Source organism: Halorubrum wangae (genome assembly GCF_051194135.1).
In the GTDB taxonomy this organism is placed as follows: domain Archaea; phylum Halobacteriota; class Halobacteria; order Halobacteriales; family Haloferacaceae; genus Halorubrum.
On sequence record NZ_JBLZNH010000001.1, the window covers coordinates 554,420 to 777,955 of the forward strand.

The 223,536-nt window shown below is 65.7% G+C and carries 228 protein-coding genes, 6 tRNA genes and 6 pseudogenes (2 of these 240 only partly in view); 140 read left to right on the forward strand and 100 right to left on the reverse strand.

Annotation, left to right across the window (positions count from 1 at the left end):
* A protein-coding gene (locus ACNS84_RS02805; protein ID WP_435073322.1) for a metal ABC transporter substrate-binding protein crosses the window boundary here: on the reverse strand, positions 1-90 show its 5' portion. Its footprint begins 978 nt before the window's first position; the window shows 90 of its 1,068 coding nt (coding positions 1-90); its start codon is at positions 88-90; its stop codon lies off the left edge, out of view.
* Between the two features lie 150 nt (positions 91-240).
* On the opposite strand from ACNS84_RS02805, the gene ACNS84_RS02810 reads away from it, so the two are divergent.
* From ACNS84_RS02810 to ACNS84_RS02855, 10 genes and pseudogenes are all read left to right on the forward strand, one after another.
* Positions 241-687: an SHOCT domain-containing protein gene (locus ACNS84_RS02810; RefSeq protein WP_435073323.1), complete on the forward strand. Its 447-nt coding sequence runs from the start codon at positions 241-243 to the stop codon at positions 685-687.
* Positions 688-764: 77 nt separating this feature from the next.
* Entirely contained in the window at positions 765-1,010 is a 246-nt protein-coding gene (locus ACNS84_RS02815) for a YhbY family RNA-binding protein (protein WP_435073324.1), read from the forward strand.
* Complete coding sequence (locus tag ACNS84_RS02820) at positions 1,010-1,927, forward strand: mechanosensitive ion channel family protein (protein ID WP_435073325.1); 918 nt, start codon at positions 1,010-1,012, stop codon at positions 1,925-1,927. The genes ACNS84_RS02815 and ACNS84_RS02820 overlap by 1 nt, the downstream gene beginning before the upstream one ends.
* Positions 1,928-1,995: 68 nt before the next feature.
* The gene (gene trkA, locus ACNS84_RS02825; RefSeq protein WP_435073326.1) at positions 1,996-3,333 is read left to right on the forward strand and encodes a Trk system potassium transporter TrkA; all 1,338 of its coding nucleotides are present in this window, start codon (positions 1,996-1,998) and stop codon (positions 3,331-3,333) included.
* Positions 3,334-3,340: 7 nt separating this feature from the next.
* Complete coding sequence (locus ACNS84_RS02830) at positions 3,341-4,843, forward strand: TrkH family potassium uptake protein (protein ID WP_435073327.1); 1,503 nt, start codon at positions 3,341-3,343, stop codon at positions 4,841-4,843.
* A gap of 105 nt (positions 4,844-4,948) precedes the next feature.
* Positions 4,949-6,484: a TrkH family potassium uptake protein gene (locus tag ACNS84_RS02835; protein ID WP_435073328.1), complete on the forward strand. Its 1,536-nt coding sequence runs from the start codon at positions 4,949-4,951 to the stop codon at positions 6,482-6,484.
* A gap of 119 nt (positions 6,485-6,603) precedes the next feature.
* Positions 6,604-7,044, forward strand: a complete 441-nt coding sequence (locus tag ACNS84_RS02840) for a universal stress protein (protein ID WP_435073329.1) — start codon at positions 6,604-6,606, stop codon at positions 7,042-7,044.
* Complete coding sequence (locus ACNS84_RS02845) at positions 7,041-9,404, forward strand: amino acid permease (protein ID WP_435073330.1); 2,364 nt, start codon at positions 7,041-7,043, stop codon at positions 9,402-9,404. Before ACNS84_RS02840 ends, ACNS84_RS02845 begins: the two co-directional genes overlap by 4 nt.
* Positions 9,405-9,653: 249 nt before the next feature.
* Positions 9,654-10,559: pseudogene (locus tag ACNS84_RS02850) on the forward strand (universal stress protein); the annotation flags it as partial.
* Positions 10,560-10,671: 112 nt separating this feature from the next.
* On the forward strand, positions 10,672-12,372 hold the full coding sequence (locus ACNS84_RS02855) for an acyl-CoA mutase large subunit family protein (RefSeq protein WP_435073331.1): 1,701 nt from the start codon (positions 10,672-10,674) through the stop codon (positions 12,370-12,372).
* A 92-nt stretch (positions 12,373-12,464) separates the two neighbouring features.
* On the opposite strand, the gene ACNS84_RS02860 is transcribed toward ACNS84_RS02855, so the two are convergent.
* Complete coding sequence (locus ACNS84_RS02860; RefSeq protein ID WP_435073332.1) at positions 12,465-12,701, reverse strand: DUF7999 family protein; 237 nt, start codon at positions 12,699-12,701, stop codon at positions 12,465-12,467.
* A 111-nt stretch (positions 12,702-12,812) separates the two neighbouring features.
* On the opposite strand from ACNS84_RS02860, the gene ACNS84_RS02865 reads away from it, so the two are divergent.
* The 13 genes from ACNS84_RS02865 (at position 12,813) to ACNS84_RS02925 (ending at position 26,238) form a co-directional block, all read left to right on the forward strand.
* Positions 12,813-13,577 carry a phosphopantothenate/pantothenate synthetase gene (locus ACNS84_RS02865; protein WP_435073333.1) on the forward strand — a complete coding sequence of 255 codons (765 nt, stop codon included), beginning with the start codon at positions 12,813-12,815 and terminating at the stop codon, positions 13,575-13,577.
* 104 nt (positions 13,578-13,681) lie between these two features.
* Entirely contained in the window at positions 13,682-14,131 is a 450-nt protein-coding gene (locus ACNS84_RS02870) for an Lrp/AsnC family transcriptional regulator (protein ID WP_435073334.1), read from the forward strand.
* Between the two features lie 158 nt (positions 14,132-14,289).
* Positions 14,290-15,444, forward strand: a complete 1,155-nt coding sequence (locus ACNS84_RS02875) for a DUF63 family protein (protein ID WP_435073335.1) — start codon at positions 14,290-14,292, stop codon at positions 15,442-15,444.
* 282 nt (positions 15,445-15,726) lie between these two features.
* Complete coding sequence (gene coaBC / locus ACNS84_RS02880; RefSeq protein WP_435073336.1) at positions 15,727-16,902, forward strand: bifunctional phosphopantothenoylcysteine decarboxylase/phosphopantothenate--cysteine ligase CoaBC; 1,176 nt, start codon at positions 15,727-15,729, stop codon at positions 16,900-16,902.
* A gap of 174 nt (positions 16,903-17,076) precedes the next feature.
* On the forward strand, positions 17,077-18,306 hold the full coding sequence (locus ACNS84_RS02885) for a monovalent cation/H+ antiporter subunit E (RefSeq protein ID WP_435073337.1): 1,230 nt from the start codon (positions 17,077-17,079) through the stop codon (positions 18,304-18,306).
* Complete coding sequence (locus tag ACNS84_RS02890; protein ID WP_435073338.1) at positions 18,303-18,608, forward strand: cation:proton antiporter; 306 nt, start codon at positions 18,303-18,305, stop codon at positions 18,606-18,608. Before ACNS84_RS02885 ends, ACNS84_RS02890 begins: the two co-directional genes overlap by 4 nt.
* The gene (gene mnhG / locus ACNS84_RS02895; RefSeq protein WP_435073779.1) at positions 18,608-18,943 is read left to right on the forward strand and encodes a monovalent cation/H(+) antiporter subunit G; all 336 of its coding nucleotides are present in this window, start codon (positions 18,608-18,610) and stop codon (positions 18,941-18,943) included. The genes ACNS84_RS02890 and mnhG overlap by 1 nt, the downstream gene beginning before the upstream one ends.
* Complete coding sequence (locus ACNS84_RS02900) at positions 18,940-19,557, forward strand: DUF4040 domain-containing protein (RefSeq protein WP_435073339.1); 618 nt, start codon at positions 18,940-18,942, stop codon at positions 19,555-19,557. The genes mnhG and ACNS84_RS02900 overlap by 4 nt, the downstream gene beginning before the upstream one ends.
* Positions 19,554-20,237 carry an MnhB domain-containing protein gene (locus ACNS84_RS02905; protein WP_435073340.1) on the forward strand — a complete coding sequence of 228 codons (684 nt, stop codon included), beginning with the start codon at positions 19,554-19,556 and terminating at the stop codon, positions 20,235-20,237. The genes ACNS84_RS02900 and ACNS84_RS02905 overlap by 4 nt, the downstream gene beginning before the upstream one ends.
* Entirely contained in the window at positions 20,234-20,728 is a 495-nt protein-coding gene (locus ACNS84_RS02910) for a cation:proton antiporter subunit C (protein ID WP_435073341.1), read from the forward strand. Before ACNS84_RS02905 ends, ACNS84_RS02910 begins: the two co-directional genes overlap by 4 nt.
* Positions 20,721-22,334 carry a proton-conducting transporter transmembrane domain-containing protein gene (locus tag ACNS84_RS02915; protein ID WP_435073342.1) on the forward strand — a complete coding sequence of 538 codons (1,614 nt, stop codon included), beginning with the start codon at positions 20,721-20,723 and terminating at the stop codon, positions 22,332-22,334. The genes ACNS84_RS02910 and ACNS84_RS02915 overlap by 8 nt, the downstream gene beginning before the upstream one ends.
* Complete coding sequence (locus ACNS84_RS02920; RefSeq protein WP_435073343.1) at positions 22,331-24,451, forward strand: cation:proton antiporter; 2,121 nt, start codon at positions 22,331-22,333, stop codon at positions 24,449-24,451. Before ACNS84_RS02915 ends, ACNS84_RS02920 begins: the two co-directional genes overlap by 4 nt.
* Positions 24,448-26,238 (forward strand): Na(+)/H(+) antiporter subunit D, encoded by a 1,791-nt coding sequence (locus ACNS84_RS02925; protein ID WP_435073344.1) that lies wholly within the window; start codon positions 24,448-24,450, stop codon positions 26,236-26,238. The genes ACNS84_RS02920 and ACNS84_RS02925 overlap by 4 nt, the downstream gene beginning before the upstream one ends.
* Before the next feature lie 110 nt (positions 26,239-26,348).
* Here ACNS84_RS02925 and ACNS84_RS02930 read toward each other — a convergent pair whose 3' ends face one another.
* Together ACNS84_RS02930 and ACNS84_RS02935 are read right to left on the reverse strand one after the other, a co-directional pair.
* Positions 26,349-26,702, reverse strand: a complete 354-nt coding sequence (locus ACNS84_RS02930) for a helix-turn-helix transcriptional regulator (RefSeq protein ID WP_435073345.1) — start codon at positions 26,700-26,702, stop codon at positions 26,349-26,351.
* A 157-nt stretch (positions 26,703-26,859) separates the two neighbouring features.
* The gene (locus ACNS84_RS02935) at positions 26,860-27,636 is read right to left on the reverse strand and encodes an NRDE family protein (protein ID WP_435073346.1); all 777 of its coding nucleotides are present in this window, start codon (positions 27,634-27,636) and stop codon (positions 26,860-26,862) included.
* Between the two features lie 106 nt (positions 27,637-27,742).
* Between ACNS84_RS02935 and ACNS84_RS02940 the strand changes: the two genes are divergently transcribed.
* The 4 genes from ACNS84_RS02940 (at position 27,743) to ACNS84_RS02955 (ending at position 30,577) form a co-directional block, all read left to right on the forward strand.
* The gene (locus tag ACNS84_RS02940) at positions 27,743-28,813 is read left to right on the forward strand and encodes a glucose 1-dehydrogenase (protein ID WP_435073347.1); all 1,071 of its coding nucleotides are present in this window, start codon (positions 27,743-27,745) and stop codon (positions 28,811-28,813) included.
* Positions 28,800-29,435, forward strand: coding sequence for a transcriptional regulator GfcR (gene gfcR / locus ACNS84_RS02945; protein ID WP_435073348.1), 636 nt, complete (start codon positions 28,800-28,802; stop codon positions 29,433-29,435). The genes ACNS84_RS02940 and gfcR overlap by 14 nt, the downstream gene beginning before the upstream one ends.
* A 79-nt stretch (positions 29,436-29,514) precedes the next feature.
* The gene (locus tag ACNS84_RS02950) at positions 29,515-29,859 is read left to right on the forward strand and encodes a glutaredoxin family protein (protein WP_435073349.1); all 345 of its coding nucleotides are present in this window, start codon (positions 29,515-29,517) and stop codon (positions 29,857-29,859) included.
* 148 nt (positions 29,860-30,007) lie between these two features.
* A complete protein-coding gene (locus tag ACNS84_RS02955; RefSeq protein WP_435073350.1) occupies positions 30,008-30,577 on the forward strand; it encodes a DUF7110 family protein in 570 nt (189 codons plus the stop codon).
* 25 nt (positions 30,578-30,602) lie between these two features.
* Here the strand turns inward: ACNS84_RS02955 and ACNS84_RS02960 are convergent, their stop codons facing one another.
* Positions 30,603-31,844, reverse strand: a complete 1,242-nt coding sequence (locus ACNS84_RS02960) for a trans-sulfuration enzyme family protein (RefSeq protein ID WP_435073351.1) — start codon at positions 31,842-31,844, stop codon at positions 30,603-30,605.
* 181 nt (positions 31,845-32,025) lie between these two features.
* Here ACNS84_RS02960 and ACNS84_RS02965 point away from each other — a divergent pair, with 181 nt between their 5' ends.
* Complete coding sequence (locus tag ACNS84_RS02965; RefSeq protein ID WP_435073352.1) at positions 32,026-32,742, forward strand: diphthine--ammonia ligase; 717 nt, start codon at positions 32,026-32,028, stop codon at positions 32,740-32,742.
* A 39-nt stretch (positions 32,743-32,781) separates the two neighbouring features.
* Here the strand turns inward: ACNS84_RS02965 and ACNS84_RS02970 are convergent, their stop codons facing one another.
* Positions 32,782-34,035, reverse strand: coding sequence for a Glu/Leu/Phe/Val family dehydrogenase (locus ACNS84_RS02970; RefSeq protein WP_435073353.1), 1,254 nt, complete (start codon positions 34,033-34,035; stop codon positions 32,782-32,784).
* Between the two features lie 120 nt (positions 34,036-34,155).
* The gene (locus tag ACNS84_RS02975; RefSeq protein WP_435073354.1) at positions 34,156-35,046 is read right to left on the reverse strand and encodes an HpcH/HpaI aldolase/citrate lyase family protein; all 891 of its coding nucleotides are present in this window, start codon (positions 35,044-35,046) and stop codon (positions 34,156-34,158) included.
* Between the two features lie 45 nt (positions 35,047-35,091).
* On the opposite strand from ACNS84_RS02975, the gene ACNS84_RS02980 reads away from it, so the two are divergent.
* On the forward strand, positions 35,092-35,637 hold the full coding sequence (locus ACNS84_RS02980) for a MaoC family dehydratase (protein ID WP_435073780.1): 546 nt from the start codon (positions 35,092-35,094) through the stop codon (positions 35,635-35,637).
* Positions 35,638-35,642: 5 nt separating this feature from the next.
* Here ACNS84_RS02980 and cyaB read toward each other — a convergent pair whose 3' ends face one another.
* Complete coding sequence (cyaB, locus tag ACNS84_RS02985) at positions 35,643-36,257, reverse strand: class IV adenylate cyclase (protein WP_435073355.1); 615 nt, start codon at positions 36,255-36,257, stop codon at positions 35,643-35,645.
* A gap of 114 nt (positions 36,258-36,371) precedes the next feature.
* Between cyaB and ACNS84_RS02990 the strand changes: the two genes are divergently transcribed.
* Positions 36,372-37,295 carry an FKBP-type peptidyl-prolyl cis-trans isomerase gene (locus tag ACNS84_RS02990; protein ID WP_435073356.1) on the forward strand — a complete coding sequence of 308 codons (924 nt, stop codon included), beginning with the start codon at positions 36,372-36,374 and terminating at the stop codon, positions 37,293-37,295.
* A 119-nt stretch (positions 37,296-37,414) separates the two neighbouring features.
* Complete coding sequence (locus ACNS84_RS02995; protein ID WP_435073357.1) at positions 37,415-37,675, forward strand: DUF8049 family protein; 261 nt, start codon at positions 37,415-37,417, stop codon at positions 37,673-37,675.
* 26 nt (positions 37,676-37,701) lie between these two features.
* On the opposite strand, the gene ACNS84_RS03000 is transcribed toward ACNS84_RS02995, so the two are convergent.
* From ACNS84_RS03000 to ACNS84_RS03015, 4 genes are all read right to left on the reverse strand, one after another.
* Complete coding sequence (locus ACNS84_RS03000; protein WP_435073358.1) at positions 37,702-38,322, reverse strand: RAD55 family ATPase; 621 nt, start codon at positions 38,320-38,322, stop codon at positions 37,702-37,704.
* Between the two features lie 74 nt (positions 38,323-38,396).
* The gene (locus ACNS84_RS03005) at positions 38,397-39,065 is read right to left on the reverse strand and encodes a MinD/ParA family ATP-binding protein (RefSeq protein ID WP_435073359.1); all 669 of its coding nucleotides are present in this window, start codon (positions 39,063-39,065) and stop codon (positions 38,397-38,399) included.
* Between the two features lie 75 nt (positions 39,066-39,140).
* Positions 39,141-39,515: a YlbF/YmcA family competence regulator gene (locus ACNS84_RS03010; protein ID WP_435073360.1), complete on the reverse strand. Its 375-nt coding sequence runs from the start codon at positions 39,513-39,515 to the stop codon at positions 39,141-39,143.
* Positions 39,516-39,613: 98 nt separating this feature from the next.
* The gene (locus ACNS84_RS03015; protein ID WP_435073361.1) at positions 39,614-40,267 is read right to left on the reverse strand and encodes an alpha/beta hydrolase; all 654 of its coding nucleotides are present in this window, start codon (positions 40,265-40,267) and stop codon (positions 39,614-39,616) included.
* 211 nt (positions 40,268-40,478) lie between these two features.
* On the opposite strand from ACNS84_RS03015, the gene dph2 reads away from it, so the two are divergent.
* A complete protein-coding gene (gene dph2 / locus ACNS84_RS03020) occupies positions 40,479-41,522 on the forward strand; it encodes a diphthamide biosynthesis enzyme Dph2 (protein ID WP_435073362.1) in 1,044 nt (347 codons plus the stop codon).
* 51 nt (positions 41,523-41,573) lie between these two features.
* Here the strand turns inward: dph2 and ACNS84_RS03025 are convergent, their stop codons facing one another.
* Complete coding sequence (locus ACNS84_RS03025; RefSeq protein ID WP_435073363.1) at positions 41,574-42,026, reverse strand: TIGR00725 family protein; 453 nt, start codon at positions 42,024-42,026, stop codon at positions 41,574-41,576.
* A gap of 94 nt (positions 42,027-42,120) precedes the next feature.
* Here ACNS84_RS03025 and ACNS84_RS03030 point away from each other — a divergent pair, with 94 nt between their 5' ends.
* From ACNS84_RS03030 to ACNS84_RS03040, 3 genes are all read left to right on the forward strand, one after another.
* Positions 42,121-42,777: an HAD family hydrolase gene (locus ACNS84_RS03030; protein ID WP_435073364.1), complete on the forward strand. Its 657-nt coding sequence runs from the start codon at positions 42,121-42,123 to the stop codon at positions 42,775-42,777.
* Positions 42,778-42,867: 90 nt separating this feature from the next.
* Positions 42,868-45,231 carry an ATP-dependent DNA helicase gene (locus tag ACNS84_RS03035; protein ID WP_435073365.1) on the forward strand — a complete coding sequence of 788 codons (2,364 nt, stop codon included), beginning with the start codon at positions 42,868-42,870 and terminating at the stop codon, positions 45,229-45,231.
* A gap of 111 nt (positions 45,232-45,342) precedes the next feature.
* Positions 45,343-45,495, forward strand: coding sequence for a hypothetical protein (locus tag ACNS84_RS03040; protein WP_435073366.1), 153 nt, complete (start codon positions 45,343-45,345; stop codon positions 45,493-45,495).
* 60 nt (positions 45,496-45,555) lie between these two features.
* Here ACNS84_RS03040 and ACNS84_RS03045 read toward each other — a convergent pair.
* The 5 genes and pseudogenes from ACNS84_RS03045 to ACNS84_RS03065 form a co-directional block, all read right to left on the reverse strand.
* Positions 45,556-45,747 (reverse strand): annotated as a pseudogene (locus ACNS84_RS03045) (aminopeptidase P family N-terminal domain-containing protein); the annotation flags it as partial.
* A 107-nt stretch (positions 45,748-45,854) separates the two neighbouring features.
* The gene (locus ACNS84_RS03050; protein WP_435073367.1) at positions 45,855-46,466 is read right to left on the reverse strand and encodes a translation initiation factor IF-2 subunit beta; all 612 of its coding nucleotides are present in this window, start codon (positions 46,464-46,466) and stop codon (positions 45,855-45,857) included.
* Between the two features lie 82 nt (positions 46,467-46,548).
* A complete protein-coding gene (locus tag ACNS84_RS03055; protein WP_435073368.1) occupies positions 46,549-46,743 on the reverse strand; it encodes a hypothetical protein in 195 nt (64 codons plus the stop codon).
* Positions 46,744-47,025: 282 nt separating this feature from the next.
* Positions 47,026-47,100: transfer RNA gene (locus ACNS84_RS03060), tRNA-Met, on the reverse strand.
* Positions 47,101-47,293: 193 nt separating this feature from the next.
* The gene (locus ACNS84_RS03065; protein ID WP_435073369.1) at positions 47,294-47,503 is read right to left on the reverse strand and encodes a hypothetical protein; all 210 of its coding nucleotides are present in this window, start codon (positions 47,501-47,503) and stop codon (positions 47,294-47,296) included.
* A gap of 109 nt (positions 47,504-47,612) precedes the next feature.
* Between ACNS84_RS03065 and ACNS84_RS03070 the strand changes: the two genes are divergently transcribed.
* Positions 47,613-49,229, forward strand: a complete 1,617-nt coding sequence (locus ACNS84_RS03070) for a long-chain-fatty-acid--CoA ligase (RefSeq protein ID WP_435073370.1) — start codon at positions 47,613-47,615, stop codon at positions 49,227-49,229.
* 44 nt (positions 49,230-49,273) lie between these two features.
* Here ACNS84_RS03070 and ftsY read toward each other — a convergent pair whose 3' ends face one another.
* The 7 genes from ftsY to ACNS84_RS03105 all read right to left on the reverse strand — a co-directional run bounded on the left by ftsY (position 49,274) and on the right by ACNS84_RS03105 (position 53,565).
* Complete coding sequence (gene ftsY, locus ACNS84_RS03075) at positions 49,274-50,407, reverse strand: signal recognition particle-docking protein FtsY (RefSeq protein WP_435073371.1); 1,134 nt, start codon at positions 50,405-50,407, stop codon at positions 49,274-49,276.
* 9 nt (positions 50,408-50,416) lie between these two features.
* Positions 50,417-50,866: a prefoldin subunit alpha gene (gene pfdA / locus ACNS84_RS03080; RefSeq protein ID WP_435073781.1), complete on the reverse strand. Its 450-nt coding sequence runs from the start codon at positions 50,864-50,866 to the stop codon at positions 50,417-50,419.
* A complete protein-coding gene (rpl18a, locus tag ACNS84_RS03085; protein ID WP_435073372.1) occupies positions 50,866-51,042 on the reverse strand; it encodes a 50S ribosomal protein L18Ae in 177 nt (58 codons plus the stop codon). The genes pfdA and rpl18a overlap by 1 nt, the downstream gene beginning before the upstream one ends.
* 202 nt (positions 51,043-51,244) lie before the next feature.
* Complete coding sequence (locus ACNS84_RS03090; protein ID WP_435073373.1) at positions 51,245-51,910, reverse strand: translation initiation factor IF-6; 666 nt, start codon at positions 51,908-51,910, stop codon at positions 51,245-51,247.
* A 1-nt stretch (position 51,911) separates the two neighbouring features.
* Positions 51,912-52,190 carry a 50S ribosomal protein L31e gene (locus ACNS84_RS03095; RefSeq protein WP_435073374.1) on the reverse strand — a complete coding sequence of 93 codons (279 nt, stop codon included), beginning with the start codon at positions 52,188-52,190 and terminating at the stop codon, positions 51,912-51,914.
* A complete protein-coding gene (locus tag ACNS84_RS03100; RefSeq protein WP_004050128.1) occupies positions 52,191-52,343 on the reverse strand; it encodes a 50S ribosomal protein L39e in 153 nt (50 codons plus the stop codon).
* A 103-nt stretch (positions 52,344-52,446) separates the two neighbouring features.
* Positions 52,447-53,565, reverse strand: coding sequence for a M20 family metallopeptidase (locus ACNS84_RS03105; RefSeq protein WP_435073375.1), 1,119 nt, complete (start codon positions 53,563-53,565; stop codon positions 52,447-52,449).
* A gap of 97 nt (positions 53,566-53,662) precedes the next feature.
* On the opposite strand from ACNS84_RS03105, the gene msrA reads away from it, so the two are divergent.
* Entirely contained in the window at positions 53,663-54,199 is a 537-nt protein-coding gene (gene msrA / locus ACNS84_RS03110; RefSeq protein ID WP_435073376.1) for a peptide-methionine (S)-S-oxide reductase MsrA, read from the forward strand.
* A 199-nt stretch (positions 54,200-54,398) separates the two neighbouring features.
* On the opposite strand, the gene ACNS84_RS03115 is transcribed toward msrA, so the two are convergent.
* Positions 54,399-56,222, reverse strand: coding sequence for a DUF7282 domain-containing protein (locus ACNS84_RS03115; protein ID WP_435073377.1), 1,824 nt, complete (start codon positions 56,220-56,222; stop codon positions 54,399-54,401).
* 389 nt (positions 56,223-56,611) lie between these two features.
* On the opposite strand from ACNS84_RS03115, the gene ribH reads away from it, so the two are divergent.
* The 7 genes from ribH to ACNS84_RS03150 all read left to right on the forward strand — a co-directional run bounded on the left by ribH (position 56,612) and on the right by ACNS84_RS03150 (position 61,706).
* Positions 56,612-57,016 (forward strand): 6,7-dimethyl-8-ribityllumazine synthase, encoded by a 405-nt coding sequence (gene ribH / locus ACNS84_RS03120; RefSeq protein ID WP_435073378.1) that lies wholly within the window; start codon positions 56,612-56,614, stop codon positions 57,014-57,016.
* Positions 57,017-57,047: 31 nt separating this feature from the next.
* Complete coding sequence (locus tag ACNS84_RS03125; protein WP_435073379.1) at positions 57,048-58,202, forward strand: pyridoxal phosphate-dependent aminotransferase; 1,155 nt, start codon at positions 57,048-57,050, stop codon at positions 58,200-58,202.
* A 145-nt stretch (positions 58,203-58,347) separates the two neighbouring features.
* Entirely contained in the window at positions 58,348-58,860 is a 513-nt protein-coding gene (locus ACNS84_RS03130; protein ID WP_435073380.1) for a universal stress protein, read from the forward strand.
* 149 nt (positions 58,861-59,009) lie between these two features.
* Entirely contained in the window at positions 59,010-59,483 is a 474-nt protein-coding gene (locus ACNS84_RS03135; RefSeq protein ID WP_435073381.1) for a universal stress protein, read from the forward strand.
* A gap of 82 nt (positions 59,484-59,565) precedes the next feature.
* Positions 59,566-59,898 (forward strand): Asp-tRNA(Asn)/Glu-tRNA(Gln) amidotransferase subunit GatC, encoded by a 333-nt coding sequence (gatC, locus tag ACNS84_RS03140; protein WP_435073382.1) that lies wholly within the window; start codon positions 59,566-59,568, stop codon positions 59,896-59,898.
* Positions 59,899-61,203: an Asp-tRNA(Asn)/Glu-tRNA(Gln) amidotransferase subunit GatA gene (gatA, locus tag ACNS84_RS03145; protein WP_435073383.1), complete on the forward strand. Its 1,305-nt coding sequence runs from the start codon at positions 59,899-59,901 to the stop codon at positions 61,201-61,203. It begins immediately after the preceding gene.
* Positions 61,200-61,706 carry a DUF5797 family protein gene (locus tag ACNS84_RS03150; protein ID WP_435073384.1) on the forward strand — a complete coding sequence of 169 codons (507 nt, stop codon included), beginning with the start codon at positions 61,200-61,202 and terminating at the stop codon, positions 61,704-61,706. Before gatA ends, ACNS84_RS03150 begins: the two co-directional genes overlap by 4 nt.
* Positions 61,707-61,892: 186 nt before the next feature.
* On the opposite strand, the gene ACNS84_RS03155 is transcribed toward ACNS84_RS03150, so the two are convergent.
* Both ACNS84_RS03155 and ACNS84_RS03160 read right to left on the reverse strand, forming a co-directional pair.
* Complete coding sequence (locus ACNS84_RS03155) at positions 61,893-62,222, reverse strand: DUF7111 family protein (protein ID WP_435073385.1); 330 nt, start codon at positions 62,220-62,222, stop codon at positions 61,893-61,895.
* Between the two features lie 68 nt (positions 62,223-62,290).
* On the reverse strand, positions 62,291-62,833 hold the full coding sequence (locus tag ACNS84_RS03160) for a carboxymuconolactone decarboxylase family protein (protein ID WP_435073386.1): 543 nt from the start codon (positions 62,831-62,833) through the stop codon (positions 62,291-62,293).
* Between the two features lie 106 nt (positions 62,834-62,939).
* On the opposite strand from ACNS84_RS03160, the gene ACNS84_RS03165 reads away from it, so the two are divergent.
* On the forward strand, positions 62,940-63,869 hold the full coding sequence (locus ACNS84_RS03165; RefSeq protein ID WP_435073387.1) for a 1,4-dihydroxy-2-naphthoate polyprenyltransferase: 930 nt from the start codon (positions 62,940-62,942) through the stop codon (positions 63,867-63,869).
* A gap of 2 nt (positions 63,870-63,871) precedes the next feature.
* Positions 63,872-64,972: an enolase C-terminal domain-like protein gene (locus ACNS84_RS03170; RefSeq protein WP_435073388.1), complete on the forward strand. Its 1,101-nt coding sequence runs from the start codon at positions 63,872-63,874 to the stop codon at positions 64,970-64,972.
* Between the two features lie 41 nt (positions 64,973-65,013).
* Here ACNS84_RS03170 and ACNS84_RS03175 read toward each other — a convergent pair whose 3' ends face one another.
* Positions 65,014-65,427, reverse strand: a complete 414-nt coding sequence (locus ACNS84_RS03175; protein ID WP_435073389.1) for a halocyanin domain-containing protein — start codon at positions 65,425-65,427, stop codon at positions 65,014-65,016.
* An 85-nt stretch (positions 65,428-65,512) separates the two neighbouring features.
* Here ACNS84_RS03175 and ACNS84_RS03180 point away from each other — a divergent pair, with 85 nt between their 5' ends.
* Positions 65,513-65,968, forward strand: coding sequence for a DUF5799 family protein (locus tag ACNS84_RS03180; protein ID WP_435073390.1), 456 nt, complete (start codon positions 65,513-65,515; stop codon positions 65,966-65,968).
* Between the two features lie 33 nt (positions 65,969-66,001).
* Here ACNS84_RS03180 and ACNS84_RS03185 read toward each other — a convergent pair whose 3' ends face one another.
* Together ACNS84_RS03185 and ACNS84_RS03190 are read right to left on the reverse strand one after the other, a co-directional pair.
* The gene (locus tag ACNS84_RS03185; RefSeq protein ID WP_435073391.1) at positions 66,002-66,151 is read right to left on the reverse strand and encodes a DUF7557 family protein; all 150 of its coding nucleotides are present in this window, start codon (positions 66,149-66,151) and stop codon (positions 66,002-66,004) included.
* 62 nt (positions 66,152-66,213) lie between these two features.
* Complete coding sequence (locus ACNS84_RS03190; protein WP_435073392.1) at positions 66,214-68,298, reverse strand: hypothetical protein; 2,085 nt, start codon at positions 68,296-68,298, stop codon at positions 66,214-66,216.
* Positions 68,299-68,474: 176 nt separating this feature from the next.
* On the opposite strand from ACNS84_RS03190, the gene ACNS84_RS03195 reads away from it, so the two are divergent.
* Positions 68,475-69,512 (forward strand): phosphotransferase family protein, encoded by a 1,038-nt coding sequence (locus tag ACNS84_RS03195; RefSeq protein WP_435073393.1) that lies wholly within the window; start codon positions 68,475-68,477, stop codon positions 69,510-69,512.
* 28 nt (positions 69,513-69,540) lie between these two features.
* Here ACNS84_RS03195 and ACNS84_RS03200 read toward each other — a convergent pair whose 3' ends face one another.
* A complete protein-coding gene (locus tag ACNS84_RS03200) occupies positions 69,541-70,338 on the reverse strand; it encodes an aldo/keto reductase (protein WP_435073394.1) in 798 nt (265 codons plus the stop codon).
* A 150-nt stretch (positions 70,339-70,488) separates the two neighbouring features.
* Here ACNS84_RS03200 and ACNS84_RS03205 point away from each other — a divergent pair, with 150 nt between their 5' ends.
* A complete protein-coding gene (locus ACNS84_RS03205) occupies positions 70,489-71,274 on the forward strand; it encodes a helix-turn-helix domain-containing protein (RefSeq protein WP_435073395.1) in 786 nt (261 codons plus the stop codon).
* Between the two features lie 103 nt (positions 71,275-71,377).
* Here the strand turns inward: ACNS84_RS03205 and ACNS84_RS03210 are convergent, their stop codons facing one another.
* A complete protein-coding gene (locus tag ACNS84_RS03210; protein ID WP_435073396.1) occupies positions 71,378-71,713 on the reverse strand; it encodes a hypothetical protein in 336 nt (111 codons plus the stop codon).
* On the opposite strand from ACNS84_RS03210, the gene ACNS84_RS03215 reads away from it, so the two are divergent.
* The 7 genes and pseudogenes from ACNS84_RS03215 to ACNS84_RS03245 all read left to right on the forward strand — a co-directional run bounded on the left by ACNS84_RS03215 (position 71,712) and on the right by ACNS84_RS03245 (position 75,539).
* Positions 71,712-71,990 carry a DUF2249 domain-containing protein gene (locus ACNS84_RS03215; RefSeq protein WP_435073397.1) on the forward strand — a complete coding sequence of 93 codons (279 nt, stop codon included), beginning with the start codon at positions 71,712-71,714 and terminating at the stop codon, positions 71,988-71,990. The genes ACNS84_RS03210 and ACNS84_RS03215 overlap by 2 nt on opposite strands.
* An 83-nt stretch (positions 71,991-72,073) precedes the next feature.
* A pseudogene (locus ACNS84_RS03220) lies at positions 72,074-72,474 on the forward strand (DUF7998 family protein); the annotation flags it as partial.
* A 76-nt stretch (positions 72,475-72,550) separates the two neighbouring features.
* Positions 72,551-72,772: a DUF2249 domain-containing protein gene (locus ACNS84_RS03225; RefSeq protein WP_435073398.1), complete on the forward strand. Its 222-nt coding sequence runs from the start codon at positions 72,551-72,553 to the stop codon at positions 72,770-72,772.
* 125 nt (positions 72,773-72,897) lie between these two features.
* A complete protein-coding gene (locus ACNS84_RS03230; RefSeq protein WP_435073399.1) occupies positions 72,898-73,395 on the forward strand; it encodes a halocyanin domain-containing protein in 498 nt (165 codons plus the stop codon).
* 73 nt (positions 73,396-73,468) lie between these two features.
* On the forward strand, positions 73,469-74,137 hold the full coding sequence (locus ACNS84_RS03235) for a helix-turn-helix domain-containing protein (protein WP_435073400.1): 669 nt from the start codon (positions 73,469-73,471) through the stop codon (positions 74,135-74,137).
* A gap of 54 nt (positions 74,138-74,191) precedes the next feature.
* Positions 74,192-74,503: a CGCGG family putative rSAM-modified RiPP protein gene (locus tag ACNS84_RS03240; RefSeq protein ID WP_435073401.1), complete on the forward strand. Its 312-nt coding sequence runs from the start codon at positions 74,192-74,194 to the stop codon at positions 74,501-74,503.
* Between the two features lie 109 nt (positions 74,504-74,612).
* The gene (locus ACNS84_RS03245; protein WP_435073402.1) at positions 74,613-75,539 is read left to right on the forward strand and encodes a transcriptional regulator TbsP domain-containing protein; all 927 of its coding nucleotides are present in this window, start codon (positions 74,613-74,615) and stop codon (positions 75,537-75,539) included.
* A 39-nt stretch (positions 75,540-75,578) separates the two neighbouring features.
* Here the strand turns inward: ACNS84_RS03245 and ACNS84_RS03250 are convergent, their stop codons facing one another.
* Positions 75,579-77,099 (reverse strand): aldehyde dehydrogenase family protein, encoded by a 1,521-nt coding sequence (locus ACNS84_RS03250; protein WP_435073403.1) that lies wholly within the window; start codon positions 77,097-77,099, stop codon positions 75,579-75,581.
* An 89-nt stretch (positions 77,100-77,188) separates the two neighbouring features.
* On the opposite strand from ACNS84_RS03250, the gene ACNS84_RS03255 reads away from it, so the two are divergent.
* Positions 77,189-77,926: a helix-turn-helix domain-containing protein gene (locus tag ACNS84_RS03255; RefSeq protein ID WP_435073404.1), complete on the forward strand. Its 738-nt coding sequence runs from the start codon at positions 77,189-77,191 to the stop codon at positions 77,924-77,926.
* Positions 77,927-77,960: 34 nt separating this feature from the next.
* On the opposite strand, the gene ACNS84_RS03260 is transcribed toward ACNS84_RS03255, so the two are convergent.
* Entirely contained in the window at positions 77,961-78,827 is an 867-nt protein-coding gene (locus tag ACNS84_RS03260) for a proline dehydrogenase family protein (protein ID WP_435073405.1), read from the reverse strand.
* Between the two features lie 176 nt (positions 78,828-79,003).
* Here ACNS84_RS03260 and ACNS84_RS03265 point away from each other — a divergent pair, with 176 nt between their 5' ends.
* From ACNS84_RS03265 to ACNS84_RS03290, 6 genes are read left to right on the forward strand one after another with little or no spacing between them, the layout of a single operon-like run.
* On the forward strand, positions 79,004-80,338 hold the full coding sequence (locus ACNS84_RS03265) for an ABC transporter substrate-binding protein (RefSeq protein ID WP_435073406.1): 1,335 nt from the start codon (positions 79,004-79,006) through the stop codon (positions 80,336-80,338).
* Between the two features lie 9 nt (positions 80,339-80,347).
* Complete coding sequence (locus ACNS84_RS03270) at positions 80,348-81,295, forward strand: branched-chain amino acid ABC transporter permease (RefSeq protein WP_435073407.1); 948 nt, start codon at positions 80,348-80,350, stop codon at positions 81,293-81,295.
* A complete protein-coding gene (locus ACNS84_RS03275) occupies positions 81,292-82,506 on the forward strand; it encodes a branched-chain amino acid ABC transporter permease (protein ID WP_435073408.1) in 1,215 nt (404 codons plus the stop codon). Before ACNS84_RS03270 ends, ACNS84_RS03275 begins: the two co-directional genes overlap by 4 nt.
* A complete protein-coding gene (locus tag ACNS84_RS03280) occupies positions 82,499-83,287 on the forward strand; it encodes an ABC transporter ATP-binding protein (RefSeq protein ID WP_435073409.1) in 789 nt (262 codons plus the stop codon). The genes ACNS84_RS03275 and ACNS84_RS03280 overlap by 8 nt, the downstream gene beginning before the upstream one ends.
* The gene (locus ACNS84_RS03285; RefSeq protein WP_435073410.1) at positions 83,284-84,036 is read left to right on the forward strand and encodes an ABC transporter ATP-binding protein; all 753 of its coding nucleotides are present in this window, start codon (positions 83,284-83,286) and stop codon (positions 84,034-84,036) included. Before ACNS84_RS03280 ends, ACNS84_RS03285 begins: the two co-directional genes overlap by 4 nt.
* Before the next feature lie 55 nt (positions 84,037-84,091).
* Positions 84,092-85,027 carry a DMT family transporter gene (locus ACNS84_RS03290; protein WP_435073411.1) on the forward strand — a complete coding sequence of 312 codons (936 nt, stop codon included), beginning with the start codon at positions 84,092-84,094 and terminating at the stop codon, positions 85,025-85,027.
* 49 nt (positions 85,028-85,076) lie between these two features.
* Here the strand turns inward: ACNS84_RS03290 and ACNS84_RS03295 are convergent, their stop codons facing one another.
* A complete protein-coding gene (locus ACNS84_RS03295) occupies positions 85,077-85,874 on the reverse strand; it encodes an RIO1 family regulatory kinase/ATPase domain-containing protein (RefSeq protein ID WP_435073412.1) in 798 nt (265 codons plus the stop codon).
* 153 nt (positions 85,875-86,027) lie between these two features.
* Between ACNS84_RS03295 and ACNS84_RS03300 the strand changes: the two genes are divergently transcribed.
* Positions 86,028-87,173 carry an acyl-CoA dehydrogenase family protein gene (locus tag ACNS84_RS03300; protein ID WP_435073413.1) on the forward strand — a complete coding sequence of 382 codons (1,146 nt, stop codon included), beginning with the start codon at positions 86,028-86,030 and terminating at the stop codon, positions 87,171-87,173.
* Between the two features lie 48 nt (positions 87,174-87,221).
* On the opposite strand, the gene ACNS84_RS03305 is transcribed toward ACNS84_RS03300, so the two are convergent.
* A complete protein-coding gene (locus tag ACNS84_RS03305; RefSeq protein WP_435073414.1) occupies positions 87,222-88,331 on the reverse strand; it encodes an OBG GTPase family GTP-binding protein in 1,110 nt (369 codons plus the stop codon).
* Between the two features lie 155 nt (positions 88,332-88,486).
* On the opposite strand from ACNS84_RS03305, the gene ACNS84_RS03310 reads away from it, so the two are divergent.
* Positions 88,487-88,687, forward strand: coding sequence for a VNG_1110C family protein (locus ACNS84_RS03310; RefSeq protein ID WP_435073415.1), 201 nt, complete (start codon positions 88,487-88,489; stop codon positions 88,685-88,687).
* Between the two features lie 161 nt (positions 88,688-88,848).
* Here ACNS84_RS03310 and ACNS84_RS03315 read toward each other — a convergent pair whose 3' ends face one another.
* A complete protein-coding gene (locus tag ACNS84_RS03315) occupies positions 88,849-89,304 on the reverse strand; it encodes a hypothetical protein (RefSeq protein WP_435073416.1) in 456 nt (151 codons plus the stop codon).
* A 217-nt stretch (positions 89,305-89,521) separates the two neighbouring features.
* On the opposite strand from ACNS84_RS03315, the gene coxB reads away from it, so the two are divergent.
* Entirely contained in the window at positions 89,522-90,313 is a 792-nt protein-coding gene (gene coxB / locus ACNS84_RS03320; protein WP_435073417.1) for a cytochrome c oxidase subunit II, read from the forward strand.
* Complete coding sequence (locus ACNS84_RS03325; RefSeq protein WP_435073418.1) at positions 90,310-92,808, forward strand: cbb3-type cytochrome c oxidase subunit I; 2,499 nt, start codon at positions 90,310-90,312, stop codon at positions 92,806-92,808. The genes coxB and ACNS84_RS03325 overlap by 4 nt, the downstream gene beginning before the upstream one ends.
* A 98-nt stretch (positions 92,809-92,906) precedes the next feature.
* Here the strand turns inward: ACNS84_RS03325 and ACNS84_RS03330 are convergent, their stop codons facing one another.
* Entirely contained in the window at positions 92,907-93,371 is a 465-nt protein-coding gene (locus ACNS84_RS03330; protein ID WP_435073419.1) for a DUF7575 domain-containing protein, read from the reverse strand.
* A 79-nt stretch (positions 93,372-93,450) separates the two neighbouring features.
* Here ACNS84_RS03330 and ACNS84_RS03335 point away from each other — a divergent pair, with 79 nt between their 5' ends.
* Both ACNS84_RS03335 and ACNS84_RS03340 read left to right on the forward strand, forming a co-directional pair.
* Positions 93,451-93,597, forward strand: a complete 147-nt coding sequence (locus ACNS84_RS03335; protein WP_435073420.1) for a hypothetical protein — start codon at positions 93,451-93,453, stop codon at positions 93,595-93,597.
* A gap of 77 nt (positions 93,598-93,674) precedes the next feature.
* Complete coding sequence (locus ACNS84_RS03340) at positions 93,675-94,667, forward strand: NAD-dependent epimerase/dehydratase family protein (RefSeq protein ID WP_435073421.1); 993 nt, start codon at positions 93,675-93,677, stop codon at positions 94,665-94,667.
* Positions 94,668-94,686: 19 nt separating this feature from the next.
* On the opposite strand, the gene ACNS84_RS03345 is transcribed toward ACNS84_RS03340, so the two are convergent.
* Together ACNS84_RS03345 and ACNS84_RS03350 are read right to left on the reverse strand one after the other, a co-directional pair.
* Entirely contained in the window at positions 94,687-95,436 is a 750-nt protein-coding gene (locus tag ACNS84_RS03345) for a GNAT family N-acetyltransferase (RefSeq protein ID WP_435073422.1), read from the reverse strand.
* A gap of 151 nt (positions 95,437-95,587) precedes the next feature.
* Positions 95,588-95,863 (reverse strand): cytochrome C oxidase subunit IV family protein, encoded by a 276-nt coding sequence (locus ACNS84_RS03350; protein ID WP_435073423.1) that lies wholly within the window; start codon positions 95,861-95,863, stop codon positions 95,588-95,590.
* A 176-nt stretch (positions 95,864-96,039) separates the two neighbouring features.
* Here ACNS84_RS03350 and ACNS84_RS03355 point away from each other — a divergent pair, with 176 nt between their 5' ends.
* Positions 96,040-96,558 carry a hypothetical protein gene (locus ACNS84_RS03355; RefSeq protein WP_435073424.1) on the forward strand — a complete coding sequence of 173 codons (519 nt, stop codon included), beginning with the start codon at positions 96,040-96,042 and terminating at the stop codon, positions 96,556-96,558.
* 84 nt (positions 96,559-96,642) lie between these two features.
* Here ACNS84_RS03355 and ACNS84_RS03360 read toward each other — a convergent pair whose 3' ends face one another.
* The gene (locus ACNS84_RS03360) at positions 96,643-97,176 is read right to left on the reverse strand and encodes a halocyanin domain-containing protein (RefSeq protein ID WP_435073782.1); all 534 of its coding nucleotides are present in this window, start codon (positions 97,174-97,176) and stop codon (positions 96,643-96,645) included.
* A 148-nt stretch (positions 97,177-97,324) separates the two neighbouring features.
* Here ACNS84_RS03360 and ACNS84_RS03365 point away from each other — a divergent pair, with 148 nt between their 5' ends.
* The 4 genes from ACNS84_RS03365 (at position 97,325) to ACNS84_RS03380 (ending at position 100,622) form a co-directional block, all read left to right on the forward strand.
* The gene (locus ACNS84_RS03365; protein ID WP_435073425.1) at positions 97,325-97,915 is read left to right on the forward strand and encodes a hypothetical protein; all 591 of its coding nucleotides are present in this window, start codon (positions 97,325-97,327) and stop codon (positions 97,913-97,915) included.
* A gap of 51 nt (positions 97,916-97,966) precedes the next feature.
* Complete coding sequence (locus ACNS84_RS03370; RefSeq protein ID WP_435073426.1) at positions 97,967-99,154, forward strand: redox-regulated ATPase YchF; 1,188 nt, start codon at positions 97,967-97,969, stop codon at positions 99,152-99,154.
* A gap of 85 nt (positions 99,155-99,239) precedes the next feature.
* The gene (locus tag ACNS84_RS03375) at positions 99,240-100,070 is read left to right on the forward strand and encodes an amidohydrolase family protein (RefSeq protein WP_435073427.1); all 831 of its coding nucleotides are present in this window, start codon (positions 99,240-99,242) and stop codon (positions 100,068-100,070) included.
* 39 nt (positions 100,071-100,109) lie between these two features.
* Entirely contained in the window at positions 100,110-100,622 is a 513-nt protein-coding gene (locus tag ACNS84_RS03380; RefSeq protein WP_435073428.1) for a DUF371 domain-containing protein, read from the forward strand.
* A gap of 855 nt (positions 100,623-101,477) precedes the next feature.
* Here the strand turns inward: ACNS84_RS03380 and ACNS84_RS03385 are convergent.
* Positions 101,478-102,077 (reverse strand): NUDIX hydrolase, encoded by a 600-nt coding sequence (locus tag ACNS84_RS03385; protein ID WP_435073429.1) that lies wholly within the window; start codon positions 102,075-102,077, stop codon positions 101,478-101,480.
* Between the two features lie 155 nt (positions 102,078-102,232).
* On the opposite strand from ACNS84_RS03385, the gene proS reads away from it, so the two are divergent.
* From proS to ACNS84_RS03400, 3 genes are all read left to right on the forward strand, one after another.
* Positions 102,233-103,708: a proline--tRNA ligase gene (gene proS / locus ACNS84_RS03390; protein ID WP_435073430.1), complete on the forward strand. Its 1,476-nt coding sequence runs from the start codon at positions 102,233-102,235 to the stop codon at positions 103,706-103,708.
* A gap of 136 nt (positions 103,709-103,844) precedes the next feature.
* Positions 103,845-104,930, forward strand: a complete 1,086-nt coding sequence (locus tag ACNS84_RS03395) for a DUF7096 domain-containing protein (RefSeq protein WP_435073431.1) — start codon at positions 103,845-103,847, stop codon at positions 104,928-104,930.
* Between the two features lie 152 nt (positions 104,931-105,082).
* Entirely contained in the window at positions 105,083-106,285 is a 1,203-nt protein-coding gene (locus ACNS84_RS03400; protein WP_435073432.1) for a DUF7345 domain-containing protein, read from the forward strand.
* A gap of 59 nt (positions 106,286-106,344) precedes the next feature.
* Here the strand turns inward: ACNS84_RS03400 and ACNS84_RS03405 are convergent, their stop codons facing one another.
* The gene (locus ACNS84_RS03405; protein ID WP_435073433.1) at positions 106,345-106,476 is read right to left on the reverse strand and encodes a rubrerythrin-like domain-containing protein; all 132 of its coding nucleotides are present in this window, start codon (positions 106,474-106,476) and stop codon (positions 106,345-106,347) included.
* 129 nt (positions 106,477-106,605) lie between these two features.
* Between ACNS84_RS03405 and ACNS84_RS03410 the strand changes: the two genes are divergently transcribed.
* A complete protein-coding gene (locus ACNS84_RS03410) occupies positions 106,606-106,773 on the forward strand; it encodes a hypothetical protein (protein WP_435073434.1) in 168 nt (55 codons plus the stop codon).
* 99 nt (positions 106,774-106,872) lie between these two features.
* Here ACNS84_RS03410 and ACNS84_RS03415 read toward each other — a convergent pair.
* The 8 genes from ACNS84_RS03415 to ACNS84_RS03450 form a co-directional block, all read right to left on the reverse strand.
* Positions 106,873-106,945, reverse strand: a tRNA-Thr gene (locus tag ACNS84_RS03415).
* 625 nt (positions 106,946-107,570) lie between these two features.
* Complete coding sequence (locus ACNS84_RS03420) at positions 107,571-107,957, reverse strand: peptide ABC transporter ATP-binding protein (RefSeq protein WP_435073435.1); 387 nt, start codon at positions 107,955-107,957, stop codon at positions 107,571-107,573.
* Complete coding sequence (locus tag ACNS84_RS03425) at positions 107,944-108,165, reverse strand: hypothetical protein (RefSeq protein WP_435073436.1); 222 nt, start codon at positions 108,163-108,165, stop codon at positions 107,944-107,946. Before ACNS84_RS03425 ends, ACNS84_RS03420 begins: the two co-directional genes overlap by 14 nt.
* Before the next feature lie 138 nt (positions 108,166-108,303).
* Positions 108,304-109,314: a class I SAM-dependent methyltransferase gene (locus ACNS84_RS03430; protein ID WP_435073437.1), complete on the reverse strand. Its 1,011-nt coding sequence runs from the start codon at positions 109,312-109,314 to the stop codon at positions 108,304-108,306.
* Positions 109,315-109,402: 88 nt separating this feature from the next.
* The gene (locus tag ACNS84_RS03435) at positions 109,403-110,905 is read right to left on the reverse strand and encodes an MATE family efflux transporter (protein WP_435073438.1); all 1,503 of its coding nucleotides are present in this window, start codon (positions 110,903-110,905) and stop codon (positions 109,403-109,405) included.
* 127 nt (positions 110,906-111,032) lie between these two features.
* Positions 111,033-111,464 (reverse strand): EamA family transporter, encoded by a 432-nt coding sequence (locus ACNS84_RS03440; protein WP_435073439.1) that lies wholly within the window; start codon positions 111,462-111,464, stop codon positions 111,033-111,035.
* Between the two features lie 30 nt (positions 111,465-111,494).
* On the reverse strand, positions 111,495-113,243 hold the full coding sequence (locus ACNS84_RS03445; RefSeq protein ID WP_435073440.1) for a sensor histidine kinase: 1,749 nt from the start codon (positions 113,241-113,243) through the stop codon (positions 111,495-111,497).
* A gap of 84 nt (positions 113,244-113,327) precedes the next feature.
* On the reverse strand, positions 113,328-114,440 hold the full coding sequence (locus tag ACNS84_RS03450; RefSeq protein WP_435073441.1) for a UbiA family prenyltransferase: 1,113 nt from the start codon (positions 114,438-114,440) through the stop codon (positions 113,328-113,330).
* A gap of 275 nt (positions 114,441-114,715) precedes the next feature.
* On the opposite strand from ACNS84_RS03450, the gene ACNS84_RS03455 reads away from it, so the two are divergent.
* Complete coding sequence (locus tag ACNS84_RS03455) at positions 114,716-115,483, forward strand: VOC family protein (protein ID WP_435073442.1); 768 nt, start codon at positions 114,716-114,718, stop codon at positions 115,481-115,483.
* A 15-nt stretch (positions 115,484-115,498) separates the two neighbouring features.
* On the opposite strand, the gene ACNS84_RS03460 is transcribed toward ACNS84_RS03455, so the two are convergent.
* The 10 genes from ACNS84_RS03460 to mce all read right to left on the reverse strand — a co-directional run bounded on the left by ACNS84_RS03460 (position 115,499) and on the right by mce (position 123,578).
* A complete protein-coding gene (locus ACNS84_RS03460) occupies positions 115,499-118,237 on the reverse strand; it encodes a sensor histidine kinase (RefSeq protein WP_435073443.1) in 2,739 nt (912 codons plus the stop codon).
* 96 nt (positions 118,238-118,333) lie between these two features.
* Positions 118,334-118,720 carry a Zn-ribbon domain-containing OB-fold protein gene (locus ACNS84_RS03465; protein WP_435073444.1) on the reverse strand — a complete coding sequence of 129 codons (387 nt, stop codon included), beginning with the start codon at positions 118,718-118,720 and terminating at the stop codon, positions 118,334-118,336.
* Positions 118,717-119,883 carry a thiolase domain-containing protein gene (locus tag ACNS84_RS03470; RefSeq protein WP_435073445.1) on the reverse strand — a complete coding sequence of 389 codons (1,167 nt, stop codon included), beginning with the start codon at positions 119,881-119,883 and terminating at the stop codon, positions 118,717-118,719. The genes ACNS84_RS03465 and ACNS84_RS03470 overlap by 4 nt, the downstream gene beginning before the upstream one ends.
* Before the next feature lie 75 nt (positions 119,884-119,958).
* Positions 119,959-120,711, reverse strand: coding sequence for a proteasome assembly chaperone family protein (locus ACNS84_RS03475; protein WP_435073446.1), 753 nt, complete (start codon positions 120,709-120,711; stop codon positions 119,959-119,961).
* Positions 120,712-120,791: 80 nt separating this feature from the next.
* Entirely contained in the window at positions 120,792-120,974 is a 183-nt protein-coding gene (locus ACNS84_RS03480; protein WP_435073447.1) for an RNA-protein complex protein Nop10, read from the reverse strand.
* Positions 120,975-121,010: 36 nt separating this feature from the next.
* Positions 121,011-121,811 carry a translation initiation factor IF-2 subunit alpha gene (locus tag ACNS84_RS03485; protein WP_435073448.1) on the reverse strand — a complete coding sequence of 267 codons (801 nt, stop codon included), beginning with the start codon at positions 121,809-121,811 and terminating at the stop codon, positions 121,011-121,013.
* 18 nt (positions 121,812-121,829) lie between these two features.
* Entirely contained in the window at positions 121,830-122,003 is a 174-nt protein-coding gene (locus ACNS84_RS03490; protein ID WP_435073449.1) for a 30S ribosomal protein S27e, read from the reverse strand.
* 2 nt (positions 122,004-122,005) lie between these two features.
* Positions 122,006-122,287 carry a 50S ribosomal protein L44e gene (locus tag ACNS84_RS03495; RefSeq protein ID WP_418284969.1) on the reverse strand — a complete coding sequence of 94 codons (282 nt, stop codon included), beginning with the start codon at positions 122,285-122,287 and terminating at the stop codon, positions 122,006-122,008.
* Positions 122,288-122,392: 105 nt separating this feature from the next.
* A complete protein-coding gene (locus tag ACNS84_RS03500; protein ID WP_435073450.1) occupies positions 122,393-123,103 on the reverse strand; it encodes a cyclase family protein in 711 nt (236 codons plus the stop codon).
* An 88-nt stretch (positions 123,104-123,191) separates the two neighbouring features.
* Positions 123,192-123,578, reverse strand: a complete 387-nt coding sequence (gene mce, locus ACNS84_RS03505) for a methylmalonyl-CoA epimerase (protein ID WP_435073451.1) — start codon at positions 123,576-123,578, stop codon at positions 123,192-123,194.
* A 119-nt stretch (positions 123,579-123,697) separates the two neighbouring features.
* On the opposite strand from mce, the gene ACNS84_RS03510 reads away from it, so the two are divergent.
* Positions 123,698-124,501 (forward strand): formate/nitrite transporter family protein, encoded by an 804-nt coding sequence (locus ACNS84_RS03510; RefSeq protein ID WP_435073452.1) that lies wholly within the window; start codon positions 123,698-123,700, stop codon positions 124,499-124,501.
* Between the two features lie 28 nt (positions 124,502-124,529).
* On the opposite strand, the gene ACNS84_RS03515 is transcribed toward ACNS84_RS03510, so the two are convergent.
* Positions 124,530-126,206, reverse strand: coding sequence for an acyl-CoA mutase large subunit family protein (locus ACNS84_RS03515; protein WP_435073453.1), 1,677 nt, complete (start codon positions 126,204-126,206; stop codon positions 124,530-124,532).
* A 110-nt stretch (positions 126,207-126,316) separates the two neighbouring features.
* Between ACNS84_RS03515 and ACNS84_RS03520 the strand changes: the two genes are divergently transcribed.
* Positions 126,317-126,982 (forward strand): O-methyltransferase, encoded by a 666-nt coding sequence (locus tag ACNS84_RS03520; RefSeq protein WP_435073454.1) that lies wholly within the window; start codon positions 126,317-126,319, stop codon positions 126,980-126,982.
* 55 nt (positions 126,983-127,037) lie between these two features.
* The gene (locus ACNS84_RS03525; protein ID WP_435073455.1) at positions 127,038-127,709 is read left to right on the forward strand and encodes a metallophosphoesterase family protein; all 672 of its coding nucleotides are present in this window, start codon (positions 127,038-127,040) and stop codon (positions 127,707-127,709) included.
* A gap of 91 nt (positions 127,710-127,800) precedes the next feature.
* Here the strand turns inward: ACNS84_RS03525 and ACNS84_RS03530 are convergent, their stop codons facing one another.
* The gene (locus ACNS84_RS03530; protein ID WP_435073456.1) at positions 127,801-128,118 is read right to left on the reverse strand and encodes a hypothetical protein; all 318 of its coding nucleotides are present in this window, start codon (positions 128,116-128,118) and stop codon (positions 127,801-127,803) included.
* A 147-nt stretch (positions 128,119-128,265) separates the two neighbouring features.
* Between ACNS84_RS03530 and ACNS84_RS03535 the strand changes: the two genes are divergently transcribed.
* From ACNS84_RS03535 to ACNS84_RS03545, 3 genes are all read left to right on the forward strand, one after another.
* A complete protein-coding gene (locus ACNS84_RS03535) occupies positions 128,266-129,339 on the forward strand; it encodes an NAD(P)/FAD-dependent oxidoreductase (RefSeq protein WP_435073457.1) in 1,074 nt (357 codons plus the stop codon).
* Between the two features lie 95 nt (positions 129,340-129,434).
* Positions 129,435-130,205: an SDR family NAD(P)-dependent oxidoreductase gene (locus ACNS84_RS03540; protein ID WP_435073458.1), complete on the forward strand. Its 771-nt coding sequence runs from the start codon at positions 129,435-129,437 to the stop codon at positions 130,203-130,205.
* A 389-nt stretch (positions 130,206-130,594) separates the two neighbouring features.
* Positions 130,595-131,158, forward strand: coding sequence for an AN1-type zinc finger domain-containing protein (locus tag ACNS84_RS03545; RefSeq protein ID WP_435073459.1), 564 nt, complete (start codon positions 130,595-130,597; stop codon positions 131,156-131,158).
* A gap of 328 nt (positions 131,159-131,486) precedes the next feature.
* On the opposite strand, the gene ACNS84_RS03550 is transcribed toward ACNS84_RS03545, so the two are convergent.
* Positions 131,487-131,557 (reverse strand) — tRNA-Gly (locus ACNS84_RS03550).
* Positions 131,558-131,791: 234 nt separating this feature from the next.
* On the opposite strand from ACNS84_RS03550, the gene ACNS84_RS03555 reads away from it, so the two are divergent.
* Positions 131,792-132,316, forward strand: coding sequence for a DoxX family protein (locus ACNS84_RS03555; protein WP_435073460.1), 525 nt, complete (start codon positions 131,792-131,794; stop codon positions 132,314-132,316).
* A 13-nt stretch (positions 132,317-132,329) separates the two neighbouring features.
* Positions 132,330-132,614 carry a hypothetical protein gene (locus ACNS84_RS03560; RefSeq protein WP_435073461.1) on the forward strand — a complete coding sequence of 95 codons (285 nt, stop codon included), beginning with the start codon at positions 132,330-132,332 and terminating at the stop codon, positions 132,612-132,614.
* Positions 132,615-132,858: 244 nt separating this feature from the next.
* On the opposite strand, the gene ACNS84_RS03565 is transcribed toward ACNS84_RS03560, so the two are convergent.
* The 3 genes from ACNS84_RS03565 to ACNS84_RS03575 all read right to left on the reverse strand — a co-directional run bounded on the left by ACNS84_RS03565 (position 132,859) and on the right by ACNS84_RS03575 (position 137,418).
* The gene (locus tag ACNS84_RS03565) at positions 132,859-133,491 is read right to left on the reverse strand and encodes a class I SAM-dependent methyltransferase (RefSeq protein WP_435073462.1); all 633 of its coding nucleotides are present in this window, start codon (positions 133,489-133,491) and stop codon (positions 132,859-132,861) included.
* 85 nt (positions 133,492-133,576) lie between these two features.
* Positions 133,577-135,706, reverse strand: coding sequence for a type II secretion system F family protein (locus ACNS84_RS03570; RefSeq protein WP_435073463.1), 2,130 nt, complete (start codon positions 135,704-135,706; stop codon positions 133,577-133,579).
* The gene (locus ACNS84_RS03575) at positions 135,703-137,418 is read right to left on the reverse strand and encodes a type II/IV secretion system ATPase subunit (RefSeq protein WP_435073464.1); all 1,716 of its coding nucleotides are present in this window, start codon (positions 137,416-137,418) and stop codon (positions 135,703-135,705) included. Before ACNS84_RS03575 ends, ACNS84_RS03570 begins: the two co-directional genes overlap by 4 nt.
* 262 nt (positions 137,419-137,680) lie before the next feature.
* On the opposite strand from ACNS84_RS03575, the gene ACNS84_RS03580 reads away from it, so the two are divergent.
* Complete coding sequence (locus tag ACNS84_RS03580; RefSeq protein WP_435073465.1) at positions 137,681-138,139, forward strand: DUF5793 family protein; 459 nt, start codon at positions 137,681-137,683, stop codon at positions 138,137-138,139.
* Positions 138,140-138,165: 26 nt separating this feature from the next.
* On the opposite strand, the gene ACNS84_RS03585 is transcribed toward ACNS84_RS03580, so the two are convergent.
* Together ACNS84_RS03585 and ACNS84_RS03590 are read right to left on the reverse strand one after the other, a co-directional pair.
* Positions 138,166-139,023: an SAM hydrolase/SAM-dependent halogenase family protein gene (locus ACNS84_RS03585; protein WP_435073466.1), complete on the reverse strand. Its 858-nt coding sequence runs from the start codon at positions 139,021-139,023 to the stop codon at positions 138,166-138,168.
* Positions 139,024-139,125: 102 nt separating this feature from the next.
* On the reverse strand, positions 139,126-139,656 hold the full coding sequence (locus ACNS84_RS03590) for a nicotinamide-nucleotide adenylyltransferase (protein WP_435073467.1): 531 nt from the start codon (positions 139,654-139,656) through the stop codon (positions 139,126-139,128).
* A gap of 170 nt (positions 139,657-139,826) precedes the next feature.
* Here ACNS84_RS03590 and lonB point away from each other — a divergent pair, with 170 nt between their 5' ends.
* The 6 genes from lonB (at position 139,827) to ACNS84_RS03620 (ending at position 145,806) form a co-directional block, all read left to right on the forward strand.
* The gene (lonB, locus tag ACNS84_RS03595; protein WP_435073468.1) at positions 139,827-142,115 is read left to right on the forward strand and encodes an ATP-dependent protease LonB; all 2,289 of its coding nucleotides are present in this window, start codon (positions 139,827-139,829) and stop codon (positions 142,113-142,115) included.
* Between the two features lie 29 nt (positions 142,116-142,144).
* Entirely contained in the window at positions 142,145-142,957 is an 813-nt protein-coding gene (locus ACNS84_RS03600) for a CPBP family intramembrane glutamic endopeptidase (protein ID WP_435073469.1), read from the forward strand.
* A 69-nt stretch (positions 142,958-143,026) separates the two neighbouring features.
* Positions 143,027-143,809 (forward strand): CBS domain-containing protein, encoded by a 783-nt coding sequence (locus ACNS84_RS03605; protein WP_435073470.1) that lies wholly within the window; start codon positions 143,027-143,029, stop codon positions 143,807-143,809.
* A 119-nt stretch (positions 143,810-143,928) separates the two neighbouring features.
* Positions 143,929-144,210, forward strand: coding sequence for a hypothetical protein (locus ACNS84_RS03610; protein ID WP_435073471.1), 282 nt, complete (start codon positions 143,929-143,931; stop codon positions 144,208-144,210).
* Between the two features lie 73 nt (positions 144,211-144,283).
* Positions 144,284-145,171 (forward strand): NOP5/NOP56 family protein, encoded by an 888-nt coding sequence (locus ACNS84_RS03615; protein ID WP_435073472.1) that lies wholly within the window; start codon positions 144,284-144,286, stop codon positions 145,169-145,171.
* Positions 145,168-145,806, forward strand: coding sequence for a fibrillarin-like rRNA/tRNA 2'-O-methyltransferase (locus ACNS84_RS03620; protein WP_435073473.1), 639 nt, complete (start codon positions 145,168-145,170; stop codon positions 145,804-145,806). Before ACNS84_RS03615 ends, ACNS84_RS03620 begins: the two co-directional genes overlap by 4 nt.
* A 25-nt stretch (positions 145,807-145,831) precedes the next feature.
* Here ACNS84_RS03620 and ACNS84_RS03625 read toward each other — a convergent pair whose 3' ends face one another.
* Positions 145,832-146,140: a transcription initiation factor IIB family protein gene (locus tag ACNS84_RS03625; RefSeq protein ID WP_435073474.1), complete on the reverse strand. Its 309-nt coding sequence runs from the start codon at positions 146,138-146,140 to the stop codon at positions 145,832-145,834.
* A gap of 113 nt (positions 146,141-146,253) precedes the next feature.
* On the opposite strand from ACNS84_RS03625, the gene ACNS84_RS03630 reads away from it, so the two are divergent.
* From ACNS84_RS03630 to ACNS84_RS03640, 3 genes are all read left to right on the forward strand, one after another.
* Positions 146,254-146,955, forward strand: coding sequence for an endonuclease III domain-containing protein (locus ACNS84_RS03630; protein ID WP_435073475.1), 702 nt, complete (start codon positions 146,254-146,256; stop codon positions 146,953-146,955).
* 62 nt (positions 146,956-147,017) lie between these two features.
* The gene (locus ACNS84_RS03635) at positions 147,018-147,590 is read left to right on the forward strand and encodes a phosphatase PAP2 family protein (RefSeq protein ID WP_435073476.1); all 573 of its coding nucleotides are present in this window, start codon (positions 147,018-147,020) and stop codon (positions 147,588-147,590) included.
* Between the two features lie 89 nt (positions 147,591-147,679).
* Positions 147,680-147,764: transfer RNA gene (locus ACNS84_RS03640), tRNA-Leu, on the forward strand.
* 45 nt (positions 147,765-147,809) lie between these two features.
* Here the strand turns inward: ACNS84_RS03640 and ACNS84_RS03645 are convergent.
* Both ACNS84_RS03645 and ACNS84_RS03650 read right to left on the reverse strand, forming a co-directional pair.
* A complete protein-coding gene (locus ACNS84_RS03645; RefSeq protein ID WP_435073477.1) occupies positions 147,810-149,048 on the reverse strand; it encodes an MFS transporter in 1,239 nt (412 codons plus the stop codon).
* Positions 149,049-149,333: 285 nt separating this feature from the next.
* Entirely contained in the window at positions 149,334-151,511 is a 2,178-nt protein-coding gene (locus tag ACNS84_RS03650) for a PAS domain S-box protein (RefSeq protein ID WP_435073478.1), read from the reverse strand.
* A gap of 472 nt (positions 151,512-151,983) precedes the next feature.
* On the opposite strand from ACNS84_RS03650, the gene ACNS84_RS03655 reads away from it, so the two are divergent.
* Together ACNS84_RS03655 and ACNS84_RS03660 are read left to right on the forward strand one after the other, a co-directional pair.
* Entirely contained in the window at positions 151,984-152,400 is a 417-nt protein-coding gene (locus ACNS84_RS03655) for a DUF302 domain-containing protein (RefSeq protein ID WP_435073479.1), read from the forward strand.
* A gap of 635 nt (positions 152,401-153,035) precedes the next feature.
* On the forward strand, positions 153,036-153,251 hold the full coding sequence (locus tag ACNS84_RS03660; protein ID WP_435073480.1) for a hypothetical protein: 216 nt from the start codon (positions 153,036-153,038) through the stop codon (positions 153,249-153,251).
* Between the two features lie 383 nt (positions 153,252-153,634).
* On the opposite strand, the gene ACNS84_RS03665 is transcribed toward ACNS84_RS03660, so the two are convergent.
* Positions 153,635-153,709, reverse strand: a tRNA-Arg gene (locus tag ACNS84_RS03665).
* Positions 153,710-153,920: 211 nt separating this feature from the next.
* Here ACNS84_RS03665 and ACNS84_RS03670 point away from each other — a divergent pair.
* Together ACNS84_RS03670 and ACNS84_RS03675 are read left to right on the forward strand one after the other, a co-directional pair.
* Entirely contained in the window at positions 153,921-154,523 is a 603-nt protein-coding gene (locus ACNS84_RS03670; protein WP_435073481.1) for an RAD55 family ATPase, read from the forward strand.
* Between the two features lie 42 nt (positions 154,524-154,565).
* On the forward strand, positions 154,566-154,988 hold the full coding sequence (locus ACNS84_RS03675) for a CoA-binding protein (protein WP_435073482.1): 423 nt from the start codon (positions 154,566-154,568) through the stop codon (positions 154,986-154,988).
* A gap of 30 nt (positions 154,989-155,018) precedes the next feature.
* Here the strand turns inward: ACNS84_RS03675 and ACNS84_RS03680 are convergent, their stop codons facing one another.
* Positions 155,019-155,999, reverse strand: coding sequence for a PLP-dependent cysteine synthase family protein (locus tag ACNS84_RS03680; RefSeq protein WP_435073483.1), 981 nt, complete (start codon positions 155,997-155,999; stop codon positions 155,019-155,021).
* A gap of 101 nt (positions 156,000-156,100) precedes the next feature.
* On the opposite strand from ACNS84_RS03680, the gene thrS reads away from it, so the two are divergent.
* The 3 genes from thrS (at position 156,101) to ACNS84_RS03695 (ending at position 160,188) form a co-directional block, all read left to right on the forward strand.
* Positions 156,101-158,077: a threonine--tRNA ligase gene (gene thrS, locus ACNS84_RS03685; RefSeq protein ID WP_435073484.1), complete on the forward strand. Its 1,977-nt coding sequence runs from the start codon at positions 156,101-156,103 to the stop codon at positions 158,075-158,077.
* Between the two features lie 133 nt (positions 158,078-158,210).
* On the forward strand, positions 158,211-159,377 hold the full coding sequence (locus ACNS84_RS03690; protein WP_435073485.1) for a pyridoxal-phosphate-dependent aminotransferase family protein: 1,167 nt from the start codon (positions 158,211-158,213) through the stop codon (positions 159,375-159,377).
* Between the two features lie 79 nt (positions 159,378-159,456).
* Positions 159,457-160,188 (forward strand): class I SAM-dependent methyltransferase, encoded by a 732-nt coding sequence (locus tag ACNS84_RS03695; protein ID WP_435073486.1) that lies wholly within the window; start codon positions 159,457-159,459, stop codon positions 160,186-160,188.
* Between the two features lie 45 nt (positions 160,189-160,233).
* On the opposite strand, the pseudogene ACNS84_RS03700 reads toward ACNS84_RS03695, so the two are convergent.
* Both ACNS84_RS03700 and ACNS84_RS03705 read right to left on the reverse strand, forming a co-directional pair.
* Positions 160,234-161,441 (reverse strand): annotated as a pseudogene (locus ACNS84_RS03700) (MFS transporter).
* A gap of 254 nt (positions 161,442-161,695) precedes the next feature.
* A complete protein-coding gene (locus tag ACNS84_RS03705) occupies positions 161,696-162,433 on the reverse strand; it encodes an SDR family oxidoreductase (RefSeq protein ID WP_435073487.1) in 738 nt (245 codons plus the stop codon).
* Positions 162,434-163,047: 614 nt separating this feature from the next.
* On the opposite strand from ACNS84_RS03705, the gene ACNS84_RS03710 reads away from it, so the two are divergent.
* The 8 genes from ACNS84_RS03710 to ACNS84_RS03745 all read left to right on the forward strand — a co-directional run bounded on the left by ACNS84_RS03710 (position 163,048) and on the right by ACNS84_RS03745 (position 172,067).
* Positions 163,048-164,037 (forward strand): NAD(P)/FAD-dependent oxidoreductase, encoded by a 990-nt coding sequence (locus ACNS84_RS03710; protein WP_435073488.1) that lies wholly within the window; start codon positions 163,048-163,050, stop codon positions 164,035-164,037.
* 199 nt (positions 164,038-164,236) lie between these two features.
* Positions 164,237-164,935: a P-loop NTPase family protein gene (locus ACNS84_RS03715; RefSeq protein ID WP_435073489.1), complete on the forward strand. Its 699-nt coding sequence runs from the start codon at positions 164,237-164,239 to the stop codon at positions 164,933-164,935.
* Positions 164,935-165,192, forward strand: a complete 258-nt coding sequence (locus ACNS84_RS03720) for a DUF8156 family protein (protein WP_435073490.1) — start codon at positions 164,935-164,937, stop codon at positions 165,190-165,192. The genes ACNS84_RS03715 and ACNS84_RS03720 overlap by 1 nt, the downstream gene beginning before the upstream one ends.
* 3 nt (positions 165,193-165,195) lie before the next feature.
* Positions 165,196-167,403 carry a type B DNA-directed DNA polymerase gene (locus tag ACNS84_RS03725; protein WP_435073491.1) on the forward strand — a complete coding sequence of 736 codons (2,208 nt, stop codon included), beginning with the start codon at positions 165,196-165,198 and terminating at the stop codon, positions 167,401-167,403.
* A 1,065-nt stretch (positions 167,404-168,468) separates the two neighbouring features.
* Complete coding sequence (dctP, locus tag ACNS84_RS03730) at positions 168,469-169,752, forward strand: TRAP transporter substrate-binding protein DctP (protein ID WP_435073492.1); 1,284 nt, start codon at positions 168,469-168,471, stop codon at positions 169,750-169,752.
* 7 nt (positions 169,753-169,759) lie between these two features.
* Positions 169,760-170,335 carry a TRAP transporter small permease gene (locus ACNS84_RS03735; protein WP_435073493.1) on the forward strand — a complete coding sequence of 192 codons (576 nt, stop codon included), beginning with the start codon at positions 169,760-169,762 and terminating at the stop codon, positions 170,333-170,335.
* On the forward strand, positions 170,332-171,642 hold the full coding sequence (locus ACNS84_RS03740; RefSeq protein ID WP_435073494.1) for a TRAP transporter large permease: 1,311 nt from the start codon (positions 170,332-170,334) through the stop codon (positions 171,640-171,642). The genes ACNS84_RS03735 and ACNS84_RS03740 overlap by 4 nt, the downstream gene beginning before the upstream one ends.
* 68 nt (positions 171,643-171,710) lie before the next feature.
* On the forward strand, positions 171,711-172,067 hold the full coding sequence (locus ACNS84_RS03745) for a DsrE family protein (protein ID WP_435073495.1): 357 nt from the start codon (positions 171,711-171,713) through the stop codon (positions 172,065-172,067).
* 155 nt (positions 172,068-172,222) lie between these two features.
* On the opposite strand, the gene ACNS84_RS03750 is transcribed toward ACNS84_RS03745, so the two are convergent.
* Positions 172,223-172,594 (reverse strand): hypothetical protein, encoded by a 372-nt coding sequence (locus ACNS84_RS03750; protein WP_435073496.1) that lies wholly within the window; start codon positions 172,592-172,594, stop codon positions 172,223-172,225.
* 73 nt (positions 172,595-172,667) lie between these two features.
* Positions 172,668-172,741, reverse strand: a tRNA-Lys gene (locus tag ACNS84_RS03755).
* A 222-nt stretch (positions 172,742-172,963) separates the two neighbouring features.
* Between ACNS84_RS03755 and ACNS84_RS03760 the strand changes: the two genes are divergently transcribed.
* Complete coding sequence (locus ACNS84_RS03760; RefSeq protein ID WP_435073497.1) at positions 172,964-174,430, forward strand: DHH family phosphoesterase; 1,467 nt, start codon at positions 172,964-172,966, stop codon at positions 174,428-174,430.
* Positions 174,431-174,495: 65 nt separating this feature from the next.
* Positions 174,496-174,747 carry a DUF8145 family protein gene (locus ACNS84_RS03765; protein ID WP_435073498.1) on the forward strand — a complete coding sequence of 84 codons (252 nt, stop codon included), beginning with the start codon at positions 174,496-174,498 and terminating at the stop codon, positions 174,745-174,747.
* Here ACNS84_RS03765 and ACNS84_RS03770 read toward each other — a convergent pair.
* Together ACNS84_RS03770 and ACNS84_RS03775 are read right to left on the reverse strand one after the other, a co-directional pair.
* The gene (locus ACNS84_RS03770) at positions 174,744-175,718 is read right to left on the reverse strand and encodes a nucleotidyltransferase family protein (protein WP_435073499.1); all 975 of its coding nucleotides are present in this window, start codon (positions 175,716-175,718) and stop codon (positions 174,744-174,746) included. The two genes, ACNS84_RS03765 and ACNS84_RS03770, sit on opposite strands and share 4 nt — an antisense overlap.
* A gap of 127 nt (positions 175,719-175,845) precedes the next feature.
* Positions 175,846-176,139: pseudogene (locus ACNS84_RS03775) on the reverse strand (DUF5779 family protein); the annotation flags it as partial.
* A gap of 113 nt (positions 176,140-176,252) precedes the next feature.
* Between ACNS84_RS03775 and ACNS84_RS03780 the strand changes: the two are divergent.
* The 4 genes from ACNS84_RS03780 (at position 176,253) to ACNS84_RS03795 (ending at position 180,578) form a co-directional block, all read left to right on the forward strand.
* Complete coding sequence (locus tag ACNS84_RS03780) at positions 176,253-176,921, forward strand: thioredoxin domain-containing protein (RefSeq protein ID WP_435073500.1); 669 nt, start codon at positions 176,253-176,255, stop codon at positions 176,919-176,921.
* 108 nt (positions 176,922-177,029) lie between these two features.
* Entirely contained in the window at positions 177,030-178,277 is a 1,248-nt protein-coding gene (locus tag ACNS84_RS03785) for an MFS transporter (protein ID WP_435073501.1), read from the forward strand.
* Between the two features lie 53 nt (positions 178,278-178,330).
* Positions 178,331-179,104, forward strand: a complete 774-nt coding sequence (locus ACNS84_RS03790) for an NAD(P)-binding domain-containing protein (protein ID WP_435073502.1) — start codon at positions 178,331-178,333, stop codon at positions 179,102-179,104.
* A gap of 25 nt (positions 179,105-179,129) precedes the next feature.
* Positions 179,130-180,578, forward strand: coding sequence for a small ribosomal subunit Rsm22 family protein (locus ACNS84_RS03795; protein WP_435073503.1), 1,449 nt, complete (start codon positions 179,130-179,132; stop codon positions 180,576-180,578).
* A 21-nt stretch (positions 180,579-180,599) separates the two neighbouring features.
* On the opposite strand, the gene ACNS84_RS03800 is transcribed toward ACNS84_RS03795, so the two are convergent.
* Positions 180,600-180,749: a hypothetical protein gene (locus ACNS84_RS03800; RefSeq protein WP_435073504.1), complete on the reverse strand. Its 150-nt coding sequence runs from the start codon at positions 180,747-180,749 to the stop codon at positions 180,600-180,602.
* Positions 180,750-180,758: 9 nt separating this feature from the next.
* Between ACNS84_RS03800 and ACNS84_RS03805 the strand changes: the two genes are divergently transcribed.
* Positions 180,759-181,613, forward strand: coding sequence for a ZIP family metal transporter (locus ACNS84_RS03805; RefSeq protein WP_435073505.1), 855 nt, complete (start codon positions 180,759-180,761; stop codon positions 181,611-181,613).
* Between the two features lie 71 nt (positions 181,614-181,684).
* Here the strand turns inward: ACNS84_RS03805 and ACNS84_RS03810 are convergent, their stop codons facing one another.
* On the reverse strand, positions 181,685-182,425 hold the full coding sequence (locus tag ACNS84_RS03810) for an SOS response-associated peptidase (protein WP_435073506.1): 741 nt from the start codon (positions 182,423-182,425) through the stop codon (positions 181,685-181,687).
* Positions 182,426-182,547: 122 nt separating this feature from the next.
* Here ACNS84_RS03810 and ACNS84_RS03815 point away from each other — a divergent pair, with 122 nt between their 5' ends.
* On the forward strand, positions 182,548-183,312 hold the full coding sequence (locus tag ACNS84_RS03815; protein WP_435073507.1) for a ribonuclease H-like domain-containing protein: 765 nt from the start codon (positions 182,548-182,550) through the stop codon (positions 183,310-183,312).
* Positions 183,313-183,409: 97 nt separating this feature from the next.
* Entirely contained in the window at positions 183,410-183,874 is a 465-nt protein-coding gene (locus tag ACNS84_RS03820; RefSeq protein ID WP_435073508.1) for a hypothetical protein, read from the forward strand.
* A 217-nt stretch (positions 183,875-184,091) separates the two neighbouring features.
* Here ACNS84_RS03820 and ACNS84_RS03825 read toward each other — a convergent pair whose 3' ends face one another.
* From ACNS84_RS03825 to ACNS84_RS03835, 3 genes are all read right to left on the reverse strand, one after another.
* On the reverse strand, positions 184,092-184,640 hold the full coding sequence (locus ACNS84_RS03825) for a thiamine pyrophosphate-dependent enzyme (RefSeq protein ID WP_435073509.1): 549 nt from the start codon (positions 184,638-184,640) through the stop codon (positions 184,092-184,094).
* Complete coding sequence (locus ACNS84_RS03830) at positions 184,640-185,149, reverse strand: thiamine pyrophosphate-binding protein (protein ID WP_435073510.1); 510 nt, start codon at positions 185,147-185,149, stop codon at positions 184,640-184,642. Before ACNS84_RS03830 ends, ACNS84_RS03825 begins: the two co-directional genes overlap by 1 nt.
* A gap of 165 nt (positions 185,150-185,314) precedes the next feature.
* The gene (locus ACNS84_RS03835) at positions 185,315-186,610 is read right to left on the reverse strand and encodes a polymer-forming cytoskeletal protein (RefSeq protein WP_435073511.1); all 1,296 of its coding nucleotides are present in this window, start codon (positions 186,608-186,610) and stop codon (positions 185,315-185,317) included.
* A gap of 197 nt (positions 186,611-186,807) precedes the next feature.
* Here ACNS84_RS03835 and ACNS84_RS03840 point away from each other — a divergent pair, with 197 nt between their 5' ends.
* The 3 genes from ACNS84_RS03840 (at position 186,808) to ACNS84_RS03850 (ending at position 188,530) form a co-directional block, all read left to right on the forward strand.
* Positions 186,808-186,990 carry a DUF5786 family protein gene (locus ACNS84_RS03840; protein WP_435073512.1) on the forward strand — a complete coding sequence of 61 codons (183 nt, stop codon included), beginning with the start codon at positions 186,808-186,810 and terminating at the stop codon, positions 186,988-186,990.
* Between the two features lie 80 nt (positions 186,991-187,070).
* Complete coding sequence (locus ACNS84_RS03845; protein WP_435073513.1) at positions 187,071-187,268, forward strand: DUF5800 family protein; 198 nt, start codon at positions 187,071-187,073, stop codon at positions 187,266-187,268.
* Between the two features lie 74 nt (positions 187,269-187,342).
* The gene (locus ACNS84_RS03850) at positions 187,343-188,530 is read left to right on the forward strand and encodes an LEA/WHy family protein (protein ID WP_435073514.1); all 1,188 of its coding nucleotides are present in this window, start codon (positions 187,343-187,345) and stop codon (positions 188,528-188,530) included.
* A gap of 204 nt (positions 188,531-188,734) precedes the next feature.
* Here ACNS84_RS03850 and ACNS84_RS03855 read toward each other — a convergent pair whose 3' ends face one another.
* Positions 188,735-189,517, reverse strand: coding sequence for a CPBP family glutamic-type intramembrane protease (locus ACNS84_RS03855; RefSeq protein ID WP_435073515.1), 783 nt, complete (start codon positions 189,515-189,517; stop codon positions 188,735-188,737).
* A gap of 346 nt (positions 189,518-189,863) precedes the next feature.
* Between ACNS84_RS03855 and ACNS84_RS03860 the strand changes: the two genes are divergently transcribed.
* The 5 genes from ACNS84_RS03860 to ACNS84_RS03880 all read left to right on the forward strand — a co-directional run bounded on the left by ACNS84_RS03860 (position 189,864) and on the right by ACNS84_RS03880 (position 200,626).
* Positions 189,864-190,541 carry a ribonuclease H-like domain-containing protein gene (locus ACNS84_RS03860; RefSeq protein WP_435073516.1) on the forward strand — a complete coding sequence of 226 codons (678 nt, stop codon included), beginning with the start codon at positions 189,864-189,866 and terminating at the stop codon, positions 190,539-190,541.
* 634 nt (positions 190,542-191,175) lie between these two features.
* The gene (locus ACNS84_RS03865) at positions 191,176-193,764 is read left to right on the forward strand and encodes a PD-(D/E)XK nuclease family protein (protein WP_435073517.1); all 2,589 of its coding nucleotides are present in this window, start codon (positions 191,176-191,178) and stop codon (positions 193,762-193,764) included.
* Positions 193,761-196,622: a UvrD-helicase domain-containing protein gene (locus ACNS84_RS03870; RefSeq protein ID WP_435073518.1), complete on the forward strand. Its 2,862-nt coding sequence runs from the start codon at positions 193,761-193,763 to the stop codon at positions 196,620-196,622. Before ACNS84_RS03865 ends, ACNS84_RS03870 begins: the two co-directional genes overlap by 4 nt.
* A gap of 721 nt (positions 196,623-197,343) precedes the next feature.
* Positions 197,344-199,293 carry a heavy metal translocating P-type ATPase gene (locus ACNS84_RS03875; protein ID WP_435073519.1) on the forward strand — a complete coding sequence of 650 codons (1,950 nt, stop codon included), beginning with the start codon at positions 197,344-197,346 and terminating at the stop codon, positions 199,291-199,293.
* Positions 199,294-199,516: 223 nt separating this feature from the next.
* Positions 199,517-200,626, forward strand: coding sequence for a succinylglutamate desuccinylase/aspartoacylase family protein (locus tag ACNS84_RS03880; RefSeq protein ID WP_435073520.1), 1,110 nt, complete (start codon positions 199,517-199,519; stop codon positions 200,624-200,626).
* A gap of 99 nt (positions 200,627-200,725) precedes the next feature.
* Here ACNS84_RS03880 and ACNS84_RS03885 read toward each other — a convergent pair whose 3' ends face one another.
* From ACNS84_RS03885 to ACNS84_RS03900, 4 genes and pseudogenes are all read right to left on the reverse strand, one after another.
* Positions 200,726-201,013, reverse strand: a complete 288-nt coding sequence (locus tag ACNS84_RS03885; RefSeq protein WP_435073783.1) for a Zn-ribbon domain-containing OB-fold protein — start codon at positions 201,011-201,013, stop codon at positions 200,726-200,728.
* Positions 201,014-201,031: 18 nt separating this feature from the next.
* A pseudogene (locus tag ACNS84_RS03890) lies at positions 201,032-201,145 on the reverse strand (zinc ribbon domain-containing protein); the annotation flags it as partial.
* Entirely contained in the window at positions 201,145-202,107 is a 963-nt protein-coding gene (locus tag ACNS84_RS03895) for a hypothetical protein (RefSeq protein ID WP_435073521.1), read from the reverse strand. The gene ACNS84_RS03895 and the pseudogene ACNS84_RS03890, both read right to left, overlap by 1 nt.
* Entirely contained in the window at positions 202,104-203,273 is a 1,170-nt protein-coding gene (locus tag ACNS84_RS03900; protein WP_435073522.1) for a thiolase domain-containing protein, read from the reverse strand. The genes ACNS84_RS03895 and ACNS84_RS03900 overlap by 4 nt, the downstream gene beginning before the upstream one ends.
* A gap of 153 nt (positions 203,274-203,426) precedes the next feature.
* Here ACNS84_RS03900 and ACNS84_RS03905 point away from each other — a divergent pair, with 153 nt between their 5' ends.
* Entirely contained in the window at positions 203,427-204,308 is an 882-nt protein-coding gene (locus tag ACNS84_RS03905; protein WP_435073523.1) for a 3-hydroxyacyl-CoA dehydrogenase family protein, read from the forward strand.
* Positions 204,308-205,108, forward strand: coding sequence for an enoyl-CoA hydratase/isomerase family protein (locus ACNS84_RS03910; RefSeq protein ID WP_435073524.1), 801 nt, complete (start codon positions 204,308-204,310; stop codon positions 205,106-205,108). Before ACNS84_RS03905 ends, ACNS84_RS03910 begins: the two co-directional genes overlap by 1 nt.
* Before the next feature lie 28 nt (positions 205,109-205,136).
* On the opposite strand, the gene ACNS84_RS03915 is transcribed toward ACNS84_RS03910, so the two are convergent.
* The 3 genes from ACNS84_RS03915 to ddh all read right to left on the reverse strand — a co-directional run bounded on the left by ACNS84_RS03915 (position 205,137) and on the right by ddh (position 207,804).
* Positions 205,137-205,547 carry an acyl-CoA thioesterase gene (locus ACNS84_RS03915; RefSeq protein ID WP_435073525.1) on the reverse strand — a complete coding sequence of 137 codons (411 nt, stop codon included), beginning with the start codon at positions 205,545-205,547 and terminating at the stop codon, positions 205,137-205,139.
* A 58-nt stretch (positions 205,548-205,605) separates the two neighbouring features.
* Positions 205,606-206,775: an acyl-CoA dehydrogenase family protein gene (locus tag ACNS84_RS03920; protein WP_435073526.1), complete on the reverse strand. Its 1,170-nt coding sequence runs from the start codon at positions 206,773-206,775 to the stop codon at positions 205,606-205,608.
* Between the two features lie 99 nt (positions 206,776-206,874).
* Positions 206,875-207,804 (reverse strand): D-2-hydroxyacid dehydrogenase, encoded by a 930-nt coding sequence (gene ddh / locus ACNS84_RS03925; protein ID WP_435073527.1) that lies wholly within the window; start codon positions 207,802-207,804, stop codon positions 206,875-206,877.
* Between the two features lie 203 nt (positions 207,805-208,007).
* Here ddh and ACNS84_RS03930 point away from each other — a divergent pair, with 203 nt between their 5' ends.
* Together ACNS84_RS03930 and ACNS84_RS03935 are read left to right on the forward strand one after the other, a co-directional pair.
* On the forward strand, positions 208,008-209,255 hold the full coding sequence (locus ACNS84_RS03930; RefSeq protein ID WP_435073528.1) for an MFS transporter: 1,248 nt from the start codon (positions 208,008-208,010) through the stop codon (positions 209,253-209,255).
* Positions 209,256-209,656: 401 nt separating this feature from the next.
* Positions 209,657-210,448 carry an HpcH/HpaI aldolase family protein gene (locus ACNS84_RS03935; RefSeq protein ID WP_435073529.1) on the forward strand — a complete coding sequence of 264 codons (792 nt, stop codon included), beginning with the start codon at positions 209,657-209,659 and terminating at the stop codon, positions 210,446-210,448.
* Between the two features lie 82 nt (positions 210,449-210,530).
* On the opposite strand, the gene ACNS84_RS03940 is transcribed toward ACNS84_RS03935, so the two are convergent.
* Positions 210,531-212,174, reverse strand: a complete 1,644-nt coding sequence (locus tag ACNS84_RS03940; RefSeq protein ID WP_435073530.1) for a thiamine pyrophosphate-binding protein — start codon at positions 212,172-212,174, stop codon at positions 210,531-210,533.
* A gap of 169 nt (positions 212,175-212,343) precedes the next feature.
* Here ACNS84_RS03940 and ACNS84_RS03945 point away from each other — a divergent pair, with 169 nt between their 5' ends.
* Positions 212,344-212,718, forward strand: a complete 375-nt coding sequence (locus ACNS84_RS03945; protein ID WP_435073531.1) for a VOC family protein — start codon at positions 212,344-212,346, stop codon at positions 212,716-212,718.
* 288 nt (positions 212,719-213,006) lie between these two features.
* Complete coding sequence (locus ACNS84_RS03950) at positions 213,007-213,993, forward strand: zinc-dependent alcohol dehydrogenase (protein WP_435073532.1); 987 nt, start codon at positions 213,007-213,009, stop codon at positions 213,991-213,993.
* Between the two features lie 45 nt (positions 213,994-214,038).
* Here the strand turns inward: ACNS84_RS03950 and ACNS84_RS03955 are convergent, their stop codons facing one another.
* Positions 214,039-214,803 (reverse strand): CoA-transferase subunit beta, encoded by a 765-nt coding sequence (locus ACNS84_RS03955; protein WP_435073533.1) that lies wholly within the window; start codon positions 214,801-214,803, stop codon positions 214,039-214,041.
* 97 nt (positions 214,804-214,900) lie between these two features.
* The gene (locus ACNS84_RS03960) at positions 214,901-215,815 is read right to left on the reverse strand and encodes a CoA transferase subunit A (protein ID WP_435073534.1); all 915 of its coding nucleotides are present in this window, start codon (positions 215,813-215,815) and stop codon (positions 214,901-214,903) included.
* 157 nt (positions 215,816-215,972) lie between these two features.
* Here ACNS84_RS03960 and ACNS84_RS03965 point away from each other — a divergent pair, with 157 nt between their 5' ends.
* Positions 215,973-217,109 (forward strand): acyl-CoA dehydrogenase family protein, encoded by a 1,137-nt coding sequence (locus ACNS84_RS03965; RefSeq protein ID WP_435073535.1) that lies wholly within the window; start codon positions 215,973-215,975, stop codon positions 217,107-217,109.
* Positions 217,110-217,112: 3 nt separating this feature from the next.
* Here ACNS84_RS03965 and ACNS84_RS03970 read toward each other — a convergent pair whose 3' ends face one another.
* Both ACNS84_RS03970 and ACNS84_RS03975 read right to left on the reverse strand, forming a co-directional pair.
* Complete coding sequence (locus tag ACNS84_RS03970; protein WP_435073536.1) at positions 217,113-217,895, reverse strand: enoyl-CoA hydratase/isomerase family protein; 783 nt, start codon at positions 217,893-217,895, stop codon at positions 217,113-217,115.
* 6 nt (positions 217,896-217,901) lie between these two features.
* Complete coding sequence (locus ACNS84_RS03975; RefSeq protein WP_435073537.1) at positions 217,902-219,068, reverse strand: enolase C-terminal domain-like protein; 1,167 nt, start codon at positions 219,066-219,068, stop codon at positions 217,902-217,904.
* 102 nt (positions 219,069-219,170) lie between these two features.
* On the opposite strand from ACNS84_RS03975, the gene ACNS84_RS03980 reads away from it, so the two are divergent.
* From ACNS84_RS03980 to ACNS84_RS03995, 4 genes are all read left to right on the forward strand, one after another.
* Complete coding sequence (locus tag ACNS84_RS03980) at positions 219,171-220,145, forward strand: LLM class flavin-dependent oxidoreductase (protein ID WP_435073538.1); 975 nt, start codon at positions 219,171-219,173, stop codon at positions 220,143-220,145.
* A 119-nt stretch (positions 220,146-220,264) separates the two neighbouring features.
* A complete protein-coding gene (locus tag ACNS84_RS03985; protein WP_435073539.1) occupies positions 220,265-221,461 on the forward strand; it encodes a 3-hydroxyacyl-CoA dehydrogenase in 1,197 nt (398 codons plus the stop codon).
* 138 nt (positions 221,462-221,599) lie between these two features.
* The gene (locus ACNS84_RS03990; RefSeq protein WP_435073540.1) at positions 221,600-222,775 is read left to right on the forward strand and encodes a thiolase domain-containing protein; all 1,176 of its coding nucleotides are present in this window, start codon (positions 221,600-221,602) and stop codon (positions 222,773-222,775) included.
* Complete coding sequence (locus ACNS84_RS03995; protein WP_435073541.1) at positions 222,772-223,182, forward strand: Zn-ribbon domain-containing OB-fold protein; 411 nt, start codon at positions 222,772-222,774, stop codon at positions 223,180-223,182. Before ACNS84_RS03990 ends, ACNS84_RS03995 begins: the two co-directional genes overlap by 4 nt.
* A 56-nt stretch (positions 223,183-223,238) precedes the next feature.
* On the opposite strand, the gene ACNS84_RS04000 is transcribed toward ACNS84_RS03995, so the two are convergent.
* Positions 223,239-223,536: the final stretch of an ornithine cyclodeaminase family protein gene (locus ACNS84_RS04000; protein ID WP_435073542.1), read on the reverse strand. Its footprint extends 707 nt past the window's final position; only the last 298 of its 1,005 coding nucleotides appear in the window; its start codon lies beyond the right edge, outside the window — the gene reads right to left on this strand; its stop codon occupies positions 223,239-223,241.

A 223,536-nucleotide genomic window follows, 5' to 3' on the forward strand; every position in this document is an offset into this window, starting at 1 on the left:
GCCGGCGAGGCCCCCCGCGAGAACCCCAGCGCCGAGTCCGGCGAACCGACGCCGAGAGACGCTTTTCAGATCGTTCTCTGTGGAATGCATTGCTGACACATTGTCCGGGGGAAATAATACACTTGTGGTCGAAGAAAAAGATTAGGTTTGTCTAATCCATCGGACGGTGGGAGATGCATCACCTGTCGAAGCCGTAAACCCCCGATACGGTTTAGTTCTGGGGCAGAGAGATATACCGCGATGGCGGACTCCACCGTGCGCGAGCGGTTCGAGCGCAACGCGAGCGGTATCGCCGCGACGGCCGTGACGGGAACGTGGCTCGCGGCGCTCCTCCTCGACGTCGACTGGTGGCTCCCGCTCATGCTGTTCGGCTATATCGTCGTCGTACCCGTAGTCGCGATGCTGTTCGACGCGGACGAAGACGAAGAGGAGGAAAAGGACTGGGACGAGACGGAGACGCGAACCGGAGACGCGTCCGACGCCCAGGCCGCGGACGCAGAACCGGAACCTGAGCGCACGCAGGACGCGCTCGACCGACTGCGGACCCGGTACGCGGAGGGCGAACTCACCGACGAGCAGTTCGAGCGGAAGCTCGATCGGTTGCTGGCGACGGAGACGCCGGAAGACGCCGCCGAGTACGTTCGGCGGGACCGACCCCCGGAGCGAGACGTCGAGCGCGAGCGGTAAGACAGGGCGTCGGCTGGGTAAGCCTCCCGACGTCCGCGAATCTTAAGCTTCAACTGGCGCGGCCGAGTTGATAACATATGACCGATCAACAGCTTCGCAAGGAAGCGCACGACCTCGACGTCACCGTCTGGGTCGGGAAGAAAGGGGTCGACGCCGTCGTCGACGAGACGGCCGATCAGCTCGACGACGCCAAGCTCGTGAAGGTGAAGTTCCTCCGTGCGGCCCGGGGCGGGACCTCGACCGACGAACTCGCCGCGGAGTTGGCCAACGCCGTCAACGCCGACCTCGTCGAGACCCGCGGGAACACGGCGGTGCTTCACTAATGGGTACTGCGGCCGCACCGACAGAGGTCGTCGCCGTGACGGGGACGCTGGAACCGTACCTCGGCCCGCTGACCGGTCTGGTCATCGACGCCGGCATCTTCGTCACCGTCGTGTTCGCGACGTACCTCCTTTATAAGGCGGCCGTCACGCCGCTCCTCCGACGGATCTTCGACAGGCAGGGGTTCGACGAGCACGCGCGACGCCCGCTCCAGAAGATCGTCGCGTTCCTCGTGCTGTTCGCGGGGGTCACCGTCGCCTTCGGTGCGGCTGGGTATCAGGGGTTCCTCCGGTCGCTGGCAACGATCGCCGCCGCGGCGACGCTCGCGGTCGGCTTCGCGCTCCAAGACGTGATCAAGAATTTCGTCGCGGGCGTGTTCATCTACACGGACCGGCCGTTCCGCATCGGCGACTGGATCGAGTGGCAGGGTAACTCGGGCGTCGTGGAGGACATCTCCTTTCGCGTCACCCGCGTCCGGACGTTCGACAACGAACTGCTCACCGTCCCGAACTACGCGCTGACGAGCGACGTCGTGAAGAACCCGGTCGCGAAGAAGACGCTGCGCCTGAAGTTCGTCTTCGGGATCGACTACGAGGACGACGTCGAGCGGGCGACCGATATCATCGTCGAGGAGGCCGAAAAGAGCGACGCGATCCTCGAGGATCCGGCCCCCTCCGTTCGACTGACCGAACTCGCCGACTCGTACGTGGGGCTCCAGTCGCGGATCTGGATCGAAGACCCGTCACGATCCGACTTCGTGAAGGCCCGCGCCGACTACGTTCAGGCGGTCAAAGAGCGTTTCGACGAGGAAGACATCACGATTCCGTTCCCGCAGCGGACCGTCTCGGGGCGGAACGCGTGGTCGGATCCCTCGTCGTTCGGAGGGACCGGAGAGGCGGGACTCGGCGGCGACTCGTAGAGCGGCCCCCCGAGACCGCGTCGCTATCGATAGTAACGAACTTGAGGGTCGGGTAACTGGCTTTGTCCATGCACGTGGTCGTCATCGGGGCCGGCGAGGTCGGAACCAGTATCGCGTCGAGCCTCGCGCCCGACCACGAGGTCGTCGTCATCGACGTCGACGCCGACCGCGCGGAACAGCTCAAGTACGAACTCGACGTGCTCACGATCGCCGGCGACGGGACTGCGTCGGCGATCCAGTCGGCGGCCGACGTCGGCCGCGCGGACATGATCATCGCCTGCACCGACGACGATCAGACGAACCTCGTCGCGTGCGGCACCGCGAAGACGCTCGGCGACGGGTTCACAATCGCCCGCGTAAAGAGCACCGAGTACCTTCGGACGTGGGAGGGAAGCAACGGCGCTTTCGGCGTCGACTTCATGGTGTGTACGGACCTGCTGACCGCGGAGAACATCGTTCGCGTCATCGGACTTCCGGCGGCGATCGACGTCGACCCGTTCGCGAGCGGACTGGTCCAGATGGCCGAGTTCGAGATTGCCGAGGAGAGCCCGGTGGCCGGCCAGACCGTCTCCGAGGCGGACCGCTTCGAGTCGCTCACCTTCGTGGGACTGTTCCGCAACGGAGAGATGACCATTCCCCGCGGAGACACGGATATTAGGGTCGGCGACCGCGCGGTGGTGATCGGCAGCCCCGAGAGCGTCCAATCGTTCGCGACCGACGTCGCGCCCCAGGCGACGCCCACCGAGGCCGACGAAATCGTCGTCGTCGGGGGCAGCGAGATCGGCTACCAGACCGCGCGGCTGCTGGGAGAACGCGATTTTAAGCCGCGGCTGATCGAGCGGGACCCCGAGCGCGCGCGCTGGCTGGCGGAGAACCTCATCAACACCGTCGTCATGGAGCACGACGCGACCGACACCGAGTTTCTCAAGCGAGAACACGTCGACGACGCGGACATCGTCGTCACCGCGCTTCACTCCGACGAGAAGAACCTCCTCGTCTCCGTGCTCGCCAAACGACTCGGCGTCGATCGCGTGATCGCCGTCGTCGACAGCCCGGACTACGTCACCGTGTTCGAGGAGATCGGTATCGACATCGCGATCAACCCGCGGACCGTGACCGCCGAGGAGATCACGCGGTTCACCTACGAGAGCGTCGCCGAGAACATCGCGGTGTTGGAGAACGACCAGGCGGAGGTCTTGGAGCTCGAACTCACCGAGGGCTGCGGACTCGTCGGACGGCCGATATCGGACATCGTCGCGGACACCGACGCGAGGTTCGTCATCGGCGCGATCACCCGGAATCACAAACTCGTCACGCCCCGAGGAGAGACCGTGCTCCAACCCGGTGACCACGTTATCCTGCTCGTGGAGACCGACTCCGTGGGCGAGATCACCGCAATGGCGTGACCCGCCCGTGAACGTGACACTCCGCGTCGGGTGGCGGGCGAGCGTGGGGCTCACCGGTGACGTTCTCGCGGCACTCCCCGTCCCGCTGGCGTTCCCGCTGTTAATCGCCCTCTACTACGGTGAGTCGCCGGTCCCGTTTCTCGCGGCTATCGCGGTCTCGATCGCGCTCGGTGCGACGTTCCGATCGATGAAGGGCCCGGACGAGAACCTTGGCCCACGAGAGGCGTTCCTCGCGGTGGCGATGATCTGGTTTCTCGTCGCCGCTGTCGGCGCGATCCCGTTCGTCGTCGCGGGCGTCGGGACGGTCGCGAACCCGTTGAACGCGATGTTCGAGTCGATGAGCGGGCTGACGACTACCGGCGCGACCGTCCTGATCGATTTCTCGATCCACTCGCGGTCCGTCATGATGTGGCGACAGGTGATCCAGTGGCTCGGTGGACTCGGTATCCTCATCTTGGCCACCGCGGTGCTCTCCGAGGTCGGTGTCGGTGGGGCACAGCTCATGGAGTCGGAGTCACAGACACAGGACGTTAACAAGCTCACGCCGAAGATCTCCCGGACCGCACAGCTCATCTGGGGGATCTACTTCGGGCTCACCGGACTCGCGGTCCTCGTGTACTACCTGCTCGGGCTCGCCGTCGACCCACAGATGGACCTGTACAACGCGGTCGCGCACGCGTTCACGTCGGTCGCGACGGCCGGGTTCTCCCCGGAGCCGCTGAGCGTCGGCGCGTTCCACCCGCTCATCCAGTGGGCGGTCGTCCCGTTCATGGTTATCGGATCGACGAGTTTCGTCCTCATCTACTTCGCCATCAACGGCGACCCGATGCGGCTCCTCCGAAACGAGGAGTTCCACTTCTACCTCGGCGCGATGGGGACGCTCGCGACGATCGTCGGCCTCGCCCTGTTCCTCGATCCCGGCACCACCTTCGACGCCGAGGAGACGGTCCGGCACGCGGTGTTCAACGTCGCGTCGATCGTGACGACGACCGGGTACGCCAGCACCGACTACGTGCTGTGGGCGCCCGCCGCGAAACACATGCTGTTCGCGGGGATGTTCATCGGCGGGATGGTCGGATCGACGACCTGCTCGATCAAGTCGCTGCGGTGGCTGGTCGCGCTGAAGTCGTTCCGCCGCAACCTCTACACCGCCGTCCACCCGGAAGCGATTCGTCCCGTCCGCATCTCGGGGAAGTCGATCGATGAGGGAGCCATCCGCGACATCTACGCGTACCTCCTGTTGAGCATCGTGATATTCTTCCTGCTCACGGTCGTCATCGTCGTCGACGCCGAGCGAGCGGGCCTCAGAGTGACGGAGTTCGAGGCGCTCGGCGCCGCGGCGACGACGTTCCTCAACATCGGTCCCGCCTTCGGCGCCGCTGGCCCGTACGGGACGTTCGCGTCGTTCCCGATGAGCACCCGAGCCGTGATGATCGTCCTGATGTGGATCGGTCGGATCGAGATTATCCCGGTTCTCGTGCTGTTCACGAAGGCGTTTTGGACGTCGTGAGCGGGTGGTGACGAGCACGATGACGCGTCCGTCCCACCGCGCCGTCGTCTCCCCTTCGACAGGTTAATACAGCGAAGCGGCCACCCCCATACCGTTCGAGCAACTATGTCCTGGAGCGTCAAGTGGAGGGCGAGCGTCGGGCTTGTCGGCCTCGGAATTAAGTACCTCGCCATCACGATGCTGGTGCCGCTGATCGTGGCGGTCGCGTACGGCGAGGACATCTGGGTATTCCTCGTCTCGATGGCGCTCGTGGCCGCGACCGGCCTCCTCGTCGAGCGGGTGGACCCGGACCCTGACCTCGGTCCCCGCGAGGCACTGCTTTTCGTCTCGCTTGCGTGGCTCGCCGCGGCGGTCATCGGAACGATTCCGTATCTGCTCGCCGGATACGGCACGGCGTCGACCGTCGCGACGCCGACGAACGCGCTCTTCGAGTCGATGAGCGGATTCACCACCACGGGTGCGACCGTTCTCGGTGAGATCAGCACTGACCGCCACTCTCACGCCCTGCTGATGTGGCGTCAACTCACGCAGTGGCTCGGCGGTATGGGGATCATCGTCCTGATGATCGCCATTCTCCCCGAGGTCGCCGTCAACGGCGCTCAGCTGATGGCGTCGGAGGCGCCCGGCCCGGAGCTCCAGAAACTCACGCCCAAGATCGCCGAGACGGCTCGGGCGCTCTGGCTGATCTACTTCGCGTTCACCGTCCTGCTCGTGGTGCTCCTGTACGCGCTCCACCTCCTCGGGATGGCCCCGAACATGGACCTGTACAACGCGGTTGCTCACGGGTTCTCCACCCTGCCGACCGGCGGGTTCTCACCGGAGGCCGAAAGCATCGGCGCGTTCTCGGCGATCGTCCAGTGGGTGATCATCCCGTTCATGGTCGTCGCCGGGGTCAACTTCGCGCTGTTCTGGCACGTGCTACGCGGCGAGGCGGAGGTCATGTTGGAGAACGCTGAATTCCGCGTCTACGCCGGTTCAATCGCCGCCATGACCGCGCTGCTCGCCGTGATCCTCTACAGCGGCGCCGCCCCGTCGCTCGAAATCGGCGGGACGACGCAGGGAGTCGCCGAGAACTCGCTCCGACAGGCGGCCTTCCAGATCGGGTCGCTGCTGAATTCGACGGGGTTCGCGACGGCCGACTTCGCGCAGTGGGACGCTCACGCACAGGTGGTGCTCCTGTTCACGATGTTCATCGGCGGCTCCGCCGGGTCGACCGGCGGCGGCGTGAAGATTGTCCGGTGGCTCATCGTCGGAAAGGCGATCCGGCGAGAGCTCTTCACCTCGGCACACCCGGACGTGGTGCAGCCGGTCCGCCTCGGCGGAAACGTCGTCGACGAGGACGCTATCCGCGGCATCATGGCATTCACCATGCTGTACGTCGTGCTGTTCGCGCTCTCGGCGGTGTTCCTCTCGCTCGATGCCGCCCGGGTCGGTGTGGGCCTGTCGGCGTTGGAGTCGATCAGCGCATCGCTTGCAACGATCGGGAACATCGGTCCGGGGTTCGGCCGGGTCGGTCCGTTCGGAAGCTACGAGTTCTTCCCGAACACGTCGAAGCTGCTCATGATATTCCTGATGTGGATCGGTCGACTGGAGATCGTTCCGGTGCTCGCCGTGTTCATCTCAGGAATCGACAGACGGTGAGTGGCGTGACACGAAGACCCAAAAAACGACGCTGAGCGGAGAAGAGTCCCTACGAGTGGTTCTCATGCCCCCGTGACGCAGAGCGTATCTTCTTAACTGACGAGCCTATGAATGTGCGTATGACGAGCACTGACCAATCGACCGAACGGGACCTGCTCGCCCACGTCCTCCTGCCCGTCGCCAACGAGGCGGACGCGCTCGCGACGGCACGAGCGCTCGAACCCTACGACCCGAAGCGCGTCACCGCGCTTCACGTGGTCGAGAAAGGCGAAGGCGTCCCGGACAAGACGCCGGTGGAACAGTCCGAAGAACTGGCCGCCGAATCCTACGCTGCGGTCCGAACAGTGTTCCCGGACGCCGACACTCACACCGCGTACGACCGACACGTCGTTGACGCGATCTTCGACGCCGTCGACGAGGTCGGCGCGAGCGCCATCGCCTACCGCAGCCGGGACGGCAACCGACTGTTGCAGTTCCTGTCCGGCGACCTCTCGATCAAGCTCGTGACGAAATCGCACGTCCCCGTGATCGCGCTTCCGGGCGAGGGATCGGCCGAATGAGCGACGAAGAGCTTGCCAAAGACCTCGGTCCGCTCGCCGCCCTGACGATCGGGATCGGGACGATGATCGGGGCCGGGATCTTCGTTCTCCCCGGTACCGCGGTCGCGCGGGCCGGGCCGCTCGCGGCGTTCACGTTCGTTCTCGGCGGCGTCATCGCCCTCTTCACGGCGCTGTCCGCCTCTGAACTCGGGACGGCGATGCCCAAATCCGGCGGCGCGTACTTCTACGTCAACCGCGCGCTCGGACCCATGTTCGGTTCCGTGGCCGGCTGGGCGAACTGGCTCGGACTCGCGTTCGCCTCCGCGTTCTACATGTACGGCTTCGGCGAGTACGTCAACGCACTCGTCGGGCTCGGCCCCGTCGGACTCGGCCCGCTAACGCTCGAGGCTGCACAGGTGATCGGCCTCGGCGGCGCGCTGCTGTTCATCGCGGTCAACTACTTCGGCGCGAAGGAGACGGGCGGACTCCAGATCGTCATCGTGATGTCGCTTCTGGGAATCCTCGCCGTCTTCACCGTTGTCGGTCTGCTAAACGCCGACATGGACTCGCTGCGTCCCCTCGCGCCGCCGGGGACGACGAGTCAGGTGCTGCCGGTGACGGGGATTATCTTCGTCTCGTATCTCGGCTTCGTCCAGATCACCTCGGTCGCCGAGGAGATCAAGAATCCCGGCCGGAACCTCCCGCTCGCAGTCCTCGGATCGGTCGTCATCGTCACGATCGTGTACGCGCTGTTCCTACTGGTGCTGCTCGCGGCGGTGCCGAACGAACTCGTCGCGAACAACGAGACCGCGGTCGTCGACGCCGCCCGCCTCCTGTTCGGGAACTACCAGGTGCTGGGTTACTCGCTCGGCGCGGTCGGCGCCGCAATGCTGCTGATCGGCGGGCTGCTCGCCACCGCCTCGTCGGCCAACGCGTCGATCCTCTCCTCGTCGCGGATCAACTTCGCGATGGGTCGCGAGAAGATTGTCACCCCGAAGCTCAACCAGATCCACGAGCGGTTCGGGACTCCGTATAAATCGATCGCGCTCACCGGCGCGCTCATCTTGGTGTTCCTCATCGCCGGCGACGTGGAGTCGCTGTCGACGATGGGCTCCGTGCTCCATCTCGTCGTGTACGGGCTGCTCAACATCGCGCTCATCGTGATGCGCGAGTCGGAGGTCGAGGGGTACGACCCCGACTTCGAGGTCCCATTCTACCCGATCGTGCCGATACTCGGGACGCTGTCGTCGTTCGCGCTGATCGTCTACATCGAGCCGACGATCATCCTGATTTCGCTCGGCCTCATCGTCTTCGCGCTGCTCTGGTACCTGCTGTACGCCCGCGGGAAGGTGGAGTCGCGGGGCGTGCTGGGCGCGTGGATACTCGACCGGTCTGACGAGCTACCTCAGGCCGCCGTGTCGGCGGCGACGTCCGTCCAGCCGGGCGGCGACGACTTCCGGGTGATGGTGCCGCTCGCGAACCCCGCGACCGAGGAGCACCTGATCACGCTCGCGTCGGCCATCGCCAAGCAGCGGAACGGGACGGTCGTCGCGGTCAACATCGCGAACGTCCCCGACCAGACGTCGCTGGAGGCCGCTCGCGACCGCGGCGCGCACCAAGCGGCCCACGACCTGCTGGACACGGCCCGCGACGACGCAGAGACGTTCGACGTTGACGTGGAGACTCACGTCGTGCTCTCTCACCGTGTGTTCGAAGAGGTGTTCGACGCGGCGCGCACGTACGGCGCCGACCTCACCGTGATGGGGTGGGGCGAAGACTCTCACGGGGCGCCTGGACGAGCGGAGACGGCGGTGGACGAGCTCGCGCACTCCCTGCCCTCCGACTTCCTCGTGTTCCGAGACCGCGGGTTCGACGCCTCGCGCATCCTGGTGCCGACCGCCGGCGGACCGGCTTCGGACCTGTCGGGGGCGGTCGCCAAGATGCTTCAGACCGAGTTCGGCGGGGAGGTCACCCTGTTGCACGTCGCCGACGACGAGGACGCCGGACGGCGCTTCCTCACCGAGTGGGCGGCGGAGCACGACCTCGCGGACGCGGAGATGCGGATCGAGAGCGGCGATGTCGAGGCGTCTATCGAGCGCGCCGCGCGGGACGCGACGATGCTGATCATCGGCGCGACCCAGAAAGGACTGCTCTCGCGGCTGGTCCGCGGCTCGCTCGTGTTGCAGGTGCTCGAGGACGTGGAATGCTCCGTGCTGCTCGCCGAGAAACGCGACACGCGCGGCATCTGGGACCGCCTGTTCGGAAGCGGCGACCGGACGAGAGCGGGGGGCGACGCCGCCACCGATGCCGCCGAAACGGACGAATCGAGCGCCGCCTCCGCCGAGATGCGAGGCGCTGCGAACGCGGAGACGGACGACTAACGACAGAGCGAACGACCCGCACGCATGCACAAGACCTTCGCCACCCGCCGAGGGCTCGTGCCCGAGACGCCGACCGGCACCGACGCGGTGATGGGGAGTCTCGGCTTCGTTCTCTCCGGCGTGGTCCCGGCTTGGAGGTTCCACTCCCCGCTGGACGGGGCGGACGAGGCGGACGAGTCGGAGGAGACGGACGGGGCGGAAGAGACGGAAGAGACGGAGGCGACGGACGCGCCCTCCGACGCCGGCCGGAACCGGGGGCCGGGACTCTCCGATCGGTCGGTCGACGCCGCGGACGCCGCCTCGCCGAAGGGCCGAGGAGACGAGGGGCCGACGGTCATGGTCGCGGTGTCGAACCCCCACACCGAGAGCGCACTCGTCACGCTGGCCGGCGCGCTCGCCAAACACGGGGGTGGTCGCGTGCTCGCGACGCACATCGTCACCGTCCCGGACCAGACGGCACTTGAGAGTGCGGCCGAGGACCGCGCCGGCCTCGACCGGTCGTCGGAGGAACTGCTCGCCGCCGCGGCCGCAGATGCCCGGGCGTTCGACGTGCCGATCCGGACCAAGACGATCCTCTCGCATCGCGGTATCGAGGAGGTGTTCGACGCTGCGCGGAGGAACGACGCCGACGTCGTCGTGATGGGCTACGGCGGCGCCCGGTTCGCGGGCGGTCGCGTCGAGGGGTCTCTCGACGAACTCACCCGCGACCTCCCGTGTGACTTCCTCGTCTTGGACGGTCAGCGACTGGACCCCTCGAACGTGCTCGTACCGACCGCCGGCGGCCCCTCCTCGGATCTCTCCGGAGAGGTCGCCCGTGCGCTCCGGGACGTCCTCGACGCGGACGTCTCGCTGTTATCCGTCGTCGACGCGGGGAACGAGGCCTCCGGCCGCGAGTTCCTCGCGGACTGGGCAGCGGGTCACGGTCTCGACGACGCGGAGCGACGAGTCGAGACCGGCGACGTCGAGGAGGTGATCGGTCGCGTCGGCGAGGAGTACGACCTCGTGATTATCGGCGCAACCGAACGAGGGCTGCTCTCGCGTATCGCCCGCGGCTCGCTGGCGTTCGAGAGCATCGAAGCCCTCGAGACGCCGGTGTTGCTCGCGGAGCGGCCGTCCACGCGGTCCTTGTGGGAGCGCCTGTTCGGCGGTCGTTGACTGAGTTGTCCCTCGGCCACCTGTTCGGCGGGTACCGATGTGCTCTGCGAGCCCCCGTTTTCGTTTATAAACATAATGAATATTTATACGGTACGGGCGGGTAGCTGACCGTATGTACGACGACGAGGAGCTCTCCGAGATCCGCGAGGCCCACGCCGAGTGGGCGGCGGAGACGCTCGATCCGGCCCTCGACCGACGTGGCGAGCGCCGTGACCGGTTCGCCACGGTGTCGAACCACGAGGTCGATCGCTTGTACACTCCCGCCGACGTGGCCGACCTCGATTACGGCGACGATCTGGGGTTCCCCGGCGAGGAGCCGTACACCCGCGGCGTCTATCCCACGATGTACCGGGGTCGAACGTGGACGATGCGGCAGTTCGCCGGCTTCGGCACCGCTGAGGAGACGAACGAGCGGTTTCACTACCTGATCGACGAGGGACAGACCGGGCTCTCGACCGCCTTCGATATGCCGTCGCTGATGGGGCTCGACTCGGACGACCCGATGTCGCTCGGCGAGGTCGGTAAGGAGGGCGTCGCCGTCGACACGCTCCGTGACATGGAGGTGCTGTTCGACGGCATCGACGTTGGAGATGTGTCCACCTCGTTCACGATCAACCCGAGCGCGCCGGTGATCTACGCGATGTACGTTGCCATCGCGGACCAGCAGGGCGTCCCGCGCGAGGCGCTCCGAGGGACCCTCCAGAACGATATGCTGAAGGAGTTCATCGCACAGAAGGAGTGGGTGATACCCCCGGAGCCTTCCATCGATCTCGTGACCGACACCATCGAGTTCGCAGTCGCGGAGACTCCCAACTTCAAGCCCATCTCGGTGTCGGGGTACCACATTCGCGAGGCGGGGTCGACCGCGGTCCAAGAGCTCGCGTTCACCCTCGCGGACGGCTTCGCGTACGTCGAGTCGTGTCTGGACCGCGGGCTCGATATCGACGAGTTCGCGCCGCAGCTCTCCTTTTTCTTCAACTCGCACAACTCCGTCTTCGAGGAGGTGGCGAAGTTCCGCGCCGCCCGACGGATCTACGCGCGGATCATGAGCGAGTGGTACGACGCCGAGGCCGACGCCTCGAAGCAGTTGAAGTTCCACACGCAGACCGCTGGCCAGTCGCTCACGGCCCAGCAACCCCTGAACAACGTCGTCAGAGTGACGCTGCAGGCGCTGGCGGGCGTCCTCGGCGGCACCCAGAGCCTCCACACCAACTCGTTCGACGAGGCGCTGGCGCTGCCCTCCGAGCAGGCCGTGCGGGTCGCGCTCCGCACCCAGCAGATCATCGCCGAGGAGTCGGGCGCCGCCGACATCGTCGACCCGCTGGGCGGCTCCTTCGCGGTGGAGGCGCTCACGGACGAGGTCGAGGCCGAGGCGACCGCGTACATCGAGGAGATACGGGAGATGGGCGACGGCTCGGTCCGCGACGGCGTGCTCCGCGGGATCGAGCAGGGGTACTTCCACCGCGAGATCCAGCAGGCTTCCTACGAGTATCAGGAACGGGTCGACTCGGGCGAGGAGACTGTCGTCGGCGTCAACGCCTACGAGATCGACGACGACACGCGCCCGGACCTGCTCCGCGTGGACGAGACGACCCGGGAGCGACAGCTCGACCGGCTGGAGTCGGTGAAGGCCGATCGCGACGACGACGCGGTCGAGGCGGCCATCGACGATCTCCGCGAGGCGATCGACGCCGACGAGAACGTGATGCCCGCCATCGTCGTGGCGGTGAAGGCGTACGCGACGATGGGCGAGATCATGGACGTGTTCGAGACGGAGTACGGGACGTACCGCGAGCGGATCGGCGTGGCCTGAGGGACGTCACGCCGCGAGGAGGACCGATACGGACGCATCGACCACGCGCGAGGCCGAGTCGCTCCGGCGTGGCGCCGAACCGATCGACGGCGTCACGCTGGATCGACCGGCCGTGCGGACTCCGCGCACCACGCGTTGCCCCGGCGGCCCGTCCGCCGGAGGTCGAGTTCGACGACCGACCCGGCGTCGAGCGACGACAGCGCGGCTTCCACGTCGGGGTCGTCGTACTCGACGACGTACAGCGTCCCGTTACGCGGGTATTCGCGGAGCGTGATCGCTCCGTGGTCGTTGCACGCCTCGACGATCGTATACTTGCCAGTGCGGTCCATCCCGCGCGGAGCTACGACGCAGTTCGTGTTAACTGTTTGGTGAGTTTGCGTTGAAACGACGTGCGCCGCCCGGAACGGTCCACTTTAATCGACGCGTCGCCTCGTTCGGGTATGACGGAGACGGAGGTCCCACCGGACCATCCGCGGTACGCCTCGCTCGTGACGCGTCACCGCATCGAGGCGGGCGTCGAGAAGGGTATCACCTCGAAACAGGGGCTCATCGCGCAGGGACGCGCCGAATCCTTCGACTACCTGCTCGGCGAGCGGACGCTCCCGAGCGCGGACCGCGCGGCGCGCGCCGCCGCGGCGACGCTGCTCGCGGCCGACCGCCCGGTGATATCGGTGAACGGGAACGTCGCGGCCCTCGCGCCGGAGGAGACGGTGGAACTCGCCGACGCGGTCGACGCCGACCTCGAAGTGAATCTGTTCAACCACACCGACGAGCGCGTCCGGCGCATCGCCGACCACCTCCGCGAGCACGGTGCGGACCGAGTGAAGGGGCTGGCCGGCGACGGCGAGATACCGGGGTTGTCGCACGCCCGCGGAACCGTCGACGCCGACGGGATCGAGGCGGCCGACGTCGTCGTCGTCCCGCTGGAGGACGGCGACCGCGCCGCGGCGCTCGACGCCATGGGGAAGACTGAGATCGTGGTCGACCTCAATCCCGGCAGCCGATCACCGCGGACCGCCGCCGTCCCGATCATCGACAATCTGATCCGCGCGGTGCCGAACGTGACGGCCCACGCACGGGACCTCGGCGACGCCGCTCCCGAGACCCTGCGAGAGATCGCGGACGAGTTCGACCCCAACGAGGCGCTGTCGGCGGCCGAAGCGGCGATCCGGGAGGGATCGTTCGCAGCGACGGACGAGTCGTAATCCGGAGTGACCGGATACTCTTTCGATCGAAAATTGTCGATAATACGACGGATAGGGCCCCACTACGCCGGTACTACAAAGTCGGTGCCCGACGTAGCGGAGGTATGGAACTCGACGAGACGGATCGCGCAATCCTCAGGATTCTCCAGGAGGACGCTCGAACACCGTTCTCGGAGGTCGCACGTCGGATCGATATGTCGAGCGCGACCGTCCACGACCGTGTGGGGCGGATGGAAGATGCCGGGGTCATCGAGGGGTACCACGCCGAGGTCGATCCGAAGGCGGTCGGGTACGGCGTCAGCGCGTTTGTCGGACTACGCGTGGAACAGGGACGCGAGGATGACGCGCTCGACCGCCTCCGCGATATCGAGGGCGTCAGCGAGATTCACCTGACGACCGGCGAGTGGGACGTGATGCTGCGCGTCGTCGCCGCCGACACCGACCGCCTTCGGCGAATGATGTTCGATGAGATCGCAGAAATGGACGGCTTCTCCCGCTCGCAGACGATGATCATCCTCGGGAGCGACTACGAGGCCGTGGGCCCGCCGATCTGAGCGGGCGCCCGCCCGGCGAGGCGTCCCGGGGTGCTGGTGTGTCGGGTGTACCGGGTGTATCGGTACCGCGTGTGCCGATATTGCTCGGCGGAGACGTAGCCGCTCCACGGTGAACCGGGACCGGAACGCTAAACTCGGGCACCCGCCGAACGGGAACTATGAGTACTCGGGTCGCCGGTCGGGTGAGGCAGTCACCGGAGCGGGCGTGGGCGGCGGTCGTCGGTGGCATCTCCCTTTTGCTCGCGGTCGGATCGGTCGTTTTCCCGCGGGCCGTGTACGACCGATTCATCTGGCAGTACTTCTGGGGGCCGGTCGTCGCCGACGGTCAGGGAGCCCAGTGCGCCGTTCGAGACGTCGGCGCCACGGAACTGCTCGGCAGTTCGACGGCGTGTCAAGCCGCCGTCGACGCGGGGGAGGTCGTCGCCTTCCCGGGGTACACGACGCTTTCCACCGTCAGCTACGCGGTCGTTCTACTCGGGATGCTGGTCGGCGTCGTCTTTCTGCTCCGTCGGTTAGACATCGGTAACGAACTGCGCTTTTTCTACGCGCTGTTCCCGTTCATGCTGCTCGGCGGCGCGCTTCGCACCGTCGAGGACTCGGGCGTCGCCGCCGTTCGCGCCGGCACTGAGCCGCTGATTCCCTTCCCGGCGAGCGCGGTGCTTATCAGTCCGTTCATCTACTTCACCGCGTTCGGCGTCACCCTCGCGTGCGTCCTTACGGCGTACGCGCTGGCCGACCGCGGGGTCGTCGACGACTACGCCCGACCGCTGTTCGCGATGGGGACGCTCGCGCTCGCGGCCTCGCTCGCCTACCTCTCGTACCTCGCCGCCACGACCGACTACGTCGAGTTCTACCCGCAGGTGCTCGTGCTCACGCTGGTTATCGCGACCGTGTCGACCGCAATCACGTGGAAGGTCGCGACCGCATACGAGCCGACGATCCGGCAGGGGACGGGCGCCGCGGGGATCGTCATCATCTGGGGGCACGCGGTAGACGGCGTCGCCAACGTGATCGGGCTCAACTGGATGCCGGCGCTGACGGGGACCGCGAACCTCGTCCCAAAACACGTCGTCAACGCGCTGATCGTCGACTGGACGGGGCGGCTCCTCCCGGACTCGATCCTCGCCGTCACCGGCGACGCGTGGCCGTTCCTCCTCGTAAAACTCGTCGCCGCATCGTTCGTCGTCTGGGTGTTCAACGGCGAGATGTTCGAGGAGTCGCCGCGCTACACGCTGATGCTGCTCATCACCGTGCTTGCCGTGGGCCTCGGACCGGGGACGCGGGACATGCTGCGCGCGACGTTCGGTATTTAGATAGACGAGCGGCTTTCAGCCGTTTGTTTATAAACACTTGTCGCTGGCAGCGGCGAGGATACCTCCAAAGCCCCAGCCGCGAGGCGCTTCGCGCCTCTGGCAGCCGCCGGCTGTCAGAGGGACCTACGGTCCCTCGCTACTCACCCCCTGCGGGCACTCGGAGGCACGCGCCACCGCATCGATCTCTTATAAATGACTCTCGCGAGAGTACACCGAGAACGCTATCTCGACCCGTTCCGCAACGGCACCTTATAAGCCGCCGGGGGCGGAACGGTCTCGGTAATGCTACAGGGGGTCAACGTCGCGCTCGGCGTCTCGGGGAGCATCGCGGCGGTGAAGGTCGTCGAACTCGCCCACGAACTGCGCCGACAGGGCGCCAGCGTGCGCGCCGTCATGTCCCCGGCGGCGACGAACATAATCCACCCGTGGGCGGTGGACTTCGCGACCGACGAGCCCGTCGTCACCGAGATCACTGGGAGCGTGGAACACGTTGAACTCTGCGGCCGCGAAGGGTGGGCCGACGTGCTCCTGCTCGCGCCGGCGACCGCGAACACAGCCGGAAAGATCGCCGCCGCTGTCGACGACACCCCAGTGACGACCTGCGCGACGACCGCGCTCGGGGCGGACGTCCCGGTCGTGATGGCGCCCGCCATGCACGAGCCGATGTACGACCACCCCGGCGTACTTGACGCGCTCGACCGGCTGGAGACGTGGGGCGTGACGTTCGCGGACCCGCGGATCGAGGAGGGGAAGGCGAAGATCGCCGCCGAGGCGGAGATCGTCACGGAGGTCGCCCGCGCGACGACCGCGCAGTCGCTCTCGGGGACGCACATCGTCGTCACCGCCGGCGCGACGAAAGAGCGCATCGACCCGATCCGGATCTTGACGAACAGGGCGTCCGGGAAGACTGGACGAGCGGTCGCCCGCGCCCTCTACGTCCGCGGCGCGAAGGTGACGCTCGTTCAGGACGGGCCGGACGTCTCGTACGCCGACGTCGTCGCCGTGGAGACCGCTGACGAGATGATGGACGCGTGTCGACGAACCGCGGCCACGGCCGACGCGTTGGTCTCTGCGGCGGCCATCTCCGACTTCACCGCCGATGCGGTCGACGAAAAGATCCGGTCGGGGGCGCCGCTCTCGGTGGACCTCCGACCCACACCGAAGCTCATCGACTCGGTGCGAGAGGCGTACCCCGACCTGCCGATCGTCGGGTTCAAAGCCGAGACGTCGGGCGACGACGCAGCGATGATCGCGGAGGCCGAGCGAATACGCGACCGCGTCGGTCTCGCGTTCGTCGTCGCCAACGACGCGAGCGTGATGGGCGACGACGAGACGCGGGTGCTCCTCGTCGGCGACGAAGGGACCGACCCGACGGAGGCGGCCGGGTCGAAGGACCACGTCGCCGGGCGAATCGCCGATCGGCTCGTCGTCGCGCTCGGCCGCGACGCGGCGACGTAGGGATCGATGGCTCTCACCCACTGGGCGTCGATCGGGAGCGGTGGCGACCACGTCGTTCTCCCGGCTGATATCGGCGTGGATACAAACTGTTTTGAGGCGGTAGAGAAAGGATCCCGGTAGTGATACCCATATGCACAGAGGCGGTCAACTCCGGACCCGTCGGAGGTGTGGTGGGTGACTGACAGCGACGACGGCGAGGAGTCCGCAGCGGAGACCGAAGACACCGCCGACGCGGCCTCACGGCCGGGTGTCATCGTTCCCGTTGAGCCCTCGCCGACTCTCCGCTCGACGGTCTCACATGCCGTCGAATCCGCAGTCGAGGGCGAGTTCGGCGCGATCCACCTCGTGGAGATCGCGTCGTGGCGCGACGGTGACCCGGACTCGGACGACCGCACCGCGAAGGCCAAACGCGTTCTCGAACGAACGGTGGCGTGGGCCGAGTCCGACCTCGAGGACGCAGACGCCGAAGACGTCGAGGGTGTGACGGTGATGTCGGCGCTTATCGGCTCCGACGAGTACCTGTTCGGTCCCGACGACTACGTCGACGTGCTCGCCGAGTACGCCGAAACGCACGGGGCCGAGACGGTGCTCCTCGATCCCGAGTACACCCCAGTCGGGAACACGACGCTCCTCCAACCGCTGGAGTTCGCGCTCTCGAACACGGACCTGGCCGTCCGGACGGCCCCGGTGGGGCGGCCAACCCGGCGCGAGCGGCTCCGGAACGAGGCGACGGGCGTGCGGTTCGCGGCGATGTTTGGACTCTCACTTGGGTTTTATCTGCTCCTCGGCGACCCGCTCTATTGGTTCGATCTGGTGACGGGCGTCACGACCGCGGCGATCGTCTCCATAACTCTCTCACGGGTCAGCTTCGACACCGAGCCGTCGGCGCTTCGGACGCCACAGCGGCTGATTCGCGGTCTCATCTACATCCCCGTCCTGCTGTACGAGATTCTCGTGTCGAACCTGGTCGTCGCCCGCGTGATTCTTGACCCGCGGATCTCCATCGACCCGACGATGAACCGCGTCCGCGTGATCGTCGGCGGGGGACTCCCGCTGATGACGCTCGCGAACTCGATCACGCTGACCCCCGGCACGCTCACGGTCCGCGCCCGCGACAGCGACCTCTACGTGCACTCGCTGATCCCGTGGGCCCGCGACGGGCTGTTCGACGGCTCGCTAGAGCGCTGGACGCGGTTCGTCTACTACGGACGGTCTGCGGCGCGGCTGCCGACCCCCCGCGAGCGCGACGACTACGCCATCTTGCAGGGGCCGGACGCGACCGAGGAGCTTCCCATCGCCGCCGCGGACGGCGGCGAGAGAGACGGCGACGCGACCGCTGTCGGCGAGGACGAGGCGCCCGCCGACGATGAGGTGGCCGACGGTGCGGAGGTGACCGACGCGTGACGCTCGTCGACGCGACCGTCGCCGCGGGCTATACGGTCGGCGACTTCCTGCTGTTCGCCGCCGCCGGATTCACCCTGCTCGCGATCGGGATGCTGTACCGGGCAGTGGCGGGGCCGACGATGCAAGATCGAGTGCTGGCGGTGAACGTCCTCGGAACGAACACCGTCGTCATCCTCGCGCTGCTGGCGGCGGCGCTTTCCGAACCGACGTTCCTCGACATCGCGCTCGTGTACGCGCTGTTGAACTTCCTGATGGCGATTGCCATCTCGAAGTTCACGGTGGAACGGGGTGGTGTGCTGTGATCGAGACGCTCGGGACGCTCGGAGCGATTCGCTTCGGGCTGATCGTCGTGTTCACCCTGCTCGGGCTGTTCTTCTCGTTCGTCTCCATGGTGGGCGTGCTTCGACTCCCGGACGTCTACTCGCGGGCGCACACCGCCTCGCAGGCCGACACGCTCGGTGCGGGCTTCGGACTCGCCGCCGTGGCGCTGGCCATCGGCTTCGAGGGGACGAGCTTCAAGACCGTGCTCCTGTTGTTCTTCATCTTCGTGACCAACCCGACCGCCGCGCACGCAATCGCGCGGGCGGCCTTCGAGACGGGCATCGTCCCGTGGACCGAGGGGGACGACCGCCGATGACGGGAGCGAGTCCCCTCACGGCGGTCGCCGGACACGCGGCACCGGCCCTCTCGCAGACGGCTCCCGTCGTCGCGCAGATAACCGCTATCGAGGCGAGTCTGCTCGCGTTCGTCGTCCTGACGGCGCTCGCGACTGCGATGGCGCGAGACGTACTCGCGGCCGTCATCGTCTTCGGGGCGTACAGCCTCGGAATGGCAACGCTGTACACGTTCTACCGCGCGCCAGACGTCGCGCTGACGGAGGCGGCGATCTCCGCCGGCGTGACGACCGTACTGCTCCTCTTGACACTCGCGAAGACGACCCGGATCGACCACGACGCCGTCTTCGAGTCGGTGAATATCCCGGCCGTCGGCGCGGTCGGGCTGCTGTTCGCCGGACTGCTGCTCACGATGGGCGACGTGCCGGCGATCGGCTCGCCCGACGCGCCGGTGTGGTCGAACCCGGAGGTAAGCCAGTGGTACCTCGCCGAGACGTACGCCCAGACCGGTGTCGACAACACCGTGATGGGCGTCTTGGCGGCGTTCCGCGGGTTCGACACCTTCGGCGAGGCGGTCGTCGTCTTCGCGGGCGGGATCGCGGCGCTCATCGTCCTCCATCGAGAGGTGTTCGCATGAGCGACGTTCGTCCCGATGACGACGGGGTGCGCGGCGACTCGGTCGGCGGTGACGACGCCGATCAGGGCGCCGAGGACGATCCGGAGGTGCCGCCTCACCGGGCCGCTTCCCGATCGGGACGGCTCGATTCCAACCGGCGCCAAGGCACGCCGTACACGGAGAGTCAGGTTATCATGCCGACGGTGAAGATCGTGGCCCCGTTCGCGTTCACCTACGGTCTGTTCGTCACCTTCCACGGCAGTGGCTCTCCCGGCGGTGGGTTCCAAGGAGGCGCGATAGTGGCCGCCGTCGTGTTCATGATCGCGTTCGCGTTCGGGATCGAGGCGACGCGCGCTTGGCTCGCCAACAGCGTCGTCGTCGCGCTCGCGGTCGGCGGCGCGCTGGCGTTCGCGGGCATCGGGTTGATTCCCGTCGCGCGAGGCGGCGCGTTCCTCCAGTACGACCTGCTGCCGGTCCCGGTGAAGTACGGGTTAGAGAGCGTCGAGATATTCGGCATCGCAGCCATCGTGAGCGGCGTGCTCATGGGGCTGTTCTTCCTGCTCGCGAACGGATTCAATTCGAACGGGAACGGCTTCGGCGACGACGCTCCGGCCGAGGAGGACGCCGACGACGAGCGCGTCGAGGAGGCCGATGCCCCGGACACGGACCGTCCCGCCGCCACGGACGGAGGTGAGCGATGACGGGCGTTGCCTTCGCCGTCGCAACCGCGGGAGCGATCGACATCCTCGCGACGCGGCACGCCTACGTCGCGTTCGCGCTGCTGCTCTGCGTCGGACTCTACATGATGATAGCCAACCCTCACCTCGTGAAGAAGATTATCGGACTCAACCTGTTCCAGACGGCGATATTCCTGCTGTTCATCGCCTCGGCGTACGTCGAGGGCGGCGCGATTCCGATCGTCCCCTCCGGCGAGGTGGAGGCGGGGACGTTCGTCAGCCCGCTCCCGCACGTGATCGTGCTCACCGCCATCGTCGTCGGCGTGAGCCTCACGGCCGTGGGGCTCGCGCTTTGTATCCGGATCTACGACGAATACGGAACGCTCCGGACCGACACCCTCCGCGAGTTGATGCGGGACGAGGGGGCGCTCCCGAGCGGCCCCGCGAACGAGACCGACGCCGGCGAGCCGAAAGCCGGCGATGCCGCGACCGACGAGGTGACGAGCGATGATTGACGTGCTTCTCCCGTTGGCGATCGCCGTGCCGATCGTGGCGGCGACCCTCCCGATCGGGCTCGGACTGTGGTACGACGACGTCGGCTGGCCGATCGCGGCGGTCGGGACGACGGCCGTCGTTGGACTGGCGGCCGCGATCGCCGCCGAGGTCGCGATCGGCGGACCGTTCGACCACGCGCTCGGCACCTACCAACCCCCGATCGGGATCGAGCTGGTGGCCGACGAGCTGTCGGCCGCGGTGCTCGCGTTGATTGCGGTCGTCTCGCTGGCGACGCTCGCGTTCTCGCGGGTGGCCGGCCCGCGCGGGAACGCGTTCTACAGCGCGTACCTCCTGCTGGTCGGCGGGCTCTCCGGGATGGCGCTCACGGGCGACCTGTTCAACATGTTCGTCTTCCTCGAGATCGTCGGGATCACGACGTACGCGCTGATCGCGGCCGACCGCTCCGGCGCGAGCGCGTACGCCTCGCTGAAGTACCTCGTGGTCGGGACGGTGGGCGCCTCACTGTACCTCGTAGGCGTCGGCTACGCGTTCCTCGCGACGGGGACGCTGAACATGGCGGACATGCAAGAACAGATCGTCGCGCAGGCCGGCTACGGCGACCCGCTGGTGCAGGCGAGCTACGCGCTGATCGTCGCCGGCCTCGCGCTGAAGATCGCGCTGTTCCCGGTCCACACCTGGCAGCCGGACGCCTACCAGCGCGCGCCGGACGCCGTCACGGCGGTCGTGGCGGCGCTCGTGTCGACGACGAGCGCGTACGCGCTGATCCGGGTGACGTACTCCGTCTTCACCGTCGACTTCCTCGCTGCGAACGAGGTGATCACGACGGGGATCCTGGTCGTCTCCGGAACGTCGATTCTCGCCGGATCGGTGCTCGCCGCGATGCAGTCCGATCTCAAGCGGATGTTCGCGTACTCCTCGGTCGCGCAGTTCGGAATGATCGGCGCTGCGATCGGACTCGCGAACGAGACCGCGCTGCTCGGCGGCATCGTTCACCTCGTCGGACACGGCCTGCTGAAGTTCGGGCTGTTCCTCGGGGTCGGTACCCTCGCGCTCGGCTACGGCGTCCGTCGGATCGAGGACGCCGCGAGCGCCGCCCGCGAGGCGCCGTACACGGCGGGAGCGATCGCCCTGCTCGGTCTGGGGCTGGTCGGGATCCCGCCATCGGTCGGCTTCCTCGGCAAGTGGTACATTGGCCTCGGTGCGGTCGAGTCGAGCATGGCCGGCGCCGGCCCGGCCGGAATCGCTATCGCCGTCGTGATCTTCGTCAGCACCCTGTTCACGCTATCGTACGTCGCGCGGCTGATAGAGCGGTTCTACTTCGCAGGCGTCGGGCTCCCGGGCGGCCACGGCGATGACGCGGCGGCCGGTCACGACACCGACCCGACCGGCGTGGCCGCTGACGGCGGCCGCGACGACGCGGCCGACGGGCCGTCGCGCGTCACCCCCCGTGAGGGCGCGCCGCGACTCTCGCTGGTCCCCGACCGCGTGCCGCCGGCGTCGCTCGTGGTGTTGATCCTCACGGCGCTCGTCACGGTCGCGCTCGGCTTCGCCGGGATCGCGCTGTCCGACTGGTTCGGTCCGTTCCTCACGGAGGTGTTCGCATGACTGACGCTATCGTCACTGACCTACGTCCCCTACTGGCCGTCCTCGTCTCGTTCGTCGCGGCGTTCTTCATCGTCGCGTCGCACCGCTCGCCGAACGTCCGCGAAGGCTGGACGATCGCCGCGGCCGTCGCGAAGTTCGCGATCGTCGCCTCGATGCTCCCGGCCGTCCTCGACGGTGCCGTCTTCGAGTGGTCGCTCGGGGCGTTCCTCCCCGGAATCGAGTTCGCGCTGCGCGCAGACGCGCTCGGCATGCTGTTCGCGTTCCTCGCCAGCGGGCTGTGGATCGTCACCTCGTTTTACAGCATCGGCTATATGCGCGGGAACGACGAGACGAACCAGACGCGGTACTTTGCCGCGTTCGCGGTATCCCTGTCGGCGACGATGGGGATCGCGTTCGCGGGGAACCTCGTGACGATATTCGTCTTCTACGAGATCCTCTCGATCGCGACGTACCCGCTCGTGGCACACGACGAGACGTCGGAAGCACGCTCGGCCGGCCGAAAGTACCTCGCGTACACGATGTTCGGCGGCGGTGTGCTGGTGCTCGCCGGCACCGCGCTCGTCTACCTGATCGCCGGTACCGTTGACTTCACCGCCGGGGGCATTCAGGAACTCGCGAACGCGGACCCCGCGCTCGCGATGCTCGCCTTCTTCCTCCTCGCCATTGGGTTCGGCGTCAAGGCCGGAATCATGCCGCTCCACCAGTGGCTCCCCGAAGCGATGGTCGCGCCGACGCCCGTCTCCGGACTGCTCCACGCGGTCGCGGTCGTCAAGTCCGGCGCGTTCGGCGTCTCGCGGGTCGTCCTCGACGTGTACGGCCCCGAACTCGTCTTCGACCTCTCGCTCCCGTTCGGCTTCTCGGCCGGGCTCGTGTTGTCGACCATCGGCGCGATCACGCTGACGGCGGCCTCGATCATCGCGCTGCGGAAGGACCACCTGAAACAGCGGCTCGCCTACTCGACAATAAGCCAGCTGAGCTACATCATCCTCGGGCTCGGCCTCTTCGGCTGGTACGGGCTCGTCGGCGCGCTGCTCCACATCCCGGCGCACGCGTTCATGAAGCTCACCCTGTTCTTCTGCGCGGGGAACCTCCACGTCTCGACGCACACCGACTACATCTCGGAGATGGCGGGGATCGGAAAGCGGATGCCGCTGACGATGGGGGCGTTCACGGTCGCCTCGCTCGGGATGGCCGGTATCCCGCTTCTGGCCGGGTTCGTCAGTAAGTACTACATGTTGATCGGCGGGATCCGGATGGGCGCCCAGCTAACGCCGGTCGCCTACTACCTCGTCGGCGCGCTCCTGCTCTCGGGCGTCCTCAACATCGCGTACTTCTGGCCGGTGATCTACACCGCCTTCTTCGAGGCAGAGGACGCCCATGACGCGAAGCCGCTCGTCGACTTCCCGATGGGTGGCGAGTCGCGGTCGACGCTGCCAGCGACCGACGGAGGCCGGCCGGAAGACGATGCCGACGTCGACGGCAACGACGGCAACGATAGCAACGACGGCGATGAGTCTGACGTCGACGACGTCGTCGAGAGTGCCGAAGGCGACGCGCCAGCCGACGACGCTGGGACGGGGACCGCCGCCGCAGACGTCCCCGACGACTCGGACATCCCCGACGCGGAGTTCGACGACCTGCCGACCGACGAGGAGGGCGTCGTTCGTCCGGACTTCAACACGAGCGAGCGGGACTTCTCCAAGCCCGCCGAGCGCGTCGACACCGGGGACTACGCGGTCGACACGCGCCCTTCCGACGCCAACGTTCCCTTCGGTGTGGGCCGGAGCGAGGACGCCTCTACCGAGGCCACGGCGAGCGATGACACCGAGGACGCGAGCGCTCGCGCCGCCGACGACGACGACCGCGATCACGAAGCGGACCACGAGGCCCACGGAGACCACGACCACGCCGGTGGCCCGCCCGCGGGCGGTTGGCGCCACATCGACGGACTCGACGCCCTCCGTGGGCGCGAGTCGACGTGGTTCACGCTGGGTCCGATCCTCATCGCGATGAGCCTCGCGGTGCTGCTCGGCGTGATCCCCTACGAGATGGGCTTCCTGGAGCTGATCGAACTCATCGTCGACACGCGGCTCCCTGAGGAGGTGATGCGGCCATGAACGCGATTCTCACGTCGCTTCCGCCGTACGTTGTGCTCGCGGCCGCGGCGTTCCTCGTGCTCGCTCTCCCGCGGCGCGCCGGGCACGCTGCGGCAGCGCTGGCGACCGCGTTCACGTTCGCACAGGCGGTGCTGCTCGGCGACGGCGCGACGGGCGCTCACGTCGCGACGCAGCTGTTCGGCTTCGACGTGGTGCTGTTCAACGTCGACCAGTTCTCGCTGTTGATGGGGGTCGTCGTCGGTTTCCTCGCGACGGCGGCGGTGCTGTACGCGTACGGCACCGAGGCGCCGACGTGGGTGACCGCGTTCGCGCTGGTGTACGTCTCCTCGACGCTCGGGACCATCTACGCCGGCGACTGGCTCACCCTGATCTTCTTCTGGGAGCTGATGGCCGTCACCAGCACCCTGCTGGTGTGGCAGTACGGCGGCGCGGCGGTGCGGGCGGGCTACCGCTACGCGCTGTTCCACGGGATCGGGGGGACGTTCTTCCTCGGCGCCGTCGTCGTCCACGGCGCATCGATGCTCGGCAGCGTCCCGGCCGCCGAGATATTCCTGTTCTCGTCGACGACGGGGATCCACGCCAGCGCAACGCTGCTGGCGGCGATCGGGGTCGGCGTCAACTGCGGGTTCATCTTCCTGCACACGTGGCTACCGGACACCTACCCGCGCCCGCACGTGGCGGCGTCGGTGTTCCTCTCGGTGTTCACCACCAAGACGGCTGCGTACGTGATGTACCGGGCGTTCCCCGAGGGCGGCATGTGGCTGGCGTACCTCGGTGGGTTCATGGCCGTCTACGGCGCGTTCTTCGCGCTGCTGCAGTACGACCCGCGGCGGCTCCTCTCGTACCACATTCAGGCACAGCTCGGCTACATGCTGGCCGGCTTCGGACTCGCGACGTACGTCGGCGAGTTCGCCGTCACCGGCGGCTTCGCGCACCTGTTCAACAACGTCCTTTATAAGAGCCTCCTGTTCATGGCCGTCGGTGTCGTCGTCTACCGGACTGGGGTGGAGGACATCAGAGAGATGGGCGGGCTCTGGCGAGAGATGCCCGTCACCTTCCTCGTCTACGTCGTCGGCGCCGCCTCGATTACCGCCGTTCCGGGGTTCAACGGGTTCATCTCGAAGGGGATGGTGATCGACTCCGCACACGAGCTTCACAACTTCGAACTGCTGTTCGGCGAGGGCCTGCTGTGGTGGCTGCTGATCCTCGGTGGCGTGGGAACGTTCATGTCGTTCATCAAACTCGGCTACTACATGTTCTTCCACGGCTCCGCGACGCTGTCGCCGAAGGACGCCACCGCGTTCCAGACCGCCGGCATGGTGCTCGCCGGCGGGGCGTGCATCTTCTTCGGGGTGTTCTACACCCAGCTGATCGAGCTGATGCCGTTCACGGAGATCATTCTCAGCGAAGACGTCTACTTCCATCCGTACAGCGAGAGCCACCTGACCGAGAGCGCGGCGCTCCTCGTGACCGGGTTCGTCGGCTTCTTCGCATTGAAACGGCCGCTCGGGTGGCTCGCCCACCACATGCGCGACGTCGACGCCGTGACCTACCCGGCCGCGTTCTACCTCGGTCGGTGGTCGGTCTGGGGGGTCACGGAGCTGTGGGCCGCCGTCGACCGTGCCGTGATGGGGCTCGTCGCGGGTATCAAACGGACCGCGATGCGTCCGCGGACGGCCGTCTCCGCGCTCGGTTTCGACGTCGAGATCCGGACTGGGATCGGCCGGAGTGTCCTCATCTTGACGCTCGCCGCGGGCGTCGCGTTGTTGGCGTTCATGCTCGGCTAAGCGGACTCTGAGAATCGGACTGAGAATGCGTCGGCGGGGTGGCGGGTCGTCGGCGTCGGCGTGGCGGTTCTCGCGGCCGACCCGGCTCTACGCGGCGGCGGGCGTTCAGTTCAGTACTCTTCGTACGCGAGGTTCATCATCCACTGCGAGAAGGCGTCGGCCTGCGAGTCGACCTCCTCCTCGCCGATGAACGGCGACAGCATGTCGCCGGCCATCAACAGCGCGAACTCCAGGTCGCGGGGCGCGGGTTCCAAGTAGTACGTGTTGTGTCCGTTGTAGACGGTGTCTGACCGCTGGATGAGACCCGAATCCTCCAGCGCCTCCGCGATGCGGCTCCCCTTGCGTGAGGAGACGTCGAGTTCCTTCCAGAAGTCGCTCTGGTGGATGCCACCGGTCTCGCGGATGAGTTCGAGGCCCGCCTGCTCGTCCTCCGACAGCTCGGCCTCGAGTTCGGACACGCTCATGCTTGAACACCCGCCCGCGACTCGCTTAAAACTGGCTTTCCGTCCCGTCGCGGCGCCTCCGTCCGCGACGGTCTCGCGCGCCGCCTCTTCTCGCGCCGTCGCCGCGTGCGGTCGCGCTCCTCTCGACCCTCCGCGAGTCGTCGCCCGCCCACACCGTTCACTCGCCTGTGAACGACGGGGGGAGCGACGCCGGTTCCACGGGCGTCTCGCAGGGTGGCCCGTCGGCGTACGCGAATTCGGGGACCGCCGTCGGGTCGGTGCTCGTCAGAATCCGGGTGAACGACCGCGTCCCGAAGTCGTCGCCGTGGAGACAGGCACCGTACTGGTGGTCCGCAAGGATGGCGCTCGCGCGGTCGAGCCACTCGGCGCCCGACTCGCCCGGCTCCGGAACCAACTCGGCTGCGATCCGGCGGGCGCTGTCGACGCGCTCCTCCGCGAACGCCCGCCGTCGTTCCGGGATCGCGAACCGCTCGACGCCGTTCACCACCCCGCCGACGTTGCCGACGACGTGGACGCCCGGATCGAGCCGCGTCACCGCGAGACCGCCGTCGTACGAGAGGAGGAACGCGGCATCGTCGTCCGCGAGCACAAGGTTGAACCCGTCGTACGAGCGGGTTTCGAGGTCGCGCTCGACGCTCCGAACTGCGGCCTCGGCGGAGTCCGATTCGAGACAGTCTCGCACGAGAAGCCCTCGGGAGCGGTCTCCCTCGCGGTCAGCGTCGAGCCAGCGGTTGGTGATCGCAACCGCGAGACCCGAGTCAGAGAGGCCGATCCACGTCCCGCCGGCCTCCGCGTCGCGCGGGGCGACGTACCGACCGTCGTCGCCGCGGACCGTCGGCGGTTCGGCTGGTCTGTCCAGCGCCTCGTCGCGGTTGGCGGCGAGTGCGACCGGGGCGTCACCGAACGCGCGCCACGCGAGAGTGAGGGTACACACACTCGCTTGTGCGCCCGACGAGGAGGAAAAACCCGCGATCGCGACGTCCCCATTCTTTACTCAGAATAAAAGAAATCTTTTGGTGGCTGACCACGTCGGGTCGCGTATGAACGCGATAGCCGTGAACGAGGGGGCCGACGAACCGGTCGTGACGGAGAAGCCACGCCCGGAGCCGGCACCCGGTGAAGCGCTGGTCCGGACGCTCCGGGTCGGCGTCGACGGGACGGACCACGAGGTCATCGCCGGCGGGCACGGCGGCGCGCCCGCGGGTGAGGACCACCTCGTCCTGGGCCACGAGGCGGTCGGCGTGATCGAAGACCCGAACGACACGCCGTTCGAGGTCGGCGACGTGGTCGTGCCGACGGTCCGGCGCCCGCCGAACGGCGCGAACGAATACTTCGCGCGAGGCGAACCCGACATGGCTCCGGACGGTCGGTATCACGAACGCGGCATCGTCGGCGCGCATGGGTTTATGGCCGAGTACTTCACCAGCCCGGCGGAGTTCCTCGTGAAGATTCCCCCCGCGCTCGCCGAGTGGGGATTCCTCGTCGAGCCGCTGTCGATCGCAGAGAAGGCGATCGAACACGCGTACGCCAGTCGGTCGGCGTTCCACTGGGACCCGGAATCCGCGCTGGTGCTCGGCAACGGGTCGCTCGGACTGCTCACGGTCGCGAGGCTCGACGCCGACTTCGAGCGGGTGTACTGTCTCGGTCGCCGAGAGCGTCCGGACCCGACGATCGATATCATCGAGTCGCTCGGCGCGACGTACGTCAACTCCAACGAGACGCCGGTCCCCGCGGTGCCGGAGGCGTACGAATCGATGGACTTCATCTTCGAGGCGACCGGCTACGCCCCGCACGCCTTCGAGACAATCGAGGCGCTCGCCCCCAACGGGGTCGGCGCGCTGCTCGGCGTGCCGGGCGACTGGGAGTTCGAGATCGACGGCGGGAGGCTCCACCGCGAGTTAGTCCTCCACAACAAGGCGCTCGTCGGGAGCGTCAACTCCGGGTACGAACACTTCGAGGCCGCGGTCGACTCGCTGTCGGCCTTCTCCGAGGAGTTCATCGACGGATTGGTCACCGGCGTGTACGGGCTCGACGAGTTCGAGGCCGCGTTCGCGGATGACGACACGACTATTAAAACGGCGGTAGAATTCAGTTCATATGAAGAACGTTGACGACCTGATAGACAGTGCGGCCGAGCTGGCGGAACGGGGGCTCTCGAAGGGCGAAATCGCCGACGAGCTGAACGTCTCACGGGAGACCGCGAGTTGGCTCGTCGAGCGAGGGGGCGGCAACGGCGCCCCGACCGAGGCCCCACCGTCCGGCTCGACGGCCGACATCCACGTCGACTGGTCGGCACTGGGCCGCGATTCGACGCGGCTCCGATACGCCGCGAGCGCGATGGCCGACCTGCTCGCGAAGGAAGGGGAGGAGGTCGATCTCACCGTCGGCGTCGAGAAGGCCGGCGCGCCGCTCGCGACCGCGGTCGCGAACCAACTCGACACCGACCTCGGCACGTACGCCCCCGCGAAACACCAGTGGGAGGAAGGCGATATCGACGAGCACGGCGGCGGCTTCTCGCGGAACTTCGCGGCGATCCGCGACCGCGACTGTTACGTTGTAGACGACATCATCACGTCGGGGACGACGATGCGGGAGTCGATCAACGCGATCCGCGAGCAGGGAGGCGAACCCGTCGCCTGCGTCGTTCTCGTCGACAAGCGAGGCTACGACGAGATCGACGGCGTCCCCGTCTACTCCCTCGTCGACGTCGTCCGCGTCGACCGCGACGAGTAACTCGGCGCGCTCCGGGACGTCGCCGAAGCGCACGGGTCCGTGCGGAACCCATTTGCCTCGGCGGCGCGTACCGTTGCGCATGACGTTTCAGCCAGAGTCCGAGGCGGAGCCCGACGAGATTGAGCGCCGCGTCACGGAGACGCTCGCTGACAACGACGTGGTCCTGTTCATGAAGGGGAACCGACTGATGCCGCAGTGCGGCTACTCCCAGCGCGCGGTCGAACTCATCAGCAAGCACGTCGAGGAGTTCGAGACCGTGGACGTGCTGCCCGCGCTGCCTCACTACCGGGAGGCGCTGGAGGCCGAGAGCGGGTGGGAGACCATCCCGCAGGCGTTCGTTGACGGCGAGTTCATCGGTGGCAGCGACGTCCTCGGAGAGCTGGACGAGCGTGGCGAACTGGCCGCCGAACTCGGCGCCGAATAGACCGACCAGCCGCCCTATCGATCGCTTTGCGGTCCGATCTCAGTCAGTCGAAGGGCAGGCCATATAAACCTACGGTGCCTAATTGCGATAGGAGCAGCCGTAGTCGCTGCCGCTGTGCCGACTCTCGACTCATCTCACCCAACCAACAATGACAGGCCGCGTGTTCAGACTTCATTCGACGCTCGAACTGCCACTCGAAGACGTGGAGACGTACTTCGAAGAAGACCCCGACCTCCCGCCGGAGATCAACGACATCGACATCACGCGTCGAAACAACACCCTCATCATCAAGGCCCTGTCCGACGACGAGAGTATCAGCAAGTACACGCCGACCGCCCAGCTGAAGGCGTCCGTCACGGAGACGCGCGTCTGGGAGGAGGAGCCGCCGCGTGCCGGCGGTCCGCAGTGGATGGACGACGAGGAGGAAGAGATCCCCTCCGAACTCGTCGAGTTCGCCTGCTTCAAGGGTGACCGTGAGACCGTCCTCCAGAACACCGCGCTCCAGTACCCCATGTTCCTCGTGCTCCGCGAACTGGCGCTCCTCTCCGAGAAGGGGACGCTGACCGCCATCACCGAGGAGGACGGCGAACTCGAAGCGACGCGGATCGTCGAGGGTGAGCCGCGTCCCGCGAGCATCGAGGTCGTCGAGAGCCCGCAGGGCGCCGGCGACGGCGACGGCGGGGTCAACTGGCGCGACAACGAGTTCATTTCGGACTGAGACCGCCGCCGAACCTCGCTCGGTGTCAGTGGTCGGTCGACGGCGGCGTCGCGCGACGACCCATCGCGTCGAATCCTCGTTGTAAGTCCGCGATCAGGTCGTCTATCCCTTCGATACCGACCGACACGCGGATGAGCGTGTCCGATATCCCAAGCGCCTCTCGCTCCGCCGGCGAGAGCGGTTCGTGAGTCATCGCGGCGGGTAATTCGATCAGACTCTCGACACCACCGACAGAGACGGCGAGGGTGAACTCCGTTAACGCCTCGACGAACCGCTTCGCGTCGTCGATGGTTCCGTCGAGTTCGAACGAGAGAATCCCGCCGAAGCCGGACATCTGTTCACGGGCGAGTTCGTGGTCCGGATGGTTCGGCAAGCCGGGGTAGTACACGTCGGTCACCTCCGGCCGCTCGTCGAGGAACTCGGCGACGGCCGTCGCGTTCGCCTCGTGTTTCTCCATGCGAACGGCGAGCGTCTTCATGCCGCGTAACACGAGGTAGCTGTCGAACGGTCCGCTGACGGCGCCCACGCCGACTTGCTGGAGGAATCGAATCTCCTCGGCCAGCGCGTCGTCGTCGGTGACGACGGCGCCGGCGATGGCGTCAGAATGCCCATTGAGGTACTTCGTCGTGCTGTGCGCGACGACGTCGGCACCCAGTTCGAGCGGCCGCTGAAAGTACGGGCTCGCAAACGTGTTGTCCACGCCGAACAGCACGTCTCGGTCCGCGACCAGGTCGGCGATACCGGCGATGTCACACAGTGCGAGTTTGGGGTTCGTCGGCGACTCCATCCAGACGACGGCGGTCTCTTCGCGGAGCGCGGCAGCCACGTTCTCCGTGTCCGTCGCGTCGACGTACGTGACGTCGACGTTGAGACGCGACCGAAAGATGTCGTTGAGCATCCGACGAGTACCGGCGTAGAGGTCCTCGAAGGCGACGATGTGATCGCCGGGAGTCACGCCGGCGAGCAGCGTCGTGAAAATCGCCGCGGTACCCGAGGCGAACGCGGCGCCGTGAGCGCCTCCTTCGAGCGCGGCGAGTCGGGTCTCCAGCGCGTGCCGGGTCGGATTCGACAGCCGACCGTAGACGAACTCGCCGGCGGCCGGGTCCACGTCCTCCAATCGCATCTCGGTATCGAGGCCCGGAAGGGCGAACGTCGACGTCAGGTGAACGGGCGAGACGACGTCGCCCGCCTCGCTGCCGTTGCCGAACGGCTCCTCGCCCTCCGAGACGGTGAGCGTGTCAAACGTCGGATCCGGTTGATCTTCCATACGCGAACTCCGACGCACCCTCGCTAATATCTTGTCATTTTTCATTAATAATGCCGGTTAGTCGGATAACTCTCGGGGATATGGACGCTCGACCGACGAATCGCCGCGACCGGCACTCGTCAGTCGACGGTCGTCAACCCGGACCGTCGACGATTTAAGCGGGCCGGGCGTTCTCTGGTCAATGACCGACGACTGGGTGAGCCTCTTCTCGGGCGGGAAAGACTCGTCGTGGGCGCTGTACCGCGCGCTGGAGGAGGGACTCGACGTCTCGCGTCTCCTGACCGTCCACCCCGCTGGCGACTCGTACATGTACCACACACCGGCGACGGAGCTCGCCGAACTCGCGGCCGAGAGCGTCGGGATCGACCTCGTCGAGATCTCGCCGGACGACTTCGGAGCGGACGACGTCGACGACGCGGGTGCACAGGGCGACGCCGAACTTGAGCCAATGGAGGCCGCCCTCCGAGAGATCGCCGCGGACGAGGACGTGGACCTCGCGGGTGTCACCGCCGGCGCGGTCGAGAGCGAGTACCAGACGAGCCGCATTCGAGCGATGTGCGACCGGCTGGGGATCGACCTGTTCGCACCGCTGTGGGGCGAGGACCCGGTCGCACTTGCGGAGTCGATGTTCGACGCCGGGTTCGAGATCCGCATCGTGCAGGTCGCGGCGTACGGGCTCGACGAGTCGTGGCTCGGGCGGCGCTACGACGCCGACGCGCTGTCGGAACTCCTCGACCTGCGCGAGAAGTACGGCGTGCACCCGCTGGGCGAGGGCGGCGAGTTCGAGACGTACGTCGTCGACGGTCCGCACATGAGCCGTCGGATCGAGTTCGAGTACGACGCGGTGTGGGAGGGCGACCGCGGTCACGTCGAGATCCGCGACGCCCGGCTGGAGTGAGCAGAAAAAGCCACCGCCCGAAACGCGTCCGAACGCGCGTTACGGCCAGCTTCCCGCCTGCCCGTACGCGTCGACGATCCTACCGATAGCGACCACGTAGGCGGCGGTACGGAGGTCGCGAACGTCCCGCCCCTCATAGGCGTCAATGATTCCGTCGAACGCCTCGGTGATTATGCGTTCAAGCTCCTCGTTGACCCGCGACTCGGTCCAGTAGAACCGCTGTCGGTTCTGGACCCACTCGAAGTACGAGACGGTGACGCCGCCGGCGTTCGCGAAGATGTCGGGGACGACGTGAACTCCGTTCTCGACGAGCACGTCGTCGGCACGCGGGGTGAGCGGTCCGTTCGCGGCCTCGACGATCACGTCGGCCGCCACGTCGGCGGCGAGGTCGCCGTTGATGGCGTTCTCCAGGGCCGCGGGCACGAGCAGGTCGACGTCCATCGTCAACAGCTCCTCGTTCGTGATCGACGCGGCGTCGCCGTAGCCGGAGACCGCGCCAGTCTCGGTCTTGTGCTCTTTCACCGCCCGCGGGTCGAGCCCCTCGGGAGCGTGGATACCGCCCGACGAGTCCGAGACCGCGACCACGTTCCCGCCCAACTCGTCGATGAGGGCGGCGGCGACCGAGCCGGCGTTGCCATACCCCTGAACGGCGACGCTCGCGCCCGCGAGGTCACGGTCGAGCCAGTCGAACGTCTCGCGGGCCGCGAGCGCGACGGAGCGACCGGTCGCCTCGACGCGCCCCTCGCTGCCTCCCGAGTCGATCGCCTTGCCGGTGATAACGCCGGGCGCGGTGGTGTTCTCCAGCGTCTCGTACGTGTCTTTGATCCAGTTCATTTCCCGCTGGCCGGTGTTGACGTCCGGCGCCGGGATGTCGCGGTCCTCGCCGATGATCGGTCGGAGTTCCTTCGCGAACGAACGCGTCAGTCGCTCCAGTTCGCTCTCCGAGTAGTCACTCGGATCGATCGCGATTCCCCCTTTCCCGCCGCCGTAGGGCACGTCGACGACGGCGCACTTGTACGCCATCCACCCCGACAGCGCCTTCACTTCGTCGCGCGTGACGCCCGGGTGATACCGGATGCCGCCCTTGTACGGGCCGCGGTCGCCGTTGAACTGCGACCGGTACGCGCGAACCGTCTCCAGCGAGCCGTCGTCGCGCTCGAAGGTCAGATTCGTCTCCAAAACCCGCTCAGGATTCTTTAACCGGGTGATAACACCATCCTTGGCGTCGACCGACGCCGCGGCGTCGTCGACCTGTTCCTGGAAGCTCTCGAACGGATTCGTCTGTTCAGTCATACGTAACGTTCCAGAGGGGTCGAGGTTAATGGTGACGGATAGGTATCGTTAGAGGCAAATCTGCTTGTACGCCTCGAACACGACCCTCTCGGATGGCCCACGCGAGCCGTGGTGGTGGTATTATCTCGGGTCCATCCCGGCGGCCGCGGCCCGCTCCACGATCCGCTCCGCCTGCGCGATCAGCGGCGCGTCGATCATCTCGCCGTCGACGCTGAACACCCCTCGATCCGCCCGTCGGGCCTCGTCGCGGGCGCCGAGGACCCGAGACGCCCAGTCGATCTCCTCGGCGTCGGGCGTGAACGCCTCGTTGATCGGACCGACCTGCGACGGGTGGATCGCGAGCTTTCCGTCGTAGCCGAGCGTGAGTGCGAACGCCGTCTCCTCGCGAAGCCCCTCCGTGTCGGAGAAGTCCGTGTACACCGTATCGAGGGCGTCGACGCCGGCCGCACTGGCGGCGAGGACGACGTGTTCGCGGGCGTACAGCACCTCCGTCCCCTCGTCGGTGCGGGTCGCCCCGATGTCGGCCGCGAGGTCCTCGGCGCCGAACACGAGCGCGCTGGTCGCGTCCGCAGAAGCGATCGCCGGCGCGGAGAGGACGCCGCCGGCCGTCTCGACGAGCGCGAACACCGCGAGGTCGAGCCCTCGGTCGGCGCACAGCGCGGCCGCCCGCTCGACGCGGTCGGCGGCCTCGACTTTCGGCAGCATGATCGCGTCGAGCCGGAGCGGGGGGTCGGCGTCGACTGAACCGCCCACGTCCGCCGGCGCCGACCCGACGAGGGCGTCGAGGTCGGCGGCGGGCGCCGTCGCCGTGAGCCGGACGCACACCTCGGCGTCCGGATCGAAATCGACGTCGGCAAGCACGCGGCGGACGGCGTCGCGGGCCTCGTCTTTCCGACCGGGGGCAACGGCGTCTTCTAGGTCGAAGCAGACCACGTCTGCGCCCGTCGCCGGCGCCTTTCGCATGAGTTCCGGGCGGTCACCGGGAGAGAACAGGAGGCTTCGTCGGGCCATGACGGAGACTCCTCACCGCCGGGTATAAAATCGGGGGCGAACGGGCTGACCGACGCGCACGGCTTCCGGAGCGGTACCGATTTGACCCGGCGGGTCGACGGTCGGGGCATGACAGGATGCTACTACGAGGAATTTACCGTCGGTGAGACCTTCGAGCACGCGCGGCGCCGCACGGTGAGCGAGTCGGACAATCAGCGTTTCTGTGACATGACGATGAACCAGCAGCCGCTCCACCTCGACGCCGACTTCGCGGGCGAGACCCAGTTCGGTGAGCGCCTCGTTAACGGGCTGTACACCATGTCGCTCGCGGTCGGCGTCTCGATACCCGAGACGACCGACGGCACCATCGTCGCGAACCTCTCGTACGACAACGTCGAGCATCCGAATCCGGTGTTCCACGGCGACACCATCCGCGCGCGGTCGACCGTCACTGACAAGCGGGAGACGAGCGACGGGGAGCGCGGCCTCGTCACGATGCACGTCGAGGCGTTCAAGCTGGTCGACGACGGCGACGACGTCCTCGTCTGCGAGTTAGACCGGACCGCGCTCTCGAAGAAGCGACCGGTCGACGGTGAGGACGCCGCCGAGTAAGAACGTTAGCTCGTGCCGTCTGCGTCCTCGTCGGCCAGCAACAGCCCCAGATACGAGGTGCGCACCTGTTCGTCACCGTCGAGTCCGAGCCTGTCGAGCACGTCGAGCGCGTCGTTCCTGACGGCCTCGATGGCGGACTCGTCGGCGACCGCGCGCTCGATTTCGACGAACTCGCCGAGGCCGTCGACGGCGTCGAGCGTCACGGTGAAACCGTCGACCGTCCAGAACTCGCGCCGCTTTTTCACGGCTGCGGCCGGCTCGAAGCCGAGGCCGGAGAGGATACCGGCCGCTGCCTCGACGTCGGTCACTTCCGTCTCGTGTTCCGCGCGAGTCTTCGAGCCCTCGTCGAGCAGCGGTCCCTTATACGTGATCTTGGTCGTCTCTGCGGATGACGGCGTCGCGCCCGATTTCACCCCCGCATCGTCGGACCCGATTCCGTCAGCGAGCGGCGTCTCGCGGCGCACTCGGAGGGCCTCGTCCGTCTCGGCGAAGTCGCGGTGCGGCGCGTCGTAGTAGTCGTCGCGCTGGCGACTCGCGCCGACGCGCTCGGCGCCGGCGTCGCGGAGGCGGTCCCGGACCGCGTCGACGTCAGCGGGGACCTTGATTTCGACCTCGATCATATCCGAACCTCGGCGGGCGCGTCCATAAGCGCCGTGGGACGCAGACCCCGTCTCGTCCGCTCGTCGCCGCGTCGAACCGTGCGCCTTAAGGGTGTAACAGGTGACGTTCACGGTATGAGCGATCAGGAGCAAGCGGACGCGGCCGAAGACGCCGACGAGGCCGAGACCGAGAGTGCCGGACTGGCTGACGGCGACTTCGTACGAGTCGCGTACACCATCCGAACGGCCGACGACGGCCGAGTCATCGATACGACGGACGAGGAAGTCGCCGAAGAGGCGGAGATCGACACCGAGGAACACGAGTTCGAGCCGCGCGTCATCGCGCTCGGCGCCGGACACGTGTTCCCGTCGGTCGACGAGGCGTTCATCGGTTTGGAAGTCGGTGACAAGGGCGTCGTTGACGTCCCGGCCGACGACGCCTTCGGCGCGTACGACCCCGACGAGGTCGAGACGGTGAAGGCCGACAAGATCCCCGAGGACAGCCGCTACCCCGGCGCGCAGGTGCAGATCGACAACCAGCAGGGCTACCTCGAGACGATCATCGGCGGCCGCGCCCGCGTCGACTTCAACCACCCGCTGGCCGGCGAGGACCTCGAGTACGAGTACGAGATCCTCGAACTCATCGATGACCGCGAGCAGCAGGCCGCCGGCATGCTCGGGATGTACCTCCAGGACGCGCCCGAGGTCCGCATCGAGACGGTCACCGAGGAGGAAGAGACGGTCACCGAGGACGACGACGGCGAGGAAGTCGTCGAGACCGAGAAGGTCGAAAAGGACGTCCTCTACGTGACGGCGACGCAGGCGATGCAGATGAACCAGCAGTGGATGTTCCAGAAACAGCAGATCGCGCAGGACCTCATGAGCCGGCTCGACCTCGACCGCGTCGTGGTCGAGGAGGTCATCGAGGGCGGCGGCATGGGCGGTCTCGGCGGTATGATGGGCGGCATGGGCGGCGCTGGCGCGGGCGACATCGAGGACGCGCTTGAGGACGTCGACGTCGACGCCGACGAGATCGTCGACGAACTCGACGAGGAGTAACGTCGATTCCCGGCGTTCCGACCCGCCGACGAACCGATCCCTTTTGAACGACGCTCGACCCAGTGAGAGACATGCAGGCCGACTGTGAGACAGAGAGAGACGTGGAGGATGACTGAGCGATGGAGATCGAACGCGCCCGCGAGGACCTCTTCGTCGCGGCGAGCGCCGGTGTGACGATGGTCGCGATCGCGGTGTTGTCGAGCGTCACCGCCGTCGTCTCGGTCGGGACGCTCCCGACGCTCGCCCCGCTCGCCGTCTACGGGATCTACCTCTTCTCACGGAAGGGCGGCCCGTACGGCTCGTTCGACGAGCCGCGGAATTGGGCAATTGCGGCGGTGGTCGTCGGCGCGGCTGTCGTTATCGCGTCCGGCGTTTTCTGATCGGAGCGGCGTCGGAGAACTCGGTCTCAGGCGATGTCCCGGCTCGTGTCCACCGTGACCGAGTCGGTGAGCTTCAGCTTGAGCGGCTCCTCTAACGCCGCGCCGCCGCGGAACTTGGGGACGACAAGCCGGTTCGCGATCTCGGTTCCGGTCACCGTGGTGCGGAGGTCGAAGACGAGGTCCGCGATCTGCTCGGTGACGACCCGCGTCTGGTCCGACGACGCGGGCTTGAGCGCGTGTAACACCGCGAGTCCGTCGACGTCGACGACTCGTCGCTGTAGCTCGTTCAGGAACTCACCGTACTCCTCGCGGCCGTGACCTTCCAGCGGCTCGACGGAGTCGACGACGATCGTCCCGCCGTCCGGAAGCTCCTCGGTCGTGTCCAACACCGTCTCGAACGGATCGTCGCCCGCGGCGTCTCTGACGACCGTCTCCGCGTCCTCGTCGTCGAGCGTGAGGGTTGCCTCCATCGCGGCGACCGAGCGCACAGTGGTCAAATACCGGCACTCCCGGACACGAGCGAACCGATCCAGAATGAGTTCGGACTGACTCGCGGGGTTGGCCGTGAGCACCACGACGCTGCCGCTCGGAATTCCGCCGCCGAACTCTCGGTCCAACACCGAAATTCCGGTTGCGAGCGGCTCCATACGATCGCTGCCGTCTCCGAAGGTTTGGCTCTGTCGATGGCCGCCGAACGATGCGCGGGCGTCGGGGCGGGCGGTCACGCGACGCGCCATCGGTCCGAACCGTACTCACTGGTGAGCCGACGCGCGAGGTCGTCGTACGCCGATCGCACCGCCGAGTCGGCGAGCGGCGCCGGTGCCGCGGCCGGAACGCGTCCGAGCACCGGACAGCCGAGCAGGTCGGCGACGGGGTCCGGGACGGTGTCCGCGCGGACGGCGACGACACCGAGGGGCGGGCAATCGAGTCGCCGAGCGATCGCGGCCGTCTTCGCCGCGTCGCGCAGGGCCGCGCGCCCGAGCGGCGTCACGAGGAGCGAACGGTCGGCCGCGCGGAGCGGTGCGGCCGCGTCCGGCGACGCGCCCGCCGGACAGTCGATCAGGGTCGGTGCGCTGTCGGGGACCGCGTTCACGAGCGCGTCGAACGTCGGATCGGAGGCGACGGAGTCGGCGTCGACCGGGGCGGCGAGGACGGTGGGCGGGGGACCTTCGGAAACGACCGAGCCGCTGTCGCGGACCGCTTCGACGACTGTGATCGGCTCGTCTCGATCCATCTCGGTCGTTTCGGACGCCAATCGGGCGAGGTTCGGGAGGTCCCAGTCGGCGTCGACCGCGACCGCGGACGCGCCCCGACGCGACAGCGCCCGCGCGAGCCCGAGGGTCGTCGTCGTCTTCCCACTCCCGCCCTTGCCGCCGGCGACTGCGATCACATCGCGAACTGCGTCGCTATCGGTGAAAAAGAACGGGAGAGTCGGTGTGGTAGGCGGGCGGTCGCCGGTCGGAGGTCAGTCCTGACAGCAGCCGCCGGCCTCGCCGCCGAAGTCGACCGCGAGGGGCTCGGAGATGGCCTCGTTGACCGTTTCGAGGGTGTCGTTGAGTTCGTCCTGCGCGTCGAGGAACTCCCGCATGACGGGCATCGAGTGGAGTTCGTCTTGCGCCGATTGCACCTTCTGGAGCCCGGAGTTCGTCGCTTGTCCCGTCTCGCGGGCCTGCATGAACTCCGCGCGAAGCTGTTCGAACTCGTCGATCTTCGCTTGGACGTCCTCGTCGCGCTGTACCGCTTCGCGCGCCTCCTCGAAGCGCTCGTACTCGGGGGTTCGGGCGATCTGTTCGCCGAGCTCGCGACCGAGGTCCTCGATGGAGGCCTGTTCGACGCTCATGGATTGACGTTGGCGCGGAGCGGTTTTAACCTGCCGGAGCCGGGGGTTCGGCGCCGCTGAGCCAACCGTCGACCACGCCGATTCCTCCGGGGGCGCGGTCACACCGCGTGCCGCTCGACGAAGGCGACGACGTCGGCGAGTTCCTGCTGTCCGATCCCGTGTCCGCCCGGATAGCTCCCGCGGGTGACGTCGGCGCCGATCGCTTCGAGGCGGTCCGCGGCCGACGCCGACCTCGACTCGGGGATCACGCGGTCGCCAGCCCCTGCGCCGACGAGCACCGGTTTCCCGTCGATACCGTCCGGATCGAGGTCGGCGTGGACGTCCGCGAGGTAGCCGTGGAGGGCGACGACCCACGCGTATTGGTCAGGCTCTTCCAAGAGGAGCGAGAGGCTCGTGATCGCCCCCTGGCTGAAGCCGAGCAAGCCGATACGGTCAGGATCGAGATCGTACGACTCCACGGCGGCGTCGACGCTCTCGGAGACCAGGTCGAGGCTGCGCCGGAAGCCGGCGGCGTCGGGCTGGCTCTCTTCGAGCCCGCCGGCCGACAGGTCGAGGTCGTACCACGTGTACCCGCCCTGCAGGGGGTCGGGTGCGCGAAGGCTGATCACGTGGAGTTCGTCGGGCAGGTGGCGGGCGACGGGGAGCAGGTCCTCCTCGTCGGCGCCGCGGCCGTGGAGGACGAAGACGGCGGGTGCGTGTGCCGACTCGTCGTCGGGCGCGACGTGGATGTGGTCCAACGGAATCTCGGTCATGTCTCTCCGCTTCGTCGGCTCCGGGGTTGTATCCGTCGGCCGCGGCAGTGCGATGACGACGACCGGTGTCGCACGGAACTCGCCGATCGCGGTCGGCTCGCGCGTCGGGTGACGCCACAATATCTGGATCACGACCGCGCTCGATCCCGAACGATCACGAGCGTCCCCACCGAACGCGCTGTTTAACCGTCCCGCCACACAATTCGAGTGTATGAGCGGCTCCACGGAGGGCGACCTCACAAAGACGGGGATGGCCCTGAAACACGACCGAGAGTGGGACTACGAACTCGACCGAATCGTCGAGGCCATCGAGGAGCGCGACGCCTCGAAGGTCGGTCTCCAGTTCCCCGAAGGTCTCAAGCGCCGCGGTCCGAAGGTCGCCGACGACCTCCGCGAGGTGGCGCCCGACGACGTCACGTTCATGCTGTCCGGACAGCCCTGCTACGGCGCCTGCGACCTCGACACCTACCTGATGCGCCGGACTGACGTGTTCGTCCACTTCGGCCACACGCCGATGAAGGAGTCCGACAGCATCGTCTACGTGCCCCTGTTCTCGAACGTCGACCCGTTCCCGATCATGGAGGACGCGATGGCGGAGGAACTGACCCCGCCCGAGGAGGACCCGGACGTCGGGCTGGTCACCACGGCACAGCACATGAACCGCTTCGAGGAGATGACCGACTGGTTAGAGGAGCGCGGCTACGAGGTCCACACTCGCCGGGGCGACGACCGGCTCACGAAGGAGGGGCAGGTGCTCGGCTGCAACTACGCCTCCGCGGACATCCCGGCCGACCAGGTACTGTACGTCGGCGGCGGGAAGTTCCACCCCGTCGGGCTCGCGATGGAGCACCCCGAAAAACGCGTCGTCATCGCCGATCCCGTCAACAACGCCGTCTCGGTCGCGGAACACGACCAGTTCCTCAAGCAGCGCTACGCGTCGGTCCACAAGGCGATGGGCGCCGAGAAGTGGGGCGTCATCTTCTGTACGAAGATCGGTCAAGGCCGGTGGGAGAAGGCCCAGGAGATCGTCGAGAACAACGAGAACGCCTACCTGATCACGATGGACGAGGTGACGCCGGACCGCCTCCGAAACTTCGACATGGACGCGTTCGTCAACACCGGTTGTCCACGGATCACGACCGACGACGGCCCGCGGTTCCACAAGCCGATGTTGACCCCCGGCGAGTACGAGGCCGCCATCGGCGAGAAACCCCTCGACTCGATCGAGTTCGACACGTTCCACGACACCTGGTAGTCGGTCGCGTCGTGGCTCACATCGACATTCGTCGACCACGGTGAACGTCCGTTACCTTTCTCCAGCGACAGCCTCCTCGACGTATTCGACGGCCGCTTTCGGCGTCGCCACCGCCTCCACGCCCGCCACGTCGTGTGTGTCGAGCCCCGCCACTGGCCGGCCGTGCGCCAGCGCCATCCCTATCTCCGAGAGCGTGCCGTGAGCGCCGTTGATCCCGATCGCGGCGTCGCCGTTGAGCGCCACGAGCGCGTTTCGCGCGTGGCCCATCCCCGTCGCGATCGGAACCGTGACGTGCGGATTCGCGTCCGCGCGCCGATCCGTCGGGAGAATCCCGATCGTCTCGCCGCCGGCGTCTCGTGCGCCGCGGCAGACCGCCTCCATCACGCCGCCGAGCCCGCCGCACACCACCGTGTGGCCGCGGTTCGCGAGCCGTTCACCCAGTTCCTCGGCGACCGCTGCCGTCTCGGGCGAGACCGAACTGCCGCCGATGACACTGACGCGCATACCGCGGGAGCCGTGGCGGACGGATATAAATGGGCTGGCGGTCGTGTCGCGGCGTTGGTGAAACGCTTTTAAGTACTGGGCGACTGCAAAGTGTATGACGTACGATACCGTCGTGTTCGACAACGACGGTGTCCTCGTAGGCCGCACGCGGTTCGGCGTGCTCCGGGATGCGACCCGGGACGCGTTCGAAGAGTGCGGCGTCGAGGAGCCCGATCCGGACGACGTAGAGCGCATGACCATCGGAGCGACCCCCGGCAGCGTGGGGACCGTCTGTCAAACGTACGACCTCGATCCGGGGTCGTTCTGGCGGACTCGCGACGACGTGGTCTCGAAAGCCCAACAGCAGGAGGCTCGCGCGGGCCGCAAGACCCCGTACGACGACCTCGACGAACTCGAGAGCCTCGACGTGGAGATGGGTATCGTCTCCTCGAACCAGCAGGCCACGGTGGACTTCCTCGTCGATCACTTCGACGGGTTCGAACGGTTCGGTGCTGCGTACGGCCGCGAGCCCACGATCCACTCGCTCCAGCTTCGCAAGCCGAACCCCCACTACATCGAGCAGGCGCTCGGTGACCTCGACGCCGGCAACGCGCTGTTCGTCGGCGACAACGAGTCCGACGTGCGCGCGGCCGAGAACGCGGGCATCGACTCCGCGTTCATCCGACGACCCCACCGCCGCGACTGGGAACTGAACGTTTGGCCCACGTGGGAGATCGATCAGCTCTCCGACCTCCACGACATCGTCGAGTAAGGGCGTCGACGGCGCTCGGCCCACCGATCGACCCCGACCGCCGCCCCGCTCTCTCAACGTTTAACTCCGATCGGGAGCTACGCCGCCACAGTGACTGACTCCCCGCCGTGGACCGACATCTTCGGCCACGAAGAGCCGTATCCGGAGCAGGCCGACGGGATCGACGCCGCCGTCGACGCCGCCGAGGACGACGGCTTCCTCGCCTTGGAGGGCGCGTGCGGGACCGGGAAGACGATGCTCGCGCTCACCGCCGGGCTCGACCGCGTCCGCGACCCCGAGTCCGACTTCGAGCGCGTCCTCGTGCTCACGAGCGTCAAACAACAACTGCGCCAGTTCGAGACGGACCTCGACACCGTCAACGCGAATCTTCCGGACTCGTACGACCCGGTGTCGGGGCTGACGCTGGTCGGGAAGGCGGACGTCTGCCCGTACGCCCGCGAGAACCGCGGCGGAATCGACCGCGAGAACGTGTACGAGCGCTGCGAGGGACTCCGCGAGCGCACCCGAAACCTCGTCGGCGACGGCGGCGCGACGACCACGTCGAACCTCGTGAGCGAAGCACGGAGCCAACAGGTCGGGCTCATGGACTCCGGGAGCGACCGCGGATCTACCGAGGCCGAGTCCGGCGCCGCCGACTACCTCAGCGTCGACGGCGAACCGACGCCGTACCGGCCCGACACCGAGGAGTACGAGGGCACCGAGTTCTGCCCGTTCTACGCCGGCTTCCTCGACGACCTCCCCGAAGACGGGGACCCGGCGGAGGCGGTCCCGTTCGACGTCACGGAACTCGGCCACGTCGGGCCGACGGAGCTCGTCCGGCTCGCCGCCGGTCACGGCTCCTGTCCCCACTCGATCATGGGCGCGCTCGTGCCCGAGGTCGAGGTCGTGATCGGTAACTACTACCACGCCTTCGACCCGGTCACGACAGGGACGTTCACCGGCGCACTCTTGGACGACGCGACGTTCGTCGTCTGCGACGAGGCCCACATGCTCGAGCCGCGCGTCCGCGACCTCGTGAGCGATGCGGTCGCCGACGCCAGCCTCCGCGACGCCGAGAACGAGCTCACCCGCGTCGTCCAGCCGCTCTCGTTCGAGACGGCCGGCGCCGAGTCCGACGACGCCGAACTGGTGCGCGGCGAGCTGGCGGACGCCGAGGTGACCGTCGAGGAGATCGAGTCCGTTCGCGAGTTCTACGCCGACCTCCGTGGCGAGCTCGACCGCCGGGTGACGGAGCGACTGGACCGCGACCACCCCGACTGGCGCGCATCGATGCGAGCGCTCGACGACGACGAGATACCCCTTCGCGATCCCGAGGAACCCGCCGAAGATGAGATCTCGGAGTGGGCCGAGCAGGAGGGGTACGGCGACCGCGTCTGGGCCCGCGCACAACAGGTCGGTGCCGTGGTCAAACGCGTCCTCGACTCGCTGGAAGAAGGGGATAAACAGCGCGCCGCGCCGGGTGTCGGCCGCACCCTCAACGCCTGGTACCGCGAGGATCACGAGGAGTTCTTCCGAGCGATCGATCTCGAGCGGACGTGGGACGAGACGGCCCCGCCGGACTCGTGGCGGCGCGCGTACAACGCGAGCCTCGCGCTGTACAACTGCGTTCCCAGCGAACCCATCGGCGAACGCCTCGCCGAGTTCGGCGGCGGCGTCCTCATGAGCGCGACGCTGGAGCCGATGGACGTGTTCCGGGAGGTGACCGGCCTCGACCACCTTGAGGCGCAGGGGCGGCCGATCGTCGAGCGGACCTACGGGCTGTCGTTCCCCGAGGCGAACCGCGCGAGCCTCGCCGTCGACGCGCCGAAGTTCACCCATCAGAATAGAGGGGCGCCCGGCGAGGCGAACGACACGCGCCTCGCGCACCTCGACGCGACGGCGACGGTGGCGGCCCGCGATGGGAACGTGCTCGTCGGTACACCGAGCTACGCCGAGGCGACGTGGATGGCCGAGTCGCTCTCGGAACGTCTGGAGAAACCCGTACTGCTCGACGAGTCCTCGGGCGATCGTGCCACCGAATCGCTGAAAGACGATTTCTTCGCGGGCGAGGGGAAGGTGCTCGTGACGAGCCTCCGCGGCACGCTCACCGAGGGCGTCGACTACCGCGGGGACCGCCTCTCGGCCGCCGTCGTCTGCGGCGTCCCGATCATCAACACGGCGCGGCCTCGGACGCGAGCGGTCATCACCGCCTACGACCGTCGGTTCGAATCGGGGTTCGAGACGGCGCTTACGGTACCAGCCGTTCGGAAGGCCCGACAGGCGGTCGGCCGCGTCATTCGCGGGCCGGACGAGCGCGGCGTACGCGTGCTGCTCGACGCGCGGTACGCCCGCGAGTCGTGGAACAGCGTGCGGGAGTACCTCCCCGAACACGAGCGCGAGGAGTACCAGCCCGTGAGTCCGGATATGCTCGGACTCGCGCTCGACCGGTTCGAGCGGCGGGCTGGTGGTGACTGACCCCAATTCTCCGGATACCGGCGACTAACGCCGCCAGTGCGCGCGATTAGCATTGTTGTGGCGGCGATTATGATGCGTTTAACTACGTCTGGGTAGCGCGTGGACGCTCGCATGAGCTCCACGACGCAGAAGCCGAAGTACCACGTCGTCTGTCGAGACTGTTCGGTCGAAGGACTGTTCGAAGCGAACGACGAGGCGACCGCCCTGGAGCGTAAACACGCCGCGGAGACGAGTCACCGGGTCGTCGTCGGCCGCGTTCGGTGATCACACGACGTTCGCGTCACTGTCTCGCGGGAGGTGCGTCACTGTCTCGGTGCCCGACTCGGTGAGCGCGACCCGGTCGGCCGTCACCGCCAGCGCGACCGGACGCTCGGTCTGGATGTGGTGGAAGCCGGTGAAATACTCGATAGCGGTCGCGCCAAACCACGCCGCGGGATCGGCGTCGGTCGCGGCGAACCGGTCCCGGACCGACGCGAGTCGGTCGTCGAACGCGGCGGTGGGGAGTCGTGGCGCCATGGCTCACGGTTCGAGAACAAGCGAATAACCAGTCAGGTAGCAGAAAGGAGTCCGCACCGGCGGCCCTCGAATCGGCGGGCGGGCTGGAACGGCTTTTGTCGGGCCGATCAGTTCTCGCGGCGGGCGAACGCGAGGTTACCCGAGACGTTCTTGATGTAGGCCGTGACGGTCTCGCCCTCTTGCGCGCCGGGGACGAAGACGGTGTACTCGCCGCGCTCGGCGACGCCGTCGCCCTTGCGGCCGGTGCCGACGATCTCGAGTTCGTACGTCTTGCCGGACTCGATGGCCTCCTCCTGGCGCTGCGTGTTCGAGGTGTTCTGCTTCGCGACCGGTCGGAAGGCCCCGCAGGCCTCACACCGCAGCATCGGCGTGCGGTTCTCGGTCTCCAACCGAGTGTCGGGGAGGCCGCACTCCGAGCAGGTGACGAACGACTCGATGTACGAGTCGATCGCGGCCTGGAAGTCGCGCTCGCGGAAGTTGCCGCTGTACCGAGCGCGACCAGATTCGTACTGGCCGGCGGTCCCGAGCTCCTGCTGGATCTTCGAGTGGACGTGCTCCGGGTCGCGGCTCAGCGCGTCGGCGATCGCCGAGAGGTTCGTCAGTCGGGTGAACGCGCCGTCTTTCTGCGTCTCCGGGTCCGGAACCGACAGCCGCTCGTCGGAGCCGCCGAGGTCCGGCACCTCCTCCATCGCGCGGTCGAGGCTCGATTCGTAATCCATGCACGACGGAAGGGGGGGCCGACGGAAATCGCTTCCGGGTTCGGAAGGACGCGAGTCGGACGCGGTCGCAGTCGATCCCGGATCACGGTGCCGGTGCGATCGGAGCGATCAACAGCGCGGCCACGAGCAGCGCACCGAGCACGACGAGGACGTTTCGCTTCGGCGCGCGCGGCGCCATGCCGGGGACGCGTTCGGAGAACGCCCGGTACGCGTCTCCGGGAGATGCGCCGCTCCGTGTTGAGTCCTCAGTGTCTCTCCTCGGTTCGACGTCTGTCACGCGCCACACATCGGACGCCGCGTGGTTAGCTATGATCGTTGTACCGCGTTACTATCGACTTAACGGGCGACAATTCACGACGTACAGCCGCCCCGGAACCGAACGGTCGGACCCGAAGGGCGACCGGCGACACGTCGTCGGTGCCGAGCGGTTCGGTCGTGGTAATCGGTCGCCGAATCGACGTCGACCTGCTCGCGTAATCTCGGCATTCGGACGGGACGCTCGTCGCACCGCTCATGGGTCATTGAAAACGTCCAGGAGAACGCGGCCGCAAACGATCAGTAGCGGGAGGTAGATTTGAACTACCGATCTCCGGGTTATGAGCCCGGCGGAATCTCCTGGCTATCCCATCCCGCTATCATATCAAAACCCGTTGCGACTGTTAAGAGTTCTGATCCCGTCGCCCGTGTGCGATTCGACCACGTACCATTTATATACTGATGTCGACGGAATCCGCCGGACGACGCGGCTCTCAAAGCGGCCCTCAACGCGATCGTTCACCCGTCCGTCGATCCGATCGAGTTCAGCCCTCGGCGACGCGGCGAACCGCTCACTCGCTCGGGGTGTACCGACGCTGCGCCCACAGCGCGAGGATCGATCCGAGTCCGAACGCGATCGGGAGGACGGCGTCCGCGGGGTCGCCGGACAGCGCGCGACCCGCCGTCAGTCCGGCCATGAGTGCGAACGCCAGCGATAACAGTCCGAGAACGGGGACCACGTACCCCTCGGAGAACGTGGACCGCCCAGATTCGTCGCTCATTGGAGTCTGTAAGACGTACGGCCGGGTAACTCCGGCGGCGGTGCTATGGGGGTTGGGTGCCTTGCGCCGGCCGCAAACCCTTTCATCAATCAAAAATAGTGATAAATTGATGCGAAAACCGCTACTGACGACGGACTTTCTGGACCGGGCGCGGCGACACTACGGCGACGAGGAGGCCGTTCTCGCCACCGACGGAACCCGATACACGTACGCCGAACTCGGCGATCGGGCGGACCGGTTTTCGGCCGCGCTTCAGGCTCGTGGCATCGAGAAGGGCGACCGCGTCGCGGTGTTGGACCCCAACACGCACTACCACCTCGAGGCGGCCTACGGTTCGATGCAGATCGGCGCGATCCACACACCGCTGAACTACCGACTCACGCCCGACGACTTCGCGTACATGCTCTCCGACGCGGGCGTCGACGCGGTCTACGCCGACGCCGAGTACGCCGATCGGATCGAGGCGGTCCGCGACGAGGTGCCGACGGAGACGTTCCTCACGAACGACGCCGACGCGGTCGCGGGCGAGTGGGAGTCGTTCGACGAGGCGCTCTCCGCCGCGGACCCGGGCGCCTACGACCGCCCGGAGATGGACGAGGACGACGTCATAACGATCAACTACACGTCGGGCACGACCGGCGACCCGAAGGGCGTCTGTCGGACGCACCGCGCTGAGACGCTCCACGCGTATCTGATCTCGATGCATCAGGAGATCACCGACGACGACGTCTACCTCTGGACGCTCCCGATGTTCCACGTCAACGGCTGGGGTCACATCTACGCGATCACCGGGATGGGCGCTCGACACGTTTGCACCCGCGGCGTCGACGTCGCCGAGGTGTTCGATCGGATCCGCGAAGAGGACGTCTCGTACTTCTGTGCGGCCCCCACCGTGCTCAACATGCTCGGCGACCACCACGCCGAACACGGTGGGTCGACGACCGGCGACAGCGACGTGCGCGTCGCGACTGCCGGCGCGGCGCCCCCGGAAGCGACCATTCGCACCGTCGAGGAGGAGTTCGGCTGGCAGCTTAAACACGTGTACGGCGCCACCGAGACCGGCCCGCTGATCACCACCTCGGACGCGAAGCGGCACTTCGACGCCGACGCCGACGACCGCTTCGCCGTGAAGAAGACGCAGGGGATCGGCTACCTCGGCACCGACGTGCGCGTCGTCGACGACGACGGCGAGGACGTGCCCGCCGACGGCGAGACGATCGGCGAGATCGTCGTCCGCGGCAACCAGGTCATGGATCGCTACTGGAACAAGCCCGAGGCCACCGAACAGGCGTTCTCGGAGCGACTGGAGGGCTACTACCACATGGGCGATCTGGCGGTCGTCGACGGCGACGGGTTCGTCTCGATCCAAGACCGGAAGAAGGACATCATCATCTCCGGCGGCGAGAATATCTCCTCGATCGAACTGGAGGACACCCTCTTCGAGCACGAGGTCGTCTCCGACGTGGCCGTCATCCCCGCACCGGACGAGCGCTGGGGCGAGACCCCGAAGGCGTTCGTCGTCCCGACGAGCGACGACCCCGACAACCCCGGTGCGACCCCCGAGGATCTCAAAACCTTCGTCCGCGAACGCGTCGCCACGTACAAAACGCCCGGCGAGGTCGAGTTCGTCGCTGAACTCCCGACGACCGCGACCGGAAAAATCCAGAAGTACGAGTTGCGCGAGCGCGAGTGGGACGAGGAAGAACGGATGGTCGGAGAAGGATAGCCGAAGAACGGCGGAGCGCCGACTGACGGCTCAGTCGCTGCGCCTCACTCTTCGTCGAGCAGGCTCTTGACGAGTTCCTCTGGCTCGAACAGCGTCAGGTCGTCGTACCCCTGTCCGGTGCCGAGGAAGAGGATCGGTTTCCCGGTGACGTAGGCGACGGAAATCGCGGCCCCGCCCGATGAGTCGGCGTCGGCCTTCGTCAGGATTGCACCGTCGATCGCCGCGGCGGCGTTGAACTCCTTCGCGCGGTTCACGGCGTCCTGTCCCGCGACCGCCTCGTCGACGAAGAGGGTCATGTCCGGGTCCACGACGCGGTCGATCTTCTCCAGTTGCGCCATCAGGTCGTCGCTCGTGTGTAGCCGCCCCGCCGTGTCGCCGAGGACGACGTCGACGTCGTTGGCCTCGGCGTACTCGACGCCGTCGTAGATGACGGCCGCCGGGTCGCCGCCCTGATCGTGAGAGATCAGCTCCCGGTCGAGTCGGTCGGCGTGCTCTGCGATCTGCTCGTTCGCGCCCGCCCGGTAGGTGTCACCGTTCGCCATCACCGACGAGTAGCCGCGGTCACCGAGCCATTCGGAGAGTTTCGCAATGCTCGTCGTCTTCCCGACGCCGTTGACACCGGTGAAGACGATAGTAACGGGTTTGTCGGCCTCCGCGATCCGCTCTTCGAAGTCGAACTGACCGACTGCGATAACGTCGAGCAGGGCGTCGTGGAGCGCCGATTGAACGAGTTCACCGGTCGTCTCCACTTGCTTGCGCGACTCGCCGAGCATCTTCTCGCGGACGGTGTCGAGGATCTGCTCGGCGACGCTCATCTCCACGTCGCTTTCGAGCAGGGCCATCTCGAGGTTCCACAGCGGCTCCTCCAAGTCCTCCTCCTCGATGATGATCCGACCTGTCGCGAACGCCTTCGCGCGCTGGAAGGTGCTTGGCTCGTCGCCGGACTCACCCTCGTCGCCGGACTCGCCCTCGTCGTCTCCGTCGCTCGCGTCGACCTCCCGCTCGTCACGGGCGGCGACGTCGGACTCGGTGTCGGGCTCGGCCTCCGTCGCGGCGCCGTCGCTCGCGGGCGTCTCGTCTGCGGCCGATGCTTCGCCCTCTGCGGGTTCCTCGGCCTCGGTACTCTCCTCGACGTCCTTCCGGAACCCGGAGAGCTTGTCTTTCAGTCCGTCGAACACGGTTCGTCGTTACTCCTCTTCGCCCTGCTGCATCTGCTGCATCTGCTGTTGCTGCATCTGCTGTTGCATCTGCTGGGCCTGCTGTTCGAGCTCCTGACTCTCGTCTTCGAGCTCGGCGACCTCTTCTTCGGTCTCCTCGATGCGGTCGTTGAGCGCCTCCTGCTTCCGCCGGAGCACGTCGATCGCGTCGCCCTCGCTCTGCTCGGCCGAGTAGTTACCGCCGAGCGAGACGATGATCTCGTCGATGTCCTGCACCTCGGCGCGGACGTAGGCGCCGCCGCCGAGCGGGACCTGCACCGTCGCTCCCGTGTCGAGGGTCTCGATCGCCTCGACCGCGTCGTCGATGTCCGACTGCTCCTCGCGGTAGTCCGCGATCTCCGCTTCGAGCGCCTCAATCTCCTCGTCGAGCGCCTGGAGCTCCTGGGAGAGCTGCTGAAGCTGCTGTTGTCCGCCACCCATCATGCTGCGGTCACCTCCTTGATATCGATCTGGGTGCGCTTCCGGTTGTGCTGGCTTCCGACCATGGTGTAGATGCGCTCTCGCGCGAGGTCTTCGTTCTCCGCTTCGACGTCCTTCGTGAACGGCTGGTAGTCGCCACGACTCTGGAACTGTCCACTCACCGTGTAGGTACTCATGTTCATCGATCCGGTAGGGAGAGGGAAGTATCTTCCTAAAAAGCGAGGCCTCGGCGTCCACGCGGCATCCGCCTCGTACGTGCCTCTCACCCCAACTGCGAGGGGATACGGCGAGAGAAATCGACGGCCGGAAGGGGCGATCGCAGTTCCGAAACGCGCGGGAGTAACGAGCGGTGGAGGATCTGTCGCGGCGTGCTCGGCGTCAGTCGATGAAGCCGAGCGTCTCTTCGATCCGACCCAGCTCGGGGCCGGTGGTGTCCGCTCCGACGACGTAACCCTCGTCGTTCGCGACGAGCCCGGAGCCGATGAGCGGCGCGCCGTAGTTGATCGTTCCGAGGTCGGCGCGGACGTCGAGGGCCTCCTCGACCGCCTGCAGCTCCGACTCGGTCGACTTGGGGTGACAGAGCACGCCGGTGTTGTTTGCGACCGCCGCCGTGCCGACCGTGCGCACGTCGCCGAGGTCGCCGCGAGTCACGGGGACCCCGAGCGTCTCTCTGATCGTCACGATAGACTCGCGCGGGAGGTCCGGGTGGACGTAGGCGCCGTAGTCGTTCGCGAGGACGACGTTGCCGGCCGCGTTGATCTCGCCGGGGAGTTCGCCCACCTCGCAGTCGGCGGCCTCGGCGATCCGGGACCGCTCCCGTTCGGTCGCTCGTGCGGAGACGAGGACGCCGTTCTCGTTGCCCGTCGCGAGGGAGCCGACGGTGTTGGCGCCGCCGACCGTCGTGAGCAGGGCCTCGGCGCCCAACTCCTCGCCGAGCGCGTCCGCTAACTCCTCATCGACGTCCGGCCGAACCAACACGATATCATCGATCACGCGGGCGAACACGCCCACGTACGACGAGCCGGTGAAAGTCGCCCGTAACACGTTATTCGGCGTACTCGGCTTCGACGACAGGTTCGCCGTCCTCGACGAACCGCGCCGCGCGGACGCGAACCTTGCTCGGCGGGTTCTGTCGCCCGTTGGACCAGACGGCCTCGTTGACCGAGGTGTCGATGACGACGTCCGCCTCGTCGACGGAGAAGTGCTGTGCGAGGTGCTCGCGGACAATCCGCATCGCGAAGTCGGCGCGCTCCTGTACCGGCTTGTCGTTGGCGTCGCGGAGCGGGATGGTGACGACGCGCTCCTCGAATTCGCTGGTGCTCATTTATTCGTCCAGGTCGTTCCGGCGCCAGTTGCGCCGCTTGGGGTTTCGCGTCACGTTCATGTCCGTCTTCATCATGACCCACGCGGGGACGCGGGTGTTCTGGCGCTCCGCCTTCGCCAGACGCTTCTTTTGAGCCTTCGACTTGTCTCCCATAGTAGGCCACAGTTTCCGCGCGGCGCATAAAACCCCTTCCATACCGCATCGCTCGCGGCGTCGAGGCGACCGCCCGTCTCGCGGCTCGAAGCGTTGCGAGCGCTCAGAACGACCGCTCGGCGACGCCCCTGTAGATGCGGTAACATCGGTCGAGAACGTCGACCGCGACGCTCTCCGTGTCGGTGTGGGCCTCGCCCGGCTCGGAGGCCCCGCAGACGAGCGGTTCGGTGCCCGCCTCCGCGAGCCATCCGGCGTCGGTCGCGTGCGGCTTGACGATCTGTTCGGGGACGTCGAGGCCCAACTCCTCGTGGACCGCTTCGGCGACCGCGAGCGTTCCGTCCGCGAACGCGCCGTCGTCGCATCCCATCGGCGGGAGGTCCTGTTCGACCGTCCACTCGACGCCCGGAACGGCGTCGGCCGCGCGAGCGAGGTCCGCGCGGTCGCCCGGCACCGTCCGCTCGTCGATGGTCACCTCGCAGCGCTCGGGGATCACGTTCCACGTCTCGCCGCCGTCGATGATCGTGACCGCGAGCGACCCGGTGACGGACTCGCCGAAGACGGTCGACTCCGGGGCGTCGAGCTCGCGGACGACGTCTATCGCGTCACTCGCCCGGTAAATCGCGTTCTCGCCCCGCTCGGGCTCTGACGCGTGCGCCGCAGTGCCGCGCGCGACGAGCGTCGACGCGCGCCGGCCCTTGTGCGCGACGACGACGTCGGTGACGCCCGGCTTCGAGTAGTTCGTCGACCCCTCGGCGACGACCGCGCGGTCGGGGACGAAACCCGCGTCGATCGCGTGGCGCGCGCCGGTCCCGCCGACTTCCTCGCCGACGAAGGAGGCGACCGCCAACTCGCGACCCGCCGGCGGCTCGGCGTCGCGGAACGCGAGCATGGTGGCCGCCACCGCGCCCTTCATGTCCGCCGCGCCGCGCCCGTAGATCCGACCGTCGCGGCGCTCGACGACGTAGTCGCCGTCGTTTCCGTCACCGGTCGTCTGTCGCGCCGCCGGCGGAACGACGTCGTGATGTCCGACCAGCGCGAGCGTCTCGGCGTCGGGGTCGTCCGTCGCGCCTTTATAGGCGATCACGTTTCCGACGGCGTCGCGTTCGACCCGCGCGTCGGTCTCCGTCCGGAGCCACTCCTCGATGGCGTCGCCGGCGGCGGCCGCGTCCTCGTGCGAGGGAATTGCGACGAGCCGTTCGGTCAGGTCCGCGAGTTCGTCCATACAGTCGGGTCGGCACACCACCGCTTAAAAACCGAGATCCCGGCGAGACGGAGACACTCGCGCGTCATTAATACGTCTCCGACGCCAATACGCATCCATGTCCGATCAGCTCGAAACCGCGACGCTCGGCGGCGGATGCTTCTGGTGTGTCGAGGCGGCTCTCGAACAGCTCGCCGGCGTCGAGTCGGTCACCTCCGGCTACGCGGGCGGCAGCGTTGAGAATCCCACGTACAGACAGGTCTGCGGCGGCGACACGGGCCACGCCGAGGTCGTCCAGGTCGAGTTCGACCCCGACGTAATTGCCTACGACCGGCTGTTGGAGGCCTTCTTCGAGGTCCACGATCCCACGCAGCTCAACCGACAGGGCCCCGACGTGGGGAGCCAGTATCGCTCGATCATCCTCTACCACGACGAGGCCCAGCGGAAGGCCGCCGCCGCCTACATCGAGGCGCTGGACGAGGCGTACGACGACGACGTGGTGACGGAGCTCGACCGACTGGAGACCTTCTACCGGGCCGAGGAGCATCACCAGGACTACTTCGCGAAGAACCCGGACGACGCCTACTGCACCTTCCACGCCAAGCCGAAGATGGAGAAGGTGCGCGAGAAGTTCGAGGCGAAGGTCGCGAAGTAAGCGGCGTCGGCTTCTTGGCCGAATCTCCCGACAGGTGAGCCACGCCGGCGGTTCCGTCGACCGAGTCGTCGCGCCGCCATCGTCGAACTATCACCCTATCTCCGGAGTGTTCGTCTCGTGGGGGAACGCCGTAATCAGCGCGTCACAGTAAAAAAAGCGTGAACCGGACTCGTAAACCGAGCCTGGGGAACCGGGTTAGCTACCCGTCCTCAGGAGTTTCCGGCTGCTCCTCGTCGCCGTCAGCGCCGTCGTCTCCGTCAGCGCCGTCGTCTCCGTCAGCGCCGTCGTCGCCGTCAGCGCCGTCGTCTCCGTCCGCGCCGTCGTCTCCGTCAGCGCCGTCGTCGCCGTCAGCGCCGTCGTCGCCGTCAGCGCCGTCGTCTCCGTCCGCGCCGTCGTCGCCGTCCGCGCCGTCGTCGCCGTCCGCGCCGTCGTCTCCGTCAGCGCCGTCGTCTCCGTCAGCGCCGTCGTCGCCGTCAGCGCCGTCGTCTCCGTCAGCGCCGTCGTCTCCGTCGTCGCCCGGCGCTTCGACGGTGATGATCGCGTCCTGTCCGAACTCGTTCGAGAAGACGCTGTGGATGTAGGTCCCCGGCGGCGTCCCCTCGGTGCTGATCTCGAACTGAACGGTCGTCGAGCTCTCGCCGTCGAGGTCGAGGTCGCGGATCTCGACGAGGTCGCCGTCGAACCGGAACTCGACCGGCTGCTCGGCGCCGAACTCGTTGGGGTTCTCGACGGTGGCGTTCACCGTGACGTTGTCGCCCGCGGTGACGGTCTCGGGCGCGGAGAGGTCCGTCACCAGGAAGGAGGAGATCTCGTCGACGATCCGGACCTGTGCCGGCTGTCCGTTCTCGCGGGTGTACACGCCGTGGATGTAGACGCCGGACGCGAGCTCTGACGTGTTGATCGACGTGCTGAGCTCCGTCGATTCGCCGGCGTCGAGGGTGACTTCCTCGCTGAACGACACGTTGCCGTTGAACCGGTACTTCACGGTCTGCGTGTCCGTCTCGTCGTTCGGATTCTCGACCGTCGCGGTGACGTCCAGCGAGTCGCCCCGTTCGACGATCTCGGGGGCGGCCAGACCGCTCACGACGAACGATTCACCGGTGGTCCCTTGGGTCTCCACGGTGACGTTCGCCGAATCGGTAACCGCCGTCTCGTTGGCGACGTACGGGCCGTCCTCCGACCCGTTAGTCGTGACGAAGTCGTAGGTCTCGTTGGCGTTCGTGTCGCGATGCGGCATCGCGATCAGCGTCTGGTCCTCGGTGAGCTCCGTCTGATCGAACGTCGCTCCCGGGACGCCCTCGAACAGCGTGACGGTGACGTTCTCGGTCTCCCCGGGTTCCAGGTACTCCGAGACGCCGATCACGCTTCCGGTGACCTCGCCCTCAAGCAGGCTGTCGTCGTGGATCACCACGAACCCGCCGTCGGACACGTTCACCGAATCGACGGTCACCGACGTGCCGTCCGTCATTTGATCGGAGAACGCCACCGTGGCGTTGGTGTCCATCGGCGGCTCGACCTGCGATTCGACGGTGACGTTCGCCGAATCGGTAACCGCCGTCTCGTTGGCGACGTACGGGCCGTCCTCCGACCCGTTAGTCGTGACGAAGTCGTAGGTCTCGTTGGCGTTCGTGTCGCGATGCGGCATCGCGATCAGCGTCTCGTTCTCGGTGAGTTCCGTTTGGGTAAACGTCGCTCCCGGAACGCCATCGAACAGTGTGACGGTGACGTTCTCGTTTTCTCCGGGTTCGAGGTACTCCGAGACGCCGATCACGCTCCCGGTGGCATCTCCGTCGAGCAGGCTGTCGTTATGGATCACGACGAACCCGCCGTCAGACATATTCACCGAATCGACGGTCACCGACGTGCCGTCCGTCGTCTGATCGGAGAACGCCACCGTGGCGTTGGCGTCCATCGGCGATTCGGTCTGTGGACGGAGCTCCTGCGCTCCCACCATGCCCACGACGGAACTCATCATCACAGCCGTCAGCGCGATCGCGATAAGCTTCTTCGTTGAAGATCTCATGTGCGTTGTAACTCCTGGTTTCAGCGGTTCCGTTGCGTTTTGTTTGTCAAACGATCCTCCGGTCTCTCGTCATCGAGCCTCGTGTAAACCACAAACAGACGACACGACCCGAGGTAGTTTTGTTATGAGTTGCGTTGAATCGAATTCGCTCGGCTTACCCCCGCCTCGGTTTTTTCACGGCCGCCGGGGATCGTATCGTAGCGGATAAGCACGGCTTAGCCGGTTTCTCGCGGTCGCACCGCCGTGACGTCACGGAGTATTTCCCGCGCTCACGAACGCTCGGACACGGCCAATAATCTCCGCCAATCGACGCGCGGCCGCTCCGCGAGTCGGCCGGCAACCCTCCGCCGGAACGGTAGACCTTTGCCGTCGCCGGTTCGAACGATCCCATGGTCTCGCTGGGACTGGTGGTGGCGCGGTTCAACGACTCCGTCACGGAGCCGATGGCCGAGGCTGCCCGGGAGGCGGCCGCCGACCGCGACGCCGTCGTCGTCGACGAACTGTCTGTGCCGGGGGCGTACGACAGCCCACTGGCCGCCGACCGACTCGCGCGTCGGGACGACGTCGACGCTGTCGCCGTCGTCGGCGCCATCGTCACCGGCGACACCGACCACGACCACGTCATCGCGAGCGCGACCGCCGAGCAGCTCACCCGGGTGAGCCTCGACCGCGACACCCCCGTCACCTTCGGCGTGAGCGGTCCGGGGATGTCCGGCGCGGAGGCACGCGAGCGGATCGACAAAGGAGCGGATGCGGCTGCGGCCGCGATCGACCTCGCGACGGAGCTCGAATGAGCGCCCGAGACGACACACGGAACACACGACAATGAGTGACGCATACGACTTTTCGGACCGGATCGGACGCGTAGAGCCCAGTGCGACGCTGGCGATATCGAACCTCGCGGCGGAGAAGGAGGCGGAGGGTGCCGACATCGTCGACCTCTCGGTCGGCGAACCCGACTTCGACACCCCGGCGAACGTCGTCGAGGCCGGTAAGGAGGCCCTCGACGCGGGCCACACGGGGTACACCTCCTCGAACGGCATCCCGGAGCTGAAGGAGGCCATCGCGACGAAGCTCCGCGGCACCGGCATCGACGCCGAGGCCGACGAGGTGATCGTCACCCCCGGCGGCAAGCAGGCCCTGTACGAGACGTTCCAAACGGTGATCGACGACGGGGACGAGGTCGTCCTCCTCGACCCGGCGTGGGTCTCCTACGAGGCGATGGTGAAGCTCGCTGGCGGCGAACTCTCCCGCGTCGACCTCGCGCCGCACGGGTTCCAACTCGAACCCGCACTCGACGACCTCGCCGAGACGGTCTCGGACGACACCGAACTGCTCGTCGTCAACTCCCCGTCGAACCCGACGGGCGCGGTCTTCTCCGAGGCTGCGATGGAGGGCGTTCGCGACCTCGCTGTCGAACACGACATCGCCGTGATCTCCGACGAGATCTACGAGCGCATCGTCTACGACGCCGAGCACGTCTCGCTCGCGAGCCTCGACGGGATGGCCGACCGGACGATCACGATCAACGGCTTCTCCAAGGCGTTCTCGATGACCGGCTGGCGGCTCGGCTACCTCCACGCGACCGAGGAGTTCGTCGGACAGGCCGGTAAACTCCACTCACACTCCGTCTCCTGCGCGGTCAACTTCGTCCAGCGCGCGGGCGTCGAGGCGCTTGAGAACACCGACGACTCGGTCGAGGAGATGCGGCAGGCGTTCGCCGACCGCCGCGACCTCCTCGTCGACCTGTTCGACGAACACGGCGTCGACGTCGACGTTGGCGACGGCGCCTTCTACATGATGATCCCCGTCGACGACGACGATCAGGCGTGGTGCGAGGCCGCTATCGAAGAGGCCGCGGTCGCCTGCGTGCCGGGCAGCGCGTTCAACGCCCCCGGACACGCCCGGATCTCCTACGCGGCGAGCGAGGAGCGCCTGCGCGAGGCGGTCGATCGGTTGGTGTCGAACGGCCTCTTATAAACTGAACCGGTCCTCGGCCGATCTATCGGCCCGTTTCCCGGCCGGTATTTCGACAGGCCTCACAGGTGAGAGCCCGGAACGCCCTGATTTCGACTCTGCAGAGCGTTTTTACCGCTGCTCCTCGAAGTTTTAACTCGGTGATACGATGTACGACAACATACTGTACCCGACGGACGGGAGTGCGGGATCGAGGGCGGCGGCAGCACACGTTCGAGAGCTCGCGGCCGCGTTCGACGCGACCGTGCACGTGCTGCACGTCGTCGACAAACCCGAGGGTGGGCTGGGCACGAGCGGGGCGTTCCTCGACGACGAGCGGAAGGGAATGAGCGGGGAGTCAGCCGAGGAAGGCTACCTCGGCGGACACGAGGGGAAGCCCGACGCCGACGAGATCGAAGAGCGGCTCACCGAGCACGTGACGGAGCTCGTGGAGACGTCGTCCAAGTCGTTCGACGGGATCGACATGCGGACCGCCGTCGAGGTTGGGACCCCGCATTCGGTGATACTGCGGTACGCCGACGACCACGACATCGACCTCATCGTGATGGGGACGCACGGCCGGACCGGCGTCGAGCGCTATCTGCTCGGGAGCGTCGCGGAGAAGGTGGTGCGGCTCGCGGACCCGCCCGTGGTGACGGTCAGAGCACCCAAGGACGAGTAACGCCGCGCGCGCTTCGAAACCGAGCGGCGGCGAGGCGGCACCGAACGAGCCCGCTCTTCGCCCCGAGGCTCGACGCGCTCTCGTCGCTCGATCGCTCCCGCCGGTGGGGTTTTTAATACGTCCGTGTGAACAGTTGCTCTGGTGACGACATGTACGATCACATTCTGTTTCCCACGGACGGGAGCGACGGTTCCGCAGCCGCGATACCGCACGTACGGGAGCTCGCCGAGGCGTTCGACGCGACGGTTCACGTGTTACACGTCGTCGACACGCGTCAGTTCCAGTTCGGGATCGGCGGAAGCTACATCTCCGGGCCGAAGAGCTACTCGGATGATCGGCCGTCCAAGGATGACAGACAGCGCCAGGTCGAGGAGCGCGCTAGGCCGTTCGTCGAAGAGCTTGCGGCCGATTTCGAGGGGATAGACACGGTGACGGCGGTCCGAGAGGGGAGTCCCCACAGAGCCATCCTCGATTACGTCGACGAGAACGACATCGACATCGTCGTGATGGGTGCCGGGGGCCACACCGGCGTCGAGCGCTACCTGCTCGGCAGCGTCTCGGAGAAGGTCGTTCGGATGGCCCGTCCGCCGGTGGTGACCGTCCGCGCCGACGAGACCGAGTGAGCACCGGGCGATTTTTCTCGACCTGACCGTCGGCCGTGAGGCGTTCCGAAACCCTTACTCCCGGTCCGGGACACCACGGCGTATGAGCGATACGTCCGAGTCGACGGATGACGCGGGGGAGGACGCGGAGGACGACGCCGATGCGTCCGTCGTCGACGCCGAAGAGGTCCGACACGTCGCGGAGCTGGCCCGGGTGCGCCTCGCCGACGACGAGGTCGAGACGTTCGCCGCCCAGTTCGGCGACATCCTCGACTACTTTGAGGCCCTCGACGAGGTCCCCGAGACCGATCGCGATGAGGAGCTCGTCAACGTGATGCGCCCCGACGAGGTCGAGGCGAGCCTCTCTCAGGAAGCTGCGCTGTCGAACGCCAAACGGACCGAAGACGGCTACTTCGTCGGCCCGAAGGTGTCGTAGATGGCGGCCGACCACAACGCCTTCATCACGGAGGCGACGATCGAGGGCGACGAGGACGCCGAGGGGCCACTCGCGGGGGCGACGGTCGCGGTCAAGGACAACATCTCGACCGAAGGAGTCCGGACGACCTGCGGGTCGGAGATGCTCGCCGACTACGTCCCGCCGTACTCGGCGACGGTCGTCGACCGACTGACTGACGCCGGTGCGACGGTCGTCGGCAAGGCGAACATGGACGAGTTCGGAATGGGGACGACGACGGAGACCTCGGCGTTCGGACCCACCCGCAACCCCGTGGACCCGGACCGCGTCCCGGGTGGCTCCTCCGGCGGGTCGGCGGCGGCGGTCGCCGCGGGCGAGGCCGACCTCGCGCTCGGCTCCGACACCGGCGGGTCGGTGCGCTGTCCGGCCGCCTTCTGCGGCGTCGTCGGCATCAAGCCGACCTACGGGCTCGTCTCGCGGTACGGGCTCGTCGCGTACGCGAACTCTCTCGAACAGATCGGCCCGATCGCGGGCACCGTCGAGGAGGCGGCCGCCGCGCTCGACGTCATCGCGGGCCCGGACCCGAACGACGGCACGACCCGCGACCTCGCCGAGGTCGAGGGCGCCGACCCCGACGCGAGCTACGCCGCGGCCGCCGACGGCGACGTCGATGGACTCACCGTCGGCGTCCCGACGGAGCTGTTCGAGGGCGCCGACGAGCGCGTCGTCGAGACGGTCGAAGCCGCAATCGCTGACCTGGAGGCTCGGGGGGCCGAGACCACCGATATCTCACTCCCATCGGTCGAGCACGCGGTGCAAGCGTACTACGTAATCGCGATGGCGGAGGCCTCCTCGAACCTCGCGCGCTTCGACGGGGTGCGGTACGGAAATCGCGCCGACTCGGACGGCAACTGGAACGAGTCGTTCGCGGAGACGCGCGAGGAGGGGTTCGGCGCGGAGGTCAAACGCCGAATCCTGCTCGGCACGTACGCGCTCTCGGCGGGGTACCACGACAAGTACTACGAGAAGGCCCAGGACGCCCGCGAGTGGGTCCGACAGGACTTCGAGGATGCGTTCGCCGACGTCGACGTTATCGCCTCGCCGACGATGCCAGTCCTCCCCTTCGAACTCGGTGAGAGCCTCGACGACCCGCTGCGGATGTATCTCGCGGACGCGAACACGACCCCGGTCAACCTCGCGAACCTCCCGGCTATCTCGGTACCGGCCGGTGAAGCTGACGGACTCCCGGTGGGTCTCCAACTCGTCGGCCCGAAGTTCGGCGAGGAGACGGTGATCCGCGCTGCGAGCGCGGTCGAGGAGCGATGAGCCTGACCGACGAGGAACGGAGCCGGCTCGCCGACATCGTCCGCCTCCAGCCGACGAAGAACAGCGAGCTGCAGGACGCGTGGGGGCTTGAGAGTGGTAGTGAAGTCCACCAGTACCTGCAGAACCACCTCAAGGAGTACTACTACCGCGACGACGACAGCCTGATCCGGTCGACGGCCGAGGCGAACGACCTCGTCGACGTCGAGCCCGGAATCGAGGCCGACGCGGTGGCGAAGGGCGGCGCGCCCGAGACGATCCGCGTTCCGGAGCTGGTGGCGCAGGTGTTCGAGGTGGTCGCCGGCCCCGAGGAGCGCTCGCAGTCGGTCGTCAGCGTACTCAACGCCGTCCGCGAGGCGTACGACATCGACCCCGGTGTCGACGAGGTGCGGCGCGCGCTCCGGACGCTCGAACGCAAGAACGTCGTCGAGGTCGTCTACCGGACCGTCCCGACGTTCAAACTCGCCGTCGAGCGAGACGAGATAACGGTCGAAGTGAGCGAGTAAGCGTCCGTCCTGAGGAGGAGTTTATACGCGACAATGCGGCGTGCGAGGGCTTTTATAGGCGACAACCTGGCGTGCAATGGCCTTTATAGGCGACAACGTGGTGTGCAATGGCTTTTATAAGTGAGGACGATCGGAGGTCCTCCCCGAAACCATCGACTCTCTCACGCGCGCTCTCGTGATTCCCGCCTACATCCCCATGTCGGCGGCTGCCTCGGGGATCGGGAGGTCGCGAACTGCGACGCCGAGCAGCTCCGCGGCGTGGTCGAGCGCCATGTCGAACCCGTAGTACCGCTCCAGTTCGTCGCCGGTCGGTCCCGCCCTGACCTTCAGCATCGCGTACCCCTCGGCGTTCTGCGCGACGGTCGCCTCGGCCCCGCCGGTCGAGAACGTGAGCAGGCGCTCGCCGTCCGTCTCCGCATAGCGCGCCGCGATGCCGTTCGCCTCGGCTTCGATCGACTCGGTCCCGGCCTCGGTCGACCCCGACTCGCCCTCCCCGTCGGTCGTCGTGTCGCTCATGGCTCGAATACGGGCCGGTCCCTGTCGTATCTGTCGATGCGGTCGACCCTTGAATCGGTACTCCGGGTCTACCGCGGGTCCCAGCCGTGGAACTCGCTCCCCGCCTCCAGTTCGAGGTCGAACGCATCGATCATACCGCCGAGGCCGGCGTACCCCTGCGCGAGCGCCGCGATTCCGACGATGGTCTCGTCGTCGTACAGGGAGGCGACCTCGTCGTGGGCGACTGCGTCGACCTCGCGGCGAACCACCGCGACCGCGTACTCGACCAGCGTGGTCTCGCCGGCGTCGAGAGGTGAGTGGTCCCCGGTACCGATTCCCGCGATGACGTCGTCGCTGATCCCAGCACCGCGGGCGATGTTGACGTGCTGGTGCCACTCGTACCGATTCCGCGTCTCGCTAGCGGCGGCGAGGATCACGAGTTCGCGGTTACGGTCCGAGAGGCCGCTGTCTGTCCACAGTGAGCTGAGGAACGATCGCAATCCGGCGAGCACCTCCGGGTTGTTGCCGAGCGACTGGTAGACGTGGAGCGGTTTCTCCTGAAGCGACGACTCCAGCAGCTCTTCGTACTCGTCCGGGACGTCCGACGCGTCGGCGTATGGAACGCGGGCCATGTGTCGGGGAAGGAACCGACCGGCATAGCTCTGGGTGTCCCGGATGGCCCCGCCGGATCGCGATCGGATGGCAAGGTTAAGGGCGCCGACGCCCCTACCGCCGCCAATGAGTACCGAGGTGTCGCGGCGGCGGGCGTGGGTGATCGCCGCGCGGCCGCAGACGCTGCCCGCGGCGGCCGCACCGGTGATCGTCGGCGTCGGCCTCGCGCTCCGAACGGGCGCGTTCGCCCCGCTGCCGGCGCTCGCTGCGTTCGTCGGGGCGGCGCTGATCCAGATCGGCACCAACTTCGCGAACGACTACTACGACGCGATTCAGGGGGCCGACACCGACGATCGAGAGGGGTTCACCCGCGTCGTCGCCAGCGGCCTCATCGAGCCGGCGGAGGTAAAGCGGGCGATGTGGCTAACCTTCGCGACCGCCGTTCTCGTCGGCACGTACCTCGTCTTCGTCGGCGGCGTTCCCATCCTCGTGATCGGACTGGCGTCCGTCGCCGCGGGCATCGCCTACACCGGCGGGCCGTACCCGCTCGGCTACCACGGTCTCGGCGACGTGTTCGTCTTCGTCTTCTTCGGCGTTATCGCCGTCACCGGCACCTACTACGTGCAGGCGGCCGCGCTCGTCGGCGAGGCGTTTCCGCTGTGGATCCCCGAGGGGACCGTCACTCTCGCTGCCGTCGTCGCCAGCCTCCCCATCGCCGCGCTCTCGACGAACATCCTCGTGGTCAACAACGTCCGCGACCTGAAAGAGGACGCAGAGACGGGCAAACGCACCCTCGCGGTTCGGTTCGGCTACCGGTTCTCGCGCGCCCAGTACGTCGGCCTGCTCGCGCTCGCGTATCTCACCCCGTTCTGGTTCCTCGCACGGGGAGACGGGCTCCCGGTGCTGCTCCCGCTCGTCACGCTCCCGCTCGCGGTCGCCGTCGCGCGCACCGTGTTGACCGAGACCGCCGGCGTCGCACTAAATCCGGCACTGGAGTCGACCGGCAAGCTCCTCGCGGCCTACGCGGTCGCGTTCGCCGTCGGCCTCGCGCTCTGATCGTGCGGCTCCGCTCCTTTTCGCTCGACCTGACGACGCCGCTCGGGACGGCCCGCGGCGAGATAACGGAACGCGAGGGATTCCTCGTCCGAGTGGGCCCTCCGGACGCTGCCGGCGAACGCTCCGGGTCGGGCCTCGGCGAGGCCGCCCCGCTCCCCGGCTGGACCGAGTCGCTGTCGGCGTGCGAGTTAGCACTCCGTGGCGTCAAGGGCGAGCGCGGTCGCCTCGTCGACGACGCGCTCGCCCGGCTCGATCCGCACGAGACGCCCGCGGCGCGCCATGGTCTCTCGCTCGCGCTCGCGGACGCCGCGGCGCGAGAGGCAGATCGCTCGCTGGCCGCCTATCTCACGGTCGAGCGCGATTCCCCGCCACCGGCCGAGACGGTCCCGGTCAACGCGACGGTCGGCGACGGCGACCCGGAAGCGACCGCCGCCGCCGCGACGCGAGCGGTCGAGGAGGGGTTCGACTGCGTAAAGGTGAAGGTCGGCGCCCGCTCTCTCAGCGCCGATTTCGACCGACTTCGCGCGGTACGGAACGCGGTCGGGAACGAGGTCGCGCTCCGCGCCGACGCGAACGGCGCGTGGGACCGGTCGACGGCGCGGGCGGCGCTCGACCGATTCGAGACGTTGGACCTCGCGTACGTCGAGCAGCCGCTCCCCGCGGCAGACCTCGACGGCGCGGCCGCCCTCCGAACGGACCGCGGTGGCCGCGGGGGGAACGCTGGCGACCCTCCGATTCCGATCGCGCTCGACGAGTCGCTGGCGCACCATGATCTGGAGGCCGTCCTCGACGCCGGCGCGGCCGACGTCGTCGTCTTGAAACCGATGGCGCTCGGCGGACCGGGCCGGGCGATCGAAGCGGCGGCGACCGCGCGAGCAGCGGGCGTCGAGCCCGTGATCACGACCACCATCGACGCCGTCGTCGCCCGGACCGCCGCCGTCCACGTCGCCGCCGCGGTCCCCGACGTGGTCCCGTGCGGTCTCGCCACGGCGTCGCTGCTCGACGACGACCTCGCGCCGGACCCGTGTCCGGTCGCGGACGGCGCGGCGACGGTCCCGGACGGTCCCGGACTCGCCGGCGACGCGTTCGACGAGATCGGCTGAAATCCCGCTTTTGTCGGCGATCGCCGGGGACGCGTCCCCTGTTAGCGCTCGACGACTTCGACCGTTCCCTCCATATCCCGCGTCTGGTGCGGCGTGCAGACGTACTCGTAGGTGCCCGGCGTCGAAAACTCGTGTTCGAAGGTGTGGCCCTCGGCGGCGGCAAGCCCCGACTCGAAGGCGCCGCCCCTGTCGATGACGTTGTGACTCCCGCCCACGCCGGTCCACTCCCAGACGACGGTCGTGCCGACGTCGACCCGGAGCGCCGCGGGCGCGAACGAGAAGCCGCCGTCCGCACCGACCAAGACGGAAACCGTCTCCTCGCCGGTCGCGTCGACCGTCTCCGCCTCGCCGCCGTCCTCGCCGCCCGGCAGAAGCACGCCGGCACAGCCCGATAACCCAGCGATAGAGCCGGCGGTGACGGCCGCGAGAAGCGTCCGTCGCGTTCGTCCGTTCATGCGATATCGACGGCTCGGACGGTATAAAACGTCCCGAGATCGACGAGGGAAAGGGGCTTGTACGGTCCCCGCCGAACAACACGGTATGACCGAGTGGACAGACGCGATCGTCGGCGATCGCATGACCGTCGACAACCAGTTCACGGACAGGGTTGCCGCCTCGCGGTTCTCCAGTCAGGAGTGGGGCCTCATCATGACCGCGACCGAGTTCGAGATAGAGAACGCCGACGACCCCGACGACGCTCGGATCGTCGCCGACACCTCCAGCCTCCCGGCGATCATGCCGGAGTTGGATAACATCCGATCGCAGGTCGCCGCGATGGGCGGGGCGCCGGGGCAGGGAGACGCCGGAAACTCCGGCGGCGGTCTCGTCGACTCGATCAAGGACGCGCTCGGACTCGGGGGCTCGGGCGGCGGCGGCGCCAGTGACGAGGAGCTCGCCGACGCGGAGCGACTCGTACAGGAATACGCGACCGAGCTTCAGGCGCACCTGGAATCGAACGGTAAGTGGGAGCAGGTCAGGCTCGCGTACCAGGAATAGCCGCGCGAACGCGACGGATGACGACCCGCCCGGTCAGTCGCCGTCGCCGCTGCGGAACATCGTCAGCTCTTCGGCCTCGTAGATGCTGATCAACTCGTTAACGATCTCGTCGTACTCTTCGTCGTCGATGCGGAGCGCGTCCAGCCGCTCGACCGTCTCCTCGTCGAGGTGGATCTGGGGCATACGCGGCGATTCGCCGGCACTGTGATAAATCCTCGGTGGCCTGAGCGACGGTCTCCAGACCGCTACTCCTGTGAGTGCGGCTCTTTTCGCTGGCCTGCCTGGGACTTTCGCTGTAACAAATTCCGGATGCGCTTTTCGAACTCCGCCTCCGTTAGCTCCTCTCCGGGAATCATAATCTCGCCGCCGCTCCGGATGAGTCCGTCTGGCTCGCCGTACTGCTCATGCAGGTCCACCGCCGTCAACCAACTCGTTTCCCTCTCTGATACTCCCTCGAGTTCGGTGTAATCCGAGTATTTATCAGACAGAAGGAAAACTTCGCCGCCTAGCTGGGACGACGCTATGGGGACGGTAGATCGAATGGTTCGGAATCTGCTCCCATCGGTCTCTTCAACGGAGATTACGTTTAACGGGCGGCCCTGATTCGATGTGATTCCGGTTCCCGGATCACCGACGATCCGGGCGTAAGTCGTCCGTATCGAGTACCGAACCGCCGGTGCGAGCGGGAGTCCGGTGGCCAGCATCCCGGTCAGTATCCGCGTTCGGTCGGGGTCCAGCGATTCCGAGACGATGATCGATCCAACCCCGCCGTTCCCGACCGTGGTGAGTCCCTCGCGGACGTCGTCGGTCCCCTCGAAGACCGTCAGCGCCGGCGCGTCGTCGAGGTCGCGGAGTACGACCGGTCCGTCTGAGGCGACGACCGAACCCGATCCGATCGGCAGCCCGCAGTACGCGACGTCGACATCGGGGTCCGAGAGCACCCCAGCGACGGTCTCGGCGTCGGGCGTATCGACCACTTCGCACTGCTTGACTCCCTCCGGCACCGCCGGCTTGGACATGACGCGTCTGAGCGTCGAGGCGCGTTCTTCCGAATCCACGAGCGCGACGATCCGAATCTCGCCGCGCGCGGTCGTCTCTCGGCGAAGTCGATTCTCGTATCCCGCCGGCGTCAACACCGAGGTACCCGCGGGGAGCGGGTGCGAGTCGGGGTCCGGGACGCCCTCCGTCGGAGCGAGCCACGGCGACGTCGCGAGGGCCGCCGGCGCACCGGGTTGATTGGGTTCCGACGAGCCACGGACCCGGACCGGTGCGAGCACGTTCGCGAGGTGGGGCAGAAGTTCTGCGCCCGCGGGACCCGGCCGCAGTACGGCCTCGGTCGGCCAGTCGGGCGCGTAGGGTTCGACCGTCGCCGGGTCGATCTCGAGGTACTCCATCAGCCGCTCGCTCATCGACAGATCCGCGAGGTTGGGCGGGTAGAATGGAAGCTCCGGGCCGATCTGTTCGTACTCGTACCGGTTCGAGGGGATGTATCCTTCTGTCCGCGCGAGCGTGTCGAGCACGAACCACGTCCGGAGCAGCTCCTCGACGCGGTTCTCGAGCGCGACGCCCTCGGTCGGGAGGGACTCGACGTAGCCGGTGTCGAGCCGGATCGCCGGCTTATCGCCCACGACCATCCGAGCGCCGAGGTAGTACGAGAGCGTCGAGAGCCGATAGATGTCCTCGTACTCGGAGCGGATTATCACCTCCACGCCGGTGTCGGGCTGGACCAGCGGACTCGGAATATCGAGCGCCTCGCCGCGCTCGATCCGCGGTGGGTATCCGCGGAGCGTCGGCCACGAGCGCTCCGGTGAGAACTCCTTGATCGAGGAGCCGAGCACGGAGACTGCCTCGGCGAGCGCGGTCGGGTCGTCGGGAACCGTGATCGTCGCCTCCGGTTGCGAGTGGAGCGAGCGGGCTCCCACGGTCACGGTGGTCGGTCGGTTGAACTCGATCGCGATGGGTCCGGAGTCGACCGCGCCGCCCGTCGTAACCTCGACGTCGTTGACGCGAACGAGCGCCTTCGTGGCTGCGTTGATGTCGAAACAGTAGGACCCCCGCGCGAGCTCCATCGGCTCGTCGAGGCGTGCGATGAAGTCGCCGTCGTCCGTCCGCACACTCACCGACGAGTACTCGGGGACCGAGAACGAACTCGCCTCGAAGCTTATCGCCTCGTCGACCGGAAACGGGAACAGATCCGGGAGCGCCGGCGAAATCTCGGGCTCGCGGTCCAGCACGAGTCGGAGGTCCGCCCGCTCCAAGGTGTCGCGGACGCGCAGCGTGTCGCCGTCGACCTCGAACCCGATACGTTCCCCTGTTCCCCCTTTGTTCACTGGCGCAGGTTGGACGACCGGTACGTATGACGCTGTCGGTGGAGATTGCAGTTTTGAGAATCGGCGGGCGAAAAATAGCGCATCGTGCAACGTGGCGCGCGATGCTGCCGGTTCGCGCAGTTCGCCCACGCCCGACTGACAACACAGTTAACAGCGCGCGCTTCGGAACGAGACGTATGCGTGACGCCGCTACCGGACCGATCGACGCCGTTCTCGACACGGCGTTTCCGGACCGATCGGTCGACCGCCTGACCGGCGTCGGCCCCTCGTGGAACGGCGCCAACCACACGGTCGGCGTCGTCTTCGCCGACGGCGACCGGGCGTTCTGTAAGATCGCGGTCGACGACGATGGCACCCGAATCGCCCGGGAGTTGGCGGTGATCCGGTACTTGAACGCGGAGCGTCCGATCGGGGTCCCCGAGGTCCTGGCCGCCGATCCGGACGCGGAGGTGCCGTTCCTCATTACGGCGCCGGCGCCCGGCCGGGAGCTCCTCGACCTGTGGGAGGAACTCGGTGACGGGAGCGGGAGCGACCGAGAGGCCTTGCTCCGCCGCGTCGGTGCGACATTGGCGACGCTCCACGCCGAGCGGTTCGACTCGCACGGCGAGGTCGTCGGGAGCGACGCGCGTGGCGGGCTCACCCTCGACCGCGCTCCGTGGCCAGACGTACTTTTAAAAACGATCGAGCGCACTCGTGAAATCGGCACCTCCGAGCGGCTCGCGGACCACTACGACGTCGTCATCGACTGTGTCGAGGCGAACCGCGACCGACTCCACGACGCGCCGGCGGCGCTCCTCCACGGCGACATCGCGATGCCGAACCTATTCGTCGCCGACGCCGAGGTCGCGAACGGCGACGGCGGAGCCGGCGGGGGCGACGGAACCGCCGGCGGCGATGGGGTCACTCCGATAGACTGGGAGCTCGCCCACGTCGGCGACCCCGTACGCGATCTCGTCAGGGCGGAAGACCAGCTTCTCAACGGGTTCGACGAGCGAGGCCCCGATCGGTATGCGGCGGCGTTTCGCGCGGGATACGCCGAGCGCGCCGGCGGACTGCCCGAGGGCTTCGCGGAGCGACGGCCCGTTTACGACGTCGTCCGAATGCTCGGGCGCTCGGGGTTCATCGACCAGTGGACGACCTACCTCGATGAGCCGATGCCGGCCCTCGTCGACCGGGCCGAGGCGGAGCTTCGGGCGCGGCTGGAGGCGGTGTAAATAAACCGCAGATACTCAGATATCCCTTTTAAACGTTCCACGCGGCGTCGTCGGGGTCGATACGCCGGTCGCCCGGTTCCAGCGCGTCGATCGCGTCGAGAACGGCCGGATCGATATCGGCGGCGACGGCGTCGAAGTTCTCGACCACGTGGTCGCCGGTCGCCTTCGGAATGGGCGTGACATCGCGAGTGAGCGCCCACGCGAGCGCGAGCACGGCCGGCGACCGGTCGGCCCTCTCGGCGATAGCGAGGAACTCGTCGTCGTCGAACAGGGCGCCCCGAGCCAACGGCGAGTAGCCGACGAGCCGGTGGTCGAACTCGGCGGCGAGGTCGCGGAGCTCCCGCTGTTGGAACCGAGGGTGACACTCCACCTGATGCGCTGCGATGGGGGCGTCGAGAGTCTCGCGCGCCTCCCGAAGTAGCGCCGGCGTGAAGTTCGAGACGCCGACGTGGTCGGTAAGTCCGTCGTCGCGAAGTTCGTCGAAGACCGGGAGGGTCGCTTCGGCGTCGTACGTGCGGATCGGCCAGTGGACGTACAGCAAGTCGACGCGGTCGAGTCCGAGGCGTTCGAGGCTCTCGTGGACGGTCTCGCGGGCGTCCTCGGGTGCGAGGTTCTCGGGGTGAACCTTCGTGGCGACGACCACTTCGTCGCGGTCGACGTCGGCCGCGGCTATCCCCTCACCGACCGCCGCCTCGTTGTCGTACATCTGTGCGGTGTCGACGTGACGGTAGCCGGCGTTCAGGGCGGCGGTCACGGTGGCGGTACACTCCGCGGGGTCGTCGAGTCCGGACGTACCGAGCCCGAGCGGCAACTCCAGTGGCGGCATATCGCACGGTTCCGACTCAGTCCTCAAAAGGACGCGCTCACCGGAACGGAGCGGGGGGATCCCGCGTTGGCGTCGCGTCCTACGGGCCCGTTTTCACCCACTTAGAAATCACTCGAAGCTATATGACGGCCGGAGAGCTTACATTTTCATATGAACACCGGAATCCACGTCGAACTCGCCGTCTCCGCGTGCGAGGGCTGTCCCGTATCGGCCCTCTCGTCCAGGACGGCCGTCGAGGAGCTCCGGATTGATTCGGTCGACGACCGTGTCGAGTTCGTCGCGGCCGATCTGCCCGAGGATCCCCCAACGGCTCTCGATCTCGTCGAGTTCGGCGGCCGGGCGCACGGACGCTACGAGATCGCCTGCGAGCGCCCGGCGACCGACGGCGGAGTGGCGGTCGGGGCGTCGGGCGTCGACGGAAGCGCCGCAGCCGCACCGGATGCCGAGACGGGCGGCGATCCCGAGACGCCGGGTCCTGATACCGAAGTGACCGAGGCTGGTGAGGATGTCTGCGCGGGATGTTCCTGCGGCGGGCTCCCGGCGGCATTCGCTAACTTCCCGGCTTCACCGCGCCGGACGGAGATGGTCGACGGGGTAATCCACGTCTCTTTCGTTCTGAGCGGCCACGAAGAGCTGCAGGCGATCGTCGACGAGTGCGAGGCGGCGGGACTCGACGTGACGCTCCGCCGGCTCTGCGTCGACCGCGGCGGCGACGAGGACCCCGGCAGCGACGTCGTCCCCGTCGATCTCGCGGGCGTGACGGACCGGCAGGCCGAAATCGCAACGGTCGCCGCCGAGAGTGGATACTTCGAACCGGGCGGCGCCTCCGTCGCCGACGTCGCGGCGGAGTTCGACCTCGCGAAGTCCACGGTGTCGGAACACTTGCGGACCGTGACGGCGGCGCTCTTCTCGCAGACGTTCGGCGACGGTTCGTAAGCCTCCGAACAGTCCGCCGGCAACTACCCCAAGGGTAGATCGTACTGTTCAGTAGGAGGTCGTACCCCAGCGTTTGTTCTCTGATCGTCGCCGTCACTCGCTCTCATCGATCGGCGGCCTCGGACGCCTCGGCCGTTCGCTCCGATTCGTTCCAGCCGAGCATCGCGGCGCCACCGTGACGGGGGACGGTCGCGATCATGTTGCCGACGAACAGCAGCGCGCCGGCGACGCGATGGAGCGCCAGCGCCCCGCCGGCGACGAGGAACGCCAGCGCGACGAGGAAGTGGCGGAGCGGGACCGTGGTCGGCGGTCGCGTCGCGGTCGTGAGATCGCCGGGGATGCCTCGCATGCGTGCGCCTTGACTCCGAGCGCCCCTGTCGACAGTCCCGAACAGGTTCGGGATAAATGACGGGCGCCCGTGGTCCGAACCGTCGCCCATGCCACGAGAGACACCGCGCCTCGAGGAGATCGACGCGCCGACCGATCGACCGGTCGAGACGCTTGACGTCGCCGACCTCGGCCCGCCGGAGCCGCTTCGACGCACGTTGGAACTGCTCGCCGACCTCCCGGACGAAACCGTCCTCGTCCAGCGCAACGACCGGGCCCCCCAGTTCCTCTTCCCGAAGCTCGAGGACCGCGGGTACGCCCACGACACGGTCGAGACGGAGGACGCAGTCGTCACCGCCATCTGGGTCGAGGAGGGGGACGACCGATGAGCCTCCTCGGCGGTTCGGAGCCCGAGTTCGACGCCGACGACGCGTTCGTCCCGGCGCACGTCCCGGAACCGGGCGCGTTCATCGCGGATCACGACGTGCTCGCGGGAGCCGATCACGCGCCGTCCACCGCCGCGCCGCGGACGCCTTCGAGGAGCACGGCGTGTACGACGCCACGTTCGGCTACAACCTCACTCGACTGAACCTCGACCCGCGGCACCCGGACGCCGGGTTCCGCTACGCTGAGGAGGCCGGCGACCCCGCGACGCTCCGCGCCGAGTTCACGCCGACGACGGCGTTCTGTCCGCAGGCGGAGCCGCTGGCGGTGGGCGCGTTCCGCGCGCTCAACGGGGTCGACGACCACGCCTACGAGCTGATTCGGGTTCGCGTCGACCCCTCGCTCAACGGGAGCGGGGTGGTCAACGACCGGCTCGACCGGCTCGAATCCGGAGACGGCGACGCGAGCGGTCCGACGAGTCCGTTCTGAGCGCGGGCGTGACGACGGTCCGTGGTCGAACATGTTCCCGCGAACCTCCAAGCCGGAGCGTCGCGTCCCGTCGAACATGAGCGACGCCGAATCCGTCCTCGACGTGCGCGACCGCGAGGATCCGCCGTTCCCGGTCATCAGCGGCGCGCTCGAGGAGCTCGACCCTGACGAGCGCCTCCTGCTGGTGAACGACTTCGAGCCGGTCCCGCTGTACGACGTGCTGGCGGACCGCGGCTTCGACCACGAGACCGAGCGGGTCGGCGACGACGAGTGGCACGTCACGATCGAACACGCCTGAACGGCGGCGGCGAGCGCTGACCCGTCGTCTCCTTTTATACCACGAGCCGAACAGTTCGGCTCACACCCCCGTAGCCCGAGAATTCCCGCCGAATGTATTCCCCCTACTCCCCTACGCCGACACGCATGACTCGACGCACACTCGACCGGCGAACGTTCGTCCGAACGACTGCGGCGCTCGGCGCGGCCACCGCGCTCGCCGGCTGTAGCGGCGGCGGAGACGGTGGCGACGGAGGGAGTGGCGGCAGCGACGGCGACAGCGGCGGCCAGCAGTTCCTCTCCCAAGAGCCGGACTACGGCGGATTCCTCGAAGAGGCCAACAACTACGAGCAGACGCTCGACATGACCGACTCCGACTCGGTGACCGTCGAGGTCGGCGCCGGCGAGGGCCTCGCGTTCGGCCCGGCGGCGGTCGCCGTGTCGTCCGGGACGACCGTCACCTGGGAGTGGACCGGCGAGGGCGGCCAGCACAACGTCTCCGGGGCCGACGGCAACTTCGAGAGCGAGACCGTGGGCGAGGAGGGCCACACCTTCGAGCACACCTTCGAGGAGTCCGGAGTCCACACCTACGCCTGCACGCCCCACGAGGCGGTCGGCATGAAGGGCGCCGTCTACGTGGAGTAGTTGAGGGACGAACCGCGCCCGACCACCGCCTCGAATCGCCCGATCACCGACCCGCGACCCGTTCAGATCACCGATGCCTCAAGCACGCCTCCTCGTCGACCTGCCCGACGGCCCGTGGATAGCCGACGTCTCGCGCGAGTTCCCCGACGCGGGGTTCCGCGTCCTCACCGCGGTCCCCGGCGAGAGCGCCGGCTTCGCCCTCGTCAGGGTCACCGCGAGAGACGTCGACGCGGTGCTGTCGGCGATGGAAGCCCACGAGGTGTTGGCCTCGCTGTCGGTGATGGCGCGGGAGGACGGCGTCGCGACGGTCCGGCTGGAGACGGACGCGCCGCTGCTGCTGCTGGCCGCGAAGCGCTCCGGGCTCCCGATCGAGATGCCGCTGGATATCGAAGACGGCGTCGCGGCGGTCGAGGTCACCGGCGAGCACGAACGCGTCGCGGAGATGGGCCGCCGGCTGAGCGACCTCGGCTTGCGGTTCGAGGTCGAACGCGTGCGACAGCGCGTCGACCCCGCCCGACTGCTGACGGACCGACAGCGGGAACTCCTGCTCGCGGCCGTCGACCTCGGCTACTACGACGTGCCGCGCCGGGCCACCTTGACGGCGGTCGCCGAGCACGTCGGGATCGCGAAGTCGACCTGTAGCGAGACGCTTCATCGGGTCGAGCGAACGGTGGTCCGGGAGTTCGTCGAAGACCTACCGAACCGCCCGTCCGACGACGAGATAACCGCGATCAACCCGTAGAACCAGCCGTTCGAAACCGGGAGGCCGACCGCTACCGGCGATCGACTACAACCCATGACCACCAGCACCGACGACCACGACGAGACCGCCGAACCGATCACCGACCGGGTCCACGACAACTCCTGGTCGGCGAACTTAGAGGAGCCGAAGTACGCCGGCGATCCGGAGTTGGCGGTCCGAGACGCGCTTGCGGCCGTCGACCACACGGCCCCGGGCAACCACGTCAACTTAGTAACTCACGGCGAACTCGGCCATCCCGAGGAGTTCCTGTACGACGCGCTCCGGGAGGAAGGGGACGGCCTCGAACCGGAGTACGTCGAGCAGTGCGGCTGCGGCGGTCACGTCACCCGCGTGGACGTTCCCTGACACGAAGGTGACCGCGGTCCGATCGGGCCACCTACGCCGTGAGAGACGGCGTCGCCACGCGGCTCGCGTCCGCCGCCATTCTTAATCCGCTCGCCCCGTAGATGCGGGTGTGTCTCCCGATCCGACCCTCCCGTTCGCTGTCGGACCGAGGTCGATCCGGGCTCTCGTCGACCCGGTGTTAGTGGACCCGTCGCCGCCGCTGTTGCTGGCGATGATCGAGGCGTACCACGAGGCCGCACCAGGGCTGGTCGACCCCGAGCCGTCGACGCTTCACGCCGAGGTGTCGGACCGAGACTCGTCCGTAGTCGCCTCAGATCCGTCCACCTCGAATCTCCCGCCACTCACCGTCCTCGCGAGCGACCACGCGGTCGACACGATCACGGAAGAGTTTCACTCGGCGAGCCGGCTCGCGGCACTCACGGAGCCGGGCGTCTGGGATCTCCTGAGACTGTCGGAACCGCAGCCGAACGCCGTTCTCGCGAGTCGAACGACGGGGTGGGTACTTGTCCCAGTCGGAGGTCGAGAGGACGACGGCGATGCCGACGCCGATCGGATCGGCCAGTGGCGCCGCATCGGCGACGACCCGACGCTCCGAGATCGACACGCGCCTGTCGTCGAAGCTGCGGCGGAGCGCCGCCTGCGGTCGCCGAGCCGCCGTCGCGTGTACGAGTCGCTCCGAACGCGCTGCGGCGTTGCCGTCGCGGACGACGTGCTGCGAGCGCTCGACGGCGAGAGAGGTCGCTCCGGAGACGACTCTCTCGATCTGGCCGGTGCGCGACGCCGCGCGTACGTCGTCGGTGCGCACCGCGGTGCGCTCGACCACGACCTCCGCCGCGCCTGCGAAGACGCCGGACTCGGAAGTTCGGCGACGTTCACGTCGATAAAACGAACCCTCAGAGAAGCGGGCCTGCTCGACACGGAGTCGGTCTCGCAGCCGGTCGGTCGGTCACGCGATCGACTCGTCGCCCGTGGAGCGCTCGCCGAGGCTGATAGTCCGACAGCGGCCGTCGCGGCGGCGCTCGACGCTGTCGAGTAACGGTCGAAAAAAACGGTTCCGCGGATCGGGCGGGCGGTCTCAGTCCTCTTTCGTCTTGATGTCGGCCGAGAGACCCTGCGCCATCTCGATGTCCTTCGAGTTGTTCAGGGTCCACGCGGTGCGGTCGGTCACGGCTTCGATGGCCTCCCGCGCGGAGGGGTAGCCGTTACCGGACTTCTTGACGCCACCGAAGGGAAGCTGGACCTCGGCGCCAATACAAGGGAGGTTCCCGTACGCCAGTCCGACTTCGGCGTGGTCGCGGTAGTAGTTCACCTGTCGGTAGTTCTCGGAGATTATCGCGCCGGCGAGTCCGTAGTCGGTGTCGTTCTGGATATCGACCGCGTGCTCGATGTCGCCGTCGTACTCGAGGAGCGCGACGTGCGGCCCGAAGACCTCCTCGTGGGTGCACCGGAGGTCCTCGCTGGGGTCGGCCTCGTAAACGAAGGGGCCGATCCAGTGACCGTCCTCGTGGCCGTCGGGAATCTCGTCTGCGTCGAGTTCGGTCCGGTCGACGAGGACGTTCACGTCCTCCGTGCGGGCGAGCTCGTTGTACTCCGCGACCTTCTCGTGGTGCTCCGCCTCGATGAGCGGGCCCATGAACGTGTCCTCTTCGAGGGGGTCACCGACGGAGACGTCCGCAGCGATTTCGACGAAGCGCTCCTTGAACTCGTCGTACACGTCCGTGTGGACGATTAGACGCTCGGAGGAGACGCAGCGCTGACCGGTCGTCTTGAACGAAGACATCACGGCGGAGTGGACCGCGATGTCGAGGTCCGCCTCCTCTGTGACGACGATAGCGTTCTTGCCGCCCATCTCGCAGGCGACGCGCTTGCCGGCGACGCCGCCGAGCTTGTCCTGAATCATGTGGCCGACTTCGGCCGAGCCGGTGAAGATGACCGTCTCGACATCCTCGTTCTCTACGATCGCGTTGCCGGCGTCGCCGAAGCCCTGTACCATGTTGAACACGCCGTCGGGGATGCCAGCGTCGTCGAACATCTCCGCGATGATCTGCGCGCACCACGGCGTCTGCTCGGCCGGTTTGAACACGACGGTGTTCCCCTCGACCAGCGCGATGGCCATGTGCCAGTAGGGAATCGCGACGGGGAAGTTCCACGGAGTGATACAGCCGGTGACGCCGCGGGGCTTCCGGCGCATGTACGCGTCCTTCGACGGGATCTCCGAGGGGATGATATCGCCCGAGGGGTGACGGGCATCGCCCGCGGCCCACTCGACCATGTGGGCGGCCTCGACCACGTCGGCTTTCCCCTCGCTGATCTCCTTCCCGCACTCCTTGGAGACGATCTCGCCGAGCTCGTCGGTGCGCTCGCGCAGCTCGTGGTAGACGTCCCAGAGATACTCCGCGCGCTGGATCCGCGACAGCTCTCGCCACTCGTCGAACGTCTCGTCCGCGGCGTCGACCGCGTTTTCAACGTCCTCCGGGGTTCCGCGCTGGAACTCGCCGAGGGACTCCCCTGTCGCGGGGTTTTCGCTCTCGAAGGTCTCCGAGCCCGTGCCCGTGACCCACTCGCCATCGATGTAGTGCTGGTACGGCTCCGACATAGCTGAGTGTTGCCGCTGTGCTGTTCAAATATCCCACCCGACCATGGTCGGTAGAGTCTTTGCCAGGCAGTCCCACAACCACGATAGCGATGGCAACCACTGACGCGACTGGGGGGGACGAGTGGGCTGGGACCCGACTCACGCTCGACTTGTGGCACCCGAACTGCTGGGCGATCGATGCGACGAGCAGAACGAACGGCGGGGTCCTTGCACATGCGATTTACAACTCGCCGCGGACCGACCGGAACGCCCCGAACTCGGTGAACGGACTGTTTACCGCCTTCGCGGACACGAACGAGGAGGTCGAGGACCTGCTCGACGCGATCCGCGACTCCGAAAACGCGGGAAACCTGCTCGAACTACAGGAGCGGTTCGGGCGCGCACGAGACGCCCCGGGGAACGTCGTCCGCGAGTTCTTCTTGGAGTACGACCCGGCGGACATGGTTTGTCCGACGCTGCTCGAACACGGCTTCGTCCACAGCGCGCCCGTCCGGATCGAGGACGGTCGCGAGGAGTGGCAGGTGTGTTTCGTCGGCGAACGGACCGAGATCCGCGACTCGCTTGACGCGGTCCAGGAGGCCTCCAACGCCGAGGTGACCGTGGAGTCGATGTCGTCGTCGGGACACGCCGGACGGACCCCCCGCGAGCAGCGGCTCGACACACTGACGACGACCCAGCGGGAGGTGTACGAACACGCCCGCAGCGCAGGGTACTACGAGTGGCCCCGCGAGGCGTCGACCCGCGAACTCGCCGACGAACTCGACGTCTCGAAAACGACGCTGCTCGAACACCTCCGGAAGGCGGAGTCGAAGCTGTTGGACCCGTAACCCAGACCGCTCGAAAATCCCAGTCGTCGACCGTTCAGTTCCCGATGATGGCTCGGAGCGCGAACAGCGCGTTCGACTTGCGCTCCCGGATGCGCCGGTAGAAGTAGGAGAACCACTTGGAGCCGTACGGGATGTACTGGTAGACGGTCACGTCGTCCTCACTCGCGAGATCAAACTGCGCCGACTCCCTGACGCCGGTCAGCATCTGGACCTCGTACGGGGTGCCGTGTTCGGCGTGGAGTTCCTTCGCGTACTCGATCATCGCGGGGTCGTGGCTTCCGACGGCGATGCCGCCGTCGAACGCCTCGAACATGTACTCGAGGCAGTCGCGGTACGACTCGTCGACGCGCGCCTTCTTTTTATACGAAAGCTCGGCGGGCTCATCGTACGCGCCCTTGACGAGGCGTACCTTCCCCGGGAGGTCGGCGAGTCGTTCGAGGTCGTCTCGCGTTCGCTTCAGGTTCGCCTGCACGCAGACGCCGACGTTGCCGTCGGTGTCGAGGGTGTGTCGCTCGAACGCGTCGAGCGTCACGTCGGTGGTCTCGTGGTCTTCCATGTCGATCCAGACGAAGGTTCCCGTCCCGTCGTCGCCGGTCGCCTCCGGGGCGTTGGCCGCCTCGACGATGCGTGCGAGGTTCTCGCGGAAGACGTCGTCGCCGATGTCGAGGCCGATCTGGCTCGATTTCACCGAGACGCAGGCGTCGACGTCGTGGTCCGCGATCGCCTCGACGAGGTCGATGTACGCGTCGGCGTCGGCGTCGGCGGGGGGCCGTTTCTCGTAATGCTCGCCGAGCAGGTTCAGGATACCGGACACGCCGCGGTCGTTGAGGTCCTGGACGTGAGCGAGCGCCGCCTCGGGCGTCTCTCCGGCGACAAAGTTGCTCGCGATGGGCGGAATCATGTGAACAGAGCCGATCCCCATCTGTATATATGGGCACCCGACCAATTATTTCGCTTCGTGAATTATCGTATGAATAAGACAAAAACTGGTCGATCCATCGGATCGAAGCCACCGAACCGACCATGGACGGGCCGGGGTTAAGAAGGTATAGAATCCTTTGGTATACCAGGTCACATATGTCACGAGATGCCACGGACCTGACGGATCGTCGTACACTGCTGAAACTGACCGGTGGGGCGGGGCTCGCCACGCTGTCGGGTTGTCTCAGCACGACCGACGACGGTGGAGACGGGAGCGACGGCTCGGACGGAGACGACGGAAGCGACGGCTCTGACGGCTCGGACGGCGACGACGGGATGGACGGCGACGACGGTTCCGACGGCGACGACTCGATGGGTCCCTACGAGATTGGGATGGTCGACTCGCTGACCGGATCGCTGTCGGCGTTCGGCGAGCGAAACCAGCGCGGTGCCGAGTTCGCCCTGTCGCGTGTCAACGACGTCGGCATCGACGGGCGCGATCTCAGCATCGCCGTCGAGGACTCCGAAAGCGAGAACCAGGGCGGGATCGCTGCCGCCCAGAAGCTCGTCAATCAGGACGGCGTTCCGTTCCTGATCGGCGCGGTCGGCTCCGGCGTCTCGCTCGCCATCTACGAGAGCGTCATCGAGGGAACCGACGTCGTCCAGCTGAGCCAGAACTCCACGGGCCTCAGCCTCACTAACTTCCCGGGACTGCTCCGGATGTCGCCGTCCGGCCGCAGCCAGTCGCTCGCGCTGTCGAACATCATCGCCGACGACGGCTACGACGAGGTCGCGGTCACCTACGTCAACAACGACTACGGCCAGAGCCTCACCGACGCGTTCGTGAACGCGTACGACGGCGACGTCGTCTACAACAACCCCCACGACCAGGAGCAGCAGTCGTACTCTAGCGTCATCTCGGAGATGAACGGCTCCGGTGCGGACGCGTGGCTGTTCATCACGTATCAGGCCGAGTTCGCGACGATGGTCAACGAGGCGTTCTCCTCCGGATACGAGGCGCAGTTCTACGGCGCCGACTCCGTCTCCGGCGACAGCGTCCTCGAGAACACGCCGGAGGGGAGCATCGACGGCATGAAGATCGTCGTCCCCTCCGCGCCCATAGAGGAAGAGAACTACCAGGAGTTCGCGTCCTCCTTCGAGTCGGAGTACGGCCGACAGCCCACCTCGTGGGCGGCGTACGCGTACGACTGCGTGATCAACGCCGCGCTTGCGATTCAGGCGGCCGACGAGTTCACCGGCGCGGCACTCCAGGAGACCGTCCGCCGTGTCTCCGGTCCGGAGGGCGAGCAGGTAACGTCGTTCGCGGCCGCGAGCGAGATCCTCGCGGACGGGGGCGGTCCGGACGACGTCGACTACCAGGGGGTCAGCGGTCCCATCGACTTCAACGAGGACGGAGACCCGGTCGGCTTCCTCCAAGTCCTCGAGGTCCAAGACCACGCGTACGAAGGCATCGACTTCGTCGAAGGCTGATCCCGATCAATGACCGTCCTCGGATACCTGGCTAACGGGCTGGTCTTCAGCAGCATCATCGTCCTCGGGAGCATCGGGCTGTCGCTCGTGTACAGCATCGCTGACTTCGCGAACTTCGCCCACGGCGACACGATGACTATCGGCGCCTACGCGGCGCTCGTGACCTTCGGCGCCGTCGGCGGCCTCGGCGGCGCGGTGCTCGGGCTCCCGTACGGCTTCTTCTTCGCGCTCGTCGTCGGGATCGTGGCGGCCGCAGTCGTGGCGGTGGGTACTGAGAAGCTCATTTACGAGCCGCTCGACATCGACTCCATCGGCCTGCTGATCACGTCGATCGGGATCGCGTTCATCTACCGTGCGCTGATCCAGATCCGGTTCGGCTCCGACTTCACTCGGTTCGACATCCAGCCGCTGCGGCCGATCGAATCGCTGGTGCCGTACGGCGTCCGGATAACGCTCCACGACGTCGCTATCGTCGGCTCGGCGGCGGTGCTCGTCGTCGGCCTACACGTCCTGCTCCAGTACACCGACCTCGGTCGAAAGATGCGCGCGATGGCCGACAACCCGGACCTCGCGCGCATTAGTGGTATCCGAACGAAACGCGTCAAGCTCTGGACGTGGGTCATCGGCGCTGGACTCGCCGGCGCGGGCGGCGTGTTCCTCGGGCTGTTCAACCAGCTCTCGCCGCGGATGGGGTTCAACCTCCTGTTAGTGATCTTCGCCGCGGTGATCCTCGGCGGGATCGGCTCCGTGTACGGCGCGATGGCTGGCGGGTTCCTCATCGGCATGATAAACCAACTGACGCCGCTCCTGTCACGACTGGGCGAACTGCTGCCGCTCGTTCCCGACGAGTTCGGGATCCCGATCGGCATCGAGTACGCGAACGCTATCGCGTTCGTGATCATGGTCGCGGTGCTGCTCGTCCGGCCGAACGGGATCGCCGGGGAGGCGGCCTCATGAGCGCCCTCTCCGACCCGAGAGGAGCGCTGGCGGAGTTGACCCGCCCCGAGCAGTGGGTGCTCGGCGTCAGCGTCGCGTTCCTACTGTTCCTCTTCGTCGCGCTGTTGACCGGCGCGCTCGGCCCGTCGTACTTCCTGTTCCTCGTCGGGCTCGCGGGAATGTACGCGCTGCTGTCGTTCGGCCTGAACTCCCAGTGGGGGTTCGCCGGGCTGATCAACTTCAGCGTCGCCGCGTTCTTCGGCATCGGCGCGTACGGCTCGGCACTCGTCACCGCGACTAGCTCGCCGGTCGGCGAGATGCTCGCCGACGTGCCAATCGTCGGATCGCTGTTCGGGCTCCCGCTCGTCGGGCTCGCCGTCGGCCTCGTCGTCGCCTTCGTGCTGGCGGTCCTGATCGGCATCCCGACGCTCCGGCTCCGGGCCGACTACCTCGCTATCGCGTCGCTCGGCCTCGCGGAGGTCGTGCGACTGATCGTGCTGAACGAGCGTTGGCTCACGAACGGGAGCGCGGGGCTTCGCGGTATTCCGGGCTTCTTCACGGGATGGCCGGTGCTGTCGACGTTCCCGGAAGCGATGCCGGGGCTTCGCCTCGAGATTATCCCCGGATCGCCCATCTTCCTCGAAACCTCGTTCTGGCAGGCGCTGCTGAACGTCATGTTGGTGCTCGCGTTCGCTGGGGGGACGTACCTGGTCCTCCGGCGTGCACACCGGTCTCCGTGGGGGCGCGTGCTGCGCACGATCCGCTCCGACGAGGACCTCGCGCGGGCGCTGGGGAAGAACACCTACTCGTTCAAGATGCAGTCGTTCGTCCTCGGCAGCCTGATAATGGCGCTGGCGGGCGTGTTCTACACGCATCTGAACCTCTACGTCGGGCCGGGCGATCTGGACCCGATCACGACGTTCTACGCCTGGGTCGCAGTGATCCTCGGCGGCAGCGGCTCCAACCGCGGAGCGCTGTTCGGCGGCATCGTCATCGTCACGATCCGCGAGGGGACGCGCTTCTTAAACGACGTTGCGCTCCCGATCGACCCCGCGCCGCTTCGGCTGCTGCTGATCGGGGTCGTGATCGTTGCCGTCATGCGCTACCGGCCGCAGGGTATCCTCCCGCCACAGCGGGAGCTGATCTGGCCGAGCGCGATCGACGGGAGAGGGACGCCCGACAGACCAGACAGCGGCGTCCGCGAACAGAAAGGGGGTGGGGGCAATGAGTGACGGTGCCCTCCCCAAGGAGGACGCCGTGCTGCGCGTCGACGACCTTCAGAAATCCTTCGGCGGGCTCGCCGCGACGGACCACGCGACGTTTGCGGTTGAGCGCGGGACGATCACCGGACTCATCGGTCCGAACGGCGCCGGTAAGTCGACGCTGTTCAACCTCATCTCCGGCTTCTACGAGCCGGACGGTGGGACCGTGGAGGTCAACGGGACCGACGTGACCGGCATGGAGCCGTATCAGGTCGCCGAGCACGGACTCATCCGGACGTTCCAGACGCCGCGGAAGCTGGAGGGGATGACGGTCCGTGAGGCGATGCTCGTCGGTCCGCGGAAACAGCCCGGCGAGTCGTTTCTGACGCTGTTCAGCTCGCCCGGGTCGGTCGACGAGAGCGAGTCGGCGAACCTCGCGGAGGCGGAACGCATCCTCGAGGAGTTCGAGATCGACCACCTCGCGACGCAGCCCGCGACGGACATCTCCGGCGGCCAGATGAAGCTCGTCGAACTCGCACGCGCGATGCTCGCCGAGCCCGAGGTTCTGCTACTGGACGAACCGGTGGCCGGGGTGAACCCGACGCTGGCGAAGAAGCTGAAAACGCAGATCCGGCGGCTCAACGAGCAGGGAACGACCTTCCTGCTCATCGAACACGACATGGAGTTCGTGATGGATCTCGCTGATCCGATCGTCGTCCTCGACCAGGGACACGTCCTGACCGAGGGGACTCCAGACGGAGTCCGAAACGACGAGCGTGTCATCGAGGCGTACCTCGGAGGTGGCGCATGAGCGACAACACAACCCAGCCCGCGGAGGGGGCTCACGGCGGAACCGATCCCGTGCTCTCGCTGTCGGGCGTCGACAGCGGGTACGGCGAGGTGCAGGTGCTCGACGATCTCTCGATCCGGCTCGATCCGGGCGAGATCGTCTGTCTGGTCGGCCCGAACGGGGCCGGGAAATCGACCGTCCTCAAGACGGCCTTCGGCATGCTGACCCCGTGGGTCGGGACCGTCGAGTATCACGGCCGCGAGATCGGTGGAATGGCGCCCGAGGAGATCGTCCGCGAGGGGATCGGCTACGTCCCCCAGACCGACAACGTGTTCGGATCGCTGACGATCGACGAGAACCTCCGCATGGGCGGCGTCGCCCGCGACGGCGGTCTCGACGAGGTGATCGCGACGCTGTACGACCGGTTCCCGATCATCGATCGGAAGCGAAACGCGAAGGCGCGGACGCTCTCGGGGGGCCAGCGACAGGTGCTGGCGTTCGCCCGGGCGTTGGTGATGGAGCCCGACGTGCTCCTCATCGACGAGCCGTCCGCGGGGCTCGCCCCGAACACCGCAGACGACGTGTTCGAGGACGTTCAGGAGGTCAACGACATGGACACGGCCATCCTCATGGTCGAGCAGAACGTGACGAAGGGGCTCGGCATCTCCGACCGCGGCTACGTCCTCGACCAAGGGACCGTTCGCTTCGAGGGGACCCCGGAGGAGCTGTTGAACGACGAGGAAGTCTCCCAGCTCTACCTGGGCGGCTGACCTCCGTCACCGTTTTCTTGCGAACCGACGAGGGCCTTTCCGCGCTATTTCACTGATGTCTCTCGGAACAAGTCGCTACGCGTTCGCGCTCGCCCCTCTCGCAGCCGCGTCGCTGTGGGGCGGGATGTACGTCGTCAGCAAGTGGGGATTTGCGCTGATCCCGCCGATCACGCTCGGATTCCTCCGGGTGGCGCTGGGCGCCGCGGCGCTCTGGGTCGTCGTCACCGCCCGCGGCGGTCCCGCGCCGTCGCGGGGCGAGTGGGCCACGTTCGCGGCGCTCGGCGGCTGGGTGACCCTGACGGTCGCCACGCAGTTCGTCGGCACCGAACTGACGAACGCCAGCCAGGGATCGCTCCTGACAGTGTTGACTCCGGTCTTCACAGTCGCATTGGGCGCGTTCGTGCTCGGCGAGCGCGTCACGGCGACGAAGGCTGCCGGGATGGCGGTTGCGGGCGTCGGCACCGCCGTCGTGCTCGCCGGTCGGTACGACCTCGCGTCTATCGCCGCCGGCAACCTCCTCGGGGTGACGCTGCTACTCGTCGCGAGCGCGGCGTGGGCGGGCTACACCGTCTGGGGGCTCCGCGCGGTCAGACGGCACGGGGCCCTCCGCGCGGCGACGTACTCCTCGCTGGCGAGCGTCCCGATGTTGGGCGCCCTCGCCGCGGTCGAGTTGTGGTACCTCGGTCGTTCTCCCGTCGACCTCCCGCTGACCCCCGAATCGACGGGCGCCGTGTTGTACCTCGGGCTCACGTCGACGGCGGGGGCGTGGTTTCTCTGGTACAAGGGGTTGGAGTACGTCTCTGCGGGGACCGTCGCCGTGTTCTTCTTCGCGCAGCCCGTCGTCGGGGCGGCGCTCGGCGCGGCGCTGCTCGGAGAGGCGCTCGGCTCCGGCTTCGTCGCCGGCGGCGCGCTGATGGCCGTCGGCATCTGGATCGTCGGCCGTGAGCGCGCGGAAACTGCCGATAATTCGCCAGATCCGACCACGGGATGACCCGGGGGGGAGGCGTTTGAGCGACCGTCGTCGGTCGCCGCTCCCGTCCCTACGTCGTCCGCTTCTCTAACTCTCCTTTCAGCTCCGCCGCCTCGAAGTCGTGATCCGGTCGGATCGCGACGAAGTCGAGGAACCGGCGAGCCGCGAGCAGTTCGTCGCCCGAGTAACTCGACAGCGCGGCGTCGATAGCGGCCGAGGCGCCGATCAGGGGTTCAAGCGCGGCGAGCGCGCTCGCGAGGTCGTACGAGCGGGCCGACTTGCGGCCCTCCTCGCTCACGCTCGTCGCGTCGATGACGTAGAGGTCGCCGTCCCGAACGAGGACGTTCTCGGCTCGAAGGTCACCGTGGGCGAGCCCGGCGTCGTGAATCGTTCGGAGCGTCTCGAACAGTGTTGGGGCCAGCTCTGTGACCGCCTCGCGGTCGAGTTGGTCGAGCGTTCTGAAATCGGGAAGGTACTCCAAGACGACGACGCCGAGGTCGCCGACCTCAAGCGCTTCGACCGGCTCCGGGGTGTTGACGCCGAGTTCTCTGACTCGCTGCGTCGCCTCGAGCTCGTGGCGGGCCATCTCGTAGGGCGTCTCGTAGCGTTCGAAGAACCCCTCGGTTCCGGCCGAGACGGCGCCCAGGTTTCGCCCGGTGGTGAACAGCGTGTGAACGAGCGTGTTCTGCCGCGTGATCACCTTCACGAACAGGTCGTCGTCGACGACCATCGGCGTCGACAGCCAGTTGTCGGCGTCGAGAAAGCGCACCCGCATCTCGTCCCTGTCGCCTCGGTCCGCCAGCTCCCGGACGACCCGCTCGATATCGGGCCAGTCCACCCGACCGCGCACGAGCTGACGAAGTTCCATGTCGACATCGAACGCGGCGACGACGCTTAAATGGCCTCCTCGGTCTGCGGGTCGACCGGCGAGCGCCCGCGTCGGACCCGCGAGCTGGCGGCTGATGGCGTATTGTACATGGCTGTTCGCATTGTTTATGACGGCGGGTCGCAAATCTTGCCCATGGACTTCGAGCTACCCGCGGAACACCGGATGATACGCGATACCGTCCGTGAGTTCTGCGAGGAAGAGATCCGGCCGATCGCCCAGGAGATCGAGGACGAACACCGGTTCCCCGACGAGGTGTTCGCCGACCTCAACGATCTCGATATGATGGGCGTGCCGGTGAGCGAGGAGTACGGCGGCCTCGGCGGCGATCAGCTCATGTATGCCCTCGTCACCGAGGAACTCGGCCGCGTCTCGGGCGGGATCGGCCTGTCGTACGCCGCCCACACCTCGCTCGGCGCGAAGCCGATCGAGCTGTTCGGGACGCCCGAACAGAAGGAGGCGTGGCTCCGTCCACTCGCGGAGGGCGGCAAGATCGGCGCGTGGGCGCTCACGGAGCCCGGTAGCGGCTCCGACGCCTCCAACATGGACACGATCGCCGAGTACGACGCCGACGCCGGCGAGTACGTGTTGAACGGGACGAAGCAGTTCATCACGAACGCAAACGTGGCCAACAGCGTGTTGGTGAAGGCCGTCACGGACGCGGACGAGGGGTACGACGGTATCTCGACGTTCATCGTCGATCCCGACGACGACGGGTTCGAGGTCACGACCGTCTGGGACAAGATGGGGCTCAACTCCTCTCCGACCTGCGAGATTCAACTGGACGACGTCCGACTCCCCGAAGATCGGTTGCTCGGTGCGGAGGGCGACGGATGGACCCAGACGATGAAGACGCTCGACGGCGGTCGGATCTCGATCGCCGCGCTCTCCGTCGGGCTGGCCCAAGGAGCCTACGAGGCGGCGAAGGAGTACGCGGGCGAGCGCGAGCAGTTCGGACGACCGATCGCGAAGTTCGACGCAATCCGAGACAAGGTCGTCCACATGCACCGGCAGACGGAGCGCGCACGGCTGCTTACGCACAAGGCCGCCGTGCGGTACGACGCCGGCCAGTCGGTCACGAAGGAGTCGTCGCTGGCGAAACTCGACGCCAGCGAGGCCGCCCGCGAGGTGGCCGAAGAGGCGGTCCAGACACTCGGCGGCTACGGGTACACCACCGACTTCGCCCCTCAGCGGTTCTACCGCGACGCGAAGCTGATGGAAATCGGCGAGGGAACAAGCGAGATCCAACACGTCGTGCTCGGCCGCGAACTCGGGCTGTAATTCGGACTGTAGCTCGGCGATCCGGTACTCCGGACCCGCTCACTCACCTCACTTCCGAGCGACGATCCGGAGGACGTCCTCGTCGGCCAGCTCGTGACCCTTGCCGACCTGTTGGTCGTCGTGCTTCGCGCTCGTTCCGGAGACGCGCGCGAACTTGAACCGCTCCTCGAACTCGCCGCCGATCTTCTTACAGGCGTCGCCGACCGTCTGGCCCTCGAACAGGATCAGCGGCTCCTCGTAGTCGACGCCCCGACCGGGCTTGTCCATGTAGATGCGGATGACGCCGAGTTCCTCCCAGAGCCGCTCTTTCAGCCCGTCGAGGCCCAGTTCCTTCTCGGCTGAGATGAAAAGCACGTCGTCGGGGTCGAGGTCGCGCTCGCGGAGCTCCGCTTTGACGGTCGGGAGGTAGCTCTTGTCGATGAGGTCGGCCTTGTTCACCGTGACCATCGACGGGAGGTACTCCCGATTGTCCATCACGGCGTCGACGAGTTCGTCGATCGTGAGGTCGTGCGGGATGGTCACCTTGGCGTTGACGTAGCCGTACTGGCGGAGCACCTGTTTGACCGTCTCCTCGTCGAGACTCACCTCGTCGCTCATCGTCACGCCGAGCCCATCCTTGTGCGTCTTCCGAATGTTAATGTTGGGCGGCTCCGAGTCGAGTCGGATGTTGGTGGCGTACAGCTCCTCGCGAAGGCGGTCGTACTGCTCAATCTCGAAGACGGAGAGCATGAACACGACGAGGTCGGCTGTCCGAACGACCGAGAGGACCTCCTTCCCGCCCCCGCGACCGCCCGCGGCGCCCTCAATCAGCCCCGGCACGTCGAGGATCTGGATGTTCGCGCCGCGGTATTTCAGCATCCCGGGGTTGACGTCGAGCGTCGTGAACTCGTAGGAGCCGACCTCGCTGTCGGCGTTGGTAAGAGCGTTGATGAGGGTAGACTTTCCGACGCTCGGGAACCCGACGAGCGCGACCGTGGCGTCACCGTGTTTCTCGACGGCGTAGCCGTGGCCGCCGCCGGCGGAGGACTGGTTCTCCAGCTTCTCTTTTTTCTCCGCGAGCTTCGCCTTCAGCCGCCCGACGTGGGCCTCAGTGGCCTTGTTGTAGGGCGTGTTGGCGATCTCCTCGCGGAGGTCCTCGATCTCGTCCTCCAATCCCATTGTGCTATAGTCGGCCGTTCGGCTCGTTAAAGGTGTTCCTTCGGTCCGCCGTACGGCGCCGAGGCGGAGTGCGCCGCCTCGCGGTGCGAAAGGACCGCTCGTGTCGATACTTCGACACGGTTATAGTAGAGCCGTGTAACCACCCTGTACTGCAAATGCCCGATTCGTCGAGCTTCCGTGACAGCACTCAAATCGTCCTCCCGCGTCACGCTCTCGACGGCCTCGGAGACCGGTTCCACGACCGGTTCACCGTGACGGTCGTCGAGGACGACGGGTACTATCGAATCATCGGAAGCCCCGTCGAGATCAAGGCGGCGAGCGACTTTCTCGCTCGAAACGGCGTCGCCGTCGCGTAACGCGACCGGGCCGTCGAACTCTCTCTCGCGGACGTGAGTCGAATTGTTCACCGCGAGCGGCGCCGTCGCGAAGCATAGTCGCGCTACCCGATGAACGGAGACGGCTCTCCTCGTCGCGCGTCGGGACAGGAGGAACGGACCGATCCGTAACGGGGACGAACTCAGCCGATGACGCCGACGATGAGCTGGGCCGCGATGAGAACGAGGAAGACGAGTCCGGCGGCGAACGACCCGGCCGCGACGCCGTGTGCGTTACCGAGCCCGCGTCCGCGGGCCATGAAGTAGGCCCCGAGGAAGACGAAGCCGGTCACGAGAAGGGCGACAGCGGCGTAGGCAACCCCGAGGAGGCTACCGCTGAGCCCCTCCGGAAGCCCGAAGTCGCCGACCGCGAGCAGGGCGACGCCGCCGACGCCGACCGCGATCACGACGAACGCGACGGCCCAGACGACCGGTTGCTGGATGACGTCTCGAACGGCGTCGACGACGGCGGCGTACGTGTCGTCCGACCCGTCCCCTCCGGGCGCCGTTCGCTTCGTGCCGATCCTCGCGACGGCGAGGAAGGTGGCCGCGACGAGCAGCCCCATAAGTGCCGTGCTCAAGAGCGTGAGTGAGACCATGATGAGTTTCTTATTAGCCGGTCCGTTCGCGCGTACAAATAGCCTTCGTATATACGTCTGGCTCAGGGCGCGTTGGGCAGGGTCATCGCTCAGTTGGTTCCCTCCTCAAGCGCTTTTCGATCGGTACTGAGGGCTTCATATTGTAGCCCATCTGCCGACGCTACACAAGAGCTAAGTGTGCCATCGCCAAGGGTGTAATAAGAGCAGAGAGACGAACATGATAGACTCACTTATCCTGCAACAGGGGAGCGACTGGCGCGCGCAGGCGGAGGTCTTTGACGAGATCTTCTTCGTCTTCCTCGCGCTCGGAACGCTCGTCGGTACGATCGTCGTCGCGTACACGCTGTGGAACGTGTACAAGTACCGCGACGACGGGAGCGAACCGAGGGAAGACTTCGACGCGCCGGTAGTCGGCGAGCTCCCGACGGGACAGGGCGGTCCGAAAGCGAAGAAACTCTTCCTCTCGTTCGGACTGAGCGCGATCGTCGTGATCAGTCTGGTCGTGTACGCGTACGGGATCCTCCTCTACGTCGAGGAAGGTCCCGACACGGGCGATGAGGGCGACATCGAAATCCTCGTCGAGGGGTACCAGTTCGGCTGGGAGTACGAATACCCGAACGGCCACACCACGAACGGCGAGATGATCGTGCCGGCCGACCAGCGGATCGACATCAAGGTGACCTCACGAGACGTGTGGCACAACTTCGGCTCGTCGGACTTACGGATAAAGTCCGACGCCATCCCCGGAGAGACCAGCACCAACTGGTTCTCCGTGAGTTCCGAAGAGGTCGAGGCGCAGGGCGGCGAGGCGACGTTCAGAGTCGAGTGCTTCGAGCTGTGCGGGGCCGGCCATTCGCAGATGAAGAGCCAAATCACGGTCATCCCACAGGACGAGTGGGAGGAGTGGTACGAGAGTACGGAGGGTGACGATTCCGGCGGCAACGAGTCGGCCAGCATCGACGACGCCGCCAGCATTGACAGCGTCGCCGTCGGGGGTGTTCCGGCATGAGCGAACTCCCGCCCACGACGTCCGTCAAGCGCTGGCTCGTGACGACGAACCACAAGGACATCGGGGTCCTCTACACGATCACGGCCCTGTTCTTCCTGCTGTTCGGCGGCGTCCTCGCGCTGCTGATCCGCGTCCAGCTCTGGGACCCGGCGAATCAGGTGCTCTCCGGGCTCGCCTACAACGAGGCCGTCACCGCCCACGGGCTGATAATGGTGTTCTGGTTCCTCTCGCCGTTCGGCTTCGGCTTCGCGAACTACTTCGTCCCGCTACAGATCGGTGCCGACGATCTCGCGTTCCCGCGACTGAACGCGCTCTCGTACTGGATGTACCTGTTCTCCGGCGTGCTGCTGGGGATCAGCTTCTTCCAGGGCGGAACGCTGAGCGCAGGCTGGACGATGTACGCACCGCTGAACGTGCCGATGTACACCCCGAGTATCGGGTCGACGGGGGCCGTGCTCGCGCTCGCGATGTTCACCATCGGTATCACCGCGTCGACGGTGAATTTCCTCACGTCGATCCACCACTCGCGCGCTGAGGGGATGGGGATCATGGACATGCCGATGTTCACGTGGTCCATCCTCGCGACCGTCTGGATGATGCTGTTCGCGTTCGCCGCGCTGCTGGCCGTCGGGCTCATCCTCGCGGCCGACCGCGTTCTCGGCTCCGTGTACTTCTCCGCGACCGAGGGCGGCTCCCTCCTGTGGGGCCACCTGTTCTGGTTCTTCGGTCACCCGGAGGTGTACATCGTCTTCTTCCCGGCGCTCGGGGTCATGCTGGAGCTGTTCCAGACGTTCTCCGGCCGCCGGCTCGTCGGTCGGAAGTGGGTGATCATCTCCATCTGTCTCATCTCCGTTCAGTCGTTCCTCGTGTGGATGCACCACATGTTCCTGACGACGATCAACCTGGAGATTAAGACGCTGATGATGGCGACGACCATCGGCATCTCGCTTCCCTTCGACCTCCTCGTGTTCTCGCTGATCTACACGCTGATCAAGGGACGTATCCAGGTCACGACGCCGTTCCTCTTCGCGTTCGGCGCGCTGCTTCTGTTCATCCTGGGTGGCATCACGGGGGTGTTCCTCGGTGCCATCGTGCTTGACTACGAGTTCCGCGGCACGTACTGGGTGGTCGCACACTTCCACTACGTCATGTTCGGCGGGGCCACGGCACTGATCGGCGGGGCCTACTACTGGTTCCCGAAGATGACTGGGAAGATGTACGACGAGCTGCTGGGGAAGCTCCACTTCGTCATCTTCTTCATCGGCTTCAACGCCGTCTACTTCTCGATGTTCCTCGGCTGGGAGACTCCCCGCCGCGTCTTCGAGTACAACCCTGAGTTCCAGATCTACCACCAGTTCGGAACCATCGGCGCGTTCCTGCTCGGGTTCTCCTTCTTCATCATGTTCTACAACTTCGCGAAGTCGTACGTCTCCGGGCCCGAAGCCGGAGAAAACCCGTGGGACTACTCGCGGACCGCGGAGTGGGCGATCTCCTCGCCCCCGCCGCTTGAGAACTGGCCGAACCGCCCCTCGTACGCGTCCGGGAAACTCGAGTTCGTCAAGGACTACATTCCCGACGGCGGCCCCGCAGTGAAGACCGACGCGGACGGAAACGCCGCGACGGACGGCGGTGACAGCCACTCCGCGCACATCAAGGAGTACCCGTACTGGGACAAGCACCCGAGTCACGCGAGCATCTGGCCGCTCTCGCTCTCGCTGATGACCGGGTTCTTCCTGCTCGGTCTCTCCGGCTTCAACGACGCGCTCGAGTTCACCATCGGCGAGAGCGTCGCCACGTCGATGGTCACCGTCGCGAATCCGGTGTACCCGATCCTCGTCGTCATCGGTCTCGTCGGAATGATCGCTTCGGGCGTGAAGTGGGGGCTTGAGGACTTCTACGCCCCGCCGAGCGAGTTCGCCGAACGGTGGCCGTTCAACGGCGTCGAGAAGGTGAAGCTGGGAATGTGGTTCTTCCTGGCCTCCGACGTGATCGTCTTCGGCGCGTTCCTGTCGGCGGCGATCTTCATCCGGTACAACGCTGGATGGCGTACCTGGGAGCCGCTGACGGAGGCGCTTCCCGGCCTCATCAACACGTTCGTACTCATCACCTCCTCGTTCACGGTGATCCTCGCACTCGTCGCCGCCCACCGGAAGAGCCGCAAGGGGCTGCTGGCCTCTCTCGGCTCGACGATCCTGCTTGGGTTCACCTTCCTGGCGATCAAGATGTGGGAGTGGGAGCACGAGGTCTTCGACCGCGGCGTCACGCTGTCGCAGAACGCACACGGCGAACCCATCCAGGCGTCGATCTACTACGTCACCACGGGCCTGCACGGGATCCACGTGGTCGGCGGCCTCCTGATCGCCTGCTTCCTGTTCTACCGGGCGTACCAGGGGCACTACATGGACGACGAGCGGCCGATCGAGTACTTCGGCCTCTACTGGCACTTCGTCGACATCGTCTGGGTGTTCATCTTCCCGCTGTTCTACCTCTTCTGAGGCGGCGTTCGCTGGCGGCTTTCGTTTTTTCCCCGTTCCGTCGTTCCCGATTTTCGTCGTTCAGCGTCGGCTGAATCTCGGACTGCGCCGTCCCGCCCTCACTCCGAGGTCGGTTCGGCACACCACTGACAGAAGTCGAACGAGGGGTCGGTCTCACGACCGCAGTGGGGGCAGGAAACCACGTCGCTCGACTGGTCTGATCGAGGAGACGTCCCGGCGGTTGTCGTGCCCGCTGCGGTCGCCTCCGGGTCGCCTCGCTTCGACGTCGCTGCCTGTTGCTCGCGTTCGAGCTCTCGGTTGTTCCGAATCGCCAGGACGTAGGCGTCGATCACGCTGGCGGCGACGACGACCACGGCCGGTCCGATGTCGGCGACCGGAGGCGGGTCGCCGGACACGAGCCGATCCACTGCGGCGTCGGGAACGATGAAGACGAGCGTCGCGGTCACCGCGGCGTACCAGCCGAACGCGCGGGCCCAACGCCGGAGATAGGCGTGTCCGAGTCCCGAGACGAGGAACGCCAGCAGGACGGCGAGCCAAGGTCGACGGCGGCGACGGTCTGTCATGAGGTGGGGTACGAACCCCGAGCCCCTGTACCTACCCCTCGCTCGGTGCGTTTATTACGCCGAGACGCCGACTTCGTGTATGATCGGCATCCCCGCCGGTGACTTCCTGATCGGCGTCGGATACGCGGTGTTCGGCGTCGGGACGTGGTTTCTGGGGCTCGGCATCGCGTACCTACTGTACCGACGCTGGCGCGGCGACGGCCCGCGCACGAAATACGAGGAGTAAACGCCGACCGCCGCTCGATTCCGCCCGACTCGTTCCGGTTCGGTCACGCTTTTGAAGTCGCTGGACCGAGAGACGGTATGACAGACACGGCGCTCGTCATCGGCGGCACGCGATTTATCGGTCGACACACCGTCTCCGACCTGCTCGCGAACGACTACGAGGTGACGACGTTGAACCGCGGAACTCGCGAGGACCCCTTCGCGGACGACGACCGCGTGACGCACGTCGAGGGCGACCGAACGAACGAGCGGGACCTCCGGACGGCGAAGCTTTCCGCGGACCCCGACATCGTCGTCGACTGCGTCGCCTACTATCCCGCCGACGTCGAGACCGCAGTGGACGTGTTCGCCGACGTGGACGGCTACGTGTACATCTCGTCCGGTTCCAGTTACGCCGAGGAAGAGATTCCGAAGCGCGAGGGCGAGACGCCGCTGCACGCGTGTACGCCCGAGCAGGCGACCGACGAGAGCGACGAGACGTACGGGAATCGGAAAGCAGAGGCGGATCGGATCGTGTTCGCCGCCGCCGAGGAGGGGGTCAACGCGATGGCGGTCCGCCCCTGTATCGTCTACGGTCCACACGATTACACCGAGCGACTGGACTACTGGATCGACCGCGTCCTCAGCTACGACCAGGTCATCGTCCCGGGAGACGGGCAGAACCTCTGGCACCGCGCGTACGTCGAGGACGTGGCGAGCGCGCTTCGGATCGTCGCCGAGCGTGGGGAGCCCGGTGCCGCGTACAACGTCGGCGACCGTCGGGCGCTCACCCTCGAAGAGACGCTGGAGACCATCGCGGCGGCTGCCGGCGCCGACTGTGAGGTCGTCCCTGCGAGCGGCGACGCGCTCGCAGCCGGGGGGCTCGAACCGGACGACTTCGTCCTCTACCGGGAGTACCCGCACCTGCTGGACACGTGCGCGCTCGCCGACCTCGGCTGGGAGTCGACCCCCGTCGAGGAGGCGATGGCCCGGACGGTCGCCGACCACCGCGAGGCCGAGCGCGACGGGAGCGAGTGGGATCCCGGACGCGACGCGGAAGAGCGCGTGCTGGGCGTCAAAGAAACGCTGTAAACCCCCCGAATCGGCGAGTTCAGTAAGCCGCGTCCCAGCGCGACGGCCTGCGACGGTTCCCGCAGTCGCCGCACTCCATTCGGTCCATCGTGTCGATGGCGACGTTGGTTCCCTCGCAGTTCCCACAGAAGTAGCCGTATCGCTGCTCCCGGTCGGGGTCGGCGTACGCCACGTAGAAGGGGCCCTCCGATCCCCGCTCGTTCTCGTTGAAGGCGACGTAGACGGTGTCGCCCGCGTCCGTCTCCACGATGCCCTCGGAGATGCCGGTCAACCGGCTGATCTGTTTGCGGTACTCCCGCTCGTCGAACGTCTCGTCCCCGATCTCCACGGTGCGATCGCCGACGAGTTCGTACCCCTCCGCTTCGTAGAACGCGGTCCCGGCCTCGTTGGCGACGAGGACCCGGGCCTTGATGCGGTCGACGTCACCGTCCTGTAGCTCTGCCTCGATGCGTTCGAGGAGTGCGGACCCGATCCCCGACTCGCGGTGGTCCGGGTGAACGTGGAGCCAGTCGATCTCGCCGACCCGCTCGCGGCGGCCGACGATGAAACCCTCGGCGAAGCCGACCACGTCCCCGTCAACGACGGCGACCGGATACACCGTGCGCTCGTCGTCGATGTCGGCGGTGAGTTCTTCGGTGTCGTACCACTCGTCGACCGCCTCGGTGAGCAGCGCCTCGTCGACGGCGTGGCCGTAAGAGGCGAGCAGCGATTCGCGGGCGACCGCTCGGATAGCAGCAACGTCGGTTGCAGTAGCGTCGCGCAGTTCCATACCTACCGGTCCACCCACGACTACAAAAAACACGGCCGAACATGTCAGAACTGCCGGACTCGGTTCGGCAGTCATCGGTGGAACGGGATGAAGAGACTGACCGTGGAAGAACGAGACGAAGAGAAGGAACGCGGAAGAGAGCGGCGAAGCGCTACGAGATGGAGTACGTCGCTGCCGCCATGAGCAGCATCGTGAGCGCGAGCGCCAGCGCCATGATGTAGGTCAGCGAGCGGTTCTCCCACCGGAGGTGTTGGAAGTACGCGACGATGAGCACCGTCTTGATAGTCGCGAGCACCATCGTCCCGCCGAACGCTTGCGCGTACGTGAAGTTGAGGAATTCGGCCTCGAAGAGGACGAAGTTCAACGTCGCCGCGACGAGGAGCGCGACGTAGATTGCGGTGTATAGTTTGAGCGAGTCTTCCGACATTGCTTACCTCTCACTTCGTCCGTGCCCTTAAAGAATTAACCATCCGACCCCCCGTTCGACCGTCCACCAGCGCCGCGTCGAGCGTCAGTTTGATCGGCCCGTCGCGCTCCGTGCGCCCGAAACGTCTATACCGCCGACGCACCGACCTCACGTCGATCACTCGTCGAGGCATCACCGTGGACCCGCTCGAACCGACTGACGACCTGCTCGAGTCGCTGTACGTCGTCAACAAGGTGGCAAAGCAGTTCGCCGACGAGGCGACCGCCGCCTACGACCGTGGCGACCTCACGGAGAGCAACGTCCGCTCCGCTCGCAAGGACGCCCTCTACCGAACGAAAACGGCGGTCCTGTCGCGGATTGTCGCTCACGAGGAGTCGGACGTCACCGGCGAGTACCACTCCATCAACGGCGACGTCTGGTTGTTCCTCACGATCCGGGACTGGCACTTCCACCAGCCGCCGCGCGCGATCGGCGGCGACCTCGCGGCCGAAGTCGACGTCTCGAACACGCCCGAGGAACCGATCGACGCTCCGTACGAGCGTGACTCGGCGGTCGAGCGCTCGGACCGTTCGCTGGAGGCGGCGCTCTCTGCGCTCACGGACGTCGGCGTCAACGCGAACGACCACCTCGCGCGGCCGACCGTGACGAGCGAACACGACCGCATCGTCGACGTGCGCTGGTCGTTCCTCCCCTGACCACGGCCGGAAGTGCTCCGCTGTAGGGGCTCCGGTGTGATGGCAAAAAAACCGAACGGCGTCAGCGAGGAGTGCGGACCGGCGTTAGCTCTCGACGACTTCGATGGCGCCGAGCATCCCGTTCGCTTGGTGCGGCGTGCACTGGTACAGCTGGATGCCGGTGTTGTCGAACGACTGCTCGAAGGTCGCTCCTTCTTCGGAGACCGCGTCGCCGCTGTTGAAGTCGGACTCCGAGCCCTCCACGGAGGCAACGTTGTGCGCGCCGCCCTCGCCGGTCCACTCCCAGACGACGGTCGTACTGGAGTCGATCCGGATCGCGGCCGGATCGAACGCCAGGCCGACGTCGCCGGCGCCTACCGAAACGGTGACCTCGTCCTGTCCGGTGTAATCGGCGATGGTGCCGTCGTACATCCGGGCGTCGCTGAGGTACTCGTCGATTTCGCTCGGAACGTCGTCGAGAGGCTCCCCGGAACCGCCCGAGTCGCCGCCGTCGGAGCCGTCGGAGCCGTCGCCGCCGTCGCCGCCGTCTCCGCCGCCCGAACAGCCGGCGAGTGCTCCGATGGTGAGTGCGGCTCCGGTGCCCGCGACGTACCGCCGTCTGCTCAGTCTATCAGACATCATTGTTGATAGGCCCTCGAGCCTTACAAATCCCTTGCTACCCCCCGCATTCCCGGAATCCCCGGAGGTGTTAAGTAGCCTCTCAGTCGACCGATCGCGACCGCGCCGTCGGCGGGTTTATTCCTCGCCGGCGCCCTGAGTCGGACGTATGCGGGAGGACGAACTGGCGACCGCCGTCGTCGATCATTACACGGCCGTCCACGACGACCCGGAGGTCCGACTGGAGGAGCCGTACGACGCCGAGGGACGACGCGGCGTCGTCGACGTGTACGTCCGGCTGCGGACGCCGGAGCGCGTCGATCACGTGATCGAACTCAAGGGCGATGCGGCCGTGCGCCGAGCGACCGGGGCGAACGAGATTCTGCGGCAGTACCGGCGCATGGAGCGGTACTTCCACGCCGACGAACGACACACGATCCGACCGAAACTTGGCCGTACCGAGCCGGGCGCGCGCTATCTCCTCTGTTTCGCGCCCACCCCGACCTGCGTCCACCACGTCGCCACTCATCGGTCGCTGTACGGATCGGTCGACGCCTCGGCGCAGGTCAACGACGTCCCAGTGGTCCGCACCGTCGCATTCCTTACCGGGCTCGACGGCGATCCCTCGGAGCTCGGAATGGTCTCGGTCAACGGCGACGCCCACTTCGGCTCCGAGGCGTTCCTCGGCGCGGTGCCGCCCGACTCACGGCTCGCGGAGAGCCTCCGCGGTGTCGACGACGCTCTCGTCGAGTTTCCGTAGCGACCCGGCGACGACCGAAAGGTGCTTTTCGCCCCGCGGCGACTTCCGACCATGATAACGGTCGCGTTGGCGGGAAAGCCGAACGCCGGGAAGTCCACGTTCTACACGGCCGCGACGATGGCCGACGTCGACGTCGCGAACTACCCGTTCACGACCATCGACGCGAACCGCGGCGTCACCCACGTCCGGACGGAGTGCCCCTGTCTCGACCGCGAGGAACGCTGCGGCAACGAGAACTGCCGCGACGGAAAGCGGTACGTCCCGGTCGAACTGCTCGACGTGGCTGGACTCGTCCCGGGCGCGCACGAGGGTAAGGGCCTCGGCAACCAGTTCCTCGACGAGCTGACGAACGCGGACGTCGTCTGCAACGTCGTCGACGCCTCCGGCGCGACGAACGCGGAGGGCGAGCCGGTCGAGGTCGGCTCGCACGACCCGCTCGAGGACGTGGACTTCGTCGAGGAGGAGATGGACCTCTGGCTCGCTGGGATCGTCGACCGCAACTGGGAGAGCGTCGAGCGGAAGTCCCGTTCGCCCGACTTCGACCTGGAGGAGTCCGTGACGGATCTCCTGACCGGATTCGGCGCAACGGAGCACGACGTCACGGCGGTCCTCCGCGGGCTGGAGTACCCCGCAGACCCGAAGGTGTGGACCGATGACGACCGCGAAGCGCTCGCGCGGGCGATCCGTCGGAGAACAAAGCCGATCGTCGTCGTCGCCAACAAGGTCGACGTCGCCCCGGACGGTGCGCTCGATCGCATTCGCGAGGGGACCGATAAACCCGTGATTCCCGTGACGGCCGACGGTGAGCTCGGGCTCCGGCGCGCGGCGGAGGCGGGCATCGTCGACTACGACCCCGGAGACGACGACTTCGAGATCATTGGTGAGGTGTCGGACGGTCAGCGTAAGGGACTCGACGCGATCCGTGACGCCATGCGCGAGCACGGTGGGACGGGGGTCCAGACCGCGCTCAACGCCGCCGTGTACGACCTGCTCGACCGCATCACGGTGTACCCGGTGCAGGACGCTTCGAAGTGGACGGATGGGACTGGGAACGTGCTTCCGGACGCCTTCCTTCTCCCGTCGGGGGCGACCCCGCCGGACTTGGCGTACGCGGTCCACACCGACATCGGTGAGGGGTACCTCCACGCCGTCGACGCGCGCTCCTCGCGACGGATCGGCGAGGGACACGAACTGACCGAGGGCGACGTCGTGAAAATCGTCTCGACCGCGGGGCCGTGACCGGGTCGCGATCGCCCCCGACGTCCAACCGGCACCGCGCGTGAGACCGACAGGCACATGCGGATCCCCTGAGAGGGGCCGGTAGATGCTGGGGCTGGAACACGACTTTCGGATCGTCGACACCCGCGCGACGTTGGACCCCGACGAGTCGTCGGTCGCCACCCACGGTCGGGACATCTCGCCCGAGCGGCTCGAGCGCGAGATGCTCCAGGCCGGCGTCGTCCGGGCGGTCGCGAGCCCCGGACGACGCGCCACGGGACAGAGCTACCTCCGCGCGAACAACGCAGTCGCGCGGCTCTCTATCGACCGTCCCTTCGTCGCGTTCGCCCGGCTTAACGGCCCGCGAGATGCCGGTTCCGGCCCCGTCTCGGCGGTGCGGAACCTCCGCGCCGAGCGCGACGACCATCACGCCCGGCCCGACGACGTCGAGCAGTACTCCTACGACGACCGCTTCCACGGGTTCACCCTCGTCCCGCACGTCGACGGCCTCCCGAACGAGGACGTGCTCGGGCGACTGGAGGCGGCCGACCTCCCCCTCATCGTCCACGCCGGGCGGGCCTTCCCTCCCGAGGCGGTCGAACGCGAACTCCTCGACTACGACCTTCCCCTCGTCCTCGCGAGCTTCGGCGGCTACCCGCTCGACGCCGACCTAATGAACGAGACGCTCGACCTGCTCGACGAGTACGACCGGCTCTACGTCGACACGAGCGCCGTCCGCTACCGCGAGGTGCTCGAACGCGGCGTCTTGGAACACCCCGACCGCGTCCTCTTCGGCTCCGGCGCGCCCGACGTCCACCCGAACGTCGGCGTGATGGAGGTGCTCACCCTCGACGTCTCGGAGGACCTCATGCGTCGCGTGTTCGCGAAGAATCCCGCCCGGCTGATCCCCGCGCTCGCCGAGGGCGCGGACGCCTGAACCGACGCCGACTTGTCGCGTCGCCGCCGATCCGAACGCATGAGCGACGCAGAACCGACGGGCGCGCGGAACGAGGCCGGTGAGGACGCACTGGTCGAGACCGTCCGCGCGAGCGGCCACGAGCACGTCACCGCCGAGCACGCGAGCACGTTCGAACTCACGACCGACGACTGGCTGACACCGGCGGGAGATTGCATCCTCGGCGTCGAGGCCGACCGAACGCCCGGAGAGTTCTCGGACGCGTTCCGGGAAGCGTGCCGAGACGCGGACGCGACGATCACGGCGACCATAGCGGCCGGAGAGCCGGACGACGAGTCGGTCGCCTTCGACGACCCCGCACACGTCGATCGGATCGTCGGCCGCGGCGACCCGGACCTCTCGCTCGTCGACGACCGCTCGCTGGTCGGTCGAACGAGCGAGTACACCGACGACGAACGCACGATCCTCGTCGACGGCGACGGCGCGGCCGCCGACCTCGACCGCGACCTCGTCGCCGCACTCGCCGACGGGGCGCCACTGGCACTGCGGCTGACGGTCGAACGGGCCGAGTGAATTCGGTGGGCGGTGGAAATCCCGCTTATAAATCGCCGCCGCCGGTTCCGGCGGCGGTCGTACTGCGTCCGGGGGCGGGTGGCGGCGGGGGAGGAGCGCGGCGGGAGCCACCGCGCCCCGCTCCGGCGACCGTTTTATAAATAACCGGGTCTGTTGAAACCCTCCGAATTTGATAGGTGTGACGTGAGACATACAGAGGCTGTATGCAGCACAGTGAGCGTGGATGTTTGACTGTAAATCTCAGTTCAACAAGATATTTCATGCGTCAAAACATTTGATTGAATATGCGTCGTCGAGCCCTCCTCTCTGGGACATTTGGTTTGGTAACGTTATCTGGACTTGCTGGTTGTTCTTCGTCCTCTGACGAAGGACAGGTAACGGTTGACCGAATCGTTCTCCGATCAGACACAGGACAGCCTGAGCAGATGGATTTGACCCTTGTTTATGCACCACGCGATGGTTCTACTGAACGGCCCGTTTGGGGCAGCTACGATCTTCCTGAATCTGGCGACACAGTCATTGTAGATGATTTTGAGACTGGCCCCGGGTTCTATAGTTTAACAGCTCACTCCCAGACCCACGATAATCTCGAAGTCGTCTCGGCAAATACTCTGAGTGACGCTGTCAGAAACGATACTTTTCAGTTTGAAGCAGTCGTCAAACGGACAGGAGATGTGTTTGCCAACTTGAGTGATACTCGTGACACGATCTCAATCCCCGGCTATTCTCGTTACTGATTGATTCAGAGATTACGATGCTGACTATGCGCTCTGTATTCAGCACGACCGCAGAAAACTATCAGCGACTGAGGATTTCAACAGAGCCAAATAACCGACTGACGACGCCGACCCTTATTTAAATCGGCAGTTCCGCGTCGGCCTCGACCTCGCGGTCGACCTCCTCCGGCGCGCGCCACTCGGTCGTTCGCTCTAAGAGTTGGACGACCATGCCGCCCGTCGCGCCCCAGACGGTGTAGCCGTCGACGTGGAAGAAGTGGATCCGGTGGAGCCCGTAGGTCGGGTGGTCTCGCCGCTCGGACTCGTAGTTCGCGGGATCGGTCAGTCCGCTCACTGGGAGGACCGCGACCTCCGCCACCTCCGATTCGTCGGGCACGTACTCGCGGTCGGGCGCGACGCCGACGAACGGCCGGATCCGGTAGTCGCTCGACGTCCGCGTGTCGTCGAGCCGTCCGACGACGTCGACCTCCTCGGCCCGCATCCCCACCTCCTCGCTCGCCTCGCGGAGCGCGGTGTCGGTCAGGCTGCGGTCGACCGGTTCACGGCCGCCGCCCGGGAAACTCATCTGCCCGGGGTGTCGCCCGAGGTGCGCCGCGCGCTTCGTGAACAGCAGGTGGGCTTCGCCGTCGCGTTCGAGAACTGGCGCGAGCACCGCCGCCTCTCGACGGGCTCGGGTCACCGTCTCGGGCGTGTACCGACGCAACCCCGACAGGTCCATACCGGTCGTAGGCGCCCGGAGCGGGTTAACGTTTCTCCGCGTTCCGACGGATTGGCGCGATCGAACGCTCGGAGGCGTCCCGGTCGCGCGACCGCGGCCGAACGACGCGCACGGCTTCGGACGTTTTAAGCCCGCGACCCACCCTTCACAGGACAATGAGCGAGGACGATCAGGAACTCGGCATCACCGAGTCCAAGTCACACAACACCGGCGAGTGGTACGCCGAGGTCGTACAGAAAGCGGGGCTGGCCGACTACGGCCCGGAGGGCATGAGCGGGTTCATCGTCACCCGGCCGCGCGCGTACGCCGTCTGGGAGCGCCTGCAGGGGTTCCTCGACGCGAAGTTCAAGGACACCGGCGTCCAGAACGCCTACTTCCCGCTGTTCATTCCCGAGTCGTACCTCGAACGCGAGAAGGACATCGTCGAGGGGTTCGACCCCGAGGTGGCGTGGGTGACCGAAGCGGGCACGAAGGAGCTCGAAGAGCGGCTCGCGGTCCGCCCGACCTCCGAGTCGATCATCACGCCGTACATCAGCCAGTGGGTGCGGAGCCACCGTGACCTCCCGCTGCGGGTGAACCAGTGGTGCTCCGTCGTGCGCTGGGAGGCGACGGAGTCGAAGCCGTTCTTCCGCACGAAGGAGTTCCTCTGGCAGGAGGGACACACCGCGCACGCGACCAGTGAGGACGCGTGGGAGGAGACCATGACGCGGCTCGACCAGTACGAGTCCGTCTACGAGGACCTGCTGGCGTTACCCGTCCTGAAGGGGCAGAAGCCCGACCACGACAAGTTCCCCGGCGCGGACACGACGACGACCGTCGAGGCGCTGATGCCGGACGGAAAGTCGGTGCAGGCCGGCACCTCGCACCACCTGGGACAGTCGTTCGCGGAGGCGTTCGACATCACGTTCTCGGACGAGGACGAGGAGGAACGGCTCGCGCACACGACCTCGTGGGGGCTCTCGTGGCGCGCGCTCGGCGCGCTGATCATGACCCACTCGGACGAACAAGGACTCGTGCTCCCGCCGGGCGTCGCTCCCGAACAGGTCGTCGTCGTCCCGATCTGGCAGGAGGACACGAAAGACGATGTGCTCGACTACGCCGAGGGCGTCGCCGACGACCTCGACGAGGCCGGCGTCCGCGTCGAACTCGACGACCGCGACGAGCGCAACCCCGGCTTCAAATTCAACGAACACGAGCTGAACGGGGTCCCGCTACGGATCGAGATCGGCCCCCACGAGGTCGAGGACGGTGAACTCACCCTCGTCCACCGGCCGGACGGCGAGAACGTCGTCGAGAGCCGAGACGAGGTCGTCGACACCGTCCGCGACCACTTCGACGAGATTTACGCGAAGCTGTACGCGGCCGCGGAGGAGACGCTCGATGGCGAGGTCAGGGAAGCCGAGGACCGCGCCGAGATACTCGGGACGCTCGGGCAGCACGGCGGCTACGTGAAGACGCCGTGGTGCGGCGACGAGGCGTGCGAGGAACCGATCAAAGAGCCGATGGCCGCCGAGATTGTGATGGTGCCGTTCGAAGCGGACGACCCCCTCGTCGACGGCGACGGCGACGAGACGTGCGCGATCTGCGGCGAAGACGCGGAACGGACCGCCTACTTCGCGAAGTCGTACTAAGTCATACTAAATCGAACGGGGTGACGGGGCGGCCGTCTCCCGATCTGCGTCCCCGACGCTGTCTTGCGTTTAATTCGGGTTGATCCGGATTAACGGAGATCGGTTTATATACGGATACGTTGCATACCGACAGGTGATGAATCGAGGCACCGCGCTGCTCCTCGTCGCGTTCGCGCTGGTCGCCGCTGTCGGCGTTGCCGCGGCCGGCCCCGTCGGGACGGTCGTCGCGCAGGACGACCCGGCGGCGACGAACGAGACGGGCGAGCGTAACGGAACGGAGACGGTGAACGAGGGCGATATTAGCCCCGGTGAGCGCCTCTCCGGCGTGATCGGGGTCCAGCGGGCGGAGATATCCGGTGAGGTCGAGTCGCGAGCGTTCGAGGTCGGACTCAACCGGACGGCGACCCCCGAGGAGCGGGCCGACCTCGTCGCCGAGCGCGTAAACCGGACGGAGGAACGGCTGGCCGAGATCGAAGAGCGCCAGCAGACGCTCCGTGAACGCCGTGACGCCGGCGAGCTGACCCCCGGCGGGTTCGCCGCTCGCATGGCGGAGACGAGCGCCCGAGCCGAAGCGATCAAGCGCGAGGCGAACCGAAGCGCCGAGGTCGCCCAGGAACTCCCCGAGGCCGTCAGGATCGACCGTGGACTGACCGAGGAGCGCCTCGTCGAACTCCGTGAGCGGGCCGGCAACGCGAGCGGCCCCGAGGTCGCGGCCATCGCTCGCGGCGTCGCCGGCAACGACGTCGGGGGCCCACTGGCGTCGGACCGACGCGGCCCGCCTGCGCACGCGGGAGGCGGTTCCGGGGACGGCGCGGGTCCGAGGGCCGGCGACCGACCGGACGCGGGCACTGACGAACCGGGTGAGGGGCCGGCGGAGCGCGGGAACGGCACGAACGGCACGAACGGCAACGGGACGGCAGCGAACGCCGGCGGAACGGGGGCGAGCGGCGACGCAGCGAACACTGTCGGGGCACCTGACCAAGCAGGAAACGCCACGTCCGAGCGCGGCCCGAACGCCGACGGGAACCGACCCGACGACAACCAGACCCCGCCGCGCGACGGGTCGTCCTCGAGCGCCGCCGGCGGTGACGAGCGGGGGAACGAGAGTCGCGCGGATAGGAGAGCGAGTACCGCCGTCGACTCCGCCGCGAACCGTCTCGTCGCGTCGCTGGTTAACGCCGTCGACCTCATCGGAGGAGTTCTCGTCGGTATCGATGGATAGGCTCGCTCCGTCGCGGTCCGGACGGCTCGCACCCTGACAGGGTCGTCCCAGAACCGGTTTCCGGTTCTCTTCGGCGGCAATCGGTCGGAGCGGGCTCCTTTCGTGCTCCCGAGATGGGAAGCGATTTATCGGTGCCTCGTAAGGATACGTCTGTGCAGCGAACGGTACTCGTTTTGGTCGTCGCCGCGGTCATCGTCGGCGCCGGCTTTGTCTCTATCGGGGCCGCACAGGGCGGTGCCGGCCTCCCGGCCAGTGGGTTCGGTCAGATGGACGTCGCGCCCGACGACGTCCTGATAGAGGCCTCCGTGGAGCCGGACGGCGACGCCGTCTGGGAGACACAGTACCGGGTCCGCCTCGGGAGCGACGATGAGGAGCAAGCCTTCGAGGAACTTCGCGCGGACGTGGAGTCAGACCCGAGCGCGTACACGGATCGATTCGGCGAGCGGATGCGCGCGACGGCGGACGCCGCCGAGAACGCGACGGGTCGCGAGATGACCGTCACGAACGTCACCGTGACCGCCGAACGTCGTGAGCTCCCGCAGACGTACGGTGTGTTGACCTACCGCTTCGAGTGGCGGAACTTCGCGGCCGTGGAGGGCGACCGGATTCTGGTCGGCGACGCGGTCGACGCGCTGTTCCTCGACGACGCCACGTCGCTCATCGTGTCGTGGGAGGACGGCTACCGACTCGGCGACGTCTCGCCGTCACCGACGGAAACCCGCGACGGCGCCGTCGTCTGGGAGGGGCCGGTCGACTTCACCGAGGGCGAACCGCGAGTGATCATCGAGCCCGACGGCCGCTCCACCGGGCCGCTCCTGCTCGGCACCATCGGACTGCTCGTGGCGATCGTCGCCGTGATCGGCTATCGTCGCCGCTCGTCGGACGCGCAGGCGTCGGACGAGGCCGAGCCGACCGCGGCGGCCGAGGAGTCCGAGACGCCCGCCGAGGACGACTCCGAGACCGCGGCCTCGGCAGATCGCGCGACCCTCGGAAGCGGGGCCGGACCGGGCGCAGACTCCGGCGAGACGCCGGACGACGAAGCGGGCGGGTCGCAACCCGACTCGGACGAAGGCGCAGACGAGTCGGTACCGCCGGTCGACGAGGATCTGTTGAGCAACGAAGAGCAGGTCCTCCGACTCATCGAGAACAACGGCGGTCGGATGAAACAGAAACGGGTCGCCGAGGAGTTGGACTGGACCGCCGCGAAGACGAGCCAAGTCGTGACCGGACTCCGCGACGAGGGCGACCTCGACGGATTCCGGCTCGGCCGAGAGAACGTCCTCTCGCTGCCCGAGTACGACGCTGGGCAGGACGGGGATGACGACGACGACCCCGAGACCGACGAGAACGAGTAACTGAGCCCGGAGTCGGGCGCTGATCGGCTCCGGTGTTGGTTATCTGCCGCGGTGACGCGTCACAGATCGCGCGAGCGACCGAGATGCTGGAGTTCTCCCCCGCAGTCGCAGGTGGTCCCCGACTCCGTTCGCTTGCCGCATCTGAAGCATTCGTACAATTCTTGGACGTTTGTTTGGGTTTGTGGTCGCATGTGTAACAGAAGGATAGCTGTAATAATAGCTTCTGTCCTAATATTATAAATATACAACCTAAGAGTATCAAGATAAAACTAGACGAACGATCAAAACCATGAGCGGCGCAGCGGTCGCGGGCGAGGGTCGTGAGTCACTCCGCCTTCCACGCAGTGGTCGCCTCGTTCTTCCTCTATCTCGGGGTGGGAAACGGAGCGGCCGGTGCACTGGTCAGTCTCCTTTTAAGTGGTCTCGTCGGTATCCTCCTCGTCGCGGCGGGCGTCGTGACCGCGCGGATCACCGAGCAGCGAACCTGAGCGCGGCCCGCTCGCGTCGCTCGGCGAGCGTGTGTGACCCGTCAGCTCGTGCATAACGCCGTGAGAATCGGCTCCCGTCTTCGCGTCGAACCGGTAGAAAGCCGGAAAAGGGATTTGAACCCTCGACCTATTCCTTACGAAGGAATCGCTCTGCCAGCTGAGCTATTCCGGCACGCAACTAACAATTCCCGAACGGAAAAATAAGGGTTCCGAAACGCCGACGGCGGCGGGGGCGACAGCGAACGCTGTCCTCCGCTCCGTCGGGACGGCCCTCTCGACGCTGACGGCCGGAATTCAGTGTACTCATTTGTTTTGCTAATTCAGAGTATACTACACATACCAACCGTTTTCTCTGAAATAATCACACCTATATAAGGAAAAAGCATATATACATGGTCGTTCATTCGATTAACTGTTGTCGCACCGATCGCGTGCCGCGATGGCGGGGATCGACTCCCTAGACGGTGCCTGTCCGGTCGAAGCCCGTGCCGGACGCCGGTTGCCTCGTCGGTCGCGCCCTCACGGCGACCCGACGTGGTGGTCACCGCTATCAGCGTTCCACCGAGGCTGTCACGGTCCACGTTTCCGACGTGCCAAGCGCGAACTCGCCTCTGGCCCCCGATGGCTGACGGCCGCGGACTTTTGTCATGTGACGGGCCGTGCCAGTCCGACCCGGCGTTGCCGGGTGGGACGGCGTTCACTCTGTCGATCCGTACATCAGCACTCGTCGACGCTCGCCAACGTCAGGGCACTCCGACGAGCGGCGATGCCCACCGAGCGACCGGTCGAAACCCGATCTATCTGAACAGCGACCGTGGCGCGTCTGCCACTGCCGTAAGCCCGCTCACGCCAGCTCCGAGGATCGCCGCGAGACGCACTTCTGCGGGCGCGACACCGAGTTTGCGAGCGAGGAGACCCGGTCGAGCGTCGGCACCGATGACCGCAACCGTCCGGCCGCGAACGCGTATCTCCGTGGTGAGGTCCGCCGCGGTCAACAGCGCGGCCGGGCCCCCGGTGTCGACATCAGGCAACCGTCGAGCGACGCGGATCGCGTCGCGAACGGTCGCTACCTCGACGAACAGGTGATCGCCCGTCGAGCGGACGTCGAAGGCGATGCCGTCGACGCTGAGTGTCAGGTCTTCTGTTTCGACCGAGAGCGGCGCCCTCGCCTCAGTCGCGTTCACGTGTCGTGACCCGAACGGTGCCGTCGAGCCGCCAGTTGGCGTGTTCGACGTCGTCGCCGGTGCCGCTCGGCACGTCGACGCTCATCTCTTCGAACTCGTACACTATCTCCGCGTTGCGGCCGGTCAGCCTGTCGTAGAGCCCGATGGCGAGGTCAGGCCACGTCGTCGGCTCGTCGATGCGCTCCTCGGGGTTAGCTGCGTCACTCATACGCGATACCACGGGCCACAGTGGCATAAAAGTGTCACCCGAACGAAACTCTACGCGATTCGGGCGCCGGTGCTCGGCGGCGTCGAGAGCACGACACATCTCGAACGAATCCGTTCTACCGGAGAATCGATACCTCTCTCAGACCCGCGTCAGTCTGACGTCGAGACAGACGTTGTACTCGTGGGGCGCGTACGATTTGACGACGTGTTCGGTCTCGACGGTCACCTCGTACTCGTCGTCCGCTGCGGCGCGGATCGCCCGGGTTCCGGGGCCGAATGGGTCGTCCTCGTGCTGAATGTCGTAATAGTGGACGACGCACTCGTCGCCGGCCAGGGCGACCGCCGTGTCGAGGAACTCATCGGCCGAGTGCGGGAGGTTCATCACGAGGCGGTCGGCGGTGTCCGCGTAGTCGGCTGGAGCGCCGTCCGCGCCGCCGACGAGGTCGCGCACGTCGCCCGCGATCGCGGTCACGCGGTCGGCAACTCCGTTTCGGGCCGCGTTTTGGCGGAGGTATTCGACGGCGCGCTCGTTGAGGTCGCAGGCGACGACGTCTGCGCCGCGGGTCGCCATCGGCACCGCGTACGGACCGACGCCGGCGAACATATCTATCGCGTCCTCGCCTGGCTCCATCTGCTCTATCACGCGGTGGCGCTCGGTGGCGAGGCGCGGCGAGAAGTACACCTCGGCGACGTCGAGCAGGAACTCGTGGCCGTACTCGCGGTGGACCGTCTCGGTGTCGGTCCCAGCCAGCACGTCCCATCGTCTGACGCGTAGTTCGCCCTCGATCGGCGACGCGCGGTTGAGCACGGTCTCGCAGGGCACGTCGGAGGCCATTACGGCCTCGGCGATCTCGCGGGCGCGCTCGTCGCTCTCCTCGTCGACGATGACGATGTCGCCGAGCCGCTCCAGCGAGGGCTCGTAGCCGAGGATCTCGGCCGGAGTCAGGGGACGGTCCCGCTCGGCGACGTCGCGCTCGACGATCGCCGCGTCGAGATCGGCAGGGACTGCCTCGGGGTCGACGACCGGGATGTAGATCGTGTCGCCGTCGACAGCGATCTCGTGGTCGCCGTCGAGGACGTCGGCGTCGGCAAGTCGCTCGCGGACCGCTTCGCCGCGCTCGCGCTCGACCGCGACGCAGGGAACGCTCATTATCGTGAGGAGGCGGAGCGAGCCATAAACGCTGACGCTTTCGGTCGTTCGACTGCGAGCGCGACGGAAGGGTGCTTCCGACGGTCACTCAGTCGTCCGCTCGTGCTCCCGGTCGGTACGCCTCGCTTATCCCCTTCCATTTCCCGGAGCGGAACCGCCAGTAGTTGATCGCGGCGGGAATCGTCGTCTCCGCGAGGAACGCTAGGTACAGCCCCCACAGCCCGATCGCGGGGAGCGCAACCTCCGGAATCGTGACCCCGGTCAGCGGGATCTGGAGCGCGGGCGTCGCGTCGTTGGCGCCGATGTACGCCAGCGGGATCGAGACGCAGAACATTCCGAGGAACTGGCTCGCGAAGGGAATTTTCGTGTCGCCGGCCGCGTCGAGCGGTCCTGCAGCACCGCCCGACACGCCCTGGAACACGACGGCGACGCAGGCAGCGTACACGAGGTTCACGGCGATGGGAACCTCCGGACTCTCCGGGCTCGCAGCGAACAGCACAACGATGTCGGTCGCGAACACCGCGATCAACGCGGCGGAGACGACGTACGTCGCCACCGAGAATCGAATGATGTCGCGGGCGTACGCCTCCGCCTCGCCGGGGTCCTCGCTGCCGAGCGTCTGCCCGACGAGACTGGAGGAGGCAAGGCCGAACCCCCAACCGGGCGTGTTCATGATCCCCCAGATGCGACGGGCGATGACGAACGCGGCGACGGTGTTCTCGCCGAACACGTCGAGGATCGCGAGCATGGGAAACTCCGCGGCCGTCCAGACGAGGTTGCGCGCACCGACCGGGAGACCGATTTCGACGAGGTCGCGAAGCATGTCCGGGTTCAGGTACGAGCCGAAGGGGTCGATGGCAATCGGGAATTCGCCGAGGCCGGGTAACCGGCCGCGGACGAGGCCGCCGGCGAACGCCGCGGTGACGAGGACGTTCGAGAGGACGGTCCCGTAGGCGGCGCCCTCGACGCCCAGTCCGAATTCGAAGATGAACAGGGCACTGAGCGCGATGTTCGCGAGCGCGCCGCCGGCCCGCGCCTGCATCGCGGTGTACGCGTCGTCGCAGCCGACCAGCACCCGACTCCCGACGAGGTTGAGCGCCGCGAACGGGACGCCGAGTCCGACGACGCGGAGGTACGCCGCCCCGAGAGCGATCGCCTCCTCGTTGCTGCTCAGCACGTCGATGAACGCGGTCGAGTACGTCCAGAAGGCGGCCGAAACCGGAATCGTGACGATCACGACGAGGAGGACGCTCGCACGGACGGCGTCGCCGAGTTCGGCGTACGCCTCCGCGCCGTATCGCTGGGAAACCAGGGCGATGGTACCGCCGGCGACGCCCCCGCCGATCGCGAACGCGAGGCCCCAGTACGGTCCGGCGAACCCGACGCCGGCGACCGCGCTGGTACCGACGGCGACGCCGACGAGTGCCACGTCGACGGCGTTCTTCGACATTCTGGCGATCCCCGTGACGATTCGCGGCCACGCAAGGTCGGTCGTCCGGACCACGCGGTGGCGGTCGATCAGCCCTGCCTTCGCGAGGGCGAAGCCGATGTAGAGGATGAGCGCGCGGAAGGGGTTCGGCAGACGGGACACTACGGGTACGGTCCTTTCCCCGTCGCCGCTAAAGGCATTTCGTCACCCGGCGTGCGTTTCCGGATCGAGGGACCGACGGACGTCGCCGACGCCGTGGGGAACGGTGACGGTTCGACCCCGACCACTCTCAGGCGCCCGACACGAGGTACACCGACGCGGCGGCGAGAGCGATCCCGAGCGCCTTGCGTGCGGTGAACGACTCGCCCAGAAACAGCACTCCGATCAGCGACGAAAACACGAGGAACATCGCGAAAATGGGCGTCACGACGCTCACCGGCCCCAGCGCGAGCGAGCGATACAGCGCGAGGATTCCGATCCCCAGGAACACGCCGGCGGCGAGCACGTGGAGGACCTTCGGCGAGCCGAGATGCACTGCGAACCCCTGACCGGTGTACGCGAGCACGCTCACGGCCATGAGGATGAGCAGGGAGTTGGAAATGACGACCGCGACGTCGCTCGGAACGGCGTCCGGGCCCGTGGTCGCGACCCGCATCAGCGGGGAGACGAGCGCATACGCGCCCATCGCGAGGAGAGCGTAAGGGAGGTAGGTAGCGTCCATACCGTGCGGTCGACCGGACCGGACAAGTGCCTACCGACCCGACTCAGAGGCCGTCTCGGCATCGGGTCTCCGCGCCGACTCCGACTCGGTCGCCTCAACAGTCGTCGCCTCTTTCATGGGCACGAAGAGGGTGACGACCGTCCCCACTGGCTCGCGGTCCGCGAAGGAGACGCGGCCGCCGATCGTGTCGATTCCCCACTTTACGATCCACAGGCCGACGCCGCTCGCGTGCTCCAGCGGCGTCTCCGTGCCCTGATCGAGGACTTCGCGCTCTTCCTGGTCGATGCCCGGCCCGTCGTCGGCGACCGAGAGCTTCACCCAGCCGCCCTCGGTCGACGCGTCGATCCACACGGACGGTCGGTCCGCGTCGTTGTGCTGCACCGCGTTCGAACAGAGGTTCCACAGGACTTCCTTGAGTGTCGCCGGCACGCGCACCGCTGGCAGATCATCGCCAATTGAAACCTCGGCGTGCGGCCACTCCTCCCGGAGGTTCGCGGCGGTCTCCCGGACGAGTTCCGTCACTACGATCGGTGGGTCCGGCTCCGAAACCGGGTCGAACAGGTCGCTCGCGGCCCGCGTCCGCTCGCTGAGTTCGTGGATCCGCGCGGCGCTCGCTTTGACGACCGAGAGCGCTCGCTCGTCGCTCGGAACGGTTGCCAACCGGTCGGCGTACCCTTGGATCAGGTTCGTCTCCGTCCGAATGTCGTGGCGAAACACCCTGTTGAGCACGCTCAATCGCTGTTGTTGTACGAGGTAATCGCCGACATCGTGGTAGACGGCGAGTCGACCGATCGCCCTCCCGTGGTCGTCGGTCACGTCTCGCACGGTGACCTCGTACGGTCGTCGTCCGTCCCGTCCCACGATGGAGAGCGGCCCCACGTCGCCGTGTTGGTCTTTGAGCTCGTCGTATCGGGGGACTACCTCGGTCGCCGCTTCGCCTATCGCCGTCCGCCTGTCGACCTCGAACATCTCTGCGGCAAAGCGATTCAGATCCAACACGTAGCCCTCGGTGCCGACGACGAACACCGGGTCGTGGAGCTGCTCGAACACCAGTTGGCGCGCTCGCCGCCGCGGCGCGGGCGTCAGCGTCAACAGTCGGAACCGCGAGAGCGCGAGGAGGTACGCGACGCCGGAGACCGCGAACGCGAGCGGCGTCGGGTCGAGCCCCGCCATGGGGATGGCTCCCGAGAGGTAGACGATGCTGCTGACCCACGGTGCCGCCGTGCCGACGAGCAGCGCCGCGCTCTGGCCTCGGAACGGGCGCGCGTCGTCGCGGACGAGTTGGAGGATTGGGACCGACCCGATCAGTCCCAGCAGATAGGTGTAGCCGGCCATGGCGAAGTACCACGGCCCGGGTTCGACCCGGAGGAACGACCCCACCGCCGTTTCCGCCACTTCCCGGTCCGCGACGATGAACCCGAACGGGTCGCCCGTCGCGACGACCAGGACGGTGATGGCCGGTGCGACGCAGGCCGCCGCCACGAGGTCCGGACGCACGTACCGGTCTCGCCCGGTATACTCCAGTGCGAACAGCACCCACGCCACCGGAACCACCACCACCCCGACCCACTGGACGTCGTACCAGAGCGCCTTCATGGCGAGCGACGACGCCTCGAGTTCGAAGACGAGGAACGTGGTCCACCACACCTGCCCGACGAGGAGGAGCGCGAGCCATCTGGCGCCCGCGTCCGGCCGCTCTCGCCACGCGAGGATAGCCGCGGACGTCCCGGTCACGACTGCGGCAAGCAGCGCGACTGAGAGCGGACTCAAGCCGATCACACTTATTTACACTCAAAGGAGGTAATAATGATTTTGCTTGGGAATCGACATTCCTGACGCCCTGTAAGGGTGGCCGACCGTCGATCAGGCGACCAGCCGCACCCCGACGATTGCGACGCCGATCAGCAGGTACGTGCTGTCCGGTGCGACGCCCAGAACCGACGCATCGCCGACCCGTCCGGCGAGGGACGTGATGAACAGCGACGCCGCCAGGCCGATGCCGAGCGCAACGACCAGCGGCCACGCCAACAACCCGGCGACGGCGGCGCCCGCCACGAGGACCGCGACCAGGAGGTCGACACCGTACAGCACCAACCGAGTCCGGTCGACGCCGAAGACGACTGGGAGCGTCTCGACGCCGACCGCCGCGTCGGCATCGACGTCCCGAACGTTCGGGAGCTCCGCATCGACGAACGAGCGGAGCAGGAAGTAGGTGAAGACGACGAACAGGACCGGCTCTACAGTCGCCCCAGCGAACGCCACCGGGAGGAACGTGAGCGCGGCCGCCCAGCCGGTCGCAACGACGAGCGAATTGAGGACGAGTACGTCCTTCAGCCGCGGAATCCGGCGATGTCCACCGTCGGTCGCCTTCGCGCCGACTCCCGCGCCGATGCGTCCGCGAGGAATCGCGGCCGAGAGCGCCGTGCTAACGGCCTGTCCGAGGTCGGGCAACCAGTCGGAGGCGTACACGACCCAGAACGCGCCGGGAAGCAGCGTGATCGCGAGTGCGAGGGGGCCGCCGGCGATCGCGAGCGCGACTGCGATACCGTATCCGAGCGCGGCGGCGATCATCAGCTGATCGCCGTAGCGCCGGGCGAGCAGCGCCCGCTGCGGCGTCGACGCGGCGTCCGCGTCCGCGTCTGAGACGTGGTCAACGGTGTACACGGCGAAGGTGACGAGCGCGACCACGAGCGGGGCGACCGTCGATGCGACGCCCAGCAGGACGGTCGCGATGAGCGTCTCGACGGCCGCGACGAGTGCGATGAACGGCGCGCCCGACAGGAAGACGCCGACGAGGTTCGCGGTGTCGGCGTTTTTCCGGGCCGAGGACGATTTCGTGGAGGCCGCAGGCGTGCGGCGCGGCGTCGAGACGGTCGTCGACGCACGCGACGACGTCTCGGACGCTAACGGTTTTGAACGGTTCAGCGATTCGGTGCCGTTGGTGAACTCCGACGGCGAATCTGTGTTTTCTACCATGGTTTGAGGTCGGCACGTCACCGCTCGGTGACGACCGCCGTTGTGTACACAAACCGCCGACCATATCTATTTACATGAAAAATATTAAATAAAGTAACAATCTTTCCCGCTTCAATTCTGCTGCGTTATGGCCAATCGGTGGCTCGTGAGTCACGCGCGAGGTGCGTTCACTACGGGGCCACCCGTGCCCCGTCTGAATCGCCACGCCACGTTTCGCCTGAGTCTCCTGTTCCCCCTTCAGTACGCTTTTGAGGAGAGCGACCGATCTCCGGGGTATGGACGGAACCTTCGACCACGTGATGATCCGCGTCGAGGACTTAGCGGAAAGCCTCGACTGGTATCAGACTCACCTGAACTACGAGGAGAAGGGCCGCTGGGAGGCCGAGACGTTCACCAACGTCTACCTCGGCCCCGAGAACGTCCACGAGGACGGCGCCCTTCTCGAACTCACTCACAACCACGGCGACCACACCTACGACAACGGTGACGCGTGGGGCCACATCGCCGTTCGCGTCCCCGAAGACGCGCTTCAGGAGTCCTACGACGAACTGATGGAGGGCGGCGTCGAGGACTACCGCGACCCCGAGTCCTGTGGCAACCGCTACGCGTTCGTGAAGGACCCCGACGGGCACGAGATCGAGATCGTCAAGCGCGACTACGGCGAGAAGTGGAGCATCGACCACACCATGATCCGGGTCGAGGACGCCGACGAGGCGCTCGGCTACTGGACCCGTAAGTTCGAGTACGCCGAGGTCCGCAGTCGGTGGGAGGCGGACACGTTCGCGAACTACTTCATGGCCCCCGAAGACGCTCCGAGAGAGGCGATGAAGCTGGAGCTCACCTACAACTACGACGGCCGCGAGTACACGATGGGCGACGGCTGGGGTCACCTCTGCGTCCGCGTCGACGACCTCGACGAAGCGTGGGAGACACTGATGACGCGCGAGGCGCCGGACTACCGTGACCCCGAGTCCTGCGACCACAACTACGCGTTCACGAAAGATCAGGACGGCCACGAGATCGAACTGCTCGTCCGCGAGTAACGCGCGGCCCCCGGTTCAGTTCTTCGCAGCCCGCTCCGCGACGTCGATTCCGCTCACCTCGAACCGAGCGCCGCCCAGCTCGGTGTCCTCCGTGACCTCCACGCTCCACCCGTGCGCCATCGCGATCTGCTGCACGATCTGAAGCCCGAGACCCGTCCCCTCGTGCGAGGTCGAGTAGCCAGCGTCGAACACTTTGGACCACTCCTCGGGGGCGACTCCGGGCCCGTCATCAGCGACGTAAAATCCGGCTACGTTGTCTAAGACCCCGATCTCGACGGCCACGCTCTCCCCGCCGTGCTCGACGGCGTTTCGGATCAGGTTCTCGATCAGCTGTCTGAGTTGGCTCTCGTCGGCGCGGAACGTCAGGTCGCCGTCGACGACGAGCGTTGCGTCAGCGGTCTCGACGCTCGACCAGCAGGCCCCGACGATCGACCTGAGGTCGACCGGCCGCGTCTCGGTCACGCTGTTTCTCTGCCGGGCGAGGTTGAGCAGATCCGTGATCAGCGCGTCCATCCGGTCGTGAGCCTTTGACGCGGCCTCGAGATGAGGCGAATCGGACTCCCTGCGGGCCAGTTCGACCCGTCCCTGCGCCACGTTGAGCGGGTTCCGGAGGTCGTGCGAGATGACGCCCGCGAACTCCTCCAGCCGGTCGTTTTGGCGCTCTAATTCGGCGCTTCGCTGGTGGAGTCGTTCGGCCCGCCCCTCCGCTTGGAACGCGGTTTCCGCTGCGGTCGCGAGGATACGCGCGAGGAACTCGTCGGTGTCGTCGAACACGCCCGGTTCAGTCTCGCCGATCGAGAGCGATCCGTACTCACCGATGGGAAGGATCATCAGGCTCCTGAGTCCGCTCCCGTTGTCGGCGGCGTCGACGGTCTCGATGTCGTCGTACACGCGGACCTCGCCGGCTTCGTAGGCCGCCCAGTTCAGGCTATCGCCCTCCGGCGTGAACACTTCGCGGTCGGAGAGGGCCTCCTTGACGGCCTCCGAGACGCTGGCGGGGACCAACCCCCCTGCCTCCTCATCGTAGAGGCGAACGGTGGTCACCGAGAAGCCGAGCACCTCCCTCGCAGCGGTCACGATTCGCTCGGCGATAGTCTCCTTGGAGTCCGCGCTGATCAGGCTCCGGGTCGCGTCGTGTAGCCGCTCGAGACTCATTTCCCGTTTGACGCGGTCGAGGGCGGCCTTCAGGTGGTTTGCCAGTATCTCGGCGAGAAGGACGTCCGTCTCGCTGAACTCGTTCGGCGTCGGCGCTGAGATAATGAACAGGCCGTGGACCCCGATCGGATGGAGGATCAGACTCTCCGCCGGCGTCTCCTCCTCGACGCGGTCGGACGTCGATAGCTCGTCGATGATGATGGGCTCGTCGCTCCGAAACGCCTCCCACGCGAGCGCCGCCCGCGAGCCCGGCGGTCCATCGCGGTCGTACGTGGGTTGTTCGTCGAACATCGCGGCAACCGACTTGCCGAGCGCCGACGGCTCGAGGGTGTCTCCCGCATCGTTGAGCAGGTGAACGCCGCTCAGCCCCGCGTCGATGACGTCGGCGGCGGCGACGACCGCCATCTGCGTCGTCTCCTCGATGCTCCGCGAGTAATTGAGGTCTTGCGTCCATTTGCGGAGCCGCGCCAGCCGCTCCTCGCGCTGCTTCCGGTCGGAAACGTCGCGCGTGTTGATGACGTAGCCGTCGATTCCGACCTCCTCGAGCCGATTGCTGCCGACCGACTCCGTCCACTGGTAGTCGCCGTCGGCGCGCTTCAGACGACACTCGACGATCGGGTCCGGCGTTCCGTCGGCGAGTGAATCGTAAAACGCCTCGAAGGCCCGCTCGCGGTCGTCGGGATGCACGTAGGCGAAGGCGTTCTCGCCGACCATATCCGCCGGATCGTGGCCGAGTATTAACTCGATCGACGGGCTCACGTACTGGAACACGCCGTTCGTGTCGAGGAGGGAGACGATGTCGTTCGATCGCTCGACGAACGCGCGGTGCCGCTCGCGCTCCGTGACGTCTCTGATTATCCCGACGAACCGCTGTTCGCCGTCCTCCTCGAACCCGCCAAGGGACACCGAGAGCGGAACCTCGTGACCGTCGCGGTGTCGCCCGGGGAACTCGACGGCCGACCAGTCCATCTCCGTGTTCCCGCCGGAGAGGTAGCGCTCGACCGACTCGTAATCAGTCCGTCTGTATCGATCCGCCATCAGCGTCGAAAGCGGCTCGCCCACCAGTTCCGACGGATCGTAGCCGAACAGCCGTTCTATTGCCGGGTTTGAGAACTGGATCGTACTGTCGGCGTCGATGGTGACGATGCCGTCCATCGAGTTGTCGGTGATCGCTCGCAGTTGCGTTTGGATCCGCTCGGCCTCGCGTTCGGCACGCCGCTTCATCACGGCGTCGACGATCCGGTTCGCGAGAATCTCGTACTGCTCCGTCCCGCCGCTCTTTTGAAGGTAATCCGTCACGCCGGCCGAGATCGCCTCGCTGGCGACCGTTTCGGACCCCTTGCCGGTGTAGAGAATGAAGGGCAGAGTAGAGTCGCGCTCCCGGACGAGTTCCAAGAACTCGATCCCGTTCGGTCCGGGCATGTCGTGGTCGGAGACGACACAGTCGATCCCCTCCGACTCGAGGCGTTCCAGCCCGGCCGTCGCGTTCAGCGCGGTTTCGACCGTGATCCGGTCGTCCTCACGTTCGAGGAACGATCCGGTCATCGCCGACAGGTCCGGGTCGTCGTCGACGTGAAGAACCCGGATCCGGTCTGTCATTTTCCTCGAATACTCTTGACGGTGGTATAATCATTTGGGGTTCTATCTCTGTCCGCCGATTCTGCGGCGGACGCACGCGCTGCGAGCGCGCGTACGCTAGTCGTCGGTCGGTCGAAACACGACCAGCGGCTTGCCGTCCGTCGCCCGTTCCTCGACGCCAATGTCGACCGTCAGGCCGACCCTGACCTCGTCGCCGTCCGGGTCGACACCGCGCAGCACGCCCGTCGTCCGCACCGGGCCGAAGTCGGCGACCGCGGTGACGTACGGGGCGTCGTCGGCGAACCGCGGCGACGGAACGTGAACGACGCTGAACGTCTCGATCCGGCCTGTCTCGTCGAGCGGTTCCCGCGAGAGCGCGTCAGACCCGCACTCCGGGCACACCCGACGCGGTGGGAGGGACCCGTGCCCCTCCGGGCAGACGAGCGCGTACCCCTCGCCCGCGTCGATCGCGTCGAGCCACGCCTCGTAGTCGGCGTCGCTCATTCCGCCACCTCCAGCACGTGAACGACCGCGCTCGCGACGGTTCCGCCCGCGTTGTGTGCGACGCCGACTTGTGCGTCGGGGACGTGCTCGCTGTTCGGGTGGTCGCCCCGGAGCAGCCGCGTCAGTTCGGCAATCTGCGAGCCGCCGGTCGCGCCGACCGGGTGCCCCTTCGCCTTGAGTCCGCCGGAGAGGTTCACCGGGAGGTCGCCGTCGGCCGTGGTTGCGCCCTCGCGGGCAGCGCCGATTCCCTCGCCGACCTCGAAGAGGCCGAGCGACTCCAGCGCGAGCACCTCGGCGATGGTGAAACAGTCGTGGACCTCCGCGACATCGACGTCGTCCGGACCCACGCCGGCGGCCGCGTAGGCTGCCTCGGCGGCGTCGTCGGCGGCCGGCGTGCGCGCGAGGTGCTCGCGGTCGCCGAGCGCCATCCGATCTGTCCCCTGTCCCGTTCCGGTCACCGCGACGGGTGCGTCCAAGTCGTGCTCGGCGGCGTACTCCTCGGAGACGATCACCAGCGCGCTCGCACCGTCGGTGATCGGACAGGCGTCGTAGAGGTGGAGCGGCTCGGCGACGGGAGGGGCGTCCATCGCCTCGTCGACGGACACCTCCCGGCGGTACTGGGCGTACTCGTTCGGGAGGGCGTTCTCGTGGTTCTTCGACGCGATGTGCGCCAGGTCCCGACGGCTCCCGCCGTACGTCTCGAAGTAGGCGGTCGCCATCAGGGCGTACGCGCCGGGGAAGGTGACGCCCGCGCGGACCTCGAACAGGTCGTCGGCGGCTATCGCGAGTCCCTCCGTCACCTCGTCGGTCGGCAGGTTCGTCATGCGCTCCATCCCACCCGCGAGGACGACGTCGGCGTGCCCCGCCTCGACGGTGCGGACCGCCTCGCGGACCGCGACGCCCGCCGAGGCACAGGCCGACTCGTAGCGGGTCGCGGGACAGCGCACGCCGGCCGCCTCGGCCATCAACGGGGCCTGGTGGCCCTGATGCTCCGCGAGCGCGCCCATGAAGTTCCCGTAGTTCAGCTCCTCAACGTCCGCTCGCTGGACGCCGGCGTCCTCGAACGCTCGCTCCGAGGCCTCCGCGAAGAGGTCGCGTCCCGCGCGGTCCGGGTGGCGCCCGAAGCGAGTGAGACCGACTCCGGCGACGCGTACTGTTGTCATACATAAACGATACTCGTGATCCGGTTTATCCTTGCCGGATACGAGGGTCGGAGGGCGACTCGACCGAGGGGACCGTTATCCGATGTACCGCAGGTCGTCGTCCGGAACCGCCGGGCCGTCCTGCATCTCGCGGATCTTTCCGACGACCTCTTCCATCTCGTCGGCGCGGTCCTCCAGGCTCTCGTAGTCGACGTCGAACGCGAGCACCGTCTGGAGGACTTCGAGCACCGCGCGGGCGCTCTTCGGGTCGACGAGGTAGCCGCTGGTCTCGCCCATCAGGCAGGCGGCGTCGAAGTCGCGACGCCCGCCGAGTCCGAGGACGAGTCCGGAGACGCCGACGATCCCGCCGGCCGGCTCGTCGGGTCGGAACTCAACGTCGGCCTCTTTCAGGTCCTCCAGGAGGTCCCCGTTCGAGACCGCTCCGAGAACGGTGTACTCCTCGACGAGTTCGCCGGTCGGGACGCCTCCGAGCGCATACGCCCGCGTCGCGCCGAACTCCTCGGCGATGTCGAGGAACGTCGTTGTCAGTCGGTAATGACCCGCGTTCGACCCGGCCTGGTGGTCGCCGGTCAATACGAGGAGGTCGGCGCCCTCGGTCTCGACCGCGTGGAACTCGGCACAGGTCAGCGACGCGACGCCGTCGCCGTCGACGTCCACCTGCGGGGGGAATTCGGTCGAGTACACCCGCCGGACCAGTTCGCCGTCGAACTCTTCTAACAGGTGTTCCGCCGCGAGCTTCCCCACGTGTCCGACGCCAGGGAGCCCTTCGATGAGCACCGGGTCGTCGAGCTCCGGGGTCGCCACCTCGTCGATCTCGATGTCGTCCATGTCAGATCAGTCCGAGCGGCGGTCACAAGAGGGTGGCTATTCCGGTGCTACGGGACGGTGCCGTCGCGACCCCGGCGCCGTCACTCGGCGTCGCGTCGCCGAGCGCGCCGACGGTACTCGCCGTAGGGGTCCTCGGGGCTGAACGGCGCCGGCGCGCTGTTCGCGGTCGGTCCGTCGCAGTCGGGACAGCGGTCGCCGAGCGTGTACACCGGTCGGTCGTGGGCCTGCTTCCAGTTCGCACAGACGCGGATGTCTGATTTCACGATAAGGACAAAATCGGGTGGCGTCGGTCAGACCGGTTACTCGTCGTCTTCGCGGCGTTCGCGGTGGAACGCGCCGACGCCGCCGGCGGCTTCGATCGCCTTGCGGGCGCGGGCCGCGGCGGCTTCGAGCTGGTCCTCGGCCGTCTTGTAGTCGGGCGCGCGAACCTTGATCCGGTACTCGGGCGAGCCGACGTAGCCGACTTCGAGGTCGACGCCGTCCGGGACCTCGCCGTTGCCTTCGGCGGCCTCGAGCGCCGCCTTCACGTCGTCGACGCCGTCGGGGGCCGCGGACTCGAGGTCCACGTAGCCGGTCACGTTGACGTACGGCACCGAGACGTTGTCACGGGCGGCCTCGACGATCGCCTCGCGGGCGTCCTCGTCGACATCGACCGCGTCGAGCGCCTCGCTCCCGCTGATCGCCGCCGCCTCGAAGGCGTCGTACAGCGAATCGTACTCGACAAGGAGCGCGTTGGCGACCTCGGTGTAGCGGTCGTCGTCGACGTCCTCGCCCAGTGCGATGAGCATCCAGTTATCGGCCTTCTGAGCGTTCTTCCAGGCCTGTATCTTGTCCTTTCGCTGGTGCTCGTTGACGTCTTTGATCGACAGGTCGATCTGGTTGGCCGACTCGTCGACCTCGAGCACTTTCGCGACGACCGTCTGCCCCTCGCGGACGTGGTCGCGGACGTTCTTGATCCAGCCGGAGGCGACCTCGCTGATATGGCAGAGGCCGCGTTTGTCCTCGTACTCGTCGAGGTCGACGAACACGCCGAAGTCGGCGATCTCGTCGACGTCGCCGACAACCAACTCGCCGGGTTCGGGCCAGCCGCTGTACTTCATACGGGGTTTATGAGGCGGTTACCGTGCCTCAACGGTTTCGACAATCTCGCCGTGGAACTCGGCCTCCCCGCCGGTCGGGGTCGCGAGCGTCGTGCCGCAGACCGCGCACGACACCACGGAGGAGGCCTTGCCGAAGACGACCTGTTCGTTCTCGCAATCGCCGCAGGCGACGCGGTGGAAATCTCCCGCCATGTTTACTCCTGGAACGTGAGTCGGCCGGCGCGCCAACCCTTGCGCATGTGGGCCTTGCCGCAGTCGCCGCAGCGGTACTTCAGGTGGGTCTTTTTGGTCGGCTTGTCGCCACCGGGCACCTTCGAGTACCCGCCGGCGTTGCCGATCGTCGCGAGGGCGCGGCGTCGCTGACGCGCGTCCCGCTTCATTCCGGTCGCCCGACCCGATCGAACCTTCTCCACCTCGTGCTCCTGGTGGGAGTCACAGTGCGGACAGTACGTGTTGAAACGACGTGGCATCTCCATGGATATCGACCTTGAGTCGCGGTTCGTCGCCGACGCTTAAAACGGGTTTGGTATGTCTCCCTGCGGGCGGTGAGGCGTGGGGTGCGTCGCGTCGAGCGGCGGTTGTCACGCCTCCCACTCCGCGACGGCCCGCACCGGCGAGCCGTCGCCGTCTCGTAGGCGGAGCGGGAAGGCGTACAGCCGGAATCGCGCCGGACACCCGTCGAGGCCGCGGAGGTTCTCAACGATCGCAAGGTCGCTATTTAAAAGAACATCGTGAGCGGGCGTACCCGTCGGCTCGTCGTCCCGCGAGGCCGACTCTCCCGCGTCCGCGTCGGTGGCGCTCAATCCGGGGGGCGTCGGGTCCGGGCCGAACGTGTCGAGTCCGACCCCCACGCCCCGGTCTCGGCACCACTCGGCGGCGGCCTCGGTCAGGTAGGGGTGGTCTCGATAGCGTTCGCTCCCCCAGTGAGTCGCCCACCCCGTCCGGCAGACGAGGAGGTCGACCGCGGGCGTGGCCGCGTCCGTCCCGCAGTGGTCTCCGAGTGACGCCGAAAGCTGTGCGGGCCCGATCGCCTCCCGCGGCTTAAGCGGTCTGAGGTCGACGAGGCGGGCGTCGAACGCGAATCGGCCCGGATCGACCTCGTCGATCGTCGCCCCCTCGGGGAACGTGTGTCGCGGCGCGTCGACGTGTGTCCCAGCGTGGGTGCCCGTCCGGAGCACGCTCGTCGCGTAGCCGTCGTCGGCGTGGGTCGCGTCGGGTGCGAGCGTCACCTCGGGGTCGCCGGGATACGTCGGCATCCCGGTCTCGATCGGTTGCGAGAGGTCGCGAAACACGCGTCTCGATGGAGCGCGCCGGCGCTTAAAAACCAAGGGCCAGAGCAGGGCCGAGAGCGAGGCGTCGACGCTGAGGACTGCGTCGCGCTCAGTGCTCGACGAACTCCACGAGCACGCCGCCCGTCGACCGCGGGTGACAGAAGGCGACCTCGTGCCCCCACGCGCCGGGACGCGGCTCCTCGTCCACGAGGTCGACGCCGAGGTCGCGGGCGCGGTCGAGCGCCCCCGACAGGTCGTCGGTCGCGAGCGCGACGTGGTGGATCCCCGGTCCCTCCCGCTCGAGGTAGTCGGCTATCGCGCCGCCCTCGGTCGGCTCAAGGATCTCGAAGTAGCCGCCGCCGTCGAGTTCGAGGAAGACGACAGTCATCCCGTCGAACGTCTCCTCGTGCGCAACCGGTGCGTCGAGGAGACCGTCGAACAGTTTCGCGAGGTCGCTGGCGTCGCGCGTCGCGACGCCGACGTGGTCGAATTGCATGCCTCTCCGATCGGGCGCCGCCGATTTATACGGTCCGGGCGGTCGGCGGTCGCTCCCCCGCGCCGCCGCGATCCAAAGGTTTGGGTGCGCTCCGGGTGTAGTGGAGACCGACTACAGCCGTGAGCGACTCACAGACAGACGGGGCGACGGAGCAGATGACGTCGCGGAACATCCTCGGCTCGCTGCTCGAAAGCGGGCTCCACGAGATGAATCGAGAGCGCTCCGGACTCCTGCTTTCGGGAGTCTCGGCAGGGCTCGACATCGGGTTCGGCCCGCTGATGATGGCGGTGGTCTTGACGCTCTCCCCGAGCGGGTACGGGGATCTCACGACAGAGCTGCTGCTGGCGAGTGTCTACTCCATCGGGTTCATGTTCGTGATACTGGGGCGGTCGGAGCTGTTCACCGAACACACGACACTGGCCGTCATTCCGGTGCTCGACCGACAGGCCTCGGTCCGTCAGCTGGGTCGGCTCTGGGGACTGGTGTACGTCGGGAACCTCGTCGGCGGGCTGCTGTTCACCCTGCTGGTGTTCTTGTTGATGCCCGAGCTCGGCGTCGTCACGCCCGAGTCCTTCGAGACGATCGCCCTGAAACTCGTCAACCACGACCTGCCGTGGCTGTTCATCGGCGGCGTCTTCGCCGGCTGGCTGATGGGGCTGCTGGCGTGGCTCGTGACGGCCGCCCAGGACACGACCGCCCGTATCCTCCTCGTGCTGATCGTCACCGGCACGATCGGGCTCCTTCACCTCCCGCACTCGATCGCGGGCAACGTCGAGGTGCTGTTCGGCCTGTTCGTCTCGCCCGAAATCACGCTGACGGACTACGTCAGCTTCCTCGTGCTGGCGACGCTCGGAAACGCCTTCGGCGGTGCGGTGTTCGTCGCGTTACTGAAGTACGGCCACGTCGTCCGCGGCGCGGACTGAGCGCTCGGCGCTCCTCCGGCGTCGATCCCTATCGCCCCGGCTTGTACTCCCCGAACTCGTCGCGGAGCACGTCCGATACCTCCTGGACCGTCGCGTACGCCTTCACGGCGTCGACGATGTGTGGCATCACGTTCTCGCTGCCCTGCGCGGCCTCGCGCAGCGACCCGAGCGCGTCCTCGACCGCGTCGCTATCGCGCTCGGCCTCCACCGCCTGCAGGCGCTCGCGCTGATTCTGCTCCTGTTCGGGGTCGACCTCTTCGAGGTCCATCTCCGGCTCCTCGTCCACCTCGAACTCGTTAACGCCGACGATGATCCGCTCGTCCTCTTCGATCTCCCGCTGGCGCTCGAAGGCGACGTCTTGGATCTGTCGCTGGACCCATTGGCTCTCGACCGCTTCCAACATGCCGCCGCGGCGGTCGACCTCTTCGATGATCTCGAACGCCTCCTCCTCGATCCCGTCGGTGAGGCTTTCCACGTAGTAGGAGCCCGCGAGCGGGTCGATCGTGTCGGCCGCGCCCGACTCGTGCGCGAGGATCTGTTGGGTGCGGAGCGCCGTGCGAACCGACTTCTCGGTGGGGAGCGCGAGCGCCTCGTCTTTCCCGTTGGTGTGCAGGCTCTGTGTTCCCCCCAAGACGGCCGCGAGCGCCTGATACGCGACGCGAACGACGTTGTTCTCGATCTGCTGGGCGGTGAGCGTGGAGCCGCCGGTCTGGGTGTGGAACTTGAGCTGTTTCGATTTCGGGTTCTCCGCGTCGAAGCGTTCCTCCATGATCTGCGCCCACATCCGACGGGCGGCGCGGAACTTGGCGGCCTCCTCGAACACGTTGTTGTGGGCGTTAAAGAAGAAGGAGAGCTGCGGGGCGAACTCGTCGACGTCGAGTCCGGCGTCGATCGCGGCCTGCACGTACTCGATCCCGTCCCCGAGCGTGAACGCGACCTCCTGTGCCGCGGTCGACCCCGCCTCGCGGATGTGGTACCCCGAGATGGAGATGGTGTTGAAGTTCGGCGTCTCGGCGGCGCAGAACTCGAAGATGTCCGTGATCAGCCGCATCGACTGCTTCGGCGGGTAGATGTAGAGGTTCCGCGCGATGTACTCCTTCATGATGTCGTTCTGGATGGTCCCCCGAAGCTCCTCGCGCGGGACGCCCTGCTTGTCGCCCATCGCAACGTACATCGCGAGGAGGACGCCCGCGGGGGCGTTGATCGTCATCGACGTCGACACTTCGTCGAGCGGAATACCGTCGAACACCGTCTCGAAGTCGTCGAGGGTGTCGATGGCGACGCCCGACCGCCCCACCTCTCCCTCGGCCATGGCGGCGTCGGAGTCGTACCCCATCTGCGTCGGGAGGTCGAACGCCATCGACAGCCCGGAGGAGCCCTCGTCGATGAGGTAGTTGAACCGCTCGTTGGTCTCCGCGGCCGTTCCCATGCCCGCGTACTGCCGCATCGTCCAGAGCCGCCCCCGGTGCATCGTCGAGTAGACGCCGCGCGTGTACGGCTCCTCGCCCGGGTTTCCCAAGTCCTCGCGGTAGTCGTGGTTCGGGACGTCGGCCGGGGTGTACAGCGGGTCGACCTCCTGGCCGCCCGTGTCCGTGGTGAACGCCTCCTTGCGCTCTCCGAACCGGTCGACCGTCTCGCCGTAGGTCCCCGTCTCCCACGACTCCTTGGCCTCTCGGATCGCGGCCAGTTCCTCAGGATCGTACATTAGGTAACCGGTCGACCGAGCGGGACTTAACAGTTTTCAGGACCGGCGTCCCCGACGCTCTCCGACGTCTCGGCGGTCGGTTTCAAGTGCCGTGCGAATCATCCCCGCGCATGGACGTCCTCACCGACTCGGCCGAGCGCTTCCTCGCCGCGACGGCGCCGGAACACACCGCGACGCAGGCGGAGATGGCCGAACTGGCCGACGACTGGGGATTCCCGATCATCGGCCCGGAAGCGGGGGCGGTGCTGCGACTGCTCGCGCGGCTGACCGACGCCACGCGCGTCTTCGAGTTCGGCTCCGGCTTCGGCTACTCCGCGACGTGGTTCCTGCGCGGCGGCGCCGAGGCCGTGATCTGCACGGAGTTCGACGAGTCGGAGGCCGAGCGCGGCGTCCGGTTCGCCGCAGACGGCGGTTACGCCGACAGCGTCACCTTCGAGGTGGGTGACGCGATGGAGACGGTCGAGCGCTACGACGGGCCCTTCGACGTCGTCCTCATCGACCACCAGAAGAACCGCTACGCCGACGCCTATCGGGCGGTCCTCCCGAAGGTCCGGACCGGCGGCGTAATCGTCGCCGACAACATCACCAGGGGACCGATCGACTTCGGCGACCTCGTCGCGCACTTCGAGGAGGGCGCCCCTCTACCCGACCCCGAGGTCGACGGGGAGACCCGAGGGATCGGCGAGTACGTCGGCATGGTGCGCTCGGACGACGCCGTCGAGACCGCGATCCTTCCGGTCGGCTCCGGTATCGCGGTGTCGACGAAGGTGGTGTAACGCCGACCACTCGACGACCGAACCTATTCGGGCCTCGCTCTCCAATGAGGAATCGATGAAGGTGGGCCTCATCTCGGACGTCCACGCGAACCTCCCGGCGCTCGACGCGGTCCTCGACGACATGCCCTCGGTCGACCGGATCGTTTGCGCCGGCGACGTGATCGGGTACAACCCGTGGCCGGCGGAGTGCATCGAACGCGTGCGCGAGGTTGCGTCGAAGACGGTCAGGGGCAACCACGACCGCATGGTCGAGACGCCGGAGCGCTACCGCGCCAACCGGATGGCCGAGGCCGGACTCGAACACGCGAAGGCGACCCTGTCGGACGATCAGCTTGCGTGGCTCCGCGGGCTTCCGCGCGCCGAGACGTTCGCGGGCGGCCGGTTCCTGCTGGTCCACTCGCACCCGGCGGCCGAGCACGAGGACGCCTACGTCTACCCCGACGAGTTTTCGAGCTTAGACCAACACATGGGGGAGTACGACGGACTCGTCCTCGGCCACACGCACATTCAGGGGAAGCGGTCGGTTGCCGGCGGCGTGGTCGTCAACCCCGGTAGCGTCGGTCAGCCGCGAGACGGTGATCCGGACGCGGGGTACGCCGTGCTCGACACGGCGACGGACGAGGTCGCGCTCGAACGCGTCGCGTACGACGTCGACCGCGTGCGCGAGGCGGTCGCCGACGCTGGGCTCCCGGAGCGCACTGCCGAGCGTCTTTATAAGGGAACGTGAGCGTTGGAACGGACGAGGGACCGACATGCGGCCGGGGCCGACCGGACGGCGGACGGGCGGAGCGCTCGAACCCCGGCGCCCGCGCACCGCCTCAGAGCGGGACCCCGAAGTAGAGGAAGACGTTCCGCGCGGCGATGGCCAGCGAGAGGAGGCCGACGCCGGCGCACATCACCGTCGCGACCAACCGCCGAGTCCCGCCGGCGACCGCGACGGGGATGCCGATGACGACCATTCCGGCGGCCTTGGTGAGGAGCATACCGGGAACCAGTCCGTAGGCATCGATGAACGCGCCGCCGACGGGCGACCCCTCGACGAACTCTCCGCTCCCGACGGCGACGTACGTGGAGGTCACGTCCGCGACGACCCCGACGGCAAGCAGGAGGAGCGCGGCGGCGAGTCTTGTCGGCACTGGCACAGATGAGGCGATGAGTCCTAATAAATTTCCGGGGGCGTCGAATACCGCGGTATTCCCTGCGTAACTCGGGGACCTGCGGGGTGACCGCGAGCCGCGCACAGCACAATTCCATTTAAACCGTCGCGTTACGTACTACGGGCAATGAGTTCGTCCGAGGACGAGTACGATATCGCGGTGGTCGGCGGCGGACCGGCCGGGCTGACGACCGCTCTGTACGGTGCCCGACTGGGCCACGAAACGGCGCTCATCGACCGCGGCGGCGGCCGCGCGGCGATGATGACGGACACCCACAACGTGATCGGAATTACCGAGGAGGTCTCCGGCAATGAGCTCCTCGAAACCGGCCGCGAGCAGGTCGAGTCCTACGGAGGCACCTTCGAACGCGGGTTCGTCACCGACGTCGTCGAGACCGACGACGGTCGCTTCCGACTGACGACGAAGGACCTCGAACTCGTCGCCGACCGCGTCGTGCTCGCGACCGGCTTCTCCGACGAGCGCCCGGACCCGCCGCTCCCGCGGAACGCCAAGGGGCTCCACTGGTGTCTCCACTGTGACGCCTACATGTTCGTCGACGAGTCGGTGTACGTGATGGGACACGGCGAGGCGGCCGCCCACGTCGCGATGATCATGCTGAACGTGACCGACGAGGTGGACCTGCTGACCCGCGGCGCGGAGCCGACGTGGAGCGAGGAGACGGCGGCCCAGTTGGAGGCGCACCCGGTCGACGTCGTCCACGAGGACATCACCGCGATCGAGAACGATCCGGAATCCGGCTGGCTCGAGGCGATGGAGTTCGAGGACGGCACCCGCCGCGAGTACCGTGGCGGCTTCCCGATGTACGGCTCCGACTACAACACCGCGCTCGCCGAGGGACTCGGCTGCGACCTCACCGAGGGCGGCGAGGTCGACGTCGACGACCACGGGCGCACAAGCGTCGACGGCGTCTACGCGGTCGGCGACGTGACGCCCGGCCACAATCAGGTCCCCGTCGCGCTGGGACAGGGGGCCAAAGCCGGTATCGCGATCCACAAGGAGATCCGCGAGTTCCCGCGTTCCACAGAAGAGATCGCCCGCGACGGCCCCGTCTCCGAGGCGGACGTCCCCGCGATCGCTCCCCACCTGCTGTCGAACGCGATCGCGCACGAGGGGCACGCCGGCGGCCCCCGCGCGGGCGCCGAGACGGACGCGGAGCAACCCGCGGCCGACGACGACTAATCACCCACCCGGTGGCGACGAGGCCCTCTCCGGAACGAGGTCCGAGAACGGGCCGGGACACCAATCTTTTTGATCCGCCCTCGCCGAGCGCTCGTATGGGAACCATCGATGCCGACTTCTCCGACGAGACGGTCGTGGTGACGGGCGGATCGAGCGGTATCGGCCGCGCGGTCGCGACGGGATTCGGCGACGCGGGGGCGACCGTAATCAACGCCGACATCCGGGAGTCCCCGAAAGACGTCGACGCCGAGGCGCCCACGCACGAGGCCATCGAGGAGCGCGGCGGAACCGCCGCGTTCGTCGAGACCGACGTCTCCGAGCCGGCACAGATCGAGTCGGTGATCGAGGCGGCCCGCGAGTTCGGCGGGGTCGACGTGATGGTGAACAACGCCGGCGTCCATCGCAGCCGCGAGTTCCTCGACGTCACCCCGGACGACTTCGACTTCGTTCACGACGTCAATCTCAGGGGCGCGTTCTTCGGCACGCAACTGGCCGCGAAAGATATGATCGACCGCGGCGTCGAGGGAGCGGTCGTGAACACGTCGTCGACGACGGCCACGCACGCGGAGTGGGACCACTCGCACTACGCGACGACGAAGGGCGGGATACGGATGCTCACCCGCAGCGCGGGGCTCGAACTCGACCGACACGGGATCAGGGTGAACGCGGTCGCTCCGGGACCGATCGCCACCGAGATTCGCGAGGGCTGGGCCGAGGAGGCGACCGCCATCGACGACTCCGGCGGGCTCCCGTCCCGCGCCGGGACTCCCGAGGACCTTCGCGGCGCGTACCTCTACCTCGCCTCCGAGAACGCGAGTTACGTGACGGGCGAGACCGTGTTGGTCGACGGCGGGGCGACGCTGTAGGGTAGCTCTTGTGGGGTGATTGCAGCGAGGTAACAGACGGCTGAGGAAAGCGGACAACAGATGCGCTGGCTGGGAGTTAGAGTTAGAAGTTCGGTTGAAATTGTTTTTTGATTCTCGTCTGGCCGAATATCACGACTACAATTATTTCGTGGTGAAAATATCGGTTGCCTCTGAACCACAATCTGTATCTTGTATAAAAACACAACAATTTTGATAGTAACTATACATCATCTGTCATGATAACTCTTGAACTAAGTACACTGAAGATGGAATATCACCGAATCTACTTTTGATCCCTTAAGAACTAAATATCGGTCAGTAGATCTGACACTCATGTTGGGCGACCTGTATGGTCGCGGTCACCAATTTGAGACAATTGGTGAGTTGCTGTGACCGAGACCCCGTTTCGGGATCGTCTAAATGAAGACGATCCAGCGTACCGCAAGGAACACGCCTCACATCGTTGCACTCAATGCAACTGGAGGATATTTAGCCACGAAAAGTACCAGTGCTCCTACTGCGGCGATGACTATTGCCCGGACCACCGCCTCCCTGAGAAACACGAGTGTGTCAACTTCAACGCATACGACCCGCTAAACCAGAATAGCTCAGACGTACCGCATACCACTCCTAAGCGAAAGAAAGAATCACTCCGAGAAAATATATCGAGGGTTTCAATCCAGGACCTTGCCGAGCGGACGCGAGAAAGACGAGAGCAGATCGAGACGAAACAAGACAAAATCAAACAAGAACAAAAAGAACAGTTTGCTAGTCCAGACGTGAATCTAGACGGGAGTCTTTCTGAACCGCAATACGAGGAAGATATTCAGTCTATTGGCAGTTTAGAAGAGGATGGGAGCGAGGATACGGGTAGATTGTATATCACAAAGGTGGGTCTCATAATCTTCCTCATTCTCTTGATGACAACCGCGGTGTACATATTCATACTATAGCTCGCTAACCGACAGCGTTTCCGGACACGTACTGCAAGGCTGAGAGTGCATGGATTAGATGCGGATCTGAACCGTGTCGCCCGCTGTGCACGACTGGTATGTTTCAGATCCCGCTCGGTACTTACGAGCAGTGCGAGGAAAATGCGCCGGCCGGGACCCTCGCGAACGAACGGTTCGGGCGAGCGAGGGTACGGGCGGCGCTCGACCGAAGGGAGTGCGCCGCACGGGATTTGAACCAGAATCAGACGTGCTCGCTCACTTCGTTCGCTGCGCGCGACTGATAGGGTTCAAATTCCTCTCGGCGATTTCTCTCACTTCGTTCGAGAAATGCGCCGGCCGGGATTTGAACCCGGGCCATGAGCTTGGAAGGCTCAGGTCCTACCACTAGACCACCGGCGCGCGTAGGCGCGTCCGTTGCTGACGCGTGTAGACGTAGGCCGAACGAATCCAATAAACGTTCCGTGTTCCGGCCGGCGACAAGGACCGACAGGAGCGCGGCGCTCGCCCTCGGTATATAAAGGACCACAGTATCGCGGGCCGTTCCCGCGTGATTAGAACGCTTTTCAGGAGCTTAGAAGCCGGTAGGGTTACTATAGGGATAGGCACGCGAGATACACCCGTGAGGTGAGCACGATGTCATACCAATCGGGAAATCCGCTGGTCGACGAAGTCGAGCTCGCGCTTGACGGTCCGTGGGCGGCCTACTGGATCGCCTTCCTGCGCGTGATGACCGGATGGTGGTTCTTCCACGCCGGGATCACGAAGATCATCGAGAACGGGCTCTCGTTCACCTACGGCCCGGCGTACCTGCAGGGAATGACCGGCACCGCGCTCGGCGGAATCCCCGTCTGGATGGGGAACAACCTCGCGTGGCTCATCGAGCCAGGTGTGCCCCTGTTCGAGACGCTGATCGGACTGGCGCTGATCTTCGGCGCGTTCACCCGACTCGCCGCGTTCGGCGGGGTCATCTTCATGACCCTGTTCTGGGTCGGCAACGCCGGCTTCGGCCATGGCCTGGTCAACAGCGACTTCATGGGGCTCATGCTGTTCGTGACCGTCCTCATGCTGTCGGCGGGCCGGTACTACGGCCTCGACGCGGTCATCGAGAAGCTCCCGTTCGTGCAAGCACGCCCGAAGCTCCGCTACCTGCTCGGTTAAGAGGTGACACAACATGACTAACATCATCGACAAAGCGGCGATGGGGCTGAGCGCGGGACTGATGCTGCTCGGGGTCGTCGGGATGGGAGTCCTCGAACTCCTCGCCGGCGCGCCGTACAGCCCGGCCCCGATTACCAACGAGGCGGGCGACGTTGTCGCGACGCCGCTCATCTCGCCGCAGATCCGGACCGGCGTCGTCCTGGCCGGCCTCGCGGTGCTGGGGCTGTACGCGTTGTACACGGTCGTGACGCCGCTCGCGGACGACGCGGGCGCGCGCCACGAGACCATGGCAGACTGAGAGGGCGATCAGACCGCCCCGGTCGGCTGGGCGGCTACTTTTCCGCGGTCGACGACTCGTCTCCAAGCGTCGCCGATGGCAACGACGGCAAGAAATACAACGATCGCGAACTTCGCGAGATAGCTCCGGGAGACAGCGTCGGGACTCACGCGGCGGCGGAAGCGATCGAGACGGGTCGAACGCAGTCCATCGACCGCCGCGATAGCATCCGTTTAGCCCTACTTCCCGGTAACACAACTAATACTCACGGATGAGCGCTCGCAACCACGGCGTAGCAGTTTCCGCTCGAGACGTCCACCTCGACGAGTTCGAGGTCGCTCTCGGCGATGTCTGCCTCGAACTCCGCGGGGGAGTAGATGTGATAATACCGCGGCACGGTGTCTCCCCCGGGGAGCGTCCAATCGACGGTCGTATCGAACCCCTCCTCCTGGTCGAAGCGGTCGTGGGCGGTGCTCCACGCGCTCACGAGCGCCGCCCCGCCCGGCGCGAGGACGCGGGCGAGTTCGTCGAGACTCCGGACCCGAGCGTCGCGCGGCGAGAGGTGGTGGATCGTTGCGACGTACGTCGCGAGTCCGACCGTGTCGTCCGCCAGCGGGAGGGCGGCGGCGTCGGCGTGAACGAGGTCGAGTACGTCGTCGAACCCGCGTTCTCGGGCTCTTTCGGCCGCGGCTCGGAGCAGCTCTCGGCTGAGGTCGACCCCAACGACTGAATCGGCGCGCTCGGCGAGTAACTCCGCGTGGCGGCCGTTCCCGCAGCCGACGTCGAGGGCGCGGGCGGCCGACCGGTCCGACACGAACGACTCCACCTCAGGCCACGCGTACTCGCGAGTCTTCGCGAAGTGCGCCGCGATGCGGTCGTACGTCGATTGCGTGTCCATGACGGACGGTCGACGCGGACCGATATAGCTCCGGTGACCCGCGGTCGAGCCGACGACCGAACCGAGCCGCGTCCCGCGTTTCCGATCAGAGGACGCCGATGACGCCGAAGGTGAGCAGCGTCAGCGCGAGGAGAATCACCACGTGTTTCACGCCGTCCTCGACGGACCCTTCACCGAGCTGGCCGGCGACGAGTCCCGAGCAGAGCGCCTGCACCGCCGCGGCGTGGAAGAACAACTGCTCGTAGGCGAACGCGTCGATCTGACCGATCCCCCCGGTGATCCCGGTCGATCCACCGGGTGCGCCGGGGACGTCGCCCGTGCTCCCGGCGCCCGATATCGCGGCCTCCTCGATGGCCGGGATGAAGGAGACAGACAGCGCGGCGATAATCCCGAGGAACACCAGGAAAGAGATGTAGATCACGATTAGGTACGTGAACATCACCTGCTGGCGCTCCCGGCGGAGCGACCACGTCGCCCGCGATTCGTCGGCGGCGATCCGAAGCACCGGGCCGATGTCGCCGCTCGCGTGCATCGCGTTCGTCACGAGCGCTACGGCTCGGGCGGTCATCGGTGACTGAACGCGGTGTTCCAGCCGGCGGAGCGCGGTGCTCACGTCGGCGCCCCAATCGATGTCGCGGCGGGTGCGCTTCAGGTCGGTCGTCAGCGCCTCGAGGTTCGAGTCTGCGACCCGGCGGACGCTCCCGACCACCGAGGTGCCGGCCTCGTTGACGCTGGCGAGGCGGTCGAGGAAGTCGGGCACCGACGACTCGATCCGGCGGGTCCGTCGCTTTCCGGCCTCGTAGACGGCCGTATAAACGGCGAGGACCAGTGCCGTCGCGACGACGAGCGGAGTCTCCACCTGCGCCGCCATCTCGGTCGCCGGCCCGAGCACGATGGGGAACGCGAAGACGAGCAGCCCGAGCATCGCGAGCGGCACCGTCACGAGGAACGAGGTCCACGGCGCGTTCATCGCGTTCTCGACCGGGGACGCAGCCCACTCACGCAGCCGCCGAACCCGGTCGTAGGCGCGGAGTCGTTCGCGGCTTGCCGCCCACGGGTCGGCGGCGGCCGAGTCGGTGAGGCCGCCGTCGGCCGCGACGGTCGGGGCGCTCGGGGTGTCGGAGACGATGCCCTCCTCGTCGTCAGACGACTCGGAGCGGTCGACCTGCTCTGTCCCGCCGATGCCCTGCGTCACGCTGTCGACGTAGACGACGAACCCGAACGTCGCGAGAGGGACGCCGAGGTAGACGACGACGCGAAGCAGCGGCAGCGTGTCCTCCAACACCAGTCCGATGACGACGAGGATGGTGATGAAAAAGAGCGGCCCGGCGACGAGTGCCGTGACGTACGCCTCCGCGAACGCCGAGAGCAGTTCGAGGTACTGCTCCTGTTTCGACTCGGCCTCCTCCTGGTACAGCTCGTACTGATCGGCGAGGAACTCCGAGATGGACTGCCCGGTGCCGAGAACGGACGCGAGGTTCTCCGCGAAGTCGGTCAGATCCTCGCTCGGCGTCCGGCGCGCGGTGCGCTGGAGCGCGGTCAGCGCGTCCGTCCCGAACGCGTTCATGTCGCGGACGGCGACCGACAGCTCGGTGGCCGCCTCGCCGTATACCGCCTCGTTCTCCGCGAGAGTGTCCATCACCCGCGGAAACGCCATCCCCGACCGCGAGAGCGCGTACATAAACGCGACCGTCCGCGGGAGGGTGGCGTCGATCTCCGCCGCTCGGGCGTGCGCGCGCTGATTGAGTATCTCCCATCGCCCGTAGTACGTCCCGGCCGCAAGCGCGGTCCCGAGCGTCGCCGAGGCGAACGTCAGAATGAGGAACAGCTGAGGGAGTCGTAGGGTCGAGAGCTGGGTGACGTCGGCGAGGAACGTGAGCGAGGCCGGCAGCAGCACGCGGATGGCCGCCTCACCGACGTCGAGCGCTGAAAACAGCCCGGCCGCCGCATACACGCCGAGGACGCTCCCCGCGACGCCGAGCACACCCGCGTACAGCAGCGTTCGGGAGGCGTACGCCCGGTGAGTGCCGGCGACGTGCGCGGCGCGCATCAGGTCGCGCTGCCGCCGCTTGCGCGGTCCGTCCTCCGCGACGTACTCACCGAACAGCGACATCGCGATCCGGGTGATCAACAGGTCGGCGCGACGGTCGACGAGCGGGACCAACAGTGCCAGACAGAGCCCGAACGCGACGAAGAGCGGGACGGCGGTTATCATTCCGACGGCTCTCCGGCGCCTGACCCCTCGGCCCCGTGGCCGACCGGCCGCCGCCCGTCGTCCGAGACGGCCGGGTCGGCGGGCACCTCGGCCCCGTCCTCGTCCCTCGCCCGGCCTTCCAACCGCTCCATCACGCGGTCGGGGTTGGCGTAGTACTCGTTGATGAGCGCCGTGAACGTCCGGTAGTCGCCGATTTCGAGCTCGAGGAGCAGCGCCAAGAAGCGCTCACGTCGCCGGATCTCGCGGAGCAGTTCGGCGCGGGACCAGCCACGTTCGTCGGCGATCTCCGACATGAGCGACGAGTCGTTGCGGCGGAACTCGTCGGCCTCCGCGTTCCAGTCGAACGCCGACGAGTAGTCGAGTTCCCCGGTGCGCTGGTCGATACCGCCAATCTCGCCGATCGTCTTCGCGCGCCGGACCCGCTGGTTCCCCGAGCGAGTCAGCGTTTGGATCGCCAGCATGTCGAGCGACTGGACCATCGCGCGGGGCACGTTGATCGGCTCGTTCTCCAGTCGGTTGATCACCGTCTCGATCGAGTCGGCGTGCATCGTCGAGAAGGTGGTGTGCCCCGTGTTCATCGCCTGGAACAGCGTCTTCGCCTCGCCGCCACGCACCTCCCCGACGATGATGTACTCGGGACGGTGGCGCAGCGCGGAGCGGAGCAGGTCGAACATGTCGATGTCGGTCCCCTCGTAGCGGCGCTCGCGGGTGACCGAGGAGAGCCAGTTGTCGTGGTACAGTGAGAGCTCGCGGGTGTCCTCGATGGTGAGTACCTTCGCGCGCGGCGGGATGAACATCGACACCGCGTTCATCGAGGTCGTCTTCCCCGAGGCGGTGCCGCCGGCGAAGATGAGGCTCTTGTTGTGCTCGATGCAGAGCCAGAAGTACGCCATCTGCTCGACGGAGAATGTGCCGTACTCCACCAGATCGATCGGCGTCATCGGGTCCTCGGAGTACTGTCGGATCGTGAACGCGGAGCCGCGGGGCGTCACCTCCTCGCCGAGGGCGAGCTCGGCGCGGGAGCCGTCCGGCAGCGTCGTCTCCACGATCGGATCGCCCACGGAGACGTGGCGCCCGGACTGCTGGGCGAGCCGAATGACGTAGTTATCGAGCTCCGCCTTCGCGAACGAGATGTTCGTCTCGATGTCGGTGTACTCGTCGTGGTAGACGAATATTGGGAGGTCGTACCCGTCACACGAGATGTCCTCGATATGCCGGTCGTTGAGGAGGGGGTCGACCTTCCCGTAGCCGCGGAAGTCGCGGTAGAGGTAGTACGCGAGCGAATGGAATGTCTCCATCCCGGGGTCGACGCCGTACCCCTCGAGCAGTCCGGTCAGTTCCTCTCGGAGCGTCTCCGCGTCGGTCTTCCCGGCGCCCTCTCGGTAGAGGAGGGGATCGCGAATGTCGTCGACGACGCGGTCGAGGAGGCCGCGCTCGAACTCGTCGAGGTCCGGCTCGACCGCGTAGTACCGGTGCTCGCTCTCCTCCTCGTCGTAGGTGACGACGACGAACGCGTATGGCGCGTTCACCCAGTAGCGGTCGACCTCGCGCTCACCGTCCGGCACGGCGAACGACGCGAGCGGACCGTTCTCGCCCGGGCGGAACGGACGAACGTCGATCTCCGACCCTCGCAGCATCTCCCACGTTCGCGAGAGCTGTCGCCGGACGGATTCGAAGCGATCGTCAATTCCCTCGCGCGCGTCACCCGCCATTATCGTTACGCCGACGTATGTGCCGTGGTGATTTAAAAGCCACCGAGCGGTTCTCAAGCCTGATGCTCAGCGCTCCGGTCCAAACGTGCGCCTCCTCGTCCTCTCTGAGTCGGTACCCGCTTGTCTCTGAGTCGGTACCCGCTTGGTTCCGTCCGCATTCCGCACGTTCGGTGATCCCGTCTTTTCGGTCGCCCGCTCGTGCGCTCGCGGACCGCTCGCCCGTCACGTTGATACTTACTGACCGCGAAGAACCGAGTAGGCAATGCGGCGTGACTACTTCGAACTGACCGTCGAGGGCGTCGATGACGACGCCGACCGGGCGACACCCCTGGTCCGGATAGACTTCCACGGACCGGCGGGGCTGTTGCGCGATCGGCTCTCGGATACGGACGGCGGCCTACTCGAGGCCGGCGAAATCGACGTGGCCTTCCGGCTCCGTGAATCGCTCACCGACGCTGCCGACCCCGAGGGCGTGGTCGGCGTGACGAACCGATACACCGGTGACTTCATCCTGGAACTCAACGAGACCGCGACGGACGTCCTCCCGTTCATCCGCGCCGCGCGCGACTCGGCCGGCGACGAGGATGCGCGCTACCGCGTCGAGATCGACGTCGAGGGCGAGCGACTCGTCTCCTACGACAAGAACACGTTCCTCGTGTACGACCACGAAGGGAACCTCCTCCGAAACGAGAGCCTGATCCCCTCCGGCGTCGAGCTGTGACGCCGGTCCCGGCCGCCTTCTGACGTTCAGATACTGACGTTGTCGCCGACCAGCCGCACCTCGTCGCCCGGTCGCAGGTCGAACGCGCCGTCGCCGCGGCCGTCGTTGACGTCGCACTCGACGTAGCCGTGGCTCCCGACGGTGACGAGCCGTTCACCGAGGTCCACCGCGCCGAACGTCTCCGCGACGGGCGTGAGGTCCTCGTTGACGCGGATCCAGTCGCTGCCACGGACCAGTTCGCCGGGGACGTTCGTGACGACGTTGCCGAAGCGGTCGATCACGAGCACCTCGCCGTCGACGGCGACCGGGCTGCCCTCGTCGTCGCGTTCGACGCTCGGCTCGGGGAACGCGATGTCGACGGGGTCGGCCGCAGGCGAGAGATCGTCCATCGACGCGAGCGCGTCGGACACGGCCTCGGGACTCGCGGACGCCAAGCCCTCGTCGAACCGCGATCGGACCCGCGCCGCGACCGGGGCGAACACGTCGCGACCGTGGAACGTCTGGCTCGCCGGCTCGTCGACGTCGACGACGAACGCCTCCAGGTCGGCGTCGTCGGTGGCCGCGCCGTCTGCGTCGCCCCGCTCACCGACGAGCGCCCTCGCGGGCGGCATCGCCAGCCCGTTGTCGGGCGCGACGATGACGTGGGACCCGGCGCGGACTACGAGGGCGTCACGGTCCGTGCCGACGCCCGGGTCGACGACTGCACAGTGGACGGCCGGCGGGAACTCCGGAAGCACGAACCGAAGCCAGAAGGCGGCCGCGCGCGGATCTCCGCGCGGGAGGTCGTGGGCGATATCGATCATTTCGGCGCCGGTGTGTCGGCGGATCACTCCCTTCATCGCGGCCGGGTACGGCGAGCCGAAGTCGGAGGTGAGCGTGATCATACGCTATCAGCGGTCGGGCCGTGTCTTAAAAGGCCTCCCTGTCCGGCGGTCCCGCACCTGGCCCGCGGCGAGTCGTTCGCGCCCGGTGCTACCAGACGACGATTACGTGTCCAGCGGCTGTTCGCCGTTGGTGTCGGTCTCGGCGATCCGGCGAATGCGCTCGACCCCGTCGACCTCCTCGATCACGTTGATCACGGCCTCCGGGACGAGCGCCTCCCAGTCGCGGCCGTGGATAATCCGCTCGCGCAGCTCCGTCCCCTCCAACACGTCGCGGCGGAACATCGGGGAGCCCCGGACCTCGACGCCGGCCTCCTCGAACAGCCGGACGACGAGCGGGTTGTTCGAGTAGGCGACGTCGAATCGCGGCGTCATGCTCTGGACGTGGCTCACCCACACGGAGTTGCGATCGAGGTCCTCGATGGGGACGACGTACGTGGTGACGTCGAGGTGTTCGACGGCCTTCGTCACCATCATCACGCGCTCGCCGGCGGTGAACGGGTTCCGGGTCGTGTGGGAGTCGCCGGCCGATCCGATCCCCAAGACGAGTTCGTCGACGTCCGCGGCGATCTCCTCGATCATGTGCCGGTGGCCGTCGTGAAACGGCTGATACCGCCCGATGTAGAACCCGCGCATGGGTTCACGTAGCGGGGGCATTATTTATAAACCCCATGGGACCGGTCGAACCGCGATATCTGGGGCTGTCGCGGCTCTCTGTGGCGTTTCACCGAACTCGACCGGACGTCCTGTGGGGAGAAAGTATATCAGTAGCCGACTCTTCGTTTTTCCTAGAGACACCCGATTCTATGAGCAACGAAAAGGACGCAAATGACCCCCCGACCGAGGAACCCGAGAACCCGGCTGAGACCGGCTCGGACGCCCCGGATTCGGGAGGGAACGGCGAGGACGCCCCCGACGACGTCGCTCCCGACGACGGCGCTCACGCGCCCACCGAAGCCGAGTCCACCGATGAGGCGGACGAGGCCGACGAGGTAACGGAGTCGGCGGACGGCGAGGAGCCGGACGAGGTCTGGGACGACGGGATCGTCGTCGATGACGATCCGGACCCGGACGTCAGCACGGGCCGCGGGGACGAGAACGGTGCCACCCCAGATGGTGTCGCCGAACCGACCGACGACGGCGGTATCGACGACCTCGGAAGCTCGGTCGAGGTCGAGGGTGCCGAGATCGACGAGGACCCGGACGAGGACGACCTCCTCGGCGGGCTCAATATCGACACCACTGCCGAACTCGAAATCCCCGACCGCCTCGTCGATCAGGTGATCGGGCAGGAACACGCCCGCGACGTAATCATCAAGGCGGCCAAGCAGCGCCGCCACGTGATGATGATCGGCTCGCCCGGGACCGGGAAGTCGATGCTCGCGAAGGCGATGTCCGAACTGCTCCCGAAAGAGGAGCTACAGGACGTGCTGGTCTACCACAACCCGGAGGACGGGAACAAGCCGAAGGTCCGGACTGTCCCCGCCGGAAAGGGCGACCAGATCGTCGACGCGCACCGCGAGGAGGCGCGCAAGCGCAACCAGATGCGCTCGCTGTTGATGTGGATCATCATCGCCGTCGTGCTGGGCTACGCGCTCATCATCGTCGGCCAGATCCTCGTCGGCATCATCGCGGCCGGGGTCGTCTACCTCGTCTTCCGCTACCTGAACCGCGGCTCCGACGCGATGATACCGAACCTGCTGGTGAACAACGGCGACACGAAGACCGCGCCGTTCCGCGACGCGACCGGCGCGCACGCCGGCGCGCTGCTCGGCGACGTCCGACACGACCCGTTCCAGTCCGGCGGGATGGAGACGCCCAGCCACGACCGCGTTGAGGCGGGCGCCATCCACAAGGCGAACAAGGGCGTGCTGTTCATCGACGAGATCAACACGCTCGACATCCGCAGCCAGCAGCACCTCATGACGGCGATCCAGGAGGGCGAGTTCTCGATAACGGGCCAGTCCGAGCGCTCCTCGGGCGCGATGGTTCAGACCGAGCCCGTCCCGACCGACTTCGTCATGATCGCGGCCGGGAACCTCGACGCGATGGAGAACATGCACCCGGCGCTCCGGAGCCGCATCAAGGGGTACGGGTACGAGGTGTACATGGAGGACACCATCGAGGACACTCCTGAGATGCGCCGGAAGTACGTCCGCTTCATCGCCCAGGAGGTCGCGAAGGACGGTCGCCTCCCCGAGTTCTCGGCGGACGCGATCGAGGAGGTCATCCTCGAAGCCAAGCGCCGCTCCGGCCGGAAGGGTCACCTCACCCTCCTGTTCCGGAACCTCGGTGGGCTCGTCCGCGTCGCCGGCGACATCGCCCGCGGCGAGGACGCCGACCTGACCACCCGCGAACACGTGCTGCAGGCGAAGGGGCGCTCGCGCTCCATCGAGCAGCAGCTCGCCGACGACTTCATCGAGCGCCGGAAGGATTACGAACTTCAGGTCTCCGAAGGGTACGTCGTCGGCCGCGTCAACGGGCTCGCCGTGATGGGCGAGGACTCCGGGATCATGCTCCCGGTGATGGCCGAGGTCGCGCCCTCGCAGGGTCCGGGCGAAGTGATCGCCACGGGCCAGCTGAAGGAGATGGCCCAGGAGTCGGTGTCGAACGTCTCCGCGATCATCAAGAAGTTCTCCGACGAGAACATCTCGGAGATGGACATCCACATCCAGTTCGTGCAGGCGGGCCAGCAGGGCGTCGACGGCGACTCGGCGTCCATCACGGTCGCGACCGCCGTCATCTCCGCGTTGGAGGACGTCGGCGTCGACCAGAGCCTCGCGATGACCGGCTCGCTGTCGGTGCGGGGCGACGTGCTCCCCGTCGGCGGCGTGACCCACAAGATCGAGGCGGCCGCGAAGGCCGGCTGCACCCGGGTCATCATCCCGCAGGCGAACGAGCAGGACGTGATGATCGAAGACGAGTACAAGGAGATGATCGAGATCATCCCGGTCTCGCACATCAGCGAGGTGCTCGACATCGCCCTGGAGGGCGAGGCCGAGAAGGACTCGCTCGTCTCCCGGCTCAAGTCGATCACCGGCTCGGCCCTGAAGGAGAAGAGCGTCTCCGGCCCCTCCAGCCCGAGCCCGCAGTAGACCGACCGCCCGACCCCGCTGATGCCTGAGTGGGCGACGTTCGCGCTTTCGACCGTCGCCCTGACGCTGTTGCTTCTGTTTCTCACCCGTCACTCCCAGCGGCTGGTGGAGCGAGCGCGGATCGTCGACGCTCGCGGCAACCCCATCGACGGCGACCGGAGCATCGAGACGCGATCCCCGACGTCGACGCACCAGCCGCCGAGAGCGGCGGCGGCGGCGAACGACCCGGCGCTCGCCCGACGCTCTCGACCCGAGTCCTGCTGGCCAACGCCGCCACGTCGCAGGCGGTCGGATTCGTCCTTCTCGTTGCTATCGCGTGGTGGACCGCGGTGCCGGCGACGGCGTTCGGGGTCGGCGAGTCGCACCCGACGCTCGGCGCCCCGGCGTTCGCGTCGCTCGGAACGCCGGGGTTAGTCGCCCTCGGGGTCGCCGCCGGGGCCGCGCTCGTCGTCGGCAACGAGGCGGCCGCGCGGCTCGGCCGGCGGGTCGGCCTCGCCCCCTCGGACCGACTCCGTGCGACGATGGCGCCGAAGACGGCCGGCGAGTGGGTTCTGCTGCTCGGCGTCGTGCTCCCGGTGATCGCGGTCTTCGAGGAGGCGCTGTTCCGCGGCGCGCTGGTGGGGGCGTTCGCGGCCGGCCTCGCGCTCGACCCGTGGCTCCTCGCGGTCGGCTCGTCGGTCACCTTCGGCCTCGGTCACGGCGCGCAGGGGCGACTCGGGGTCGTCATCACCGGTGCGCTCGGCCTCGTTCTCGCGGGGCTGTTCGTCGTTACCGGGAGCCTCCTCGTCCCCATCGTCGCTCACTACGTCGTCAACGCCGCGGAGTTCGCCACCCACGAGTGACCGTAGCGGCGGTCGATCGCTGATCGCGACCCCGCCCCCTTTTTATTCCACCGGGACCAACGCCGGACGATGAGCGGGAAACCGACGGTCGGCGAGTACATGACCCGCGACGTTGAGACCGTAAGCCCCGACGACACGGTCGGCGACGTCGCGCGGCGGATGGTCGAGAGCGACGGCCACAACGGGTTTCCTGTCACGCAGGGGCGGACCGTCGAAGGGTTCGTCTCGGCCGCCGATCTGCTGCTCGCAGACGACGAGGCCCCCGTCTTCACGGTGATGTCGAACGACCTCATCGTCGCGCATCCGGACATGAAGGTGACCGACGCCGCCCGAGTTATCCTCCGCTCCGGCATCCAGCGGCTCCCCGTGGTCGACGACGCCGACAACCTCGTTGGGATCATCTCGAACACGGACGTGGTCCGGTCCCAAATCGAGCGCGCGACGCCGAGTAAGGTCGGGAAGCTGATGCGGACGCTCGAACAGATCCACGGGGTCAGCCTCTCCGAGGAGCGGCGAGAGGTCCAACTTACCGATCTCATCCCGACGCAGGCGCGGGTGTACGCCGACGAGTTGGAGGGGCGTCAGTACGAGCTCAAACGCGGACTCGCTGAGCCGCTGGTGGTGATCGACAACGGTGGCACGCTCCACCTCGCCGACGGGCACCACCGCGTGATGGCCGCGCACAAGGCGGGCATCGAGACGATGGACGCGTACGTGATCGTGCCGAAACGCCCGGTCGACCTCGGCATGGCCAAGACCGCTGAGAAGGAGGGGTTACACGACATCACCGACATCGAAATTGTCGACTACGCGCGCCATCCGCTCATGGAGACGACGAAGCGGCTGCAGTGAGCGGGAACGGGGACGGCTCTGACCGCGGTGTCGCGACTCCCGTGACCGGACTCGTCGAGCGGACCGGGCACGGTGGCATACAGATGGTTTTATGTAATCGCGGCGAAATATATTAGACTATGAGATCACGTATTCGACGCGCACTCAACCGAGCGAAGTTAGCCGCAATCGGCGGTGCCATCGGCGCCGCGATAGGCGGGCTGTTCAGTCGGAACGCCGCGAGCAGCGGCGGCGCCATCGGCGCCCTCGCCGGCGCAACGATCGCCGAGATGCGCTCCAACCCGGACGGAATCCTGCCCATGTTCCGCTCCGACGACTCCGAAGCCGCCGACGAGGTCGATGCGGTCGACGATATCGACGAGTCGGTCGACTCGCCGGAGAAGATCACCGTCGGCGAGTGACGGAGCGTCCGGGCCTCGAGGGTCCGTCGTCGTTCGGGAACGCCTATACGACCGGACCGAGTAGCCGTCGCTAATGACCGACACCGACGCCGACGCGGGCTGGTTCGCGGGCTCCACCGCGGACGAGGCGGCCGCTCGCGACCGGATCGCGACCGGCAAGGCCGACCGGCCGCGAGACTGGCCGACGCTCGCCGTCGAGTACGGGTTTGCCGACTCGACGGACGACTACTACGACCGACTTCACGAAGCGACCGTGGCGGCGACTCGCGCGTCGGTTCGTGAACGCGAACGCGCCGACGACCAGCAGCTGATCCACACCGTGCGGGCGATGGACGACTGCGAGCGCACCGCCAACGAACTGGCCGAGCGCGCCGCTGAGTGGGCGGGGAGCTTGTTCGACGACACCGATCCGGGGATCGAGGGCGCCCGCGCGGTGGCCGACCGCGAGCCCGAGACCGAGTTGGAACGCCGGGCAGTGTCGCTCGCGGCGCGCGTCGTTGACCTCGCCGCCGAGCGCGACGCACTCGCCGAAACCATCGATCGAATCGCGCCCGCCGTGGCGCCGAACCTCGCCGAGATGGCCGGCCCTGAACTCGCGGCGCGACTGATCGCGCTCGCCGGCGGGTTGGAGTCGCTCGCGAAGAAGCCCTCCGGAACCGTGCAGGTCCTCGGCGCGGAGGACGCGCTGTTCGCCCACCTCTCCGGGCGCGCTCCCTCGCCGAAACACGGGATCATCTACACCCACGACTACGTCCGGAACACTCGCCCCGAGGACCGGGGCTCCGCCTCGCGGGCGCTCGCCGGGAAGCTGACGCTCGCGGCCCGCGTGGACCACTACGCGGGAGAACGCCGGGAGACGCTTCACGAGGAACTCCGCGAGCGGATGGCGACGATCCGGGCGCGAGCGGAGCCTGACGACGGAGGCGACGGTAACGCCGCGGGGACGGGGGGTGGCGCGTGAGCGACCCTGCGCTGCCCGAGGGCGTCGAGCGCCGGGAGATAGCCGGCGAGACGCGGCTGGCGACGCATGGCCCGGCCGTGTACGGCGAGCCGACCGCGGACGGCTGGCGGGCGTGGGACCCAGAGCGCTCGAAGCTCGGCGGCATGTTCGAACTCGGGTTCGACACCGGCCTGACCGGCGGCGAGACCGTGCTGTACCTCGGGGCCGCGAGCGGAACGACCGTCAGCCACGTCGCCGACTTCGCCGGGCCGACCTACGCGGTCGAGTTCGCTCCGCGGCCCGCCCGCGACCTCCTCGACGCCGCGGAGCCCCGCGACCGACTGTTCCCCCTTTTAAAAGACGCTCGAACGCCCGAAACCTACGCCCACGTCGTCGAGGCCGACGTCGACGTGATAGTGCAAGACGTGGCGACGCGCGGGCAGGCAACCGTGGCGGCGCGGAACGTGCAGTTCCTCGCGGACGACGGCCGGCTGCTGCTCGCGGTGAAGGCGCGAAGCGAGGACGCCACCGCGGAGCCAAGCGACGTTTTCGAGGCGGCGCTCGACGAACTGCGGGAGACCTACGAGATACTGGAGACGCGGCGGCTCGATCGATACCACGAGGACCACCTCGGCGTGGTCGCGACGCCGCGGTAACGGGGCGGCGTCGACTCCGACCCGCCTACCACGTCGGCGGCGAGAAGCCGGCGTCCTTTAAGATCGGCTTCCAGCGCTTTTGAACCGACAGCCGAGAGACGCCCATCGCGTCGGCGACGGCCGACTGCGAGCGTTCCTGGCCGCGGATCAGCGCGGCGGCGTAGAGGCTGCCGGCGGCGGCGACGCGCTTCCCGCGCTCGTCGTCGGGTGCTCGGGACAAGAAGAGGTCCGTCGCCGTCGACAGCGCCTCGTCGTCGAGGTCGAGCGTCGCGCACGCGTCGTCGAGCCGTTCGATCCACGCGGCGTTGTCGACGCGATCGCTCGCTCGGTACATACCGCAACGTTGGCCGTTGTGACATATAAAGGCCCCGCGGTGAGGTGCTGTCGAATCGCCGCCGTCGACCCGCCGTCCGCCGCCCTGAAGTCCGCACCGCCCCTACGCCGGGTATGTCCACGCAACTGTGGGACGAGGCGCGGGTGCGCGAGCTACACGAGGACCTCGTGTCACTGTACGAGCCGGTCGACCGCGTCGCCGAGCACGGCGCCGACCCGACCGCCGAGCCAGGTGAGGGCGTGCGCCAACTGGTGACGACGATTCTCTCGCAGAACGTCGCCGACGCGAACACGCGGCGAGCCTCGGAGGCGCTGTTCGCCAGCTACGACGACTTTGCAGCCATCGAAGCGGCCGACCACGACGAGTTAGTGGAGACGATCCGCGTGGCGGGCCTCGCCGACCAGAAGGCCGCCCGCATTCAGCGCGCGCTCGCCGCCATTCGCGAGGAGACCGGCGGCGCCTACTCGCTGGCGTTCCTCGACGCGATGGCGACCGACGAGGCGAAGGCGTGGCTGACAGAGATCAAAGGCGTCGGCCCGAAGACCGCCAGCGTCGTCCTGAACTTCCACTTCGGAAAGCCGACGATGGCAGTGGACACCCACGTCGAGCGCGTCTCGAAGCGGTTCGGGCTCGTCCGTGAGTCGGCCTCGAACGAGGCGGCGCACGATGCACTCGACGAACTGGTCCCCGACGAACTGATCTACCCGCTCCACGTGCTGTTGATCCGGCACGGTCGGACTCACTGCTCGGCGCGCGGTGCCGACTGCGACAACCCCGTCTGTGCGACGTACTGCGACTGTGAGTTCTGCGCGTGAGGCGAGCGCCCGGCCGTGAGCACGAGCGACTATGGTCGTTCGGCCGGTAGGACTGGACACCTATGCACGCGCAGATCAGTGCGATCCTGAGCGCGATCCGGGGCGTCGACCGCCTCACGGCCGAGTTCGTCGCGGCGATCCGATCGCCGTTCCTGACCGAAACGATGACGTCGATGACGGGCCTCGGCTCCGTCACGGCCGGGGTCGTGATAGTGGGGCTGTTCTACCTCGCCGGCTGGCGAGAGGAGTTCGTCAAGAGCGTCGTCGCCCTCTCGCTGCTCGGCGTCGTGGTCTGGGCGCTGATGTCGCTCGTCGAGCGCCCGTTCCCGCCGAACCCCGTGTGCGTGACGGAGGGCGACGCCGGCACCACGAGTTCGTTTCCCTCGGGTCACTCGGCCGCCGTCGCGGCCTACGCGGCGATCGCGTGGGGGTCTGACGAGCTGCCGTTCGCGATCGCCGCCGGCTTTGCCGGGCTCATCTCCTTCTCGCGTATCTACCTCGGCACGCACTACCTCTCGGACACGCTGTTCGGGATCGGACTCGGTGTCGTCGCGGTACTGTTCGCGGAGTGGGTTCTCGACCGCGTCGGCGAGGAGGCAATCCTCAATCGTCTGCCGTTCGAGACGAATATATAGCGCCCGCCGCCACGAGGTCGCGTCAATCGGTCCGCGTGCGGGCCCCGTAGCGACAACTATTTTTGATCGACTCGGGTACGTTCGGTCGCGCGCGGGTTGCCGAGCCAGGCCAAAGGCGTAGCGCTTAGGACGCTATCCCGTAGGGGTCCGCCGGTTCGAATCCGGTCCCGCGCATCCCGTCTCCAACGCCCGCGAGCGATGCGACCGTGCGAGCGGCGTTTACCCCCCGTTCCCGTCGATCGATATCGGTGCTTCCCACGCGAGTATCATTCCCGATCCGACGATTAGGACGCCACCGGCGACCGCCAACGCGAACAGCGGCGACACGGCGTCGGAGATGACGCCGCTTCCGAGTTGAAACGGAATCACGCTCAGGCCGCTCACCATCGCCATGGCGCTCAGGACCGTTGCCCGGCCGACCGTCCCGATCCGATCGTTGACGTACTGCGTGGCGAACGACCGAGTCACGTCCGCGAGCCCACGCGCGAGGAGGAACGTCGGCAGCGCTAACACCGGCAGGAAGTACATTCCGGCGAGCGCCCCGCCGACGACGAACGGGAGTCCGACGAACCACGCTCGCATCCCGACGTACTCACGGATGGTGCCGGTGTGGTAGCTGAGCGCCGCTCCCACCAGACTGTACGCCGCGTAGAAGATGCCCAGTAGGGACTCCACCCGCGCGGGCGCCACCCCGAGGTCGACGACGACCGTCTCGAAAACTGGTTGGAGGAACACGAACACGAGGTAGGTGACCGCCGCGTAGAGGACGTAGTAGTAGACGACGAGCGCCCGGACGTTTCGTTGAGTCAGCACCGTTCGGACGATGTCGAGCGTCTCCCGGAGCCCCACGTTCTCGGCGCCGCTCTCCTCGTAGGCCGCTGGCTCCTCGACGGTGAGCAACACGACCACGCCGAGGCCGGTCACGCCGGCGGCGACGAACCAGGGGTACGAGAGGTCGAGGCTCCCGAGATAGCCGCCGAGAACGGCGGCACCGGCCCCGATTGCGAGCGAAACCGACTCCCCGCGACCGCGGATGCTCGCGAACTCGTCCTCGGAGAGGTCGTCGGTGAGCGTGTCGTAGAGCCACGCGTCCTCGCTGCCGGACCGGAAGTTGTACCCCATCGACCAGCAGACGTACAGCGCCGAGAGCGCGAGAAACGAACTCGTCAAGCCGATACCGACGAGCGTCGCCGCGATGAGTGCCGTGCCGAACAGGAGGCTGTTTCGACGCCCGATGCGGTCGCCGAGGTACCCGGTCGGAATCTCACCGAGGACGGTCGTGAGATTGTAGATGGCCTCCAGAATCGCGATTTGGGTAAACGTGAGGCCCTGTGCGAGAAAGAAGAGGTACATGACGGGCCGGTAGAACTCGACAGCCTTGGTGGCTTTATAAAAGTAGTATTTAAGCACGCTCGCTGACGGGACCGAACGCCCGGAGCGAAGCGGCGACTCCCCCATCACGCCACGATTTCGTCAGCGGGGTCATCATCGTTTGCATCTCGCGAGACGCCGTGGATCGATTCGCGTCGGCTCACCGGGGTCAGTTCTCCAGAGTCGGGTCTGCACGCGAGATAACCACCGAACGTATCCAGTCGAACCCTCTCGTGACTCACCCGCTGTCCGGTGCACGCGTCGTTCGGCGATGCGCAGGTGGGTCTGAGGCAGTGCCGATGAGCAGCCGTGTTTCCGGCAGTCGACGGTCTCCGAACTCCACAGACCGAGGCGCGCCCGATTCCACCGCGCTCAGTCGGCGCAGTCGACACCGGTGATTTCGAACCTCGCGCCACCAGCCGGGCCGTCTGTGAGCCGTATCTCCCACCCGTGAGCATCGACCACTCCCTTGACGATGCTCAGTCCGTACCCGGTGCCGCCACTGGCCGTCGAGAAGCCGGCCGAGAACACGTCCTCACTGATTTCGTCCGCGATGCCGGGGCCGTCGTCTTCGATGTAGAATCCGGTCTCGAGCGGCCCCATCGAAATGGTTACGTCGACCTCGCCGTGTTCGATAGCGTTCCGAAAGAGGTTCTCGATCAGTTGTCTGAGTCGCGACCGATCGGCCTTGATGAGGAGTCCGCTGTCGGCGTCAAGGGTGGCACCCTTCGAATCGACCGTCTCCCAGCACTCTCGGCCGAGCTGGTCGAGGTCGACCCGTTCGACAACTTCGACTGATTTCCCCTCTTGGGCGAGCTTCAGCAGATCCTCGATGAGCGCTCTCATCCGTTCGTGTGCCCTGGAGACCGATTCGAGATTCTCGTTGTCGTGGTCGTCACGCGCCAGTTCGAGTCGCCCCTGTGCGACGGTCAACGGGTTCCGCAAATCGTGACTGACGATTCGGGCGAACTCCTCTAACTGCTGGTTTTTCCGTTCAACCCTGAGCTTGAATTCTCGGGCTTCGGTCGTATCGTTGACGGTCGTTATCACCTGCTCGATTTCGCCGTCCCGGTTCGTCACCGGAGCCGCGTTGATAGACAGCCATCGGTCGCGTCCACTCGGCCACTTGATACCGTGCTCGTAGTCGTAGACCGGTCCACACGTTTCCATAACCTTCGAAAACGGGAGTTCCTCGGGTGGAATCTCCGCCCCGTTCTCGTCGTGGATCTCCCATTCCGGGGCGTTGTAGGTCCGCTCGATGAGGTCGGATTCGGTGAGCCCCAGCACCTCCTCGGCACGCTTATTCGCTCGAGTGATTGCGCCACTGGGATCAAGCACTGCGACACCGACCGGAGTCGTCTTGAACAGCGTCGAAAGGAGCTGATTCGTCTCTCTCAGTTCGAACTCTCGCTCATTTTCCTCGGTGATGTCTTGCATCGTCCCGCGGATGCGAATCGGTTCGCCGTCCTCGTACTGTGGTTCCCCACGCACTCGAACCCACCGCAGATCATCCGGCGAGCGAATCACGCGGACCTTGACGTCGTACTCCTCACCCGCACTGACTGCGTGTTCAAACGCGTCCTTCAGCCGTGAGCGGTCCTCGGAGTGAAAGAACGGCAGCCACTCTTCCGGGGACTCGATGGTAAACTCCGCGGGCAAGCCCGTAATCTCGGCGGCCTGTGAGGTCCCGAAGCAGTCGCCAGTTCGCAGGTCCCATTCCCAGGCCCCCACTTGGGCGATAGCTTGGGCCTTCTCGAACAGATCTGCTTGCAGCTCTAGTTCCTGGCGCTGACGATGGCGCTCGGTGACATCTTGAAACTGTGAGAAGATGGCCACGACCTCACCGTCGTCGGTGACGACCCGGTTGTGCCACTCACACAGGATCTCCTCACCGTTTTTCCGGACGTTTTTGTTGGTGCTATGGTACCCACCGTGGGCTTGTCTGAGTTTGCTAACCACCGCCTCGACCGGCATCTGGTCGGATTCCGGCACGAGCGTCTCCCAGGATTGGTCCACCAGTTCTGCCTCGTCGTACCCGAGAATCTTCTCTGCGGCCTCGTTCATATGCATGACCGTAAACTCCATGCTCCATTCGATGACGCCAAGGGGAGACTGGTCGATGAACAGCGAGAGCCGCTTCTGGCTGGCCTCAAGCGAGCGCTTCGATCGATACTGAGTGGTTGCATTCTCGATCTTTTTCGCGAGGAGACCGTACTGTTTGACGCCGCCCGACTTCTGAAGGTATTCGGTCACTCCCGCCGAGATGGCTTCGCTCGCCACCTCCTCCGAGCCATTACCGGTGTACAAAATGAAGGGGAGGTTCGGGTACTCCTCCCGGAACAGCTCTAAGAACTCGATACCGTTCGTCTCGGCCATGTTGTAATCAGAGACCACGCAATCGAACTCTCCCGGGAGCTTTTCCATGGCCTCACGGACGCTCGTGGCCGTCTCGATGACGAAGCTCTCGTTCTGCCGCTCAGTGAGCTCCGCCGCCAATTCGACGAACTCCGGGTCGTCGTCGACGTGAAGCACTCGAATTGGACCCGGCATATATAATGAGATAATTCTGCTTCGTTGTATATATTCATGGTGGTAATTCCGTTATCATGACGATGCGACGGTCGGTTCGCTGTCTCCATCCCTGCATTCAGGCCCGGATTTGTGACAGACAGTCTGGGTTTCTCCCTCGGACTCATCGTTGAGCAGCGGCTTCTGTGTCATTTAAAAGCGCATTCCCATTTTGTCACCCGTGTGGCTGTGCACGGATTCCCGCGACCACCGCTCCAGTGACTCTCGAGCGAGAGCAACAACTCATCGGACGGTTGGTGTGCTACCTCGGCGCTGTCGTTTTTCGAGAGCGCTGGACTTGTGGCGAACGCTCGGATCGACGCGTTCGAACTACGTTGCATCAGGGAGGTCGGTGTGGGTGGACCGTTCGGTAACCTCCCAGACGGATGCTCCCAATCGGAGCGATCGTTTCGGGGCCCCAACAGTTAAGGCTCTCAACAACGAAGTGTATTGTATGGAGTACACAATACAGGTGCCCGTGTCCGGCGAGTTCGACGAGGTCATCGAGACGACTATCGGCGCCCTCAAAGACGAAGGATTCGGCGTCCTCAGTGATATCGACGTGCAAGCGACGTTCGAAGAGAAGCTCGGCGAAGAGTTTCGACAGTACCGCATCCTCGGGGCGTGTAACCCACCTCTCGCGCTCGAGGGCCTGACCGAAGACATCGAACTCGGTGCGCTCCTTCCGTGTAACGTCATCGTCTACGAGACTGATGACGGTGACATCATGGTGAGTGCCGTCGATCCGCAACAGCTCGTCGGGATAGCTGATAACGAGGCGCTCGATTCGATCGCGACCGAGGTCAACGAACGGTTCGAGCGCGTCCTCGCGAGCATCGCCGAGGACTTCGAGTCACCGACGGAGGCCTGAGTAACGAGAGCCTCGTCAACCCAATTCGATACGACGACCATCGCCCTCAGTATCCTCGGAGCGATCATCGTCCTCCCCCTCCTCACGATGGGGATAGGCTTCGGAGGGAAGATTGGATACGTAGGAATGATGGGCGGGTATGAGACGACCACCGGATGGTAGCCACTCGTCGGCATGCTCGTTCAGGTGGTCTTCCTTTGTGCCCTTTTGGGCTGGGAATACCTCGCTTTCCGCCGCGTAACGACATCGCAGTCGCCTCGGAATACCGCGATGGAGGAACTGCGGATGGCGGACGCTCGTGGTGACCTGACTGACCAAGCGTTCGAGGCTCGACGGGAGCGACTCGAACGCTCAAAGTAATCGGGTCGTGGAGAACTTCCGAGGTTCTCAGGGGCACTCCCGTCGAATCAGGAGTCCGTGACCTGCAAAGCTTTTTAATGTGTAGGGATGTGTATATAAATTCCAATATTATGTATAACTGCAGCCGGCGTGATCCTCTTCACGTGGGGAAATCATCGATCCAGAACTGCGCCAAGCCACTCAGATCGGCGTGCGTGATTTTCGCAAGTGGCCATCTCAACCGAACCTGGATCCGGAATACAAATAGCCGAATAGTCCTAACGTACCATATCCAGATGACAGAAAACAGCGGACCCAAGCACCTGTCCAGTCAACCTGTTATTGTTTACGAGAACACGCATCAGAACGAGATTCCAGAGAATATCGACTCAGAACTGTACACGACCGATCGCCCGGCCAACTCGTTCCACGAATTCAAAATCGAGCCTGACGATGACCTCGTTGAAGCACTTCGTAACAACGGCTACACGGTCGACTTCGGAGAGCGATAACGAACGCGACCTGGCGCGCAGCTGCACGCGTCACTTTTCGTCGGGATTATCGAGGTCGGCCGGACGCTCGGGACAGTCGAGCGCGTAGCCGTACTCTTTCCCAGAGGTTCTGGTTGCGCGTACACTTCTGGCCGCAGACAGGACACCAGAATTCACCGGGTCCGTTGGCCGCGAGCGTGGTGCCGCCGTTCGTCTCGTTTCCGAGACTCACTGCAGATCACCCCGATTTGCGGAGCGAATCGCCCGACTCAGCGGGGCCGGTTTCAGCAATAATTGGTCGCCAGAAAATCAGCGATTTTGAGAAACGCGAATACGACGAATTGGGGTCGGTAGACGGCTCTAGAAGGTGATTCTATGTTACCTCAATTCGACTTAATCTCGAATGGGCGCTGCAGGATTTGAACCCGCGGCAACTTGGTCCGAAGCCAAGCACTCTATCCAGACTGAGCTAAGCGCCCGTAATCTGTGATATCGTGTTGGTCGTGTTAAGTCCCGCGGTTCGGGAGCGTTCGAAAGCACACAGCGCGTCTGCCGATCGATCGGGCGTTCGTGGGCGATCAAAAAGAATATTATCGGGACGGAGAATGGACTCGTAGTAGATGTTCCTTGGTCGCACGGCCTTCCAGCCGAACGCGCGGCTCGGATTCCCCCCGTCACAGAGGTGCGACCATGTATAACCTGCGGCCACATTTCGAGGAGGAGGTCGAACCCGGAACGAACATTCTTCTCACCGGTCCGCCGCTGACCGGCAAGCGGTCCATGATGATGGACGTGCTGGCCGCCGGCACCGATCGCGGCGACGGCGCCATCGTCGTCACCACGAAGGACAGCGCCGACCGCGTGCTGAAAGATTACAAGAAGCGAACGCCCTACGATGGAAAACCGGTCGCCGTCGTCGACTGCGTCACGCGCCAGCAGGGCGTCAACGACGTCCGCGAATCGGACCGGATCAAGTACGCCTCCTCCCCGGTGGACATGACGGGGATCGGGATCAAGCTCTCGGAGTTCCTCCAGGCGTTCGGCGACCGCGGCATCGATCAGAATCGCGTGATGGTCCACTCCCTGTCGACGCTGCTGATGTACTCGGACCTGCAGACCGTGTTCCGCTTCCTCCACGTGTTCACCGGACGCATCCAGAGCGTGAACGGCTTGGGACTGTTCAGCATCGATTCGACCGCTCACGACGATCAGGCGATGAACACGCTGAAACAGCTCTTCGACGGCGTGATCAAGGTCCCAGAAGACGGCGACCCCGAGATTCGACTCGCCTGAGTCGCCGGGCGATTTAATCCGCGCGATAGCGTACCTGCAGCTATGCCTCTCACCGACGACGAGGACCTCGACCGACTGCTCGACGCCGAGACGATAGCCGTGATCGGCTGCTCGACGACTCCCGGTAAGGCGGCCCACGACGTGCCGGCGTACCTCCAGCGGCAGGGGTATCGAGTCATCCCGGTAAACCCGTTCGCGGACGAGATACTCGGCGAACCGGCGTTCGACTCGCTCGCGGACGTCGAGGCTGACATCGACCTCGTGGACGTGTTTCGACCGAGCGAGGAGGTGCCCGAGATTCTCGACCAAGTGCGTGCGCGACACGCGGCGCGCGGCGACGCCGGCGCGGCGTGGCTGCAACTCGGTATCAGTGACGACGAGGCGGCCGCCGCCGCCGAGGCCGACGGGATCGAGGTAGTGCAGGACCGGTGTCTGAAAGTTGAGCACAGGCGGCTTCGCGGATAGGGCCCGAACCGATTCGACGCTAATCTGAGACTACCCTTCCCACTCCTCGAACGAGCGATAGACGCCCTTCGAGAGGTAGCGCTCCGAGGAGTCGGCGAAGACGGTGACGACGGCGTCGTGGGGTGCGTCGATCTCGCCGTCGCGTATCCCGCGAGCCACCCGTTTCGCCGCGATCGCGTTTGCGGCCGCGGAGGAGGCGACGAGGTGCCCCTCTTCGGCCGCGAGCCGGCCCATCTCCTCGTGGACCTCTCGGTCGGGGATCGGTCGAATGTCGTTGACGAGGGTGGGATCGAACAGCTCGTTGGTCTCGATGTCGTGGGTGCCGATCCCCTCCGTCTTGTACTCCTCGTGGTCGACCGTCTCGCCGAGGAACTCGCGGTACGCGGAGCCGACGGGCTCGACCGCGACGACGTGGGTCTCGGGGTCGCGCTCGCGAAAGTACTGCGCCATCCCCATCAGCGTCCCGCCGGTGCCGCAGCCGGCGACGACGGCACCCACCTCGCCGTCTAACGCCTCGTCGATCTCCGGGGCGGTCGTCTCGTAGTGGGTCTCGACGTTGAGGGGGTTCGAGAACTGTTGCGGGACGACTGCGTCGTCGAGCTCGTCGGCGATTTCGTGGGCCCGATCGATGGCGAATCCCATCCCGTCCTCGCTGGGGGTGTTGACCACCTCCGCACCGAGCGCGCGCATCAGCTGCTGTTTCTCCACCGAGAATCGCTCCGGGACGACGAAGACGGCGTTCAGCCCGAGCTGTTTCGCCGCGACCGCGAGTCCGATACCGGTGTTGCCCGCGGTCGGCTCGACGACGGTGCCGCCTTCGCCGACGTCGCCGCGCTCGAGCATGTGTTCGAGCATGTACTTCCCGATGCGGTCTTTGATGCTCGCGCCGGGGTTGAACGACTCCAGCTTCGCGTACACCGGCACCGCCGACGGCGAGTCGTGCACCCGGACGAGGGGCGTCTCCCCTATCGTCTCCAGTACCGACGACAGGGGCTCCCGATGGGTTGTCATGTTCGCACGATCGGTACCGGTCCTTTTGCGTGTTTCCATGACTGCGCCGACCGTCCCCTGTCGGCGTCGGCGGTGGGCGTTGCCGGGGATCGAACAAACTTATGCCCCTCGTCCGGTTCCGAAGAGGTATGAGCGAGACCGATGCGCAGGCCCACGTGACGGTCGTCCTTCCGGACGGATCAGAGTTGGACGTACCGGCTGGGGCGACAGTCGAGGACGTTGCCTTCGAGATCGGCCCGGGGCTCGGTCGCGACACCGTCGCGGGGAAGATCGACGGCGAACTCGTCGAGAAGTACGCGACGGTCCACGACGGCGCGCGAATCGAGATAGTCACCGACCAGTCCGACGAGTACCTGACGGTGCTGCGCCACTCCGCCGCCCACGTGTTCGCGCAGGCCCTCCAGCGACTCCACCCCGAAGCGACACTCACGATCGGTCCCGCGACCGACGAGGGGTTCTACTACGACGTGACGGACGTCGACCTCGACGAGGACGACCTCGACGCCATCGAAGACGAGATGGACGCGATCATCGAGGCGGACTACGACATCGAGCGCGAGGTCCGGTCGCGCGAGGAAGCCAAAGAGATCTACGCCGACAACGAGTACAAGCGGCAGATCTTAGACGAGGAGGCCGACAGCGAGGAGGTGACCTTCTACGTACAGGACGACTGGCAGGACCTCTGTCAGGGCCCCCACGTCGAGTCGACCGGCGATATCGGCGCGGCGACCCTCTTGGAGGTCTCGGCGGCCTACTGGCGCGGCGACGAGGAGAACGACACGCTGACCCGCGTGTACGGGACGGCGTTCGCCTCGGAATCGGACCTCGAGGAGCACCTCGAACTGCGCGAGGAGGCGTTAGAGCGCGATCACCGGAAGATCGGACAGGAGATGAACCTGTTCTCGATCCCGACGGTGACCGGGCCGGGGCTCCCGCTGTACCACCCGCCGGGCAAGACCGTGCTCCGCGAGCTATCGAACTTCGCGAACGAACTCAACCGGGAGCACGGCTACGAGGAGGTCGAGACGCCCCACGTGTTCCGGACGGAACTGTGGAAGCAGTCCGGCCACTACGAGAACTACAAGGACGACATGTTCCTCCTCGACGTCAACGACGAGGAGTACGGGCTCAAACCGATGAACTGCCCGGGCCACGCCACCATCTTCGACCAGCAGTCGTGGTCGTACCGCGACCTGCCACAGCGCTACTTCGAGAACGGGAAGGTGTACCGGAAAGAGCAACGCGGCGAGCTCTCCGGCCTCTCGCGCGTCTGGTCGTTCACCATCGATGACGGACACCTGTTCGCTCGGCCGGATCAGATCCGTCAGGAGATCGAGTCCGTCATCGAGATGATCTTCGAGGTCGTCGAGACGCTCGATCTGGAAGTCGAGGTCGCGCTGGCGACCCGCCCGGAGAAGTCGGTCGGCGGCGACGAGATTTGGGAGTCCGCGGAGGAGCAGCTCCGCGACGTGCTGGAGTCCGGCGGCTACGACTACGACGTCGAGCCGGGCGACGGCGCCTTCTACGGCCCGAAGATCGACTTCGGCTTCGAGGACGCCCTGGGTCGCGTCTGGGACGGCCCCACCGTCCAACTCGACTTCAACATGCCCGAACGATTCGACCTGACCTACACGGGCAAAGACAACGAGGACCACCAGCCGGTGATGATCCACCGCGCGCTGTACGGGAGCTACGAGCGCTTCTTCATGGTCCTCATCGAGCACTTCGACGGCGACTTCCCGCTCTGGCTCGCGCCCGAACAGGTCCGCATCCTCCCCGTCTCCGACGAGACGCTCGGCTACGCGCACCGCGTGAAGAACGAACTGGCGGACGCCGGCTTCCGCGTCGAGGTCGAGGACCGCGACTGGACCGTCGGTCGCAAGATCCGCGCCGGGCACGACGACCGGCTCCCGTACATGGTCATCGTCGGCGAGGACGAAGAGGAGTCCGGCACCGTCTCGGTGCGTGACCGCTTCGAGAACCAGCGCGGCGACGTCGACCTCGACGCCTTCGTCGATCACCTCGTCGACGAGCGCGACGCGAAGCGGACGACGCCGGACTTCGTCGACGCCGAGTAACTCACGCGTCGCGTCCCACGGATCCGCTCGTGGCCTCCTCCGATCCGCTCGTGGCCTCCTCCGATCCGCTCGCGGCCCCCCTCCTCGATCGCATTCCGCCGTACTTTTGACCGTCAACGTCGGGAAACCTAGTATGAGCAACACCCAACCGAAACACAGAGTCGACGAAGAGGCCCCGGACGTCGGGGAGCTGACGCCGCCGGACCGCACGCTGATGGGCCCCGGCCCGAGCGACGTCAACCCGCGGGTGCTCAGGGCGATGAGCACCCCCCTGGTCGGCCACCTCGACCCCTCGTTCGTCGAGATCATGAACGAGGTCCAGGAGCTGCTCCGCTACACCTTCCGCACCGACAACCAGTGGACCATTCCGGTCTCGGGAACGGGGTCGGCGTCGATGGAGGCGGCCATCGGCAACCTCGTCGAGCCGGGCGACACGATGCTGGTCCCGACGAACGGCTACTTCGGCGGTCGAATGAAGTCCATGGCGGAGCGCGCCGGCGGAGATGTCGTCGAGGTCGACGCGCCGTGGGGCGAGCCCCTCGACCCCGTCGATGTCGAGCGCGCCTTCGACGAGCACCAGCCCGACGTGTTCGGCTTCGTCCACGCCGAGACGTCGACCGGCGTGCTCCAGCCCGACGTGCCCGCGCTCACCGACATCGCCCACGAGCACGACGCGTACGTGATCGCCGACTGCGTCACCTCGCTGGGCGGCGTCGAGATGCGCGTCGACGAGTGGGGCGTCGACGCCGCCTACTCCGGCCCGCAGAAGTGTCTCTCCTGTCCGCCCGGCGCGAGCCCGCTCACGCTGAACGACCGGGCGATGGACAAGGTGCTGTCGCGCGAGGAGCCGGCTCGGTCGTGGTATCTCGACCTCTCGCTGCTGGAGGGGTACTGGGGAGAGGACCGTGCGTACCACCACACTGCACCGATAACGAACGTGTACGCGCTCCGCGAGGCCCTCCGGCTGGTGGCCGAAGAGGGGATCGAAGAGCGGTGGGCCCGCCACCGCGACATCGCCGGCGACCTGAAGGCGGGACTGCGGGATCTGGGACTCGAGATGAACGCCTCTGAGGAGTACTGGCTCCCGAGCCTGAACGCCGTGCGCGTACCCGACAGCGTCGACGACGGCGCCGTCATCGAGCACCTCCTCGACGAGTACGATCTCGAGATCGCGTCCGGGCTCGGTGACCTCGAAGGCGACATCTGGCGAATCGGCTGCATGGGTCACTCCGCCCGTCCGAAGAACGTCGAGTACGTGCTGGCGGCACTGGAAGACGCGCTGGACGAGCAGGGCTTCTGAGCGGTCGACTCCCCTGGGGCGTGCGTCTGTGTGCCCAACTCACGGTCGATTTTTCACGACGAGTCAAGAAACAAGACGCATGACGGACGCCTTCGGTCGCGCGATCCGCGACCACTTCCACGGGGAGCGGGACGAGCCACTGCTCCATCGAGACGGCGGCGAGACGGTTGAGCATCCGATCGAGGCGTTTTATTTCACCGAGTTCGACCCGAGCGAGGACGCGGCTCACGAGTGGCTGTCCTCCTGGCTCCAGGGGCCGCTCGTCGACCTCGGCGCGGGCACGGGTCGGCACGCGCTGTACTTCCAAGAGCAGTTCGAGACGGTCGCGCTCGAACCGAGTCCCGCGCTGGTCGAGACGATGCGTGACCGCGGTGTCGAGGACGCCCGCGAGGGAGACATGTTCGCGCTTCGGGAGCAGTTCGCTCGTGATCGTTTCGGATCTGCGCTTGCGAACGGGACCCAACTCGGCCTCGCCGGATCGATGCGGGGACTCACCGCGTTCCTCGGCGACCTCGCGCACGTGACGACGGCCGACGCGACCGCGGTCGTCGACTGTTACGACCCTACGCACCCCGCGACCGCCGACCTCGTCGGCTACCGCGACGACCCGACGCCGGGGCTCGCGCACCGCGTGATGTTCTTCGAGTACGAGGGCGACACGAACCCGATCCTCCAGCTTCGGCTGTTCAGCCCGGGTCGACTCCGCGAGGCCGCCGTCGGGACCGACTGGGAGATAGCGGAGGTCGTCCGCGGCGACGAGGGGAACGAGTACCACTATCGCGCCGCGCTCCGGAAGCGCGGCGACGGGTAGTTCCTCGCGTCTCTCCCGCCGATCCGCATCGCTCGACGAGCGCCCCTACCACGTCGTCAGCGCCGTGCGTCCGTGATCGTTCACGAGGACGGCGACGAACGCGAGTACGCCGGTGATCGCGAACGCGCCGCCGACGTAGAACACCGCGGCCATGCTCACCTCGACCATCAGCCAGCCGGCGATCAGCGGGCCGGCGACGGAGCCGGGGTGTCAGACGAGTTCGCGGAAGGAGTCGGCGACGCCGAGCAGTCCGGAGAACACAACCAGCGGGAGGTACGCGGGCGGCAGTTCGCCGACGATCGGCACCGTCACGTCGGCGCCGAGCGCCGCGCCGACTCCCGAGGCCAACGGGATCGCGAGTGCGATCACCCCGTAGGCGCCGCCGCCGGCGAAGACGAACAGTGAGCGCCCGTAGGGTCGGAGAGGCGCCCGGTGAACAGCTGTCCGACCATGTTCGTCGCCTTCTCGGCGGTGACGGTGACCTCGATGGCGATACCGGCGACGCCCAGCCCGCCCCCGGCCATCGACGTCCCGGCGGAGATCGGGATCCACGTCCGGACCATGGTGACGGCGAAGGCGTACTGGACGCGGAACGTCGAGACGGTGACGAGCTTTCGGTTGACCGCGAGGTCAGAGAAGGGGAACCCCTCGACACGAGTGTCGTCGTCGTCGAGCACGCGCCACGTGATGACCCAGGCGACGACCATCAGCGCCGCGATGACGGTGAACACCGGTTCGAAACCGACCGCGTCGTAGATGCCCCCCGCCGACAGCGACCCGAGGATGGAGGCCGCGAAGGCGGCGGCGTTCGCCTTTCCGATCTTGTCGGCGCGGGTCCCCACGTCGGCAATCTGACCGACCAGCGAGAGCGTCATGAGCCCCGCTCCGGTGACGACGACCCCCTGCAGCGCGCGGATGAGGATAAACGACGCCGAAGAGTCGACGAGCGGGAACAGCGCGTAGACGCCCGCACCCACCCCGACCACCCACAGCAGGACGGTTCGCTTGTCGAACCGGTCGCCAGCCCACGCCAGCGGGACGACGGCGACCGTCTGTGCCAGCGTGAAGCCACTCGTGTACATCCCGATGACGAACCCGGCGGAGATGGAGACTCCGAGCACCGTCATCCCCTGCGGGTCGAGCGCGTTGATGTACGGACCGAGCAGCGTTATCAGGGTGATGAACCCGAACCCCTCGGCGAACCGAGTGACGTAGAGCGCCCAGAACTGCGACCGCCTGTCGGCGTTGCTCACGTCGGATCGGTTCGGAGACGTTTAAAAGCGATTTCGTTTTGACGGACCCATCCGAATCGGCGCCGGGTTTTTGCATCGCGCCGCGCGTTCTCCCGGCATGGGTGATCCCGCCTGCGACCGTCGGTTCTGTCCCGACTGCGACCTCGCGGTCGCGCGGAGCGACGACGTCTGCCCGGAGTGCGGCGCGTCTATCGAGCGCCGCGAGACGTGAGGGCGGCACCCGGCCCGTCGCCGTCGACCTCGCCGGTCCGCTACTACAGCGTGTCGCCGAACTTGTCGCGACGGAAGAGGTCGATCTCCTGTGCCGACGACCCCTCGCGCGTGACCGCGAACGCGATGGCCTCGGCGACCTCCTGTGGCTCGGTCACCGTTCCGGGCTCGAACCGCTCCTCGAACGGCTCGCCGTCCTCGCTCCCGAACTCCGTCCGGACCTCGGAGGGGTTGACGACGCTCACGGCGACGCCCTCGTCGCCGACCTGCGCCGCGACGCTGTGTGCGAAGCCCCGGACCCACCACTTCGTCGCGGCGTACACCGGGTTGAACGAGCGCGGATACTGACCCGCGAAGCTTCCGACCACGGCGAGTGTTCCCTCGCTCTCTGTTAAATACGGGAGCGCCTCCCGCGTGAGGAAGAACGTTCCGTCGACGTTCGTCTCCTGCATGCTGAAGTACTCCTCGTCGGTCATCGTCTCGACGTCGCTGCCGCGACCGACGCCCGCGTTCGCGACGACCACGTCGAGGCCGCCGAAATGGTCCACGGCGAGATCGACCGCCGCCTCGCTCGTCGCCCGGTCGCCGACGTCGCCGTCGGCGACCACCGCGCTCGTCCCGTGTTCGGCTTCGATGTCCGCCGCCAGCGACTCCAACGCCTCGCGGCGGCGAGCCACCAACACGAGGTCTGCGCCGTCCGCCGCGAGTTCGCGCGCCGTCGCCTCGCCGATACCCGAACTCGCGCCCGTCACCAGTGCCGCGGTTCCGTCGAGCGTGCCCATGCGTGGTCCGTCGTCGACGTCGAGTATAAAAGGTCGCGTCGGGCCGACGCCGGACGCGGGGCTGAAACCGGTGAATCTGTTGAACTCCACTGTGCTTGAGAGTTCGGAGACGGCGCGCTGAACGGCAGACGCGAGTTCAGCGAAGCCGCGTATCCGCCTTCGCCACGCGGATCAATCGCCGATCGTGTTAACCGTTATCACGGTTCGACGAGTAGAGGCGAAGTGGGGTGCTGACCACTATGACCTTAGCACAAATACCGAGGTACGATCCCACTCGAATCTCGGGCGAAGACGGTCAGGCTGTTGTCGTCGGGGGAAGTATGGCCGGTTTGTTGGCGGCCAGAGTGGTATCAGACGAATACGAGCGCGTCACGTTAGTTGAGCGGGACCCCCTGCCCGACGAGCCCTCACCGCGCCCCGGCGTGCCGCAGGGAAATCATCCGCACGTCCTCTGGACGGCCGGTAGCGACACCATCGAGGACCTGTGTCCGGGGTTCGGTGAAGCGCTCCTCTCGACCGGTGGCTTACGGACCGATCTCATTCGGGATTGGGTGGTCTACGAACGAGGTGGATACATCGGCGGTGGGAGCGACCGGACACCGGATCGGCATCCGATGTACTCGGCGAGTCGTCCGCTCATCGAACTGAACGTTCGCCGGTTCGTCTCCGAAATTGAGGGCATCGACATCCGTTCACATTGCCAATTCGTCGATTACGTCTTCGACGAGGGGTCGTCGTCGGTGACGGGAGTCATCATCCGTGGGGAAAACGGCGAAGCGACTGAACTGACGGCGGACCTGGTCGTGGATGCAACCGGCCGCGCGAGTCGCACTCCGAAGTGGCTCGACGAGCACGGCTTCCAATCCCCGACAGTCGAGGAAGTCCACGTCGATGTAGCCTACAGCACGACGCTCGTCCGGCGCCCGTGGGACGACAGACGGGCGATTATTACGACGCCGGATCCTCCGCGAACTCGGGGTGGATCGGCCTTTCCTGTCGAAGGCGATCGGTGGTTAGTGAATATTCATGGCATGCTCGGGGACCATCCGCCGACCGACCGCGACGGATTCGAAGAGTTCGCGTCGAGCCTTCCGATTCCACACCTGACGGAAATACTCACCGAGCACGAATGGATCTCCGAGGAGATAGAGTACTACCCGTTTCCGTCACATCGGCGCCATTACTACGAGGAATTGGACGAGTTCCCGGACCGCTTGGTGGTGCTCGGCGACGCGATCGCCAGTTACAATCCGATTTTCGGTCAGGGCATGTCTGTGGCCGCTCTGGAGGCCCTGCAACTCCATCATTCGCTCGCAAATGCTCCCCACGAGACGCTTGCCCTCGACTTTTTCGCCCGGGCCGAAACGGCCGTGGATCCGGCATGGATGGTCGCCACCGGATCGGATCTCAGGTTCGATGGAACGGAAGGAGAGAAACCACGAGGGACCGATCTGAGCAACTGGTATCTCTCGCGGTTACTCAGAAAAGCCCATACCGATTCCAGCTTAGTCGAGGCGTTCATCGGGGTAGTCACCATGGAGAAGCCCCCGTCGTCGCTATTCCGCCCCTCAATCGCGTGGCGCGTACTGACCCCCGGCGACTAATCACTCTTGCGGCCTTCTGTTTCGCTCCGTCGTCGTCGACGATCGGTTTCCTGAATACTGGCTTGGTGCCTTGATTTCGGCCGAATTGGTACCGCAGCGCCCGTGATCCCAGCGCGACAGCTCCGACGCTGTCGGCACTTCCACTTTCACCGCCCATCCATGGCTCACCCCTTTTAGCTATCTTCCCGTCGGCGCTAACATGCCCACTCGTTCCCGACGACCGACCGCCACTCTCCCGGACCTCGCGCCGGGCGTCACGCTCGTCGACGTCGACGACGAACTCGGTGTCACGCCCGTTCAGGCGCTCCTGCTCGACCGCGTCCTCGGTGCCGACGGCTCGGCGTTCTGGGTCGACGGCGCGAACGGGGCGAACACGAGCCGCCTCCGCGAACTCGCCCCGGCTGATCGCGTGCTTGACCGCGTCGAAGTGGCTCGCGGATTCACGGCCCATCAACACACCTCGCTCCTCGATCGACTGGTCGGCCGGCTGGCCGCCCGAGAGTCACCGTCGGTCGTCGTCGCGACCGGCCTCGACGGGATGTACCGCGCCGCCGACGTTGACCGCGAGCTCGCGGAGCAGCTGTTCATCCGCGCGATCGCGTCGGTCGCTCGCGTCGCCCGCGTCCACGACGTGCCGGTCATCGTGACGCGGTGCCGCGAGGACGACTTCTCGCGGCCGTTGCGCCGGGCCGCGACGACGCACCTCCAGTGCCAAGAGACGCCCTTCGGACCACGCTTCGAGGACGCCTCGGGCGAGACGGAGACGCTCGTCTACCACACCGAGGACGGCTGGATGCAGACGACGCTCGCGTACTGGCGCGAGGTGCTCGAGCACCGCGCTCGGATGCACGAGAGCGCCACCGTCGCACGCACAACGGCTACGCCGGGGATGCAGTAATGGGTCGGACAACCCCGACGTACCGGGACCAGTTAGGAGCGATCGAAGACGAGTGGGGCGCATTCAGACGAGCGCTCCGCCGTAAGGATCAATCCCGATTCGACCAGCTGTTCGTGTACGCTCGCGATCACGCCGACGCCGCCGGGAATCTCAACCACTCCGACCCACTGGCTCCGGTGTGGGTTGCGATCGCGCTCGAACAGGAACGCCGAATCGCCGAACTGGAGTCACGGGTCGATTCTCTCGCCGACGAATAGCCAGTGACGCTCACGCTCGACTATCTCGGCGATGGACGCGTCGCCCGGTGGACGCTCACCCCGGACAGCGTCGCTCGCGAGGTTCACGCGGACTATCAGCCGACGCTGTTCGTCGGTGATACCGCTAGCGACCTCTACGGACAAGCGGGCGGGTCTGCTCCGACACCACCGCCACGGGAGGGACTCTCTGATGCACTTCGCGAGCTCCGATCCTTTTTCGACGGCCAGGAGGCAGTCGTCAGCCTCGACGTCGAGACACACCGGCAGACGTTCCGGACGGACGCTCGGCCACTGCTCCGCGTCGATGTCACGTCGATCGAAGCGGTCCGAACGGTCGCGAAGCGAGTCCGACAGTTCGGACAGGCGGATACCTACACCTGCTACAACGTCGATTTCACGCGGCAGCTGCGATTCTGCCTCGAAACAGGCACGGCGGCCGGCCCCGACCGCTCGATGCGCGACCTGCGAACGCTGCGCCTCGATTTCCCCCGGCACGAGTCGGGTATCGAATCGTTGCCGCAACTTGCCGTCGACGGCGACCGGGTCGGGTCAACGCCGCGCGAGGTCGTCGCCGGCGTTCGGGCGGTCCTCGACGACCGCGACCCGGACGTGCTGGTCGTCTCGACCGCGGACCTCGTCCCGTTGCTGTTCGAGGCGGCCGACTCGTACGGTGTCGAGTTCGACCTTGGTCGGCGACCGGGTTACACCAAGCTTGCCGGCGCGTCGACGTACACCTCTTACGGCAACGTGGGGCACTCGCCCGCCCGGTACGCGGTCCCCGGACGCGCCATCATCGACGAGTCCAACTCGTTCTTCTATCACGAGTCTGGGCTGGAGGGGTGTCTGGACCTCGTCGAGCGCTCCGGGTTGCCGCTGCAAGAACTCGGCTGGGCCTCTATCGGGCGGGTCCTGACCGCCATGCAGATCCGCGAGGCTCGGAGCCGCGACGTGCTCGTCCCGTGGCGAGCGTGGCGGCCGGAACTGTTCAAAACGGCGGCGACGCTCGACGATGCCGACCGAGGTGGGACGACGTTCGCCCCGGATGTCGGCGTGCACGAGGACGTTCACGAGCTCGACTTCGCATCGCTGTATCCCAACATCATCCGGACGCGCAACATCTCGCCCGAGACCGTGCGCTGTGGCTGCTGTGACACCGAGGACGTGCCGGGGCTGGGGTACTCGATCTGCGATCGGGACGGCTACCTGCCGGAGGTACTCGGTCCGCTGATCGACGCCCGAAGCGAGATAAAAGAGCGGATTCCCGATGCCGACGGCGAGGAGCGCGAGCGCCTGGCGGCGGCCTCCTCAGCTATCAAGTGGATCCTCGTCTCCTGCTTCGGGTATCAGGGCTTTTCGAACGCCAAATTCGGCCGCATCGAGTGTCACGAAGCGATCAACGCCTTCGCTCGCGAGCTCCTCCTCGACGCGAAAGCCGCATTAGAGGAGGCCGGCTGGCGCGTCGTCCACGGCATCGTCGACTCCATCTGGGTCACGCCCGTTGCCGGTCGCGACCAACGGTCGCTGGAGACGGTCGCGGCCGAAATCAGCGAGGCGGCGCGGATCGAGTTAGAGTACGAATACGCGTTCGACTGGGTGGCGTTCTGCCCGATGCGACGCTCCGAGTCGGGGGCGTTGACTCGGTACTTCGGGAAGCGCCGCGGCGAGGCGTATCCCGAGACGGGACTCGGGGACGCGGTCAAGACGCGCGGCATCGAGGGGCGACAGCGCTCGACGCCGGCGTGGGTCGAAGAGGTCCAGAGCGAGGCGCTCCGTACGTTCGACGAGACGCGCTCGCCCGAGGCGGTGTGTGACGTGCTTCGGCGTCGCCTCCGTGAGCTACGGGCGGGCGAGGTGGAGCCCAGTGCGCTCGTCGTCGACAACCGGGTGTCGAAGGACGTCGACGAGTACTCGATGGCGACGCTCACCGTCGCAGCGTTACAGCGAGCACGGATCGAGGGCGCGGGGGTGGCTCCGGGACAGACCGTCCGGTACGTGGTCGTCGACGCGGACGCGCGGGGCGCGTCGCGAGTTCGATTAGAGTTCGAGGAGTTGGGACGGTACGACACAGCATGGTACGAGGACGCCGTCGTGCGCGCCGTCGAGAGCGTGCTGGCGCCGGTCGGCTGGCGCGAGGCTGAGATTCGTCAGTACCTCAGTGGGACGACCGACGAGACATTAGCGAGTTTTTGCGGCAGCGACCCTAACCGCTGAGAACCGTTCCGACGCGTCGACCTGGACATCTCTTTGACTTCGCTTCCGTCTCCAGCCAGCGCGCACCGATCCGGTCGCTCGCTATCCGCTCTCGCTCGGGTTGCCCGTCGTAGCGCAGCTTGCAGATTCACTCGGCGGCGTCGAAGTCGACGTCGTCGGGTTCGATCACAGAGACCTGGAAGGCGGGCCCGTACTCCTGCTGTACGGCCCAGAGACTCGGTGCCGCGACGTTGCGGGTCCGTGTTCGGCATTTCCTCTTTGTAGCACCTTGAGAGGGCCCGTACGCGACCGCGGAGACTGCGACCGGTCTGGCCGATATACGTCAGGCCGTCTCGATCGAAGTGTCGAACACGGTAGATCCCCGGATTCGTGGAGAGGCGAGAGAGTTCGCCGTCGGCCGGGTTCAGACTCAGCCACGGTGACCAGTCGAAACCCACCCAGTCGGCGGCGTGGTAGTCGGACGCGTTGATCGTAGTCACGTAGTGCGTTTTGTCTGGTGGCCGATATTTAGTGTTGGCTGTCGCTTTCGGTGATCGCGATCGCGGCGGCGAGTCTCCTACACGCCGGCGCGTGGCATCGCGCACCCCCGGGGGACCCCTGTGCGCTACTCCGAAACGCGCGCGTATCTGCGTCGTCGATCGCCGCGCCCGCTCGCCGCTCGGCCGCGAGATCGGCTGTCGTGGAGTCCTCGCTTCGAGCGCGCAGATACGGCCGTCCGCTGACTCGTGGGCTCGATCGCTCAACAACTGACAAGTATTGCATCCATTCGCAGGGCGAACGCACGGCGGTTTCGCCGCAGATAGCTGAATGTATGCCGTGTTTGTCGGTCGAAACGGAGACATATTCGAACATATTCGATAGTATGGGCAACAATATTCATATACTGGCCGATTTGTCCCCTGTTCCGCACGTCACGCGTCTCGGAAGATGGTGTCGGGTGAGACAGAGGTATGACCCCCAGTCAGGTACGTGTAGTCGACTGACGATTGATGCTCGACGCACGGTCCAGATACCCCGCCGATGCGACCGGACCGACGGGCGAACATCACGTCCGACCCACACACCATGAGAGACGAACACACTGACGGACGCGACACATTGACCGGCCACTCCAGACGCGACCTCCTCAGGACGGCTTCGATCGGCGCCCTCGCTGCCGGGTTCTCCGGGTGTCTGGGCGGCGCGACTAGCGGCACCGACACGACCAGTAGTGGCGCCGGTGCCACAGTCCGCTGGGCCGGCACTCAGAACCCCGATACGACGTGCTGGGACTTCGACGAGAACCAGTCCGAAGAGTCGGAGGGCTGTGGACTCGTCTATCCCGTCTTCGAGCTCAAGCGGCGACTCGACGCGCGAGAAGATGCCCCGGACATGGCGCTCATCGACAGCAAGGAACTCTGTAGCGAGCAGTCCTGCATGTCGAAGCTCGACTCGAAGGTGATTCAGTTGGGCAGCAGCTCGGTCGCCAACTCCGCGAAAATATGGCCGGAGAACGAAATCTGGAGCATCCCGTACACGTTCCCGGTCCACCAGCGGGCCTCCATCGGCTACAGTTTCGTCCACCCGACCACATGGGAGGACTACTGGGTGCCCTTCGCGAAGAAGTACAACGTCGTCCCGGTCGGCTTCGACCCGCCGGGCTACCGCGCCCACCTCATCGGTACGGGCAGCGACCCCGGCACCCCGGTCACCTCGCCAGCCGACTTCGAGAATCGAAAGATCCGCACCACCCAGAGCGAGGTCATCTCGACGGCATTCGACGAGCTCGGAATGAATCCGATCACCATCTCCTTCTCCGACACGCTCCAGGGGATGAAGTCGGGCGTCGTCGACGGCCTAGAGATTATCACGCCCTACGCCGTCGCGGCCCAGATAACGTCGATCACCGCGCAGGTGACGCTGACCCAGTGGGCACCCGGTCTCGACCCCATCTGGTGTCGAGTCGACTTCCTCAAGGGCCTCTCGGAGGCCGAGCGGACGGCGTTCGCGGAGGTCACGGCCGGCCTGGCCGAACAGAGCATCCAGCGCACCGATCGGATGTACGAGCGCTACCAGGGGCTCAGCCCCGATGCACCCGTTGAGGGCTCGAACTTCCACACGCAGGGTCCCGATGACGAACCGGTGCAGGTCAACTGGCTGAGCGAAGAGGACCTCAACGCGTGGCGGGAACCCGTCAATCCGGCCGACAACCGCGACCTCTACGACGACGCGATCGGTCGGGTTCACGACGAGTTCACGGACGGGTTCTTCGATCAACTCCACGACATCGCTCGCGAGAGCGGCGTGCCCAACCAGTCGAAGAACTTCACGCTCGACGCCTGGTGGGACGACTATCTGGATCAAATCTAAGTCGCCGATGTCGACAACACTCTTCCGGTACCTCAGGATGCTCCTCGACCCGGAGCGGCTGCAGGAGACGCGTCTCGGTCCCGTCGAGCGCAACCTCGAGCTCTTCCTCGGCGGGACGCTTCTCGTCGTCTACGGGCTGGTGATCGGGTTCTCAGTCATCCAGCGCACCCTGACCGGTGAGCAGGCGCTGTGGGCACAGGAGAGTGCCATCGGGATGTTCGTCTGGGTCGCCTGGCTCTCCGTGGCGTACGTGATCCGCAACGAGGATCACTTGCGGTTCACGATGGTACTCGACGATCTGTCGAACACTGGCCGGTACGTCGTCTACTGTGTCGAGTGGCTCTGCTGGATCGCTTTCGCGGGCATCGTGTTCGTCTACTCCCTCCCCGTCTTCGGCGACTTCCTCAGCCGTGGCGGGACGATCACGGGCACGCCGGTCCCCGACGCAATCACGTATCTGGCGGTGACGGTCGGCGTCGCACTCGTGCTCTTTCGTGTCGCCGAGCAGATGCTCTGGGTGACGTACGCCTTTCGCCGCGGCGACGACATCACCTACGCGGACGGCGAGGTGGTGGGCGAGTGATCCCCCTACAGGCTGGTGTCGCCGGCCTCCCTCCGGGCGTCGCGCTCTCGGTTCTGACCCTCGGCGCCGTCGGTCTATTCGTGGTCGGGGTACCGATCCTATTGGTGTTCTCGACGTGGGCCATCGGCTTCACCCTCGTCTTCCCCGTCTTCAGTCTGCGGAACCTCGCACTCGTCTCGTACTATCAGCTTTGGACATTCCCGCTGACGGCCGTCCCGCTGTTCATCCTCGTCGGCGCCCTCATCAACCAGTTACAGATCGCACGCGACATTATCAGCCTGTCCCGCTCGCTTGCGGGGTGGCTCCCCGGTAGCTCGGCCAACACGGCGCTTGTCACCGCAGGGGTCTTCTCCGCCATTACGGGATCGAACGCCGCGACGACGGCGTCCGTGGGCGAGGCCTTCACCGACGAACTCAACGAGGAGGGGTACGACCCCGTGTTCAGTGCCGCCACGATCGCTGCTGGCGGCACGCTGGGGATCATCATCCCGCCGAGCGTCCTCTTTATCCTTTACGGCGTCACGTTCAATCTCTCCGTCTCGGAACTGTTCGTCGCCGGCATCCTGCCCGGCATCCTGATGCTCGGTGGACTCATCGTGACGGCAACGGTCATCTCCCACCGGCGTGACTATGGGGTGTCCGACTACTCGTTCAGCATCACGTCCGTCCTTCGGTCGATGTTCCGGGCGCGGAACTCCCTGCTCACTATCGTCGTCCTGCTGGGTGGCATCTTCACCGGCCTGTTTACTCCCTCGGAATCGGCTTCCATCGCGATCCTCTTTGTCGTCACAGCTGAATTTCTCTCCGGGCATATCGACGATTTCGAGTTTGTGACGGAGTCTGTCCAACTCACCGTCTATCTCGTCGGCATCATCATTCCGGTGTTGATCACGTCGATCATGATCCAGCAGAGCCTCTCGTTTCTCAGCCTACAAGATGTGGTCTCGAACGCCATTTTGGCGCTCGATTCACCCGTTCTCGTCGGGATCGCGTTGCTCGTCGTCATGCTCCTGAGCGGGTCGATTCTGGCATCGATTCCGAACATGATCCTCACCGCGCCGCTCTTGGCGCCTGCCGCTTTCTCCCTCGGCATCTCGCCGCTCATGTGGGGCGTGATCTTCATGATCAGCGACGCCATCGGCTTCATCACGCCGCCGTACGGTCTCAACCTCTACATCATGAGCAGTATCACCGACATCGACTACATCAAAATCGCCCGCGCCGCCTTCCCCTACTTCGTCGTGTTGACCTCGGTGCTTGTGCTGTTTTTCGTCTTCCCCGAGGCGAACGTGCTCGCCGCGGGCTGACCTTCCGCGGGGACCGGTCTTCGTCGTATGACGCGGCATATATGTAGCTGACCGGCCAACGGTGAGCCATGTTTCTGTTGCTGACCGCGGGCCCGGACGACGGTGACGCGGCTCTCCCCTTCGTCGCCGCCAAGGGGGCACTGGCCAACGGCGACGACGTGTCCATCGTGGCGATGTCCGATGCCGTTCACCTCCTGACGACCGACACCGACCGCCACGCCATCGACGCGTCGGGGCTCCCCACCGTCGGGCAGACTGTCGAGCGACTCCGCGACGCCGACGCTCTCGCGGACGCCGTCGCCCTACGCGACTGTTGTGCCGCCCGCGACATCGACGAGGCTGACCTTGCCGACTGGGCGACGATGGACGACGAACGCGCGGTGCCCCGACTCGCGGCCGCTCACGACACCACGCTCTCCTTCTAACCCGGCCGCGGACACCACCCCCCACAATCTAGACGCCTTCCAGATCGATTTTCGCGAAATTATATCTGGAGATCGAGAAATATCCATTTCCCTTCCGGCACCGGTATCGGTCGGGGCGACACGCCCCTGTTCGCTATGACAGCACCCCCGCCGACTCAACGAAGACTACTCCGTGCCGGGCCGTACTTGACGTGGGAGGCATCGGCCTCGGCTTCGGCCGCGAGATCGTCGAGCACCGACTCGATCGGCTCATCGACCGGGTAACACTCGACGACCGCCGGCAGCCGGTGGTGCGCGACGTACACGTCTTCTCGCCCGGATGTCGCCGTGTACGGCCGGTGCTCTGTAGACCGCCAGCGCTCGTAGCCTGCTCCGCTCCAGCCGGCGCTGTCTTGCCAGAGCCGGAGCTCGTCGTCCTCGTTGAACAGCTCTCCGATTTCAACTTCTTGCCGCTCCTCGACGACTGCGATTGCGGCGTTTTCGTCGGTGTCGAGATCAACGTCGATCTGCCCATCGACGCTGCTCATGACGCCACCTCCGGACTAATCGCTAACCGACCGAAAAATGTATCTAGGAGGTCTCTGCCTTTTATTAACGAAGCGGGCCGGGCGCGATTTGAACACGCGACCGACGGATTAAGAGTCCGTCGCTCTCCCTAACTGAGCTACCGGCCCTCATCCAAACCAACCCCTGTCGAGGTAAAAGACCTTTTCATTCGACGGCGCCGGCATCCCGATACGGCGCTGTCGGAGAGTCACCGACGGCGGTGGTGCAGTCCGCTTGATGCGTCGGTCGTGCGCTCCGATAGCACTCTCTCAGCACTCCGTCTGTGTGACCGGCGTCGTCGCATGCGGAGAGCGCACCCGTTAAGTGTCGTCCCGGAAAAATCAGGGCTAATGAGTAGTGGGGCATCCGGATCAGCGCGGACGAAGTACGCGATCCTCGGCTGTGGCAGCGTTGGGCACGCGGTCGCCGAAGAGCTGACGGGTCGCGGCAAGGACGTGCTTATCCTCGACCGCGACGAGAGCCGCGTCGAGGCGCTCCGCGACCAGGACCTCAACGCCCGCGTCCAGGACATCTCCGACCCTGACGTCGTCGACGAACTGACGGACCGCGACATCGTGTTGATTCTCGCTAGCGACGTGGAGGCGAACAAGGCGGCGGTGTCGGCGGTGCGCGAGGTCGGCGGCGACCACTACGTCGTCGTCCGCGCCTCCGACCCCGTCAGCGAGGACGAACTTCGCGACCGGGGAGCCGACGTGGTGATCAACCCCTCCACGGTGATCGCCGACAGCGCGCTTCAGTCGCTCGAGACCGGCGAACTGGAGTACATGGCCCGCCAGCTCGCCGAGATCCTCGAACAGGACGGCGGTCGGATGGCGATCCTGACCCACGACAACCCGGAGCCGGACTCGATCGCGTCGGCCACGGCGCTCCAGGCGATCGCGGACGCGTTCGGCGTCGAGGCGGACATCCTCTACACCGGAGACGTCGGTCATCAAGAGAACCGGGCGTTCGTCAACCTCCTCGGGATCGACCTGCTGGCGCGGTCGGAGGCCCCCGATCTCTCCGAGTACGAGACGATCGCCGCCGTCGACCTCGCGAAGTCGGCCGACGACGGCTTAGACTTTGACGTCGAGGTCGACATATACATCGACCACTTGGAGGCGGACGTCCCGTTCGATGCCCGGTTCGTTGACGTACGGACCAACGTCTCCTCGACCTCGACGATCCTCACGAAGTACCTCCAGGAGTTCGACCAGTCGCCGACCGAGGCGGTCGCGACCGCCCTCTTGTACGGGATCCGTGCCGAGACGCTCGACTTCAAGCGGGACACCACGCCCGCCGACCTGACCGCGGCCGCCTACCTCCACCCGTTCGCGAACCACGACACGCTCGAGCAGGTGGAGTCGCCGTCGATGAGCCCGGAGACGCTGGACGTGCTCGCGGAGGCGATCCAGAACCGCGAGGTACAGGGGAGCCACCTCTTCTCGACGGCCGGCTTCATCCGCGACCGCGAGGCGCTCGCGCAGGCGGCCCAACACCTCCTCAATCTCGAAGGGATCACGACGACCGCCGTCCTCGGCATCGCCGACGACACCATCTACCTCGCCGCGCGCTCGAAGGACATCCGGCTGAATATCGGCAACGTGCTCGACGAGGCGTTCTCGGAGATGGGCGACGCCGCCGGCCACTCGACGCAGGGGTCGCTGGAGATCCCGCTCGGGATCTTCACCGGAATCGAGGCGAGCGGCGATAACCGCGACACCCTCCTCCACCTCACCGAGGAGGCCGTCCGCCGGAAACTGTTCGACGCGCTCGGCGTCGAGGGCGGCGGCGGCGACGGCGCCAACGGCTCGTAGCGCGATCCGCCGAATTCGTTTTACTCGTCGGTGCCCACACTCACGTACGGAGCACCGCGACCATCATGCACGTTCCGACGGACCCGCCCTCGACCTGCCCCGCCTGCGGTGCCCCCTACGAATCGGTGTCCCGCCACGCCGACGGGTTCGTCGTCAATCTCCTCGATAACGAGCGGTACCGGCGGGTCTGTTTCGATCCGGCGAGCGAGGCCGAGACGCCGGCGCTCGACTGTTACCATCACACACACGCGCAGACGGACGTCTCGGTCGACGGTGAGGTCGGTGGTGAGACCGGCGATGAGGCCGGCGGCCGCTAGAAGTCGTCGCCCTCGGTGATCGAGGTGTGCGAGCCGATCAGCGCGCCGGAGAGATCCACTCCTATGAGCGTGGCGCCTTCGTCGATCACCGAGTTGCGTATCTCGGAGTCGGTGATGGTCGCGTTCGGGAAGACGACCGCGCGGTCGAGCGTCGAATCGGTGACGGTCGCGCCGGACATGACGTGGACCACGTTCCCGAGGTCGGAGCCCTCGACGGTCGCGTCGTCGGCGACGAGCGTGCCGCCCTCCAAGGCGTACTCGACCGCGTCGAGGTAGCTGTCGGCGGTGCCGATGTCGAACCACGCGCCGTCGAAGGTGAACGCGTGAACCGGTCCGCGCCCCTGGAGCCACTGGAGGAACCAGCCCGGCTCGTCCGGGTTGTTGCCGTCCGAGAGGTACGTCGAGAGGTCGGGCAGCGTCTCGGCGGGGAACGCGTAGCACGCGATGGAGACGAGCGTGCTCTTCGGGTCGTCCGGCTTCTCCTGAAAGTTCACGACCTCGTCGCCGTCGAGTTCGACCAGCCCGTACGACTTGGCGCGCTCGCGGTCCTCGACGTCGTAGGCGGCCAACGTCGGTGTCCCCTTCGCCTCGAAGAAGTCGGCGAACTCGCCCAAGTCGAAGCTGATCAGGTTGTCGCCGGCGACCACGATGAGGTCGTCGTCGACCCCCTCGCGGTCGACGAGCTGTTCGAGCGCCCCCACGACGCCGAACTTCTCGTCTTCCTCGACCGTCTCCTCAACCGAGAGAGTCGGCTTCTGGAACGGGCTGTCGGCGAGGTACTCCTCGAAGGTGTCCGCGAAGCGCTCGTTGGTCGAGACGAACACCTCGTCGACGCGGTCGTCCGCCTCGAAGTCCTCGAAGATCTCGTCGATGACGGTGTTTTTCCCGATCGGGAGAAACATCTTCGGTCGGTGCTCGGTGATTGGCCAGAGTCGGGTCGCGTAGCCACCCGCGAGTACGACGGCTTTCATACCAGTTCCGTCTCACCCCGGTGTGATACCTCTTTTGCTCGTCTCAACACTCAGACACGCGATCGGTGAGATCGGTCGACGCGGTCGGCGCGACCAGAGCGAACGCGAGAGGGTTTGCTCGCGCCTACTCGCTCAGCCGATCGGTGTCGATGCTCACGCCCGGCGGCGTCACCACGAGGAACCCGCGGAAGTGCATCAGCTCGCCGCCCATGTCCTTCACCTCGCGGGCGAAGCCGGCGGCGAGTTCGTTGAGGTCGCCGTCTATCGACAACACCAGCGTGTTGCCGTAGTCGACGCTCCGGACCCATTCTTCGGGCTCCGTCGTGCCGTCGAGGACGCCGAGGACGACGTCTCCGGCGGCCGCGAACGCCTCGTCCATCTGCTCTTCGGCGTCGCGCAGATCGAGGTCCCAGTCGCTCATACTGCAGGGTCGCGAGGGGGCGGCAAAAACGTTCGGACGCCGAGCCCCGGTTCGGCGACCGGTGTCACGGGCCGTCGCGGAGTCGTTAAGTGCGCGCCGACCCCAGCGAGGATATGGAACGCACGCGGCGGTCCCTGCTCGCGGGCGCGGCGTCGATCGGCGTCGTCGGCGCGGCAGGATGTCTCGGCGGCGGTAGCGGTGACGATGGTAGCAACACGCTCGACACGGGCGAATACGACTGCGACCTCACGGAACCCGCGGACCCGGACCTCGAGTTCCGGCCGGTCATCGGCGACCCCGATTCCGACGTTGTTGTGCAGGCGTTCGAAGACTTCACCTGCGGTCACTGCGCCACATATACGCTGGAGCACTTCCCGACGATCCGCGAGGAGTACATCGCCTCCGGCGAGATCCGGTACGAGCACTGGGACTTCCCGATTCCCGTCAACGAGGCGTGGGCCGTCCCGGTCGCCAGCGCGGCCCGCGGCGTCGGCGCGCGCAACGGTTCCGAGGCGTTCTTCACGTTCGCCTCGACGGCGTACGAGTCGCAGGGCAGTTACAGCGGTGAGGCGATCGGCGCCGCCGCCGAGGCCGCCGGCGCCGACCCGTGCGCCGCCATCGCCGACGCGCAGTTCGCGGCCTACGAGGAGGCCTCGATGAGCGACCGGAGCGAGGGCGACTCGATGGGGATCTCCGGCACGCCGACCATCTTCGTGAACGGCGAGGCGGTCGACACCTACGAGGCGGAGACGATCGCGGCGGCGATCGACGAGGCGCTGTAACCGGCGCCGCCCCGAGTCACCGACCGGACCGTCGTCGTCCCAGCCGTTCGGACGGGCTCCCCGACCGGGGCGCCGACCTTTTGTCCGTCCGACGCCGGTTATAACTCAATGAGCGACGAGGACCGCGGAGAGCGACGGTTGCTCGGCGCCGTCGTGCTCGCGGTGTTGATATCGCAGGTGCTGTTGTATCCCGGCGTGCCGAGCCTCGTGGTCGCGCTCGGAGCGCCCGCCGGCATCGACGCCGGCATGTGGTTCCTCGTCGCGGAGTTCGGCGCGTTCGTCTCTTTCGCGGTGGTCTGGGGCGCCCTCAGCGACGCGCTCGGCGAGCGGGTCCCGCTGATCGTCGTCGGCGCGCTCGGCGGGGCCGCCTCCTACGCGGCGCTCGCGGCGGTCCCCGAGTTCGGGTTCGGCTTCCGCGCCGCGCTCGTCGTCCGCGTCGTCGGCGGTGCGCTCACTATCGGCGCATTCTCGCTCGCGATCACGTCGCTGATGGATCTGCGCGGTGGTCACGGGCGAAACATGGGCGCCGCCGGGACGGCCATCGGACTGGGCGCGGCGGTCGGCGCCGTGGTCGGCGGCGCGCTCGCCGATCTCGATCCGTTCTATCCGGTGTACGCCGGCGCGGTGGTGTTGGCGGGCGCGGGCCTGCTCGCGGTGACCGTCGACGACAGGGCGGGCGGGAGCCCCAGCGACGGGGAGCGAGACGGGACCGACCTCGGTTTCCGGGAGGTGCTCGCGCAGGCGCGGACGACCCGCGGACTCCTCGTGCCGCTGGCGTTCGGGTTCGTCGACCGACTCACGGCCGGCTTCTTCGCGCTCGTCGGCGTCTACTACTTCCAGGACCCCAGCACGTTCGGCCTCTCTGCTGCCGGCGCGGGGGCGACGCTCGCGCTCTTTTTCGTCCCGTTCGCGCTCCTCCAGTCGCCGCTCGGGTCGCTCTCGGACCGCGTAGGTCGTTTCCTCCCCGTCGTCGTCGGATCGATCGCGTACGGGGTCGTCACGGTCGGCGTCGGCGTCGCCCCGACGTACCCCCTCGCGGCCGGCCTGATGGTGCTCGTCGGGGTCTGCGGGGCGCTGATGGCGCCGGCGACGATGGCACTCGTCACCGATCTCGTCGAGCCAGAGGCCCGCGGCGCGGCGATGGGGCTGTTCAACGTGTTCGGCTCGCTCGGCTTCCTCGCCGGCTTCCTCGTCGGGGGCGCCGCCACCGGCGCGTTCGGCTACGCGCCCGCGTTCCTCGTAGTCGGCGGACTCGAACTTGCGATCGCGCTGGCGCTGTTCCCCGCCGTTCGCGCGATCGCGCCCGGCGACGGTCTCCTCGGGCTCCGGGGCGCCGAGGGGTCGCTCTCGAAGTAAGCCGCGCGAGTCGAGCCTTTTTAAGCCTCGCACCCCCTCCATCCCGACAACCGATGGAACTACTCGTCGTGGGCGCGGGCGAGATCGGCCGGTGGATCGCCGACACGGTGTCGGCCGACGAGTCGCCGGTGTCGGCGACCGTCGCGTTCGCCGACCGCGACCCCGAGACCGCTCGCGACGCCGCGGCCTCGCGGGACGCGACGACGGTCCCGGCCGACGGCGACACGATCCACGACGCCGTCTGTCTCGCGGTACCGATGTCGGCGGTCCCGGCCGCGGTCGAGGCGTACGCGCCCCGCGCCAAGCGGGCGATACTGGACGTCTCCGGCGAGATGACCGACGCGGTCGCGGCGATGCGCGAGCACGCGCCAGGGCTGGAACGAGCCAGCTATCACCCCCTCTTCGCCCCGCCGCGCGTCCCGGGCAACGTCGCCTGCGTCGTCGACGACGGCGGACCGATCGTCGATGGGATCTCGGCCGCGATCGAAGCGGGCGGCAACCAGGTGTTCGAGACCACGCCGACCGAGCACGACCGGGCGATGGAGACGGTGCAGGCCGGCGCGCACGCGGCGGTCCTCGCGTGGCGACTCGCGGGCGACGAGGTGCGCGAAGAGTTCCACACGCCCGTCTCCGCCGCGCTCGACGAGGTCGCCGACACGGTCACCGAGGGCGCGCCCGAGGTGTACGCCGAGATCCAGCGCGCCTTCGACGGCGCCGACGACGTTGCTGTCGCGGCCCGCGAGATCGCCGACGCCGACCCGGAAGCGTTCGCCGACCTGTACGAGGCGGCCCGCGGCGACCGCGAGGGTCGGGAGCGACACGAGTGAGCGGTACGCCGACGAGAGAGATTTCATGATAGACAGAGACGCGGTCCGGAACAACGCCAACTACCTGCGCAACGTCAGACCGATCGACCCCGAGGAGATCGCGGAGTACATCGAGGGGACGCCGCACCCGGCGGTCGTCCGCGAAACGCTCCGCGAGGAGGCGTTCGATCTCAGACTCCGCGAGCGCGAGGACGGGTGCTTCGAGCCAGTCTCAGAGGAACCGATCCCCGACCCCGACTGGGCTCCGACCGCGTTCCCCGACGCCTACTCGTTCGCCGTCGAGGACCTCCTCGTCGCGGAGTTCGGCGCGAACTGGCACCGTGGCGAGTCGGGTGAGAAGCTTCGAGAGGCCGTCCGGCGGCTGAAGACCGACTACCTCTACGAGAACGACGTGGAATACGACCGGGTGGCGGCGCTCGGTTACGCCGTATACCACCTCCCCGCCTACTACGCGACCATCGGGTACGTCCTCGACGACCTCGTCGAGAACGGCCTTATCGACCGCACGCTCCGTGTCCTCGACGTGGGCGCGGGCGTCGGCGGGCCCGCGCTCGGGCTTCACGACTACCTTCCCGACGACGCCGTCGTGGACTATCACGCCGTGGAGCCGAGCGCCGCGGCCGACGTGCTCGACCGACTGCTCGACGAGACAGGCCGCAACTTCCGGCCGACGATCCACGAAACGACGGCGGAGTCGTTCCTCGGCGTCGACGGCGAGTCGGCGACGGCGGACGGCGCGACGGACGACCCCTTCGATCTGGTCGTCTTCGGGAACGTCCTCTCAGAGCTTGAAGATCCAGTCACTGTCGTCGAGGCCGCGATCGATCGGCTCGCCGCCGATGGCAGCGTCGTCGCCTTCGCGCCCGCCGACCGCAACACGGCGATGGGGCTCCGAGCGATTGAACGCTCGGTGGCGACTCCGGAGTCCGGCGTCGAGACGTACTCGCCGACGCTCCGGCTCTGGCCGGACGCGACGCCCTCGGACGGCGGGTGGTCGTTCGACGTCGCCGACGACCTGGCGGTCCCCGCGTTCCAGCGACGACTCGACGAGACGGCCGCACGCGGCGCGACCGACGAGCCGGGCGAGTTCGTCAACGTCGACGTCCAGTTCGCGTACGCCATCTTGCGGCCCGACGGGAAGCGCCGCGTGGACATCACGGCGAACGACGGTCGCTGTGCCCGGATGGCGAACTCCGAGAACCACGTCACCGACCGCGTGAACTATCTCGCGGTGAAACTGAGCCACGACCTCAGCGCGGGCGACAACGCGCTGTACCGCGTCGGCGACGGGTCACAGACCGTGGACCACTACCTCGTCTGCACGCGCGAAACCGTGCTCAACGAGGACCTCAGAGCGGCCGACTACGGGGCGGTCGTCTTCGTCGAGAACGGGCTCGTCCTCTGGAACGACGACGAGGGCGCGTACAACGTCGTCGTCGACGACGAGACGGTCGTCGACCTCGTCGCGCGTTGACCGGGGCGCCGGGACTCGGCGTCACCCCCGTCGATCCGCGTTCGCGAGCGACCCGTTCGGATCGCCTTCGTCGCGGACCGCGACGTACGGGAACCAGACGACCACGCCGCCGAGAACCGCGCCGATCCATTTCGAACCCCGGTGATTATTTATAAGCGGAATCTGATCCACCGGTAGACGATGGCGCTCGAACTCACTGAGGCGTTCGTCCGAGTCGCCGGGACGTCGCCAGTGATGCAGGCGCTCGTCGGCGGCGTCGTCATCGCCGCGATGAATCTCCTCGGGGCGTCGCTCGTTCTCGTCTGGAGAGACCCGTCCGAGCGGTCCCTCAACGGGATGCTCGGATTCGCGGCCGGCGTCATGCTTGCCGCCGCGTTCACCAGCCTGATCCTCCCGGGCATCGAGGAGTATTCGGGCGGGAACCCGATCCCGACGCTTATCGGCGTCGGGCTCGGCGCGTTGTTTCTCGACCGGGCGGACGCGCTTACCCCCCACGCGCACTACCTCCTCACCGGGTCTCGTCGAACGGACGCGGCGAACCCGACCGAGGCGCTTCCCGTCACCGACGAGCGGTTGACCGGCGTCATTCTGTTCATTCTCGCCATCACGCTGCACAACATGCCGGAGGGGTTGGCTGTCGGCGTGGGATTCGGTGCGGCCGGGACGGATCCTGCACGGCTCGGGAGCGCGCTGTCGCTGATGCTCGCCATCGGTCTCCAAAACATTCCCGAGGGATTGGCCGTCTCCGTGGCTGCCATAAACGCCGGCCTCGACCGCCGGCTGTACGCCGCGATCGCCGGGCTCCGAGCCGGGGTCGTCGAGATCCCGCTGGCGGTGCTTGGGGCCGTCGCCGTCACGCTGGTCGAGCCCCTGTTGCCGTACGCGATGGGGTTCGCCGCGGGGGCGATGCTGTTCGTCATCTCGGACGAGATCATCCCCGAGACGCACCGGAGCGGTCACGAGCGCGTGGCGACGCTCGGGCTCATGACGGGCGTCATCATCATGCTGTACCTGGATATTTCGCTGGCGTCCTGACCGCACTCCGAGGTGACCGCTCCGGACTCCGTGCCGAGTCAGATACGCCGACTCCGTCACGGACGCCGCGTTCAGGCGAGCCGGTCGATCAGGTCGGGGGCGTCCACGGCGGGGGAGTTCACCCGCGTCGACACCGGATACGCGGTCAGTTCGTCGGCCGGGTACGGGTCCAACAGCGCGGCGGCCTCGTCGGGGTCGCCCCGGAGCCACGTCGCCTCCTCGTCCGGCTCCAGTATCACCGCCATCCGGTGGTGGAGGTCGGCGACGAGGTCGTTCGACTCCGTCGTGACGACCGTGAACGTCTCCACCGGCCCGCTGCCGTCGTCGAACTCGGCTCCGACCCCTCCTCCGAACGCGCCGAGTCCCGTCTGCGTCGTCTCCGGTTCCGGTGGCTCCCACCGCTCGTAGAGGCCCGCCATCGCGAACGGGCGGTCGTCCTCGAAGGCGACCCGGTACGGCGTCTTGTCGGAGTCTCCGCGGCACCGGTCGTCGGTTACGTCCGCGTCGCCGTCAACCCACTCGTAGAATCCGTCCGCCGGGACGAGACACCGCCGGCGTTCGAAGGCGTCGGCGAAGCTCCGCTTCTCGCGAACCGTCTCGGCGCGGGCGTTGATGAGGTCGAACGACTCGTCGGCCCAGGCGGGAGTGAGCCCCCACTTCATGCGGGTCGCGCGGTCGGGGGCGTCGGCGGCGATCACCGGGAGGTTCTGGCCGGGCGCGCAGTTGTAGCTGGGCTCGACTCCGTCGAAGTCGGCGTCGAACCGCGCTTCGAGGTCCCCGGCGGCAGTGAAGAGCGTATAGCGACCGCACATGGATACCGTTTGTTGCACCCGCCAGCACTTAAATACAGTTTGGGAACGACAGCGTCGCCGGCACCGCGCTCACCGTCACGGCCTCCCGGCGGGTTTTTGCCTGCGCGTCGCCGCCCTCTGCTATGCGCATCGAGAACAGCTTCATTCCCGTCGAGGGGGTCGGCGAGAAGACGGAGCGCAGGTTGTGGCGCGAGGGCGCCACGACGTGGGAGTCGTTCGACCCCGGCGTTGACGTTTCGGGCGTCGGCTCCACGACGACCGATCGGATCGAGTCGTTCATCGCCGAGGCACTGACGCACCTCGACGACGGCGACGCGGCCTACTTCGACCGCACGTTCCCGAGCGGGGAGCGCTGGCGGCTCTACGAGAACTTTCGAGACGAGACCTGCTTTTTCGACATCGAGACGACCGGACTGGACGAACACCGCGACCAAGTAACGACCGTCAGCTTCCATCGCGACGGGGAGACGACGACCCTCGTCGCCGGCGACGACCTCACCGCCGACCGGCTCCGCGAGCAGTTCGCGGGTGCGAGCCTCCTCGCGACGTTCAACGGCGCGCGGTTCGACGTGCCGTTCTTAGAGACGTCCTTCGGAATCGACATCGACACGCCGCACCTCGACCTCATGTACCCCTGCAAGCGGATCGGACTCTCCGGGGGGCTCAAACCGATCGAGAAGCAAATCGGGATCGACCGCGACCGCCCGGATCTGTCGGGGCGGGACGCCGTTCGACTGTGGCGCGAGTACGAGCGCGGCGACGACGACGCGCTCGACGCGCTGGTGTCGTACAACCGCGAGGACACCGAGAACCTTCGAACGCTCGCGGACGTCGTCTCTCAACGGCTCCACGAGGACGTCTTCGTCGGTGCGACCGCCGAGCAGTAGACTGGCGAAAGCACCATTCTCCACCCACGAAGATTGTCGCAGAACACGCCTCGATTTATCCGGCTCGGCACCCGATAGCGACGAGACGGCAGGCCGCGTGGTCACAGCGCTCCGCTGCAGGGTCGGCCTCGAACTCGATTTCTGGCGATCGTCGGCGGCGCTGAGGCTTTGCGTCTCGCCCTCCTATCGACTCCGGACGGATCGAGGAGATGACGACATGACGTACTTCGATACAGAGGAGGGAGCGGCACTGAAATCGGCGTTCGATGAGATCGTGTTGGACTGGCCCGCGGTGACTGCGACCACCATGTTCGGCTGTCCTTCGTATCAGGCTGAGGGAACGCTTTTTGCCGTCCTCGTCACCGACGGAGTCGCGCTGACGAGACTTCCCGCCGACCACCGCGAACGGGTAGCGCAAACGTTCGAGGTCGGGCCGTTCCGAGCCGGTGAGCGAACGGTGACAAAATGGGTGCAGATCACCGTCGAGGCCGGTTCCGAGCTCGACTCGCTTATCCCCCACATCGAAGCGAGCTACGAGTCGGCGCTGGAGGAAACGAACTGATGGCCGACCGATCGGACCGGCGCAGTGCGGGTGGGCCAAGCGACTTGACGGGCGGTCGGACGCCGTAGCCACCGAGCGACGAGAGACGTCTCGGATTGTCGTTTCGGACTGCCGCTGATTCGGCCGGTCCGAACTCGACCTCGGCGACTCGTCAGCGGTGGAGCGTTTCGACGAGGCCCATGATCTCCCGCACGTCCCGCGGTGTCGAAACGTGCCGCTACTCACGCAGCGAGTCGCGCACGCGACGGGGAATCTGTGGAAAGTCGAACGTCGGCCGCCCCTCGGGATCGGTCGGCTCGACTACACACTGGATCAACGACGGTCCGTCGCGTTCGACTGCCGCCTCGTAGGCATCGGCGAACGCCTCGTCTGTAGTGGCACTGGCCGCCGGGAGGCCCTGTGCCTCCGCTGCGGCCGCGAAATCGATCGAAGGAGTGGCCTGACCGCCCGTCGTTCCGTAGATGTTGTTGTCGAAACAGACGACAGTGAGGTTCGGCTGATCGGCCGTCACCACCGTTGAGAGGACGCCGAGCGACATCGTCAGCGAGCCGTCGCCAGCGAGCACCGTAACCTGTTCTTCGGTGCCTCGGGCAACGCCGATTCCGGTCGCAGTCGTCGACCCCATGCTCCCCCAGAGATAGAAGTTTCTGTCGCGGTCATCGACCTCGGCGAGTACGTAAGAGGCGACGCCGAGATTCGAGACGACCACCGCGTCCGGAGTCTCGTCCAGCACCGCGGCCGTGCAGGCGAATTGGTCGGCCGCCATCACTGGGCCTCCTGTCCGTAGCCGGTGACGGTTGCGTCGAGGAACACGATGTACGGCGTCCGCGTCGAAAACGCAGTGTCTGTGGCCATTCGAACCGTCTTTCGTAGCGACCCCGCCTCCGAGACGACCGTTTGTCTCACTCCCATGTCGTCCATCATCGCGGGGAGGTTGTAGCCGGTCGGCACCTGTGCGATATTGAACTCGCCGAGACCGCCCCGACGCGTAACGAGCGCGACGAACGGCAACCGGGCGGGGACGGACAGCGAGCCGAGTGCATTGATTGCGTTCGCAAGCCCGCTCGACTGACAGATGACCGCCGCACGGTCGCCGGTCACCCACGCGCCGGAGGCCGCCGCGATCGCGCTCTCCTCGCGTTCGACCCGAAGCGTGTCCACGTCCGCTTCCTCGAGACCTGTCAGTACAGCGCCCATCGCACCGTCCGGAAGCTGTGTGACAAAGTCGATCTCCGCGTCGATCAGTCCGTCGACAATTGCTGTTTCCCAACTCATACCTGCTGGTAGAGACGGGGTGAGATAATGATTCTCACGCAGGTAAGAGTCGTAACCCCGGGCGTAAGAGTCAATTGTATGATAACATATTCAGCGAGACCGCGGAAACACGGCGCCACGCTCGGCGTTCAACAGATCCGCTCGAACGAACTTGCTCGGCGACGGCTACGTTGCTTCCGCGTCGCGGTCGATTGGCGTCTCTGCCGTCTCTGATTCCGCCTCGTCTTCCGTATCTGCGGTCGGATCGGTCTCGGTGACACCGTCCGAGCCATCGACAACAGTATCTCGCTCTTCCGCCTGCGATTCTCCTCCGTCCTCCTCGTCGGCCGTCGACGCGTCGTCGGTGCTTCGATCACTGGTGTGATCGCCCTCGTCGTCGTCGTCCTCGTCTACATCCTCTGTATCCGCTTCCGGGTCATCGTCTTCTCCTGCTTCGTCGTCGCTTTCGGCAACTGCTTCGTCATCGTCTTCTCCCGTTCCGTCGTCGCCTTCGGCGACTGGTTCGTTGTCGTCTTCTCCCGCTTCGTCGTCGCTTTCGTCGACTGGCTCGTCGTCGGCCGTCTCATCGTCCGTAGACGTCTCTTCATCGCCGGCTTCCGCTGCGGCCTCGGCCGCCTCGTCCCCCGTCTCCTGGACCAGTTTCATCTCTCCGCGAGCGCGGAGTGCCCCGTCGATTTCGGCCCCGTCGTGGACGATGAGATCTCCGGCCGAGACGTCGCCGAGCACCCGCGCACCGGCCTTGATGGTGACCGTTCCGCCGCGGGTCGTGACGTCGCCGTGGATGACCGTGTCGGCGCCGACGGTCACGCCCTCGCGGGCGCGCAGCGAACCGAACACTTCGTTTCGCTCGCCGACGTGGACGGACTCCGCTCGCAGGTTACCGTGGATGCGGCAGTCGTCGCCGACGGTCGCGGGCGTCGAGACGCGCCACGCGTCGTCTGATATCTCGGCGCCGCGCGGAATGAACAGGGGGTCGCTCACGTCGTCGCCGTCGGCGAGCGCCTCGGCGAGTTCGTCCGCCGCGTCTGTCTCGCCGACGCGTAAAAGCTGCGAGAGGACGAGGAAGTAGAACACGATGGTGGGTACGGGATTCCGGATGACGATCCAGCCGTTCGCCTCGAACCCCTCCTCGATAGACACGTCGTCGCCGATGTCGAGGTCACCGGAGACCATCAGTCGGCCGGTGACGGTCACTCGTTCGCCGAGGTACGCGTCCTCGCCGACGAGGACGTTGCCGTCGACGGTACACCACGTGTCGAGCCGGCAGTCGCCCTCGGCCTCGATGTCGTTCCCGACGTGAACGCGCTCGCCGATGGCGACGTTGCGCCCGCGAAGGCCGAACTCTACCGTTGACTGGCCGCCCACGAGCACGTCGCCGTCGACGACGAGGTCGTGCTCCTCGACGGTCGTCCCGGACGGAACCGCGAGCTCTTCTATCGGACCGTCTCCTCGCAGCGACACAACGGGAGAACTCCCTCCGCACTTATAAACGGTGTGGGCCGTCTGACGGAGGGCTGACGGCAGGCGACTTGCCCGTGCGATGCCGACCTCAGACGGGTCACCCGACACCCTCCGAGCCGCGACCGCCGCGCGTGTGGCTCCCACGCGTGGCGCCCGCAGGTCACTACCCTTTTGAGTCCGGCACGGGAGCAGCGAGTATGGGATTCGGATCGTACGATGAGAGCGAACAGAAGGACCAGGACGTTGACACCGACGCTGAAGAAGCGGTAAACGTTCACGAACACGACCACGACGGCGAGGTGTCCATCGAGGGCGGCGCCTCCACCGACGACCTCGTTGGGCGCCTCTCGGAGATGAAAGACGACGACGACGACGAGTAACCGCTCTCGTGCGAGCGGTCCCGATCACCGGCCGCGGCCGTGTCACGCCCCTTTTATCCGATCGACGCATACCTCCGGCAATGAGCACAGAGCTGACCTTCACCGACGACGGCGTCGACGTCGTCTACAAGGGGACCGAGTTCGAACTGGAGAAGGACCTGATCGAGGAGGCGACCGGGAAGGGATTCCGCGACGTCACGGACCACGAGGTGTTACAGATCGTCGCCACAGAACCCGAGTTGGACGGCGAACCCGTGCGTATCGGCGACGTTTTATAAGCCGACTCTCGCGTCATTCTCGCGTCACTCTCCGAAGCGGTACGGTTTTCCACCGCGACTGGATTGCCCGGTGTATGGGTCTACTATCCGTACTCGCGGCGCTCGCGAGTTCGAAGCGCCGGATCGCGCTCGTCGCGCTCCTGGTCGTCGTCGGGACGGTCGGCGGCGCGTTCGCCGCCGGAGCAATTGGCGTTCCGAGCGTTGCGGACATGGACAACTCCTTCGGCAACGTGACGAACGAGACGACCACCGTCGAGACGGATCTCGTGATCTCGAATCCGAACCCCGTCGGGGTCGGACTCGACGGCGTCTCGGTGAACTACACCATCGCCATGAACGACATCCGGATGGCTCAGGGCGGTCGCGACGGGGTGACCGTCAGCACCGGGAACGCTACGATCCCGCTCGAAACGGACCTGCAGAACGACGCTATCCCGCCGTGGTGGGTCAGTCACATCCGCAACGGCGAGCGGACGAGGGTCGACATCGGCGCGAGCGTCACCTCGGATCTGCTCGGTCAGACCGTCGATTTCAGCCGAAGCCGAGAGATACAGACCGATCTGCTCGGTGAGTTCAACTCTGATGAGACGCGGCCCGTGAACGCCGACAGCGCGCTGACCGACGACCCGATTCTGTACGTCAACGAGACGCGGGGCGAGTGGGGGAGCGTCAGCGAGTCCGAGACGCCAATCGACATGACGTTCACCGTGTACAACCCGAACCTCGAACCGTACGCTATCACCGAGATCGGGTACGACGTGACGATGAACGGGATCGAGATGGCGTCTGGGAACACGGCTGAGGGGTACGTGATCCCCTCGCGCAGCACCGAGACGATCGAGTTCACCACGGACCTCCAGAACCGTCACCTCGACGAGTGGTGGGTCACGCACCTCGACGAGGAGGTACACGGCCACCAGGTGAGCGACCTCACCATCGAGTTTTACGCCGTCGTCGAACTCCCGAGCGGCGGGGAGATCACGGTCCCGCTCGACGCGTTGACCTACGAGGAGACGATCGAGACCGACATCTTCGACGAGGGCGAGGACGTACGAGACGCGAACGCTTCCGAGGGCGGAGACGCCGACGGGAGCGGGACCGACGATGGCGGGGACACCGCGGACGACGGGGACAACACGAGCGACGACGGAGGCACCGTGGACGGCGGTGAAAACACGAGTAAAAGCGGCGACGACACCACTGACGACGGGGACAACACCACCAGCAACGAATCTGACGACGGCGGCATCATTCCCTTATAAATAAGTCGGCGTACTCGACCGGGCAAGCGCCGTTTCGCCTCTCAACCCGCCGGGTCCCTGACGCCTGAATCTCCTTCGGCCAGCATCGTCGGGAGTTCGACGCCGTATCCCGCTACGCGTGCGGACAGCGGCGAGCGCTCCTCGTGGGGTCTCCCGTCGCCGCGACGCCCCGCGAACAACTCCTCAGTCGACTTCCTGCCACGGTCAGTCGCTCCCCGGCGAAGGAGGGACGCCGGCGACACGTCCACGAATCCGATCCCGATACAATGCCGTGCCGACGAGGCCGACGACCGCCATCGCGACGAGCCACGTCAGAACGGCGTGGGGGACGTTGATCGTGACAAGCGTCTCGGGGAGCAACACGCCGTCGGGAGCGACGGCGCCGAGATCGATCGGAATCCGCCCCTGTGTGGCGTTGTCTGCGCCGTGCATCACCATTGCGAGCCACGCGCTCCCGCCCGAACCGTTGAACACCCACGCCAGTAGCACCGAAAACCCGATGATACCGACGAAGTACGACACGATGAGCGCTGGCGGCCAATCGGCCCGGAAGCCGCCGGGGAGGAACTGCGGGAGGTGCCACAGTCCCCAGAAAACGCCGATCACGACAGCGGCCCTGAACGCGCCGTATCGATCCTGGAGTTCCGGTTGGGCGAACCCGCGCCAACCGAACTCCTCCTGGCCGCCTCCGATGAGCGTCCCGATGACGATACTGAAGACGATTGTGGTGAGGCTGATCTCAAAGGCTGCCCAATCGACGGGGCCACCCAACGCCCAGGAGACGACACCGGTGGCGTAGACGATGGCGAACGGGATGCCGATGGCGGCCGCGTACCACCTGAGAGGGACGCGAACCGTCGCGACGCTCTTGAACCAGGCCCGTACGCTCTCTCCGCTCGCGGCGATGACGATCGCGGCCGCGACAGAGGGAGCGAGCGCACCGAGAAATCCCTCAAGAAACCAACTGGGCCACGATGGTTGTGTCATTCCGACCAGATCCGGAACCGCACCGACCCCCCACGAGAGACCGTAGGCCAGCAGGAAAAACGACGTGAGACGCCGGTTCCGTATCAGTGTTCTCAGTGATCGCCCTGACTGTTCATGACTCATCGGTAACTCGGCGTCGGTGGTGACTGTACGCCATTTCAGTATCCTACTGTAGTTGATTTACTGACAATATAAACCCAACTATCACAACGGTCTGTCACGGCGTCCCACCGTGGTGCGAAAGGTCGGCCGACTATTTCTCGCCGGGACTCTCCGTGCTGCGGAATCGGTAGACTCGACCTTCTGACCGAACGTTCTTGTACGGGCGGACTATCTCCCGGAGCACATGAAGTTCGACGGCGACTTCGGCGACCACCACAACATCGTGTCGTTCGACATCGAGACGACGCACTACGATCCCACCAAGGGCGAGACGGTCGCCATCGGCGTCGGCCAGCACGAAATCGGATCGTCCGCAAGTGAGGCACAGTACCGGATATTCGCCAGGGAGAACCCTGCGACGGCGGACGAACGCGACCTGGTGGAACGGGCAGTCGAGTATATCAACCGGCTCAACGGCGACACGCTCGTGAGTTACAACGGTATCGAGTTCGACATGGACTTCCTCTCCGAGCGTTGCGCTCAGTTCGACCCGGCCCCTGGACCGCCGCGGCTACACGAGACGGGTCGGCATATCGACCTGTTCGCCGGCCGGAAAGAGGCCTGTGGGCCGAACGACAAGTGGCCCTCGCTCGAAGAGTGTCTCGATAGCTACGATTTGCCGGTCCCGAGGACCGTCTGGAACGGTTCTCCACTGGATAACACGCGATTCGGTACGGAGTTCGCCCCGGCGTTCCTCGACGCGCTTGCGGACGGCGATGAACAGGAAATTAGCCGGTTCCGTGGCGTCCTCGACCATTATTTAACGACCGATCTCGAAGCGAACATCGCACTGTACTGCGCCGATCAAGGCCTCCCGTTCGATCCCGTCCATCTCCGTCTCCACGGCGAATTCCAAACGTGAACCTCCCTCTGAGGTCAAACGATACGGTCTCTCTCCCGACGGTCTTGCCTTGAGATTCACACAGTTCGACGATCTGTTTCCACACTGCATGACTGATGAGCGAATTCCCTGTTCCTGATGGCCTACTCAGGAGTATCTCGGAGATTCCTCCATTCTGGAGAGGCGGTTTTAGATTGTCGACGACACGACCCAACTGGTCGTCACGACCGACGGTACGGTTTTCCTTGATGATGGTATCTGACCGGACGAGGTCTTTTGTGACGTGCCAGGAGACTCCACCCCCTCATCCATCGACTTGGGTTTTACCTCCCCCTCATGCAAGGGTGCATTGAGGACCTGAACGACACAATCACTGGGGTGAAGAACGACTCTGAATGCGAAGAGAAGCAAATTCGCCGGTTCAACAAGGATCTATTTTCTGGTATAAGGCTTGCACTCCTTTCTTTTGCTCCCACTGATAGACCATTCGGCCACGGTGGTTACGACTATTGTCGTGGAGGAGCGGCAATCCTCTCTCTTGGTGTCATCTCTCTTGTATTCGGTAACCCCCTCGCTGGCTATCGAACTCATCCCGAACTTCTGATTGGACTGGTCCGACGACACATTTTTGAAAGCTACCTGAGTCCGATACTCCGTGTCAATTACACGAGCGAAGTCTATCGATTCTCTCTACGAGGAATGCAAGGATTTCGACCTTGTGCTCGTGCCGGATGCGCCGATGGCGAGTGCCCTAAACCGGCGTCTTGACCGACCTCACTTCGGGCCATTCGCGATCACACCACGGCGTCTGGCTGCTCGACGCCGAGAACAGGCCGAGGATCGACTCGCCTTCCTCGAAATTATTCAAACGACTGACCTCAACTGGAAGGAGACGTCCTATGCGGTCGGGAACATCCTCCAATGCTGGGAGTACCAGGGAACAGCGGAGGCCGTTCTCGACTACGAACAGTTCGCGACGGCGGCAACGCACACCGCTGTCGACTGCATCGCCGAGATGGACACGACGTCTACCCGTCTCACTGAGTACAGTATCGAAGCCGACACGTCGGTCGCTGTCGTCGGTTTCAAGCAGCTTACCGAACTCGAACGCTCGATCCTTCCCCCAGATTACGAGACGATCGACCCGTTCTCCGAGGAGCCATTCGATCATCCATCCTTCCACATTCTCGACTCACCAGCCGCGATCGTCGACGCTGTCCTCGATACGGTCACACCGGAGAACGCCGACGACGTGGCTGTCGTCCTCGATGCAGCCAGTCAGTATTCCTCGCTCATTGAATCGGCGTTGGAAGCTGTAGAGATTCCGTACTACGGTGGCCCGGGGTTCAATGATGATGCCCGGCATCGCGCATTCTTACAGCTCCTTCGAAGTGCCCACGCTGGCCAAGATACGCGAGTAGGCGACGTTCGACCACTCCTTACCCAGCTCGGGATGCCCGTCGACATCGAGCACGACGAGAAGCGTCTCTACGACCTCGACCGCCCGGAAGTAGACTGGATCCTAGAGTTCCGTGATGAGATTCGTTCCCGCACATTCGAGGAGGCCATCAACGAATACGAAGCAGTCACTGACGCCTCTTTCGACGCCTTCAGAGCGGAACTCGCGACGCTCGGCCTCCTTAACGACACCGTCACCGAACTAGCAGTCGACCGTCTCGAGTTCTATCTGCAGTCCTACGAAGTGCCTGTGGACCGCGAAAACGAAGGAGTACTATTGGCCGATGCGAAATCGGCCGCTCACGTCGACCGCGCCGTCGTGTTCTATCTCGGCCTCGACGAAGGGTGGACGCATTCGTCGCCTCGTCGCCCGTGGGTCGACCGAGATCAGGAGTTCGAGCGGAACATCAGGCAGTTCCAGCTCCTCCTGCAGAACGGTGTCGACCAGTACTACCTCGTGCAGGACACCGCCGGTGGGACGCCAGTCACCCCGTGCCTGTATTTTGAGGAACTGTTCGACGAGGAGTTCGACCGGTTCAGTGACCTTGACTCGCTGCAACACTCACGAACGTTTCGACCGACGCAGGACGGGTTCGATAGAGAACCACTCGACGTTCCTCCTGAGAAGGTCACCGCACTGAGCCAGTCGAGTCTGAACACCTACGTCAACTCCCCCCGCGATTACTTCTTCAGTCGACTCGTCGACAACCCTGACAAGGAGTACTTCAGGGAAGGGAACCTGTTCCACGACTTCGCAGAGTTCTACGTCTCCCATCCGGACGTCATCACGACGGACACGCTCGATGAGGTCGCAGCAGTCATTCTCGACGAGGTAGACCCATTCCTCCGAGGCGTCGACCGGGAGGTCCGACTCACGAGATACCGTGTCGGTCTCCAGACCATCGTCGAGTTTCTCGATGCAAATTCACCCCAGGGTGACGGCTTGGCGACGCCGGACAGTGGTTGGGGGGCGAATTTCTTCGCCGAGTATTACGACCGTCCCATCGATGCCTCACACACTGAACGCTGGTTCGAGAACACCGACCTCGGACTGAAGGGAAAAATCGACCTCGTTCACAGCCCTGCCCGACTCCTCGACTACAAGAGTGGCACAAAGAAGTCGGCATATTCCATCGTCAAACACTCCGCACTCGACCCACCGAGCGACAAACCGAACTTCCAAGCATTGCTGTATCTTGCTCATCAGCGAACCGAGCATCCGAATGAAGAACTTCGATTCACGTTCTTCCACTTCCTCGAGACACTCGACGATGTGGTGACTGGAGATGGGTCTCTTGACGATTGTCTCACGACGGTCACCTACTACCCAGTTACTTACGAGGGTTACATCGAGAGACGAGACACCTTTACCGAACTCCAAGAAGACGCCGCAAACGCTTGTAACAAGACCTTTTCCCAAATAGAGTATCAAGAGTATCAGGAGTTCTTGGATGTACACGAGTTCCCGGAGACGAGAGACAAGGACGAACTCTTGGACTCCATGTTTGCTCGCCTCTTGACGGAACAGATGACGGAGAGAGTTGGCGACTACAAGTACGTGAAGAAGGGCTGTAAGCAGGCTCTGAGACACCTCCTTCGAATTCGCAACCAGAACTATTTCACCGGCGACGTGGACGCATTCGAGCAGTTCGTCCATGATCGACTTTCGGAGTTGAACGACCGCCGTGCCGGTGATGAGCGGTTCCCGGTTCAGGGACTCGGTGGCGACCCGAACTATCGATACGTGGATAACCGAGACTGCATCCTGGAGGATGGTTCGCGATGACCGCGCCGAACGACCAACAGCAAGCCCTCATCGACAGCACAGAGGGCATTCACGTCGTCGACGCCGGTGCGGGGACCGGAAAGACGTTCACCGTCACCCGTCGATACGCCGAAATCGTCGACAAAGACGACGTCGAACCTGAAGACGTCCTCCTCGTGACGTTCACCAATAACGCGGCGGCGGAGATGAAGGACCGAATCGTCGCCCACTGTGACTACGGGATGCGTGAACTCTCGGACGCACCGATCCAGACGTTCCACAGCCTCTGTCACGACATTCTCATGGAGCACGGATTCAAGACCCCGACGCTTCTCGGCATCGATGACCGGATTACGGGGTCCACACGCGTCCTCGAAGACGAGAACGTCGAGAAGGCGAAGTTCCGCGAATTCATCGGGCGATTCAGCGACGACCACCCCGAGTACGACGACTTCTTCCGCGCCGTCGAGAAGCCAATAGAACTCCTCGGGTTGATCAATCAGCTCGCAGCGAAGGGTGTGTTCCCGACGGCTGATAGCTGGTACCGAAACGGCGAGCGGCATTTGGACGGTGATTTCGAGGCGTTCCGTGCGATTTTCGACGAGCTGAACCAGCCTCGGAACGACGGAAACAAACAGTCAAAGCTTCGCTCGAAACTCGGAGGCTACGGGAAAGATAAGTGCTACCTCCCAGATGCGCCCGAGGAAGACGAGATCCGTGGCGGATGGGGAGAGAAGCAAGTTCCCGCTGCCGTCGCACGACTGGCGTTCGAGGAACAGCGAGAGGGTCTCAAGAACTTCGTTCACGACGTCTACCACGAGTACCTTGAGTTCGCACTCAGTCGGAATTACCTCAACTTCAGCTTTCTTCAACTGTTCGCGTTCGTCCTGCTCTGTGACGACCACCGACTCCGCGACGACATCGCTTTCGAGTACGTGATGATCGACGAGTTTCAGGACTCAAGCGAGATTCAGTTCAAACTCGCACTCCTGCTCGCGGAGACGAACAACATCTGTGTCGTCGGCGACTGGAAACAGAGCATCTACTCGTTCCAGTATGCCGCCGTCGAGAACATTACCGAATTCGAGTCCCGACTGGATCGGTTTGTGGAGGAGTTGAACGAAGACTACGAGCGAGTACCGTGGGCGACACGCCCGATCATCGATATCGAACTCGTCGAGAACTATCGATCGACGCAGGCCATCCTCGACTTCTCCGAGCACAGCCTGGTCACGCCCGCTGCGAACAAGGACGACGTCGACGAGGCGGCCGTCCGAGATAGAATTGTGTCTCTCTCCTCGAACGCATCGCACGAGAACTCTCAGATAGAGGCGATTCAACACGAAGACGAACACGAAGCCGTTCTGACCAAGATTCAGGAAATCGTCGGGAACGAGGCGTATCAGGTCGAGGAGGATGGGAACCGTCGTCTGCCAGAGTACGGTGACATCGCCGTCCTCACCCGAACTCGTGACTTCGGCCGGGAACTCCTCTCTGTCGCCGAGGCGTATGGATTGCCGGTGGCGTACGAGGGGGGCATCGAGTTGTTCCGGTCTGACCCGGCGAAGCTTCTTCTGGCGTGGCTGCGGATCCTCGACTCCGACACGGAGCGCGGATGGGCAGTCGTGCTTGAGGAGGCCGGCTACACGCTCGACGAAGTCAAACACGTCCTCGATAGCGAGGAGTACCCCACCAACATGCAGGCGTTCAAGTCGGAGCTTGCGTCACTGGAGACGGTCGGTGGGGTTGCCCAGCGTGTGTTCTCCCAGTACGACTACGACGGGGCCTATGCCGACGTGCTGCTGACGACGATTCAGTCCGTCCACAGCGCGACGACATTGACACGAGGTGACCTCATCCGATTCATCGAACGCGGCATCGAAGACGGAAGCACCCACGAGGTCCACGCGAGCGCCGGTGTGAATTCGGTGACGGTCCAGACCATCCACGCGGCCAAGGGACTCGAGCACCCCATTGTCGTGCTCGCGAACATGAACTCCCATTGCTTCCCACCGTCAGGCGGGAACAGTAACGCGATCACGTTCGACGATCCGATCGGGATCCGCCAGCGGAAACTCTACGCCGATGATCACGGGTATCCACACATTCACGACAACTGGCGGGCCGACACCCTTCGAACGTGCCTGCCGCGTGGCTACGATGAGGAGCGACGCTTGCTCTATGTCGCGATGACGCGGGCTGAGAGCCATCTCGTGTTCGCTGCAGGCGAGAGCCCAAACACGTTCATCGAATCGCTTCCGGTCGACCTCGAGGAACTGGAACCCAACGTTCAGGAAGACGATATCGACGAGACGACGCAGGCAAACCTGCAGATTGCTGTGCCGACGCCGGATGGTCCAGTCGGTCACTCACCACATACGCTGATGCGTGACGCTGTGTTTGAGAATATCGATGACGGGAGAGGGACAGCGTTCGGAACGCAGACCCACGAGTTCGCTGAGCGGTACATACTGGAAGGAGACGTCGAGCCCTCGAACGACGATGAACGTCACCTCAAGTCGCTTACAGATTCGCTCGATGGTGAACTACGAGTTGAGGAGGATGCGTATCTGCCCCTCACCGTCGACGGCGAGCAGGTCACTATCTCTGGAATCGTCGACCTCGTTCATATCCGTCCCGATACTGTCGAGATTATCGACTTCAAAACTGACCTCGGGCGGCACGCCGAGGATGAGTATCGGAAGCAACTCAGCGTGTACTATCACGTCCTGAATGAATGGTTCTCTGATCGAGAGGTGACCGCAGAGCTCTTCTATACTGCACAAGGGGACCGTGTTGCTATTGATCCACTCTCGAAAACGGACCTAGTCGAACTAATTGGTCGAGGACAGCGTGGAGACGCCAGCGTTGTCGAATAGTCATACCGCAAATCAGACTTTCCTTGAACATCTCCGGCAGTCGTTCGGGGCCAAGATATTCGACGGCTTCGGTGACGAATACGTATGTTCGCTCTATTCGCTCGGTGATGAGTGGTCGAGACGGAGCGGTTCAACGCACTCGTCGAGCCGAGTCACGCCCGGGAGCAGACCCGAGATGAGGACGCTGGCTACACCGTCCACGCCAGAGACCATTCAGCACAGAATGGTCACGGACGACCACCTCCGTCGTTCTCTTTCGAGTTCCGGTCCCCCTCAATCGAAGAGTATCAATCCACAGACAAGATAATGGGAGTGCGGTACCAACACCCAACCCATGAGCAACCCTTCAGACTACGAGCTTCCGGGGGACTCTTCACCCGAACCCCACTCCGAGGGGGCCGTCTACTGTTGTCGAATTTGCCAGTTAGAGTCGGAACGCGAGACGCGAGCGAGGACTCTCTCCTCCACAAGGGAGCCGTCCCCCTCACCCGAACACGCTACGCACGACCGGCCAGGCGGGACCAGCACCCAACCCGAAGAACCGGTCGAACACGCACACCACGAACACGAAGGTCACTCCGAGAACAACGACACCGAGACCGGTCACAATCACAGCGATGGGACTGAACACACTCACGACGCGCACAGCCACGACGCACACGGCCGCGAGGGTGGACAGGAGGGTCACAAATCCCACACTGACCATTCGGGGCACGAAGAGATGTTCCGGCGGCGGTTCTGGGTCTCGCTAGTCCTCTCGGTTCCGGTCATAATCTTCAGCGAATTCATCCAGGGCGTCCTCGGCTACACGGCACCGACGTTCCCCGGGAGCGTCTGGATTACGCCTGTTCTCTCGGTGATCGTTTTCGCGTACGGTGGTCTGCCATTCATCTCGATGGCTCGCACCGAACTCCAAAATCGCGAGCCGGGGATGATGATGCTCATCTCGCTGGCCATCACCGTCGCGTTCGTCTACTCCATCGCCAGCCTGTTCCTCGAAGGGACGACCCCGTTCTTCTGGGAACTCGTCACGCTGATCGACATCATGCTCTTGGGCCACTGGATGGAGATGCGCTCAGTCAGGCAGGCCTCCGGCGCACTCGACGAACTGGCGAAACTGATGCCCGATACCGCCGAACGCGTCACCGAGAGTGGGGATACCGAGGACGTCCCCGTCGCCGAACTCTCGGAGGACGACGTCGTGCTCGTCCGGCCCGGGGCGTCGGTTCCCGCCGATGGCGAAGTCGTCGAAGGCGAGTCCTCGGTCGACGAGTCAATGATTACGGGCGAGTCCCGACCCGTGGACAAAGAACCCGAATCCGAAGTGGTCGCGGGGACGGTCAACCAGGACGGCAGTCTCCGCGTCCGTGTGACGAAGACCGGAGACGAGACGACCCTCGCGGGAATAATGCGCTTGGTCGACGAGGCCCAGAAGTCGAAGTCCCGCACGCAGTTGCTTGCCGACCGCGCGGCTGGGTGGCTGTTCTACATCGCTCTCGCCGTCGCGGGCATTACGGCCGTCGCTTGGGTCGCCGCAGTCGGATTCAACATTGGGGTCCTCGAACGCGTCGTGACCGTCCTGGTCATCGCATGTCCTCACGCACTCGGCCTCGCCGTCCCCCTCGTCGTCGCAATCAACACCGCAACCGCGGCACAGAACGGGATGCTCATCCGCGACCGGATTGCGATGGAAGAGGCTCGAACTCTCGATACGGTGATATTCGACAAGACCGGGACGCTCACGAAGGGCGAACAGGGCGTCGTCGGGATTCAGATCGCCGGTGAGTGGGACGAAGAGCGAGCGCTCGAGATCGCCGCCGGTGTCGAGGGCGACTCCGAGCACATGATCGCGCGTGCCATTCGGACCGCAGCCGAGGAACGCGGTGTCCGACGAGCCAGCGTCTCGAACTTCGAGAACCTCCGGGGCCTCGGTGTCCGGGCCGTCGTCGACGGCGACACGGTCCACCTCGGTGGGCCAAACCTGATTGAGAAATTCGGTATTGAACGCTCCGACGATATCGTCTCCTTCGCCGAGGAAGCCGGGTCGAACGCCCAAACCGTCATCTACCTCATCCGGGACGAATCCGAGGTTGTGGCGGCCTTCGCCCTTGCAGACGTTATCCGCGAGGAGAGCCGACAAGCCGTCAAGGCACTCCACGAGATGGGCATCGAGGTAGCAATGCTGACGGGCGACTCCGAAGACGTCGCACGCGCTGTCTCTGCGGAACTTGGGATCGACCAGTACTTCGCCGAAGTGCTGCCCGAAGAGAAGGATACCAAGGTAGAGCAACTCCAGTCGGAGGGGAAACTCGTCGCGATGGTCGGTGACGGCGTCAACGACGCCCCGGCACTGACCAGAGCCGACGTGGGTATCGCGATCGGCTCCGGAACCGACGTCGCGATCGAATCGGGTGACATCATCCTCGTGGACAACAATCCGCTGGACGTGGTGCGACTCATCCGACTCTCGAAGGCAAGCTATCGGAAGATGCAGGAAAACCTCGTCTGGGCGACTGGCTACAACGTGATTGCGCTCCCGCTCGCGGCCGGGATTCTCGCACCCATCGGCATCCTCCTGTCGCCGGCAATCGGTGCCGTGTTCATGTCGCTGTCAACGATCATCGTCGCGGTCAACGCCCGCCGTCTCAGAGGGGTCGATCTCTCGGTATGAGGGCGCTGATTGTCGGAAGCTACGGGTCGGTCACACGATTGCGGGAGAGTTGGCCACAGCACCCGATGCCGTCCACCAGATCCATGAAGTTCTGGATCTCGGGCCGATCCTCTCTCTCCTCCGTGAACGAAAATACCGCCTCACCAATAGCGAGTGGGATCGTAGAACAGGCGAACCAGCCACGCCAACACGATGAGACAATACTCACGATGAGACAATACCCATGACGACGCAGTCAGTATCCGTAGGTGGACGCACATTTGCGCCGGGAGAGAAGGGTTCGTTCCGTTTCCCGTGTAGTGAGACGTATCATGGAGACGCACTCGAAATCCCGGTTACAGTCATCAACGGCGCGTCGGACGGTCCGTGCGTGTTCCTGACCGCAGCCGTCCACGGTGACGAACTCAACGGTGTCAAAATCGTCCAGGAGGTCGCAGATCGCTACGAGCCAGAGGACCTCCATGGAGCGCTTATCTGCCTCCACGTGTTGAACGTGCCGGGCTTTCTCGCCCAGCAGCGGTACGTCCCCATCTACGACGAAGATCTCAATCGCTCGTTCCCCGGTAACGCCCGGGGAACGTTGGCCAAGCGGCTTGCGAACACGATATACGAGGAGTTCATCTCGAAATGCGATTTCGGCCTTGACTTCCATACATCGACGCGCAACCGAACCACGATGTACCACGTCCGTGCCGACATGCGCAACCCGGACGTTGAACGACTCGCTCGGGCGTTCGGCACGAGCGTGATTCTCGACGGAGAAGGCTCACGTGGGACGCTCAGGAGTGTGGCCTGTCGGGACGGTATTCCGACGGTCACGGTCGAGATGGGACGCGCCCATCGATTCCAGACGGCACATCTCGATCGGGCGCTCCACTGCGTCGCGAGCGTGCTCGCCGTACACGAAATCCTCCCGGACCGACCGGTCTCTTGGCCCGGATGGACCCGCGTGGTCGCCCGCGACGGGAAGAAGACGTGGCTCCGCGCCGAGACCGGCGGGCTCGTCGAGATGGAGTGGGGCCCACACCCGCTCGTTGAGGAAGGCGAGCCGTTGTTCACCATTTCAGACCACTTCAAGACCGATATCGAGACGATTCGAGCGCCGTCTACCGGACTCGTCGTCGGCGTTCTCGAAAATGCGGTAGCATACCCGGGCCATCCCCTGTGTCACTTCGTGAGCGTCGACGAGGAAACCGCCGACATCATTCGCGACGACATTGAGCGGGGCGTGTTCGACATCTACCGAGCGGGTGGTTTCCAGTGGTCCGAACCGCGCTGGTATGCCGAGCACGAGCACGAAATCGACTCCGAGCACGGTCACGGAACTGACTGACCGGCCATCTCACCCGTCGTCCTGTCGGTGGGGACTTGACTCCGTCGCGACTCCGCCCGAGAGATCACAGGGTCGAGCTATTGAACCGACCGTTGGGATTCAATCGTCCGTCGGAGTAAATTTGAATCCGTATCGGATCACCCCTTCCTGCTCGTAGATCCGACGGACAACTTTCTGTACACGGTCGCCCCGGCCGCAGTCTCTGGGGTTACAGTCTGCGAGCATTGCGGGAACGCGGACTCCTTCGTCGAGCTCGACAACGACGACGCCGATCGGCCCGTGTTGTTTCTCGAAGGTGGCGAACTCCGGCGGCGCGGCCCCCTCGATGACCGTGTGTGCGACGATTTCGCCGGTGCCGTCGGGAGTCACCTCCTCAAATTCGACCATTTCATTACACCCTCTGCAAGCACCCTCTGGCGGGAAGTTGTGGGTCCCACACTCCGGGCACTTACCGAGGACGAGTCGGTATCGCTGGTCGAGCTGTCGCCACCACGTCGGGACGCTGATGTATGCTCCCATCAGTTCACACCTCCATTTTCGGAGACCACATGTCCACGCCTTCGCAGGTATTCGTCGTACGTGATCGACCTGGTTTCGCGGGTCCAATCAACATCGACCGACCCGTCGAGGCGGATCGCGGTGGCACTTGCTCCGTCGCCGTAGCCGACTACGACGACATCGTCCTCGCCTTCCTGCCACGCTGCGAGCAAGCCAAACAGTGAGCTCGCAGCCCCCGTGTCACCGAGCGATGACGTTCGTTCGTACACGTCCATGTCGGCGGCAACCGCTCGGCCGGCGCGGTACGGCATGCTCCCGTCGGGCGCGGTGGGAGCGAGAGCCGTCCCAGGGCGGTCGAGTGCGTCGACTGCGCCGGCGATGACCGACGTGTACGCGTCGCGTTCGAACGCCGTCGCGTCGTACGACTCGACATTGACCTGTCCGCGTTGACGGAACCTGGTCCCCGGGAATTCCTGCGTGTACGAAGCCGATTCCTCGATGGTTACCGGGCCGTCTTCGGCGATCAGAACCGCCACCGCACCCGCTCCGCTGGCGTGGTCGATTGCGCTGTCGGGCGCTCCGCTCGGACAGTCCGCAGCGACTGCAATAGCCGGCGAGACCCTCGATTCGATGGCATCGGTGAGCGCGGCGGTCCCGGCTCGCGTCGACTGCGTGTGTGTCGAGAGTTCGACGGAACGCCGCATGCCGATGATTTCGGCGACCTGTGCCGCGACGTCTCCCTCGTCGACCGGTGGCGTCGTCGTCCCCATCGCGAGCGCACCAACCTCGTCGCGCGAATACTCCGATGTAGCCAGTGCACTTTCAATTGCTTCGACAGCCATCGTGACAGCGTCCTCGTCGCTCTCAGACACCGCTTTTTCTGAGACGCCACGAGCTTGGAACGATCCCCACGCCTCCGCGAATTCCGATGCATCGATCCGGTATCGTGGGACGTACGCCCCACAGCTTTCGATAGCGTTCATTCCCATCCCTCCTCGAACACGTGCACAGCAACCGCACCGCCCGATCCACCAACATTGTGCGTCAACCCACAAGAGAGCCCGTCAACTTGTCTATCACCTGCCTCACCACGGAGCTGTTTGAACACTTCCGTCACCTGTCCGACGCCCGTTGCGCCGATCGGATGCCCCTTCGATTTGAGGCCGCCCGAGAGGTTAACCGGCCGCTCTCCGTCGGGGAGCGTCGCTCCGCTCTCGATGTATTCGCCCGCTTGGCCTGTCTCGCAGAAGCCGAGGTCTTCGTACGCGAGGAGTTCGGCGATGCTGAAACAGTCGTGTACTTCGGCAAAGTCGATATCGTCGACGGTGACGTCGGCGTCGTCGAAGGCCTGTTCGGCCGCCGCTCCGGTCGCGGGAATCTCGGTCAGCGACGGGCGCTGGAACAGACCCACACGGCCGCTCGCTTGACCGGTTCCAGTAATTCGGATCGGGTTGTCGGTCAGTTCGCGAGCGACCGACTCACTGGCGACTATCGCAGCGCTCGCGCCGTCTGACGTCGGACAGCAGTCGTAGAGATTCAGCGGTTCGGCGACGGTTTTCCCGTTCATCGCATCCTCGAGCGAGCACTCGAACCCGAGGTGTGCGTGGGGGTTCTTCGCTCCGTTTGCGTGGTTTTTGACAGCCACACGCGAGAGCTGCTCACGCGTCGTCCCGTACTTGTCCATGTGGGCGTCGGCCATCTGTGAGTAGACGCCGGCGAACGTCGTCCCGGCCATTCGCTCCCACTCGGTCTCGCCGCTGACGCCGAGCCAGTAGCGGGTCTGCTCACCGCTCATGTCGGTCATGACTTCGTATCCGCCCGCCAACGCGACGTCTGCCGTTTCGGCACGGATAGCGGTGACTGCCTGTCGAAGTGCGCTTCCACTGGCCGCACAGGCGTTCTCCACGCGCGTGCAAGGCACCCCGTCGAGTCCGACGTATTCAGTAACCGCTGGACCACCGAGGCCTAACTGACGTCCACCCACGCCTAGTGTGCCAACGAACGCCTCGTCGATAGTCGATTTGTCAAACTCGCCATCGATCGACTCGACCGCACCGACGAACGCCTCTCCAAACAACGATCTGTATGACTCCCGTGGAAATGCCCCGAAGTCGGATTGGGCTGCGCCCACGAGATATACGTCTCTCATGAATGTTCGTTTGTATAGGGGTTATAAACCGTTTCTGCTCCGGCGACATCATCCTGTTCGCTGAGGAAACTCCCCACCGACACCGGCTATTTCGGCCACGTCGCCGACAACTGGCGGGGAAAAGCTTTTCGCGGGACGTAGGGTTGGTTTGGTATGCAGATCGGAGTTATAGGAAGCGGTAGCATGGGGAGAGGAATCGCACAGGTTTCTGCGACAGCCGGGCACGACGTCGTGATCCAGGATATCGACGACGAACAACTTACCGCCGCGCTCGAAGACATCGAGTCGACGATGACCGGCGGCGTCGAACGTGGGAAGCTCTCCGCTGCGGAGCGAGACGCCGCGCTCGACCGGATCCAGAGCACGACGGATCTCGACGAGGCGGTGGGCGATGCCGAACTTGTCATCGAAGCCGTCCCCGAGAACTTAGACCTGAAACAGCAAGTGTTCGAAGACCTCGACGCGGCTACCCCGGACAGTGCGATACTGGCGTCCAACACGTCGTCACTGTCTTTGACCGAAGTTGCGAGCGTGTTAGAGCGACCCGAACGCGCGGTGGGACTGCACTTTTTCAATCCACCCCACATCATGGATTTGGTCGAGATAGTCATCGCAGAACAAACTGACGCGGAGACAGAGTCGACTGCGATCGAGTACGTCGAAGGCCTCGACAAAGAGGCCGTCGTCGTCCGTGACACGGCAGGCTTTGCATCCTCTCGGCTCGGCATTGCGCACGGGCTCGAAGCGATCCGAATGGTCGAGGAGGGAGTTGCGTCGCCCAGCGACATCGACGCCGCACTGCGAACCGGGTACGGACACCCAATGGGGCCATTGGAGCTGACAGATCACGTGGGGCTCGACGTTCGCCTCGACATCGCTGAGTACCTCCGCGAGGAACTCGGTGAGCGATTCAGACCACCACAACTTCTTCGACGTAAAGTCCGGGCAGGGAACTACGGCAAGAAGACCGGCGAGGGATTCTACGTGTGGGAAGACGGTGAAATAGCCAGCGAGGCTACCACGGGTGGTCGATAATGTCCTTCTCAGAGTACGAGACGCTGTTGACCTCGGTCGGCGAGGACGCTGAGCGAGTTGCGACGATAGCGATCAACCGCCCGGATGCGCGCAACGCGCTCAACGAACAAGTGCGACGCGACCTGACAGACGCGCTCGCGGTTGCAGAAGAGGATGAGGAGATTCGCGTCGTCGTCCTTACCGGTGCGGATGACTCGAACGCGTTCGTCGCGGGTGCCGACGTTACCGAACTCCGAGAGCGGGATCTCCTCGAACAGCGCGAAGCGAGCAAGCGTCCACGAGTGTACGAGATTGTCGACGATCTCTCGGTTCCGGTGATCGCGCGAATCAACGGGCACGCACTCGGTGGCGGGTGCGAACTCGCGCAAGCCTGTGACGTCCGTATCGCGGTCCAAGGTGCGAAGATTGGGCAACCCGAGATCAACCTCGGAATCATTCCTGGCGGGGGAGGAACCCAGCGGCTCGCCCGGCTCGTCGGCGAGGGCCAGGCGATGAAACTGATCCTCAGTGGCGAACTGATCGACACGAGCGAAGCACACGACATCGGTCTCGTCGATGAAGTGTACGACGAGGCTTCGCTCGACGACCGAGTGTACGAACTGGCCGGCACGATGGCGGAGAAGAGTCCGGTCGCCCTTGAACTCGCGAAGCAGGCGGTGAAAGCCAGTTCACGTATGGATCTCGAGGCGGGCCTCGATTACGAAGCGGAACTGTTCGTCCAGACGTTTGCCACCGAAGACAAAAACGAGGGTATCGACGCGTTCTTCGACGGCAGAGAGCCGGAGTTCACCGGCGAGTAACACAGAGAGCCAACCGTCGAAACGGTCGTCACTCGGAAGCCGTCTCTCTGTTCGATTCGATCTTCGCTCGCCACTTGTCTGGGATACGCATCGACGACCCGGTGTCGCCGTCGATCACGACTTGCGTGGTCTCTGCTCGCGCGGCGATTTCGTCGTCAGCGCGGATCTCATAGCGCATACCGATGCTCGAATTGCCGAGCTGTTCGATAGCGATCAGAACCTCGACTTGTTGCTCCAACTCGATCGACGCCTCATAATCAATCTCTAACCGCGCGACGACCGTGTCGACTTGATCCAGCCGCTCGCCAATCACGTCGCGGTAGTACCCTTGTCGCGCAGATTCGAGGTAGGTGACGTACACCGCGTTGTTGACGTGTCCCATCCCATCGATATCTCGGTATCGCGTCTGAATATCGGTACTGTAGCTAAACTCTGTCACGGTCTGTACTGAGCAAACGACCGCTCTTAGTTGTATCCGATGGGGGCGAAATCGCGGATCAGTACGACTTCGGAAGCCCGAGGACGTGTTCAGCGATGTAGTTTTTCACCATCTCGTTTGAGATCGGTGCGATGACGTTGATCATCGTTTCTCGCCAGTAGCGCTCCACGTCGTACTCGCTCGCGTATCCCATTCCTCCGTGAGCACGAATGGCGCGCTCACACGCCTCCAGCGAATCTTCGCTTGCGCGAAGCTTGACCGAGTTCGCCTCGGCACCGCAGTCGCGGTCGTTGTCGTACAGCCACGCCGCTTTGCGGACCATCAATTCGTCTTGTTCGAGCTTCGCCCACGAATCCGCCAGCGGATGCTGTACGGCCTGGTACGATCCGATTGGGTTGTCAAACACGACCCGCTCACCGGCGTACGCGGCCGCTTTCTCGATCGCCGCCTGTCCGACGCCGACCGAGTTCGATGCGAGCGCGATCCGTTCGGTGTTCGCGAATCGAAGGAGATAGCGGAATCCCTCGCCCTCCTCGCCAATGCGATCCGCGGCCGGAATTCGGAACTCGTCGAACCACACCTCATTTGAGTCTGATGCTCCCCGCCCCGCTTTCGGAATCTCGGCGACGTCGACGCCTTCTGCGTCTCGGTCGAAATCGGTGAAAAACAGCGTGAGGCCGCCGAATCGATCACTCTCCGCTCGCGGCTCGGTTCGGACGAGCAGCATGATCACGTCCGCCTCCTGGGCCTTCGACGTCCAGATCTTCTGCCCGTTGACGGCGTACTCATCGCCCTCACGTCGAGCCGTCGTCTCGATACGGGAGGTGTCCGTCCCAGCATTCGGCTCGGTGACGCCCGTACAGACCTGCACCGACCCGTCTGCGATTTTCGGAAGATACCGCTCCTTGTGATCCTCATCTGCGAAGGCCACCAGCGGTTCCGTACTGAACGTGTGGTGGGCGGTAATCGACGTCCCAGCCATCCCCGCTCCCGAGCGAGCAATCTCCTGCTGGACCAGCGACGCCTCCTGAACACCGTACCCTTGGCCACCGTACGCTTCGGGAATCGTGATACCACACCAACCGTCTGCAGCGAACGCCTCGAAGAACTCGACCGGATACTCGTGGTTCAGATCGCACTCACGCCAGTACTCGTCGCCGAACTCGTCACAGAGTTCCCTGACTTGTGATCGGATTAACCGCTGTTCGTCCGACAGCTCAAAATCCATACCACCCAGTATCCACCAGACCAGCTAAACGTTTCTCCCGTCACTGTGCCTGATTCGGATCAGGGCCCGATAGAACCGACTGCCGTTCGCTCATCGCCGTCAAACCACTTGATTGATGAGTTCCTTCCCTTGTTGGAGGCGACCGACGTTCTCACGGACGATGTCGCCCATGTCACGATAGTAGTCACGGGTGTAGGCAGCGGAGTGCGGCGTGACGATTACGTCGTCCATGTGCCACAGCGGCGACTTCTTCGGTAACGGTTCGGTCTCGAAGACGTCGAGTGCGGCGCCGGCGATGTCGCGATTCGCGAGTGCGTCGACGAGTGCCGATTCGTCAACGACGGCTCCGCGCGCGACGTTGACGAAGTACGCCTGGTCGCGCATCACCTCGAATGCCGTCGCGTCGAAGAGATTTCGAGTCGCATCGGTCAACGGAACGGTTACGATCACGAAATCCGCGCTGCCGATGGCCTCGTGGAGGTCGTCAACGGCGTACATTCGCTCGAACTCCGGAAGTGGATCCGCCGAGCGCCGAACGCCAATCGATTCGACACCGAGCCCGCTCAGAATAGTCGCAACGCCACTGCCTATCGTCCCTGTACCGACGATACAGGCAGTGGTGCCGGGGAGAGTGAACGCCTCGTCCCACGCCGGGCGCTCCCACTTCCGCTCCGTCGCATTGGAGATGTGCTTGTGAAGCCGCCGTGCGAACGCCAGCAGATATCCCGCCACGGTCTCGCCGACAGATTGACCGTGAATGCCGGTACTGTTAGTGAGCGTGACCCCCTCGTCATCAAGCGTCTGTAGTGGGAATCGATCGACGCCCGCCTGTGTCGCGTGGATCCAGTCTACACCACGCAGCGACTCGAAGTAATTGCGTGTGACGACTGCATCGCAGTCCGCGATCCCTGCTTCGTCTACGACTGATACCTCTACGGGGAGGTCGGAGAGATATTCAACCAGCTTTTCAGGGGGGAATATCGTCTCGACAGATTGGTGAACCCCGAGTCGGTCGGGCTTGCGTGTCATTATGTATCGCCCGAGTGGTGGTCATATCAATATTCGGGCAGGGAACTCGAAGTGAGTGGGATGACCGGCAACGTGTTCTACGTCGACGGGTATCTCCGAATTTCGGACCGTTCCAGCAGCAGTACACTCGAACGGAGACCTGGCACTCGCATCGATTTCACAGAACCGAATCCTTATACATACTACCTCGGTACCCGTTTCTCGTGGGAACCACTCCGTCGGAGAAGCTTTCCGCAGCCAAGCACGGCGCGATAGACCTGTGGAGCGGCGGACGCGGGAAGGTGCTCACTGCGGTCGCCGGCGGCTGGTTTCTCTCGATAGGCGTTCGGATGATCTATCCGGTGATGATCCCGTACTTACGGTCCGTCTACGGACTGGATCTGACGAGCGCCGGCCTCTTGCTCACAACCCTCTTTCTCGCCTATGCGATCGGACAATTCCCCGGCGGGATTCTCTCAGACCGGTTCGGTGAGCGAGTGACGCTCTCGGTAAGCGCGTTGATCTCCGCCATAACACTCACGCTCGTCGTCACTGCCCGCTCTCCGATTATTCTCTTTTCGGCGACAGCGCTGTTCGGATTCGGAACCGCTCTGTACGCCGTCGGTCGATACACCGTCCTCACACGACTCTACACGGATCGCCTCGGTGCTGCGAACGGTATCACTGCCGCATCACAGGACGCCGGACAGTCGATCATGCCCCCGATTGCCAGCGTGATCGCTGCGGTCACCCTCTGGCAATACGGGTTTGGCTTCGCAGTACCGCTTTTCCTGCTCTCTGCCGCCGCCCTGTGGCTGATCGTCCCGCCTCTGCCTCCGGAACCGTCTGAGAAAGACACTGGCTTCTCGGTCGAAACGCTTCGGATCCTCGGCACCGAACTCCGACAGCAGTCCGTCATTTACGCCACTGCGGTGCTCATCCTCGGCCTGCTCGTCTGGCAGGCGTTTACCAGCTTCTACCCGACGTATCTCGTCGAGGAAAAGGAGCTCTCGACGACCGCGGCGAGCCTCTTGTTCGGTGCGTTCTTCGCGCTCGGCATCCTGATCAAACCGCTCGCAGGTGCGGCCTACGACCGGTTCGGGATTCGGCGATCATTGACGATTGTCGCAACCGGCCCAACCATCGGACTGCTCGCCCTTCCATTCGCGCAGCGTCTCTGGACCCTCACGCTCGTGACGGCTCTCGTGAGCACGCTGCTCGGGTTTGCAACGGTCGTCGAACCATCGTTGCTTAGCTCTCTGCCTGAAGACGTGCGAGGAACGGGATTCGGTGTGTTGCGCTCCGTGGCGTTTTCCATCGGCGCCACGAGTCCGGCGCTGTTCGGTGCCGCAGCCGACCGTGGATTCTTCGACGAGGTGTTCATGCTTTTGGCCGTTCTCGCGATGGGGATGATCGTCCTCGCATTCCGGATCCCAGAACGTCCAGAGCCCGCTCAAAATGCACCCGAATAGGGCGGATTGGCGCTGTTGATTCGCTCAGACGTTGAGCTACTGTGACCAAGTCACGGTCAATACAGCGGACTCACGGATCGCACAGTGCGGGGACCATCGGGTGATACAGTCGGATCACCGATCCGACTGACGATATTTGATGCTGACTCGCAGTGGACACACCGCCTGCCGTCATCAGGTACGATACGGACCAGCCTTCTCTCCCCCATCGTGTAGGCCGTGTTTTGTTCTAGGGCTCACGTTGATCGATGAAACTATATCTTTTTGCTACTCCCATCGGTATCGCGACCTAATGGAGCCTGTTCCTCGACCGACCGATCCGCTTGGTAGTCACTCATCGGAGCCTATCGTCCGAAGACCACGGTACCAGTCCGCCGACGATCCGAAGGCCGGGTGCAAGAATGACTGAGCAATCGAGCGACCGCGACTTCCGAACCCGGTTTAAAAATGGCGACGCACTCGGGACGTGGATATCGATCGGTCACCCAATGATCGCAGAAGCCGCGGCGAGGGCGGGATTCGATTTCGTGCTCGTCGATACCGAACACAGTGAGATAAGCCTCGAAACCGTCGCGGAACTCACCAGAGCGGCCGCAGCCTCCCCAGACGACCTCGCCGTGATCGTTCGGCCGGCATGGAACGACCCGGTTCGGATCAAGCGCATTCTCGACATCGGTGTAGACGGAATCATGGTCCCGATGATCGACACGCCGGACGCGGCCGAAGAACTAGTCCGTGCGACGAGGTACCCCCCGGACGGTGACCGTGGGGTCGCGTCTGGTCGAGCGGCCGGCTACGGTCAGAATTTCGTGGAGTATGTCAAGAGCGAGCACCGATCGTTGATCACGATCGCACAGATCGAGACGCCGACCGGAGTCGACAACGCGAGGGAAATCGCCGACACGGATGGCATCGATGCGCTCTTCGTGGGGCCGGCAGACCTGTCGGCGTCGCTCGGAGTCTTCGCCGAGTGGGACGCCCCCGAACTGAACGATGCTATCGACAGCGTGCTCACCGACGGCGCAACCGCTGGCATCCCTGTCGGCACACTCACCGTCCGCGAAGCGGACGTGGCAGATCGCGTCGAACAAGGATTCGATTTCTTGATTGCGGGCAAGGATATGACGACGCTGATAGAGCAGGGCGAACGGATCCGCGACACGTACGAACAGAGCGACGCCGGCCGTTCCTGATCGACACCGGTGGGGAGCTATTTATTAGGCCTCTCGTCGGGAGTTGATGGTCGTGTCGAGAGGCACCCGCGCACGGCAGATCTCAGTCGTTCATCCAGACGCCGGACTGCGGTTCGTATGGATCGGTCGGGATCTCGACAAGGGTCGGTCCCTCGCTCGCTATTGCGTCGGCGACGACGGTTTCGATCTCGTCGGGCGTTTCCGCCCGCTCGACGTCGAGGCCCAGTCCCTCGGCGACGGTGGTGTACGAGACCGGGGTGTCATCCCATCCGTACTCGCCTTCGTCCATCCGGTAGTTCCGGCCGGCTTCCTCGCTGATAATCGCGTAGTCGCTGTTGTTGAGGACGACGACGGTCACGTCGATGTCCTCGTCGGCCAGGGTGTGCAGTTCGTGCACACACATCAGCAGGCCGCCGTCACCGGTGAGTGCCACGACGTCTTGCTCGGGGTTGGCGAGTTTCGCTCCGATAGCGGAGGGTACTCCCGACGCCATAGTCGCCCACGAGCCCGGATTGACGTAGTTCCGCGGCTCGTAGGCGGGGAACGTCAGGAGCGTCCAAAGTCGGAAGCCGCCCGCGTCGACGGCGATAATCGCATCTCGCGGCGTTCCCTCTCGGATCGCGTCCAACGCCGTGACGGACGTCAAGGGGGCCTCCGTCACTCCGCGCAGTTCCTCGAGGCGAGCGTCGACAGCCGACCGCGTTTCGCCAGCCCGTTCGACGCCGGTCCCACCCGTAATCGTTCGCTGGCTCAGTTCGTCGTCCAGTGCACTGAGCGTTCGTGCCGCGTCGGCGACGATGCCGACGGCCGGATCGTAGCCGGTCCCGATATCGTCGGCATTGAGGGTAACGTGAATCAGATTCTCGGGAACTTCGATCGACCAATTATGGAGCGAGACCGCGTCGAAATCGGTCCCAACACCGAGTGCCGCGTCCGCGTCGGCGATGAGTTCTTTGACATCGGTCCCGGTGCCGCCACAGAGCACGCCGCCCATCAGTTCGTGATCGTCCGGGAACGTTGCTTTGCCCTTGTACGTGACGACGACCGGTGCCTCGAGACGCTCGGCCACCGCTCGCAGTTCGTCGCTCGCCCCAGATGCCCGGATGCCGCCCCCGGCGATAATAATCGGCTTCGACGCGTCCGCGAGAAGGTCGGCCGCGGCCTCGACTTTCTCCTCGGGAACGCCGCTGAACGTCGTTGGCTCCACTTCGCCCTGCTCTGCCAGCGTGACGTCCATCTTGAGGAAGTTCTTCGGGATACCTACCCGGACGGGCCCTTTCGGGGCCGTCTGTGCGATGTCGATCGCACGCTGTAGTTCAGCGACGGTGCTCTGTGGGGTCTCAACCGTGATGTTCTCTTTGACGACGTTGTCGTAGGTGTCCGGAGGCGTCTCGTGAATCCCGTCGCCGCCGCGGATCTCCGGTTCGGTCTCGACTGCCATGTGGAGGAGCGGCGTACAGTCGTTCAGTGCGTTCTTCAATCCGTTCATGGCGTTCATGTCCCCCGGTCCCGGGATGACAACCGTGCCGGCCATCTCCTCGCTCGTTTCCGCAAAGCCCCATGCCTGATGGGAGACGGCCGTCTCGTGTCGAGCCATAACGAACCGGATATCATCGCGCTCGCTGATCGATTCGTTCAGTGGTAGCGACTGCTTGCCAGGAATGCCGAACAGGGTGCCAATGTTGTTCTCGGTCAGGCAGTCGATAATGGCCTCATTGACCTTCATTGAAATGGGGTCCGCAGGGTAGTGGGGTAAAGCTTTAGGTAAGAACGTATAGAGGCGAGAGAACGTATCCTCCCGTCGTATAGCGATCATGGTGCAGATCGACGACCGCTTCTCTCGATGGGGTAGCCAACGCCGGTACGTTTTTATCCCGATAATTGATGATGGGGGCATGGACGTATTGCATACGGCCGTCTGGGTCGACGACATCGAGACGCAACTGACGTTTTACTGTGACGGACTCGGCCTCGAGCCCACGCGCGAGTTTGATCTTGACGGCGTGACGAACACGTACATCGCTGGCGAGAGTGACACGGAAATCCAGTTTAAACACGATGGCACCGAGCGGAATATCGAGCCAGCCGGACTCGATCATATCGCCGTCGGCGTCGACGACGTGGATGCGACTGTCGACGAACTCGTCGAACACTACGGGGGCGAAGTCGTCAACGAGGCCCGAACGCTTTCGGACAAGGGCGTTCGGATCGCGTTCGTGGCCGACCCCGAAGGCTACGTGGTCGAACTCATCGAAACGCTCGATGAGTAACCGTTCGAGCCTAATGGTATGAGAGACGACAAGCGAAGCACTCTCGGTACGCTCCTCGAAACCGAGCGACGGTTCTACTCGGTTCTGCCTGGCAAAGACATGTACAGTAAACTGTTGTTCCGGTCGTTGCTGTGGTTCACACTGTTCAGTATCGCCTACACCCTCGCTGTCAGGCTGTAGGGGCCGTCCCGCAGGGGTTATATGACGGTCGGTCGCATACCCCTCGGCGTGACATCGAACCCGACTGAGCGAATGACGGCGTTAGTGAAGACGAAGCCCGAACCTGGCATGGACCTCGAGTCGGTGTCTGTCCCCGAACCGGGGCCCGGAGAGGTCCGAATTCGTGTCGAGTCGGTCGGGATAGACGGCGGCGCAGAGGCACTGATTTACGACTGGCATGAGAGTAAGCACCACTACGCCGACGATCTCCCACAGCTGTTTGGCCACGAGTTCGCGGGCGTGGTCGACGCAACAGGCGCTGACGTCGACGACGTCCCGACGGGCGAGCGCGTCGCGGTGGAACCCATCCTCGGCTGTGGCCACTGTCGGTGCTGCCGGTCGGGCTCGTTCGCGATTTGTCCGGATCGGCGCATCCTTGGACTACATCCTGAACTGGACGGCGCGCTCGCAAAATACGCAGTGGTCCCGCGCGATTCGATTTACCAGATCGGTTCACTGAGTGCAGAGGAGGGTGTCTTCCTCGAGTTGTTGGGACTCGCCGTCCGCGGCTTCGAGCGATCGGAGTTCAAAGCCGGTGACAGCGTCGCGATCACCGGGCCCGGACCGGTCGGAATCGGTGCACTCGTCGCCGCCGTTGCGGGCGGTGCGAGTTCAATCACTGTCGTCGGAACTGAGGCGGATCGCGAGGATCGCCTCCCGCTCGCACGAGAACTGGGTGCGACCCGGACCGTGGTCACCGACGACATCGAGGACGGACTCGATGAAGAGGTAGACGTCTTCATCGAAGCCTCGGGCCACCCGAACGCGTTCTCGCTGGCTGCGTCCTCGACGCTTCGGGGCGGCGAAATCGTCCAGATCGGCATATTCCACGGCGCGGAGACAGTACCCGCCGACCTGACTCGTCTCGTCCGGCGCGGCGTCTCGGTTACGACGGTCTACGGGCGACGGGACTCGAGCTGGCGACGGGCGATCGCGATCGCGGAGAACACTGATCTTTCGCCGGCGCTAGGCCCGTCGTTCCCGCTCGAAGCGTACGAGGACGCCTTCGAAGCAGCCCGACAGCGCGCCGGGATCAAGATCACGCTTCAACCCTAAGAATCACGCGGGGGTACAGCTCACCTCAACCCCGGCCGTTCGCGGTTACTCGGCTTGGTCGGTGTACATTTCGTCCGGATCGAGATCCTCGCGAATAAGCCGGAGTTCTTCTTCCATCGGCTCCGGGGTCGTCCCCAAGTCGTCGGCGAACGCAATCTCCCAGCCGGTCTCATCTTGCACCTCCTCACGCGTCGCGTTCGGGTGCAGTGCAGCAACGTACATCTCTCCCTGCTCGTCGAATCGGCAGACGGCGAGATCAGTGATGACCGCTTCCGGGCCACCGTCGAGTCCGAGCGCTTTCCGTCCTTCGCGCCCGTCGACGAAGCCAGGACTCGTGATGAAGTCGACCTCTTCGGGGAATCGCCGCTTCGAGTGTGGCGTTACCACAAACGTCCGGTCGACGTGGCCGGCAATCTCGCACGCCCCACCGCTGCCCGGTAATCGAACGATCGGGTCGTCATACTCGCCGATAACGGTCGAGTTGATATTGCCGTACTTGTCGATCTGTGCGCCGCCGAGGAACCCGACGTCGAGACGTCCGGCCTGCAGACGATAGTTGAAATTGTTCCGCATCGGCTCGATAGAGAGCGCTCCCGACGCGAGCACCGGATCACCGATCGAAAGCGGTGGCGACGACGGGTTCGACCCTATCGTCCCCGACTCGTAGACCATCTGTAGGTCTGGCGCGTGCGTGCGCTTGGCGACGTTGCACGCCAGGTTCGGCTTCCCGATTCCGACGAGAACCGAGTCATCGTTCTCGAGTTCCCTCGCGGCCGCGACCACCATCAGTTCGCTCTTCGTGTAGTTCATTGGAGTGCCTCTGTGGATTCGGTCGGTCGGTCGATGCTACCCTTTCTGGACGAGAACGGGTGGTGTACGGCCATCCATCCGGTCCTCGGTCGATCGGTCATTGGTACGCCCCCATGTCGATCGGCGTAGCGTAGGAACTGTCGGGTTGCAGGTCGAGCAGCCTGTCGACACCGAGCTTCTCGACGTATTCGCGGCGGTCGTCAACGCCGTAGACCCACTCGTCGAGCCATGTCTCGACGCTGTCGACTTCACTCGCTATTTCTGCCCACTCTATGTAGGCGTCGTTGTCCCGTCCGTAGTAGCCTTGTGCGTACGAGGGGTGTGACCCGTAGGGATCGTGGACAACGTGATCGACGTCGTCGCTCGTGATGACTGTCCGATTCGGATCGCTGCGGATCGTTTCCTCCGAGCAGAGCTCTTCGACCGTGAGAATGACCTTGTCGGCGGCTAAGCCGGCGATCTTCACCTCGCCTTGGATCCCCCAGAGGTGTGCGTTACCGGCCTCGTCACCTCGCTGTGCTCGGATGACCGCCACGTCCGGCTCAATCGGGGCAACCGCGTACACGTAATCGTCGTCGAACGGACTCTCCACGCGAGCGATGTTGTCGTTATGTTCGGGGAGGTCCGAGCCGATGAAGCCACGTAACGGAGCGAATGGGAGGTTGGACGCGCCCGCTTCGAGCGCTGCGATCAACCCGAAATGCGTGTACTCTTCGAGCTCGAGTTCGTTCGGAACGCCGTCCTCTGCCGCCCGGCGAAACGCGGGCAAACTTCCCACACCCGGGTTACCCGCCCACGAGAACGTCGCTTTTCGCGCACAGCCCGCGGCGATCATCTGGTCGTAAATGAGATCCGGCGTGGCTCTGATCAGTTCGAGGTCGCGTTTTTCCTGCCTGATGATCTCGTGACCCGCAGCGAACGGGATGAGATGTGTGAACCCCGCGAGATAGACACTATCACCGTCGGAGACGCCGTCGCTGACGGCGTCCTGCATGGATGTGAGTTTGCTCATAGCTGTGCTGAACTACGAACCACATTGCGAAAACCGCATATAACAATTGCCCTTGAGGCACTCTGCTGCGGTATCAGCCGGTGGTTTTCTCATCACGGGAACTGTCTGCAGCACCTACAGCCGGACATTGATATCAACTGCCCGGATATGGTAACGCATGATATCGCTCACACCTGAGCAGAAGCTGCTGGTATCATCGTTAGAAGACATCGCCAAGCGCGAGTTCAGCGGCCGGGCGTTCGACTGGGACGGCGAACCGCCGTGGGAGAACGTACGACTACTGGCCGAACAGGGCTTTCTCGGTATCAACTTCGACGAAGCGTACGGCGGGGGCGGGATGACGGAGTTCGACGCGATTCTCGCCATCGAAGCCGTCGGTCAAGTCTGTCCCGACACCGCCGAGTTTCTCTACAATCAAACGATGGTCGCGCCGCGTGCGATAGAACTGTTCGGCACCGACGACGCCAAAGAACGATACCTTCCGCCGGTCCTCGCCGGCGAAGACAGCATCGCGATTGGTATCTCCGAGCCGGAAGCCGGCTCTGACGTCGGATCCATGGGGACTCGGATCGAAGAGAACGGATCGGATCTCGTCCTCAACGGCGAGAAGACGTGGGTGAGCAACGTCGAGCACTCGAGTGCAGTACTCGTCTGGACGAAGTTCCCCGAAGGACTGGGATCAGTCGTCGTCGAGTTCGACTGGGACGGGGTCGAGATTCTACAACACTACGAGAACATGGCGGGACACCACCAGACTCACTTCGTGATGGAGGACGTTCTCGTTCCTGAGGAAAACGTGGTCACGCGCGGCCCGGACGGGTTCAAAAATCAGCTCCGGGCACTCAACTGGGAACGACTGGGAAGTGCGACGCTCGCCAACTCGTATGCCCGCTGTGCACTGGAGAAGGCCATCGATTACGCCAAGCAGCGCGAACAGTTCGACCAGCCGATCGGTGATTTCCAAGGGATCGAATGGAAGCTGGCTGACGCTGTCACAGCGCTGGAAGCCTCGCGTGCGCTCACTCATCGGGCGGCGATACAGGCCCACGAGCAGGGACGAATCCCCGACCGCCGCGAGGCGTCGATGGCCAAGCTTCAGGCCAGCGAGATGGTCGAGCGCGTCGTCAGCGAGGCGCTTCAAGTCCACGGCGCGAACGGCTACCAGAGCGGCCATCCTCTCGAGTACCTCTACCGGCTCGCTCGGGGTCGTCGGCTCGCTGCCGGTAGCGACGAGATTCAGAAGAATCAGATCGCAGCCAGCCTTAAAAAGGAGGGAATGCGGGACCTCGCGTAATACTCACGAGTAGTCGCGATCGTACTCCGGCTCTCGCTTCTCACCGAATGCCGCGATCGCTTCCGCGTGTTCGGGATCGGTAACGCACTCCCACTGATACGCGATCGCCCGTTCGCAGTACTCCTCGAACGATTGCTCCGAGTCAACGAGCGCGTTCGTCCGACGAACGGCCAGCGCGGGGAGTTCGAGAAGGTCGTGGGCCAACTCGATCGCTTGCTCGATGGGATCGTCGGCCAACTCGACTGCGAGGCCGAGATCGACGGCGTCCCGTGGTGTGATGTCTTTGCCGGTGAGGAGGTACTCCTTGGCCTTCGCCTCGCCGATGAGCCGTGGCAAGAGCCACGAGCCACCGTCGCCAGGGACCAGCCCGACGCGGACGAACCCCTCGCGGAGGAACGAATCCGGCCCGACGACACGCAGATCACAGGCCAACGCGAAATCACAGCCTGCACCGACAGCCGGACCGCCGACCGCAGCGATCGACGGCTTCTCGATGGCACGGAGCTGTCGAACCACGTTCTGGACCGCCCAAAGATACCCCGCGTACTCCTCCTCGGTCATCTCCTCGCTCCAATCGGGCATCTCCGTGATGTCGGCTCCCGCACAGAAGCCGCCCTCGGCACCGGTCAGGACGATGCTGTAGACGCCCGCATCGCTCGCGGCCTCTCGAAGCACCTCGTTGAGTTCGAGAATCGTTTCCCGGCGGAAGGCGTTGTGAACCTCCGGTCGATCGATCGTAATCGTCGCGACACCACCGGACGTCTCGTACCGGATGTCTTCAGGCATCGTCGATCACTCGTACACTCGTCTTCCGATCTCGCGGGCCTCGATTTCGTCCCAGTCGTACTCGACGCCGAGTCCCGGTCCGTCCGGCACCTGCACGTGGCCATCCGAATCGACGGTGTCCAGCATGTCCGAGTACTCGTCGGCGTACACCGGCGGCTGCGTGTTCGGGCAAATCGGGTGGACGAGCGCCACTTCGTAGTAGTTGCTGTTGCGCGTCGCGGCGAGACAGTGACGCTGTGCCGGCCCCGGTGCGTGGTACTCAACATCGAGGCCGAAGCCTTCCGCCATGTGCGCAATTTTCATTGCGCCGGTGATGCCGCCGTCGTACTCGGGATCCGCTCGCACAATATCGGTGGACTCTGTCGCCACGAAATCCGTGTGGGGCTCGAGGCCGCGAACGTGTTCGGTCTGGAGGATGGGCGTATCGAGCATCTCCCGGAGTTTCCGGTGGGCGTGCTGTGAGACGCCGCCGTCGCGGTAGGGATCTTCGTACCAGAGGAACTCTGCCTCGTCGCAGGCCTTCCCGATTTTTAAGGCGTCTGCGAAGGTGGCCGGATTACACGCGGGGTCGAGCATGAGGTCCATCTCGTCGCCGACACGTCGACCAACTTCACGGACGACTTCGACCGTTTCGTCGGGGTCGGTCCAGTCGCCGCCCCAGTCGTGAATTTTGAACCCCTGATAGCCAAGTTCGAGACACTCCTCAGCGAAGTCGGCATACGCATCGGGCGAGTCCAGCCCTCCGTTCCGATCTCCTTGGTACGTCGAGGCGTAGGACGGGAAGGAGTCGCGGTAGCTGCCGATCATCTCATGAATCGGCGCCTCGTGATACTTGCCGGCGAAATCCCAGAGCGCAATATCAATCGGTCCCATCCCCATCCAGTCGTACTTTCGAAGCGCACGCTTGAACGCGCTCCAGTGACGCTCTCGCTTGAGGGGGTCTTTCCCGATCAGATAGTCCGCGATCATGTTGAGTTGCGCAGCGCCAGGAGAGTTCCCACCGACATACTCGCCGGTGGTCCCCTCGTCGGTGTGGACTCGCAGAGCGAAGAGTTTCCGTTCGCTGCTCGCATCGGGGTCGTAGACGATGCTAAATCCGTTCGGGGCGTAGCCGACCTCTGGTAGCTCGTAGCCGAATTCGATAGACTCGATGCGCGTGATTTCTGGTGTCATCGGTATGGCAACTCATAGCAGACCAGTCGCAAATGCGTTTGCATCGCGGTGAAACGCCACTCGGGCGGAAAAGGTTACGACGGTGCATCGAAATGATGTCATATGGTATCACACGGGTTCGTACTGCCAACGCGTGGCGTCGTCCTGTCCGCCGACAACTCCCTCGAACAGACTGCCCGCGTGCAGTCCGAAGTGATCGGACTCGCTCGCCGGGCCGAATCACTCGGCTTCGACGGTGTCTGGGTCGGCGACAGCGTGCTGGCAAAGCCGAGACTGGAGCCCCTCTCGACGCTGGCGGCAGTTGCGGGTGCCACGGAGTCTGTCACCCTCGGCACGGCCGTCTATTTGCCACAGCTTCGGCACCCGGTCCACGTCGCCCATCAGACGGCGACGGTCGATCAGGTCAGCGGCGGTCGCCTCGCGATTGGTGTGGGCGTCGGCGTCGGTGCAGGCGCCGAGACAGAACACGAGCAGCTCGACATCCCCTACAACCGGCGTGGGGCAGTTCTTGACGAGGGCCTCGAGATTCTCCAGGGGCTCTGGGGCGATGAGCCCGTTTCCGTGGAGGGCGAGTTCTTCGACCTATCTGACGCCGACATCGGGATTCGACCATCCGGCAGTCCGCCGCCGATCTACGTCGCATCGGCGACCTTCGACCCTCGGGACGGATTTCCGCGACAGATCCGGAATCGAATTGCTGACCGCGCCGACGGCTGGCTCCCGATCGGAATGTCGGCCGAGATGTACGAGGGCGGTATCACTCGGGCGCGGGAAATCGTCGACAACGCCGGTCGCGACGCATCCGGGTTCGACGCCGCGTATTACCAAGACGTGGTGATCGCAGAGACAGAGGCGGAGGCAATCGACGAAGCACGGGAGTTCCTGAACCGCTACTATCCCTCGTGGGGTGAGCTGAGCGACGACGATATCCGTAGACGTGGGGCGTTCGGCCCGCCGTCAGTTGTCGCTGAGCACCTCACGCGCTACGCCGATGCCGGCGTGGACCAATTCGTCACGCGATTCACGGCGGCCGACCAACGTGAGCAACTGCGTCGTTTTGCGGATGTCGCAGTCTGACCCTTCGAAGGGTGGTCACTGGTTGGGCTAGATATCCTCGCTTACGACACGTCGTCCTCGGGTCGAGGCCCGACGTTACTGCCGACGTGGTTTATGTATCACCTCAAGAAATGGAGGCCATGGTCGTGACTATCGACGACATCGAAACTGTGGCCGTTGTCGGTGCGGGACAGATGGGACGCGGTATCGGTGCCGTCGCCGCACTGGCGGGGTATGAAACCTACATCACCGATATTAGCGAGTCACAACTCGAGGAGGCGAAAGAAGAGATCGAGTGGTCGTACGGGAAGACCGTCGAGAACGAGAAAGCGACCGAACAGGAAACGAAGGCGGCGCTTGCGTCGCTCACATGTACGACGGCGTTCGACGAGGCGGTCGGCGACGCGGAGTTCGTGACCGAAGCGGCTGTCGAACAGCAGGCCGTCAAGCAGGACATCTTCTCAGACCTCGACGCGTCGGCCCCTGACGATACTATCCTCGCGACGAATACGTCCGGGCTCAACATCACCAAACTCGCCGAATCGACTGCGAACCCCGAACGAGTCATCGGCACCCACTGGTTCAATCCGCCGATGCTGATGGACCTCGTCGAAGTCATCATGACTGAGCACACCCCAGACAGTGTGGCCGATACGGCTGAGTCCCTCGTCGACTCGTTCGGCAAGACACCGATCCGCTGTAAGGTCGATGTGCCGTCGTTCATCGTGAATCGGCTCATGCGACCCTACGGCGAAGGACCTGCGTGGATGGCCTATCGGGGCACCCACTCTTTCGAGGAGATCGATTCGGCAATGAAATTCACGGAAGGGTTTCCGATGGGGCCGTTCGAACTCGCCGACTTCACGGGAGGCATCCAGATCCGCGTCGAGGGGGAGGAAGATCATCTCGAGGACGACCGGCCGATGTCCTACGACACCGAAGTCTGCCCGATACTCCACCAACTCTACGAAAAGGGACGGTACGGTCGGAAGACCGACGCAGGATACTACGAGTACGACGAGCGCGACGAACCGCACATTTCCGTCGACGCAGGACAGGGCTTCGACACACTGTTGGTGTGGGCACCGATTATCAACGAGGCCGCCAAGATGGTCGAAAACGGCGTCGCAAGCGTCGAGGACATCGACGTCGGCGCTCGACTCGGTGGAAACTGGCCGATGGGTCCGCTCGAAAAGGCTGACAGCGTTGGAGCCGACGTCATCCTGCAGAAACTGACGACTGTGGCCAGTCGCCACGAGGATACCGACAAGCTCGCGGAAACCCTCCCCTGCGACCTCCTCGTTCGAAAAGCGAAGAACGACGGGACGTTCTACTAAATCGTCACAGCGCAGTCCGTGATTCCGACGGCACGCTGGCTGCCGTCCACAACGGGTAGTTATCGGTCACCCCCAACCATCAAGAAAACGTGTGAGGGACCACCTACGCTTACGGTGTCGGTGGTGAATCGAGCTAGTATGGCAGAATCCGAGCCGGTGTACATCGCCGGGGCATTCGAACACCCCACGAGAGAGGCACCGGATAAATCGACGATGCAGTTGCACGCGGAGGTCGCGAAGGGCGCGCTTGTGGACTCCACCCTCGAGAAAAGCGACGTGGACGGCTTCTTCACGGCTAACGTTCCGGAGTACGCATCTGGACTGTCGCCGCTGATCGTTGCCGATTATCTCGGCCTCAAGCCGTCGTACTCAGACACGACTGACTTCGGCGGATCATCCTATATCAGCCACGTCGGGCACGCTGCGAGCGCGATTCGCGATGGTCGGTGCGACGTCGCGCTCATCACTCTGGCCGGTCGCCCACGGTCGCGCGGGCAGGCGACAGGCTCCGGGGCTCGTGACCTGCGAACCGTACAGGACAGTTTCGAACGGATCTACGGCGCCACGAACGTGAGTATGTACGGTATGGCCGCACAGCGGCACATGCACGAGTACGGAACGACGAGCGAACAGCTCGCAGAAATTCGCGCCGCCGCGTCGCATCACGCCCAGTACAACGAACACGCGATGTACCAGGATCCGGTGACGGTAGAGGACGTCGTCGAGTCTCGCGTCGTCGCCGACCCGCTGCATCTGCTCGACTGTTGTGTCATCTCCGACGGGGGCGGTGCGCTGGTCGTCGTCTCCGAAGACGTCCGATCGAACCTGAACCGGGACTGCGTCGAAGTACTCGGGTTCGGCGAATCGATCGGCCACCACGACGCCGGACGGATCGACCTCACGAAGACCGCTGCCGACCGCTCCGGGTCGGAAGCCTTCGCGGAAGCCGGTGTTGGCCCCGAGGACATCGACTACGCCTCTATTTACGATTCGTTCACGATAACGGTACTCGAGGCGATAGAGGACCTCGGATTCTGTGAGAAAGGCGCGGGAGGCTCCTTCGTCGAGTGCGGAACGCTTCGCGCGCCCGACGGAGATCTTCCGTTCAATACCGACGGCGGCGGGCTGTGTTCGAATCACCCAGCAAACCGCGGCGGCATGACGAAGGTCATCGAGGCGGTCCGTCAGCTCCGAGGTGAGGCGAACCCCGAGGTACAGGTCGACGCTGACCTCGCACTCGCGCACGGTACGGGCGGGAGCATCGGCACGCGTCATGGCGCCGCGACCGTCGTTCTTGGAGGGGAAGAGCGATGAGTTGGGATCCGCGTCCCGTCCCGGACGTCACTCCGGAGAGCGAACGGTACTGGACGGCTGCCGCCGGGGGGACCCTCCTCGTTCGAGAGTGTCAGGACTGCGGGCTCGTCTACCACTATCCGCGGTCACTGTGTCCCGATTGTTTCAGTGAGCGCACCGAGTGGCGAGAAGCGTCTGGCCGCGGCGAGGTGTACTCGTTCTCGACCGCTCGCACGATGCGCGGCTGGCCGGAAGACGACCTCCCGCTCGTCCTCGCGTACGTGGAACTCGAGGAAGGGCCACGCCTGATGACGAACGTCGACGCCGACCCATCAGCCGTCGAAATCGGAAGGCGCGTCACCGTCGAGTTCCGCGACGTCGACGACGAAGAGATCGCGATCCCGGTGTTCGTTCTCGAGGACGGCTGACGCGCCGTTCGGGATGGATTGTCGACTCGAAAAGTAGAGACAGTGAACCGACGCGCTCAGGGAAGCCGGCCGGTAAGTGCCTCGCTCGCGGGTGCTATGGAGAAGTCCGTGCCGAGTCCTTTCGCAGACGCCTTCTCATACAGCATGTACGCGGCCGCGACCGTCTCGATGCCCGTGCCACCGCTGTCGAAGACCGTAATCTCGTCGTCGCTCGTTCGTCCGGGCGTGACCCCCGCCACGACTTCGCCCAGTTCGGCGTGGACGTGATCTTCGTCGATGACGCCCGCTTCAAGAGCCGCCAGGAAGGAACCCGCGTCCTGCGTCGCTCGAGCGCGAAGGTCGGGTACGTAGGTT

Bases quoted from the DNA above. Each gene is read 5' to 3' on its own strand.
- ACNS84_RS02810 (WP_435073323.1), top strand. From the start codon at position 241: ATGGCGGACTCCACCGTGCGCGAGCGGTTCGAGCGCAACGCGAGCGGT.
- ACNS84_RS02815 (WP_435073324.1), top strand. From the start codon at position 765: ATGACCGATCAACAGCTTCGCAAGGAAGCGCACGACCTCGACGTCACC.
- ACNS84_RS02820 (WP_435073325.1), top strand. From the start codon at position 1,010: ATGGGTACTGCGGCCGCACCGACAGAGGTCGTCGCCGTGACGGGGACG.
- trkA (WP_435073326.1), top strand. From the start codon at position 1,996: ATGCACGTGGTCGTCATCGGGGCCGGCGAGGTCGGAACCAGTATCGCG.
- ACNS84_RS02835 (WP_435073328.1), top strand. From the start codon at position 4,949: ATGTCCTGGAGCGTCAAGTGGAGGGCGAGCGTCGGGCTTGTCGGCCTC.
- ACNS84_RS02840 (WP_435073329.1), top strand. From the start codon at position 6,604: ATGACGAGCACTGACCAATCGACCGAACGGGACCTGCTCGCCCACGTC.
- ACNS84_RS02845 (WP_435073330.1), top strand. From the start codon at position 7,041: ATGAGCGACGAAGAGCTTGCCAAAGACCTCGGTCCGCTCGCCGCCCTG.
- ACNS84_RS02855 (WP_435073331.1), top strand. From the start codon at position 10,672: ATGTACGACGACGAGGAGCTCTCCGAGATCCGCGAGGCCCACGCCGAG.
- ACNS84_RS02860 (WP_435073332.1), bottom strand. From the start codon at position 12,701: ATGGACCGCACTGGCAAGTATACGATCGTCGAGGCGTGCAACGACCAC.
- ACNS84_RS02865 (WP_435073333.1), top strand. From the start codon at position 12,813: ATGACGGAGACGGAGGTCCCACCGGACCATCCGCGGTACGCCTCGCTC.
- ACNS84_RS02870 (WP_435073334.1), top strand. From the start codon at position 13,682: ATGGAACTCGACGAGACGGATCGCGCAATCCTCAGGATTCTCCAGGAG.
- ACNS84_RS02875 (WP_435073335.1), top strand. From the start codon at position 14,290: ATGAGTACTCGGGTCGCCGGTCGGGTGAGGCAGTCACCGGAGCGGGCG.
- coaBC (WP_435073336.1), top strand. From the start codon at position 15,727: ATGCTACAGGGGGTCAACGTCGCGCTCGGCGTCTCGGGGAGCATCGCG.
- ACNS84_RS02900 (WP_435073339.1), top strand. From the start codon at position 18,940: ATGACGGGAGCGAGTCCCCTCACGGCGGTCGCCGGACACGCGGCACCG.
- ACNS84_RS02905 (WP_435073340.1), top strand. From the start codon at position 19,554: ATGAGCGACGTTCGTCCCGATGACGACGGGGTGCGCGGCGACTCGGTC.
- ACNS84_RS02910 (WP_435073341.1), top strand. From the start codon at position 20,234: ATGACGGGCGTTGCCTTCGCCGTCGCAACCGCGGGAGCGATCGACATC.
- ACNS84_RS02915 (WP_435073342.1), top strand. From the start codon at position 20,721: ATGATTGACGTGCTTCTCCCGTTGGCGATCGCCGTGCCGATCGTGGCG.
- ACNS84_RS02920 (WP_435073343.1), top strand. From the start codon at position 22,331: ATGACTGACGCTATCGTCACTGACCTACGTCCCCTACTGGCCGTCCTC.
- ACNS84_RS02925 (WP_435073344.1), top strand. From the start codon at position 24,448: ATGAACGCGATTCTCACGTCGCTTCCGCCGTACGTTGTGCTCGCGGCC.
- ACNS84_RS02930 (WP_435073345.1), bottom strand. From the start codon at position 26,702: ATGAGCGTGTCCGAACTCGAGGCCGAGCTGTCGGAGGACGAGCAGGCG.
- ACNS84_RS02940 (WP_435073347.1), top strand. From the start codon at position 27,743: ATGAACGCGATAGCCGTGAACGAGGGGGCCGACGAACCGGTCGTGACG.
- gfcR (WP_435073348.1), top strand. From the start codon at position 28,800: ATGAAGAACGTTGACGACCTGATAGACAGTGCGGCCGAGCTGGCGGAA.
- ACNS84_RS02950 (WP_435073349.1), top strand. From the start codon at position 29,515: ATGACGTTTCAGCCAGAGTCCGAGGCGGAGCCCGACGAGATTGAGCGC.
- ACNS84_RS02955 (WP_435073350.1), top strand. From the start codon at position 30,008: ATGACAGGCCGCGTGTTCAGACTTCATTCGACGCTCGAACTGCCACTC.
- ACNS84_RS02960 (WP_435073351.1), bottom strand. From the start codon at position 31,844: ATGGAAGATCAACCGGATCCGACGTTTGACACGCTCACCGTCTCGGAG.
- ACNS84_RS02965 (WP_435073352.1), top strand. From the start codon at position 32,026: ATGACCGACGACTGGGTGAGCCTCTTCTCGGGCGGGAAAGACTCGTCG.
- ACNS84_RS02970 (WP_435073353.1), bottom strand. From the start codon at position 34,035: ATGACTGAACAGACGAATCCGTTCGAGAGCTTCCAGGAACAGGTCGAC.
- ACNS84_RS02975 (WP_435073354.1), bottom strand. From the start codon at position 35,046: ATGGCCCGACGAAGCCTCCTGTTCTCTCCCGGTGACCGCCCGGAACTC.
- cyaB (WP_435073355.1), bottom strand. From the start codon at position 36,257: ATGATCGAGGTCGAAATCAAGGTCCCCGCTGACGTCGACGCGGTCCGG.
- ACNS84_RS02990 (WP_435073356.1), top strand. From the start codon at position 36,372: ATGAGCGATCAGGAGCAAGCGGACGCGGCCGAAGACGCCGACGAGGCC.
- ACNS84_RS02995 (WP_435073357.1), top strand. From the start codon at position 37,415: ATGGAGATCGAACGCGCCCGCGAGGACCTCTTCGTCGCGGCGAGCGCC.
- ACNS84_RS03000 (WP_435073358.1), bottom strand. From the start codon at position 38,322: ATGGAGCCGCTCGCAACCGGAATTTCGGTGTTGGACCGAGAGTTCGGC.
- ACNS84_RS03010 (WP_435073360.1), bottom strand. From the start codon at position 39,515: ATGAGCGTCGAACAGGCCTCCATCGAGGACCTCGGTCGCGAGCTCGGC.
- ACNS84_RS03015 (WP_435073361.1), bottom strand. From the start codon at position 40,267: ATGACCGAGATTCCGTTGGACCACATCCACGTCGCGCCCGACGACGAG.
- dph2 (WP_435073362.1), top strand. From the start codon at position 40,479: ATGAGCGGCTCCACGGAGGGCGACCTCACAAAGACGGGGATGGCCCTG.
- ACNS84_RS03025 (WP_435073363.1), bottom strand. From the start codon at position 42,026: ATGCGCGTCAGTGTCATCGGCGGCAGTTCGGTCTCGCCCGAGACGGCA.
- ACNS84_RS03030 (WP_435073364.1), top strand. From the start codon at position 42,121: ATGACGTACGATACCGTCGTGTTCGACAACGACGGTGTCCTCGTAGGC.
- ACNS84_RS03040 (WP_435073366.1), top strand. From the start codon at position 45,343: ATGAGCTCCACGACGCAGAAGCCGAAGTACCACGTCGTCTGTCGAGAC.
- ACNS84_RS03050 (WP_435073367.1), bottom strand. From the start codon at position 46,466: ATGGATTACGAATCGAGCCTCGACCGCGCGATGGAGGAGGTGCCGGAC.
- ACNS84_RS03065 (WP_435073369.1), bottom strand. From the start codon at position 47,503: ATGAGCGACGAATCTGGGCGGTCCACGTTCTCCGAGGGGTACGTGGTC.
- ACNS84_RS03070 (WP_435073370.1), top strand. From the start codon at position 47,613: ATGCGAAAACCGCTACTGACGACGGACTTTCTGGACCGGGCGCGGCGA.
- pfdA (WP_435073781.1), bottom strand. From the start codon at position 50,866: ATGGGTGGCGGACAACAGCAGCTTCAGCAGCTCTCCCAGGAGCTCCAG.
- rpl18a (WP_435073372.1), bottom strand. From the start codon at position 51,042: ATGAGTACCTACACGGTGAGTGGACAGTTCCAGAGTCGTGGCGACTAC.
- ACNS84_RS03095 (WP_435073374.1), bottom strand. From the start codon at position 52,190: ATGAGCACCAGCGAATTCGAGGAGCGCGTCGTCACCATCCCGCTCCGC.
- ACNS84_RS03100 (WP_004050128.1), bottom strand. From the start codon at position 52,343: ATGGGAGACAAGTCGAAGGCTCAAAAGAAGCGTCTGGCGAAGGCGGAG.
- ACNS84_RS03105 (WP_435073375.1), bottom strand. From the start codon at position 53,565: ATGGACGAACTCGCGGACCTGACCGAACGGCTCGTCGCAATTCCCTCG.
- msrA (WP_435073376.1), top strand. From the start codon at position 53,663: ATGTCCGATCAGCTCGAAACCGCGACGCTCGGCGGCGGATGCTTCTGG.
- ACNS84_RS03115 (WP_435073377.1), bottom strand. From the start codon at position 56,222: ATGAGATCTTCAACGAAGAAGCTTATCGCGATCGCGCTGACGGCTGTG.
- ribH (WP_435073378.1), top strand. From the start codon at position 56,612: ATGGTCTCGCTGGGACTGGTGGTGGCGCGGTTCAACGACTCCGTCACG.
- ACNS84_RS03125 (WP_435073379.1), top strand. From the start codon at position 57,048: ATGAGTGACGCATACGACTTTTCGGACCGGATCGGACGCGTAGAGCCC.
- ACNS84_RS03130 (WP_435073380.1), top strand. From the start codon at position 58,348: ATGTACGACAACATACTGTACCCGACGGACGGGAGTGCGGGATCGAGG.
- ACNS84_RS03135 (WP_435073381.1), top strand. From the start codon at position 59,010: ATGTACGATCACATTCTGTTTCCCACGGACGGGAGCGACGGTTCCGCA.
- gatC (WP_435073382.1), top strand. From the start codon at position 59,566: ATGAGCGATACGTCCGAGTCGACGGATGACGCGGGGGAGGACGCGGAG.
- gatA (WP_435073383.1), top strand. From the start codon at position 59,899: ATGGCGGCCGACCACAACGCCTTCATCACGGAGGCGACGATCGAGGGC.
- ACNS84_RS03150 (WP_435073384.1), top strand. From the start codon at position 61,200: ATGAGCCTGACCGACGAGGAACGGAGCCGGCTCGCCGACATCGTCCGC.
- ACNS84_RS03155 (WP_435073385.1), bottom strand. From the start codon at position 62,222: ATGAGCGACACGACGACCGACGGGGAGGGCGAGTCGGGGTCGACCGAG.
- ACNS84_RS03160 (WP_435073386.1), bottom strand. From the start codon at position 62,833: ATGGCCCGCGTTCCATACGCCGACGCGTCGGACGTCCCGGACGAGTAC.
- ACNS84_RS03165 (WP_435073387.1), top strand. From the start codon at position 62,940: ATGAGTACCGAGGTGTCGCGGCGGCGGGCGTGGGTGATCGCCGCGCGG.
- ACNS84_RS03175 (WP_435073389.1), bottom strand. From the start codon at position 65,427: ATGAACGGACGAACGCGACGGACGCTTCTCGCGGCCGTCACCGCCGGC.
- ACNS84_RS03180 (WP_435073390.1), top strand. From the start codon at position 65,513: ATGACCGAGTGGACAGACGCGATCGTCGGCGATCGCATGACCGTCGAC.
- ACNS84_RS03185 (WP_435073391.1), bottom strand. From the start codon at position 66,151: ATGCCCCAGATCCACCTCGACGAGGAGACGGTCGAGCGGCTGGACGCG.
- ACNS84_RS03195 (WP_435073393.1), top strand. From the start codon at position 68,475: ATGCGTGACGCCGCTACCGGACCGATCGACGCCGTTCTCGACACGGCG.
- ACNS84_RS03200 (WP_435073394.1), bottom strand. From the start codon at position 70,338: ATGCCGCCACTGGAGTTGCCGCTCGGGCTCGGTACGTCCGGACTCGAC.
- ACNS84_RS03205 (WP_435073395.1), top strand. From the start codon at position 70,489: ATGAACACCGGAATCCACGTCGAACTCGCCGTCTCCGCGTGCGAGGGC.
- ACNS84_RS03215 (WP_435073397.1), top strand. From the start codon at position 71,712: ATGCCACGAGAGACACCGCGCCTCGAGGAGATCGACGCGCCGACCGAT.
- ACNS84_RS03210 (WP_435073396.1), bottom strand. From the start codon at position 71,713: ATGGGCGACGGTTCGGACCACGGGCGCCCGTCATTTATCCCGAACCTG.
- ACNS84_RS03225 (WP_435073398.1), top strand. From the start codon at position 72,551: ATGAGCGACGCCGAATCCGTCCTCGACGTGCGCGACCGCGAGGATCCG.
- ACNS84_RS03230 (WP_435073399.1), top strand. From the start codon at position 72,898: ATGACTCGACGCACACTCGACCGGCGAACGTTCGTCCGAACGACTGCG.
- ACNS84_RS03235 (WP_435073400.1), top strand. From the start codon at position 73,469: ATGCCTCAAGCACGCCTCCTCGTCGACCTGCCCGACGGCCCGTGGATA.
- ACNS84_RS03240 (WP_435073401.1), top strand. From the start codon at position 74,192: ATGACCACCAGCACCGACGACCACGACGAGACCGCCGAACCGATCACC.
- ACNS84_RS03250 (WP_435073403.1), bottom strand. From the start codon at position 77,099: ATGTCGGAGCCGTACCAGCACTACATCGATGGCGAGTGGGTCACGGGC.
- ACNS84_RS03255 (WP_435073404.1), top strand. From the start codon at position 77,189: ATGGCAACCACTGACGCGACTGGGGGGGACGAGTGGGCTGGGACCCGA.
- ACNS84_RS03260 (WP_435073405.1), bottom strand. From the start codon at position 78,827: ATGATTCCGCCCATCGCGAGCAACTTTGTCGCCGGAGAGACGCCCGAG.
- ACNS84_RS03265 (WP_435073406.1), top strand. From the start codon at position 79,004: ATGTCACGAGATGCCACGGACCTGACGGATCGTCGTACACTGCTGAAA.
- ACNS84_RS03270 (WP_435073407.1), top strand. From the start codon at position 80,348: ATGACCGTCCTCGGATACCTGGCTAACGGGCTGGTCTTCAGCAGCATC.
- ACNS84_RS03275 (WP_435073408.1), top strand. From the start codon at position 81,292: ATGAGCGCCCTCTCCGACCCGAGAGGAGCGCTGGCGGAGTTGACCCGC.
- ACNS84_RS03280 (WP_435073409.1), top strand. From the start codon at position 82,499: ATGAGTGACGGTGCCCTCCCCAAGGAGGACGCCGTGCTGCGCGTCGAC.
- ACNS84_RS03285 (WP_435073410.1), top strand. From the start codon at position 83,284: ATGAGCGACAACACAACCCAGCCCGCGGAGGGGGCTCACGGCGGAACC.
- ACNS84_RS03290 (WP_435073411.1), top strand. From the start codon at position 84,092: ATGTCTCTCGGAACAAGTCGCTACGCGTTCGCGCTCGCCCCTCTCGCA.
- ACNS84_RS03295 (WP_435073412.1), bottom strand. From the start codon at position 85,874: ATGGAACTTCGTCAGCTCGTGCGCGGTCGGGTGGACTGGCCCGATATC.
- ACNS84_RS03300 (WP_435073413.1), top strand. From the start codon at position 86,028: ATGGACTTCGAGCTACCCGCGGAACACCGGATGATACGCGATACCGTC.
- ACNS84_RS03305 (WP_435073414.1), bottom strand. From the start codon at position 88,331: ATGGGATTGGAGGACGAGATCGAGGACCTCCGCGAGGAGATCGCCAAC.
- ACNS84_RS03310 (WP_435073415.1), top strand. From the start codon at position 88,487: ATGCCCGATTCGTCGAGCTTCCGTGACAGCACTCAAATCGTCCTCCCG.
- ACNS84_RS03315 (WP_435073416.1), bottom strand. From the start codon at position 89,304: ATGGTCTCACTCACGCTCTTGAGCACGGCACTTATGGGGCTGCTCGTC.
- coxB (WP_435073417.1), top strand. From the start codon at position 89,522: ATGATAGACTCACTTATCCTGCAACAGGGGAGCGACTGGCGCGCGCAG.
- ACNS84_RS03325 (WP_435073418.1), top strand. From the start codon at position 90,310: ATGAGCGAACTCCCGCCCACGACGTCCGTCAAGCGCTGGCTCGTGACG.
- ACNS84_RS03330 (WP_435073419.1), bottom strand. From the start codon at position 93,371: ATGACAGACCGTCGCCGCCGTCGACCTTGGCTCGCCGTCCTGCTGGCG.
- ACNS84_RS03335 (WP_435073420.1), top strand. From the start codon at position 93,451: ATGATCGGCATCCCCGCCGGTGACTTCCTGATCGGCGTCGGATACGCG.
- ACNS84_RS03340 (WP_435073421.1), top strand. From the start codon at position 93,675: ATGACAGACACGGCGCTCGTCATCGGCGGCACGCGATTTATCGGTCGA.
- ACNS84_RS03345 (WP_435073422.1), bottom strand. From the start codon at position 95,436: ATGGAACTGCGCGACGCTACTGCAACCGACGTTGCTGCTATCCGAGCG.
- ACNS84_RS03350 (WP_435073423.1), bottom strand. From the start codon at position 95,863: ATGTCGGAAGACTCGCTCAAACTATACACCGCAATCTACGTCGCGCTC.
- ACNS84_RS03360 (WP_435073782.1), bottom strand. From the start codon at position 97,176: ATGTCTGATAGACTGAGCAGACGGCGGTACGTCGCGGGCACCGGAGCC.
- ACNS84_RS03365 (WP_435073425.1), top strand. From the start codon at position 97,325: ATGCGGGAGGACGAACTGGCGACCGCCGTCGTCGATCATTACACGGCC.
- ACNS84_RS03370 (WP_435073426.1), top strand. From the start codon at position 97,967: ATGATAACGGTCGCGTTGGCGGGAAAGCCGAACGCCGGGAAGTCCACG.
- ACNS84_RS03375 (WP_435073427.1), top strand. From the start codon at position 99,240: ATGCTGGGGCTGGAACACGACTTTCGGATCGTCGACACCCGCGCGACG.
- ACNS84_RS03380 (WP_435073428.1), top strand. From the start codon at position 100,110: ATGAGCGACGCAGAACCGACGGGCGCGCGGAACGAGGCCGGTGAGGAC.
- ACNS84_RS03385 (WP_435073429.1), bottom strand. From the start codon at position 102,077: ATGGACCTGTCGGGGTTGCGTCGGTACACGCCCGAGACGGTGACCCGA.
- proS (WP_435073430.1), top strand. From the start codon at position 102,233: ATGAGCGAGGACGATCAGGAACTCGGCATCACCGAGTCCAAGTCACAC.
- ACNS84_RS03395 (WP_435073431.1), top strand. From the start codon at position 103,845: ATGAATCGAGGCACCGCGCTGCTCCTCGTCGCGTTCGCGCTGGTCGCC.
- ACNS84_RS03405 (WP_435073433.1), bottom strand. From the start codon at position 106,476: ATGCGACCACAAACCCAAACAAACGTCCAAGAATTGTACGAATGCTTC.
- ACNS84_RS03425 (WP_435073436.1), bottom strand. From the start codon at position 108,165: ATGAGTGACGCAGCTAACCCCGAGGAGCGCATCGACGAGCCGACGACG.
- ACNS84_RS03430 (WP_435073437.1), bottom strand. From the start codon at position 109,314: ATGAGCGTTCCCTGCGTCGCGGTCGAGCGCGAGCGCGGCGAAGCGGTC.
- ACNS84_RS03440 (WP_435073439.1), bottom strand. From the start codon at position 111,464: ATGGACGCTACCTACCTCCCTTACGCTCTCCTCGCGATGGGCGCGTAT.
- ACNS84_RS03450 (WP_435073441.1), bottom strand. From the start codon at position 114,440: ATGGTAGAAAACACAGATTCGCCGTCGGAGTTCACCAACGGCACCGAA.
- ACNS84_RS03455 (WP_435073442.1), top strand. From the start codon at position 114,716: ATGGACGGAACCTTCGACCACGTGATGATCCGCGTCGAGGACTTAGCG.
- ACNS84_RS03460 (WP_435073443.1), bottom strand. From the start codon at position 118,237: ATGACAGACCGGATCCGGGTTCTTCACGTCGACGACGACCCGGACCTG.
- ACNS84_RS03465 (WP_435073444.1), bottom strand. From the start codon at position 118,720: ATGAGCGACGCCGACTACGAGGCGTGGCTCGACGCGATCGACGCGGGC.
- ACNS84_RS03470 (WP_435073445.1), bottom strand. From the start codon at position 119,883: ATGACAACAGTACGCGTCGCCGGAGTCGGTCTCACTCGCTTCGGGCGC.
- ACNS84_RS03475 (WP_435073446.1), bottom strand. From the start codon at position 120,711: ATGGACGACATCGAGATCGACGAGGTGGCGACCCCGGAGCTCGACGAC.
- ACNS84_RS03485 (WP_435073448.1), bottom strand. From the start codon at position 121,811: ATGAAGTACAGCGGCTGGCCCGAACCCGGCGAGTTGGTTGTCGGCGAC.
- ACNS84_RS03490 (WP_435073449.1), bottom strand. From the start codon at position 122,003: ATGGCGGGAGATTTCCACCGCGTCGCCTGCGGCGATTGCGAGAACGAA.
- ACNS84_RS03495 (WP_418284969.1), bottom strand. From the start codon at position 122,287: ATGGAGATGCCACGTCGTTTCAACACGTACTGTCCGCACTGTGACTCC.
- mce (WP_435073451.1), bottom strand. From the start codon at position 123,578: ATGCAATTCGACCACGTCGGCGTCGCGACGCGCGACGCCAGCGACCTC.
- ACNS84_RS03515 (WP_435073453.1), bottom strand. From the start codon at position 126,206: ATGTACGATCCTGAGGAACTGGCCGCGATCCGAGAGGCCAAGGAGTCG.
- ACNS84_RS03520 (WP_435073454.1), top strand. From the start codon at position 126,317: ATGGACGTCCTCACCGACTCGGCCGAGCGCTTCCTCGCCGCGACGGCG.
- ACNS84_RS03525 (WP_435073455.1), top strand. From the start codon at position 127,038: ATGAAGGTGGGCCTCATCTCGGACGTCCACGCGAACCTCCCGGCGCTC.
- ACNS84_RS03535 (WP_435073457.1), top strand. From the start codon at position 128,266: ATGAGTTCGTCCGAGGACGAGTACGATATCGCGGTGGTCGGCGGCGGA.
- ACNS84_RS03540 (WP_435073458.1), top strand. From the start codon at position 129,435: ATGGGAACCATCGATGCCGACTTCTCCGACGAGACGGTCGTGGTGACG.
- ACNS84_RS03555 (WP_435073460.1), top strand. From the start codon at position 131,792: ATGTCATACCAATCGGGAAATCCGCTGGTCGACGAAGTCGAGCTCGCG.
- ACNS84_RS03560 (WP_435073461.1), top strand. From the start codon at position 132,330: ATGACTAACATCATCGACAAAGCGGCGATGGGGCTGAGCGCGGGACTG.
- ACNS84_RS03565 (WP_435073462.1), bottom strand. From the start codon at position 133,491: ATGGACACGCAATCGACGTACGACCGCATCGCGGCGCACTTCGCGAAG.
- ACNS84_RS03570 (WP_435073463.1), bottom strand. From the start codon at position 135,706: ATGATAACCGCCGTCCCGCTCTTCGTCGCGTTCGGGCTCTGTCTGGCA.
- ACNS84_RS03575 (WP_435073464.1), bottom strand. From the start codon at position 137,418: ATGGCGGGTGACGCGCGCGAGGGAATTGACGATCGCTTCGAATCCGTC.
- ACNS84_RS03580 (WP_435073465.1), top strand. From the start codon at position 137,681: ATGCGGCGTGACTACTTCGAACTGACCGTCGAGGGCGTCGATGACGAC.
- ACNS84_RS03585 (WP_435073466.1), bottom strand. From the start codon at position 139,023: ATGATCACGCTCACCTCCGACTTCGGCTCGCCGTACCCGGCCGCGATG.
- ACNS84_RS03590 (WP_435073467.1), bottom strand. From the start codon at position 139,656: ATGCGCGGGTTCTACATCGGGCGGTATCAGCCGTTTCACGACGGCCAC.
- lonB (WP_435073468.1), top strand. From the start codon at position 139,827: ATGAGCAACGAAAAGGACGCAAATGACCCCCCGACCGAGGAACCCGAG.
- ACNS84_RS03605 (WP_435073470.1), top strand. From the start codon at position 143,027: ATGAGCGGGAAACCGACGGTCGGCGAGTACATGACCCGCGACGTTGAG.
- ACNS84_RS03610 (WP_435073471.1), top strand. From the start codon at position 143,929: ATGAGATCACGTATTCGACGCGCACTCAACCGAGCGAAGTTAGCCGCA.
- ACNS84_RS03615 (WP_435073472.1), top strand. From the start codon at position 144,284: ATGACCGACACCGACGCCGACGCGGGCTGGTTCGCGGGCTCCACCGCG.
- ACNS84_RS03625 (WP_435073474.1), bottom strand. From the start codon at position 146,140: ATGTACCGAGCGAGCGATCGCGTCGACAACGCCGCGTGGATCGAACGG.
- ACNS84_RS03630 (WP_435073475.1), top strand. From the start codon at position 146,254: ATGTCCACGCAACTGTGGGACGAGGCGCGGGTGCGCGAGCTACACGAG.
- ACNS84_RS03635 (WP_435073476.1), top strand. From the start codon at position 147,018: ATGCACGCGCAGATCAGTGCGATCCTGAGCGCGATCCGGGGCGTCGAC.
- ACNS84_RS03645 (WP_435073477.1), bottom strand. From the start codon at position 149,048: ATGGGGGAGTCGCCGCTTCGCTCCGGGCGTTCGGTCCCGTCAGCGAGC.
- ACNS84_RS03650 (WP_435073478.1), bottom strand. From the start codon at position 151,511: ATGCCGGGTCCAATTCGAGTGCTTCACGTCGACGACGACCCGGAGTTC.
- ACNS84_RS03655 (WP_435073479.1), top strand. From the start codon at position 151,984: ATGGAGTACACAATACAGGTGCCCGTGTCCGGCGAGTTCGACGAGGTC.
- ACNS84_RS03660 (WP_435073480.1), top strand. From the start codon at position 153,036: ATGACAGAAAACAGCGGACCCAAGCACCTGTCCAGTCAACCTGTTATT.
- ACNS84_RS03670 (WP_435073481.1), top strand. From the start codon at position 153,921: ATGTATAACCTGCGGCCACATTTCGAGGAGGAGGTCGAACCCGGAACG.
- ACNS84_RS03675 (WP_435073482.1), top strand. From the start codon at position 154,566: ATGCCTCTCACCGACGACGAGGACCTCGACCGACTGCTCGACGCCGAG.
- ACNS84_RS03680 (WP_435073483.1), bottom strand. From the start codon at position 155,999: ATGACAACCCATCGGGAGCCCCTGTCGTCGGTACTGGAGACGATAGGG.
- thrS (WP_435073484.1), top strand. From the start codon at position 156,101: ATGCCCCTCGTCCGGTTCCGAAGAGGTATGAGCGAGACCGATGCGCAG.
- ACNS84_RS03690 (WP_435073485.1), top strand. From the start codon at position 158,211: ATGAGCAACACCCAACCGAAACACAGAGTCGACGAAGAGGCCCCGGAC.
- ACNS84_RS03695 (WP_435073486.1), top strand. From the start codon at position 159,457: ATGACGGACGCCTTCGGTCGCGCGATCCGCGACCACTTCCACGGGGAG.
- ACNS84_RS03705 (WP_435073487.1), bottom strand. From the start codon at position 162,433: ATGGGCACGCTCGACGGAACCGCGGCACTGGTGACGGGCGCGAGTTCG.
- ACNS84_RS03710 (WP_435073488.1), top strand. From the start codon at position 163,048: ATGTACTCGGCGAGTCGTCCGCTCATCGAACTGAACGTTCGCCGGTTC.
- ACNS84_RS03715 (WP_435073489.1), top strand. From the start codon at position 164,237: ATGCCCACTCGTTCCCGACGACCGACCGCCACTCTCCCGGACCTCGCG.
- ACNS84_RS03720 (WP_435073490.1), top strand. From the start codon at position 164,935: ATGGGTCGGACAACCCCGACGTACCGGGACCAGTTAGGAGCGATCGAA.
- dctP (WP_435073492.1), top strand. From the start codon at position 168,469: ATGAGAGACGAACACACTGACGGACGCGACACATTGACCGGCCACTCC.
- ACNS84_RS03735 (WP_435073493.1), top strand. From the start codon at position 169,760: ATGTCGACAACACTCTTCCGGTACCTCAGGATGCTCCTCGACCCGGAG.
- ACNS84_RS03745 (WP_435073495.1), top strand. From the start codon at position 171,711: ATGTTTCTGTTGCTGACCGCGGGCCCGGACGACGGTGACGCGGCTCTC.
- ACNS84_RS03750 (WP_435073496.1), bottom strand. From the start codon at position 172,594: ATGAGCAGCGTCGATGGGCAGATCGACGTTGATCTCGACACCGACGAA.
- ACNS84_RS03760 (WP_435073497.1), top strand. From the start codon at position 172,964: ATGAGTAGTGGGGCATCCGGATCAGCGCGGACGAAGTACGCGATCCTC.
- ACNS84_RS03765 (WP_435073498.1), top strand. From the start codon at position 174,496: ATGCACGTTCCGACGGACCCGCCCTCGACCTGCCCCGCCTGCGGTGCC.
- ACNS84_RS03770 (WP_435073499.1), bottom strand. From the start codon at position 175,718: ATGAAAGCCGTCGTACTCGCGGGTGGCTACGCGACCCGACTCTGGCCA.
- ACNS84_RS03780 (WP_435073500.1), top strand. From the start codon at position 176,253: ATGGAACGCACGCGGCGGTCCCTGCTCGCGGGCGCGGCGTCGATCGGC.
- ACNS84_RS03785 (WP_435073501.1), top strand. From the start codon at position 177,030: ATGAGCGACGAGGACCGCGGAGAGCGACGGTTGCTCGGCGCCGTCGTG.
- ACNS84_RS03790 (WP_435073502.1), top strand. From the start codon at position 178,331: ATGGAACTACTCGTCGTGGGCGCGGGCGAGATCGGCCGGTGGATCGCC.
- ACNS84_RS03795 (WP_435073503.1), top strand. From the start codon at position 179,130: ATGATAGACAGAGACGCGGTCCGGAACAACGCCAACTACCTGCGCAAC.
- ACNS84_RS03805 (WP_435073505.1), top strand. From the start codon at position 180,759: ATGGCGCTCGAACTCACTGAGGCGTTCGTCCGAGTCGCCGGGACGTCG.
- ACNS84_RS03810 (WP_435073506.1), bottom strand. From the start codon at position 182,425: ATGTGCGGTCGCTATACGCTCTTCACTGCCGCCGGGGACCTCGAAGCG.
- ACNS84_RS03815 (WP_435073507.1), top strand. From the start codon at position 182,548: ATGCGCATCGAGAACAGCTTCATTCCCGTCGAGGGGGTCGGCGAGAAG.
- ACNS84_RS03825 (WP_435073509.1), bottom strand. From the start codon at position 184,640: ATGGCGGCCGACCAATTCGCCTGCACGGCCGCGGTGCTGGACGAGACT.
- ACNS84_RS03830 (WP_435073510.1), bottom strand. From the start codon at position 185,149: ATGAGTTGGGAAACAGCAATTGTCGACGGACTGATCGACGCGGAGATC.
- ACNS84_RS03840 (WP_435073512.1), top strand. From the start codon at position 186,808: ATGGGATTCGGATCGTACGATGAGAGCGAACAGAAGGACCAGGACGTT.
- ACNS84_RS03845 (WP_435073513.1), top strand. From the start codon at position 187,071: ATGAGCACAGAGCTGACCTTCACCGACGACGGCGTCGACGTCGTCTAC.
- ACNS84_RS03850 (WP_435073514.1), top strand. From the start codon at position 187,343: ATGGGTCTACTATCCGTACTCGCGGCGCTCGCGAGTTCGAAGCGCCGG.
- ACNS84_RS03855 (WP_435073515.1), bottom strand. From the start codon at position 189,517: ATGACACAACCATCGTGGCCCAGTTGGTTTCTTGAGGGATTTCTCGGT.
- ACNS84_RS03860 (WP_435073516.1), top strand. From the start codon at position 189,864: ATGAAGTTCGACGGCGACTTCGGCGACCACCACAACATCGTGTCGTTC.
- ACNS84_RS03870 (WP_435073518.1), top strand. From the start codon at position 193,761: ATGACCGCGCCGAACGACCAACAGCAAGCCCTCATCGACAGCACAGAG.
- ACNS84_RS03875 (WP_435073519.1), top strand. From the start codon at position 197,344: ATGTTCCGGCGGCGGTTCTGGGTCTCGCTAGTCCTCTCGGTTCCGGTC.
- ACNS84_RS03880 (WP_435073520.1), top strand. From the start codon at position 199,517: ATGACGACGCAGTCAGTATCCGTAGGTGGACGCACATTTGCGCCGGGA.
- ACNS84_RS03885 (WP_435073783.1), bottom strand. From the start codon at position 201,013: ATGGTCGAATTTGAGGAGGTGACTCCCGACGGCACCGGCGAAATCGTC.
- ACNS84_RS03895 (WP_435073521.1), bottom strand. From the start codon at position 202,107: ATGAACGCTATCGAAAGCTGTGGGGCGTACGTCCCACGATACCGGATC.
- ACNS84_RS03900 (WP_435073522.1), bottom strand. From the start codon at position 203,273: ATGAGAGACGTATATCTCGTGGGCGCAGCCCAATCCGACTTCGGGGCA.
- ACNS84_RS03905 (WP_435073523.1), top strand. From the start codon at position 203,427: ATGCAGATCGGAGTTATAGGAAGCGGTAGCATGGGGAGAGGAATCGCA.
- ACNS84_RS03910 (WP_435073524.1), top strand. From the start codon at position 204,308: ATGTCCTTCTCAGAGTACGAGACGCTGTTGACCTCGGTCGGCGAGGAC.
- ACNS84_RS03920 (WP_435073526.1), bottom strand. From the start codon at position 206,775: ATGGATTTTGAGCTGTCGGACGAACAGCGGTTAATCCGATCACAAGTC.
- ddh (WP_435073527.1), bottom strand. From the start codon at position 207,804: ATGACACGCAAGCCCGACCGACTCGGGGTTCACCAATCTGTCGAGACG.
- ACNS84_RS03935 (WP_435073529.1), top strand. From the start codon at position 209,657: ATGACTGAGCAATCGAGCGACCGCGACTTCCGAACCCGGTTTAAAAAT.
- ACNS84_RS03940 (WP_435073530.1), bottom strand. From the start codon at position 212,174: ATGAAGGTCAATGAGGCCATTATCGACTGCCTGACCGAGAACAACATT.
- ACNS84_RS03945 (WP_435073531.1), top strand. From the start codon at position 212,344: ATGGACGTATTGCATACGGCCGTCTGGGTCGACGACATCGAGACGCAA.
- ACNS84_RS03950 (WP_435073532.1), top strand. From the start codon at position 213,007: ATGGACCTCGAGTCGGTGTCTGTCCCCGAACCGGGGCCCGGAGAGGTC.
- ACNS84_RS03955 (WP_435073533.1), bottom strand. From the start codon at position 214,803: ATGAACTACACGAAGAGCGAACTGATGGTGGTCGCGGCCGCGAGGGAA.
- ACNS84_RS03960 (WP_435073534.1), bottom strand. From the start codon at position 215,815: ATGAGCAAACTCACATCCATGCAGGACGCCGTCAGCGACGGCGTCTCC.
- ACNS84_RS03965 (WP_435073535.1), top strand. From the start codon at position 215,973: ATGATATCGCTCACACCTGAGCAGAAGCTGCTGGTATCATCGTTAGAA.
- ACNS84_RS03970 (WP_435073536.1), bottom strand. From the start codon at position 217,895: ATGCCTGAAGACATCCGGTACGAGACGTCCGGTGGTGTCGCGACGATT.
- ACNS84_RS03975 (WP_435073537.1), bottom strand. From the start codon at position 219,068: ATGACACCAGAAATCACGCGCATCGAGTCTATCGAATTCGGCTACGAG.
- ACNS84_RS03980 (WP_435073538.1), top strand. From the start codon at position 219,171: ATGGTATCACACGGGTTCGTACTGCCAACGCGTGGCGTCGTCCTGTCC.
- ACNS84_RS03985 (WP_435073539.1), top strand. From the start codon at position 220,265: ATGGTCGTGACTATCGACGACATCGAAACTGTGGCCGTTGTCGGTGCG.
- ACNS84_RS03990 (WP_435073540.1), top strand. From the start codon at position 221,600: ATGGCAGAATCCGAGCCGGTGTACATCGCCGGGGCATTCGAACACCCC.
- ACNS84_RS03995 (WP_435073541.1), top strand. From the start codon at position 222,772: ATGAGTTGGGATCCGCGTCCCGTCCCGGACGTCACTCCGGAGAGCGAA.